Genomic DNA, 230,686 nt, shown 5'->3' on the forward strand with positions numbered 1-230,686 from the left:
AATGATCAGCACGATGCCGATGGCATACAGCCACGGCCCGCTGACGTACGACGAGATCAGACAGATCACGTCCGTGGCGGAGCCGAGATCCGACATATCGACGGCCGAAGCCATCGGTGCGAAACAGACAAGCGCGGCAGCGACTATCGTGCTGCGCAGTTCCCTGCGGCTGAACAGACGTACACCCAGCCGGCGGAGCGCGGCTCCTGCCAGATCAAATTGGGCGAAAAGGTGCTTCTTCATTGCTACTCCAGTCAGTTAGAAAACACGATTGAGGACGTAGTCCCCGTCCTTGAAACCCTTGATCTCGACGATCTCGGAAACGTGGCGCAACTCGCCGGTGCGGCGCATATGGATCACGTAGTCAAAGCAGTCGGCAATCGACTTGCGCATGTCCGCAAGCTCCCATCGACTGCCAGGCGGGATGCCAAGCATGGCCAGGCTTTCCAGGCGGCTCAGCCCGATGCGTGCATTGTTCGCGTGGATCGATCCAAGGCCACCGTCGTGCCCGGTGCTCAGCGCCTGGATAAAATGAAATGCCTCGCCACCACGGACTTCGCCGACGATGATCCGGTCCGGCCGGAACCGCAGGCATAGCGCAACCAGTACCTCGGTCGTGACACCCTTGTCCGGGTTAGATAGAAACCGCACGAGATTCGGTGCGCGCAGCTTCAACTCCATCGTGTCTTCGATAGTGATGACGCGCTGGTCGTCGGGAACCTGCGCGGCGAGCGCGTTCAGAAAGGTGGTTTTGCCGGTCGATGTGCCGCCCGCGACGAGAATGTTCTTGCGCTGCAGGATCAGCTCGCACACCGCGGCCATCAGGGCGTCGTCTTCAATGCCGGGGATGAACAGATTCTGGTCATCGCGGTCCTGAAACGCATTGATGCGTGAAAATGCGCCCATCGCGACGTAGTCATCGAGCGAAAGGAGCTTGTCGCTGTGTTTGCGGATGGACAGCGCGTGACCATCGATTGCGGTCGGGCGCATCACTGCGGCGATACGCAAACCCTTGTGACCGGCGTTGATGATCCCCTGCGACGTACCTGCGCGTGCCGACTTCTCAACGGACGACGCGAGCGACAGGACCGCTCCGTTGAGCGTTGCCTGATTCAGTCTCAGGTCGAGCCGGTGCATCTGGCCACGCTGCTCAATCCACACACTGTCGAAATTGTTGATCATGATTTCGGCAACGTCGGACGCTTCGAAGTACTCGCGCAGAGGCCGCAGCGATTCGAAGAACATCTGCACCGCACTCTCTTCGAGAGGACGGAGCTTGAGCAGGGAAGTTTCGAGGGACTCAGACATGCAGCTATTGTTAAAGCTGCGCATGCCAACGGCAGGCCGAAAGAGTCGCGAAATTTGAGCGCTTTCGAAGCGCGGCGCTGTCCCGTGCTGCGCGATCATCTGGCATGCGCCCGGGCGCACTCACGAGCCTGTTCTTGCTGCCGCGTTGCCGTGAGGTTGACTGGTCCGATGCCGGAGTGCGTTCAACGCGTTACGCGCCCTTAGGCGCTAAGCTCCCGAAAATCGGATATCTTTCCGGTTTAGACAAGCTGTTTTCCGTGTAATGACCGCTCGCCTTTCGAACTGGAGATTCACACCTTGCGCGTAGGACGCCCCGTCAAAGCCCTCCCCCAACCCGACTGCGACTATTGCGGGGAACGCGCGCTACTGGCCCGCGCGGATGACGAGGCTTATCCGTACCGCGAGGACCACGGCCCGTTGTGGATCTGTACGGCGTGCCAGGCGTGGATCGGTATCCCCTCGCGCAGCACCCGCAACGTGCCGTTGGGGCGGCTTGCCGACGCGCCTTTGCGCGACGCTAAAAGCCGCCTGCACGATATGCTCGAACCGCTGGTTGCAGGCAAGGTCCGCCGCGATCGGGTCAACCCGTTCGAAGCCCGCGCGAAAGCCATCCGCTGGGCCGCCGGCGAACTCGGCTTCGACCCGCTGCCCGCATCGATTCACAACCTGTCGCTCGAACAGTGCGAGCAGGCGATCCGGTACGTCGAAGCATTCATCGCGCATCGCCGCGCTGCATCACCCGACGATCGCGCTTAAGTGACATGTCCCGACAGCCGATATCCTCTTTGCAAAGATCACCAACGAACGCTGATGCCCAAAACACTTCCCTTCTCGCGCAACACCAACGCAGCCCGTGCACGTCGGGCCAAAACGATGCTGTTGCCGATGCCGCGCGCCACCGCCGACGAGCTCGCGCTGAGGGTGCACCTCGCGCTCGCAACGATGCGGGACTGCACCGCCGGTGTGTGCGACGCCCAGACCCTCACGCAGACGATGATCCTCACCGGTTTTATCGCCGAGGCGGGCTACGGCACGGCCACGTACGAGCAACTGGTCGTCGCGGAGGCCGCCATTTCCGCTGCGTTCGACCGCGGCCGCGACACGGGTGAATGGCGGCTGGATGAGGGTGCCGCAAGTCTGTTCGCCGCCATCGTCACAACCTACGACGAGCAGTTGCGCCGCGCCCCGCTTTGGGCGATCGCCGAAGCGAGCGAACGGCTCGACTGCTTTCAGGCGGGCGAAGCGTACCAACGAACGGACCGAAAACTGGCCTGAGCGTGTCGCGCTGCTGCGACAGAAGCGCGCAATGGCATTGCGCGAACCAGATTAGGGTTTATACTGAATCCGTCTCCTCCATGTCTCCTCCGATATGGATTCAGCCCGCCCTTGAGGCGGGCTTTTTTCTGCCTGTCGCTATAATCCGGCGAACGAAAAACGGGTGATTCGGGATGAAGGGAAAAATCGCTGACGGCGAAGCCCGCGATCGACTGATCATCTGGATCCGCCGACGCATGCAGGAATTCGGCATCTCATTCGACGCATTGGAAGCGTCCCTGCTGGAAGATGCCGCACATCCGCCGATATACCGCGACGCGCGCGGTAACGACTGGAATGGCATTGGTCCGATGCCCGACTGGCTGGCTGCTGCCAAACACGCCGGCGTTGACCCTGACTTCTTCCGCATCGAGGAGAAGGCGAAGGAAGAGGCTCGGCGCACACGGAACGTGGTCTATAGACAGGCGGACCTCTTCGAATAACCGCACGCCCATAAAAAAAGCCCGGCTGTACAAGCCGGGCGGGGTCTAGGGAAATGGGCAATAACGACACGCCCACTCAACAGATCACTTCCATCATCTCGCCGAACGGAGCCTGTTTCGCGCGCCGCAGCGGTGTGGTTGATGCCCACAAGACAGGAAACCCGGGCGCCTCATCCGGGAACCGCCCGTCCATATCCGTCAGATAGACGAGAAACGCCGGATTGATCGCCTCGTCCTCAACGCGCGTGAACGGATCGACGAACGCCGTGCCGCCGCCACCTCGCACTGGCAGAAGATCGATCGGGTCGCCCCGCTCAAAAATCTGCACCTGCGTGACGCGCACATCGCAATCCATCACGATGAGCCGCCGCGGCCGCAGGCTGTCGTTCACGGCGAGAATCTCCGCGTCAAACTGGGCCTGCGTTTCGTCGAAAACCGAGCCGCTGGAATCGCGCACAAACACCGCGTCACCCACCGCCGGTTCATGAAGCGCCGGCAGATACAGACCCAGATGCAGATAGCGCCGGTTAGGCATCGCGAAGCTGTAATCAGTCGGCGACGCCTGCTGCGCAAACCGGTGCAGGATCGAGCGCCAGTCGACAATCGGTTCAACTGCCTGCCCGACCATCGCCTGCAGCCCACCGGGCAGGCCACCGCGCATCTGGGCTGCTTTCGCAGCCTGAAGCACGGCAACCTTCCATTCGGCTTCCCTCACCGGCTTGTCGTCACCCCGATACTGACGCACCTCGCAGCATGAAGGCGCGGGTTTGGGGCTCGGGGTTGCGTTCGGAGTGTTCGCGCCGTTCGCGGATTGCGGCTGGATATTGCCCCCGGATTGTCCACCTGACTTGTCGCCCGGCTTCCCGTCCGTTTTGCCGCCGTCCTTCTTCCCCGTCTCCCTCTTCCGCGCCGCCTGCGCGATGATCGAGTAAATCTCTTCGGCCGCCATTCCGGAGAATCGCGGGTCGATCCGTCTACCGGCTGGCAGAACGAAGCCGGACGATACAAGAACCGAATCGACCGCATGGCCACACGCGTCGTTCCAAAGGTCCGGGTTACGGTCGCCCATGCGCCAGCAGTGACCGTTGGCCACGTGGAGCACACCGCGGGCAAGAACGCCTCGAGCTTCAAGATCGTTCACACCCGCCAGGTACGTCGGGTTGTAACCCACTCGCACGGAGTCCGTCCAGAACGTCTCGCAGGACGGATCCTCCACGACGGTCAGACGAAGCGCCAGCGCACCAAAGAACGGCTGATCCAGAACAAGGGCGGTGCGCTGCTTTAAGATTCGCGGATCCATGCGTACCTCAGGCAACGAGCCGCAGAAGCGGCGTCTGATCTTCCAGCGCCGGCGCCTGATCCTGCATCGGCTCCGGCACGCCGCCCATAAACGCCGCCATCAGCCCTTCGATTTCCTGGGCTTTGGCAGCGACCTGCGAGCGCAGCACGCGCGACTCTTTCAGATCGGCGCCGGTATGAACGGCAAGGTGCCTGTTCGCCTGATCGAGAATATGCGTGAGCTGCGGATCGTTGCTGAAATTCAGCTTCGGCAGCAGCTCGCACAGTTCGCGCACCTGGTTGGTCACATCCAGCCGGACGTTGCCTTCCGCGTACAGCCGGTCAGCCAGCTTCGACGTTGCCTCGTACAGACGGCCGACCAGATCGTCGTTGGCCGTCGAAATGCTGGCCAGAACGTGCTGATCGATCTCGCCCTGCAGCGACGAGAGTACGTCACCCGGCAAATCAATCCCGAACTGGCTTGCGTCCGGAAACGGCAGCACAGCCATCTTGATGCCGAACTTGCCGGACATCTGCGCGAGGCTCGGATAGTCCGCTTCGTTGAACAGTCCGTTCAGCTCAACGCGCGCTTTTTCCTTCAGGTCGAGGTAGTCCGTCAGGAAGACCGAAACGGCCAGGTCGAACTCATCCTTCAGCTTGCGCATGTGGTCGGCGAAGTCCATGTAGATCATCGTCGGCAGGAGGCGTACGCCCAACTGATCGTAGTCCAGCGAATGATCGTAGTAGTAAGCGCGGATGCGGTTCCCGATCGAAACCGCTTCCTTGTAGCTCGGCGCATGCTCTGGCATGAGCCGCTTGTTGAAGCGCCCGATGCCTTTGGCCTGATGCGACTTCTCGACCTCCTCGGTGACCTTCCCGTCGAAACAACGGGCGTGCCACGCAGAGATTGTGACCGACGACAGCATGACCTTCGATTTGATATCGGTGATGTTCATGGATAACTCCAGAAAGGTAAGGGTATGGATGACGCAGAAAGAAAAAAACCACGACGTGCGGATGCAGGTCGTGGCCACATACAGCAAAAAAACAGAAGGGTCAGGTACCCTGGATGATCTTTCCGATCTCACCACCCTGAGCGCGGACGAATGCGTCGGTGTTTGCGAGCGTCGGAGTACGACGAAGCGCATCGCGCACGAGCAGAGCCCCGAACTCACGGCTCCCTCCGCTGATGATTCGATCCGTGTACGTCAGCACCCGATCGAAGTTACCTTCGTTGGAATACGCCGCGAGAGCCGCGGTCACCGCATAGAGCGCCGAGGTGTTTTCCGGGATCTGGGCTGTATCGGGATTGAGCAGGATTGAATCCGGCGAAGGAAGTTGCCGGTAGATTCCGAGAAAACTCATCAACTCGGTTGCGGCCTCTACGCCGACCGTCCCTGAGTACGAGAGCAATTCCAGTCCCTTTGGCACAACCGGCATCGTTTTTGCGAGAAAGCCCCAGGTTCGGGGACTCGGCGAATTCTCGATGTCGCGGCTTCGTTTCTGGACGAAAAGAAGATCCGGCCGGAAACGTAGGAAGGCTATGAGTTCCGCCGGTACGTTGTTCAATATCGCCCACGCGGTCCAGTCGTTGACCGTTGGCTGCAACTCAACGACCGTCGCAAACCGGGAGATAACGGGGTCGAGGATTCCCGACACGCCCGCGTTGTCTGACCGTCGGTTGGTGGCGGCGACGAAGGTCACATGCGGGGGGAGTTCGTGGCTCCCTACGCGCCGGGCAAGCAGCAGTTGCATCTTGGCCGCCTGAACGGCTGGCGACGCCTGCCCGAGGTCGTCCAGAAACCAGACAAGCGGCCTGGTGCTGTTAACCGCACGCTCAAGATCGCCGAACGGGAGGTGCGCTGCTGTCTTGCCATCTGCAGACGGAAACGGTAGGCCCTTTGAACCGGTCGGATCTTCGACAACCGGATGGCTGATGAGCAGGTCGTGGCCCTTCGCATATGCGGCCCGATCGACGATGTCGCTTTTGCCGATGCCGGCAGGGCCGGTGATGAGTACCGGCAGCCGCGCCGGAATGTAGGCCGTCAGCAGTTCGATCAGTTGAGCCGGATTAACAGTGGGTCGCGTGGCGACCGGGGATGCAGGTGCGTTCATGGGTTTGCCTGAAAAAGAAAACCCCACACGAACGACGTCCCGCAGGGACGTGGTCCCTGTGGGAAAGGTGGAATGCCGTGATACGGCGGATCGATGCGTCTGGGACGCGGGTGATACGTGAAGTCTAGGCCCGTACCGTTGTGCCACTCTGCAGAAAGGTCTGATTTTCGACCCAGCTTTGGATAGGCGAGCAAACCTGCGACCCGAAAAAAAACCGACGCGTAAGCGCCGGCCTGTTCAAACGCTTATTGGAACAGCGACAGGGAACACTCAGCATCGAGCCGTTTCTCGATCTGCGTCCTCAACTCCAGGACACGGGTACGATACTGTCCCGCTCTCTCGTCGGCGGCCCCGTTGTGCTTCTCGACGATATAAATGAAATAGCCAGCTCTCGCTGGACCACGCCAACCTGTCCATTCCGCGATGATCTCCTGTCGAACGGTCTGCTCACACGCGAAGTACGCGGCCCGCGCCTCGCGCCAGTGTTTCGCTTCGAGGTCACGCATACGCTGCTCGCCAGCGAGTGCTATGCGCTCCCGACGCTCCTTTTCAACTTCCACGTCGTTCAACGGCTCCGGGACAAACTGATGGGCGAACAGCGGATACTCGCGGTCAATCTTCGCCTGTGCCCGTTTGTGCCGTCCGAGATAGGCGGCTTCCTTTCTCGCGGTCCACGTCAAGGGTTCGAAACGTACCCTACGATCAAAACGCATATCGGTCTCCAATACAAAGACGGCGCCCGTAGAGCGCGCCGGAATCGGGAATGAAAAAGCCCTTCGAGCGCAAATGCGCAGGAAGGGCCAGGAACAGGAAACTACGTTCGAACAGGGAAGGGGTATCGCGGCCTATGGTCTTAGCAGCCGAACTGAATACGCTCCTGCAATCTTGCGTTCCATCTCAGCGACCAGCGTCGCGACGATGTGCTCGATTTCGGCTTGAGGCATGCCGACAGGAAAGATCGCGTAGCTGGCAGCTAGTACATTTTCGCCTGCATTGGTGAAGTCGCCGTTGGTGAGCCACCAGCGATTGCCCTCCTGATTGAAACTCAACCAGATGCTGGCCCGCTTCGGCGCAACAATGGTCTCGAATGTCTTAAAGAAAACATCACTGATTCTGTCTTTTTGCCAGCCGAACTGCGCAAGACAATCAACGATCCCGTCTTTCATGATTCACTCCCGTATCGATAGCCGAAGGGATCAGGCTGCAAGCTGCACGTCCAGCACCGCCCTCGCGTACGCGAGCGTTCCATCTTTCGCCTTCAGCTTGCGCGCAAGGCCGCGGGCCGGGTTGACCAGCAGGTAGATCCTGCTCGCGCCCTTCCGCTCGCTCCTGATTTCGGAGAAGCCGTCCGAGATCGCCTGGTCGACGAACTCGGCGCCGTTGAGCACAGAACCGTCTTCCACGCGAAATTTCACCGTCTGCGCCTGCTCGCGCGCTTCCTTCGCTTCGCGCTCGCGATTCTTCTGCGCTTTCTTGGCCGCGGCCTGCCGTTCCCAGTTCGCCTGCTCTGCTTCATCAAGACCGCAAAGTGCAAACACTGCGCGGCGTCGATCCGAGGGCTTGAGGCCGCGGATCTTTACTCCGAGAATTTCGCGCACGGCCTGCTTGCTGAGCCTGTTCCAGTCGTCCGCGGTATCGAGCACCGACAGCAGGTACTCGACGTCGCGCTCAGCCAGCCCTGTGGCGAACCGATTCGGCCATTCGTAAGTCGACCGGCCGTGATCGAGGAGTGCCATCTGGCGCTGCAGCTGATACAGCCGCTTGCTGATAAGACCTTTGGCGAGTTCGCCTTCGGCTCGCTTCAGATCCTCGGCCCGCCGGTTATCCGCGACCAGTTCGCGCAGACGCATTGCCAGCTCCGACGTAGGGATGCCAACATCAAGCGGCGACATGAAACGGTCCGGCAATGGCAGTGATTGAAGCAAACCAACCTCATAGAGCCGGTTGTCGATGACGAGCGGATCGACGTCGGCCGGCAGTGCCTCCATGGCTGCGATGTAGGCAGGCGCGGTTTCGCTGGAAAGTGTGATCTTCGCGTGCCGCAGGACTTGAGCCAGCCCGGCCCACCTGCGCGGAGGTACAGCACCGCGCAGTTCAGGTAGATCGAGCAGCGGCCGTGCCCAATCGAGGCCATATTTGAACGTTTCTTCCATCGCGCGGTAGTCGGCGACGACCGATTCTGGAACCGGTCGATTGGCCACAAGTGCGTAAGCGACATGCACCTCGTGCCGGCCGTTCATCTGACCGCTAACGGGTTCAATTGGGCCGTTGAACCCGAACCCCAGACGCCCCATCGCAGCCCTGTCGACGCAGTTCGAAAACTGGAAGTATTCGCCGCGAGACTTTGCGGCTGCCTTCTCGGCCTCGATCTGGCTGGACGAGAACAGTAATCGCACGTCCTTACCCAGTTCAAAAAGCGCCTGGAAGCTCTCCCAGTGGTGCGGACGCACCTGCCAGGGTGCCGCTATATCGCCACCCTGGGCAAACCAGGCAGTAGCAACCTCGTCGACGAGGGCCGCCGCGAAATCCGATGCCGCCTGCGTATGACGGATTGTCAGCGCGCCGTTGAAACGGGTCACCGTCATCGGCACGCCTTCGCGGGAAAGCTGGACGTCGTCCGTGGCCACCGTCTGCAGCGTCGGCTCACTCTGGAACAACTGGAACACTTCAATCAACGTCTGAAGTGTGAACTGGGAAATCGGTGTGGTCAGGGTGTACATACTTGCCTCGTGCGTAAAAAAATGGAGAGGCAATCACCCCGTGGGGCGATTGCCCCATATGGGAAAAGATGAAACTGGTGGTGCTCAGTCGATATCGAGCAGCCGTGCAACGACCGCCGCAACCGTCCAGGCCTGTGAGCGGGACAACGCTTTGATGCGCATCAGCGGGACGCTCTGCCAACGGCCGCTCCCTGCGCTGTCTTCAACGAAACGGACGAAGTCTGCCTGGATGATCCAGCCTTCGGACGTCCCGCGCTCGACCGAAAGGCTCAGTCGACGGCGTCGGGCGAAGGTATCGGGCCATTCAGTCGCGGACCGCAGCCCGTACTGTTCTTCGTTGGGATCATCGACGGTGTTAGCCACCGAGACCCATTCCGGTTCAATCTCCGTGCGGGCAAGAGCCTGTTCGACCTGACGGACGACATCGATGACCGATTTTCCGACCGGATCGAATGGCGCCGCGGCAAGCTCGACGGGTAAATCCATCAATTGGGACATGGTTGGGTTCCAGAATAAAAAAAGGCCACACCCGAAGGTGTGGCCTTTGATTGATGGCGGGCTGCTAGATGCAGCCCAAAGTCAGTTTTTGGTCTAGCGGGAAACACGAGAATGACGACGCTCGCGATCCGCCTTTCGGCCCTGATTGGTCATGTATGAGCCATAAGCACATACCGCCAGGCCAATAGCCAGTGCAAAAAATGCGAAACCCATGTTCACTCTCCGTTCATGGAATCCATGCCTGCTTGGAACAGTATCACAAACAGCACCAGCAGTATCGCGATGCTTAAAGCAGCGGACACCGTCCAGACCTGCAGCGAGTGCCAGTAGCCGACCGCGCCTGCTATCGACGCGGCAGACAGCGTGTGCGCAAAACGCCCGAACTGCTGGCGTTGGTCTTTATTCCACGAATGTCCGACCTTGAACAGACGAGGTCGGGCATGAGGCTCGTCAGGCACAACGCTTTCGCGCGACACCGAAAACGTACCGTCCACCCGGGCGTCGAGGCGTAGCGATACGCCGTCAATCTCCGCCGTGACTGCCGGCGGCGCTTCAGACGTCGCGAACTCGCGCAGGATCGATGCGAGTCGCTCGGATGGCACAACGTTGTCCAACTGCTGGATGAAGGTTGCCCGGTCGACGATGCTGATGCCAGACGGGTATTCGATGCGGATGTCAACGATTTGCATCGTTCCTCCTATCGCCGTTCTGCGTCCAGACCCGCGGCGAGCCGCAGGCCTCCCAGCAACGCGTCGTACCCGTCGCGGGACGACAGTTGCTCGAGCGGTACCGCATTGTCGCCACCGCCCGACAGATCGGAGCGGCCACGACGCGTGCGGAACGACATCGCTACCGATTGCCAGTAGGGCGAATCGGCGACTTCCAGCATCACGGCGGAAGTACGGAGGGTTACACGACAGCCGCGACCGCGACGTGCCGACTCGGCGACGATCTCGTGTTCGCCGGAGCGAAGACGAAGATCGCGGGCCACGCGGCGCAGCATGCGCGTTGCCTGGTCTGTAATGGCGGCGTCGGTCGACGCGCCCGCACTGCGGCGATCGGCATAGAACACCTTGGGGATTTTCAGCATGAATGACTCGCGAAAAGAAAAAAGCGAGGCTCCCTTTCGGAAGACCTCGCTATGCAGGAGTTGTCCGGCGGATGCCGGTGTGGGGAATTGCGTTAATGCGTGACGCGCAGTCCCGAGTTAGTGGAAACGAGAAGGACGTGGTCTCCCGGCGCGAACTTCTGATCGTCCGGTTGAGCAACCACCAGCATGCGGCCAGCGTTAGTGCGTACGACGATCTCCAGACCCGCGTGATGCGACAGGACTGCCGAGATTTTTTGCGTGATGAAGCCGGATGCGGCTCCAGTGATGGCACCAGCGATATATCGCCCGTTGCCGTTGCCGATAGTGCGGGTACCGAGGAAAGCACCGACGCCTGCGCTCAGGAGAGAAGTCAGCCCGGAGTTATCCGAACTGGCCTCGATCGTGATGTTGCGCACGCGAACGATGGTGCCTTCTTCGAGGGTGCCCGCATGCTGAACGTCGTAGCGCTGGTAAGTGTCCGGCGAACCGAAGTCGGTACCGGCGCATGCCGTCAGGAGGGACAGAAGAACAATGCTGATGATCAGTTTGAACATGATTGCCTCTAGAAAAGAAGGGCAACCGGCCCGTCAGGGGGTTGCCCTGACGGCGAATAAAAAGAGCGGGCGATACGTTGCCCGCAAAGGTGCCGAGGGTTCGGCTGAGAGAACGTGCACCCCGGCGGCGCCGGGGTGGTGGGGTCGATGCGCTGAAGCGCGGGGAAACAGGACCAGTCTACGAGGACGGCGCCGTCGCAGCGGACAGAAACGTCAGGAAATCACCATCGCTTTCGCGACACCGCGGCCAGCGCGCCTGCCTTGCGAGTCGACCGGAACCGGCAGCGCTAGAATTGCGGGATCTGAATACAACCGCCAGCACGACCGACCACCACAATGAAAATGACAAACGACGAGATGCTCGCCATCCAGCGCGGCCAAGCCATGTTCGTGGCGGACGTGGGCCGGGTCGTGGCAACGATCGCCGAGCGGCACCGGGCAACCGGCGCGCCGCTCACCTGGCAACTGGTTCGGGAAATACGGGAGGAGGCCCTGGCGGATATCGGGCTCGCGGGGCGTTGGCCGGCCCAGGTGCTTGACGAGCTCTGTTCGATCGATCTCGCGCCGCCGCTTGATGGACCGCTACGACAGCAGGACCTCGCCACACTCGGAGAACTCGGGCGCCCGATCGCCAACGTCTTCAGGGACACTATTCCGGCGTTAGGAACACCAGCACCGGCTGATCGGCAGGCAATGTGAACTCGAGGAGACGCCCAGCCCGGACATCGAGAAGCAACTGTTCGAGCGCGTTAGCTCGCGCCTGTGTGTCCGGCAGCAGGCCGTTGCCCGCCACGGCTCGTTCCTGCAGAATCCGGCGCTCCTCGATAATCCTGACGACGGCGCTGCGTCGCGGCACAAACATCCGATCCATCTGGGTCCGCCCCACTTGATCGGGGCTAAATGTGGGTGGGTAATCCATAGTGGACCCGCAGCCACGGCAGAAATTCCGCACCGGAATGGAAAAAGCGCCGCCCGTTTGACGGGGCGGCGCTGGTTCAAGGCATGAACTGTTGCAACGGCGACAGCCTGGTCAGAAAATCGTAATGCATCCTTGGGCATCGTCGTCCCACTCGATTCTCAGCTTCGCCGGTGCCGGCTCAATGTATGAAATGCTCTTGCACCCCTGACACTCGGCCGCAATCCGCGCCTCCCTGTCGGCAGTAAAGAGCTTGAATCCGTCCGCGCCGCAACCGCCGCAGCGCATCTGTTTTGCATCCACCATCACGATCACTAACCTCCGAACAGTAAAAACGTGGCTCCCGACTAAGGGACGAGCAGCCCAAAAAAAAGCCGCTCCTCTTGGGAGCGGCATCGTTCAGCTTGTTGCCTTCGCCTTGCGGCGCTTCGCGGCCTTAGGGTCCGGCGCGGGCGCCTCGTAACCGAAGCGTGCCCACGCGGCTGGGTCGATCGGAATCGGATTCGTCCGCCCCGTTGCAAGGTTGACGAACACGCCCGAAAAAGCCAGTGATCCGGTGCGAAAAAGCGTCCAGAGCAAATTGAACGCCTGCACCGAAATCGCCTGGTTGATGACCAACGACTGCTTGCGCAGCGCGTCCGCCATACTGCATGAGGGTGTGTCGTCTCCCTTGTCATTCTTCGCGTTCAGCAGTTCCGGAAACAGGTCGCCCACGTGGGGCAACCGGTCGTGCCGTGCCTTGCCAAATTCGCCAAGAATGACCTGCCCGCGGTCCGTCTCGTTCCCGCAGTCAAGGTAATACGAACAACGCCCGCGCTTTGCCGCCTGAACAATCGCGTGCCGCGCGCGACGGGAATCGACACATCCAACGACCAGATCAGCATCGAACCTGACGCTCGAATCCACCCGTCGTGGCTCCGCGTTCCAGCGGGTCCCCATCAGGTTATTCAGGCGATTGACCATCAGAAGCGCCTTGTGCTGGCCAACGTCGTTCGGATAGAAGCCCTGCCGTCCGACATTCGTTTCGCTCACGGTGTCATCGTCAAACACGGTGCATTCGATACCACCCGGGTGCCCCAGTTCAACCATCGCATGGTGCAGACGCGCGAGACTCGGAAGAAATGCGCTTCCGGTTCCGCCTGCCCCGACAACAACGACCTTCCAGGCCCGCTGGATCATCTCCTGCGGAATGGTGTGCGTGATCGGCTGACTCATCGCGTCACCTGTGCCGAAAGCGCATTTGCCCATGGCTCAGGGATCGTGCCGATTTTCTCGAAGATCCCCTTGGCACATAGCCGCAATGCCGTCGACGGTTCCTGATGGCAATGCCCGAGCACAAGCGCGAACTTCACGTCGTGCCGGTCATCCTGATTGTCGGTACGCGAAAAGAAGGCTTCCCCCCTTCCGTGCGAATGACAATCCACCACGACACAATCACCGTCCGCGAGCGGCGGCCGCTCATAGACGAGGTAGCCGGGGCCGTGTGAGAGCGACGGCAGCGCGACAAGTCGAAACTCCAGCGTCAACGCGTTCCACACGATCCATGCACCCGCCTCGTTGGGAAGTGCTCTGCGAGCTATCTGCAGAAATTCCGCGACGAGAGCCGGTGGTACCGAACCGCAAAGCAGCTGCGTCTTCTGTTCGACGGCACCATACGGGATCGCGGTATCCACTTCGTAGCGCGCAATGCGCCTGATGATGTGAATCCACGCGCGCATGACTTCCAGATACACGCCGTCGGCAGCGACAAGCAACCGCTCCCCGGGCCCCGTCATGGCGACCAGTGGTTCACGCGCCGGCACCATGACCGACGGGAACGAACGTTGAAGAACCAGATCGACCGGGTTCACTGCGCCCTCCCGATCTTGCCGCCGATCAGGTCAGCCAGGGTCGGTTTGACCGGAACAAGAAGTTCCAGCGGGAATCCGGCGTCGAACTTGCCATCGAGCATGTCACGCCAGAACGCAAAGAAGCCCGTTTCGTAGTCGACACGCTTACCTCCCACGTTCGGATGCGTGAACGCCGAATTGAAGAAGCCCGACTCCCAGCCATCTATGGACGCCACGTCAATACGGCGTGGCACTTGAGCCGAACCAATGCAGATCTGGCCCATATCCCACGTGTTGAAGTACGGCGGTTCAAACAGCACCGAATCGAGCGATGGGCGCCCCGCGTCTTTCAACGCGAAGACACTGAAGCCCTTCGCCGCTGCCTGAAAGACGAGACCCGGGTGCGGCACAACGGCGCTACGCTTGCCCAGTTCCTTGCAATCGAAAAAGACACGGCGGGACGCAGGCGTACACCACCACGTCAGCGCGTCCGGAGAGATGGCAAGCACGGTAGGCGGGAGAAAATCAGCCTTGGGTGCCGCATTTTTGTCGAGATTGCGCAACGTCCCGAGCAACGCGTTACGGTCCATCGGACGACCCGCGCCGATCAACGGGCGGGAAGTCTTCGGGTCATGGGATACAGGATGGATGGTCGCAAACTGATCGCCATTCTGCCCCGAGTAAAAAAGAATGGCTGACGACAGCTGAACTTCGCTGCCGGTGTTGCCTTTAGCAATACCAGTCATGGGATGTTCCTCTAAACGGTGATGAGCGCCAGAAGGCGATCAAGATGGGTAAGGATCTGGAACGCGAGCGCCCAGTCGGCGTACTGGCGACGTATAGCGCCGCGGGTCAAGGCAAAGGGACTGAAACCCGAGTAGTACGTGTACTCGCCGCTCTGCGATTCCTGCTCGAAGTGATCGTCGAGGAGCTCGGCGATACGTTCGCTATTGGTTAGCGCGATACTGCAGGCCGCATAGGCAGGACTTCCGTCGTGAGCACCCTGAAACAGATCCCTCTTTCCGGCGTGCCTAAGCAACCGGGTAAGCGTGATCAGTTCAGTACACACTCGGCGAGCCATTCCGCGGCAACGGATACGCAGTTTGAGAAGCTCGCACTCGCTCAGCAGCGGGTTTTTCCGCCGCCTCCCGGCGACGGCAGCGGGCTTGCGCAGCTCATCCGGATAAAACTCCGGTTTCACTGCTGATGGCAGGTATCGGTCAGCATCTTCGCCTTCGAGACCCCGATAGTCCGCAATGAATTCCCGTACCTCATCGTCGGACGCGTTTTCGTCGCCTTCCCAATGCCAGCAGGAGAACTCGTTGAGAAACCAGCCGGGCGTCCGCACAAGCAACGTCTTCCAGGAGGCCTGGTCGATGAGCCAGAGCACACTCGGCAACAACAGTGGGTGAATCGCGCCAAGCTCATCTCCCTTTGCCCCGATAACATAGAGGTGCTCATCGGGCAGCTTCAGGGCCAGATGCAGCGGCGATGTCGGGGTGAAATCATTTCTCTCGTACTGATGCTCGATTGCATCCTGAACAGCGTTCGAGTCCATTAATTCGGCCCCGAAACAGAGACGCTGCGTGGTAGGGAGCTCGCGCTGCACCCAGGCATAGAAAGCCTGCTGGAACGCATCGCCCGCGTCGACCGGATCATTGACGTCAGCCGCACGCAACGGCCCGTGCTCGAACTGGGCAATGACGAGGTCAACGAAAGGCGCTTCCTCGCGGTGGCGGACCCTGGCCAACGGCGGGATGCCGTCATGAAGGTCCGGAAGAGTCAGAAAATCAGTGGCAGGTCGACGTCCGGCAGCGGCAACGCGTGACGATTGCCACGTCGCGCCGATGCACCCAGCGACGCCTCGATCAACCGATGAAGAATCGAGCAGCATGATTTGACATCCTCGTCATATAAAAAAACCGCCCTTTCGGGCGGTTCCTCGGAGTTGAAGCCCGAGTCCGGATCGGACAGAGCTTTGAGCAGGGTGGATTTACGCATTGGTGCCTTTGGCCCCAGCTGCACGCACGAATTTGTATCGAGCGACCTCGCCCGCCATTTCAGGACCGTCGACCGCTGCGGTCGTCAGTTCGGGATATTGAGCGGTGTACAGATCGCGAACCTGATCTGGCGAAAATGACGGCCCGGGATCCAGAAGAGTCATACCGTTGTAGGCAAACTCCCGAACCAGCGCGGCAATGCTGATAGTCATAAATTACCTCACAGAAGAAGTTGGGAAAGGTCGGTACCCGCCGGCTTGTCAGTCGCCTGCGGCATCGATACTTCGCCACCCGGTTCTGACGCTCCGGCCGAATCAGCCTCCTCGTCATCGTCATTGCCCGAAGACGGCGCCGGCAATGCAGGTGCCGTCTTCTTCGACAGCGCCTTCTGGGCCTTCCCCGCCTGGGACTTCTCAGCCTGCTGCAGGATCGCCGTTGTCGCCGCGACCTGCTCATCGAGCGATTTATGCGCGCTCGAATACGACTGAACCGCGGCAAGGAAACCCTCGTCGAGCTCGGCCCCCGTCGCCGTCAGAATCAAGGGCTGGCGCAGAACAGCCTCTTTCGAGTCGCCCTGGGGCGTCAGAAACACAACCATCCTGTCGCCGTCCATCGATAGCGACAGCACCAGCTTGCCGGTCGTGCGAACCAGCGCTTCAATTGCCTGAAACATGGAAACTCCAGAAATAAGAAACGCCGCGCAATGGCGGCGTTGAATGGGAGAGCGCTTCGGCATGACCCGAGCGCACGTCAGAACTTGAGCACCTTCGGCACCTTGCCTGCATAGTCGAAACCATCGACTGCGAGCAGGGCCTCGATAACCTCCGGCTTCGATTTCGCGAAAACCTTTTTGACACTGTCACCAAGCGCGGCACGAATGCCTAACTCGTCGGCCAGCACCATCATTTCGGACTTGGTAATCAACTCCAGAAACTCCTTGTCGAGTTTCCAGTGTTTTTTAAGGTCAAGCTTGTGGGTTTTGCAGAGTTGCGTAAGGTAAGTGACATCGAGCCCGTCGATCGCGGAGAAGAGCATTCCGATCATCAGGTTCGACTGAGCATCGGCGCTTGCCGCCTGCACCGCTTCGACAGCCTTGGGCAGGTTGGCGATAGGTGAGTCCGTGCCGGTGATCCGCTCGAACAATTTGCGATAGACAGCATCGTCGATCTGTCGGGCATGACCGCTGAGCACGACGGCGATCAGGTACTGGCGCGCCAGATCATGATCCATGCCGATGTCGGCACGCAGGGCCTTGCGCCACAGCTTCACACGATAGGACTTGACCCTCTCGGATTCGGCCACAACAGTCGCAGTCGGATTACTCGCGGCCACCGTAGTGGCGGATGCGGCACCCGCCCCTTTCGTCCCCGGTTTGCCCTTGTCGGCAGCAGTCTTCTGCGGCGCCGTTGCAGTTTTCTCAGCCTGAATACGGGCGCCGACCTTCTTCATGTTGCAGACCGTATCGAAGCACTGCCCTCGATAGACCTTTCCCATGGCGTCAGGCAAACCGCTAACCGCAGCACCGTAGTTCGAGCAGGCGTGGCAGGCTTTCGCCTGTTCCAGCCCAACGCCTTTCGGCCCGTCTACAGCAAGTTGAACGCGGGTGTTGTTATCACCTGCCCGGACGATTCGCACCACCTGAAACTCTTCGCGCAACGGTACCGCGATCGTTTCAAGCTGCTTTTCCGTCTTCTCGTTGAAGCAGGCTCGGTTGGTACAGTTGCCTGTCCCGATCGCTTCGCCAAACATCTGGGCCTGAGTCGACGAATTGTGCGGGCAACCCGCGCAGTCCGCCTTGTCAAAAATCGCTGAAGCCAGTGCGCACGACGCCGATTCGACCAGCTTGCGCACATCTGCGGCCGACCGCTTCTCAGCGACGACAACAGGCAGGACCCTGTCCTGATTCTCCTTCGAGAGCGCGGCCAACAGTTCAGCGTGAGCGATGCTGATCTGTCGCTGGCTGAGTGCGTCGAGCACTGCTGTGGAACAGTTCAGCAGCGCGAGGCGGCCATCCAGTGTAGAGCGCGACCACCCAAGAATCTTGGCCGTCACGTCGCGATCGCCACCGTGCAATCCAAGCAACTCAGCGGCATCGACAGCTTCTTCAGCGGGAGACAGGTCGTCGCGCTGAATGTTTTCAGTGAGCGCAATACGGCGCGCCTCGACATCATCGACCACCCTTACAGTGATGGGCATCGCATAGTCCCCCCCGTGGGCATCTAACGCTCCGCGGTAACGGCGACCACCAGCGATCACCTCGAAATCGTAGTCTTCTTCAACTACGGGACGAACGATGATCGGCGTATCTACGCCGTGCGCCCGGATCGACTCGGTGATTTCCGCCATCTTCTTCGGATCGAAGTACGTCCGGGGATTGCGACCGAGCCTGATGCGCTTGAGGGGAGCAGTGAGTTGTTGTTGCATTGCAGGTTCTCCAGAGAGGGAACCTGCCCCCGATCGGGAGTGGTTCCCGATGGGTTTAACAAACGGTTGCCGGGCGAGCCGGCGGATCGATGCGTCAATGACGCTGAAGGTAGAGCAACGATACAGTCAGGTGTCTCAGCGGACGCGGCGGAAAGACGCAAAAAACATGGCGTCTTAGAGACTTGCCGCAGGCGAAAAAAAGCCAGATCTCGCGATCGGGCCGTAGCACACGTTACTTCATGGTGGATCGCTCCACAGAAAAATACTAACTTGCGAAAACAACTACGTCAAAACAGGGTCATCTGCTCGATACGATCAAAAATCGTGTTCTCTGCTTTCACAGCAGTCGCCTGCCCGGTCAGCTCTTCGAACAGGGCTGCTATAGATGTTTGTGCGTCGAACTGCATCTCCGCACGATCAGCATCGACCGCGACGGCGACGTCGCCTTCCTCCTGTTCAGCTGCGTGATGCTGTCCATCAGCGGTTGAAGCGACCTCCGGAACGGCCAACCCCGGCGCGTGTCCGTCTGGAGCCGTCGTTCCCGGTTCGTTGCAACTGCCCGGCGGCTCCGCGTACCCGGCGATGATGCTCTTAGCCTCCGCTTCGCGCCGTCGTCTGAGTTTGCGACCCCAACCAAGCATAACGTGCGCTGGCGTGTACCAGACACCCCACACCTCGAGTGAGAGGCCGTTACCGTGCACAACGATGGCCGGGATACCCAACAGCGACAACTGGACATACGCCATGTGAACACAGCGTTGATCGATATCAACGCAGGTAGCGTGCAGGGTCTCGGGGTAATTCAACCCGACCTGATGCATTGCCTGAGCCGTCGCGACCACCATTCCGGCCGACCCACACGCCGGTTCCTGGAGGGTGACGAATCCTTTCTCCCGAACGGAAGCGGCGTCGCCGACGGTCATCATCGCGATGAGCAACGAGACGCTATAGGGCGTGAAGAACTGCCCTGCGCGATCGTTCCCCAGCTCCAGCGCCATAAAGATCTCGCCGAGCACGTCGCCCAGGCCGTCGCCCGGAATCCCGGGACATCCCGGATCGCCAATCGCATCCACGCGCGTGCGATAGCACATCTGCAACGCCGCAAACATCGCGGCAAACCGCTGGACCTCCTCAGCCTTGTACTTGCCGACGATGTCCAGGTAACGCTTCTCCCGCGCATCGAACTGCGGGTGATCGAAGCGATTGCTGAGCGCTAGCGCGCACATCTCGACGAAGTCCGAAAACACCGTGTACGGGTCATGCGAATGCGAAAACTCTCGCATCGATTTGATGAGTTCGGTCTTGTAGGGGTCGCCGCCCATTGCAGCGCGCTCGACTCGCTGGCGCCGGCTCATTGCTGCTCTCCAGCCGGACCGCGAATTCCGCCCAGCTGCGTTGCCAACACCAGCCACAGGCGATCAAAATCCGGCGCTTTGCCCAGCAGTAGCGAACGTTCGATATCGAAGCCTGCCTGTTCGAAGACCGACTTACGGTCAACGACAGGCCGTGCAGCTCCGATGGCGAACTGCTGCCGTGCCTTGGTAATAATGCGATCGGCGAGGACTGAATACGTGCGCTGCAATTCCTCCACGATCTCGCCGGTACCGGGAACCCTGACGGCCGGATCACTCATATCCGCGAAGAGGCGCTTCTCCGTCGCAGCGATTGCGCTGTAGTGACGCCATGCCGCAGTCTGTGCGTCGATGAAAGTTTCGATGAGATGGTTGTACATGCCTGACTCCTGAAACGGACGAGGCATGCCCTTTGGGGACATGCCCCAGAGGGATAGGAAAACGTTGGATTGAGCGTGCCTACACAACGTAGTGCTTGCGCACCCGCCGGCGGCGCTCAGCAAACGGCCGACCGCCAGTCACCGAAAGCGGTGCATGAAACACCAGGTGACGTAGCGCGGCTGTTCGGTAAAGAGGGCTGTACTGGTCCCTTGATCGGACGATCTGCAGAAGCACCGCCTGAGGCAGGCCGTTCGTGTGGCAGATCATCTTCACAAGGCGAAGGATTCGCAGTGACTTCACAAGTGCTTCCGTTGCTGTAAGACGGAAACACATCCGCAACGGGCGTGAGTCCCGTCGGGGTTAAGAATAGGCTCGCTCTGCGCGGGCCAGGTCGATGCGTCAGCGACGCAGTGGATCGAGTCATCGTAGCCGGTTGCTTACCGCAAGGAGGTCCGAATGCGCCGACAAACCACCCAGCTTTTGCCACGCCCAGGTTATCCACAGAGTGGATGGGATAAGCCTGTGGACAGTCCGTCGAATCACAGTCCCGACGTGCCCTTCGTCGGCGGTGCCTGCAAATTGCGCAGCATGCCCGTGCGTGCAACTCGTTACGCGCCCTTAGCCGGAATGGTGCGGGAAACCATACAGCTTTCGACCTAAGCGCGACAACGAGCCCGGGTGGTTGCCCTGGCATCGTCACGAAAGCTCCCGAAATCGCCACCGCTTTCGCCCGTCCATTGGCTCCACATCCGGCAAGAATCAATGCACGCGCACGCACGTGCGTTCCCCTTCCCAGGAATGCCATGACCGAACCGATCGAGCAGTGGGACCCTGATTCGCTGAAGCTTCGCCGGGTCTATTACCAGACGGATGTCGCCAGCTTCGGCGAGGGCGTGGTGACCGACCATGATCTCGAGACCGGCATCGTCACTGTGATGGACGACGGGGACCAATCGTTCTGGCGCGGCCAGGAAGATCTGGTCGAAGTCATCGTTTAACGCCATGGAAGACACATGCACAAACTGATCGCGAAATTACTCCACCGCTCTCCCCCTTCCCACGTCGAGCGACTGGCAGGCCGGGATTGCCGCCGGCTGATCAAACGAATCGACGAAACCCGCGAACTCGTTGAACTGTTGCAGGCGCAGGCGCCCGATCTGTTACGCACGCACCCATGGGTTCTGCTGTGGCTCGAAGACAACGATTCGCTCCTCGTCGAGCTCGCCGAAGCCATCGGCGAACCGTCGCTTACCACTGACTCGCGCCACCGCTCCGGTATCTGGCTCCGACCATGGCCATTGCAGCCGCTACCGGCGCGCACAACAAACCCTGACCACATCGAATCGCAAACCATAGGCGCAAAGTGACCAATCTCCGAATCCGCAATCAGTTCTGGGGCTCCGCCGCCCTCGTTTCAGCCCTCTTCGCGACGTTCTTCGCGGTCATGATTGCGGTGACCGGCGGTAGCTCGCCAATTCAGGCCGCAGCTCTTGCCGCACTTACAGCTTTCGCGGTCGAGTACGCCCGTAAGCAAAAGCTGGCCAGACTCCGATCGGAGCTTGCGCAATCCGCCCGATCGACCGACTGCCTTGTCCTGATCAACGGAGTCGTCGCTGGTTCTATTCCCGAGCCGGATTACATCGAGCTGCGCATCCAGTCGATGCTCGATCCCCGGAACTATGTCGGCCAGTTCATTGAGGTCGCTCGTTTCCTCATCAAATGTCTCGTGGTAACTGGGATCGCAATGCCGGTGCTGCTGTTCTGGTGGTTTATTGTCGCCACGGCTCTTGCACCGGAGAACGTTCTTCACAACCTGATGCCGTTCTACAGGATCATGGCCGCCGCGCCCTCGATTGCTTCGACGACGCTGATGCTCGGCCAACTGGCCAGAACGGTTCTCACGATGACGGCGACATTCAGCATGCTCGTGAGCGGAGCGACGGGCTTCTTCTCGAGCCGTTTTCCCATCACAAACGTCTTCCAGCGGGCGGTAGACGAGCGACTGCGCCGCATCACGGGCACTGTGGCCAGGGGTGACGTCGGTGTGTCGCGCTCCGTTGACACCTCGGCCGGTAACAGCGGCCGCACCGCGCGCGCGGCCTGAGAACGACGCTCTCATGCCTTTGTTTGAATACTGGCCCCTGGCGCTCGCAGCCGTCCTCGTTGGCGAGGTTGTTCAACGGCTGTGCATTTCTTTCAACGTTCCATCGTGGATAGGGTACGGCGCGCTCGGTGGCGCGCTCGCGCTTGCAGCCCTCGTCGCCTGGTGGTCTCGGGTCGACGAACGACGCAAGGCCCGGGAATACGAAGAGGAACGGATCGCCATCGAAGCTGAGCGCGAGCGGCTGCAAGCCCACTACCCTCATTGCCACGCCACGCGTCTGACAAGCGGCGAGTGGTTTCTTACCGACAGAGCGACCGGTCGCGAATATCAGCCCGAGCGTCCATTAGCGGTGAACTGATCGAACGGAGTCGTCATGCCCAACGTGTCTTTCGACAACGCGGAACACCCGCTGAGCGACGTGCAGGAGAACCCGGCGCGCTATGTGTCACGGCTCGAACGCGCCAAGGTGACGCCCGGGTATGCCATCTGCCTGTGCGCCACGCGTGCGGAGCCGCTTCGCCTCGTGATCCGGCGCTACGGAAAGTTCTGCCACCTCGCGGGATGGCCTGAGGATGGCCACCGCCACTTCTCCGGCAGCGCAGGCCAGCCGGCATGCTTGTTCTACAAGGACCTTGAGACACAATCATCCGCCGCAGGAGGCGATACAAGCGCTGCTATCGTCGTCACGCCGATGGGGATCAACGCGAAACTCGATATCGCGCTGGCACAACGGGAGGTCTCGACCGGCACGCAGCGCACCACCGTCGCTGGCCAGCCGACCACGTCGCGCCGCGCGGCGACGTTGCTCGCCTTCCTCCAGACGTTGTGGATGGCGTCGGGCCTGAACCGGTGGAACGGTCTCGCGACAAGTCGCCATTGGGCCGCCTGCAACGCGATGCTGCTCACCGAACTCGGCGACGCCGTAGTTAACGGGGAATCCGCGCAGAAAGCGCTGTACGTCATGCGTCGGTACGAAGAGGCCGACCGTGCAGCGATCAACGCCGAGTTCGATGCATTTCTCGACGGCATCACCATTGAGGGCAAAACGAATCGTCGCGGGCTGATCGTCGGCGAGATCAACGAGCTCGCGCGCACGCAGTATGGTTACGCGCTCAGCCTTCGCCAAAGTGCCCGGAAATACTATGGAAGCACTGATCTGATCACTCATGCAGAGAAGACCTTCCCCCACGCGTGGCGCGCTCTCGGCGATCGCAGCGCGCGGGTCGTCGCGATTCTCCTCGTTGAACGCACCTCGAAGGGGCACCTCCGGTTGGTCGATCTCGCCGCGATGCTTTGCTCGAACGCATTCATTCCGTGCGATTCGATCCACGAGGTCGCGCTCGCAAACAGACTGGTAGCAGAACATCGCGCCTTCGAAAAACCGATGCGCACGGCGAAGGGCGACGACATGCTGCCGGACTTCGAACTCACCGACACGCCGCAACGTTATCACGTCGAGGTGTGTGGCATGAATGGCATGCCCGCCTACGAAGCGCGCAAGGAAGCGAAGCGCGAGTTGCGGCACCAGCGCGGCATACCCGCGCTCGAGTGGGATGTCGACCGAACCCCCGTTTCGCGGGTAGTGCTTCCGCCGGCCAGATAGGCGGATTCGCCGTTGATCCTGCAGCTTGACTTCTCTCGCTCACAGGCAATCTGGATTTACGCCGGCTTTCGTCGGCTTCACCGGAGATCCACGTGCAAGGCAAATCCTTCTTCATGAACCGCTTTATCTCACGCTCGAGTGAGTGGCAATGCCGCTATGCCGCTCTGGGCTCAGCATGGCAGAACGCCCAGACGCTGTCCGGCGGCCGCCAGGTCGTCGCTGCGACGGCCGACGCGAGCGGGATTCGCTGCGTTTTCTTTAGCAGCCTGGGATCGGTACTCGACTTCAGCGCGAGCTGGGCTGAACTCGAGAGCGCGAAGACATGGTGGTATTTCACGATTCGCTGGAATTTCTGGCTCATGAGCGACGAAGGCAGCCTCGGTGCCTTGCGCGCTGCGGGCTACGATCCCACCGACAGGAAGATCGCCAGCCCCAGCACGTCGGTCAACCGCCGTTGTGAAAAAAGCTTCGAGGCGTTCCTCGACCATTCAGAAGCGCTCTTCCGCCAGGATGTGGGCTCGTTGCTGTCACACACCGCCCTGTCCGATCAGACATAGCACGCGGATGCGATGTCACGGGTCGAAATTCCAGCATCGCACTGACGGCGAGTGCTTCCGGCCGGGCAACGGCGACGTTTTAATGAGCGATGTGGGCAAATCCCTGGCCGACCGGTCAGTCCCACTTCACCAAGGATAAAAGGGGACCTATTGGGTCGGACCTAACAGACGGGTATATCTGGATTAATCACTGATATTAAGGTTTGGAATGCGCGTTGTTCCCGCTTTTGGAAAAAACCTACAGAGGCAATAATGCAGCCAACTTTCTCAACATTTATCCTTCCCGCATGTACGAGCAACTTTATCCCTGTGACCATTGCGGCGGTCGCCCCACCGTTGGCCGTTCGCAGCGGGCCGCAGCGCAACTCGGCGACGACGGGTTCGACTATGGCGGCTTCGGTCGGGACATGGGGCCGCCGGAAATCGGCGATACCATGCCCCGACCGCCGGGTGCCCCCCAGATCGAAAAAATTGTCAACATCCACTGCGACGACTGCGGCATGGCGACGCCGTGGCATCCGGTCGGCGACGACATGGACCGCGCACTGGATCATGTCGGCCTGATCTGGAACAGGCGATTGAACCGCCCCCCCACCCAGACGGCTGACATCCAGAATCTCATTGAGAAAGAACTCGGCGCAGCAGACATACAGTTTGTACTCGACCTTCTGGCGCGAACAGAAGACGAGTGGGCAACTCGAGGGCCGATTTTTGCGATGCTTGCGCGGCGGCTGGTTGACGCGACTGTTGTTGCGGCCGATTGCTGGCCCATTGAGCCGATCCTCAAGGACGCCGCGCGCTACCGAAAACTCGCTCACCACGCGCAGTCCGTGAACATCGACGGCGAACGCTATATCCAGTTTCCGAAAGTCTACAACCCGAACCGAGATCCGTACGTGATGTACGAAGTGGAGGCCGCTGCCGCGGTAGACGGGTTACCAGATCGAAAGCGCTGGTGAATCCCACCAGCGCGCAAACTAGCGACCCGGCCTGCAGCCGGTCCGAATCACATCTACCTTCCGTACCGTGCGTGCGGGATGCGATGGCCGTATTGGTGGTCCCTGTGCTGCAGCAAGACCTTTATGCCTTTTCACCGAATCTTCACCATGTCCGCCGTCAAGACGCACTTTCAGGATCTGCCAGTCGGCATGGACCCAGTCCAGCGGCTCGAAATCGCGCACCAGCATTTCGACGTTTGCGCGCGGCTCGTCCAGCAGCAGCTCCTCGCGTGGTGCGATCGCATGATCGGCGTGGTCGACGCGGGTCAGCGTGCCTGATGGAATGGCCCTGACGCTCGCCCGCTCGCTGCTGGCGTTCCGCGAGGCGTACCCGTTTGTCGATCTTGAACTGGTAGGAGAGAACCGGATGGCGGATGTGGCCGCACGTGAGGCTGACATCGCCGTTCGTCTCACACGCTCCACGTCGAATGTGCTCGTGGAAAAGCATCTGGCCAGTTTTCGGTTCGCCTTGTTCGCGTCCGCCGATTATGTCCGGCGCCACCTGCCCACACGGCGGCTTGGTAAGGGCGAGGCCGCAGCGCATCCGTTTGTCGGACTCGACGAACGCTGGAAGGGTCTGCCGCATGAGCAATGGACGCGTTCGCTTGGGGCGACGCGATTCGCCTTCCGTTCAAGCTCGATGGACGCAATCGTAGAGGCGGTTCGCCAAGGGATCGGCCTTGCCGCATTCCTCGAGAACGATCCGCGCAACATCGACCTGATTCGCGTCGAAACCGATGTCGCGGGACCCATTCAACCGTTCTACCTTGTCTATCACCGTGACCTGCGCAAGCAATCGCACGTCCGCGCGGCGGTGACAGCAATCGAATCCTACGTGCGGGGCCATCGCTAACCCTCGGGTTAGGCTTCTCATTGCGTGAATAGTCCGATTGCTCAAACGAACGTCCGGGCACTCTGGATAAATCGAATGCATGGCGTCGGCTTGCGTACTCGGTTGAGCGACGAGGTCCGCGTGGAAAGCAGTCGTTCCGATATCCGACATTTTTCACTTGTGAACGTCTCAAATTGGCCGAACTCGGCCCGACGCCAATCGGCTCAGTTCGACCCCAAACGGACCTTCGCCCATCTATAACGAAGGTCCGTTGCTGGCTTGTAGTTGCCGGGTTTCCACGGGCAGGCCCATGGAACCGCCGCATCGCGTCCTAACCAGTGATGTAGCGAGGAATCGGCATTTTCAATCCATCGTCGATCCCACCCATATACTCGGTTTCCGCGTCGCCCACGGCAGATTTCGTTCAAGTTGACCGGCAACACGAAAGAGTAAATCCTCCCGACCTGCCGATGCGACGAACTGCATGCCGATGGGCAAACCGCTTGCTCCGTCGTTGAAGAGCGGTACCGACATTGCAGGTAATCCGGCTGCGTTGAAGACTGGCGTGAACGGTGAATTGCCAAATACGCGACTAGTCCATTCGTGCCCGTTCATTGTCTCGGCACCCAGCGCGTACGTGCCGATGTCCGGCCCGACATTGGGCAACGTCGGTGTCAGCAACAGATCGTAGCGGGAGAAGAACGATGACACGCAGCGGGTTACTGCGTTTCGCAAATCAAGCGCACGGATGATTTCGATGCCACTGATTTCAAGCCCCGTTCGATACACTGCGAGCGTTTGCGGCTCAAGCGTCGTCGCGTCGATCTTGCGCCCCATCGCCGCAGCCATATCTTCTATCCATGCAGTGATGTTGGCAGCCCACAGGACCGAGCTTGCATGGACAAACGCATCCCAACTGACGCCCAAAGGCATCCCTGCTTCTTCGACTTCGTGATCGAGCGATGCGCAGAGCCGCGATGCTGCCGCCAGACAGTCAAGAATCGCGGGGCTCGTACGCTGCCCACCCCATGCCTGTGACACCATGCCGATCCGCAAGCTTCCCGGCGCCGTACTGACCTGCGCGAGATAGCTCGCTGACGGTGGCGCGATCATGAACGCCTCTCCGCTGGTCGCTCCATGCACGGCGTCGAGCAATGCCGCGCTGTCACGCACCGAGCGACTGACGCCGAGCTGTGCTGCAAGTCCGTTGATTGTCTCGTCGAGCGAAGGCCCGTTCGAGACGCGGCCACGGGTCGGCTTGAGGCCGAATACGCCACAAGTGGCCGATGGAATGCGAATCGAGCCGGCCGCGTCGGTTGCGTGAGCAAGCGGTACGATGCCGGCGGCGACTGCCGCCGCAGCACCGCCGCTGGAGCCACCTGCGCCATGCGCCGTATCCCATGGGTTGCGCGTTGGGCCGCACAGCACGGATTCCGTCGTGCCGCTCCACGCGAACTCGGGGGTAGTCGTTCGTCCCAACGTAACAAGCCCAGCGCTGCGGAAGCGCTGCATCAGGATCGAATCAGCGGCGGCCGTGAACCCTTCAGACAGACGGCTGCCGAATTCGAGCTTCCTGCCGGCCATCGTCACGCCGACATCCTTGATCAGGAACGGCACGCCTGCGAGTGGCGATCTACTTCCCAATTCGGGTGCAAGGTCCGCCGGCTCCGGCTGCCAGGTTTCGATCACTGCGTTGATGTGTGGGTCAGCCGCTTCACATGCACGAAGGGCAGTTTGCGAAAGCTCTTGCGAACTTACTTCTCCGCGGGAGACGAGCTCGCCAAGGCCGACGGCGTCGTAGCTCACATACTCGGACAGCTTCATGATGATTTTCTCCAATGACGGATGATGGCGACACGACCCGGCACGACCACGGAGCCATCATGGTATGATACCGGTCGGTATCTACGAGGTCCGTATGTTGATACCAATCGGTATCATTGTCAATGCGATATGAAAAATTTTCAGATTGTCGAAAAGGATGTGGAGCGCCCGTTGCCGCCGCGCGAGCGTGTTCTAGCCGCTGCGGCCGAGCTGTTTTACGCCGAAGGGATTCGTGCAACCGGCGTCGAAGCAATTGCCGCGCGTGCCAACACCACAAAAATGGCGCTGTATCGCCATTTCCAGTCCAAGGATGCCTTAGTGGTCGAATGGCTGCGAAAGGTAGCGGCCCATTATTGGGCTGCATTTGACGCTATTGAGTCGGCTCACGCGGGCGATTCTCGAGCACAGATTCTCGGCTGGGCGACCTTCATAGCCGACGAAGTCGCCGCGTGGTCGCATCGCGGTTGTCCATTTATCAACTCGATCGCGGAACTGCCGGATCGCAATCATCCGGCTCGCCAATTGATCGAGGAACACAAGGCGCGTCAGTTGAAACGTCTTGCGAGGCTGTGTAAATCAGCGGGTCTCGCGTCGCCCGACGATACCGCGAGCGAAATCATGTTCGTGCTGGAAGGGGTGCAGGTCGCCGCCCAGAACATGTCGGTGAGCAATATCGGCGTATGCCTGCCGCGCATCGTAGAGGCGATCGTCGCGCGGCAGTCGGCATTGCCACGCGACGCCAAACGAAGGACGCCGAAAAGGAAGTAAAAGGCGAGACCTGCCGAGCGGCGAAATCCCTCGGCATAGGTGATTGCATCTGCGAGTTTGTTCGCCGTGACGCGCTTGCTCGTTGCCTGTTCCAATATCTGTCACAGGCGACGGCGTGGGATAGATGCCGGGGATACGTCACGATGTGTTTCGCGTCACATCGATGGTGCCAGATAGCGGCCGTTGGGCGCATTGTGTCGAACGACCGAAAGTGGCCGGTCACCGGCTGTCATCGATCGGCTGCACGCAACCCATTACTGCCGCCTCTCGTAAAAAATCGACGGGCCGGAGTTCGCGCTGAAGCAGACAGCTAGCGGGGTGGGCGATCGTGGTCAGCCAGGATGAATTGATCAACCCCGCCGCGTTGTAAGGAGGTCTGCCACCCCGGCGCGGAAGGCAATTTCCCAGATATATCTACGAGAATATTCAACACCTACCCGCTGATGAAGCACTGTGCGCAAACGCGCGTTCGTCCAGTGATCAGCGTCTATGCCGTGCACTCGCGGCGAGTCCTTAACAGTTTCCGCAAGCCATGCCAGCGTTTCATTATTGATCGTCAGGCGCTTCTTCTCCGTGCGCTGCTTCGGTGGTCGCATCCTGCGCTCCAATCCGAGCTTCCCGACGAGGGTTCTCACATGTCCGCTGGAGTGGTAAATGCCGAACTTGTCGTTGATCAGTTTTTGAACATCCCCGTTTCGCCAGAGCTCGGTTTCATAGCCGTGGCCCATGGGGCTGCCTTCCAATTCCCCCCGTAACCACTCAAGGGCTTCGGGGCCAAGCGTGGCTTTGCGCCCGGATGACTTAATCTGTTCAACAGCCTTAACGCCATCAACAACCACCATTGATTTGTATTTTGTAATGGTGCGCGCGCTGATGTTGAGCGCTTTCGAGACGCGCTCGACACTGTCCCCATCGAGTAGCATCTTTGCAGCAATCCTTCGGCGCATAGCATAGACGTCGCTCCGCGATTTCTGAGCGGTAGCAGGCGACGCCTTTTCTAAAGTTGAATAGGTGAGTCGGTATGCGAGGCCGTAACCCCGAACAAGGTAGCCAACATGTGAGGCTGAAAACTGGACTCCGAAACGCCGAAAGATCAGTTCGCGCAGTTGGCTTATAGTCCAGGTCGGCCCCGGATAGCCGTGAAGCCCAGGAGAGTGCTTGATCGCGCTAACGAGCCAGCTTTGCGAAGCATCATCCAGTCGCGAGGGTCCCCCGTGGATGCGAAGGCGAACAAGGGCGTCAGCGCCGTCCCTTTCAACCAGGCCCTTGTACTTGCTCACAGTCGGAAGACTCAGCCGAGCCTTCCTGGACACTTCGCTAGTACCCTCACCATTCAACAAAAGCCTGGCGGCAAGAGCCCTACGTTGTGCCAGAGGAATATCGTCTATCTGTTTGCCCATCGTCCTGAACGATGTAGATACCGCGAACCGCATCGGAAAGGTTGACACCCGAAACGGGCATGATCAACCCGTAATGCGCGACCAGCGACTACGCCGCACGCATCCAGTCCTGCTGACTGGGGCAATCTACGCTGCTTCGCGTCTTTTGCGAATAGCACGCGCTTATCTGCACGATAACTCATCCGGACGTCCGGTCTGCAACCGAACGCCTCTCCAGGTTACCGGCCGGATCCGCTAATTGGAAGCAGGCGACGGTGCGGAAGCAGCACTCGCTGCAGCGGGCTTGTGCTTATGACGGCTACCACTCTGTTTTCCATGCGGATGTTCATTCCGGAACAGCACATCCGCAGTTTTTTTCTGGTCGTCCGACAGCGTGGCGTACAAAGCACTGAATGCGGTAGACAATTTCTGCATATTCTCGGCATGCATCTGGGTGAGCGCCGCATATGATTTCATCGAGTCATCCGCATTCATCGATGGCAGTTGTTTTGCTCGAGCATGAAAAGCCTGATCGGCGCTTTTTGCGTTGTCGCGCATGGTCTGCGAATAGGCATCCCATTGCTGCGACTGCTGGTCCGTGATCTTCAATTCAGCATGCAATTCGTCGATCCGCTGCTCCACGAGGTCCTGATGCTTTTGCGCGTGAGTGACAGCCCGCGCGTCTGGCGACTTTGCGACCGCGCTGCTCGCAGGCGTCTGCGCCCATGCCGAAGCGCTCGCGAAGACAAACGTCAATAATGCAGGCACAAATACTTTACGAACGGAGTTTTTCATGTGGGGATGCTCGGTCTGAATAATCGGCTGGCGATGGCCGCCAGCACGCACATCGTACGACGGCTAACGAACCGCCGGATTGGATCTGATTACTGGGCAATCAATAACCAGGAGGGTAGTTGTTCGGATAGTAAGCGACCCCTGGTGGCGGTGGCGGTGGCGGTGAGGAATACACCACTGCTGGCGGCGGTTGCAAAGCACTTGTAATCGCTGCGCCCGCGAACGCGCCCAACAACGCTCCGACGATCAGGCCACCACCACTACCGCCACCACCACCGTGGTAACCACCGCGATAGCCACCGCCATGGGACGGCGGTCGTCCGCGGCCACCGCCTCCACGCGAGTAGTGTTGCGCCTGTGCCGGGAGTGCGGACATCGCCATCAGAATGGCCATGACAGCCACTGCAGCCCGTCGACGTGACGGGGTTTGAGACATCTGAATCATGAATCGTGCCTCCTTCCATTCAGTTTTCACATGCGTAGGACCAGCATTTAACCTGCCAACGTCCAAACTAGTGTAACCCTTTGCACGTCCATCAGTTCCGCACATCCTGTCTGGGCGGTGTGATCGGTCACAAGCTGCCGAGCGGCTGGTCCTGAAGACAATGCCACGACCATACTGGATGCTGGATGCTGGATGCTGGATCGGCGGAGTCTCGAACGGCGCGAGTGCGAGTGCCACGAAATTATTTGGAGGATACGACAGGCTACGGCCCGACCTGAAGGAATGTAACAACCCTATCCTAGGAGACTTACGATAACTGAGACCGCCATTGATCCCCCAGCGCCGCGAGTACTCTGAAAAGATTCATTTCCCTTGTGAATGGCCCATACCTAACCTGCGGGACATGCGGCGCGAGTCGTTTGCACGAGCGTCCGATTTTTATCCGAATACGGCCGTTCGAACCCACGTCGGCGACTGTCTCTTTTTGGCCCAGAGCGTGTCAAAACACTTAGCCACTGGGAATTGACGAAACCTGCCTCGGCGCGGATCGCCGCATGTCAATGGCGGCAAGCCGAACGTCAAATCACAACCACACACATCACGAAGGCTCGACAAGCCCATACGGGCGTCACGCCCGCATCGCCTTCATAACCGCTTCGGAACCGAGTAGCCTGATCACTCGCTTGATGTTGTACGCCAGCACGTGCAAGCTCATCTCCGTGCTCACCCGCTCTATTGTCCGCGTCAGGAAATGAGTGGCGCCCATCCATGCCTTGATCGTGCCGAACGGGTGCTCGACAGTCTGTCGCCGGATGCGCATCATCTCAGGCGCATGATCAAGTCGTGTCTGCATCTCATCAAGAACAGCTTCGTGTTCCCAGCGTGTCACGCGACATTGAGGACCTGGCGTGCAGTTCCCTTTTAGCGGGCATTGCTGGCAATTCGAACTCCAATACTTACTGAGTTTCAGGCCGCGCTCAACGGTCGAGAATCGCCAGATGAGCCGTTCGCCTGCCGGACAGCGATATTCGTTCGTCTGTGGGTCGTAAATGAAATCGTCCTTGCTGAAGCGGCCATGAGCCGTTGCGCTTGATGTCACCGTCTTTGGAACGAACACGCTTATTCCAGCTTCATGGCATGCGAGTATCTCTTCGCTCTTGTAGTAGCCGCGATCTGCAACTGCGGTGAGCTTGTCGACACCCATCTCTGTACGAGCAAGCTTCGCCATCGACGTCAACTGATCACGATCAATGCCGTCATTGGTAACGACGTGCGCGACGATCAGATGGTGCTTCGCGTCAACCGCCGTCTGGACGTTGTAGCCGACGACTCCCGTTCCTCGTGTCTTCATCGAACGGGCATCCGGATCCGTGCGATACCTGTCCGTCGGGTGCCGCGTTGAGTTGGACCTCGATCTCCTTGAGGCTTCGCATCTGTTCTTTCAAGGCCGCAATCTTGTCCTGCAGTCGCTCTGTCCTGACCTTCGCGATTGCTGGCTCATGCCGATCCGCTGTGTCCATCGCCGCGAGATAGCGAGCGATACTTGACTCGATGTCGCGCATGCGTCGTTCGAGCTTGGCGCCGGTGAAGTTGCGGTCGCAATGGTTCACCGCCTTGAACTTGCTGCCGTCGATTGCGACCAATGCATCGGAGAACAGGTCGAGACGCTGACAGAGCATGACAAACTGACGGCATACACTGCGAATGGCCTTGCCGTTGTCTTTACGAAACCGCGCGATGGTCTTGAAGTCAGGCGCCAGGCGACCCGTGAGCCACATGAGTTCGACGTTGCGCTGGGCCTCGCGTTCAAGGCGACGGCTGGATTGAATACGGTTCAGGTAACCGTAGTAGATCTTGAGCATCACGGATGGATGATACGAGGGTCGTCCCGTTGCTGCGGAAGCGGTTCCGTCAAAGCCGAGATCACGAAGATCAAGCTCATCGACAAAGACGTCGACTACACGCACCGGATTGTCGTCGGACACATAGTCCTCGAGATCCTCAGGCAGCAGGACAGCCTGCTTACGGTCTTCGCCTTCGACGAATCGCTTCATCTGTCCACCCGGCCTGAATACGTTACTTCAGTTTAGGCGATTGACGTACGTTTTCACACAAGCTGAGCCGAACACTGCCCGATGATGACCGACCCAGTTCGACCCGGAGCGGTCAGTCGGCATTTTCACGTGACTGTCGGCTTCAGTCTCAGTTTCGGACACTCCGAAGTGTGTGGATATCGTTGAGCCCTCCCTGTTGCAGATTGAACTCGACTTCGGCCCAGATAAAACACTGGAGCCGCAATCACGCTGCCGTCGACCACCACTCTCAGTGCCGATGGCGCCATAACGGCAGCAGTGACAATTAGTAGGTGCCGCCTTGATCGCTCGCAGTGTCGCGGCGGCAAGGTACAGCCATTTAGATCAGTTCAAATAGGACGTCTTGCGCCCCCTCCCACAGCACCTTGACCCCGAGCGCCCGAAGATTCTCGACGCCTTTAACAATGGTCAGAAAGTGATTACCTGCAAGCTGGCCCATCTTGCTACTGAAGGAACACGAACCGTAAGCCAGAATAATTTCGGTTTCGCTGTATCCACCAGGATAGAACAGAACATCTCCCACGGACGGGTGGCTTGTGTGGTTTTCGAAACCGACCGGCTTGCCGCCATTTTCGAGCTTGAAATCTCCGAGTGGCACCCAGCATCCTTCGCCGCTCCAGCGAACATGAATGAGTTTCTGCCGATACGGCAGGAGGCTAAGGAACGCGTTGACGGTTTCGGGCGCGTCTGGGTGAGTTTCCGCTTCGAACGCTTGGCCTGCCGCTGTGATGCGTAGTCGGGTCATGAAAAGAATTGCTCCAGTTTGATAATGAAGTGCGATGCTGAAATTGCACCGCACCGTGGGTCGCTAAGCGGCGTTGTGGGATTTGCGTTGTGTCCACCCGGTGAGCCTTCGCTCAACCAGCGCGGAGATCGCGTAGAGCACCACGCCAAGCACAGCAAGAATGAACAGTCCGGCAAAAACCAGTGGCACATTGAAGTTGCCACTCGCGATCATCATGACGTTGCCGATGCCTTTGTTGGACGCCACGGTCTCGGACAGCACCGCGCCAACGAAGGCCAGCGTAATTGCGATCTTCAAAGAGGCGAAAAGATAAGGCAGCGAACGCGGCAGACCGACGTTCCAGAGCACGTCCGTCTTGCTCGCGCCCAACACCTTGAATACATCTTCGAGTTCCGGCTCGGTGGTCGCGAGACCCGTTGCGACGTTGACGACCACCGGAAAGACGCTGATCACCATGGCGGTCAGAATCGCCGGGACGGTTCCTGAACCGAACCAAAGCACGAAAATCGGTACGACCGCAACTTTCGGAATGCTCGAAAAGCCGACCAGCAGCGGATAGGCAGCGTCGTAGGCCACGCGTGACGAGCCGATGATCACGCCAATCAGCACGCCCGAAATCACACCGAGCGCGAACCCTGCGAGCGTCGTCATCAACGTTTGGACGACATGTGGCCAAAGCAACGGCATCTTGGTTACCGTCACGACGATGATCTGGCTCGGGCGCGGCAGCACGAGGTCCGAGACGTGAAACACAAGGCACGCCAGTTCCCATATCAGGAAGAAGCCGACCAGCGCACTGGCCGACAGCAGGTTGCGACGAAGCCGCTCGGATCTGATTTTCATGCCTGCTCCGGTTCTTCAATGGCGGGGGCTGCGGCGACTGCCGATAACCCTGCTACTTCGCGCGGCGTGTCCGCAGCTGAGCGCGCTTCGGCAATGCGCATACGTAGCTGTTGAACCAGCGTGGCAAACTCGGGCGCATAGCTCGCTTCGAGCGTGCGCGGCCGGTCGAACGTCACGCGGCGTTCTTCGAGGATGCGGCCGGGGCGCGAACTCATCACACAGATACGGTTGGCCAGATACGCCGACTCGCGCAGGTCGTGCGTGACGAGCAGCACGGTCGGACGGCGCTTTATCCAGAGCGTCTGCATGATGTCCCACAGCTCCTCGCGCGTGAACTGGTCGAGTGCACCGAAGGGCTCGTCGAGTAGCAGCAGCTCCGGCTCGTGGATCAGCGCGCGGCAGAGCGACGCGCGTTGCAGCATGCCGCCAGAAAGTTGCCAGGGCCGCTTATGCCCGAAGTCCTTCAGGCCAACCTGGGCAAGCAGTGCTTCGGCGCGCTCCGCGAATTCGCCTTTTTTCTTGCGCCGATACTCCGAGCGAAATGGCTCGACGATTTTCAGCGGGACCATCACGTTTTCGCGGATGGTCAGCCAGGGCAGCATCGTCGGATTCTGGAAGGCAAGGCCTATACGCGTAGGTGTGACACCTGCCGCGCCCATCTCACGTCCGCCGACAATGACTGCGCCCGAGGTCGGCTGGATGAGCCCGGCAACAAGCTTCAGAATGGTCGACTTGCCACAACCGCTGGGTCCGACGAGCGCGACGAAGTCGCCTTTTTCGATCTCGAGGCGCGTGCGGTCGAGTGCGATCGTGCCGCCTTCGCCGCCATACCGCACGCTGACATCCGATAGATCAATCAGGGATGAGTTCACGATGATTCCTTTCCGGAACCGCCGCTCGCAGAACGCGAGCGAACGGAATTACAGGCCATATCGCTGTCCGCTTCACAGCCCATTCACGAAGACGCTTTCGGTATCGACCGGTTCGGCTGTCGGCCGCACGCCTTCCGGCGTTTTGAGGATCGCGCTCATGTAGTGCTCGGTGTTGCGCGGCGTGGCCTTGGGCATCGCCTGCACGTTCTTCACCGAACGACCCCAGCCCGCTGCATCCTTGACCAGCTTCCCGTCGCGCATGACAAAGCGCCCACGCACGAGCGTATGGAGCGGATATCCGCGCACGGCTCTCCCATTCCAGGGCGAAATCTTGCTGATGCTCTGCAGCTGATTCTGCGAAAGTATTCCCGCACGGTTCATGTCGACGATCGCGATATCCGCATGCGCACCCGGTGCGATCACGCCCTTCGGACCGTAGATGCCCCAGGCTTTCGCAGGATTGACCGAACTCCAGCGCACATAGTCCATCAGCGTTGCACGCTCACGATTGACTTCGGTGAGCATCAGCGCCATCTGCGTTTCGACGCCCGGGAATCCGCAATCGCATTCCCAGATATTTTCGCGCGTCTTCTCTTCCGGCGAATGCGGAGCGTGGTCGGTCGCGATCATGTCGATGGTGCCGTCAAGCAAGGCATTCCACAGCGGATCGTTGTTGCGCGCTTCCCGGATCGGCGGATTCAGACGGAGGATCCCGCCGAGCTTCTTCATATGATCGGTGTTGAGCAACACGTATTGCGGGCACGTTTCCGCCGTGACATCGACGCCGCGAAGCTTGAAATCGCGCAGCACAAACAGGGAATCCGCTGAACTGTGATGCGCAATGTGCACGCGCGCGCCGGTCCACTCGGCGAGCGTGAGCACGCGCGTGATCGCTTCGATCTCTGCCACTGCCGGACGCGCGGCCAGATGTGCCATCGCGTCGATACGGCCGGCGTCCTGCATGCGGTTCTGCCGACGGAACAGAATCGACGAATTTTCGGCGTGGACAACCGTGCGGATGCCGAGCGGCGCGAGCTTCTCGAAGCCTTCGAGCAACGCACCGTCGGTCGGTGCCGGCAGATTGCCGAAGGTATTGCCGACAAACGCCTTGAAGCTCGTCACACCGCCGTCGAGCAGTTCTTCGAGGCGCTCGACGGTGTCATCGCCGAGCAGGCCATGAATGCCGAAATCCACATACGATGCTTCCGCTGCACGCTGTTTGATGCGCAGCGCCTCCAGCGTGCCGGTTGCCGGGTTCGTGTTGGGCATCTCGAACACGGTCGTGACGCCACCACACGCTGCGGCCGCCGAACCGGTGCGCCACGTTTCCTTGTGCGGATAGCCGGGGTCGCGAAAGTGCACGTGGCTGTCGATGGCGCCGGGCAGCAGATACAGGCCGTCTGCACGTATCTCCTCACGGGCCGACGGCATGAGATCGTCGTGACCGACTGCCACGATCTTTTCGCCGTCGATGGCGACAGCTGCTTCGATAATCTGCTCGGGCGAGACGACTTTCGCGCCGCGAATAACAAGATCAATCTGACTCATTTTTCTTCTCCTTAAAGCATGGCCCAACCGCCGTCCACCGGCAGGTCGGTACCTGTGATTTGTCGTGATACGTCACTTGCGAAGAACAGACACGCGTTAGCGACGTCCTCATCGGTCGAAACGCGTTTGAGCGCGTAGTCGGCGGCGTGACGCTCCATTGCTTCCTCGACGCTAATGCCGAGCGAGCGGGCCATGTCTGCACACACCTTCTCGCGAAACCTCGGGCCGTCGACCATGCCAGGCGCCACGCAGTTGACGTTGATGTTGTACGGTCCGGCTTCGAGCGCGAAACTCTTCGTGATGCCGCGCAAGCCCCACTTGGAGGCTGAATAGGCCATCCGGCCCGAGCGTCCGCGCATGCCGAACGTGCCACCTACGTTGACCACCTTCCCGTAGCGCTGCTCGATCATCGCGGGCATCAGCGCGCGCATTGCGTTGAAAGCGCCCGTCATGTTCACGCGAACGATGTCGTCGAATTCCGCCTCGGTGGTTTCCCAGCCTTTCTTGCCAATCGGGCCCGAACCGCCCGCGACATTCACGAGCACATCGATGCGGCCGAACGCAGCAAGCGCCCTCAATGCGAGCGCATCGGTGTCGGCGCTGACGCTGAGATCACACTGGACGACGATCGCCTCGACGCCGAGTTGCCGGGCTTCGTCAGCGACCGGTTCGATGGCAGCGACGTCGCGACCGGTCAGAACCAGCTTCGCGCCTTCAGCGGCGAACGCCAGCGTGACTGCGCGTCCCATGCCTTTTGCAGGTCCGGTGATGACCACGACCTTGTCTTTCAGATTCAGATTCATATGCGTTTCTCGCAGATGGGTGAAGGCCTACATGGCCGACGGACGGTCCGGGCGGGGCGGAAGAAAGTGGTTATCAAACACATCTGCAGGTGCGGGCGTACGCGGCAGACTCGCGGCGTCAACGATGATCGAGATGTCGCGCTTCAGGCGGTTTTGGTCGACATCGCCGAGGCCGATCTTCGCGATCTCCGGCGCGCTCATGTCGTTGTGCATGGTCGCGAGCAGCTTGGCCTTCTCGACATCGCGGTTAAGCAGCGGCTCGCGCTTCATCACCGCGTCAACACCTGCGTCTGGATCGGCGATGACGTCGCGAATGCCGTGGTTGAGCGCGATGAGAAAACCGCGCACGGCCTCTGGATTGGCCTTGATGAAGTCGCGCGAAAAGAACACGGCATTCGAGTAAAGGTTCATCCCATAGTCGCCGTAGCGGATGAAGCGCAGATCGTGCGCGGCATCGACGCCCATCGCGCGGGTGCTGAACGTGATAGTCGTCATGTAGCCGAAGATCGCGTCGACCTGCCCGCGCATCAGCATCTGCTCACGCAGATTAGGCGCCATGTTGGTGATATGGACCTTCGACGCATCGACGCCGGCGAGCTTCGCGAATGCAGGGAACAGTTTCAGCGCACCATCATTGGCCGGTGCCCCGACGTTCTTGCCTTCGAGATCCTTCGGCGTGTGGATCGGGCTGCCGCTTTTGACGACCACGGCGAATGGCGGTGTGTTGTACAGCACGTCGACAGCGACGGGTGCGGCCGCCGGTTCTTTCGCCGCCAGTTCAACCAGCGCATTGAGGTCGCCGAATCCGGCCTGATAGGCGCCGGAAGCGACCTTCGGAATCGACGCGTCCGAGCCTTCGCCCTGGTCGAACGTTACGTCGAGTCCTTCAGCCTTGAAATAGCCGCGATCCTGCGCGAGGAAAAACCACGCCTGCGGTCCTTCGTATTTCCAGTTAAGCACCATTTTGATCGGGGTCGCGGCCGACGCGATGCCCGACATGGCCAGAAGCGGAGCGCCGAGTGCAACGGCGCTGGCCACAGTGAGAGTCGCACTCGCGCGACGGAAAAGACTAAACGGCATTAGAAACAGCTCCTAACGTTTGATCAAAAGTGAGTCGATCAGGTTGTCCGCCCGTGCGACAAAGCCGTGCAGTTGCTGAACGATGAAATGAATTGCACGCGTCACATAGGCCGGAGACGACGTATTGCAGGCGTCTTCGAGAAGGATGCAGTCGTACCCGATAAAGGCGGCGTCCTGCAGGGTCGAAAACACGCAGCGGTCCGTGTTAATGCCGACGAACAGCAGCGTTGTGATGCCGCGATTGCGCAGGATGGAATCAAGTTCGTTGTCCCAGAAGCCGCTGAGACGGTGCTTTTCAACCGCGATGTCGGTGGGTTCGACGTTGAGTTCGTCGATCACCTGAGCGCCCCACGCTCCGCGCACGAGAGCGGGCCCACGATCAAGCGGCGAGGCTTCGCCGTAGCCGACGCCATCGCGTGAGCGCTTGCCCTTGAAGTGAATCGTGGCGCTCAGATTGGCGAGATCGGCACGGATGCCCCAGTTGAGCCAAACCACGCTACCGCCTGCTTTTCGCCACGCCGGCAAGAGCTTGCTGATTACAGGAATCGGTTTGCGCGCAGCCTTGACGCTAATGCCCTTCTGGGCGAACCAGCCCTCGGGGTGGCAGAAATCGTTCTGCATGTCTATCACGACGACAGCGCTGCGCGCCACATCGATTTCGAGTGACTGCGGCGTCGCATCGATGAGCACGGGCCGTGGTTTCTGAATACGGCGTACCAGACTCACGCGACCGTCAGTGACAGTCCAGGCGTTGTCGCGGGAGGGGCCCGGCGTGAACGGCGCGTTTGCGTCGAGGGCCTGTGGCAAAGGGATGTGTGGTTTCTTTTTCATGCCCAATGCAATGCAGCAGGCGTGCCATACTCCGTTCATGAAAGGAGCCGATTTAGCAAACTTGCGTTGCCGTATCAGCAACAGTCACCGATCAACGAATATGGGCCGGACTTTAGCCGTAACCGGCTCCTCGCGTGACAAAGCGTGACGCGACCAGTTGCTGGCCCCGTGTGTTTCAATACGGCGCGAGCCGATGGCTGGCCGACACCTGGAGGGCCACGCGAATCCAGTTGATTAAGGTTTCGGATTGGTGCGCAATGCCCGAATACATGCGCGATTGCCCGCGAGCAGTGCAGGTCATTCGGCCAATCAAGCCGTCTTGTCGATCACTGATGTGCGCGTTTCGTTACGCGCGAATGACTTCAATAGCAGGAACAGGGACCCATGAACCATCTGCGCTTTCTGAACTACGTTGATGAAGTTGCCCGGACCGGTTCCGTGAGGCAGGCTTCCGAACGGCTTCACGTGGCGCCGTCGGCGGTACTGCGACGGATACAGGATATCGAGGACGAGTTGGGAACGCCGGTATTCGAGCGCTTGCCGCGCGGCATGCGCCTGACTGCCGCAGGCGAGTTATTCATCCAGTACGTGCGCACGCGTGCGGCCGAACTGGACCGCGTGCGCTCGGAGATTGAAGACTTGCAGGGACTGCGGCGCGGGTCGGTGCGGCTCGTCGCGAGTCAGGCGCTGGCTTCGGCGTTTCTGCCCAAAATGGTGGCGTCGTTTCGCGTGCGTCACTCGCTGGTCGGTTTCCAGATTCGCGTTGCGGATCATGTGCAGGCGCTCAGCGCGCTGCGTATGTTCGACACAGACCTCGCACTTGTCTTCAATCTTTCGGATGAGCCCGATATCGAACGCATCGCGGAGTTCGAGCAACGGCTCTGTGTGATGATGCATCGCACGCATCCTTTGGCGAAGGACGAAGGTCCCCTTCGCTTGCGCGATTGCGCGGACTATCCGCTTGTGATGCCGAACCCGGAGATCGGTGGAAGACAGTTGCTCGACCGCTTCCTTTCAAGACGGTCGCTGCGGTTTCATCCAGTAGTGGAATGCAATAGCTTCGAGTTCCTGCGTGGCTATTTGCAGTATGAACAGGCGTTGAGCTTTCAGATTCATATCGGCGCTGTGAACGACGGCGGCCCATTCGTCTCGCGCGATATTGAGGATCGCGGATTCCCGAAGGGCACGTTGGCATTGGCCGCCTTGCGCGGCCGGCAGCTACCGGTCATCGCTTATTCGTTCATCGAGCACCTGAAGCGTGGACTCGAAGAAGACGCGATCGATAAAAGCGCTTGAGCGCGGACCGGCTGTTTTCCGATCCGCGCGTTGAACTGGGCTAGGCTCGCGTGGAAGTCCGCCGATGCATCTCGGCGATATGTTCTCCAGCGTTGCAGGCGGGGAACTGGCGGTCTTGTGCATCGTGCTGGCACGACGCGATGCAGTCGATCAGCGAATCGTAGGCCGGGTCATAGAAGAATGCGATCGAATAACGGTCTTTATGCTGAGCGCTGTTCTTGACCCGATGCAGCGTCGAACGATATCGCCCGTTAGTCCAACGTGCCATGAGATCGCCAATATTGACGATAAACGCATCGTCAACGGGCGGCGCATGGATCCAGTCGCCAGCGACGTTCTGTACTTCGAGACCGCCCACACTGTCCTGCGAGAGGATTGTGATGCCACCCCAGTCGGTGTGAGCGCCCGCGCCGATCTGGTTCAATTCGGCGTGACGCGGGTTCGGCGGATACTTCAGTAGCCGCACAGTCGCCATCGGATTTCGATAAAACGGCTTGAAATACGACTCCGCCTGTTCGAGCGAAAGCGCGATGGCGCGAAGAATGCGATCGCCTGTCGCGATCATCGCGTCGTAGTACGGCAGCATTGCCTCGCCGAGGCCCGGCGATTCCGCTGGCCACTGGCTCGCCCCATAGGTGGGCAGATCGCGCGCGCTATAGGGGTTTCCGGCTTCGGGATCGCGTCCGAAGCGAAAGCTTTCCTTCAGGTCAGGCGGAGACCCGTTATCCAGTGTCTGCGCCGACTGCGGTTCATAACCGCGCTTCGCTGGCGAACGATGTTGCGCGACACGCAGTTTGGCCTCGAGGTCGAGATCGAAAAAAGTGCGGCTGAGTGCATACTGCCGCTCGATGATGTCGTTCGCGACGCCGTGCTGTCGCACATAGAAAAATCCTGTATCGAGGCACGCGCGACGGACTTGCTCCGCGAGCGCATTCCGGTCGCACGGGTCGTCCGAATCCAGCAGCGCGAGATCGACGATGGGCAACGTACTGACAGCTTTGGGCGGTGTGTAGGGAATCATATGGGGCACCTGCGTGAATGGTTCAGGGCGTGACCTTGTAGATCCGCTCGTTCTGCGGCGGCAGAAAGCTACTGTCAAAGACAGCTTGCGGCGTCGGTGCGTGGGGCAACGCCAGTGCATCGGCGACGATACGGATATCGCCGGCAAGTCGTGTGTCGTCCACGTTACCGATGCCGTCGTGCGCAATCTCGGGGCTGCTCATGTCGTTGTGCAGCGTGAAGAGCAGCTTCTGCGTTTCCACGTCACGATTCAGAAGCGGCTCGCGCTTCATCAGGGCTGTAATACCTGCGTCCGGATCGGCGATCACGTCGCGAATCGCGTGGTTTAGCGCCCGCACAAAGCCGCGCACGGCGTCCGGATGGTTCGCTACGAACGTCCGGGAAAAGAAGACCGTATTTGAATAAAGATTCATGCCGTACTTGTCGTACCGGATAAAGCGGATTTTTTTGGCGGGATCGACACCCATCGATTTATCAGCGAAAACGAAGGTCGTCACATAAGTCGACGCCGCATCGAGCTGGCCGCGATCAAGCAGCTGTGCCGAGAGTGCGGGCGCAATGTTCGTGATCTTGACCTTCGACGTATCGACGTGATTGATGCGGGCAAAAGCTGGAAACAGCTTGAGCGTGGCATCGTTGACGCCGCCGCCGATGGTTCTGCCTTCCAGATCCCTGGGGGTATGAATCGGGCTGTCGACGGGTACTGCGAACGCGAACGGCGTCACGTTATAGAGCAGAAACACGGCAATGGGCGCGTCCGAAGGTTTCTGCCCTGCCAGATCGATCAACGCGTTGATGTCACCGAAGCCGGCATCGTAGGCACCGCTCGCGACCTTCGGGATAGACCCTGCGGAACCATCGCCCTGATCGAACGACACATCGAGACCTTCCGCCTTGAAATAACCTCGATCCTGAGCAAGAAAGAACCACGCCTGTGGTCCTTCGTATTTCCAGTTCAGCACGAACCGGATAGACGTTTGGGCATGCGCGCTCGCCATGTGCAAGGCGAACAGCGAGAGTGTAAATAGGAAGAGCGTCCGGAACCAGGCGCCTGGTGTGCGGGATCGCGGCTTGTTGATTGTCGTCAGGCGGACTGCATGCATGGTGGTGTTCCCTTGAGTGAAGGCGCCACAGCTTTGTAAGTAGTGGGCCCGCGTTGGTCGGAGGTAGCGTGCGTTGTTGACCGGGGAACGGTAAAACAAATAAAAAATGGGAAAGGCCACTTTTTCGGCATCGAGACGTTGCCGAAAAGGCAACCATCCAGCTCCGAGTCCAGACCGAGCCATCGTGCGAAGTAAATCGCCACAGCGCAGAATCGCGTGTTTCGAAACGAATGCGGCACGCATCAGCGAAATCGAGCTCGAGTAGCTAACCGCGAGATGCCCTCCCGATGGTCGGTATCACGTCCCCCGTCGCCATAACGGCAACGAGCAGATGCCGAAAAAGTGCCTTGTAGCCAATTTTTTCTGCCTTAGTGTCACACCTGCCCGGCGTCATCGCCGGTACAAGTCATCTCTGACCGATGTTTCGCTGACGCTGCGATCCCGTACGGGGGGAATTCATACGCAGACGGAAACAGAGAGTTCGACCCACTCGCATCCACTACGACCATGACGCTATTGCACCTCTCAAATAAATCAACACTACTTATCATTTATGCAGCCTTTGCAGCCACCGCTTTTACTCCTAGAATTTCCTTTGGACAGAACTCCGACAACACCGCAGCCACGGCAGACGTGACGGCTAGCGATGCAAAAGCAGAAAAGAAGGCGGCACAAAAAGCGAAAGATGCTGCGGCGGCCTCTGCGGTAGAGAACAAGGCGGGAAAGAACGGAGATTTGCGCGGCAACACGGTCAACCCCTCACAATCCGACGCGGCAGCCGAAACCAGCCCCGTTCCCGCACCCGCGGATGCAGGCAAGGAAGCCACCAACCTTGCAGAAATGATTACCAAGGGTCAGTTTTTTGGGAATGTGCGCACTTTTTACTACGCTTCGCACAATGCATTTTTTTCAAAGGGTGCGAATCAGAATACGTTGAGTTATGGCGGTGAACTGGGCTATGTCACAGCACCGTTCTACGGGTTTACGGTTGGCGTAAGCGGTTATTTGCAACGGGGCATCGGTCACTCCGACAACCCGAACTACGTTGACAGCTATCTGGGTCCAAACATCACGACGTTGGGCGAGGCATACGTCAAGTGGGAAAAAGACCAATTCCAGATTACAGCCGGCAACCAGGCGCTCAATGTCCCGTTTGCATCGAGTTATGACTGGCGAATTGCGCCACAGCTTTATCAGGGCGCGGACGCAAAATACGGCGACGACGACAACTTCATCACCGCTTTCAAGATGTTCCGCTTCAAGTCGTACACGAGCAATTCGTTCACAAAGACCACGAATTACGACGAAAGCTTCGATCCGTACTCAGGTATCGGCGAGCCAGAAACGAACGGTTTCTGGGGCGTCGGCGCGGCGCACAAGTTCAATCTGGATCCCGTGACGGTGAACGCGCAAGGTTGGTATCAGACGTATCAGGATTATGCCGACCTCGCCTACGTCGAGGGCCGCGTCAGCCGGTCAAATGGCTCCTGGAAGCCATTTGCCGCCGCGCAGTATCTCCATGAAACCGGAGACGGTCGCGAACTGCTCGGCCATGTGGACAGTCAGGTGTACGGCCTGCAACTCGGCGCCAAGCACAACTCGATGACAGTGAGCCTCGGGTATAACTTCATCGCGCCTCATCGCAACTCGTACCTTAACGGTGCGTTGGTCACGCCATACGCACACGATGTGTCGGGCGGCCCGCTCTTTGCACAGCCGTTCCTGACAAGCACGCAGGATCTTGGGTCCGGCAACGCTTACGCTATCGATATCAACGGTGCGCCAATGGGCAACTGGTTCATCGGTGCGAGATATTCGTTCATGGATCTGAAGTCCGATGCTGACGGGCCGAGCCTTAACGGGTCTGAATATCTTGCATACGCGATTTACAATTTTGCGGGCAAGCTCAAGGGTCTCAGCGTGGCGGACTTCTTTGCCGTGCAGACCTCACCGGCCAAGGGAAATACTTTCGTGCAAAACCGCTTCCAGCTTCAGTACGCATGGGGTCCCCAAATTCCCTGAAGAGTCACTTGATCTGACACCGCCTCCTGCAGAGCGCGTGCCCGCAACCTGCCGGGCCGCGATCTGACTGAGAAAACGAAACTCATCGTCAGCAATTCCTTGAGCAGCGCCACCCGGGTTGTATGGACGCCATCAACCCGTTCTGTGTTCTATCGGGATGCACGGAGGTCTGCATTACGCTCTGCAGCGGACATTCGGTCGGGAGACGCGAGCGTCCGAAAGTGGCCGCACGCTGCCTGTAGCGGCCGACGATAGGCGTCCCCGCTTCTGCCGATTGTGCGAGATCCACGACTGGCCGTTTTTCTGCGCGATGGACAGTGCTGCAAATCGGCTGCTTTGCGCTGCATCAAAGCGGCTTGAACGCGAGCATCTGCCAAGCCCAACGCGGGCATACGGTGACAGCCCCAGTTTCAGGCGACCGGTTTGCGCCACACGCTGGCTAGCCACGGCTGCCGCTCACGCGGCAAGCCGGTGGGCCGGTAATAGTGCTCAATTTCGACGAATCCTGCGCCCGCCATATATCGGCGCCATGCTTCGAGATCATGGAAGACGCCGTAGCGGCCATGGCTCCAGCCTTCCTGATTCGTGCCGCGCGGGTTGGAGCTGAACAGCACGCCGCCGAGCTTCAGTGTAGCGTGCAATTGCCGCAACACGCGCGGCAACGCCTGACTCGGGACATGGAACAGCGCGGCGTTGGCGAAAATACCGTCAAAGTGCGCAGCCGGCAAATCGAGATGCAGGAAATCCTGCTGCCAGACGTCGCAGCCAGTCGCGTCACGCGCCATTGCAACGAAGCGCTCGGCGCCATCGAGGCCGACCGCGCAATGGCCCAGTGTAGTGAAGGCCTTGAGATCCCGCCCCGGCCCGCAGCCGAAATCCAGGATCGTAAGAGGGGGCTCGACTTCGATATGGTGCAGCAGCGCCGCGATGTTCTGCGTGACGTCGTGGTCATACGTGCCGTCGCGGAAATCTTCCGCGTGCGCGTCGTAGTGCTGCAACGTGACGGCACTGATTTTATCGAGGTCGCGGGGGGCGAGTTCCATGCAGGAAGTATATCTCGGGGCTTTTCCCGCACGACTACGTCGTACCTCCGGTGTCATCGGCCGTGGTCGGTTGCGTGCCGAACAGGATGAACAACGCAATTCCGTGTGCGCAACTGATTCCTCTTGAGTTTCCGAGGAACGCGCACGGTATCAGGCGAACGGCTGGAGACGGGCCGTACCTTGCCCATCGTCGTGCGATCGACCCGTGCGTGCCACGAGCGGCAGCACGCGACCCTGACGAGACGTTCAGGCTTCCCCGAAGCGGACACCCAATCGGCAAAGGTCGGGCCATCTCTCTACTTTCAAGCTGCCTTCAGGACGGCGATTTCAGCCAACGCAGACTCGAGCGCGCGCTGCCGTTGCTCAGGGCCTTGGTTGACCCCTTCGGCACGGACAAACGTAATGTCGGTGACTCCGATGAAACCGAAAAAGCTCGTCAGGAAAGTCTCCTGGTGATCCATGAAGGCCATCGGCGACGGCGCGGAGTAGAACCCGCCACGCGAGGACGCAACGACCACCCTCTTACTGCCGGCTAGGCCTTCCACGCCCGTCGCGGTGTAGCTGAAGGTCTTGCCCGGCGCGGCCAAGCAGTCGATCCAGGCCTTCAGTTGGCTCGGAATGCCGAAGTTGTACATCGGGGCGCCAATGACAACGATATCGGCGGCAAGGAACTCGTCGAGGGCCGCGTTAGTTTCCGCAACCTCATCCTGCGCCGAAGCATCGACCGGCGCACCACCCCGCATGGCGGCAGCTACCACCTCCCCAATCTTGCCGTCCAGCGCGCCAGCTTCGTATAGTGCTTTCAGTTTGGCGAACCGGGTGGCCGGTGACTGATGTGGCACAGGGTCGGCCGCCAGATCACGATAGCTGACCCCGAGACCCGGCAAGGTCTCCTTGAAGCGGGTCACGATATTGGCCGACAGTTGGCGACTAACAGACTCGGCGCCTGAGATACTCGAATCAATGTGCAAGAGTTTCAAATTTCTTCTCCGGGATCTGAGGATCGGGCAGCACAGGGGTCGCCCATGCCATCTCGTCCCCACAGTAAGGAACAATTTGTTCGTTACGCTATGATAGAGGCTGAAAAAGTTCGCACAAGGAGGCACTTCTTTGTCTGATACGAACATTCCTGTTCGCGCCACCCAGACCTCGGATTCCCACGAGGGGTGTCGGGCAGTAGCTCCCTACGCTCGCCCGCATCGGCGACAAATGGACGGTGATGGTCGTCGGCACACTGTCGAACGGACCGATGCGATACAACCAGATTGCGCGCGTGATCGAAGGCATTTCACAGCGCATGCTCACGCTTACCCTGAAAGGTCTGGAGCAAGATGGCCTGGTCAGCCGGACGATGTATCCGACCATTCCACCGCGTGTGGACTATGAACTGACGGACCTCGGAAGGTCGCTGATCGTGCCACTACGGTCACTCCACAGCTGGGCCGTGGAGCACCGGCCCGCGATGCGGGCCGCACGCGAGGCGTTTGCAAAGCGGGAGCAACAAAGTGGGTTGCGACAGGCGCGCTTCACCGATCCGAAGTAGCGTTTAACGGGGAGGTCGCGACTGAAATGAGCGTTAGCACCAAGCGTTTCTAACGCATTCATAAGCGGACGCGGATCGCAGATTACCAACTCGTGAACGACCGGCTGATTGCCGATGGTCAACGATCTAAACATCGGTATCGAACGTCCGTAGTTGGCCCAGATGGAATGGACACCGCCCTCCCTTCGGGGAGGTAGGCATGATTGAGGGCCTCCAGAACCGAACGGCATCAATGTGCCAAAGTGGAGTTGCGACACAACCACTTGAGGAACGGAGGCCCTAAATGAATGCTACGACATATGGACTGGATATTGCAAAGCGGGTGTTCCAGATGTACTGGGTCGACGCACAGACCGGTGAGATAGCCAATCGCCGGTTCGGACGCGACGATTTAATTGCGTTTCTAGCCCAACGTCCTGCTGGTCGAGTGGCCCTCGAAGCTTGCGGAAGTGCTCACTGGTGGGCGTGTAAAATTCAGGCACTCGGACATGAGGTAGTCTTGTTGCATGCGCAATTTATCCGGCCATTTGTCCAAACGAACAAGACCGACGCAGCGGATGCTCGGGCCATTTGGACTGCTGTACAGCAACCCGGGATGCGCACGGTTGCTGCAAAGACAGAAGATCAGCAAACCATGTTGAGCCTGCACCGCATGCGCTCGTTGCTCGTCAAGTTTCGCACGATGCAAGTGAATCAGCTACGTGGCTTGCTCTACGAATTCGGTGCGACGTTTCGTGCCGGACGGTTGGCAGGGCTCACTGAGATCCGCGAGCGCATGGCAGAGTTAGAGGACACGCTACCAAGACCGATCGTCCTCAATCTGCAAGACCAACTACGACGCATCAACGCGTTTGAGGACGATATCAGTCAACTCGAGAAGCGCATCGGCGCCTGGCAGAAACAGGAAGCGGCGTGTCGCGCAATCTCCGAAGTGCCGGGCATCGGCAGACTCACCGCCACCGCGTTGGTCGCAACAATTGGAGATGCCAGGACGTTCAAGTCGGGACGTGAGTTCGCTGCGTTTCTCGGGCTTGTTCCTCGGCAACATGGTACGGGCGGCAAGGTTCGATTGGGCTCGATCTCAAAGCGAGGCGACCCATACCTGCGCACGCTGCTGATCCACGGGGCGCGCTCCGTCCTGTGTCACGCCAAGGTACCAACTGCCTGGCAGAAAGGAATTCAGGAGCGGCGACCTGGCAACGTAGTAGCCGTGGCTCTTGCAAACAAGATGGCGCGAATTGCTTGGGCCATACTTGCCCACGAGAGTAGTTACGAAACGAATCACGTCAGTATGAGACCTGCGTAGCAGTATGAGACTTTGAAACGTTGAGGAACTGGTAGGTTGCTAGGGTTGATTCCATGTGATGGCAAAACAGGTCGGACCGCAAGAACGCAAACCTGAACACAGTCTTGTGCTCGAAGCACGTGGCCCAGATGAGGACGTTCTTGGCGAATTCCATCAGGGCTCGCGGCTTCGGCTTGCACAAAGCCGGATATAAGACCGCAGCCGATACCTCGTTACAGCATCACATCAAGATCAACTTGGCAAACCGGGCGGTGTCCATATAAGACTGTGTCAAAACGGGCGGCCACAAGAAATAACGAAACCGGCCTCATCGGACGTTGCAGCTTTTCGATTGCGACAAGCCGAACGAAACCCGGCGAACAGTTGCAAAGGTTCAACAACCCCATGCGGGCATCACGCCCGCATTGCCGTTATAAGCGTTTCCGAACCGAGTAACCGGATCACTCGCTTCATGTTGTACGCCAGCACGTGCAAGCTCATTTCAGTGCTCACTCGTTCGATGGTCCGCGTGAGGAAATGAGTGGCCCCCATCCATGCTTTGATCGTGCCGAAGGGATGCTCGACTGTCTGCCGCCGGGTCCGCATTATCTCAGGAGCATGATCAAGTCGCGCCTGCATTTCTTCAACAAGGGTCTCGTGCTCCCAGCGGGTCATACGCCGCTCAGTGCCCGGCGTGCATTTCTCTTTTAACGAGCACTGCTGGCAATTCGAACTCCAATACTTGCCCAGCTTCAGAGCACGCTCTACTGTCCAGCATCGCCAGATGAGCCGCTCACCGGCCGGACACCGATATTCGTTCGTTTCCGGGTTGTAAATAAAATCATCCCTGCTGAAACGGCCATGCGCCGTGGCGGTTGATGTCACCGTCTTTGCCACGAATACGGTGATGCCAGCTTCATGGCATGCAAGTATCTCTTCGCTCTTGTAGTAGCCTCGATCCGCGATCGCAGTGAGTTTGCCTACACCCATTTCCGTTCGGGCAAGCTTCGCCATCGACGTCAGTTGATCACGGTCAATGCCGTTGTTAGTCACCTCGTGCGCGACGATCAAATGGTGTTTCGTATCCACTGCCGTCTGGACGTTGTAGCCGACAACGCCGGTCCCACGCGTCTTCATCGAACGCGCGTCCGGGTCGGTAAGCGAAACCTGTTTGTCAGGTGTCGCGTTCAGTCGCACCTCGATCTCTTTGAGGCTTCGCATCTGCTCCTTCAAGGCCGCAATCTTGTCTTGCAGTCGCTCCGTCCTGACCTTCGCGATTGCCGGCTCCTGACGATCCGCTGTGTCCATTGCCTCGAGATAGCGAGCGATACTTGACTCGATGTCGCGCATGCGTCGTTCAAGCTTCGCGCTCGTGAAGTTACGGTCGCGGTGGTTCACCGCCTTGAACTTGCTGCCGTCAATCGCAACAATCGCTTCGGCGAAGAGGTCCAGACGCTGGCACAGCACGACGAACTGACGGCAGACGCTACGGATCGCTTTGCCGTTGTCTTTACGGAACCGCGCAATGGTCTTGAAGTCCGGTGCCAGGCGGCCCGTGAGCCACATCAGTTCGACGTTGCGCTGGGCCTCGCGTTCAAGGCGGCGGCTCGACTGAATACGGTTCAGGTAACCGTAGATATAGATCTTGAGCATCACCTCGGGGTGATACGACGGCCGACCAGTCAACGCTGGTTGGACTCCTTCAAACCCAAACTTATGAAGATCAAGCTCATCGACAAAGACATCAACTACGCGCACGGGATTTGTGTCCGTCACGTAGTCATCGAGCGCTTCAGGGAGCAGAGAGCTTTGTGTACGATTGTCGCCTTGAACGAACCGTTTCATGTTGCTCAACCCTTGCTATCGGATGGTAAATTTTAACGCGCCAAAATGCGTTTTGACACAGTCTGGGCCGAACCGCGACGAAGGTCGACCGGCCCGGTTCGACCCGAAGCAGCCGGTGGCAGCGCCAAGTCGATTGGCCGCTAAGGATACCAAACCAAGCGAACTGATGCCGGCCGAAAATAGTGGAAGCCAACGCGCCGTAAAATGCAGCCATGCCCCCCGGTAGCCGACGTCAGTACAACCGCGGGCATTCCGACCGGGCGATTCTTGAAACGTCGATGCACTCTATAGTAATGGTCGGGTATCGCTGTTTCTTTCCTTTGCCGAGCGATTCGAACAAGTGCAACGTTCGTCCATCTTGTACGTGGTCTCGAATCGCTTTGTTCCCCCGTACGAATTCCATATTGCAGTGACTGCTTCACTCCGTCAGGCTCTTTCCTATTCTCGGGTGAGGGTCAGGTGTTCCACCAGATCAAGTTGAACGACCAATGGCCGAAATGCGTGATCCGCTCGAGCTCTGCGAGCGCGACGATGCGCGCTCTCAGGAGCACGTCTCGCGCCGCGCGCTATTTCGCCCGCCGCTCGGCTTGGGAGAAGGCGGAATGCGCGGGTTCGGACATCCCCAACGTAATGGCTGCGCGCCGCGGAGCCGGCTCGCTTGAATCGGGCGTCATGGGAGACTGTCCCCCGGATTTGTTTTCCCTTAGCGAGATTGAATCGCGAGAACCAACTCGATGACCTGATGATCTTCCGCACTCAACGAGTCAGGATGAAACTGCAGCAGCTCCTGCAAGGTGTTCAACAACCGCGTCCTCGCGAGCGGGGCAGCCCTCAAGATCGGCCATGCGTGCATGAGAAAGGAAGGCGGTATGACGCTTCGGCGTTCGCACCAATTGTCGAAGAGACGGACGCACAGTCAATCTCTTCAAGCGCATTCGATTCTGAAAGGGCTCGTGTCATTTTTTAACGGTCTCTTAGTGCCGGTTTCATTCGCCATGAAGGGAATCCCCTTGTCCGCGCCCCTGGCGCCCACGAACATCAGCCCGCCAGAGCCGCGCCGCACGAGCCGTTCGCCGAAGTGGCGAGCAATATCGAGGTGCGCCACCGTGTTTATCCGTTATCAGGCCTCCGCCCGTGCGTTCGCAGGAGCGGATTTGTTGGCAAGCCCTTTACCAAGCAAGTCCGCCTCCATCTTCCGCGCAAGAGAAGCGGGCACGAGGGCGTTCAAAATGCGGTTCAGCCGGCCTGGAACGATTCTGGAGCGGTTTTTGGACAGACCGCTGAGGCCCTCAGACACGCACTGCTCGACGCTCATCGGTTTCATCGGCATGGTCTTCGGATCGAGGCCGAACTTTTCGAGCACCGCTGTGTTCGTAAACCCGGCTGCCAGTACAGTGACGTAGACACCTAGAGGTTTGAACTCATAGTGAAGCGCTTCGCCAAGGCTGTGTACATACGCCTTCGCGGCTCCGTCATTCGCCATACAGGGAACGCCGTTTTCCGCACCCATTGCCCCCGCGAGGATGATTCCGCCCCGGCGTCGCTCGGTGAGTTTCGCGCCGAAATGGTGGGCGATGTCCAGATGCGCCATCGTACTGAGCCGCAAAGTCGCCTGAAGCAACTGCCGATCAAGCTTCAAGAACTCGCCGGGATTTCCGGTGCCGGCATTGGAGACGACAAGGCCGATGTCGAGATCGGCAGTGGCGGGGGCGAGTTGCCGGATGAAATCCTCCCGAGAGACATCAAGCACAACAACTCGATGCTCCACACCGTAACGCTTGCTAAGTTCAGCGCCTGCTTCCTTAAGCAAGTCCTCCCGCCGCGCAACGAGGACGACATTGATTCCTGAAGCGGCGATTTGCCGTGCGAACTCCTTGCCTATTCCGGACGAGGCGCCCGTGACGAGTGCCCAGGGGCCAAATCTGTGTTTATCGAGTGCGACTGTCATCTTTTCGCTCCGCTCTGCCTGCTTAGGGCTTGTTGCGTTTGTTGTGTCATAAATTATTCGGCAGCCAATGGTCGTGGGTCATACGTCAGCCAACTGACTTAGTGCTAAATTGAAAACAGGTCGATTCTTTTTGTCAACCCGGATTCTTGTGGTGTTGCCGGGTGGTCTTCGAATAAACGCTGGGTAAGCTCAATCAACTTTGTAAACACGGCCGGTCTGCGCCCCCAAGATAGCGCGTTTGTAGGCTTGTCCAACTTTCCATCCTTCGACTGGAATTATGCCGGGAAAGAACGGACCCAAACGAGCTTCGGATACTTCGAATTAATTCTGCGTTCTGAGCATGCGATCGACCGATCGGCTCATTTGTTTCAAAATAAATCCCGGCGCCACGCGATTCATCATTTTGAGCTGATTCGCCTGACCCGGACGAATTTCAAATCGATTGGTTTGCATTCCTTTGACGGCGACTTTAACCATGTCTTCCACCTTCATGATAGAAGCGCCTTTCAGGTCTTCAACATTAAAGTCATCCAGGAGTTCGGTTTGTGTCGCAGGCGGTGCCAGGTCAAATACCTTCACTTTGGTGTTTCTCAGTTGCACACGAAGAGACTCGGTGAACGAATGCAGACCGGCCTTGGTGGCGCAATAAACCGGTGAAATGGGTAATGGAACAAATGCCAATCCTGATGAAACGTTCATGATTGCCGCCTCTGATTTTGTTTTCAAATGCGGCAAGAATTGTTTCACCATGCGAATCGGCCCGCTCAAATTGACTTCAATCTCCCGAGTTATGTCTTCGAGGCTTCCAGCTTTGTCGTGAATATTTATCTCACGCATGATGCCGGCGTTGTTGATCAAAATGTTGAGCTCAGGAAATTGTTTCGTGACCTGTTCGTAAAGAGTAGCGATCGCTTCCGGATCGGAAACGTCGCTTCGAAAGGTGTGAATTTTTGGAAAGGCCGCTTTCGCACGGTCCATCTTAGCTTGATCGCGGCCCGTGATAAGAATCGTGTTACCAAGCGCCGCGAGTTGTTTGGTGAGTTCGTAACCGATGCCGCTGGCACCGCCGGTGATCAGAATCGTATTGCTCGTGAGTTTCATAATTAAATACCTCCCAAGTTATGTGATCATTTACAAATCGCACTCCACGTCGACGAGACGGCTCAGAACGTTGATGGGCGGTCTTCGAATAAACGCTGGGTAAGCTCATTCAACTTTGTAAACGCGGCCGGTTTGCGCCCCCAAGATAGCGCGTTTGTAGGCCTGTGCAACTTTCCATCCTTCGACCGGAATCATGCCGGTGAAGAACTGGGCAAATTGGGATTCGGATTCTTTTAGCATCGTGGGACTCACCACATTGATACGCAGTCCCTTAGGAAGCTCAATTGCGGCAGCCCGAACAAAAGCTTCCAACGCGCCCGAGACGGTTGAAGCCGCGACGCCGGCGATGATCGGATCGTCATTGAGAATGCCCGAAACCAAAGTGAAGGATCCTTTTTCTTTGATGAACGGGATCGCCTCCTGAACCAGATTGATCTGACCCATGAGTTTGCTTCCCAACGAGAACTGCCACTTTTCAGCGGTGAGTTCCGAAAGCGGAGCAAATGCGACTTGGCCTGATGCAATGGCCACGGCATCAAACGAGCCGACGGCTTGATAAAGCTCCCTGACACTTTCGCGGTTCTCGATCTCGACTTGAACATCGCCAGATTTGTGCCCGACCTTGACTATCTCATGGCCAGCACCCGCCAATGCCTTTTGAACGAGTTCGCCGATCTTTCCGTTTGCGCCAATCAAAATAATTTTCATAAAAACTCCGTTCTGCCCGCTTAGAGCCTGTTGCGTCATAAATTATTCAGCAGCCAATGACTGCGTGTATTGAAGTCAGTCAACTGACTAAATAGTAGGCCATAATCGATGGATTCTTACCTCATCACTCCGATTTTATGTCAGCGTCCTAACTCACTGCGATGGGCATTTTGCTCGGCCCGCTTCAGGCTTCGCCGTGTGGGCCTGCGGGTTCAGCCCGCCTGGTGTCTCACAAGCTTTGTATCCAATTCTTGAGGCGCTTGGTCTCCGTCGCCACAAGACCGGAGTCATGAAAGGTATGAGCCAGGATCGAAACGCCTTGCATGGCGGAAAGCAGGTGCACCGCAAGGCCGCTGGAGTCTTTCCCCTTCCCAAGTTCCCGAAACTGGCTCTCGATCCAAGCCAGGTGTTGAGCGAAGATCTCGGTCGATCTGGTGGCGATCGAGCCGCCCGCCTTGTGGAGCTCGGAGCAAAACGTCCCGACCGCGCAGCCGTGCTGTGCCAAGGAATCCCTGTTCTCGAAGACGCCTTGGACGCAGGCGCAAAGCCGATCTTTGGGCGATCCGGCTTCGCTCCATCGCTGCCGCTGCGCGGACAGCTGCGCTAGCCTCAACTCGACGATCGCCTCGCCAATCTCGTCCTTGGTCTTGAAGTAATAATAGACGTTGCCCAGAGGAACCTCAGCTTCGCGCGCGATGTCGGCAAGCGAGGTGGCGCCGAATCCGTTCTGGTACGCCAGGTCCACTGCCGCACTAACCAGCCGCGATCGCTTATCGATATGTGTCCTAGTCATGTTTGTGCTTTAAGTCAGTTATCCAACTTAGTATGAGAGAGGATAGGCAAACCTGTCAAGCCCCCGGCTTGCTTCCTGCCAGCCTCGGTGTCGCTGCTGAAGTCGCTTCTAAGTGGCTCGTCCTTTGTTCACTCGTCGGCCGATGTTCCATAAGCGTCAGGGGCGTGGTTCAAAACCCGTGTTTTTTTGCGTTACACAGACGAGCTGACTCGTCCTGCGTTTTCAGGCGTCGTAGCCGCACATTCTTTAATTTTCCCGTCAACGGCGGCTTGCGAGGTAGATCGGTCACATGAGTGACCACTTGCTCACGCGGCCGAATGACAGCTACTGGCCGAACCGCGACGAAGGTCGACCGGCCCGGTTCGACCCTGAGCCGTCGTTGGGATCAGCACTGACGGAAGGGCCGCTTTCGACGCGTTAGCTGCCGTCCTATGTTTGGGGGTGAGTCTAACGCTCGGACTGTGCCGCGTGGTTACGACTTGCCCCGTCTCGCCAGTTGAATTAAGCTTTGCGACATGAACCAATTTGTCATCAACTCGATTATTAGCGCCGCGAGAGTCTCGGCGGGATAGCTATTGAGTTGACAATATGCAATCAACCCCGCCCAGAAGGCGGGTTTTTGCTTTCTGGGCTCCTAGATGGAGCGCCTGGAAATGACAAGTGAAGGTCGAGTAGTCGACGCAGCTGGCCATCGTGAGACGGCTGTTTTGCATTTGGTTTGCGGAAAAATCGCATCGGGAAAATCCACGTTGATGGCTCGCTTGGGGGATGCCCCTCGGGCGGTCGTAGTTAGCGAAGACAAATGGATGGCATGTCTTTATCCGAACGAGATTCATACGCTGACCGATTATGCAAGCCGCGCAGCACGCATGAGAATGGTCCTCACTGAGCACATCCAGGGGCTCCTCGTGGCGGGTATATCCGTGGTGCTGGACTTTCCGTTCAATACGGCCAGCGCACGTGCTTGGGGCCACTCATTATTCGAAGCCATTGGTTGCGAGCATCGGCTTCACTATCTGGATGTGAGCGACGAGATATGCAAATCTCGTCTAATAGCGAGGAACGTTTCGGGCGAGCATCCTTTCCAGACATCGGAAGAGCAGTACGACCAAATCACCCGCTACTTCGTTCCGCCCGAACTCAGCGAAGGCTTCAACATCATCGTCTACGACGAGACAGGGAAGGTCCGTTCCCGGACAGAATCATGACATTCTAATGTCGGGTTGGAGGCGAAACGCGATGCCCGCTTGTGGCCGGGTACTGCCTCATGCGATTGGCATACCTGCGTCAGCCTTGCACGGCTACGGTCGGCAGCACGCGACCCGCAAGGGACGGTGGAAGTGCTCCGTAACAGTCATTCGCAAACAATGCGACAGAAAGCTGGCTACCGATCTCGAAGGACGATAGTTTCCCACCCGTCGTAATGCCCGCCGAGAGCCTTCACCTCGCGGTTGATGGTTATGGTGTGGTGAGTTATATCAGCAAGCTCCATCGTGCCTTCATGGGCGAAGTGGACCACAAGTCTCGTTCCGTCTTCTGTCGAAACCATCGAGACGTTGCTGTAAAGGTTTGCTCTGGCCCAATCCGAAAATCGCTGTGCAACCCGTCGGCTTGCGAAACTTGCCCAGTGAGATACGTGCCGCGTTCTCGCGGGATTGTCTCCTTGTTTCTGAAGAGCGTCGAGCACGCGCATGTCGCTGATAACTTGCCAATCATCTTCTGTTGGGTACAGAAACTTCCAATAGCCCGCTTTTTCAGGATCCGTCTGAAGGGTAACTTCGGGTTGATACGTCGTCTTGGTTTCTACCGATGCGGCTATCTCTTTTGCCGACTCGTCTTTGAACGCACCATAGAAAAAGAAATCGCGGTGACCGTTCGCAGTAACTCGACCGACTTCAACTCCTCCCAAGGCAACGACAGCGTTCGTTATCAGGTCCTCAGCGTCATTTATTTCGGGAAACTCCTCGCTGGAAGGAAAACCTTCGGCAGTCGGATGCTCGAACTTAATCCGGAAACGATATAGCGTCGCTCTGGGGTCTTGGTTCGCGATGTTCGCGTAACTCTTATTGAAGCTGATGGACGCTCTATTCCTTCCAATCTGGGTGGGAAAGAATTCCCAACGATCCGAAGCAGGCCTGTCGCCGCCGTGGGTTCTATTTTTGGTTCCCAAGCGTCGCTCTCCAGCCGAATCATTTCCACCTTGGGATGCACGCTTTCCCACAAAATCCTCTAAACAGGAAGAATCGCACGACGCGATCAGAAACCAGGAACTGGGAGTTTGATTTTGATCGTCGACATGTGCCATTTGAGCTGAACCGGGATCACTCTCAATGGAGTGAGAGGCGGCACGAGCCCAAACTGAAGGGCAAAGACCAATCGCGCATGCGATGAGTTTCGCCACGTTGCTCTTGCGTTGAAAGACTTTCATTTTTAGTCGAGCACTTAAACGATAACCCCGAATGTCAGGTCTCAAGCGGGGAGACGAGTCGCAGGAGACCGCACCTAGATTACGATTGTCGACGATTTAGATACCGGCGTCGACCGGCCGCTTGTGGCCGAACTGAGCCCGACGACGACCGGTTGAATCCAAGACCCATCTCGGTCATTCGAAACGTAGTAGTGTCATCGGATCCTATCCAGGAACACCAGCACCCCTGCCCACGTTTTCTCGGTCGCGGCAACGGTGTAGTCTGGTAAGGTTGCGTCGGTATAAAAGTGTCCGGCATTCGGATACGTGAATATGTCTGCGCTCGCGCCGGCCGTTCTTGCCATCGGCGCCCAACTGACGAGCGCCTCCTCGCTGGCGAACGGGTCCGGATCGGCGATGTGGACGACAATTGGCAAACCCTTGCGCATTCTCGCTGGGATATTTGCCAGGCCGTGCAGCAGGACGACACCTCGACACTTTGGCCTCTCAGGCCAGATTTCACCCACGACGCCCGCTCCCATGGAATGGCCCGCAAGCACGGTGGTCGCTGGTAGGGGATCAAGAGCCGCTCGCGCCCTCGCGCAGATCGTCTCCCAACCGACGAACTGCTTGATCTCGAAGCCTTCGTCAAAGGAGTCTGTTGTCATTCCGCCATAGAGATCGGGAGTGAATACAGTATGACCAGCGATTCGCATTCTGCTGGATGCCTCCGTTTCGACTTTCCTGAGGCCAAGGACCGAGTGAAATAGTATGACCGTCGCCATGATGTTCGCACCGGCATGGGTTGTGAGTCGGCGAGAAGGCGGCACAAGGTAAGCCTGTTGCCGGAGCTTGATTTGTTGCTCAGCCCTCGTCGGGCACTTGCGCATCCCTGAAGATGTTTCGTCGCGAAGTTTTTGCTACCCGTGACGCTCAACAGCATAGGACGTGTAGGGCGATCGGATCAACAGGCGTCTGCTAGCCGTGAAACTGGGGGCGCGAGGCGCGACTACTCTTGCGCTCCATGCGATAGAAGTGCTCCTTCGCTTCGCACTTACGCTTATTCGCGGCTGCTCGTCGCCTGAGGTGTTATTGGCCCACAGCCGGCGACACTACGCTTGGGGTCGCCGGCGTGTTGTTGCTCTCGGGAGCGCTGGTGCCAGACGTCGAGCTGCTGTTCGTGCTATTCGGCAGGCCTGAGTTCGGCGCCTTGGCGGCCATGCCGCTGTCCGAGTTGGTGGCGCCTGGCATGCCGTAGCCGCCCGTTGCACCGTTCACCTGATTCGCCGGGCTAGCCGTGCTGCCTGACGAACCGGTGCCGCTTGTGCCTCCGGTCGCCTGTGCATAAACGCCGCCCGATAGTGTGAGTGCGGCGAGGGCTGCGATTAATGCGCTGGTTGCCTTGCTCATGACCTGTCCCTCCTTGGTCGGACTGAAATATAGACGTAGACGATCTCCGCCTGCTCGACCTTGGATCGATTCCAGTGCGCTTGTAGGCAAGACTGGTCAGCCGAAAGGATTGATCGTCGGCCTGTCGAGCCTGAGGGATGGCCTTCTCGACGATCCCGGAGATCGCCTGAAGTCGTTTCTGCATATCGGTAATGCTTCCCGGAGGATGCCAGTAATTCATTTCGACGCTGTGCCCGTTGGGCTCTCGTCAAGGAAAGAGCCCGCCGTTCTCGGCAATAACGCCATCAACCGGCCACATGCGTGCCATCTGATCACACCATCCAGCGGGCGCTGCGGTAACGGGTATCACCCGAATGCCGTTAGCCTGCAATCGCTCAAGGGCCAAGTATGTGCTTGCGGCCAAGCGACCCTTATAGGTCAATGTCTCGTCCATGTCGGTAAGGACGAATTGGACGGTGGAAAACTGATGGAACGGCGCTAACGACAATGGCTGCATGATTTATTTTCATTTTAATGAGAGGTGCTAGCACGGAGGCGGCCGCGGCAATTGCAAGAGTCGCTGCCAGCAAGCTTGTCATAAGGGACGGCGTTCCGATTTGCAACTTTAGTCAATCCGAATATCGGGTCTCTCATTCGCAAATCGAATTACCCGCTCAATACATCGCATTCCTTACCGATCGCGGCGAATTCCATCGCAAATTCTCGTCTTCGGACAGACCATACGACTACCCATCATGATGCGATTTGACTCGCACCGAATTATTACGCAATATTTCTAAACGTAACCGAAGATTACAGGACATTCCGGTGGGCGCCTAGTGCCGACCGGAATATCGTAAGGGGGATTTGAAAACCGGACGCATCGTGGAGACGGGGTTGTCCGACAAGCGACGCTTCACCAATAAGATTTGAATGGCCAGTTCGCGACCTGAGCCGGCCCCTGAATGTCTGAGCGGCGGCGCAGGCGAATGACGCTTCATGGCCGGTCCCTACCCGTCATTGACCAGCGGCTGGCAGGTCACCAAGGCTTGGACAAACTAGTTAGTGACTCATGGCGTTTCCATTAGACCGCGATGGAGTCTGCCGCTCGCCGTGGTGCATACCAGCCGCTCGCCGTCTCTAATCCCAAGAAAGCGTAAACTCTACGACGCACTTTCCGCGAGTGGACGCATCCGACAGCCCAAAGAAAAAAAGCCGGCGCGAGGCCGGCTTGAAGGGTTCCAGTGTTTTCCGAGGGCCACCTGGAACCTGAGAGATTCATTCTCGCAGGACGGCTGCGACCGGTTCAGGAATAATGCGGTCGATATTCACATCCATTCGCCCAGGCCCGGTCGTTACACCGCGTATGACCGCTGCCTCATCGCCCGGCACTCAATATGCGATACAGAGCCTGCCGCGAAATTCCGAGCGTCGCTGCCGCCTGACTCTTGTTGCCGGCCACCGCATCGAGCGTCGCACACGCCTGCTCACGCGTCGGTGTGACTTTCTTCAGCCTGTCCTGACGCGCGAACGTCGAGAGGTACGCGTTCGCTTTTGTTCGCCGGCTGTGCCCGGCGTCCTCAACAACACGTCGCAGTGCCTCAAGATGCAACGCCGGATTCGGCCGCTCGTCGAGCGCCTTCACCGGTGCCGGCACGCCGGTCGTTGTCTCATAAAGCGTTTGCAGATACTCATGACGTAGCCCGTGGCTGGTAATTCCGAGGCCCGCTTTCGTCACTCCGTGTTTTTCCAGAACGTGGTAGTACCAGTCGCGCCATTGCCTAAGCGTTCGATCCGCAGGCACCGTCGAGCCGGTCAGATCGTTACTCAGTCGGGCCGCCTCCTCAAGCACTGCGATTTTCGCCTCGATCGGAACCTCGCGCGGCCGCCCACCCTTCGTCCCGCGCGTCACGCCAAGCGTACGTGAGTCCCGAACCGCCTCAGCGGGTCTGAGCATGAAGCTCTCCTCGACGCGCAGGCCGAACGCCGCCTGCATTTTCAGTTGCACCGCCACGTGCGGGCACGTCCTGCCGATCTCCGTGATTTTTGCCTGCGCGTCCACGCGATGTGCAATCCACGACTTGTCTTCGGTCGCCACATACGAGCGGACGAGATCATGCTCCTTCCGGTCAACGTAGTCTCCCAGCGTCCCGACGAGATCCCGCTTGTTCATCCAGCTCGCCAGCGCCCGCAGGTACGTCAGCTTGTTCTCGATCGTCCCGCCGCGCTGCCCGAGCGCAACCCAGTGCCTCACAAGAAACTCAACATGCTTCTGTTTCAGCGACCACGGCGTCTGCAAAGCGAAGCCGTGCTGTCGCAACTCGACAAACGATTTGCAGATTGCGGTCGTGCGCCTCTCCTGCGTTTTGACGGAGAGGGACTTCGCGCTAATCCGCGTTCTGCTGTGTACCTCGTTGACGTGATTGTCAAAGAGCCGCAGCAGCGCGTCCGTGAACTCCGGCGGCAGGCCATAGCTCTTCACGACCGCCCGAACATTGAGAACCGCTGCCATACAATCATCCCCGCTTGCGCGGTCTGCCCGCGCCTATGTTTCGCCTGCTCACCGCGGCCTCACAACACGCCCCTACCTGACGTGCCCGGCGCGTCACCGGGAGTGGTACTGCGTGAACTGACCTGTTGTACTTGCTGGCCGCTACCACACGGCCTTGCCGGTTACCCCCGGCGTCGGTCCCGCCTTCCTCGCCTTTAGCGATTCCATCCGTTCAGCCCGACGCAGGGAAGAACTGCGTTCCGACTGTCCATCTGCTGCTGTGCGGGCCGGTCTGCGCTGCGCGCAATCCCGCTCTACACGTATTGGGTCCGTGGGCAATTCCCCGCTCACGTTGCACCGGTACTGCAGCTTCCGGCCGCCCTGCCAGCCCCAACTCGCAGCGCGATCTCGCGCTGCGGTCTGGACGCCCCTCGTCGCTCTGCGCGGTGAGACGTCTGGGCTTATTGCCGGGTGAATCCTGTTTGCGCACTTCTGGTAACGGCTGCGCCTACCGTGTGTCTTCCGTACGGGGTTCGCGATCGACCGGTCTTTCCCGGTGTCGCAGGATTTCCCCCGCCCCAAAGCACACTCATCTCCGCCGCGGTGTATCGGGCTTCCTGAGTGCACCCAGCGTCGTGTGCTGAAAGGGCGCGTGCGAACGCAATGCGCGACGTGCGGGACTGTCCGGTGTCCGGGTCCACATGTCCTCATTGCGTCTCATCGCGGCAAACCGCCGCCAATCGTATGGATATCGCCGTGTCCAGTGGTCCTCAGTGTGGATCAGCGTGGACTTGATTTGATTCAGAAAAAGGCCGCGTCATTGTGCGGCCTGGACAGAAGAGGATTTGCGCAGGGCGTAAAACCCCTTTCTTGCTGTTACTGCGGATCGATGCGTCATGGACGCGGTAGGTAATTAGCAGGATAAGGCCGCGACGAGCGGTCCGAAGGCTAAAAGCTGACCTGATCACGCGCGCTTAGCCGACTTGACTTCGGCAGGTGCTCGATAGACTGGACTCACGCTCAAAGTCCCACATGAACTGCGACTTTGATGATTCGCACTGCCGAACTCGTACATGAAGTGCGAGTTTGGCGGATCGGCCGGTTGAAAGTCCTACATGAAGTGCGACTTCGCCGGTCCCAACTTCACTACCCGGAGTCTGAATTGAAAACCCCCGTCTTCGCCATCGACGTTGGATACGGCAACACCAAGTACGCATACCGCGCGGCCGGTGGAACTGTCGCAACCGGCATGTTTCCCTCGCTCGCGCCGCTCGCCGCGAGCCGCACTATTTCAAATTACGGGGAAAGCGTTCTTGCCGCCCGCAAGGTCGCAACGATCCGCATCGACGACATCGAGTACGAGGTCGGCCCCGATGTCGCCTTGACAGCCGCCTATGGCAATACCGGCCGCACGCTCGCCGACGACTTTGTCCTGTCCGATAACTACTCCGCCCTTCTGGCCGGCGCCTTCCATTTCTCGGGTGTGACGCACATCGAGCGGCTGGTGCTCGGGCTGCCGGTGCACAACATGCAGAAATACTCCGCTGAACTGAAGGAGCGATTCGCCGGTGATCTAGACTTTGGCCAGGCCCGTGTACACGTCGAGAAAACCATCGTCGTTCCGCAACCGCTGGGCTCGCTCGTCCTCGCTTCCAGCAACCGGCAGAACGAATTCGGCCGCGACAGCGCCCACCTGGTCATCGACGTCGGCTACTTCACGACTGACTGGGTCTACGCGAACGGGTTTACGATGGACGACAAGCGCAGCGGGGGCCTGCCAGGCGGCGCATCCCAGATCTATCAGCGCATTGCAGGGCTGATCTCGAAGGATCAGGGCGAACCCGTCGATGATATTGAGCGCATCGACAAGGCCTTGCGCGAGCGTACGCCGTTCTTCTTCTACGGTTCGGACATCGTGCTCGATCCGTATGTCGAACAGTCGCAACCTCTGATCAATGCTGTCGTCAAGGAAATGCAGAACACGGTTGGACGGCTTCCTAACGTGCGCTCGATCATCCTTTCAGGCGGAGGCGCCGCGCTGTATGCATCGGCCATCCGGAAAGCATTCCCGCGCGTGCTGATCGAGATCATCGACACACCATGCCTCGCGAACGCTCGCGGATTTCTCGCGGTCGGCGAAGCAGGACTCGCGCGCGATCGCAAGTAACGGCGGCGGTATGGACGACAACATCACGATGACCATTGTCATCAATCCACTCGTCTCGCCTTTGCTGCACGAGGCGCTGTCCGGCTATCGTAGTGCCCGCCAGCGCGCCATTCGTCTGCGCGCACTTGCGGAGTCGGCGCTGCGCGAACCGACACAACGAGCCCGGAATGACGGAAACACAGAAAGACCGCAATCACCGTCCTTCGAACAAACGCGTCCAGCAGCCGCGGCTCCGGAGGAAGCCGGCGTCCAGATCCTCCGCGTGCATGACTCGGCGACTGACGGGGACGGTTTCGCCTCGGCGTCCCTCGGCGAGGAACTCGCCGGCTTCTTCTAGAAGCGCGCTCGACTTGACTTCGCCATGATTCGGGCATCCTTGAATCAAGGCACAGGGAACGACGAATGGCGTCAACCCCGGTGCGTCAACCGGAGAATGATCATGGACACACTTCAACTGTTTCACGCAGGCATGCTCAGCGAGGCACGCACGTGGGTCGGCTTCGTCCTGCTCGCCGCTGTAGCCGCGGCCGGCTGGTATGTCGGTGGCGCATTGTTTGATTATTTTGAGAAACCAACGACGGGTGAATAATGGACCGCCTCCTTACCTGCTACCGCGCATTCGATCGACTGCCGTTTCTGGCGAAGCGGGCTATCTACACCGTCCTGCTTGTTCTGCTCGCACTCTACGGCACCCACGTGGGCAGAACCGACCCCCACAACGGCGGCAATATCATCTTCATTGCCTGGGTCGGTATCCTGTGGTCGACAGGCTTGTGGATTCCGTTGTGGATTCTTTTGCGACTGGTAATCTTCTTCAAAGTCCGTCCTTGACTGCGACGAGAGGCAAAAAAAAAGCGGCTCCCAGATTTCTCCGGGAGCCGCTTTCGTCTATGGTTAGTGCTGCCCTGCGGCCGCAACGATTGCAAGACGACGGGTACAGAAATCCCATGCCTCGTCGAACGATTGATCCCGGCACGCGTACAGCGTATTGCCCCGTGCCCGACGATCAATGACGTCATATGCTTCCGCGTCGGACTTCAACGCCGGCTGATTACCGCTCGCTGCGCCAGTCGTGCTGACGATCGCAAAATTACCTACCAGCACCCGGAACGACTCATTTCCTACCTCACAGAAAAAAGCCCGATGCGATATTCCCGGTGGGGAGATATCCCCACCGGGCAAAATAAAAGAAATTCCTGCCAACGGCTAACGCCGGCCCGCCGAATCAGGCAGCAACTGATTGCCTCAACGCGCTGACTGGTCTACAGGCAACATCCTGCAAATCACCGCCCGCGACAAACCGGTCGAGCCATTCATCGCAGAAGTCCGTGCCGCGCAACTTCGGACGATGGATAAAGACCGCGCACCCTTCTTTCTTCAGACGGGTAGCCAACTCAACCCCAGACGCCACACCCGGCGACTTGCGTGTCTTCGGATCGATGTGGTCAAAGTCGACGAAGATATGAACGACCCGGATACCTAGCCCCTCCGGGACAACGAACTGGCCGAGCAGGACGCGATTGAGACAACTCCAGACCGGGACGCCGAACTCCATGAACGCGGCGTAGGCCGTTTCCAGTCCCTCCGCGACACCGATCTCGCCGTTGGCCGGTTCCATCAGGCGCACCGCTCCGCCCTTCAGCGCATTAAGCGTCATGTCGTTCAGCTTGTTGTCGAGAATCTCGCCGTCCCCCGTCACGATCGTCGCCTTCGCAGGTGTCGATCGTTCGAGAAAGGTCCGGTGCAACGTCCCAAGCCGGCCATCGGGCAACTCGAACCGGGCGAGGATGCCGGGCCACGTACCAATCACTTTCTTCTCATGCCGGTAATCGAGCATGCCGAGTCGCAATGCTTTCGACGGAGGCGCCGAGAGGCCGGGCACACGCGCCTGCAGGTAGCGGCGTGAAAGGTCACCCTCACTCTGAACGTGAGCGCGACCCCACATCGACGTCAGTCTTTGCTCGACGAACGCTGGATCAGCCTTGCGTTTCGCCACCGGCGCGACAACAGAAAGCTTCCGCGCTGCCACCCTGGCTTCGCTGAGCGTTCCTCCTTCGAGCTCGGTCATCAGTTCAGGAAACGACATGCCCGTAACACGACAGATCAATTTGAACCCGTCTCCTGCCATCGGGTTACCGTTATCGCACTGCCGGCACACCCAGTCGCCGCGACCGCGCTTGTTGTCATAGGTGAAGCGGTCGGTACCGCCACACATGGGACACGGCGCAGCCTGTCCGGACAGCGAGCTCTCGGGCACTCCATAACGCTGGAGCAGCGAGAGCCACTGTGCGGGCGTGAGCTTCAGGTCCTTCACATTCATGGGTCACTCTCCTATATGGAAGTGGGTTGTGGTCGATGCCTGAGTCAGGCGCGAAAACGCGTGCTCAAAAAAGCTGTCCGCGCGCATGGGCGGGCAGTTTTTTTCAGCAGGCAGTTGCTCTGGCAGGAATGCGCGGGAAGCGCGAAAGAATTCGCTGCACGACACACCGGAAGGCGTGTCGTGACAACGAAAGGTGAGTAACTACGGGAGAGGAATTGCGCTTTGGTGAGCCTTTACGGGATCAGATGATCGACCACGCAGCACCCGTGTGAAAACCAAAAAAGGGTATGTCGTCCATCTCATCGAAGCCACCACCACGCGGTGCACCGCCGCCGGCATAGTTGCCTTGCGATGCTCGCGCAGGTTGACTTGCAGTGCGAGCGGGAGTGCGGCGAGTTTCGGAGGGCTGTGCCTGCGAACGGCTGTCGCCCTGCTGCTCAAATCCGCCGTCGTCATCAGACTGCTCGCGTTGACCACTTCCGCCGCGGCCGCCAAGCATCTGCATCTGCTCGGCAACGATCTCGGTCGAGTAGCGATCGGTACCGTCCTGCGCCTGCCACTTGCGCGTGCGGATGCGACCTTCGATGTACACCGACGAGCCCTTCTTCAGATATTCCGAAACGATCTCCGCAAGCCGACCGAAGAACGACACGCGATGCCATTCGGTTGCCTCTTTCATTTCGCCCGACGCCTTGTCCTTGTATCGGTCGGTTGTTGCCAGGCGAATGTTGGCCACAGCGTCGCCGCTGGGCAAATAACGCACTTCTGGATCCGCGCCGAGATTTCCGACGAGGATGACCTTGTTCACAGATGCCATTCAATGCTCCTTCATTTCGTAATGGACCAGAGCCACTTGTCCCAAAGGACAGGTACTCCATTCTTCAGCTTTGGCTCGCCGTCTTTCTCGAACGCCTGAACCTTGATCTTGCGCAGGCGGCGCACTGAAACTACGTCGCCCACTTGACAGCCAGACTCGGATATCGCGTCTTTCAGGCCTTCGCCCTGCAGGACGCGCTCACCGGAAAACGTCTGCAACCGGATCGCAAAGGAGGTGTAGAAGCGGGGACCGCCTGGCTTGCGACGCGGAAACTTCTCCTCGCCCCAGGCTGTAACTGTTCCGGAGACAGCGGCCAAGTCCGGCGCACTGTTGCTGGAAGCAGCGTGACGACGTGGTAGTGCAGCCCCGTCCTCGTCGTTGTCGTCCATCCCAATGAGCACCGGTTCCTGCGCTGCGTTCGAAAGAAGCTGGTGGTCAGTGCGTGCCCCGGCAGTCGGTGGCGCGCAGGGGACACCTGCTGCCTCGGCCGGGCCACGAATCGCGACGGCGATCGCCTGCTTGAGATTGCACCGGTGCATAGCGGCCTGGGACCAGTGTGGTTCGAGCTCGGGCAATACCTTCATGCCGAACTGGGTCTGCTTCATCGCTTCGTCGAACGCCGGCACGAACTGCATGACGCAGTCGCCTTCATCGATAAAGAGATTCGGGACGCCGCCAATGGTGATGTGGGTTTCGTTGAGTTGGCCCTGCCCGATCACCCGCAGACCGGCTTCATCGCTTGACTTCCCGGGTTCAGGTGCAGTTGGAACCGGAGAAGGTTCGCGCATGGTTTGCGGGGTTGCATGCCGCGCGGTACTCGCCTTGCCCGGGAAAATGTCCGCGAGGACGCGGGTAAAAAAACTGGCCGTAATCGTCATGTCGTCTCCTACAACAACGTGCCGAGGCACAACAGTTTCAGTTCACCAAGATCTCGCGCAAGCAGCGGCGTGCTCATGATCACGTCCTGCATCGTCTCCGGGTCTACCCCGTTGACCTTGCACACGTAGTCATAAGGCAGCGCGCCATCCCAGTACCCCATGATCCAGCCAAGGGTTGCGCGATAGTCGTCGGTGTCGACCTTCCGGTTGCGAAGACGCTCGGAGAGCAACGACGCACAGTCCATCAGCGACTCCGGCATCCGGTCGCCGCGGCGGCTGTCGCTCGCGAGGGAAATCAGCGCGTCGACCATCTGGTCGCGTACAGCCTCGCTCCAGAGATGTGGGTCGGGAAGTGGATCCGGCTTAGGGGGGGTGGTAACGACCGGCGAGGAGTCGCCAAACATGTCGAGCTGCCAGGCAGCCACATGAGTGTTCATGAGATTGCTCCGGTGAGTCCGGCAATCTCAATGCCCGTGACCGGGAATGGGATTCCCGGAAAGGGTTGAGGCGTCATCGCCGCGGTACGTCCACGGCGATGACGGGTTAGGCGGGACTCTAGTTGCGGGTTCCTGTCCTGAACGGAATGACGACAGCCGATTTGGCGTATTGCCGTTTCGGTGCCGGCTGCGCAGCGGCCGGCGCAACAGCGGGGTTAGCCGGTGTCACGGTCGCAACTGCAGGCGCTGCGGGAACAACGGGCGTTGCGGCTTCCGCGCGCTTCGCTTCCGCAGCTTCAAGCGCCTTTGTCTTTTGCTGGATGGTCTTGCGAAGCCAGTGACCAGCAAGGAACGCAACGAAAATGAACACGACGAGTGACAACGTCGCGAGATAAACCACCAGGCACAGGGCCAGCAGTTTCCACGGCGTCTTTGTCGCGTCCTTCAATAGCAGTTTCAGCATTTCTCTCTCCAGAAAAATTAATCGCACAGGGAATGTCCAGACAACGTCTGGAAGGTTTCGATGCTCAAACGAGCAGGGAAAACACCAGCGCGAAGCGCTTTCGTGCGGACCCATGGCAGGTGCTCACGAAAAGGCTCAACGAGGCGAACAGGGGGATGAGACAGGGGCCGGTGCCCCATCAGGGGACGGCATTGCGCGATGGCACGAGTCGATGCGTCAGCAGACGCGGGGATACGTCAAGGCTACCGCCGGCGGATCACGACGGCCACCCAAATGCTCACGAAACTCGTGCAGCTTTGACAAACACGCGACAGAGCCATGTCACGAAAGATTCCTTAACCCGAAAGCTATATCGTTTTCCGCATCATTTCGCCTAGAGGGTGTTAGGAACTTGTGGCCAGACCTGGTACCCTGGCGGAATGACAGTACGCAAGCCATACCCGACGGATGTATCGGACGAAGAATGGAGCTTTGCTGCTCCGTATCTGACCTTGATGAATGAAGACGCACCGCAACGCCGGTACGAACTGCGCGAGATGTTCAACGCGCTGCGCTGGATGGCGCGCGCGGGTGCATCGTGGCGCATGCTGCCGACAAATTTCCCGCCGTGGGAGATGGTCTACCAGCAAACGCAACGCTGGTTGAATGCGGGCTGCTTCGAAGCAATGGTCAGCGATTTGCGTTCGGTCATTCGGGTCGCGCAGGCGCGTCAAGGCCAGCCGAGTGCCGTGATTCTGGACGGGCGCACGTTGCAGTCCACCTGCGAGAGCGGACCGCGTGCGGGTTACGACGGCCATAAACGCAAACGAGGCAGCAAAGTCCACATGGCTGTCGACACATTGGGCCTTCTGCTCGCGGTACATATCACGCCGGCCAACGAGCAGGAGCGGGCGCAGGTGGCCGAGCTTGCGCGCCAGGTTCAGCAGGCAACCGGCCAGACGGTGAAACTTGCATTCGCTGACCAGGGCTATACCGGTGAAACGGCTCGACAGGCGGCGCATGACGAAGGCATCGAACTGCAGATCATCAAACTGCCCGAAGCGAAGAAGGGTTTCGTGCTGCTGCCGCGTCGCTGGGTGGTCGAGCGCAGCTTCGGTTGGCTCAACCGGTTCCGGAGGCTGGCGCGCGACTATGAGCGCCTGCCTGAAACCCTGGCAGGCCTACACTTCGTTGTCTTTGCCATGCTCATGCTCGTACATGTCGCACCGATTATTCAAAGTTCCTAACACGCTCTAAGGGCGCACAACACGTTGGACGCATCGCGCTGACTTGACTTTGGAACCGCCCTGGCACACTGGACTGAACATCACAGATGTGGAGTCCACCATGTACGGAATTGCTTTCCTTTTTGCGATCGGGTTCGCCATCTATCGCATCGGCCGCCGACGTCAGGCACCGCTGTCTACGGCCCTACCCCGTCCTGCCACGCGCGCCGAGCTTGCCGGCAATGCTGGCGAAGCGGCTGTCGATGCCGAGCTCAGGCGGGTGCTCGCCTGGTTGTGCGGCGAGAACTTCTACCTGCATCGCGGCCCCGTCCTGTTGCACCACGCCCCCGGCGCGAGCTACCCGACGGCTGAAATCGATCACCTCGCCATTACGCCTTTCGGGCTGTTCGTCTTCGAAACGAAGAACTGGACCGGACACATCGAGCCGGGTCCCGATGAGACTTCCCTGGTGCGCGTCGCGGCCAACGGTGAGCGGGAGTTGCGCAAGTCGCCTCTGAAACAGAACCACTCGAAGATGGTGTTTCTGCGAAGCGTCATGCCGGGCATGTGGCCGATCCGCAGTTTTGGCATCTTCGCTTCTGTCAATTGCACGCTGTCGCCAGCACTTTCGCCGTCGCTCATGCGCATTGCGGATCTCGCTCACCAGTTGCGTTTATGCAAGACGCGTTACGAGTGCCGTGACCAGCGGGAAGTGAACGTCAAGGCAGCCTGGCAGGCAGTGCTGTCCGTAGCCGAGGTGGACCGGGATTCCATCGAAAGACATCGTTTGCGAGTTCGAACTGACCCAGTTATTCGTATGATTATTCCTTAAAGTTACCGATTCAGATGCCGATGCCACGGCATCCTTTTCAGCATAAATTTCTGCATTAGGTGCGAAAGCTATACGTTTTTACGCGTCTTTCACGCCTTTGAGAGGAAAATCCGGGCGTATTCTTACGATCAAAGGCGGGACAAAGCTCCGCGGTTGATGTTACTAAATGTGTATTTAGAAACCATTCGTAACGCGCGCGACCCGGCCAACGGGAAGTGGTTGCGCCTTTCATTGACCAAATCTGGATCCTAACCATGAGCAATAAAAAAGACCTCACCGCGAAGAGCAACACGCCGTCGGACGACGGCTTTGACCCGACCCGTCTCGAAGGCGCATCAGGCTCGCTTCCCGCCACCGAACCACCGACGCACGTCACACCGACCTTCGGCCACTTCATTCCGACCGAGAGCGAGATGAGCGCAGCGGCCCGCGCGCTGTTTACGGGGGAACTGCCCGACGCGGCTATGCGGACAATCATCCAGGAAAGCGAAGAGGTTGCGCACTCGACCCGCAAGATCCTCCAGGAACATATGCGAATCGGCGCGTGCTACGTCCACATCATGACGACGGTCAGCAACTCGCTGATCAGTAGCCAGGGCGACAGGAAGTCCGTTCGCGACAAGGCCGCTCACCTCGCCTATTCCTACATCCAGCAGGTTCACGGACATGCGAAGTCCTCCGTGAGCACCTACACGCGCATCTACGACAAATTCGCTAGCAACAGCGCCGCTGTACAGGCGCTGACGCGCGCGGACATGGCGCTGCTGATCCGGCACGACACACCGGACGAACTGGTCGATCTCGTCATTGACGCGAGGACTGGCAACCCGGAAATATCGCCAAAACAGATGAAGGAGTTCGTCGAATCCTACAGAAAAGCTCAGCTGGAAGTCGCCGCTGCGACGAACCGCATTGATGTAATGAACACGGAACTGGCTAACGCGGGACAGCAGCTCGATCAGGAACAGTCGGAAAACCGGCGACTGCGTGAAGAGGGTGAGCAACTGAAGAAATCCATCGAACGGGATCGGCGGTCGGCCGATGGAATGAAGAACGAACTGGCCAGTCACGGCGAATCCGTAAGTGCTCTTCAGCGCGAACTCTCCGATCGGGAACGCGAACTCAAGACGCTTCACCAACAGCTGGCGGACGCGCAATCGAAAACGCGCACCGAGCAAGTGGAAGTGCCGAAGATACCCGGGAGCTTCGCGACGATGGAGGATGCGATCGAGGATCAAATCCGCCGAAAACGTGAAGCAACGACCGCCCTGGACACAGCAATGGCAGAACTCGCGGCCCTCGAAAGCACGCTGGCCGAGAAGAACACCGAGATTGAGGCCAGCCTGCGCGCGGAGAAAAAAGTCAACGAACTGATCGACAGTTTTGGGACGTTCACGAAGGAGTTCCATACAGCACAGCTGCTCGTCACTGCCGAGGGACATCCTTTACGCTACCTGCCCCTCTTCCAGGGCCTCGCCGATCTCGTCGGCAAGTTCCACACGGAGCTTGTCGCTGCCGCACGGGCTGCCTGAGCGCGCGACCCGGGTTGGCCGCGATTGAGAGACACAGAGAACACACGCTAAAATGAACACAAAAGAAAAATATTTGGCCGTCGAGCGGTTGCATGTGCCTGACTGGCAAACCGATCAGATCCAGAGTGCCAACTTCGACTTCGTCGAATACATGCGCTGGCTGCTGATGAGTGATGGCCGCTTCAACGAGATCTTCAAGGTCGAGCGCAAGGAAATCGAACACTTGCGCCTGAACCAGTCATCGCTACGCAGCTTGCTAAACACTCCATTCCTGATGGTGGCCCCGACGCTAACCACCGTCGAAGACTGGCGTTGCTTTGTGGAGAATACCGCGACGACCGTGGCCGTGGACCGGCTCCGCGACGCGTTGCCGCCGGTCCAGGGTATCGAACTGTTCGCAATCCGCAATCAGAACCAGCGCTTCATGACGCTCGCCAGCAACCTGATCCACACCAGCGTGCTGGCCGCGCCGCTTCTTGGAATCACGCCCGACGTCGCCGATTATCTCGGGTCGCTCCGCGGTAGTCAGATCCGTCTTGCGCTGGGCAGGATCGCAGGTCTACCGCTGTTCCGCTGGCGCTTCACCAGCACCACCTTCTGGTACGAGTTCACTGCGGACAACCTGACCGACGAGGCGGTCGCGCATCAGATCATGCTGACGTCGCCACCCGACCTCGCGAAACCGAAAAAGGTGCCCGGATTTGCAGAGTTGCGTCTCGACCGCTGGCAGAAGGAGACATTCGCCTCGGCGATGATGGCCCACGGTCTGCGCGCGTCGACGGCGTCGGATGTCTTTACGCTGAACCAAAGCAAGATGCGCGCACGCTTCTTCGAGATTCACGGGAGAAGCTCGACATGCGGCAACCAGACCCGCTCGCTTACGTGGTTCGTCGAGAGCGCGGCGCAGCGCCTGCACACCACGATCTATATCTGGCTGTATCGCAAGGCAATCGCGCGCGGCGCGAATGCGCCCGAGGCACTGATCGCAACGCATGATATCTACGCGCGCCTGTTCAGCAGCACTCCCCTGATTTCCGCAGACCGGGCATATAACCTCACAAGCTCGATCGCAGCCGATACGCGCCTGACGACAGCCCCGTGCCGGTCATGCTCGACGCCATACATCGTTTCGAACAGCGACGTGCGCGTGGAGATGCACCACAGTTTCACATGCCCCGCGTGTGCGCAGGACCTCGGCCCGCGTCGCAAGCGCGTGCGAAAAAGCAGGGAGGCCGCCCAATGAATACTGTCACCTCGCAATCGGAACGTGACCTGCCGGCCGGCCTCGTGATATTCACCTCCGATGGCCGCGCACAGTTTGGCTGGCAGAATCCCGAAACAAGCCAGTTCTTCGCGGAAGCGGACGGGTCATGCATTGTCAATGCAGTCGGCGCCGTTGCGTGGGCGAGCGACCGCATGCATTGAGGGCGCACCGATGGAAGATTTCGCTTATGTGGTTCGCGAAAGCAACGCGGCCTGGCTCGATGGGCGAGGCGACGGCCGGTTCGAGAGATATGAGAGCTTCTATCAGGGTATGCGCGCCAAACGGGAGAACGAATTCGACCTGGAGAAGGCCAACGAGCAGTATTCGGGAACAGCCGGTAAGTCACCGTCCCGACTCTTTTCAATGGCGAACTCGCCCCTATTCGGTCAGCTCGCAATTTCCTTGCTCTCCGTGTTCATCGCGTCCCGGGCGGTGCCAGTATTCGCGCAGAAAGTGCCATACGTAACAGGCGGACTACTCGTTGCGGCATTCGTGGCATTACGGGTTTTTCACCGACGCCGGCGAAAGCGCAATTAGCCGGAGAGCCATTCAACGAGAGATGCAATCGAAGCCCGTCATGCGATGGGCTTTTTATTTGATTACGAGTCGCCCTCAAGAATTACGATTTGTTTCCGATATATCTAAGATGCCGACGCGCTGGAACTGGGCATTTATGCGAAATCGAGCCGAGGAACGGCGCAGCAGCGCAGCGACTTGACTTTGGCGTTGCGTCGATAACATGGAATCAAGGTCATGCACAGGGCACGGCCACTAATAAGAATACGAGGAAAAAGATGAAGAACCAAAAGATCGCCCTTACCGCTGCGTCGCTCGCTGCGGCTATGATGCTTGTTGCATGTGGCGGTGGTGGCGGCGGCAGTAGTGGTGGCAGCGCGGGTCAGCCCGTAGCACCAAGCATCCCGGCTTCGCAAGGCAATCTGCAAACGACCGTTCCGAATGCGACCTACACGGGCGCTTCGACGCAAGCGTCGCTATTCGCCACGCTTAATACTTACCGTAGCAGCATGGGTGTTGGTCAACTCGCGCAGGACACAATCCTGGACACGGCGGCGCAGGCGCATGCCTTGTACCTCAACACAAATTTTGCCAACGGTAGCATCTCGGTCGTCACGCACAATGAAGTGTCGGGTAACACCAACTACTACGAGGCTACCCCGTTGAGCCGTGCCCGCAAGGCCGGAGCGCCCTCGACAGAATGGATCAGCGAGAACGCCGCTGTGGGCCTCGCGCAAACATCGTCCGCAGCTTTTGCCTCCGATTGTCTCGGCCAGTATCTCAACACGGTCTATCACCTGCAGGGTGTGACCGAAGTGCTGGAAACCATTGGAGTCGGCTTCGCGCAGGACACTGCTCAAGGCACGTATTCGTGCGTGCTGGATTTCGGGCAGAAGACCGGCGTGAGCGGCACCCCGTCGGATAATGGATATCTTACGAGCGCGGGTCAACAGATGGCGACGACTGCGATCGCCCACGTGCCTCTAGCCAACGAAACGGGCGTCGCGCGTGCCATGGTCGCAGAACTTCCCAACCCGGCTCCGGACGTCGCGTCGCCCGGTCGTCCGATCATGGTTCGCGTAACGGCCGCCGACGCGGGTGATGTACTTACGGTTAGCAGCTTCACGCTGACGTCGGCGGGCGGGATCGTGGTACCGGCTCGGATCATCGTACCGTCAGCCGCGCTCACGGGCTCGTCGGGTGCTACCGCAGACTCGAACAATGCGATGGCCGCTGGCGTCGCGTTCCTGCTGCCGCTGGCACCTCTGGCGGCGAACACCACTTACTCGGTGTCCTTCAGCGGTGCGCGCAAGGGTACACCGACCAGCACAGCGTGGTCGTTCACCACGGGCAGTTAATTCAAGCTGTCTTCCCCAGGGTTTTGTGGGACAAGTAACGAAGAAAGCCGCTCACCTGAGCGGCTTTCTTTATTCAGCTATCAGCGAACGACGAGGCAGCTGCGCGAGCCATCTTCCGATGGGAACAGGCTTAGTTTGCCCCGCCGCCGTTGGTGCTATCGTGCATATATCTCACGGCGATGACGTTGGTAGTACCGGGAGTGATCCAACAAAATGCATTGTCACCACCGATCTGATTTACCCATAGATCGTTGGAACCGGACGCTGGCGGCGTACCCGACGTACGAACAATATCAAGGTTATAAGCGCCACCGTTGACCATGGCCATGAGCGGAGCGACGGCAATGTTGTATTGGTTCAAGCCTTGACCAGTTTTCGGGCCGGACATGGACAGGTTCGTGAACGGACCACCCAAGGCGCCCATTGAATTCATTGCAGCGAGACATGCACCCTGCTGCTGAGGGATGCCGACCGCTGGAGGCGGAACAGCGCACCCGAGTCCGACCCAGCTCGATCCATTCCACGTTGGCGCCGCGGTTTGTGTGTAGCCCGTTGGGCAAGTCGGCGGTGGCGGGACCGGAAGAGCGCAGCGCCAGTAGCCATTCAGGTACGTCCACAGATAGCCCGGGATACAACTGGCGACCCCCGGTTGCGATGCCATGCACTGAACGCACCCCTGCGCTTCAGCGCGTACGCATGCAAAAAACATAAACACCAACGCCAGCAGAATCCTCATTCAATACTCCGAACGCTAGTTGTTGTAGTAACACTCACCCTTGACCAGCACCTGAAGCCCAAGGTTATTGCCAGATTCCAGTGCTCCGCCCGGCCCGATCAGAGTGATCAGGGGAACCCAGTAATAACCAAGATCCGCGTAGTAGTACCGCACTGACGTATATGGGGAATTTGGATTCCCAACGTCCATACCAACGGTCTGAGGCACCAGTTCGATCACCGGCGTCCCGTTCGGGCAACTGGGTTTGACAACGCCAGTGTTGTTGTCCCCCGCCATCATCGTGAAAAGCACCTGTGCATTTCCCATGAACTCCGTAATCGGGCGAAGAGATGTTCCGTTGCAGAGATACTGCATGCCGTTGACATCCCACGCGCCCTGCCCGCGAGTAGAACAGCCCGCACCTGTATAAGCGCCTTGACTGCCTAGCCCCACCGGCCACCATCGGCCTCCGAGGCATTCGAGCAGTCCACCCCAGGTTGATGAGTTCGTACGGACTGACCGGTCTGCCGTACACGCGGTATTTGGCATCGCGGTGCCTTGTAGCTGTGCATCGCCTGCGACGGTGAGATTCGTCGTCGCAGAGGTACCGCTTACGGTGGCGTTGGAGGCGGCCAACGTTGTAGCGGCGATGGTTCCTGTTGCGTCGATATTTCCGACGTTATGGAGGTCGACACCGTTCACATTCTGGCTGCCTGTCCAGGTCAGGCTACCGTCACGCCGGATATACACCGAGTTGCCGTCCGAATCGAGCGCGTTGGTCGCCACGACCGCGGCCGCTGGATTGCCGGGCAGCGGATTCGGTGTGTTCCACGCGCCGTTCAATCCGTAGACCGTCGATGTGTTCTGGAATGTCGAATATCCGAACGAATTGCCGCCGGCCTGCGCGATCTGGGAGGCACCGACGACGTCCGATTTCCCGCCTTTCAACAACGGCTGCGACGGATAGAACAGATAGGCCACATGGCAGTTGCCTGCAGCCGCCGTGCAGGTCGCGGGAACCATGGTCGTGGTGATCGTGTACGTGCCGCCCCAGAATGGGCCGTTCCGATGCGGCTGCTTCAGGTTGCCGTTCGTGAAAAGCTGATCGATCGTGGGCGGCGTCAGCGTGGCCGAGCCGGATATCGTGAACTGCGCCAACAGTGCCGCGTAGTTGTCCGTGACCCAGTGCGACAACGCTTCGTTGATGATCGCCTGGTTCTGCCCTTCGATCGTCATCAATGCCGCGCGCTTGTGCGCGACGTCTTCGCGTATGCCTTGAGCCAGCAACAACGCCGAAGCCGCCAGCACGATCACCATCTCGATGATGCTGCCCATTTCCGCGTTTCCTTAGCTGCGCGTCGTGTACATAGCGATACTCGCCGTAGCACCGGCGGACGTGCATGCTGTCGCACCCGTGCTACTGCTGAACGCCGTCGAAGGCCCCGAGATCGTCGTGCCGTTGACCGTCACCATGGTGTACGCGTTAGCGATCGCGGAGACGCTCAGGGCGCAGACCGTCGCCGGCACCGGATATGTGACGACCATCGCATCGTTGGTGTTCGTGACAGTCCCGGTCGCTGCAGTGACGGCTCCGCCGAACATACCGGTGACGCCGGTGCCGCTGGTCGCCACCCGCGAGCCGGCCGAGTCGAACGCATGGTTCTGCGAAAGTGTTTTCAGCGTCTCAGCGGAAAAATCCGTGTCGTTGGCGGTCGCATCGAGTACGCCGGTATGGAACAGTTGAGCCTCGCTCTTGAACTGCGACGCGTGGACACGATCCATCACGAACTTGCCGCCTGCATATGCAAGCAGTGCAAGCAACGCAGCAGCAGCCATCACGGCAGCACCTTCGATCATCGAAAGTTCGCCCGATTGCCTGCGACGACGGCCCAGCCGGAGCAGCGAAACTTTCTTGACGCCGTTGTTTTGAATTTGCATGACTACCTCAGTGAGCGTTAAAAGTGGTTGAAGACGAACCGGCCGATGTATCAAGACTCGCTGCACCGGTCATCACATACGAGCCGACCCCGAGCGTCAAAAACACAATGGCAGCAATCGCCATCAGGACGTAATGGGTGATCTTCGCGTTGCGCCGGACATTGGCCACGACGCGGGAAAGGGACGTGCGGCCGAGTTCCTTGATGGACTGAACGAACTGGTCACGACCCGCCGCATCGGTGATGATGTCGACAATCGACTCGGAGAAAATGCCGGTGTCGAGCGCGCGCATGGGTTCATCGGGCGTTGCCGTCAGTCGGCGGCTCATGCGGTTCAGGTGCCAGCGCAACCACGGATCGGACGTACTGGTGAGCCGATCGAGCGCCGCGCGAAGCGTCAATCCCGAATCGAAGAGACCGGCCATCGACACGATCAGCAACGCCGCGCGCAGATCCCGCCGGTTGCGCCACATGAGCGGCGTACCGTCGATGCGATTACGCATATCGCCCGTCCAGCGGCGCAGCGTGGAAAAGTAGGTGAAGACGAGGCCAACGACGACGGAGCCCGTCAACCACCAGTACTGGTAGCAGAAGGTATCGATCGCATAGAGCACCTGGCCACCCGCTGGCCATTGGTCGAGTGGCCTGACGTCCAGGACCTGCGGATAGATTGCACCGCCGAACAGGATGGCGAAGCCGTACAGGTAAATCAGGATAAAGGCCGGGTACGCCATCTCCGTCGAGGTGGTCCCGGACAGGATCCGTTTCGCGTTTGCCGCCATCTCGGCGAGTTCCAGCCCCCGCACTGCCGCGTCCTCACGCGTCGCCGAACCCGCCAGCTCCAGCAGCGCGTACTCATCTGAAGGTACAAACGGCTTGATTGCCTGTGCGAAATCGTCACCGGCCTGCATGCGGCGCGCGATACTCTGGAATACCGGCCAGACCAGCGTCTTGCGTTCCCGGTTGCGCCGTTCGTGAGTACTGAGCCGCTCGAGCAACGTCTCGCGGTTGCGCAGGCCCTTGGCCGTGATGTCTAACCGTGTTTCCTGATAGAAGCTCTCTCTCTGCTTGCGAAAGCGCCAGCTCGCGACGCGCATCCGTTCATCCGGCGGAAGCAGCATGAAAAGAGAATGGGTGAATTTCCGGGTCACGATGGCATCCTCCCTTCGCGATCAGGCGTTACGCGATACTCCGCGAATGGCCGCATCGTCAGATCGAGGAACCGCGGATCGATAATCCCTGTCGACGCCTTGTACAGCGCGTGTTCGTAAATTGTCTTGCCCGTCATATCTGCGTCGCCGAATCCGCAGCTGCGCTCGCGGCGCCACACCTGTTCGGCCCCTCTCCAGTCACGCACCCCTACCCGTTCAAGAAACTCGGGAGTCGGGCGATATAACTCCATTGCCAGCGTCTGGCCTTTCGTCCCGCCCGCCATCTTGCCGCTGCGCGTGAAAAGCCCCTCGAGCCGGCAGTGATCGCAGCCGTCGTCGCTGCGGCACGCCATCTGCGACGTATCGAGTCCGAACTTCGAGCGCAGGAATTCAAGCTGCGGCGCGGGCATGACCTCGCGCGCGGGAACTTTGCAGCGAGGACACAGCAGCGGGATCAACTTCTGGTTGCCCGCAGCGTTCACAAATTTCTCCGACGACACCTCATCCATGGGCAACTGAAGCCGTCCTCCGGCCAGACGCATGAATACGCCGATCAGGCTGTCAGCGTGCAGCGTTGTCCGCACTGGATGCCCCGTCAGCGCAAGCTCGGCGACAAGTGCTGCCATGACGCGGTCGCGAACTTCATTAACTGTCAGATCGTCCGGATCCATTCGCATCAGAGTCCGGATCACTTCCGCGCTTTTGCGGGCAGCATCTTCGTCAGATTCGTCAGTCCGACGCGAGATAGATATTTCCGACAGCCAGGGGTTGGGGAACTCGGCCGGCTCGCTCACCGCAAACTGCTTTCGCAGATCACGCGAAGCCATGTTGTAAGACATCGCTCGCAGGAGCGTCGATTTCGCAGATCCCGTCTCGCCGCTGAGGATTGTTACGCCACCGCTTACGCTTCCCAGCGAATCAATGATTGCGAGTTGGCTACCCTCGAGCCCCATCGCGGTCGGCTGCAGTACCCGAACGTTCCGGAAGTTGCCGTCGAGGACGCGCAATGCGACGTCGAAGCCGCCAACAGCCGGCGCGCTCTGCCAGCGGAGGTTCAGCAGGTCCAGACGCGAGACGATGGGTATCATTGCGGACTGCGGGGTACTTGGCTGGAAGGTTTCGCCCGAGTTCGTATTGCGCTGGACAAGATCCTGATAGGCCGCAGACAGGGCGCGCCTGACCAGCGACTTGGGCATTCGGCGATAGGTGTAGAGGTCCCCATCGACACGAAATCGAACCTCCACATCGTCATGGAAATCACGGAATTCCCAGTGGATGTCACTCGCGTTGAACTCGTGCGCGGCCTCGATCACGTCACGAAACATGCCGATCGCGCGCGATGCTTCAGGCACCACGCTGCCGGTCTCGCGAGCCTTTGCTGTTGCGTAGATCGCGGCGATCACGTCGACCGTGGCAACCATTTCTTCACGGATCGCGATATGCGCCCGTTCGAGATCCTTGATGTACGTCGCGTACAACGCGCCTTCGTGGAATTCGCGCGTGGTCACAACTATCGCGACGCCAGCCTGCATGTCGACGGCCACGAAATCGCGCCGCGCCGATGCGGTGATGTGCAACGTTGAGTCCGGGCCAGGCTCGCACAGAATCCGCTTGAACGGGCCAAGACCTTCGACCGAGATCAGTTGCGGCAATCCCACTGGCGTGTACAGCACGTCAGACTCGATCAGCGCGGCATTATCGTCGCGGGCGGTGGGTTGCTCCGTGCGCAGCGGCGGCGGCGCCGGTGGCTCATCGTCCACTGCTGGAGCAACGACAGGAGGCCCATCGTTTGCGTGCGCCTCCGGCACCTTCACGGCTAACGGCCCCGCACCTGTGCTGACGGCTTCCACACTCACCCTGGGTTCCGCGGTTGGCCAGAACTCGCCACCGTGAGCGGGCGAATCCGGGATGACGGGCGACGATCCGCGGTCCTCGACCGGCTCGTTCGCCTCAACATCGGTCACATCACCTTTGCGCAGACGCATACCGAGCGTCATCGGCTGCGGATTGCTTGCCTCGTTTCCTGTTTCGAAGCGCGGTTCCGATACCGGCAGGATTGTCGACGCACCGGATTCCGTGAACCCCGCACGCCAGCCCTTGAAACGACCGAACAGACCCCGCGATACCGGTTCGTCGGATTCCACGTTAGAAAACATGCTCATGGTCTTATTTCCCCGGAGGTACGTAGATCGACGCGGCCATCGGGCCGGCCGGAGGCAGTGGGCCGCCAAGGTCGTTGATCATCTGAAGCGCCGGCGTCGTGGCTGAGCCTGGCGCTGCACCACCGCGGATGGGTTCGGTCCAGACTCGCTTGCCTTCGGCCACCGTGACGAGAAACCCGTCCACTTTCTTTGCGGTCCAGCCGTTCATGAGTTTCGTGCCCAGATGCGCGGGGTACACACCACCACCCATCTCGTAAAGCACGTAGCCGCCCGACGCATCGCTGTACGCCCCGACGAAGGTCACGGGTTCGACGCGCGATCGGGCCGCTTTCGCCTGGCTCGCCGCAACGACGGGTTGTTTTGGGCTGCCCGAAGTTTCCGGCGTTGACGGAAGCGGCGCGGTCAGACTCGGGGTGTTGGCTGGCTGTCCACCGGCACCGTCCGCGTTGCCCTTGAGCTGGCGCACCACCTTGTCGCGCGAGAGCTGGTCGATATCGTCCAGCGTAAGGTGCGGCGCTTCCGCACGCACCGCGACTGAGGTAATGGCAATGCCGATCGCCGTAAGAACGATGGCGACGCGCGCGCAAATGCGGCTAGTCGAGAACATAGTATTTGCCCTTCGCTGTGAAATGGATGCCGGCCGGATCCTTGATCCGGTACTCGACTTTCAGGCTGTCGATCGCCATGTTTGCGGGCAGCCGCGCGAGCAGGACCGATTGCCACTTGAAGCCTTCAATCGTCCAGTCGCCCTGGCGCAGCAGATGTGCTGGACGGGGGCCCGCGCCCGACTGATCCTGCAGGACCGGCTTCGACGGCTGCAACGTCACGACGTAGCCCTGACTGTCGAGCTCGAAGGGTTGTAGCGACAACTTTTGCGAAGGTGTTTGCAGAAGATCGATCAACGCCTGCTCGGACGGCCAGGCCTTCTGCTCAGCAACGGCTAGCGCTGCCACTTTTGGGACAACCACACCGCGTGTTCTCAGATGCTTCCCATCGGGGTCGAAGGTCAGAGGACGCATCGACGGCAGTGCGTCGCGCTCAAATCCGGCGAACGTTCCGCCTTCGCGGTCGTAGGTGTCAGCGCAGTTGCCTGTGATCCCGCAATCTGCGTGTTCGAACCGGAAACCGGACAAATTGGTTTCGCGCGGACCGATCAAGGCAAGCAGGGCTGGCGCGAGCAGGTTCGCGCGAGGTTGTGCGACTGCGAAGGTCCGGCGAACGGCGTCCGCGTATTTTTCGGCGTAGGTGGGCTCGTGAGGCGGTGGCGGCGGTGGCGGCTGCATCGCGTCGAAGACCTTGCTGCCAACCACGAAAAGCGTGATCCCGATGACCATCAGCGGTATGGCCGTCGGGATCGAGATTGGCAACTTCGTGATGCGACCGGCCTTGCGATCCTCGAGCAGTGCGGCGGGCGTGAGGCTCTCGTCGACGTCGCCAATGGATTGGCCGGTACCGAGCGTGACGAGTGCAATGTTCAGACGCTGGCACTCGCTGAGGATCGCCTCACGCCGGTCCCGCGCCGCTTCCGGTTTCAACACCTCGTCGCTGCGAACGACCCCACGAACAACGAAGACGAGGTGCACGCGCTCGCCGTCCTGCAGCAAGACAAGCGCTGCCTGTCGCGACTTCACGCGCGCGTGCAGCGCGATACGGGCCGCACCGGAGTACAGCTTTACGCCACGGATCTCGCTTGATTCAGGTGCCGCGAACCCGGCGATCATCTCCTGCCCGACCTTGAACTCGACGTAATGCGACGCGCCAAAGTCTTCAGCGTAACGGCGGCGTTCGCCCTTCGCGCCCTTCACCGGATAGGCGCGCCAGTCCAGCCCGAACACCAGTCGGGCTTTCCTGTCTGTCGGCAGCGGACCAGTAATGTGCATGCCCGCGCTCACATCGACGGGACGACTGTCGCCGTCAGCATGATCACCTGGAAGGTGCGCGACTTGTTCCAGCTACCGGTGATACCGGCGATGCCTCCGTTCGTCGTGCTGTCGGCCTGATCAGTCATCGCACCGTAAAGCACGACTGTCTGTCCGTCAGCGAGTGCCACTGTCTGGTCGTCCTTGCTGCCAGTCGTGTGCGCCAGCTGGATCTGCTGCTGCGTTTGCCCCGAGCCGACGCTCGCGCTCGTGAACGGGCCGTTGAGTTTCGAGCTATCGCTCCAGTACGCGAGAATGATCTGGTTGTGGTCGTTCACGGAGGGCAGGACGTTCACGAAATCGCCTGTCGTGACCGTGCCCGGCGTCAGACCGGGGACGCCACCGGACGAACCGGTCAGGCTGCCCGCGGAAGCCTGGGTCGAGCGGAGATAGTCATCGCTCTGGAATGACGCGACGGACACCGGCAGGCCGTTCAACGTGAGCTTGGTCAGCGTGTTGTCCTGCACCGTCCTGCCGTAGCTGTTCAGCGCGTTGATAACGGCATTGGTGCCGGAGAGCGGCGCGTTGGGACGCAAGACTGACAGGCCGACCGAACCACCGCCAGACGATAGGGAAGTCGGCGACGTGAAGCTGATCGCGTACTTGGCGAGACCACCCTGGATGCTGTTAAAGACGACGTCAGCGTTCAGGCCTGCCTGAGTTCCGCGGTTGAGCGCGATCTGCAGGGTTCGCACACGGATCGCGACCTGGCGGGTCGAGATCGCGTTCTCCTTCGTTAGTAACCGGCCCATCCGGTCCGCAGCTTCCTTGGTGTCATACACCATCACGAGGCGGCTCTGCGGATTGACCGTGATGTTCCCCATCGGCGACTTCAGCTTGTTGAGTTCATCGCTGATCAGCGCCATCTGGTCGAACTCGCCATCGCGGCCGGTCGACGTCACGGCCGAGAATGACCCTGTGTTGCCGCCCGAACTGCCGCCGGTGCCATTGGACTGGTTGCCCGTGGACGTATCCATGCCCTTCGACATGGTGGACCTGATCGAGACCTTGCCGGGGATCGCTGCGATCTGGAACATGCGCGTCACGAAACGTGACACGTTGATCGTAGAGCCGTCGAACGACCAGTCAAGGCCGAGGTCCTCGCTCATGTTGCGCATGTAGTTACCGACGTCGCCGGTGAACGGTTGCGTATACACGGGTTCTTCATACGTCTTGCCGGTCGAAACGTTGGTGACCGAACCTTTGCCATCACCAGACGATCCACGCGGCACCAGCGAGTCGCGCGGAATGAAGACGTCAGGGCTCAGGTGGACCGGATAGCCGGTGGCGCTCGACACAAGCGTGGCGATGTTCCTGATCTTGAGGTTCGCCGGGAGCGTGACATTCTTCTCGCGGAACACGGCCGGCAGAGTCGCCTCGTATGCGACCGGCACGAGACGGTCACCGAGGAACGCGCTCGGCACGTCCTCAACGAGCGGCATCGATTCGGCGCCATTGCCCATCGCCTCAACCACTGCCCGGTGTGCCGCGTCGTATGAGCGGTTCACATCGTCCTGTGTGACAGCGCAGCCCGCCAACGCGAGTGCGGACACGGTCGCCGTGAGAACTTTCAGATGTGTGTAACGGATCATGTTCAGTCCTGGCAATTCGCCGCGCGCGCGATGACGCGGATGACGTTGTTGGTGTGGCGGCAGATTCGCGTCGGCGTGCGCATGTGGTTCGTCGCCTTCATGACCTGCGTGAGCACAGACGTGAAATCCCCGCTGAACTTCGCGTTGAATTCAAGCGGCAGGTCGTCGTCGATCTTCCAGGCGAGTTGCCAGCCCTGGGTCTGCAGCCACCGGTCGAGCGCGTTACGCAGGTTCACGTCCTGAGGCGTGACGCTCAATGTCAGGTCGCCCGCAGATGCCGAAGGCATTCCGGGTAACACGACCGGCGCAACCGCGAGCGACACCCCAGCCCTACCCGGCGGGGATTCACTTGCTAGCTCACCAATCAGTGGCGCGACGACCGGCGCGCCCTGCGGCGTAGGCGACGACGACAGAAGTTGCCAACCTTCACCAGCAGATGTCATCGGCTTCGGTTCGTGCGCGCTCGATGCACCGAATGAGCAGGTACCGAATCCGGAAATCGCGAGTGCGGCCAGTATCTGCATGACAATCCGCGAGCGGCGTTGGGTTTGAACGGTCAGGTTCGTGTACATGGTTTAGTTGCCTTGACGCTGCAGACGTCGGTAGATGGCGTTCGCGTAGATCATCTGTTTCTGCGTCGACACAGCGTTGTAGGCACCGACTGCTTTCCAGGTCGCGCCGAACTGCCTGACGTTTGATGCAAGAATCCAGGTCCCGACGTATGCGTTCACACACGCGTTGAAGAGGTGATCGCGGCGGATTCCGTAGCGCGCCAGTTTCGGGAGCCATGAACTGTTGATCTGCATAAGGCCAATGTCTTCGGTACCATTGCTGTTGATATGCACAGCATCAGGGCGCATTCCTGACTCATGCTGGGCGATTGCCCTGACAAGCCGGGCACTGATGTGGCGATATGCAGCCGCGTCGTCAATGCAGTCAGCCCGGCATGCCCCGACGCAAAACCCGATCGGCAACGCGACGACAAACTGAAGCGCCCATCCTTTCATGGCTTCGCACACCCCATTTCACCCGGCGCCGTTGTCGTCGTGAGCGAAACCGCGTTGGGGACCGCCGGCCGCTCGACGTACTTCACGTCGTGCCGGCGCGTCACGTTCACCGTGTTCCCGTCGGCCGTGACGATGAACTGCGCGGCAGTGCCCTTGAACCGGTAGAAACGCCCCTTCTGCTCACCCGTTCCCAGGTGACGCACGTCCGCTACCGTGACCTGGACGACAGAGTCAGCAAACTTGAAGTACGTCTCCCCATCCTTGTCGAACACCGCCTCAAGACGCGCCGGGCTCGCTGCGTCGAAGTCGTAGACGGTGGCTGCCGTGCGCTCCACCTCGACACTCGAAGCGCCGTTCGACACAACGAAGTGCGGTGCCCGTTCGATCGTCATGACGCTGGCCGCGTCGTCCCAGTTCGGGCGAAGCAATCGACCGTCCACGCTCCTGAACGTAAGCTCCTTCGACGGTTTCGCTGCAAAGCGGATCTGCGTGTGCGTGTCGTCGCCATCCCGGATCGCCTGAGCGCCAAAATTCTGCGCGAGGAGCGATGACTGAGCCGCAGTTGCCGCGACAGTCGCGACAGCCATCGTCGCCGCGCCCTGCTCACCTGCTGCGTAATTAAGAGCAGCAGACTTTGGCGCCTCGCGGTGCAGGCGGACATGACGCGCACCAAAATCGACATCGGCGTACAGTCCCGATTGCGCCATCAGCTGGTCCAGGGCCTGCAGCCAGTTTTCGCACTGGCGAGTCGCAAAGCCCGCCTGGTTGTTGAGGTCCACATCCTTCTGCGCAGACCCGGTCCACCCTTGCGGCACGAGCGCCTTGACGAGATTGGCGACCGGCATCGTCGCCTTGAGGTCGCGTACCGGTTCGAGACCGCCGTGCGGACCGATCAGAATGAGCCGGTTGGTAAATCCATCGAAAGTAGCTGGCTGATCATCGCGCAGCGAAGCGAGCGCACCCGAGCCCCCGATGAAGTGGTTTGCACGGGTCCAGCGCGCAACTGCACTGCGACCCGCAACCTTGTAGCTGATCGTCTCCGGGGTGCCATCGACCACAACATAAGGCCCTTCACTATGGCCTCCGTCCGCGGTGATAACCTGCCCTGCCCGAGGCTGGATATAGGTCTTGCTGCCGTCGTTAAAGATCAGCGCAGGCCGTTCCGTAATACCACCCATGATCTCGTAGTCGAAATCGAACGGATCGGTGTTGGCGGCACGCACGGGCTGCCCGGTCAGAAGGCAGATGCATGCGATGGCGAGAGGAGAGACGATGCGCATCAAAGGCCCGCTTCGATCTGGTTGAGGTGACGCACGAAGCGCAAGAGGTATCGCTGACCCGGCGTCGGGTTCGCGCTGTGGTAGTAAGCGATCGCCTTCGCGACCGAATGGGTCTTGCGATAGTTCTCGTTGAGAATGTCCTCGGCGACGCGGATATTGGTCGCCGGTGCCAGCGCGTCCCATGGCGACGCAAAGCGCTGCCTGTGATAGCCCCAGTTCACCTGCATGATGCCGACATCGAAGTCGCTACGACCGGCATTGATCAGACTCTGGATTGCCTGATACGCGTCCTCGCGCGTGCGGAAAAACAGGCCGCGACCCGCGACGTTCAGGGTCCAGGGCCACGCACGCCCGTTCAGGCCCGACTCGTTCAGTGCGATTCCTGCAAGTACTTTCGCGTCGACACTCGTGCGCATCAAATCGAACGGCGTTCGCGCGCTGGCGCACGCCCAGCCGCCTCTGCCTTCGGTCATCGCCGCCTGCGCTTCGTCGTCCAGTCGGGCGGGCTGTAGCCAGCCCTTTTCAACGAGGAGGCGTTCGAGCGCAACTGTGCGCGAATCGATCGACACGGTCATGCCCGTCTGCGGATTGCTCGTCACCACCTGCCCAACCAGTGGGGTCGCCCACGACGTGAACGCATCGAGGCCGCAGTAGAAAACCGGCTTGCCGTCGAGTGACGCGAGCTCGCGTGCGCCGTCGCCGGCGAGCACGTAGTTCACCGGGCTGATTACCGCAGCGATGGTGGCAGCCTGTGTCGAACTGGCCGTAACCGCAGCGACGACCATTGCGAGACTGGCGAGCTGGTGCTTAATCACGGTACGGCTCCAGATGGATCTCGCGATTCACCTTGATCATGAAACGCTTGCCCCAATCAGTTGTGATCGTCGGTGGAATGTTCCGGTAGCGATTCATGATCGACTGCGTGGTCGTTGCGGCCACCTGCCCTGCCGTACTTCCGACCTGGGTTACGCCGAGCGGACCCGTCGTCGTTGACGAATCGCCGCCGTCGAACTTCCGGATGAGAATGGCTGTCAGGAACGACGTACCGTAGATCTTGAGGAAGTGGTTATTGACGTCGCCGGAGAATCCCGCCCACCCGTTCGTATCGGCGCCCTGTGCGCCGTAGAGCGGAACCTGTTTGCCATTCGGCAGACGCAGTTCGGTAGCCGCGACGAGAATGCTTTCCTGCCCGGGTTGGATATCGCTCGCATAAGGCGCTGTAATAGTCGAACCCTTGGGGATCATCAGGCAGTCGCCGCGAATGCTGTCGTACACATCCTCGTCGACGACGAGCGCTGCGGTACCGGGACGATCCGAATTCAGCGCCTCGATCGTCAGCACCGGAATGTGATGCGGAGGCGAAAGCGTGCACCCGCGCGCCTGGCCAACGAAGCCTGCGCTGAGAAATCCCTCCCCCGATGCCGATTGCGCTTTTGCATCGTTGAGGAACTGGTTATCCCGGCTCTGCGACAACGGCTGTGCCGCCGGCGCGCCGAGTTTGCCCGCGAGCGCCGCAGCCTGCGCATTGGCTGCGCCCATCGCCGCCTGTTGCGCCGCCGCCTGCTGCAAAGCCATCTGTTGAGGTGTCATCAGCCCCGTTTGGGCGAGCACAGACGACTGCCCCTGATCCTTGAGTTTTACGCCGGGCCGGAAGATCGGCGCCGCGTAGATCGCGTCCTCCTTCGCGTCCGCCGATAGCTTCGACGCCTTCTGATCGTTCACGAAGCCGTCCATGGTCAGGGATGGCTTCGACGGATCGCTCGCAGGTGGTGCGGACGCCGCACGTGCCTGGGCTGCTGCCCGGCGTGCAGCAGCCTGCTGGTCCGCAATGATCTTGTCGACGTCTTCGGTGTTGTGACTTCTATCGACGACTTCGGCCGCCTTGGACGCCTTGAGCAGGCGCGCTTCTTCGGTAGCATCATTGCTTGCCTTGACCTGGTAATAGAAGCCGATCGCACCGATCGCGACGGCGGCGATAGCGCCAACGCCGAGCAGTGCATTACGCGGCGATTTACCTTTGACGATCGCGGCCTGATCTAACGTCGGCTGTCCGTTCTGGTTTGCCATGGCTGCGCTCAGAAACCGAAGATGCCGCGGCGACCGCGAGTCACCTTCACTTCGTCGTTGCCGGCACGCAAGACGATCTCGCTGGCCATCTGCTGGACAACCAGGTACGGCCCCCGACGGATGAAGTTCGGACTCACGTTATCGCCGTGATCCTTCACGACCGGCACGGCGAAAGGCGAGTCCGGCGGCAGACGCAGCCACACGAAACGGCCATCGTCGAAGACGGTCTCCGGCTTGAAAGGGGCCGATCCGGTTACGGTGTAGTCGAAATTGAGTTTGTCCGGCGACACGCCAATCGGGCCCGAGTCGGTCGTGGACCGCCCTGCCCCGTCGTCGCCGGCGAGCGAACCTGATCCACCGTCACGCTCCTGGCGCGCACGCACTTTCGCCATCAACGACTGCGGATAACGGAATCGGACCGTCTGATAGAAGAGTCCACCGAGCGGCGACGAAACGAGAGTCATGTCGTACTCGCGCTGGTTCGTGGTGAGGTGCATCGTGTTCACGAGGCCCGGTTTCGTCGGCTTGACGAAGACATGGTTGGCGCCGTCCGTGTCCACGACCCACTGGATCGAATCGCCAAGCGCCGGGTCCGCGACAAGCGACTCGCCTGGCGCAAGCTCGATCGTCGTCGTCTTCAGCGGCGCAGTCATCACCTTGAAGATCTGGTCGCGGCTGTATGGGAACACGGCCATGCGCGCGTCCCCCGGCATCGTCAGCGGATCGGTTCCGCTGTTGTACGGATTGACCGGGCTCATCGGATCGCCGAGCAGATTCGCGATTTCCTGCGACGCGGCCGAGGGCAGCGCGCCGGGTTTCGCCGCGAACGTCGGCAGGCAGGTCAGCACGCATGCGATCGTGCCGACCAGCGAAGTCAGTCGATGGTGTGGGCGCGTCATGACGTTTTCTGCAGATTGGTGAACGGATAGAAGATGCCGTACGGGTTGGCCGTCAAGGCGTCCTCGGCGGCAGGCGGCACGATCTGGTAGCGCCAGGTCAGCGCGTACTTCTGGACGACCGGCTTCGAGGTCGGGCTGTCGGTCGTACTCGTGGTGAATTCAACGATCGCCGTTGAGTCTTCGAGCAAAGACACATTCGTGACCTTTACTTCACGCACCAGCTTCGGGTTGGTGGTGATCGCCTGGAACGGCGCATCCTCTTTCAGCCAGGCACCGAACTGATTGCGTGCGTTGCCCACCATCTGCGCCTTGACCGCATTGATATTGCGGGCCATGCGGGAGTTCTCGAGGCTGTCGGTCAATACCGGCTCGATCGTGAACCAGCGCTCGACCGAATCTTTCATTGACATTCGCAGGGCCTGGTCTTCCGGCTTATACGCAGCGAGCTGCGTCAGGACCGGGTGACCGGCAACGTCAGACGAGACGCCGTAGGCCTTTACTACCGACGGAGGCGGCTGCCGGGTCCAGACCGCACCACCGGCAATGAACGCGAGCACGAAGCACAGCATCTTCCAGTGGTTCGCTTCAACGCGCAGCCGGGTGCCGCGATCAAAAATGATCTTCTCCGGGTCCTCTTGCGAGTAGACACCGGGTGCTGTTGAAAGCGCGATCTGTTTTTTGCTTCGGAAGAAACGCATTACGGACAATCCAATTGGGCCTACTCAATTGGAACAGCGCCTCAAGCAAGGACTTCATGCAAAAGAGATGCGATTTTCGAGCGCTTTCTCGAGATGTCTTAAGTTGGATTCCCTCTCGGACGGTGGGCGTAATCAGTTGGACGCCCTTAGCCGAAATGACCCACAAAATTACCCAGCTTTTCGGCTAATGTGCCGTTCGGCTATTTGATAAAACGTATCGTCGCCGGCCTAACGGCTTGCACACTTTGCACAGCACCGTCCGACGCCGAAGGCGCCGATTTTTCGTAACTATTCAGCGGCCGGCAGGGGCGAAACGACCAAACCGGCAAAGCTCAAGGCCAGCGCATCGATCAGCGAGCGGTTCTGCTTACGCAAAGTGGCGAGATAGGAGCGGATTGTGCAGAACGCCTCCATGCCGCAGACAGAGCGGAAACACCCTGATATTTTCTGCTTGAGTTTGGGCATGCGGATATCGCGCTCGGCCAGATTGTTGTCGAACGGCACACGGTGATCTGCAATAAAACGCCATACCTGGCGCGTCTGTGTGTGCAGGCGGCGCAGCAGATTGTAGGCAAAGCTCTGCCTGATCTTGCCGCGCCGCTCCTTGCGCCTGGACTCGCGCGCCTGCTGGGGATTAAGCCTGTCTCCCAGAGCAATCAGCGCCCGACTTCGCCTGGCGTAATAGCGCTGGCGCGATCGACTCAGTGCCGTGTTGCCGCAGGCCAGACTGAGCTCACTCTCGCGTTTGGCCTGACACAGCAGATCAATCATCTGCTGGGCCCACGCCTGCCCGGTGGACTCCAGCACAAACACCAACTCGCGCAGATGGTGGGCATTGCATAGCGCATGGTCGCAGTCATAGTAGGCATACGGTCGCCAGCCGTCATGTACCGCGATGCCCGTGAAGCCAGGCAGAATGCCGAAACTGTCGAGTGCCTCGCGACCGCGCTTGTGGTGCGCACCGTACCAGCTCAGCGTGCGCGTTGACGCGGTATGCAGCCAGTGGGGCGTACGTCCCACGCGCATGCTGCTCTCATCGAAATGCACGACCGGCTGCTTATGCAGTGCCTGGCTGATCTGTTCAACTGCGGGCGCCAGCAGATGTGCTGCCTGATCAATGCTGTGCTGCACGGTGCCGGTACTCACACGCAGACCGAACAGATCCGTCAGCGCCTGAGCGGTGCGTCCCACTGGCAGTTGCTGGTACTGCGTCAGATAGACTGCCGCGGCGCGCACCTGGGCACCGTACTGCACCGCCTGGCTTACGCCTTCGGGAAACACGCCCGAATGACGTTTGCCGCAGCGACACTGTGCGATCTGCACGCGATGTTCGGTCACCTCAAAACGCGTGGGCGGCAAATCGATCACCTGACGTCCTTCAGTCACCACGGTGATCCGTGTGGAATCAAGCCGTGCCCCGCATGCATCGCACACCCGCGCCACCGGGTGAATCTCAATGTGATCGGGTTGCGCCACGCGTTTTAGCGTCTTGCCTTTATGACCGGGCTGCGCTCCCGGGCGTGCACCGCTTACGCCGCGCAACGACTTCGGTTTGCGCTTCGGGCCGTCGCTTGATGGTGGCTTGCTGGAGTTATGACTGTCCTTCTCAAGCTTCGCCTCAAGCTCGTTCAGACGCCTCACAAGATCGACGATCAGTGCGTCCTTCTGTTCAGGCGTCAGATCCTTGATGTCGGGCATCTTCGTCATGTCCTTCACTATGCATGGCCTGGTTCCAGTTTACAACCGCTGAATAGTTACGATTTTTCAATGAAGATTCAATAGGTTCGCGTGGAATCGGTTTGGACACAAATCGTCGAGTGCGTGCAACCGATTACACGCTGCATTTCCCTTTCTGCAGCAATACGCGGGCCACGCACATGGTTCGCGCTTATACAGCAACAAACAGGGAAAGTCGTTGCGCCTGCATCCAGACACCTGCGTTGCGCAGTCGGATAACTAGAGCGGGCTGCTTGACTTGACGTCCGCGCAGGGTAGGTTCGTCGAGAACATCCGGCCCAAAGCCTTCGAAAGTGAAACTGAACAATAAACTCAAATAACGAAGTCGAGCGCCACACATCGATGATCAAGCATGCGAGGTTGCGAGAAAACTCCGCATCCGCTGTCACGCTCGGGCAATTCTACGAACATCTCTTGCAGAACAAGTTGTGGCAGTCACAGACTTCGCTCGCCGTTGACCTGGGAATTTCCGCGGCTCAGGTGTCTAGAGCCTGTGCAGCCGCAAGGCTACCGGTCGAGGTCATTCAGACTCTGGAAATTGGGGGTGGCAGCGGGATCACTGTTCGCAAAGCCCGGGCAATTGCACTACTTATCGAGGCCCTCGGGACTACGGTGGTACAGCAGAACGCTCGATTGCTGCGTCAAAGCCCGCAGCTGGCTTTGGACGCTTTTGTATCGGCTATCATCAACGCACGCAAAGACAGTGGAACGCCGCCAGTGCGATTAGTAGACGACGAGCGGGCTATGCATATTCGCATCGAATCACCGGAGATTCGGCGGATGTTCCCGCACATCGCTCAGCTTGAAAGATTGCACAGCACCGCCGTCCGGGCTGTGCTGGCGACGGGGTAGTTTCACAGTCTCGCTCAAGGCAACCCTTCACTTCGGGGGAAAGGAACGCGCGGAGGATACAGGCTCCCTTGAGAGCCTTAGTGCGGCGTCCGCTGCATGTTCGATGTACATGCATATCACCACAACGGGCTCTTCGCTCTAGATCTTGATGTCGGATGCTACGGTAGTTTATTTTGCGATTCACGCGACTCTTTGCGCTCTTTGGGTTGTGTTCGCCTCCTGCATCGGCATGCTCGCCGCAACTACCGGCACAACACGCCTGCTGGTGAACTACATCTCCCCATGGTTTTCGCCCGGTCAGGCGCGTGCTCGGGCCGCCTTGGGTCTGTTGCGCAGGTACACGAAATGGTAGAAGGCAAAGGAAAGATCCGCGTGGGTTAGCACCTCTGCTTCGCCAATGGAGGCTATGTTGAACTTGAGACGCTTGATAGCCAGCTTGCCAGAAGGAGACGCAATGTAGGCGCGCATGAAATCTTTCCTCGCCCGTGCATCGGCTTGGTCGAACGATTCGCGACCGGCACGGACCTCGTCGGCCAATCGCCGCTTGGCTTCTTCCTCACGAGCCACGCTGTTCGCTTCAACGGCAATTCTGGTATTGACTCTGGCAGCCACCTCTACCTTCTCTTCGGTGGCTTTCTGGGCCAGTACCGTTTTCATCCGGCGCTCAGCCTCTGAAAGCTTGTAGCCCTCAGTGATGGCCTTCATCAAATAGCCGGCAGGACTCTTTGTCACCTTCGCGTCATCAATTTTCGCGCGGGTGTATTCGATTGCATCAACGATGCGTTCGTCGGACCAGATGGCGCGGTTCTGCGAGATAACATTGAACTGCTTTTCGGTAAAACCAAATTCGGTTTTCAATGTAGTGTAGGTTTCCTTCAACCCAATCAAGCTCGCACGGACAGTGTCGGCCCCTTCCTTCCTGGAAAGCCTGAAGCGTATCCGGTCAATCTTCTTGGACTTGGGGCTTTCGGTGCGCGTCTCATAACTTAGCTCGATGTCAGAGACCTCGTTGATTTGCTTTACAGCAGGCTCGAGGCTGTCTCGCTTGAAATACTTAAAAACTGTCGCGCTGGAGCCCGCTTTGCCTGGCCAGTTGCGGATCAAATCAATTTCAAACCAATCCGTAATGCCCTCCGTCACGTACGCAATGACATGGTCATAGATTGCACGTGCATAAGTGAGGGTGAAGGCCGACGTGATCCGAAGGCTCAACCAGTGAGACTTTTCCGGATCTTTGATGTGACGGATAAGCGGTTGTGGGACTTCAAATGTTATGCGTCCTTTGTCGATACCGACAATGCCGAGCAATTGCACGGAAACCCATTTCTCGTTTTCGGGTGAAGTGCTACCCTGCGGTGCAGCCGACACTTGGATTAGGGCTTTCTGTGCTTCGGATACGACGGCTCTAAGGTGCTTGTAGTTGTAGCTGTCGTAACGCATAAGCCATCTGAAGTAGCTCAGCTCGACGTCGTAGTATTTCGGTGTCGTTGACTCCTGCGCTACGATGAAGTGCGCCGCATCGAGCAGGCGACGCGCTGTGACTCCGACATCCGTGACATCGACGAAAACGTTGTTCCGCTGATAACCGATTTCCTTGGTGGACTTATGGATCGGCGTATCGGTCGCTAACATCTCCTCAAACAGTTCGAGTGACATCTGGCGCGATGTAGCGCGCGTCGATACGTCGGTTGACATCATGGCCCTCTTTTCTTGGTCGTTAGCCGCGGAAAACTCTAACACGCATAGGTGAGATGTCAAAACAAAAAGGCTCACCATCAAAATGGCTGTTTCAACAATAAGGCTCACCCACCTTCGTAGCCAAGCAGATCAACAATAAGACTCACCATGGTGTCGTCTGAATGCTACGTCGCTTCTATTGTCGGCCGTTGGTTTTGTGTTCTTAAAGTCTTAGAAACAACAAACACACCTACATACAGGGATGATCAAATTCCTGCGAAAACAAAGACTTAACCCTGCTAAGGTGAGTGATTTTGTTTCAGAGGTGAGCCGTTTTGTGGCGCAAAGTGAATGAAATTCCTCTATGAGAGTGAAGTGTTTACAAGTGCAGAGTGAGAGTTCCTGTTGCCGCCAATACGATGGTGAGAGGAATTGTTGAAGCCTTAAGTGATGTCGACAGAGCCTTATGTGGCGAGGTTTTCCGCAGTCAACGTGCGACGGAGGTGAGATTTTTTGTTGGGGACAGTGAGGACATTTGTATTGCCTAGCTCCACCCTCGGACAAATCAGAAGAACGGGGTTCTGGCCTCGGTCGTTAGAGCCTATCTAGGCGGCCGCCGACTTTTGGCTCCGCGATTTTGAGCACGCTCGTGACAGGTTGCGGAGTCGCTGGTCCCTAATTGGATGGTGAGAAGTTTCGTTGGATAATTATGTTATGGATGCCGCTCGCTCATGGTGAGCTGAATTGTGGAGCGGATTGGCAAGGCGTGTAATGGTGAGGAATATTGTGAGGCGCCTTGCTATGCGCAGTGACTCTGAAGTATTGCAAGACGGCGTGCCCTACATATGCGTCGAATCGGCGCAACTGCTCTCTTGCCGTTCCGTATTTAACAAAACTTCTCACCCACCTTGCGGACCGGATCTCAACTGATTCAACAATTTTCCTCACCATGACGTTTCAAAGCACGGTCATAGGATATGAACTGTCGACGCAAATTCTTTGCACATTATGAAATTCACAGATGTTTTTTGTTCCAAGGCAGCCACTTAACTCGGTTTTCTGAGGGCCGACGTTAAGTTAGTGGCACTGTTTTGTATTTTTCTAGTATTCTACACTTCGTCTCGATTCCGGACTAAACCTTAAAAACCATGTCTAAAGCAGAATTCCCGGCAATTACGCGAAGAGTGACCTTGAGTGAACTTGCGGGTTTTGCGGAGACGCTTAACACGCTCACAGAGGACCTGCGTAACAGTATTCTGACGCCGAAACCGCGAAAATCGGCTCCGTCATTCACAACGGCGGAGGTCGCCGAGCTTTGCGGGCTGGACCGCACGAAGATTCATTACCAGGCTACAAGGGAAGGCAGCACGTTGCCACCGGGTGAAGCATCGGGCACTGGTCGTAGCCGCCATTTCACGCTTGCCGAGACGCGGACTTACGTGCAGCAGCTGTCCGAAATATATCAGTCGCCGTTGGTCACTGGGTCGCGCGATGCGGACGGGAAGGTCATCCTCGTCGCCAACTTCAAAGGCGGTTCGACCAAAACGACGACGTCGATGTGTCTTGCGCAAGGATTGTCGCTCCGAGGTCGGAGGGTGCTTGCCATCGATCTGGATCCGCAAGCATCATTGTCCGAGCTATGCGGGCTGTATGCAGAGAAGGAGGTTGATGAGGATTCAACTGTTTTGCCGTTCATTTATGACCAGACCATTGAAGGTGGACTGGCATCGTTCATCAAGCAGACATACTGGGACGGCTTGGACGTCATCGCAGCACACCCCTCCTTGTTCAGTGCGGAGTTCTACATTCCGTCGATGCTAAAGACCAAGCCCAGCTTTCAATTCTGGGCAATCCTGCGGGAAGGTCTCGCGCCGCTTCGCAGCCAGTACGACTACATCGTCCTCGATACGGCGCCTTCTTTGTCCTACCTGACGCTCAATGCGCTAATGGCTGCGGATTCGATGGTCATGCCGCTGGTTCCGGAGAGCCTGGACTTCATCAGTTCGGTGTCATTCTGGGGGCTGTTCTCTGACATCGCGCGTAACTTCATGGAGAAGGAGGCCAGCAAGGCCTACGACTTCATCTCTGTCATCCTTTCAAAGGTCGATAACAGCCCGACTTCGTCTGCATCTGTGGTTCGTCCATGGACTCAACGGGCATACGGCGATTGGCTATCGACAACCGAAATTCCGGCGAGTTCGGCGATGAGTAGCGGCGCGCTTGCGTTGTCGACCGTGTTTGACCTGAGCAAGAAGGACGCGAGTTCGAAAACTGTCGAGCGGGTTCGTCAACCACTCAGGGAGTACTGCAAATGGATTGATGACATGTACGTCGAACAGTGGAGACTCGGCAAATGAATATCCGTGCTCGAATGGCCGAGCAGACCGCCAATCTGCGCGCTGCTTCAGATATCCCAAAGGACGAGGTCGCAGCCTCTAGGCCAACAAGCGATAAACCCAAGACGGGACCCGGAATGGCTGCCGCCTTGGCTGCGGCAAATATCAAGATTCAGGAGTTGGAGACGCGTGGTGCGCAATCTGTGCTGCCCGTGTCAGAGATAGTGCCGAACCCATGGCAGCCTCGGAAGGTTTTCAACGAGGCGAAGTTATCTGAACTTGCGGAGTCGATTCGGGAGGTCGGGTTGCTACAACCAATCGTCGTTCGCCGGACAGAGTTTGCCAATCAGATCGTTGCGGGCGAGCGACGTTGGCGCGCGCACAAACTAGCTGGACTTGAGGAAATCAAAGTTCTCGTTGTTGATTGCACAGACCAGGATATGGCCGTGCTGGCGTTGGTGGAGAACATCGGTCGAGACGACTTGGCCGACTATGAGATTTCCATTTCCATTCGTCGTACAGAAAAAGAATTTCCGAATCGCACGCGCTTGGCAGAAGCCGTCGGCATGAGCCGGCGAGGGCTGTACAGATACCTCGCATTCGACAGCCTGCCTGAGTTCATCACGAATGAGCTTGATATCAATCCGACGCTCATTGGCGGCAATGCCGCCGATGCGATAGCGAATGTCATCAAGAAGCATGGTGAGAATGCTATAGGCGCTGCCCGCGAACTTTGGCCGGATGTTGTATCGGGAAACCTTGACCAGGGTAAGTACGCGCCGGCGATTGCCGCGTTGCTGGGACGTCGTGCATCTAGTACAACGGCTCGGGAGCGTTCGATTGAGAAGTTCTTCGCTGGGAATACTCACGCAGGCAGCATTACCAAGGACGTGAACAACTTCACCGTAAAAATCAAAACGGGTGTCCTGTCGGAGGCACAGGAGACCCGGATACGTCAGGTCATCAGCGAGTTGTTTAATGGCGGTCCCTCTTGAGAGAAGTCATCGCCAATGGATTTGGAGCCCGCTTTGATGCGGGTTTTTTTTCGACAGCCGGATTCAGTGTCCAATACAGCTAACCGTGCACGCGATTCGGATGCGTGTTCAACGCGTGGCTTTCGGGCGACTGGCTACAAATCTGCGCGGGCCGGCGGTACATGGCGGCGAACGAGAGTGTGCTACTAGGCACACTTTTCGGATGAGCCCTGCTTGCGAGGTGGTCTGAGTCGGCTGACCAGCGGCGGATCCACCGGGCCCGCACGAACTTAATCACTCTGCTCCAGTCTTTCCCCGGTGACCGATGGATGAGAGAGTGTGCTACTAGGCACACTCTCGGTGGAGGCACACTTGCGAGGCGACCCAGATCGGCTACCTAGTCGTAAAGCGGCCTCGCCGTATTCTGAACGCGACAAGCCCAATGTTCGGCCGTGTCGTCATTCACAGCTAATACTGCGGGATCAGGAGCGCTCCAGTTCACGCGTCATGTGTCGCGTTTCCCCCTGAACATAGATCGAAAGTTGCCTGAACTTGTGCAAGTAGCCATGCGTGTTGAACTCGCGTCATTCGGAACTCCCTCGGCGGCCGCTTGCGGACCAAACACGTGCCAGAAAGAGTGTGGGAAAACTAGGCAACGCGACATCCGATCGGCTTCACGGAGATCGTCCATGCAAGCGAGCATCCGTTTGTCACACAATCACCCAGAGACGCACTCCGCGCAGTGGATACTTGTTTCAGCCCTCGACGACATACATTCGGTCCGCCTTGTGCGTACAGGCCACGAAAAATATGCACGAACGGGGGCCGCCGGCGCTTGGATTTTCAGCACTGTAGCAGGCGCGTCTGGCCGATTGTCTACTTCAAGATCGGGCCAGTACGCGTGCCGAACGGTGAAGTCTTAAATCTCCGGCGTATCGCGCCTGCGGCATCTTCTCGCGGCCCACCTGAGTTACCCGTAAGCAGCGAGGGCTACCGCCCATTGCTACGCCGCTGACGTACATTCGAGATCCAAGAGGGTTCGGAATCACTTCACCGCGCGCTAGGGAATGTTCGGTCGATTGTCATCGGGTCATCGAACTCGACAACTCTTGGATCCGTCCCCGCCTTCCATGAATTGTCGGCGAGGTAACGGCTGTCTACGAGTCACGCGAGCGTGCCGCGTTTGAATCACATAACGTCTGATTTGAGCGTCAGGGTACCCATTGCAAAAAATCGCCAGCGCGTTAAGGTGCACTCAGCCCGTGACGCAACGAAAGACCGGGTGGCGCAGACTGAGTTGGCCCGTGTACGACACTCACAGCCGTGGACGCGCGAAGACCTTGTCAACTTTCCCCGGGACATTCCAGCGGGGAGAAGGAAACTCCTAGGATTCTTTGTGTAGGCACGCGACAACTTTGATTGTCCGCGATATTTATTGAGACACGCGCATACAGCTTCAAGATCGCGCCTCGTCTTTATAAACGAGAACGCAATGCAACCGTGCACGGCAGCGATCCTAGAAGGCGCGCTGCAGACTGGCATGTGTTCATGCGCGAGCGTGCCTTGCGCATCGCCATCCGGCACAACCTTGGACGCGAACAGCGGGTTAGCGAGATCGACGTCATCCACCATCTGAACCCCGATGAGCCCCTCGCACTACCAAAGGAACGCACACTTGCGTCGGACTTGTCTAGCCCAAATACGCGGCACAAAGCTACCAGGTACCTCCGAGCCAGTTGTAAAAGGCGATCAATTTGCCGAACTTCGAAGTCCCCTGTGTCTTCAGCTGTACGTGTATCTGAGGCCGAAGCTACATGCCGAGGGGTAATCCCCTCAAGCGCGGCGACCGCCAAGGCCATAGCTTGGTCGACCGTCTCAGGGTGATCACTGCGGCCGTAGATCTTCGCGAAGCCTTCAGGGGATCGGCAAGAACGGACCTGCCATGTTCGATCGCCTGTTAGGATGATGCGACCGATCGGCTTAAATCAACCTATCCTGGCGTCGGGTTGTTGCCTCATCTTCCGGGAAGTTCAAGTTGAGCAATAGCCAGCACGGCACCAACGCGTGCGAAACCGTGTGAAGGCCGCCTTTCCAGTCGTACGAGGCCTGAGTTAAAGACTTCTCCCAAGCTGCTGGCACCAGCCGACACATGGAGGAGACCTACAGCCCACCATTGCGTGGTCGCAGCAATTTTCTATCCATATGCCGGACCGTCACATTGGTGACGGTTGGAGCTTTGTCTGTCGGACTATGCGATCGACTCGGTAGCAATCAATGCACCTCGCTCGCGAAGATAGCCTAGTACTCTGTTGTAAATCACTAAGGCTTTGAAGGCGATCGATGTCAGCCGAGCGCTGTTCGCTCTCGGATTTCCGAAGGTTAATGGTCCTGTTAGTCGAGTGTCCGCCGGGGGGCTCTCGTGAGGAGCGAGCGTCATAAAAACCCAACCGTTGGCCATCCGCATGATTCTCAGATTGGCACTTGAAATTCTCTTTGGTCCGAAGACTACAGTAGCAGCCACGCGTTCCGATCCACGAGTGGTCTACACGGAGACTTCTCTGTTACCGGTTATCCCGTTTGTGCCGCAGGAGTCTGCATGTCGCAGAATGAAAATAATTATTGATATGACCCTATTTATTTAAGATCACAGGCCAAAGCTGAGACAAGGTCACGTTGAGGTATTCACGTCGCGCTTGGGAGAAATGAAAGCATTACCTCTCGATCTTCGGACGGAGACGTCTGAAACCACTTGGAAAGATAGCTATCAGCCGAGTCGAGTTGGCGTGAAACATCGGCCATCGGGTTGGAAAACTAGGGAAAGTCAATGCTGACAGGGAGCGACAGGCACTTGGTGACCCTATTTCCCTGAATGTTTCACGATAAAGCGCACTCCCGACATCTAGCTGGGCAAAAATCCGTCGAGTTGAGAAGGAGGTATGCCGAATCAGGTGAAATGTAACAAATGATACGTATTTCGTGGTAACCCTACAGTTGTCCAGAAAGAGAGTTCTTTGATCGTCAGTCGCAGACCGATTTGTGTCTTGGGAGCACTCTCTAGGCTGGTGTGCTGCGCCGGGCACTATCACGTTGGAGTGTTGAAGGTGCAATGACTTAAGGCAGAGGTGCTTGCTCAGAAAGCAGACAGATTTGACTGAGGCCAGTGAGAGGACGACACACTACGAAGCGTGCGGTGAGGAGTATTCGACAAAGGGACGCACGGTGCGAGTGCCGCTTGAGCGCGAAGTGCTGTCGGATCGGGCCGGAGTCCGACAGGAAAACCGGGGTGCGTTCGGGATAACGGCAACCACGCATTTGACGTTCGCGTTCTCGCCGACTGCTGGCTGTTTTCGGCGCGGTTGCTGACATGGGCGCAGGCCTTGACGCGCACGTGTCTGAAGTTGGCCCACGCCGGGATCTCGGCTGTCGCGGCCGGATAGTTGCGCAGGCGGTCAGTAACAATGTTGCGTGGCCTCTCGGGGTAGGCGGCCAGTACGTGTGTGAAGAAGTGTTTCGCTGTGGCGTTGTCGCACCGCTTCTGTTGTAGGGTGTCAAACTCGAGGCCGTGTTGGTCGAACGCCTGCCACAGCATGTAAGGCACGGCGCGCAACGTTGCAAACACCTCTTCAAGATGCGATGTGCTGCCCGGCTTGCGGTAAGCTGCCTTGACGCAACGCGCGAAGCTCATACCGAATTTGTCGCACCGACGGTGGATCGTCCCGTGACTTACGATCATCCACGCTCTAACAGTGACTCCTTAATATCAACAAGGCTTAGCTGAAACCAAAAATACCAGCGTACGGCGTGGCTGATCACCGCAGCCTGGGACCGGTGGCCCTGGTAAAGAGAGTTGAAAGTTCGTCTTCTTCATCGCGCAATCTTACGCGACCTTGTCCACGTGACAGAGCCGAAATCGCGTGCGTGGCGGAGCGGGTTACGTTTTGCGTAGGTATTGTTTCGAACGCTATTTCGGGAAAACCGACCGGCTTGGGAATCTGGCTGTTTGACGCCTGAACAAGAGATGACTACTCTGGCCCGCATGTAGTCGCGGTCGGTCGAGCAGATGGTGTTGCTAAGGCACCCGTGGTACCCCGTAATGCCGCTTCTTTACTGAAAAACGCAACTAACGGTCTTTTAAAAATCATCTATCCCACAAATGTCAAACCCGAGTAGGCTCCGTCCGCTCGCGATACGCGATGCTTCGTGCTGGCGGCCAAACAGCCATAAAATCGCATGAACAACACGACGCCACTGCGGCTCGCTCCGAAACTCGTCGGTGCTACGCGACGGCGCTAGTAGCGGCCAAGTGCGACTTCGAAAAACAGCGGGCCATGGTGGGATGACTTTCGGTTGAGACGGTGGTCAACTGCTCCAGTCTGACCATTTGGAAGTTCACCAGAAAACTGAAATCCTTTCACCCGGACCGATCATCGCCGTTTCGAAATCCTTGCCGCGTGCTTCTGCAAGGTAGTCGTTCGAGTCGATGCGCTGGGATTCCTGCGCAATCACCACCTCGATCGGCGCGTCATGGTCGGCGAAATTGGCTTAGAGCGTGATCTTCGACACACCGGCCTGTTCGGCGATCTCGTCGACGGTCACGCCACCAGGTCCGAATTACAGGAACAAGTCACGCGCGGCACTGAGCAGCGCCACGCGGTTGTCGGGATCTTTCGGGCGGCAACGCGATACGGTTTGCATGGTTGGCGCGCGCTTCATCGGTTGATTCGCCGTACGGTTTTGCGGCCGCGCGGCATGCAAAAATTTTTTGCGCGGCATATCTCAGTGTCGTTATGTGCAACGCACCTGGTTGCATGACCGGTGTTGCCGCAGATGTACTTAACGACAACCGCAGAACAAGGGGCTACGGCATTTCACATTGGATTCGCTCAAAATATAAGTAATTTAATGATTAGAATTACTAATTTAACAAAGCATATTTCGTAGATTTTTATCTATTAAACATTATGGCGGTAATGTCCACTAGTGGACGGTGAAGTAATAAATACGATGGTAAAAATGACGATGACTATGGCAGAATCGGTAGCATCAAAGGACACACAAAGCGGGCAGGCGGATGGACGGGCAGATCAGAGCGATGCGTGACGAGGCGAGGACCGCGGCGACGGAAGGGCGGGGTGCCTATGGCTGACACGTTCGAACTGGTGGCGCTGGGACTGCCGGCCGACCTCGCGCCGGATTCACTGCCGGATCCCGTCAAACGCCTCGTGGCCGACTGCTGGCCCGGCATGAGCCGTGCGCAGCTGGCGCGCGTGCCCGCCGGCATGCGCTTCATCCCTCGCTGCGCGCCCTGGTGGACAGCCGGGGCACCAGGGCGCTGGGTGAAACCGGTCACTTCAGTCTGACCGTGACGGTCGATGGTGTGGTGGTGCGACTCGTGGCCCATCTGCGCCGGATCACGAAACGCCGGAGCCTGGCGCGTCCGGTGAAGGCATCAAAGCCGCCCGCGCGCGATCCGCGGCAGGGCACGCTTTTCTGACGGACCCCGAGGAGCTGAACAATGGGCCGACCCCGGATTGAGTGGAATGATGCACAACTGCTCGCCATCATGAATGGCATTGCGGCGATCGACCGGGATTTCCCGCGCGACAACGCGCGCTTTCTGGATGGGCTGATCGCGGAAGTCCGAGCCATTACCGGCCGCGTGTTTGGTGCGACCACCTACAGCCGCTTGCTGCGCGATGTCGCGCCGCAGGTCGGCGTCCAGCGCCATCCGAGTGCGCCGACGGTCCAGCAGGCGATCCTGCGCGCGCAGGCGCTCGCCCCGATCTCGCAGCCGGGCAGTGCGGACAACCGCCCGCTCGATCTCGATCTGATGCGACAGGCGCTCGCCCCGGTGGTGCGCGAGGCGCTTGCGCCGTGGTACGCGTCACAGCGCGAGCGGGCCGTCGACAACAGGACGGTCACTATGCACGATGACGGAGGGGTGGGCGAGACTCGCCAGCAGGCCCTGCTGCAGGCGGCGCTGGAAGATGCCCATGCGCGGATCCGGCGGCATGAGCAGGAGACCGCGCAACTACACCGCGAGCTCGGCGAAGCGCATGCCGCGCGGGATCTGGCCGGTGAACATGTGAACCGGCTGCTCGGTGATCTGTACGCATCGATCGAACGCGCCGGCATCGGCGCCACGACCCTTGCGCAGACGGCCACGCAGCTGGCCGGCACCGAGCGGTTTCTCAAGATGCAGAACGATGCGGTGCGGCTGCAGGCGAGCGGTGAGGCGGACGCGTTGCGCGCGCAGAATGTCCAGCTGCGCGAGCGCATCGACCATCTGCTGCTCGAAGTCGATCAGTACCGGCGCACCCTGTCGACCCGACCGCCCGGGAGTCGCTGAGCGTGTGGCACGCCGGCACCGTGCGCCGCCCATCGGTCCGGTACAGGTTCCTGCCGGCAGCCCGCCGTTCGCGTCATGGCCGGTCCGCGATGACTCCGGTTATCAGATGTGTGCTTTTTCTGCATCGCGCTTTCCGGTCGACGCCCGATAACGGGCACGAGATTCGCGATTGATCTGCCGTGCCCGGGCGCTTCCGACGGACCCTGACGGCGCGTGGCGAAGTCAATGCACCTTAACTTGATCCGGTTGCGGCAGAACTGGACCGCCCGCTAGTCGTGATTGCGTGAAGGCAGGCCGATCGGGTAGGGTGGCGACATCACAACCACAACGAGGAATCAACCATGAACAAGCAGGGACTGGTGGATGCGGTTGCGGCGGCAACCGATGAAAGCAAGGCCGCGACTGGCGAGATGATCGACGCAGTGATCGCAGCGATCACCGGCGCGGTGACGAAGGGCCATACCGTCCAGCTGATCGGCTTCGGCTCGTTTTCCACGGGTGCGCGCGCCGCACGGGTCGGCCGCAATCCGGCGACCGGCGCCGAAATGCAGATTCCCGCGGCGAGGACCGTCAAGTTCACGGCCGGCAAGGCGTTCAAGGATGCCGTCAACGCGTCATGACGAAGGTGGCGATCGCGCCCGGCGACTATGCCGGGCTGCACAAGGAAGTGGTCAGTGTCGTCGAATCGGCGCGACGCACGGCGGCACGCAACGTCAATGCCGTGATGACCGCTGCCTACTGGGAGATCGGGCGGCGGATCGTCGCCAGTGAGCAGGGCGGGCAGGCACGCGCCGGTTACGGACAGGCGCTGATCGCCCGGCTCGCGGAGGACCTGACGCGCCGTTTCGGACGCGGATTCGGCCGGGCGAATCTGGCCAGCATGCGCGCCTTTTATGTCGCGTGGCCGGCGGCGGAGATTTTCCAGACAGTGTCTGGAAAATCGGCAGCGCCCGAAAATGTCCAGACACTGTCTGGAAAATCGCTGCCGGCGAAAGACGTTGTCGACACCACGGCAACAGCGCCCGATTACATGGCGCTTGCCACCCGTTTTACGTTGCCGTGGTCCGCCTATGTGCGCCTGCTTTCTGTGAAGACACCGGCCGCGCGCGCTTTCTATGAAACAGAGGCGTTGCGCGAAGGCTGGTCGGTGCGTCAGCTCGACCGCCAGATCGGTAGCCAGCTTTACGAGCGGCTGGCGCTGTCGCGCAACAAGGCGGCGCTGCTCAGGAAAGCCGCTGATGCCCAGCCGGGTGATGTCCTCACGCCGGAGGAGGCGATTCGCGACCCGTTCGTCCTTGAGTTTCTCGACATCAAGGACGAGTACTCGGAGTCGGATATTGAGGAGGCGCTGATCCAGCATCTGGCGGATTTCCTGCTGGAGCTCGGCGACGACTTCGCTTTCGTCGGCCGGCAGCGCCGCCTGAGAATCGACGACACGTGGTTCAGGGTCGATCTGGTGTTTTTCCATCGACGTCTGAGATGCCTGGTCATCATCGATCTCAAGGTCGGTCGCTTCAGCTATGCGGACGCCGGGCAGATGCATCTCTATCTGAACTACGCGCGCGAGCACTGGATGAAGCCTGGGGAGAATCCACCGGTCGGTCTGATCCTTTGCGCTGAAAAAGGTGCGGCGGAAGCACACTACGCGCTGGACAACCTGCCGAACAAGATTCTCGCGGCGGAATACCAGACGGTGTTGCCCGATGAGGCGATGATCGTGCAGGCGCTGGAGCGTACGACAGCGGAACTGGAGCGGCGTACCGGAGCTGCGTAAGATCTGGACCCGACGGCCGACAGATTCCGGTCATCTGACGGTGAGGCCGCGAGTCGGTATCGCGAACGCTAGCTTTCGCTACAGATAGTCTGCGCGTGGCACACGCGAATCGACACACGAGCTCCACTCTTGCTACGCACGCAAAAGCTACTCACCGAGACCGTAAATCCTGTTTCGAGTGTCAATGTCTCGCTTGTAACCGCAATGACGCAAGGGAGACCATTTGAGATAAGCGCACCAACACTGCGCCGCCCATCAAAAACGAACAGGGAGCCGATGTCTTTCGCGGTTAGTCCCCAAACGGGTTGCGGGTGTCTTTCACTTCGGTGTTGAGGTTGTATTCCGAACGCACGGCTTTGAGCACGCCCTCGATGTCGCGCTCGAAGCCGACCGCGTTGCCGAAGTGAGTCATGTTCCAGTTGCAGCCTGTCTTGTCAGCCTCTTGCAACTGCGGCCGCGGCACACGAATCTTCACGCCATCCTCGACGATTTCCTGCAGTCGATGGATTCTCCGGTTGACCTCCTGCTGAAGCTGCGAGGTATTGAGCGTCTTGCGTATCATCCAAGTCTCCTTCCAGTTGCTCAAGCCAGTCTAGCGCAAGTGATGCGACCCGCAACCCGTCGATACCACTCTGGAGAATCGGAGATGTCGCAACCCAGTGTGCCAACTGCCCCATCGCGAGCCGCTGGTTCTTCCGTCGGCCAACTCAAGGCCCGGGTCGCGCTGCTCGCACTTTTCGTCGGCTTGATGTGGGCGACGTTCTTTCTATCGGTTTCGTGCCTTTCCTGCATCTGAACCGTCACGGCGTGTCCCGCGCACGCTGGGCGGCCTACAGGGCATCCTGTTTGCGCCGTGGCTGCACGCCGGGCTGTGGCACATCAGCGCCAACACAGGCGGACTGCTGGTGCTTGGCTGGCTCACGATGTGGCCGCGCATTGCGAATTTCTGGGAGGCGACTGCCGGCGCCATGCTCGGCGCCGGATTGTGTGCACATCGGTGCGAGCGGCGTGGTGTTCGGCTATGCCGGTTATCTCGTTGCACGCGGCTTCTACGCGCGCGGCCTTTTCTCAATACTCGTCGCACTCGTCGTGGCCAGCAGTTATGGACTGAGCCTACTGTTCGGGCTAGTGTATTGACTGGAGTGACGCATCACCGAAAATCACAATAATGCGTCGCCGCGCTTCATGCTTTTCAATGTGGTCCGCTCAGGGCTTGTCCTTGTCGCGAACATTACTTGGCGATTCTTCGGTGTTTCCACCGTTCCTCTTGCGGCGTTGGAACAGAGCGCCGAAACCAACGGCGACAAGCAATGCCGCCATCAGGACGGCGCTCACGCCGGTCGTACTACGAGATTCACTTGCGCTAGAAGGAGCAGACGCGACCGTAGGCGAAGAGGCTTGTGCCTCCACGGGTTTCGGAAGCGCCACGCCGGCGGCACTTCCTTGGCGCACCAGAGATGCTTCCGATGTCGGCAACGCCTGGGATGTGGGAAGGACGATTGCTTCCGATGCAGGTCCGACAGGAGCCATAGCAGTAGCCGAGGATATAACCGGAGAAACTGCAGCGCGGGAGCTGGTTTCGGCCGACCTGGTCATCGCCTTCCACTGCGCGAATACGGTGTCAATGCAGTGGACGTCACCGCAGGTGTTGCGCGATTGGCGCCACTGAGCGAGTTGTTCAGGTGAGAGCTTTCCACTGCTCAGCAGAACCTGCTGCTGCGCGAAGACACCCATCCTGCGCCTTTATTGGGATGCCGACGCATGGCCCATGTCCATAAGAGGCGCCACATATGAGCATCTATCGACGTAAAGCAAGACTTGGAAACCACATGGCGGTGGTACATGGCCCAACCTCGAATCACAGGGTTGAGTTGTAAAATAAGATTCGTCTGTGTGGCGCTTCTGTTCTGCTTCACGATTTCCCTAGAGCGTGTTAGGAACTTTGAATAATCGGTGCGACATGTACGAGCATGAGCATGGCAAAGACAACGAAGTGTAGGCCTGCCAGGGTTTCAGGCAGGCGCTCATAGTCGCGCGCCAGCCTCCGGAACCGGTTGAGCCAACCGAAGCTGCGCTCGACCACCCAGCGACGCGGCAGCAGCACGAAACCCTTCTTCGCTTCGGGCAGTTTGATGATCTGCAGTTCGATGCCTTCGTCATGCGCCGCCTGTCGAGCCGTTTCACCGGTATAGCCCTGGTCAGCGAATGCAAGTTTCACCGTCTGGCCGGTTGCCTGCTGAACCTGGCGCGCAAGCTCGGCCACCTGCGCCCGCTCCTGCTCGTTGGCCGGCGTGATATGTACCGCGAGCAGAAGGCCCAATGTGTCGACAGCCATGTGGACTTTGCTGCCTCGTTTGCGTTTATGGCCGTCGTAACCCGCACGCGGTCCGCTCTCGCAGGTGGACTGCAACGTGCGCCCGTCCAGAATCACGGCACTCGGCTGGCCTTGACGCGCCTGCGCGACCCGAATGACCGAACGCAAATCGCTGACCATTGCTTCGAAGCAGCCCGCATTCAACCAGCGTTGCGTTTGCTGGTAGACCATCTCCCACGGCGGGAAATTTGTCGGCAGCATGCGCCACGATGCACCCGCGCGCGCCATCCAGCGCAGCGCGTTGAACATCTCGCGCAGTTCGTACCGGCGTTGCGGTGCGTCTTCATTCATCAAGGTCAGATACGGAGCAGCAAAGCTCCATTCTTCGTCCGATACATCCGTCGGGTATGGCTTGCGTACTGTCATTCCGCCAGGGTACCAGGTCTGGCCACAAGTTCCTAACACCCTCTAACCTTTTCCAACAAGGCTTTCACGTTCTTGTTGGCCGGTTTGATGAGCAGCTTACCGCCGTACTTACGTACATTCTGCCCAAGGAAATCGAACCCATCGGCGATGTGAGTGACCCTGGTTTTCTCTTCCGAGAGATCCAGACCCCGAACGATCAGGAACTGCTTGATCGCAGGGAGTACGTTTTGTTCCAGAATCTCTTTCGATACTCCGGTTACGACGAAGTCGTCGGCATAGCGATTGACGTTGACTTTGACTTTTCGGCGCGCGCGTGGCGTCGGCCCTACGCTGGCATCTACTGCCGCTTCAAGTCCGTCCAACGACATGTTTGCGATGACAGGCGAGATGATGCCCCCTTGCGGAGTTTCCGCCTCGGTCGCGAACAGGGTTCCCTTATCGATAAATCCAGCCTTAAGCCATCGCCGCAAGATCGCCTTATCCATTGGTATATGTTTGAGGATCCATTCGTGGCTAAAATTATCGAAACAACCCCGGATGTCTCCCTCTAAAACCCACTCTGGTGACTTGCGCTTCGCCAGCGTGGTTCTTAACCAAACGCGACTTCATCTACGTTGCAAGGAACGATGAAGAACAGATACTTCCTGGTAGAGGGAAATCGTACTTGGGCATTTATGGCGCGGACTAATGACCGCGGAGTAATTCGGTTGTTCCGAGCCACGATGATTTCAATTGTTCGCCACGTGAAGATACGTGGGCAGGCAAATCCCTTTGATCCTGCGTGGTCGTCTTACTTTGCTCGTCGCGAAGCCGCGATCGATGATTGATTGCTCGGTCCTACTATCGGGGCTGAGGAATGGCTTGAGCCGGATGCGGGGTGACTCGCACGTCCGGTTCTTAGGGGGCGGTGGCGCAGCAATGCGCTGCTGCTACCCGACATCGGCGTGGACGCGGAATCTGGCCTGGTTCAAACGGTCATCGGCACAGCTGCCAACGCTCAGGACATCAATACAGCCGAAGCGTTGCTACACGGTGAAGAAGCGGATGTGTATGCTGATGCCGGCTATCAGGGTATTCAGAAGCGATGTGCGGGCGGTTCAGTGCGCTGGCACGTCGCAATGGGACCAAGCAAGCGCAGAAAACTGGACCTGAGTGATCGTCTGGACGCGATATTCGACCAGATCGAACGCCTGAAAGCCGGTGTCCGTGCCAAGGTGGAGCATCCATTCCGGATCATCAAGCGCCAGTTTGGTTATACGAAGACCCGATACCGGGGCCTGATGAAGAACACGGCGCAGATCACGACGCTGTTCGCGCTGGGTAACCTGTGGATGGTTCGTAAGGCACTGCGCAAAGCGTGAAACACGCGGGCGCAGACGCCATGAATCCCGGCAAACGCGCGTCGCCACGGTTCGAATAAAACGGTGATCGAGGTCCCAGCATCTTCGCGCCACTACAAAGCGGGCAGCAAACCGCGCGACGTGCAGGAAACGGGTTGTGCAGATGGTATGGACGCCTCCCCCCGGAAACGGGCCGTCGTGGAGATGGCGAAGCGAGTGCGGAAAGTAGAACTCGCGGTCGCCCGAATGTGCGAAAGTGAGGATGCTCGTCAACCGTTCTTCAAGGAGAATCTGAAATGAAACTCACGATCATCGGGATGGACATCGCCAAGCAAGTATTTCAACTTCACGCGCTCGATCCGCAGAGCGGCCAAGTTGAACGATTCAAACTCAAGCGCGCGCAAGTGCTCGAGTTCTTTGCGAAACGTGCACCCTCGATTGTCGTGATGGAAGCCTGCGGAAGTGCCCACGACTGGGCGAGACGATTGCAAGCCCTTGGGCATGAAGCGAAGCTCATATCTGCACGCTCTGTACGACCCTTTGTACTGCGGAACAAAACTGATGCGGCCGACGCGCGGGCAATCTGCACCGCTGCTCAACAGCCAGAGGCACGATTCGTAGCGGTCAAAAGCGAAGCTCAGCAAACAGTTCTGGCGATACATCGTTTGCGAGCTCAACTGATGAAGTTTCGCATCATGCAAACGAACGCATTGCGTGGCTTGCTGTACGAATTCGGAGAAGTGTTGCCCGAAAGCTATCGGGCCTTCAGCAAAGCATTCCCCGCCGCGCTTGCACGCGCCGCTGAACGTTTGCCCGCCATGCTAATCGACAGCCTGAGGGAACAATGGGCTCGCGCTCAGGACACCGATCGAGAAATGGCCGTTCTGGAGCGGCGCCTTGGCAGCCTGTTTCGCCACAACCCGGACTGTCAGAAGGTTGCCGATATCCCTGGTGTTGGGCTTTTGACTGCAACAGCGACCGTCGCAGCTATAGGCGACGTACGCACGTTCAAATCCGGCCGCGAGTTCGCCGCATGGCTGGGGCTCGTGCCGCGACAATCCGGCACCGGCGGACGGGTCCGGCAGATGGGTCTGAGCAAGCGCGGCGACACTTATTTACGCACGCTATTGATGCACGGTGCCCGCTCGGTGATCATCCAAGGCAAACGATCGGCTTGGGTTGATGGTTTGCTCAAGCGTAGGCCATTTAACGTAGCGGTTGCCGCTGTCGCCAACAAGTTAGCAAGAACCATCTGGGCGGTGCTGGCGCGACCGGAGAAATATCAAGCATCGCCGCCCGCTACCGCCTAGCTTCGGTTTATCGATTTACAACATTCACAACTTCCCCAAGGAGCGCAAGCACGTGCTGCATGATGGCTAACAGGTTGGACCGGGGCGAGGAAAACCCGATAGGGAAGATGAACCATTGTGTTCGATATGCAGATGAGGACCTCGCCAGCGAATTCCATTAGGGCCTGCAGGCAAATAACGACCTGCGCAAACGGGCCGGACATAAGCGTGCTGCCTAAACCTGCCAGTCAACATCGCAAAACTGTTTGCAATCCGGGAGGCGTCCACATAAGACCTTCCTTAGCGGAATTTATGAACTTCAACAGCACCTCGGCTGCACGGCCCAGGCTGCCGCTCGCGACGATGGTTGCGAACGCGTGCAATTGCTGAAGATTGAAAGTCATGCGCAAAAGTAATGCCTTTTCTCAAAAAAGGCAATTTTCAATCAACCGCGAGCTTCCGATAATGAGCCATCAGGAAACAGCGCTGATCGACCGCAACTATTTTGCGTGGAACCAGAGTAAGCGCTAAAGCGCCAACTCTGGTCGACAGCTTTGCATGGGACCAGAGTAAGCGCTAAAGCGCCAACTCTGGTCGACAGGAGACAGGTATGACCAGCAACACGCCCCATTCAGACGCATTGGGACTCTCTCAACACGCACCATTTACTGTGCGCCACGCCGTGATCGATTTCATGCGGCGCGTCGGTATGACTTCGGTGTTCGCCAATCCGGGGTCGACGGAATTGCCGCTGTTCCGCGATTTCCCGCAAGATTTCCGTTACGTGCTGGGCTTGCAGGAAGCAACCGTGGTCGGCATGGCCGACGGTTATGCGCAGGCTACCCGCAACGCTGCGTTCGTCAATCTGCACTCGGCGGCGGGGGTGGGCAATGCGATGGGCAATATCTTCACCGCGTTCCGCAATCGCACACCGATCGTGATCACCGCCGGCCAGCAGGCTCGTGCGATTCTGCCGTTCGACCCGTTCCTCGGGTCGACGCAAGCCACCGAATTGCCGAAACCGTATGTCAAATGGAGCATCGAACCGGCGCGCGCCGAAGACGTGCCGCTGGCGATCGCGCGCGCCTATCACGTGGCGATGCAGGAGCCGCGCGGGCCGGTGCTGGTGTCGATTCCCGTCGACGATTGGGACCGCGCAGCCGAGCCTGTGCCGGCGCGTGTGGTCAGTACAGAGATGCGGCCGGAGCCGTTCGTGCTGACGCAGATCGGCGCGGCGCTCGATGCCTGCGAACGGCCAGTTTTCGTGGTGGGTGGCGCGGTCGACCGGGCCGGCGGCTGGGACGAAGTCGTGAGTCTCGCCGAACGCCATAACGCCCGCGTATTCGTCGCTCCGATGACAGGCCGCTGTGCGTTCCCCGAAGACCATCGCCTGTTCGCGGGTTTCTTGCCTGCCATGCGCGAGAAGATCGTCGAGCTGCTCGGCGGCCATGATCTGATCTTCGTGATCGGCGCGCCGGCTTTCACGTATCACGTGGAAGGTCACGGCCCGCACCTCCCTGCCGGTGCAACGCTATGCCAGTTGATCGACGATCCGGCTATTGCGGCGTGGGTGCCGACCGGTACCGCGGTGGTCGGCAATATTCGCCTCGGCATCGCTGACCTGCTGACCCGGACTGCACCAAAGACTCGCCCGTTGCCCGCGCCACGCGCCGAGCGTCCACGCGCGGAACCGTCACCCTTGATGTCGGTGGAGTTCGCGTTGCAGACCCTCGCAGAAGTGCGCGATGCGGACGATATCGTGGTCGAGGAGGCACCGAGCTCGCGGCCTGCGATGCAAAACTATCTGCCGTTCACGCGCAGTGGCACGTTCTACACGATGGACAGCGGCGGCCTGGGCTTCGGCATGCCGGCTGCTGTCGGCGTGGCGTTAGCGAAGCCCGGCACGCGCGTGATCGGCCTGATCGGCGACGGTTCCAGCATGTATTCGATCCAGGCCATCTACAGCGCTGTGCAGATGAAATTGCCGATCACATTCGTGATCCTGAACAATTCCCGCTATGCCGCGTTGCAGGACTTTGCCCCGGAATTCGGTTTTGGTCCTGGCGATCCTGTGCAAGGCACCGATCTGCCGGGACTAGACTTCGTGGCACTTGCTGCGGGCATGGGATGCCAAGGCTCGCGTGTGACCGACGCCGAACGCCTGCGCGACGTGCTGCGTGACGCGTTGGCGTCATCTGGACCGACGCTGGTTGAAGTCGTCGTGGCTTGAGCTCAGGCGAGCGTCGTGCCCGCATTCATAAAACTTTCCGCAGGAGACAAGACGATGCAGAGTATTTCGATGCTAATCAACGGCGCAGCAGTGCAGGCGAGCAACGGCGCCACCTTCGAGCGGCGCAATCCGCTCGACGGCGAAGTCGCGACGCGTGCTCCCGCGGCGACGGTTGCCGACGCGGTAGCCGCCGCCGATGCCGCCGCAGCGGCGTTTCCGGCATGGTCCGCGCTGGGGCCGAGCGAGCGCCGTGCACTGCTGATGAAGGCGGCGCATGCGTTGGAAGCGCGCAGCGCTGCGTTCGCCGCGATGATGGCAGCGGAGACCGGCGCGTCTGCGATGTGGGCGGGGTTCAACGTGCATCTCGCCGCCGGCGGATTGATCGAAGCGGCGGCGCTTACTACGCAGATCGGCGGCGAGCTGATTCCATCCGACGTGCCCGGCAGTCTCGCGATGGGCGTGCGTCAACCGGCCGGCGTCGTGCTTGGCATCGCGCCGTGGAATGCGCCGGTGATCCTCGCGGTGCGTGCCATTGCATTGCCGCTCGCGTGCGGCAATACGGTCGTGCTGAAGGGCTCGGAGATTTGTCCCGGCACGCATGGCCTGATTATCGAAGTCTTGCAGGAAGCAGGCTTGCCGAAGGGCGTGGTGAACTTCGTCACCAATGCCCCGGCCGATGCAGGCGCGGTGGTCGAGGCACTGATTGCGCATCCGAAAGTCCGGCGTGTCAATTTCACCGGCTCCACGCATGTGGGCAAGATCATCGCGGCCACGTGTGCGCGCTATCTGAAGCCTTCAGTACTGGAGCTCGGCGGAAAGGCGCCGTTGATTGTGCTCGATGATGCGGATATCGATGCAGCCGTCAATGCGGCTGCATTCGGCGCGTTCGCCAACTCGGGGCAGATCTGCATGTCGACGGAGCGGATCATCGTCGATGAACGGATCGCTGACCCGTTCGTTGCAAAGCTTGCGCAGAAAGCGCGCGGCTTGCCGCTCGGCGACCCACGCAAAGGGCCGGTGGTGTTGGGATCGGTCGTCGATATGAGCACGGTGGAACGCTGTAATGCGCTGATCGACGATGCGCTGGCCAAAGGCGCCACGCTCGTCTGCGGCGGTAAGGCGGACAGCACCCTGATGCCCGCCACGTTGCTTGACCACGTCACGCCCGCCATGCGCATCTATGCCGATGAATCGTTCGGGCCAGTAAAGGGCATCGTGCGGGTGAACGGCGAAGACGAAGCCGTTGCCTGTGCGAACGACAACGAATATGGGCTTTCGTCTGCGGTGTTCAGCCGTGATGTGGCGCGCGCGATGAATGTCGCAAGGCGCATCGAGTCGGGTATCTGCCATGTCAACGGGCCGACCGTTCACGACGAAGCGCAAATGCCGTTTGGAGGCGTGAAGGGCAGCGGTTTTGGACGCTTCGGCGGGCAGGCGGGAATCGCCGAGTTTACGGATTTGCGCTGGATTACCGTGCAGACCACGCCACGTCATTACCCGTTCTGAAGGGCAGGGCGCAGGCTACCGCTTTGGAGGCAGCGGCGATCCGTCAACGTTAGCCGCGAATCCTTGTATCGAAATCTCATGCATTCAAGTCATGAGTTTTGCGCGAAGCGGCAATGTCCAAGCCGCTTGCGTACTTACGCACTGACGATGCAACGTGACCACGAGAATATGAAGTGTGGCAGATCACGCTCCTGTGGTGCGTCACGGAAGCTGAAGTGTTCTCCGGCGACAGATGAATGCTCAAAGCCATGGATTGATACTTCGGCCCGCTCCCGGAGTACCCGGACAATGTCGGCGATTGTGTCTTCATGGCGTCATCGGCTGCAATAGCCTCGAGAAAAACGATGACACCGCCAGATCGGAGAGGATGGGACCCGCGGCATTCGGCAACGTCGTAATCACCTTGATCGACCGTTCATGGAAGGCGCGCGCGGCGACGCGCGCGCCTTCCACGTCGCCGATCCGGATCGCATCGACGATCCGCTGACGCTCCTTTGACAAGCGCGCGGCCGTCTTGCGCCACGCTTCAAACTGTTTGCCCTGGATCTCCCTCGCAAGTCCGATCTGAACGCTCGCGAGGAACTGGCAAAGTGCAATGAGTAGTGGATTGCCGGACGCCCGTGCCAGTGCGCTGAGAAACTGTGTCAGCCCGGCGGCGATATCTTCGGGCGTGACCGCATGATCGATGGCTGCGAGCGCCTGCTGCATCGCGTCGATTTCCTGCGTTGTTGCCCGCGCCGCGGCGAGTTCGGACGCGTAGGTATTTAGCGCGCCGTGCACGCCGAGCACCTGCACCATTCCGACCTTCTCGAGCTGGATCGTCGAGAACAGCGAGTTCGCGATTAGTTCTTCGGCTCGTGCGGTCACATAGACGCCTTTGCCACGCTTGATCTCCACGAGCCCCGCGCTGGCGAGTCCGCGTATCGCCTCCCGCACAGTCGTGACGCTTACGTTGTACGTTTCGAGCAACTGTCTTTCGGTCGGCAGCTTGTCGCCGAAGGCGAACTGTCTGCCGAGGATCCGCTGGCGGAGATCGTCGAAAACCTGCTGCGTGACGTTGCCGCGCTCCGTGCGTCGCGGTGATGAATGGAGTGGGGTGGACGGCATACTGTTCGATGTGTGGATTGTAGATGGGTATGGTTATGAGGTCTTGCGTGCTTGCGATTTGCGCTGCGGGGACGGACGCTTGAACAGTTCGACGATCAGATCGCGCAGCCATATGTTGCCCGGGTCAGTCGAATAGCGTCTGAACCAGTACAGGTTGATTTTCATCTCGTGGCGCGGTCCCGGAAGGACGATCTCCTGATACGGATCGCTTCCTGTACATTGCTCGAAGAACTCTCCGACCCGGCGCGGCAGGACTGCGGCGAGCCCGGTTTCCGCGAAGATCGCCGGCAGCACCATGAAGTGCGGCACCGACAGCCGAACGCGATCCTGCAGCCCGTGCTCGACGAGGATCTTCGTCGTTTCGGGATGTGACGTGATGGACACGAATTCAAGCTCATCGAGTGGGCGCGCTGTTGATGCGCCCGCTTTGTTCCGTGCTGGCGCAAGGATCGTGTATTCCTCGCCGAATAGCGCTTCTGATTGGAACAGCTCGTCGAGTACTGGCAGGTAGCCTATCGCAAAGTCGATTTGCCCGCTTTCGAGCGCCTGTGTCAATTCGAGTCCCGCAAGCTGACACGTCTCGACACGCACGCCCGGCGCACGCGCCTGCAGCTCGCGCACGAGCAGCGGTAGGAATACCACTTCACCGAAGTCGCTCATGTGGATCAGGAATGTGCGTCGGCCGCTCGCAGGATCGAAGCGCGAGCCCTCGTCGAGCATTGTCTGCAGGTTGCGTATTGCCTGCTGGATCGCCGGCGCGATCCGCATCGCCGCGATGGTTGGTTCTACGCCGCCGTGCAGACGGACGAACAGTGGATCGCCGAACAATGTACGCAAGCGCGTCAACCCGTGGCTGACCGAAGGCTGAGTGAGGTTGAGCCGCACAGCCGCACGGCTCACGCTGCGTTCGACGTAGATCGCGTCGAACACCTTCATGAGATTGAGGTCGACCGATAGGATATTCATGTGATCGATATTGGAAATGTACTGCCCTGCGTGGACGACAGTAATTCAGCTCCTCTAGACTAGCTGCTCTGGTCGCACGTGTATACGGAATACACGCTGAATGAGGGCTTTTCCAGTGAATGCTACCAGGAGAGCGTTAACAACAATACATATCCGGCTGGAATGAAACCAGTGAGCGGATATGAGTAGGAGGGACCCGGAACGGCCCATCACATAGATGGCGTTGCATGGTTCGGGCAACACGGGATTGCATGGGGTCACCAGTGCATTCCGCTTGCTCCGGCTGGTGAACGCTTCAAGCTGAAAGCTGGTTCAGTTTGCTATCGAGCTCATCGCAAGCTGCATTGGAGGCTGTGTCGTCAATGCCATATCTAGTTTGGAAATGCTCGGCGGAGGCAGGGAAAACGCGATCCAACCAAAGCCGGCGTGTCGTAGCAAAAGGACGACACCCTCAACTAGAGGGCTTCTGTCGACATGCCAGCACGGGTCGGCCTGGAGCGAGTAACTCCTGGACTGCTCCGGTTGCGACGGCGGCGGCGGTAGCATGTGCGCGCGGATCTGGCCCAGTTCGGCGATGAGGTTGTCAATATCGCCAACATCGAGCAAAGCCGCACTGTTTCCGATGACAAAGCGTATCGCAAACGCTCCGGACTCATGCAGTGGTTCGACAGACATACGTTGGTACATAGGAATACCTCCAGATACAGGAAGCTGGTTGCTGATGTGGAGTCCAGGCCGTTTAAGCCCGGTGAGGCCTCTGCTCCTTCCTGGCTTGCTCACCATGCGTGTATCGACCAGGAAGACATAGAGCTTTCGCGTATTTATCTTTGAGAGGCCAGCATAGTCGGGATCGCCAGAAAAGATGTTTCAGCGTGATTACTCATTATTAGAATTCCAGAAACTTTTCAGGAATTCATTAGCCGCTGATCGGAGAGTCAGGATGCCTGCGCGAGGCCGTCGGGGTCTTTGCTTGCGCTTGTCTCTCTGCACGTCCTGGCATTCGCGATAACCGCCGGCAGTCAGATAGCCGCTCAGTTGCGGCATCACGGTGACGGTCGCGGTGGGTGTCACCGTTCCTGGTTCGCTTAGGATCCCTGGCATCGAGCCGAGCGTGGCGTGCGCCACCGTCACGACCTGAGGCAGCATGCCATGCTTGCCTTTCTTTGCGCTAAGCAGATGCGTGAGCATGCGAGCGATCAGTGCCAGAAGAATTGCCGTGACTACGGATTTTCGGGGAAACATCGAACGCCGTGTAAATTATATGTATAGGTATGCAGATCTCAATAATAAAAATAAGAAAGCCGATTCAGACATTCTAGCAATCGCTGAATCAAGTTTTGTTACGAGTATGTTCCGAGCCATTACGAGTACGCATGGGCTGTCGGCGATGACGCGCAGCATCAGTCAATCCGGCTCCATTATTTGTCTCGTGATACGACCCGGATTACTAAATTTGGATCACGAAAGGAAGGGTAAGTCGCTTGTGGCACATTGCCAACGCTTCGCGAAAAACATTATGAGCTAATGACGACATCCGCCTGGTGCTGGTTAGCCAGCCGGATAGTAAGGGCAACATCTCGTGCGCACCTAAAGAGGATCCTGATGTTCTAGTCGATCCGATTGCAGCGTGCATTGCGTTATTCAACGCTTATTCCCGGAGAATACAAATGAAGAAGTCCCTTGTGACGCTGGCGCTGCTAGTTGCAGCTGTCAACGTCGCTTACGCTCAAAATAGCATTACCTTATACGGAGTAATCGATGAATCGATCCAGTACACACATAACGCGACACCGACAGGCAGCAGTCAGGTGGGCCTCTATTCCGGCAACCTGTCGGGCAGTCGTTGGGGGCTGAAGGGCACAGAGGATCTGGGTGATGGGCTGAAGGCCATTTTCCAGCTGGAGGACGGTTTCAATATTAACAACGGCAAGATGGGTAGCTACAACGGCACGACGTCGGAGTTCGGTCGCCAAGCCTACGTCGGCCTGCAAAGCGATCGCTACGGCACCTTTACGGCTGGCCGCCAGTACGATCCGCTCGTGGACCAGGTCCAGGGCATGACCGAAGATAACTACTTCGGCAGCACGTTCGCAACCGCAGGCGACGTAGACAACTATGACAACAGCTCGCGTACCAACAATGCGCTGAAGTATGTGTCGCCGGTGTTCGGCGGTCTGCAAGTCGAAGGTCTTTATGCACTGGGTGGTGTCGCAGGACAAACCGGTTCCGGGCAGACGTGGTCGTTGGCGGCAGCGTACAACAACGGTCCGCTCGCGCTGTCGGCTGGCTACTTCGTGGCAGACAATGCGAGCACCACCGCCGCAACACGGACAGGCTGGTCGTCGACATCGGACGGCACGTTCGACGGTCCAGTCAACTCCGGCTACGACACGGCTAAGTCGATCAACATTGCGCGCGTAGCGGCCCAGTATGTCGCGGGCCCATATACGTTCGGTTTGAGCTACAGCAACTCGCAATATAAGGCTGACGCCCAATCGGCTTTCCTGAATACGGAAAAATATAACTCCGGACAGGCCTTCCTGAATTATCAGGCGACGCCGGCGTTGCTGTTGGGGCTGGGCTACAGCTACACGAGAGCGAGCGGCAACACGAGCGCCACGTATAACCAGATTTCGCTGGGTGCAGACTACAACCTATCGAAGCGCACAGACGTCTACCTGGTCGGGGCATGGCAGCACGCCAGTGGCGATCAGCTGAACAGCGACGGCACCGTCAGCAGCGCAGAGGCTTCTATCGGCTCATACGGTGTAGCAGGGACCAGCGCGCAAGAGATAGTCAGTTTCGGCATCCGTCATAAGTTCTAAAGGGACGATCAGGTAATCTGCCCGAAGATCGCGAAGTTCCGGTCACCTACGTAAGGAAAGGTGACCGGCTTATCGTGTGGGTTCCCTGCGCGTCAGCGCTACGGCGCCGCTGGACGGGTCGATTCGGAGTGCATCAGGAATGCCCCGGACCGCAGTGGCAGGTTGGGCGTATTCAAATCCGTTCTACGCTTTCTGAGGAATGTGCGTCCCTTTGTCGTTCCGCCTTAGTCGCGACATTTCATCCCTCCTTTGTTCTGTAAACTGGACGACAGAAGTTGTGCAAGCACGGGGTCGGAGACTGTCGCATTATGGGCATTCGGCTGCGCTGTGATGATTTTCTGTGCGCGATCGTGATAGGCGCGCGCCGCTTTGCCCGCGGCTTCAGGATTCCTGTCCTTGATCGCCTTGAAGAGGCGCTGACGCTCGCGCGAGAGCGACCCTGTCGTTGCACGCCAACTTTCAACTGTGCCGCCGGACAGTTCGGTGGCAAGTCCAATCTGGATCGTCGTGAGGAACCGGCAGAGCGCTGCCAGCAGCGGATTGCCGGAGGCGTTGGCAATGGACTCGATGAAGTGCATGACGCCCGACGAAATGATTGCCACGTCACTTCCTTGCTGAATTTGCCGCAGGGCTTCCTGCATCGCGTCGATGTCGGCATCCGTCGCCTGTACCGCCGCGAGTTCTGCCGCGTAGGTGGTCAATGCGGACAATACGCCCAGCACTTGTGGCACGCCAATGCGTTCGATCTGGATCATCGAGCGCAGTGAAAGGGCGACCAGATGATCGGTTTCGGCTGTTACGTAAGCGCCGCTGCCATGCCGCACTTCGACGAGCCGTGCCGAGGTCAGGCCCCTGATTGCCTCCCGGATTGTCGCGCCGCTTACGCCGTAACTGTCGGCAAGTTGCTTTTCCGTCGGCAGCTTGGTGCCGCGCGGCAATTGTCCGCCAAGAACGCTTTCTCGCAGGTCTTCGAAGATCTGGTCGGCTGCATTGCCTCTCTTAAGCCGTTTCGACGGCTGCCATTCGGGCGCGGATCGTTCTTCCATGGAATTTCCTTTTATTACGGGAATCGCGGTACTATACGCATCAAGTCACATGGTGACTTGATGATGTGTGATTGGGTACCCATACATTGCAGAATGGTACTCCATCCATGCGCATGAACAAACAGCTGCCATGTCAACCGTACGGCAGGCGGAATCGGAGCGAAGGCGCGAGAATGAAAATCAAGCACTGCAGCGATATCAATTGGCACAAGGATCATCCCACCGGGGCGGTGGTCTTCCAGCACTGTCTGGAGGGTGACCCGCACTCGCGGGAAAATTTCATGCCGGTGCTCGGGCGTCAGGACGGCGATGGCGTTTGGTCAATCGTGCGATGTACGATCCAGAGGGACTTGACGTCGAACGTCTAATCGCATTGTGCGGGGACTGAAGACCGTCATGAACCCACTTCGCGTAAGACTGGGTGGGTCTGTTCTATCAATATGGCAAGGGAGGAGCGATGGGCTCGCTCATTCACCGGCAGTTGGCGCCGCGCGGCGTCTTGCGTGCTGCTGTCAATCTCGCCAATTCCCTGCTTGTGAGCGGTCTCGATGCAGACGGAAACCCCGTCGGCATCGCTCCGGATCTTGCTCATAGCATCGCAAGGGAATTGGATGTACCGCTCGCTTGCGTGTCGTTCACGTCGCCAGTCGAACTTGCAGACGCGGCGGATAGCGACGTTTGGGATATCTGCTTGATAGCCGTCGACCCGGCACGGGAACACAGGATCGCCTTTACGGCTCCGTACGCAGAAATTCAGGCGACTTATCTCGTGCATCCCAGTTCGACGCTGGATTCAATCCTGGAGGTTGATCGTCCTGGTGTGCGTGTTGCCGTTGCATCAGGCAGCGCTTACGATCTTTGGCTCACGCGGCATCTGACGCACGCGTCGCTGCTCAGGCTAAAAACCCACGATGAAGCGCTCGCGGCCGTGGCTAAGGAGCAAGCGGATGTACTCGCGGGACTTTGGCCAACTCTGCTCGGTAACGAGTCGACGTTGCCTGGCTCACGGCTCCTTGAGGGCTGCTTCACTGCGATTCAGCAGGCAGTGGGCACGCACCGGCGAAACGAAGCAGGTGCCCGTTTTCTGCGAGCGGCTGTCGAGAACGCGCGGGCGTCAGGATTCGTCAATGATGCGATCAGGCGTTACGGTGTGCGCGGTCTTCATGTTGCTGCCGCGCCAGCGCATTGAGACAAACTGGACTATGAAGGGCGGCACGCACCATACCGCCCTCTTGATGCGTGTGCCACTTCATCCGACGTCGGCCTGAAATCCGACACATTTGATACCGTAGACCGCGCAGAGCTCGTCCTGGTCCGGATGATCGCCGCTGATACCAACGGCGCCCAGCACGTCGCCCGCATCGTCTCGAATCAGGACCCCGCCTGGCACCGGCACGATGCGTCCACCGGAGATATCGGTCAGGGCAGAAAAGAAGGCTGGCGCGGTAGATGCCCGCTCCGCGAGCGAGCGGCCGCCGTGGCCCATGCCGAGCGTGCCCCAAGCCTTCGCCTGGGCAATCTGTGGGCGAAGAATACTGCTGCCGTCTTCGCGCTTGAAAGCGACCAGATGGCCACCGGCGTCAAGGACTGCCACGGTCAAGGGATGGCATCGTTGCTCGCGTGCTTTATCCAGGGCGGCGTCTACAATCGCGGACGCCTGAGTCAAAGATAGTTTTTGCATGGCTGGTTTCCAGGAAAGTCTTAAATGACGGATTCCAAGTCGAGCTTGGGGGGGATTGCATAGGGTTCTCCTTTCTATATCACCTGGCCCGGACTTCGGCTAGATCGGCCATGCCATCGCGCCGCGAGCCAAAGAGGGGCGAGCGGCGTGCAACGGAGGAAAGGCGAGCGCAGGTTTATCGTCTCGCGGCCGGCGCCGTTCGATGAGCCTTTTCAGAGCGGAACATGATGCCGGCATAGACCTTGAGCCACTTCAAATCACCTGTTATCGTGTAACCAGGTGACGTTGGGCGTATGCTAGACGCACCGGCGGTGCTGGTGCAAGCAAAATTAAAGGTACGTTCGTACCCGTTTGGCGGTTACCGGCACGTTACGCCGCTCAGTTTCCGAGCACTCGGATCGTCAATGCGTTCTTGACGAACGCCACGCCGGCAACGCCCCTGGCGACTTGGGCTGCACGGTCAATCTGCGATTGCTCCGGCACGATTCCTTGCAGCGTGACTGCGCCGTCCTTCACCCGCACAGTGATGCTGGCGCCGCTGAGATCCTTGTCCTTCGCGAGCGCAGCGCGAATCTTGCGGGACAGCGCGCGGTTGGCCACCCTTGCCGCCTTGGACTGCTGCCTGGTGGTCAAAGTCGCACCGCTCGTAGCCGTGGCGGGCGCAGATGCGTCCTGAGCGTACGCTTGAAGCGAGGCGGCGGCGATCAACATCGCGCCGGCGACCCGGCTAAGTTTTTTAATTGGTTTCATGCTGTTGCTCCTGATGTCAGAGTTATCTTGATTTTATAGCCCGCGACGGAACCATCTCCAGTACAGCATCACAAGCTTTCGCTTGTGTTCGTGACACACTCCCGCCCATTCTCCAGCTCCTGCTCACCATGCGCTTCTTTCCCCGAATGCCGTTTCGAACAGCGGCACGAGCTCGATCACCCAGCGGTGCACGCTAGAGTGGTCGATCTCGATACCTTGCTCGGCCGGCGCATCGCCGATCGCAGCTTCGTCCGGATCACCGGGGAACGTCGCGATACTGCGGCTTTGCCATCCGCAGGGCTAATGGCCTGCCGCGTTTATCGCGTGCTGCCGTCCACAGTCCGTTCCGAGAGGCCGCTGCCCTTCGTTCCGAGCGCCCACATCGAGCCGCCGGCCGCGAGCGACACACCCGCGGCGAACGCAAACAGGATAGGAGGACTCATGCTGACATTCACAAGCAGGCCGCCGAGCATCGGGCCCGCTATCGCGCCCAGACGGCCGATGCCCAACGCCCAGCCGACGCCTGTGCCGCGCAGTTGCGTGCTGTAGAGGGTAGCCGCGTAGGACACGGTGCACATTTGCGCGCCGATGCTCAGCATCCCTGCAACGAACGTAGCGACGCACAGCAGTACGGGCGACTGCTGGCCGAGGCCGATGAAGAAGATCGCAACCGCTCCCGTGGCGAAGCCCGCACGGATCACGCGCCATGGGCGGTATCGGTCGCCGAGCCGGCCGAGCGGAATCGAGCCGCACACCGCGCCGAAATTGAGCAACGACACGGCGATCACGCCAACACGGACGTTCGTGCCGCTGGCGCGAGCGATCAGCGGAATCCAGGAGATCAGGAAGTACGTCAGCAGCAGGCTCAGAAACAGCGTCGTCCACAGCAGCAGTGTGCCGGCGGCGCGGCCTTCAGTGAAGAGCCGGTGCACGGAAACGGCGCGCGAGGAAGGCGCCGTGTGCCTGGCGCTCGCGCTGCCCGATGCCGATGATCTGCGGCTCGCGAGATAGCTGGCCGATTCGGGCACGAGCGGCACGAACAGCGCACCCAGCACGACCGGCAACAGGCCGCCGGCGATGAACACACTCTTCCACCCCCACAGCCCGACCATCGCTTCGGACGACAGGCCGCCCAGCACCGCACCGAGCGGAAATCCACAGAACATCAGCGAAACCAGCGATTCGCGCCGCTCGGCTGGTGCGTGTTCGGACGCGAGCGTGATGGCGCAGGGCAGCGCGCCGCCGAGGCCGAGCCCAGTAACGAGCCGCATCGCGATCAGCGATGCGATCGAGCCGCTGAACGCCGTTCCCAGCGACCCCGCAGCGAAGATTGCGAGCGAGATCACGAGCACCGGCTTGCGTCCGACCCGGTCGCCCATCGGGCCCAACACGAGCGCGCCGATGAAGCTGGCCAGCAAACCGGCCGCGAAAACCGGCGCGAACAAGACCGGGCTGACTCGCCAGGTATCGACGATATGCGGCGCGACGAATGCGATCGACTGCGTGTCGAAGCCGTCGACCAGCGTGACGGCCGCGCACAGCAAGATGATGCGCAACTGCAGGCCGGAAAGTCGCGCGCGGGCGACTCCGACCGTACTCCGTTGGTCCAGGTACATGGTTTTCCCCGCTAGAACGCGATTTCGCGCCGGATGATGCGCTCCTCGATCAACCATCCGCCGTTTTCGGCGCGGCGTAGCTGGTCGAAGACGTCGTTGACCCGCACCTGCAGCGAGCCGTCCGATGCGCGGTGCTCGAACGTGATCTGCACCGCGGTCGACTGCGAGCGGTGCGCGTCGACGGCGTCGACGCGCAGGTTTGACCAGAGGTGGCGGGTCTTTCGGCCCGGCTCGGCATGGCGTCGCTCGCAGTCGCGCGCGATCGCATCGCGTCCGCTCAGAATGGCGCCGCCGACGTGCAGCACGCCAGCCGGCACGAACAGTTGGCCCATCGATTCGCCGTCTCCGCGATCCGCGCACCACGCGAAATCGCTCAGCAGGCGCTCGATGGTGCGGACGTCTTCGTTACTCATCACAAACAATCTCCTGGTTATCCAAAACAGTGATGACGCTTCGCGCGCGCGTCGCATCGCGGGAAGCGTCGCCGCTCAAAAACGCACCGTCAAACCAACCCGCGCGAGCGTCTGGTTGCCGTTCGACGAACTCGCGGTCGACCCGATGATCGTCGCGAGCGCCTGGCCGTCGCCGCCCGCCCATTGATGGGCCAGGGTCACGTACACCAAAGTCCTCTTGGACAGGTCGTGCGCATAGGTCAGATTGACCTGCTGTGCCTTGTTGTCGCTTAGCACCGCGTTGCCCTGGTTGTACTGGTATTCGAGCGTGACTTCGTCCACACCGGTGAGCGAGTAATAGCCGCCGATCTCGTACACGTTCACGCGTCCGCCGTTGTAGGTGTTCTCGGTGTTCGTGAACATCGCGTCGATGGCCGCGTTGTAAATGTTCACGCGACCTCCGATCCCCCAGTTGCGAATGCCGTTGTTGCCGTTGTTGATGCCGGGAAACCGCGTGTAGGTGTAGGCGGCGTCGAGCGTGACAAGCGCATTGGAGTAGCGCAGCCCGAAGCTCTGCGTGCTGTCCTGGCTGGTCGATCCCGCCTGTCCGCCTAGCCCGTACATCGCGCCGAACCCGAAACCGTGGAAGATTGGGCTCTCATAGGAGACCGAGTTGTTGGTGGTGATGCTGCCCGCTGTGCGGTCGAAGTCAAACGCGCCACCCGGCAGTCCGAGCTTCGAGAAAGGCCCTTGCTGTGTGTAGTACACGGGGTTGTACTTCAGCATGTAGCCCCAACGGTCGATCGTCATGTAGCGGAACATGTAATCGAACTGGTTGCCGAGCGTCAGCGTGCCGTACTTCTGGTCCTGAAGACCGACCCACGCTTCCTTGCCAAACAGCAGGCCGTTGACCATTGCGCCGGTGCCGTCGTTGAAGTTGTCGACCAGCTTGAAGATCGCTCGAAGTCCTCCTCCCAGGTCTTCGGTGCCGCGCAGGCCAACGATGGTTGGCACCATCGTGCCGCTCTGATAGAAAACGTTGCTCTTGCCGTTCTGGTTGGACACAAAGGTGATGCCGGAATCGAGGATGCCGAACAGCTGAACGCTGCTTTGCGCAAAGACTGTCGAACTGACGGAAAGGCCAACGACGAGAAGCAGCCAACGAAGTTTCATATAGGTCTCCTGATTTAGTTGATCGTTCTTTTTATTTCTTTCACTGCGTTACCAGATATTCGCTGGTGCGGGGCTTGCACGGTCCGGACCCGCCGGATTCGGAGCTGGGCGTCGTCAGTTCCAGATGGCCTTCAATCCCACGCTTTCGATCGCGAACACTGCGCAGCTTTCGTCGACGTCGGATGTGTCGCCGCTGATGCCGATCGCGCCCAGCAGATTGTCGTGGCTGTCGCGCACCAACAGGCCGCCGGGAACGGGCGCGATGCGGCCGCCGGAGATGTCCCCCAATGATGCGAAGAACGCGGGCGCCGCCGCGGCGCGCTCCGCAAGCTGGCGGCCGCCGTGGCCCATGCCGAGCACGCCCCAGGCTTTCGCGTAGGCGATCTGCGGGCGCAGGATGCCAGAGTTGTCTTCCCGCTTGAGCACGATCAGATGGCCGCCGGGATCGAGCACGGCGACGGTCAACGGATTGCAGTCGATCGCGCGTGCGTGGGCGAGCGCGGTATCGGCGATCTGTGAAGCGGTACTTAGTGACAGGCCTTGCATCGGTTTTCCTCAATTCCTCAAATGGCTTCGGGTGGCGCAGTTCACTGGTGCACGGCTGGTTCGTCCGGCATCGGCTCCTCGTCGTAGCGGTCGGATTCCTGTCCGGGCAATTCGACCGGCGGCAGGCCGACGAGAAAGAGCTGAGTCGCCCGCGTGGCCTCGATGGAGACGGTTTCGTCGGACTCCACCTGAAGCGTGCCGAGATAGCCCAGCGGTTGCCCCTGTACGGTGCCTTCGCCTTCAAGCACGGTCAGGATCCGGCGACCGCGCGGATCGGCGGAACGCCAGACGGTGCCAGGCTCGAGCCGGATCATCTCAATCCACACACCACGCTCGGAGAACGCGCCCAGGAACTTGTGCGTGCCCCCATTCGTGCCCGCCACCGGCAGCCAGTTGAACGACGCGGGATTGATGAAGATCGGGTGGCGGTAACGAGGGTGCGGGTAGCGCAGCCGGCTTCCCATCGCGCGCTCCCAGATTGCGCTGAGCGCCCAGTCCTTCCTGCCGTCGGGCCAGTGGTAGAACGGCCCCTTGAATTCGCCGATCGCGGTCAGCTCTGCGCGGGCCTTGCGGCGCCGTTCGATGTCGAGAAACCCATAGCCGGACGCGCCGCCGAACTGCAGCACCAGCTGCACGCGCTCGCCGGGCGGCGTGTTGCCGAGCGGATCGTTCTGCGGTCCATACGCGAGCCCTTCCGGGAAATAGCCGATCTCGTTCTCGCGCAGCACGCCGGTGCGGCCGTGATCCATCGCGCCGCGCAGAGGCAGGCGAATCTGGTCGAAATTGTGGCGATGCGTCGGCATTGAGAAGTCGCCATCCTGGCGGCCCAGGATGTACATGAAGTTGTCGAGCGAGCCGGCTTCGCCACCCAGCAGGTGCTTGAACAGAATCGTTCCGAGTGGATGGTCGCTGGCCCAGTCTGAATCGACGAAGGGGACGAATTTCATTCGTAGTGCTCCGGGTTGATGGTTCGTTATATCTGGCTCAGGTCGCGCGCGGGATGACGGCCGGACTGTCGGCGCCATGCGGGTCGCGCTGGTGTCCTTTCAGCACGAGGATGCCCATGGCCAGGATCGCGACACCGGCACCAAGCGAAGTCAGGCCGGTGAGCATGAAGAGTGACGGCGCGCCCATGCCCGAACCGAGCAGCATGCCGCCGAAGATCGGCCCGGCGATCGCGCCGACCCGTCCCGCCGCCATGCAGCAGCCGATCCCGGTTGCACGCGAGAAGGTGTCGTAGAAGGCTGCGCTGAGCGCAACCGTGCAGAGCTGCGCGCCGTAGCTGAAGAAGCCGGCCAGTACCGCGACGGCCGACACGGCAGGACCCGAGTGCAGCGCGTAACCGATCGATGCGATCACGAGCGCGCCGATCGAGAACGCGCAGCCGACCACGATCGCGGGCCGGCCGAGCGCGTCGGACACGCGCCCGAGTGTCGTGCTGCCGATGATGCCGCCGAGATTTAGCATTGCCACCGCGATCACCGCGTTTTCGATACTCAGACCGCTGCGCCGCGCCATCATCGGGATCCAGTTGATCAGCATGTACAGCATGCACATGCTGAGAAGGGTCGCGATCCACAGCAGCAGCGTGCCCCGCGCGCGCCCGTCGCTGAAGAGGCTGCGCACCGACACGCGGCCGCCCGCGGCGGCGCCGACTTCGCCGTTCCATGCGGCGGCGCAGCCCATACGCCTGAGGATCGGCAGCACTTTGTCGCGCTTGCCGCGTAAAGCCAGCAGACGCGCGGATTCGGGAATGAACGCGAAGGCCACCAACAGCGCGAACAGCGAGAACGCGCCGCCCGTAAAGAAGACGCTTTGCCAGCCGAACAGCGGAATCAGCCGGGCTGAGATGAAGCCGCCGACTACAGCACCCAGCGGAAAGCCGCAGAACATCATCGCGACGAGCGAGGCCCTTCTGCGGCCGGGCGAGTATTCGGATGCCAGCGCGATGAAGTTGGGCATCGCGCCGCCCAGTCCGAGGCCGGTGAACGCGAGCGCAGCGATCAAGCCCGGAATCGATGACGCAAATGGCGTGAGCAGCGAGCCGACGCTCACGAGCAGCACCGTGGCCACCAAGGCACCCTTGCGGCCCCGGCTGTCGCCGATACGGCCGAACAGTACCGCGCCCACCAGGCCGCCGAGCAGGCCAGCGCTAAAAACAAAGCCGAATACACGCGGTGTGATGTGCCATGCGACGGCGATCTCGGGCGCGATGAACGCGATCGACTGCATATCGAAGCCATCCATCATCGCGACGAGTCCGCACAACGCAATGACGAGGATCTGGAAGCGCCCGATGCGCTGCGAGTTGATGAGTGTTTCCAGATCGACCTGATTTGTCGTGTTCACGTCCCCTCCTGTGCATCGCAATACGGGCGGTGTGCTCGCTGCGAGCGGTTTTTATGACCGGGCTGTGCCGGCTAACTGATGAGCCGCTACCATATCCGCATGGCTTGCCATGCGATTTGCTTTGAAGCCCTTCTTGGGCAAAAACCGGGGCAACGCACGCAGTCTAAGGAAACGATAGTGCCGATGTCCATGCAGGGAGGTATATTTTTCATATAGACAGCATGAATATTTATTCTGCCAACCTGAACTTGCTGCAGGTATTCGACGCGATCTTCGTGGAGCGCAGCGTGAGCCGCGCCGCGGTCTGGCTGGGCGTTGTCAGCCGTCGGTTAGTAACGGCCTCACGCGGGTGCGCGTGCGAGGCGTACGTGTCGAAACCTGCCGGCGCGGCAGTGTCGAGTTGACCCAGGCACCCGAAAGCGGGCAGATGACTTCGCGACTGGCTATCTGCTGTTGCTCAACGAACTGTTACGAAACTGTCCGACGCTGGTGCGATAAGTTCGGTGCGTGCTTCGCACGCCGTGTGAAAGCAACGCGTCGCAAGCTTGGCATCATTTCACCGAGCTTAGCCAAAAGCCGTCTGGTGTTTGATCAACGTTCAGTATGCCGAACTACTGCGAGCCAACCGCGTGAATGTGACAACGCCGTCCCATGTTAATACTTAGGCGAATCCGATATCCTGCTACAGAAACGCTGCGACAAAGTGACCGCCAAACGGTTTTCATGCGCGTGCTTGCCGCGTGTCCCGAGGCACCGCGCAAGATCGTGCGATCATTATCGTGCTATCGGTCCGATAGGGCAGCACAATGCACTCAAGCGGCGTTTGCTACGCGCCTCGCACCATCGAAATCAGCTCACCGCACGCGTCGCGACCTGGCATCGTTTCAATGAAACCACCCAAAATCCGTCCGCTTCTTGACCAATCGCGTGTTCTGTCCGCCGATGCGTCGCGAACGCTTTAGCATGACAGCGCCCTGACCTGGCCGTTTCAGCACCTTCCTCTCGCGTATACCGCCGACGATTACGCCGCCCTGATGCCCTCGAACAGGCCCGCCCGGCTATGTTAGGTTCCTCGCTTCTCCCGACGCTCTCGGACTGGCGTCGTTAATCGACGGCTGACATTTCTTCTCCGTCAGATGACCGTTTGCCCATCGCCGTCTCTTCAGACAGACCTCGGAACGCCGCTCTGCTGATTGGATAACGCATCTTCTTGCTGCTCCGGCCTAAGGGAAAACACCACGCCCCTACTTCTTTCACAGTGCCTTCTATCAATATACACTCGATACCAAGTTACAAGGTGACTTGAAGACATAAGACTTGACAAGGGGAAGACATGAGTCACGGAAATACATTGCGCCGCTGGCTACTGAGTGCCGTCGGCCTCGCTTGCGGCGTCGCAACGATGCCCTCTCACGCTTATGAGCCTGGGTATCCTGGCTGGTCAATGCCGGCGGGCGCGACGTTGGGCATGACGGCCGCGCCGGCACCGTTGCCCGGTTTGTATAGCAGTGAGATGCTTTACGTACAGCAATCGAATACTACTGGTCCAGGCGCCACCAAGCAGTCGACGTCGATCGACGTTAATACTTTTGTAGCATCGCTTATGTGGTCTCCTGGCTGGACCGTTCTCGGCGGCAGGTACGAAGCGCTCATTGTGCAGCCCTTCACGATGAACGCTGCGGGTGCACCGCTTAACGTCTCCCACTCTGGCGTGCACAACACGGTGATCGCGCCAGTGCAACTGAGCTGGAACCTGGGGAATACTGGGGTCTATGTGAAGACCGGTGTGGCGGTGGTGATGCCTGACGGCACTATCGAGGGACCCGCAGGGCTCACCAGTATCGGCAACCCCTGGTGGATTATCCAACCTAACCTATCCGTTTCTTACTTGAGAAACGGTTGGAGCCTGACGGGAAATGTATCGACCGAGTTCAATACTGCGAACACCTATACCGGTTACCGGACGGGCGATATCCTGCATGCGGACCTGTCGGCCACGAAGGCGCTCGGAAAATGGAAAGTCGGGCCGGTTATGACATACGTTGGACAAATCAGCAATGACACATCGAGCGCTTATTACCACGACAATATCATAACCAATCGTTATAACCTGCTTGCATTGGGGGGGCTCGTCAGTTACGACTTCGGCCCGGTAAAGCTGAGTCTGTGGGCAACCAGGGACGTGCTGGGGACGGCGACCGGCGGGGGAACAGGAACCGACTCGGCCACGATCACCAAGGGCTACCATGTGTTCGGCAACGTGAATTTCAAGTTCTAGTTGGGCAGCGAAGCAATAGTGCCAGGGTATTCTCCCTGGCAAAAGGAGACACAAGATGCAAACAGGCATCAAGCGTGACCTCGAATCAATCATTGATGCAAGTCCTGTGAGTCGCTTCCAAGTCGCGATCATGATGTTGTGTGCGCTCGTGGCAATGCTCGACGGGTTCGATACGCAAACCATTGCCTTCGTGGCGCCGGCAATCATCAAGGACTGGCACGTAGCGCCTTCAGCGTTCGGTGCGGTGTTCGGCGCTGGCCTGCTGGGCGGTCTGCTGGGTGCCATTATCTTTGGCGTTGTAAGCGACCGGCTCGGCAGAAAGCCGGTTCTGCTGGGTACTGTTCTGCTTTTCTCGGTCGCTTCCCTGCTTACGCCGCTATGCAATTCGCTGCCATCGCTGACTGCCATTCGCTTTATCACGGGGCTCGGGCTCGGCGGCGCGCTTCCGTGCTTCGTGTCGCTGACCTCCGAATATGCGCCGCGGCGGTTGCGTTCCACACTCGTCACGACTATGTTCTGCGGCTTCCCGCTTGGCGCTGTTATCGGTGGATTGGTGTCGGCGCATTTGATTCCCGCCTTTGGCTGGCCGAGCGTCTTTGTCGTCGGTGGCGTGCTACCGCTGTTCACCATTCCGCTCCTGGCGGCATTCGCGCCCGAATCGGCCCACTTTCTCGAGTTGCGTCGGGACCATGCTGCGATTGCGCGCGTGTTGCGGCACATGCGTTCGGAATTCGATTGGAGCGGCCAGCTGCCCAATCTCGGGTATGGTACGGGCGTCCCTGTCGTTAATCTGTTCAGGGAAGGGCGCGCGCCTGGTACGATTCTGTTGTGGATCACGTTGTTTCTGAGTCTGTTGCTGACGTATTTCCTCGTTAACTGGGTACCCATTGTTGCGGAGCGCAACGGACTGGGTATTGCAAGCGCCGTCCGGGCTGCATCGATGCTCAATTTTGGCTCGATATTTGGCTGCATCGTGCTTGGGAGAATCGGCGACCGGTTCGGTATGGCCCGTGTAGTGGGATGCGCATTTGCGCTCGGCGCAGTCGCGATCGCATTGTTAGGCGTCGCGGGGGATTCCGCCTTATTGCTGGGGACGATTGCGTTTTTCGCCGGATTTTTCAGCCTTGGCGCCCAGGTCTGTACCGTTGCAATGTGTGCTGGTTTCTATGACACGTTTTTCCGCGCCACGGGTATTGGTTGGTCGATGGGCGTCGGCCGTCTGGGTGCGATCGTCGGTCCGGTTCTCGGCGGATTGTTGCTCGGTGCGGGTATGGCGCCTTCCACGATCTTTCTCGTCATCGGCTCGGCTTCGATTGGAGCCGCAATCACCTCATTTGCGATCGGACGCTTCGTATTGCGCGGCCGCCGGTTGCGATCCGAAGAAGCGCCTGTCCACACGTCAGGCGCCGCGCCGTCCCGTCACGCAGGTTGAGGCAGCGCTGCCATCTCGCGACGGAGGCAATGGCGTCGCGCGTGGGAGCCTGCCGGTCTTTCTTTCTTAAGTACACGACAGCTGCCATCATGAGCCGGATTCGATCAGCACAGTTCAACGGTCACGATCCGTACGTCGACTTGAAAGACGTACTTACCCGGGTGCCTGCCCACCGAGCCGACAATATCGCGCTGTTGTTCCGGCATCGCCGGTCCCCCGCAGCAGCGTGGTCGGCATAGTTCGTTGACCTGAGGCGCCCTTACTGGGTGCTTGCGAAGTACCGGCGATCCGCACAGTCGACGATTGCTGCGGGGAACCGATGACCGCGATACAGCGATTTTCTGTTCTTCATCGCCTCACCTTACGACACCCGCTCCTCAACCTGACAATGCTCTGCGGCTAGACCGTGCGTTGCAGCAGCGAGGACAGGAGTGCGGTAAGCGCCGGATCGGTCACGACAGCAGCACTGCCTTTCGGCTGCGCGGTGATGACCTTCAACGCGCGCTCGTGATAGGCGAGCGCCGCAGTCCTCGCCGCTTTCGGATCCCTGGCTTCGATCGCCTTTAAAACGCGCTGCCGTTCCTTACCCATCGCACTCGCCGTCGCCCGCCAGCTCTCCACGGTACCTCCCGACAACTCGACTCCTAGCCCTATCTGCACGCGCGTGAAGAATCGGCATAGCGCGGCAAGCAGCGGATTGCCGGAAGCGTGGCCGATCGCACCGAGAAACGTACTGACTGCCGCGGAAATGACCTGCGCATTCTCGCCGTCCTGAATCTCGTGCAGAGCCTTGTGCATGACCTCGAGATCGTCCTGCGTCGCGTGTATTGCCGCCAGTTCCGCCGCGTACGAAATCAGGCCTCCCAGCACGCCGAGAACCTGCGGCGCGCCGATGCGTTCGATCTGAATCATCGAAGAGAGGGAGAGGGCGATCAACTGATCCGGCTCGGCCGTCACATAGGAGCCACTGCCATGGCGAACCTCCACGAGTTGCGCGGTGACCTGCTCCCGCAAGGCTTCGCGAATGGTTGCTTCGCTCACGCCGTAGCCGTCCGCGAGCTGTTTTTCTGTCGGCAACCGGCTTTCGTGTGGGAGTTGTCCGCTCAGAATGCGCTCGCGCAGATCCCCGAGGATCTGTTCGGCGGCATTGCCGCGCTCAAGCCGTTTCGAAGGTTGCCACTAGGGAGTGGTTGCGTCAGACATGAGTTTTCCTTTTGAGTTGGTTGTATTATACTGAACTCTCGTTATCTAGTGACCAGGTGACAAATTGAGTGCGACGCCCTGACCACCCAGCGGCCGACGGCATTGTCGTGGCTTGGTGCAACGCCGGCGGACGCGTGGAATCCATCACAGGAGGATGCATGAAGATCAAACTTTTCAGCAAGGACGACTGGCACAAAGATCATCCCACCGGAACCGTCGTTTTCCAGTACTGCCTCGAGGGCGATCCGATGTCGCCCGAGAACTTCATGCTGGTACTCGGACGTCAGGATGGCGACTTCTACATGCCGCGCCACCGGCATAATTTCGAGCAGATCCGCTTGCCGCTCGTCGGGGACATGGTCATTGGCGAGGGCCTCAAGCTCAGGCAGGGGCACGTTGGATACTTTCCCGAAGGGTTGCCTTACGGTCCGCAGGACGACCCCCTTGGCAAGGCGCCGCCAGGGGAGCGTCTCCAGCTCGTCCTGCAGTTCGGCGGCTCCTCGGGGTGCGGCTTCATGAGCATGAGTCAAAGACTCGCCGCAAGGGACGATCTGGCGAAGGAAGGGGAATTTGTGGGTCCCAATTACCGCCATCCAGGCGGAAAGATCGAGTGGGGTCTCAATGTGATCTGGCGGCATGTCTTCGGCGAGCGCCTCAAATATCCCATGCCGCGCTATCCAAAGGTGGTCATCGCCGATCCCGCCCGCTTCAACTGGATTCCGACACCGGAGACGGTCGGTGTATCCAGCAAATTCCTCGGTGCCTTCTCGGAGCGGGCCGCATGGATTGAAATGGTAAAGCTCGCGCCGGGCTCCAGTTGGACGTCTACTCACGCCACTGCGGTACGCCTGCTGTTCGTGGTTAGCGGCGCCGGTGTCATCGGCGCCGAATCAATCGCCCCCTACAGTTCCGTGCAGGTCGAGGCAGGTGAGACGCTCAACCTGCACAGCAGTGACGAAGTCCAGATATTTCTCATGGGTTTGCCGCCGATCGTCATACCTGCCGATAGCGAAGCCGAATTCGAACTCGTCGATGGAGCAGCCCATGACAAGGTCTGACCTTTCGCCTATTGAGCGCCTGCTCAGCGATTTTTCGTTTTATGCGGATCGCGGAGACGGCGCGGCGCTGGCAGAACTGTTTGTTCCTGATGGCGTTTTATACGTGGGGGGGCAGAAACTGGAGGGGCGCGAGAAAATTGCCGATGATTGCAACCGACGCGCTCTGCAGTCGGATCGCAAAACCCGGCATATCTGGTCCAATCTTCGCGTTGAGCGCGCAGACCCAAACACCGCGAGCACGACAGCCGTTCAGCTTACCTTCGAACAACGCGATATCGATACACCGACGCAATTGCGCATCAGCGACCTGTTCGATGAACTGCAGAAGGGCGTCGATGGCGTCTGGCGCTTCGCGTGCCGCACGATCAACCGTGAAATGGCACTCAGCATCTAAGGTCTCGATGGGATGCGTTCAGGAAAATTAGCAACGCTAGTAAAGACTACTTCATGCGATTGCGTCCGATATAAATCATACACAGCAAGCCAGATCCCTTGGCTCAATGGAAACTGCCTGTTTATCTGTGGCCAGAGAAACTAGAAATTTTGGACTAAACCAAACAAAGGAAGTCGAAATGGGAAAACTCGCTTTAGCCGCGAAGGTCACTCACGTTCCGTCGTTGTATTTATCAGAACTTGACGGCCCGTACCACGGTTGTCGTCAGGCGGCCATTGACGGCCACCGTGAGATTGGCCGACGCTGCCGCGAACTTGGCGTGGATACCATCGTAGTGTTCGACGTGCACTGGCTTGTGACGAGTGAATATCACATCAATTGTGCGCCCCGGTTCGACGGCGTCTATACGAGTAACGAACTACCCCACTTCATCAAGAACATGCCATACGGTTGTCCTGGCAACGTAGCGCTCGGTCATCTTATTGCGCAGGTGGCAAATGAAATGGGTGTCAAAGCCAGGGCACATAGCGATACCACACTCGACCTCGAATATGGCACGTTGGTTCCCATGCGCTATATGAATGGGGACGAGCATTTCAAAGCCGTATCGATTTCCGGCTGGTGTATGTGGCACGATCTTGCGACCAGTGCGCGCTTTGGTCTCGCAGTGCGTAAAGCGATTGAGGAGCACTACGACGGCACGGTTGCGATTCTCGCAAGCGGCTCGCTCAGCCATCACTTTGCCGATAACGGTACAGCTGCACAGTTCATGGATAGAGTCTGGGATCCGTTTCTGGAACAAACGGACCGCACGGTAGTCGGGTTATGGGAGGCAGGTGACTGGAAAACATTCTGTGAGATGCTTCCGCTCTACAGCCAGAAGTGTTGGGGTGAGGGGGGTATGCATGACACCGCGATGCTATTGGGAGCCCTGGGCTGGGACAGCTACGAGAGCAGGGTCGAAGTTATTACGCCGTACTTCGGTAGCTCGGGAACCGGTCAGATCAATGCCATTTTCCCCGTTACGCCACTTTCTGTTTAACCGCAAATTCACACTGCGATAGCACCTCTTCTTCGGGTGTTGCGGCTATTTGAACAATTGCAACGTGGTGCGCGGGGCAATCGTTCAGACGACATAAAAAAAGATTCTGCAAACTTTCAACTTAAGAAAGCGGTGACGCCGAACGGATGCGAAGAGCACATGCTCCGTAGCTATGCAGAGCGCGGTATCATTTTTTTACGACGAGGCATCAATCAGTGGATCAGGACGCTCTTTCCCAGCTCACGCCACACGGCGTGCTGCGTGTAGGAATTAATCTCGGCAACTTTCTGCTGGTTTCCGGCAGGGATCCGTTCGGTTCGGTCGTGTCGCAATAAGCATGCGCTATGATGTTCGGGACAACCTGAAGGCCTGAGAGTTTGATGAAATTGCTGAATCCAACCGTCGCTCGCGTGCTCAAACGCCTGCACTATCCGCTTGACGTCATGTTGATGTGCGTGCGCTGGTAAGTGGCCTACGGGCTGAGCGTGCGAAATCTGGAAGAGATGATGGCCGAGCGTGGCATCCAGGTCGATCATTCGACCGTGCATCGTTGGACCATCAAACTGCTTCCGGTGTTGGAGAAGGTGTTCCGACGTCAAAAGCGCCCCGTTGGAAGGAGCTGGCATGTCGATGAGACCTCCATCAAGGTCAAGGGCCACTGGAAGTATTTGTATCGCGCCGTTGACAAGGCCGGTCACACGGTCTTCTGCTGCGCGCCCACCGAGACAAGGCTGCAGCGCAGTGCTACTTTGAAAAATCGATCGACCATAACGGCGAACCCGAGACGGTCACGATCGACAAGAGTGGGGCGAATCTGGCCGCGCTCGAGGCCCTCAACGCCGGGCGCGACACGCCGATCAAGATCCGCCAGAACAAGTATCTGAATAACATCGTGGAACAGGCCCACCGGGCTATCAAGCGACGTACCCGGCCGATGCTTGGGTTCAAGACCTTTCGATGTGCCCGTATTTTGCTGGGCGGTATCGAGCTCATGCACATGATTGCGAAAGGGCAGATGCAAAACAGCAGTAGCGGTCAGACTCCCGCCGAGCAGTTCTACTCGTTATAAAAATAAGCATCCCTTATTATTTCGATATTTCTATGCTCACCGTTCTTAATGCGACAGAACCGTGCCGCGCGTTGCAGCGCGAAGACCTGCTGACCGACGAGCGCTTTATCGGCAACACCGCCCGCACCGCGCATCGCCATGCGCTCGACAAGATTCTCGAAGAGGCGTTCGCGACTCACATGGCCGAACATTGGGTCGCGCATCTGAGCGCCGCCGACGTCCCGTGCGCGATGGTGCAGGATTACCACACGGCGCTGACGCAGGATCCCCAGATCCGCCACAACCGCACGGTGATCGAGATCGAGCATCCGCGTGTGGGCACCGTCAAGAACATCGCCAGCCCGGTGAATTTTTACGGCAGCCCGGCAACGTATCGCAGGCCTCCGCCGGTGCTCGGTGAACATACGTCCGAAGTGCTTACCGAGTTCGGTTTCAGCGACGAAGAGATCGCCGCACTCGAAAGCCGACGTGTGGCCGACGCGGGAGGCGGATCATGAAATCTTACGCGGCGGACTATGTGATCGTCGGCGCCGGCACGGCGGGTTGCGTGCTCGCGAACCGCTTGACTGAAAATCCGAACGTTAAGGTGATCCTGATCGAGGCGGGCGAGCGCGATCGGCATCCGTACATTCACGTTCCGGCCGGGTTCGTGCGGCTGCTCGACCATCCGGGCGTAACGTGGCGTTACCGCACGCAAGGCAGCGAGCATACCGGGGGGCGCGAGATACTGTTTCCGCGTGGCCGGGGTCTCGGCGGATCGAGGGCGATCAACGGGCTGCTGTATGTGCGGCCGTTTGCCGAGGATATCGACGGTTGGGAACGCGCGGGCGCGACCGGCTGGAACTTCGACAACTGCCTGCCGTACTACAGCCGCTCGGAGACGTGGACCGAAGGGCGCAGTCCGCAACGCGGCACTCAAGGTCCGATCCGCGTGAGCCGCGTGCAGAATCCGCCGGAAATCTGCGGCTCGGTCGTGCGCGCCGCGAAGCAGGCGGGCCTCGAATGCGTCGACGACCCCAACAGCACGACGTACGGCCCGTCGGTGTTCTATTACCAGCGGACCCGCACGGACGGCGCCGCTCGAGCGCCGCGCGCGGTTATCTGCGGCCCGTGATGGCACGTCAGAATCTGACTGTGCTGACCGGCCTTCAGGTGACGTCGCTCGCAGGCGGCGTGCAGGTGACGGGCGTCAGCGCCGTCACGGGTAGCGGCGAAAACGTCGAGATTCGCGCGGCGCGTGAGGTGATCCTGAGCGCGGGAGTGATCGGCACGCCGAAGCTGCTGGAACTGAACGGCATCGGCGATAGCGACGTGCTCGATAACGCCGGCATCCGCACGCGGGTCTCGCTGCCGGGTGTCGGTGCGAATCTTCAGGATCACTACGTGGTCAGGCTCGGCTTTCGCGTGCGCGGTTCGCAGACGGCGAACGAACGGTCGCACGGTCTCGCGCTCGCGCGCGAAATGATGCGCTACGTGGTGAGCGGCAGCGGCGTGCTGACCTATAGCGCCGCGATCGTCGGTGGTTTTGGGCGGACGTCGCTCGCGAAGTGGCCGGACGTGCAGTATGTGATGGCGCCGGCCAGCTTCGCGGCGGGGCGCATCGGCGTGCTCGAGTCGGAGCCGGGCGTGTCGTGCGGAGTCTGGCAGATGCGGCCCGAGAGCCGCGGCCACGTGCATATCCGCAGCAGCGACGCGAGCGTCGCGCCGGTAATCGCTCCCGAGTATCTGAGTCATGAACTCGATCGTGCGACGGTCGTCGAGGGACTGAAATCCGGCCGGAAGATTTTTGCGCAGCCGGAGATCGCGCGCTACATCGTTGACGAAACCGTGCCCGGGCGCGCAGCTGCGAGCGACAAGCAACTGCTGCAGTACGCGCGCGACAACGGTTCGACGGTGTATCACGCAGTCGGCACTTGCCGGATGGGCGACGACGCGATGAGCGTGGTCGACGCGAATCTGCGCGTGCGCGGGATGACGGGCTTACGAATCGTGGACGCGTCGGTGATGCCATCGATTACGTCGACCAACACCAATGCGACCGTGTTGATGCTCGCGGAGCGCGCGGCGGAGATCATTCTGCATGGCGCGAAGCAGGCGCAGGCGGCAGTGGAAAAGTGAGGGAGCGAAGCAGGCCTGCGAATCCAGCGAAACGTAAGTCGGTCCCCCGCGCTTCGCGTGCCCCGGCGGGGAGATCTGGTGCGTTCAGCCATGCAGCCAGCGCAGCCGCTGGCCGCTGTGCCCTGGCTGGTTGGCAACGGACGGGCCGTGATGTTGCAACTGTATGTATTCCATAATCGTATAGATAAAGCGATATTCTTCATTATAAAGGCATGCCAATCGCCGCTAGTATGCAGAGTCCTGGCTGCTCCCCCGCGTGAACCCGACAGGCGCGCGGCGTCCATCCGCCGTCTCGCCGCGCTGGGTCGATGCGGAAGGGCCGAACAAACCATTCACTGATGCGCAGCGTCGTCGAAGGCGAAGCGAGCGTGTGAGGAGGAGACTCGATCGTGAAAATGACCTTTCGCTGGTATGGCGACACGGACCCCGTGCCGCTCGCTTATATCCGCCAGATCCCCGGCATGGTCGGGGTCGTCTCGGCGATCTATGACGTGCCTGTGGGCGAGGTGTGGCCGATCGACCGGATCCTGTCGCTGAAGGAGAAGATAGAGGCTCACGGCCTGACGCTGGAAGTGATCGAAAGCGTGCCGGTGCACGAGGACATCAAGCTCGGCAAACCGGCGCGCGACACGCTCATCGCCAACTACGGCCAGACGCTGCGTAACCTCGGCGCCTGCGGCGTGAAGGTGGTCTGCTACAACTTCATGCCGGTTTTCGACTGGACCCGCACCTCGCTGGAAATGCCTCTGCCCGATGGATCGACGACGCTCGCGTTCGACACGCAAGCGATCCGCGAGCTCGACGTCAGCCACGGTATCCAGCTGCCCGGCTGGGACGCGAGCTATCGGCCCGAGCAGTTGAGAGCCCTGCTGCGCGACTACGAAGCGCTTGACGAAGCCGGTCTCTGGGCCAATCTCGACTACTTCCTGCGCGCCATCATTCCGGTGGCCAAAGAAGCCGGCATCAAGATGGCGATCCACCCCGACGATCCGCCGCGGCCGATTTTCGGGCTGCCGCGCATCGTGAAGAATCGCGCGGACCTGCAGCGCGTGCTGGCTATCGTCGACGATCCCGCCAACGGCCTGACGCTGTGTTCGGGGTCGCTGGGCGCGGACCTGCAGAACGATATTCCGGCACTGGTGCGCGAGTTCGGCGCGCGTGGCCGGATTCATTTTGCACACCTGCGTAACGTGCAAACCAACGCGGCGGGCGATTTTCATGAGACCTCGCATCGCTCGGCCGACGGCTCGCTCGACATGGCGGAAATCGTCAAAGCCTACTTCGAAACAGGCTTTAAAGGCTATGCAAGGCCGGACCATGGGCGAATGATCTGGGGCGAAACGGGCCGCGCCGGCTATGGGCTGTTCGACCGCGCACTGGGTGCGGTCTACCTGAACGGCATCTGGGAAGGCCTTGCCAAACATCCGGCCTATCATGCGGCTGAGTAATGCCGCCCTGGCTTCGCTCGCGGCGCGCGCCGCTGGCGAAGTCGTCGTTCCTGCCTACGATCGCGCGAGCCTTGCACCAGGCATCGTCCATCTGGGCCTCGGGGCGTTTCATCGCGCGCACCAGGCCGTGTACACCGAGCACACGTTGCGCGCTGGCGATCACCGCTGGGGCATCGTCGGCGTGTCGTTGCGACGTGCGGACACGTCGGAGGCGCTCGCTCCGCAGGATCATCTGTATGCCGTGGATGTGCGCGACGGCATCGCGGATTCGTTCCAGGTGGTCGGTGCGCTTGTCACTTCGCTGGTCGCGCCGCAGTCGCCCGCCGCCGTGCTCGATGCGATGACCGATCCGCGCTGCCATATCGTCAGCTTGACGATCACCGAGAAAGGCTATTGCCGCAATCCGGCCAGTGGCGTATTGCAGTTCGATCATCCCGACATTGCCCATGATCTGCGCGAGGCCGCCGCGCCGCGTAGCGCGATCGGCTTCGTCGTACGCGCGCTGGCGCTGCGCCGCGCGGCCGGTGTGGGTCCGTTTACCGTGCTGTCGTGCGACAACCTGCCGTCCAACGGCGACACGATGCGCGCGTTGACGCTGGCGTTCGCGCGCAAAGCGGATCCTCTGCTGGCCGACTGGATCGAGCTAGAGGGCGCATTTCCCAACACGATGGTGGATCGGATCGTGCCGCTGACCACCGACGCCGATCGCATGCGCGTAGCGAAGCAGCTCGGTGCCGACGATGCGTGGCCGGTGATAACCGAGCCGTTTTCGCAATGGGTGATCGAGGACCGCTTCGCGGGACCGCGGCCGGCATGGGAGCGCGCAGGTGCGACGCTCGTGGGTGACGCGCGTCCCTATGAGCAGGCCAAATTGCGGATGTTGAACGGCGCGCATTCGGCGCTCGCGTACCTCGGGTCGCTGATCGGCTATGACACCGTCGATCAGGCGATCGGCGCGCCGGCCGTGCTGAACTTTGTCGAAAGCATGTTGCGCGACGAGGTGGAGCCGACGCTGTCGCGACCCGCTTTGGCCACCTATCGCGCTGAACTGTTCGCGCGTTTTCGCAACACCGCGCTCGATCACCGCTTGCAACAGATCGCGACCGACGGCTCGCAGAAACTGCCGCAGCGCTGGCTGGAAAGCGTGCGCGCCAACCTGACAAGTGGCAAGCCGACTGAACGTCTTGCCTTTGCGTTGGCCGGCTGGATCGCGTACCTCAGCGGTCAGGACGAGACAGGCCGCACCTACGCCATCGCGGATCCCCTCGCCGACACACTGACCGAGGCGGTCCGCTCGACCTTGCACGCGGGCGCCGTTGATGCGGTAGAAACACTGTTCGAAATCGAGTCGATTTTCGGATGCGATCTGCGTGCACAGCCGCGCTTCGTCGCGCAAGTCGCACGCCATCTGGCGGCGATTCGCGCACAAGGTGTCGTCAAAGCCATGAACGCTTGTACCGCTTGAGGCCATGCACGTAGCCGCAGCGACCGCCGCGTTCTGGCGAGTGGCCGCCCTAAATAACCGGAGGAAAACATGAGCGAGCTGCTCGTCAAACCGTCAAAGCATGCCGAAGACGGTCAGATCATCCATATCACTCCGGCGAGCGCCGGCTGGAAATACGTCGGCTTCGATGTTTTCGACCTGAAGGTTGGCGCCATGGTCACACAGGAGACGGGCGATCGCGAAGTCGTGGTCGTGCTCGTCAGGGGGCACGCAACAGTTGGTTGCGAAGGGCTCGCGAGCCGCGCGATCGGCGCACGGATGTCGCCGTTCGATGGCGCGCCGTGGTCCATGTACGTGCCGCCGTATACGCGCTACACGATCGTGGCCACGGACGACGTCGAACTCGGCATCTGCTCCGCGCCCGCGAAGGGCGGTCTGCCGCCGCGCTTCATTGCACCTGACGAGGTCAAGCAGGAAACCCGCGGCGCTGGCGCCAATCTGCGTCACGTGCGCCAGATCCTTCCGGAAACCGAGCCGGCGGAGAGCTTGCTGGTGGTGGAATCGGTAACGCCGGCGGGCAACTGGTCGAGCTATCCGCCGCATCGGCACGATACCGACAATGGCGAGCAGCAGACCTATCTCGAGGAAACCTATTACCACCGCGTCTCGCCGCCTCAGGGCTTCGCGATTCAGCGCGTCTATACCGACGACCGCAGTCTCGACGAAACGCTCGCGGCGTACGACAAGCATGTCGTGCTGGTGCCGCGCGGCTATCACCCGGTTGCCGCCGCGCACGGCTACGACCTCTACTATCTGAATGTGATGGCCGGTCCGCGCCGCGCCTGGCACGTACATAACGAGCCGGCTCATGAATGGTTACTACAACCCGGCGCAAGCGTCGCGGTGGACGGCGCACGCTGAGTCCCGTTGCGGTAAGTCAGTCGCTGTCGGCGTCGGGGCCCTGGGTGTCGAATCCGGCGGCCTCGTGCAGCGCTTGCAGCATCGCCCGCGCACCGGGCGAGAGCCTGTCGCCGCGCCGTGTGACGATGCCCGCCGGTCCAAGCTTCAGATCGAGTTCGAACGGTAGCGGTTCGAGCGCGCCGGCAATGCAATACGGCCGCACCGGCTCGCGCGCAAGCGGCGCGATCATATCGCTCATCTCCAGCAGACTCGTGATGACAGGCAGCGATGAGCTCTCGACCACATCCGTCGGCAACGCGAGCTGCCGTTCGAGAAAAAGTTGCGTGAACTGATTGCGCATCACGTTGCCTTTCGGCGGCAGGATCCACGTTTGCGGCGCCAGTTCGTTCCAGCTCAGCGTCGTGCGCTTGATGAGCGGGTGGCCAACGCGTGCGAACAGCGCGTGCTGTGCTTCTGCGAGCGGGGCGTAGTGCAGTTCCGCCAGATCGTCCGGATTGCGGATTCGCGCGACGATCATATCCAGCTTGCCTTCCTGCAGACGCTGCACCAGCACCTCGCTGAACTCCATCTCGATGTTGATGCGAATCTGCGGAAAGCGCTTCTTGAGCAGCGCCACGGCTTGCGGCACGAGGTTGGTGGCCGCCGTGACCTCGGTGCCGATCATCGCCTGCCCGGTCAGGCCGGCTTTGAGCGCGGACACTTCGTCGTACGCGTGCTGCAACTCTGCCAGCACGCTGCGTGCATGGCGGATCAGCACCTCGCCGTACCAGGTCGGCTCGACACCGCGGGGATGCCGTTCGAACAATTGCACACCCATAGTCTCTTCCAGTTCCCGCAGCAACTTGGTCGCTCCGGGCTGCGTCATGTGCGCGGCGTCCGCCGCGCGCAATACCGAGCGATGGGTGTCGAGCTGAACGATCAGGGCCAATTGGCGCGTCTTCAGACGCGTGGGGTCGAAGTGGCCCGTCGAGATGGCCCCCGCGCCGTTGTCAGGATGAATGGGCGAGGTCACGATGTCGTCTCCATGTATTCCGTATCGATATAGATTTTGAGTTATTTTTCATTATAAAAGCATATCGATCGATTCTACTATGCAGAAGACGTCCTGCATTCCAAGGCGGGGCGGATTCCCATCATGGGCATCGAGACCGGCTGCATCCGGCATCCGCGCATGCAGCCGCACAGGAGACGAAGAAGCAATGAACACCCGTACCGCAGACATTCCGCCGGAAGGCATCACTACCGACGAGTTCCTCGGCCGCGTCGCCAAGGTCCGCAGCGCACTCGATAAGGCGGGCCTGGTCGGCCTGCTCGCCTTCGGCGATTGCTGGCGTGGCGCGAACATCGGCTACTTTACCGACTTCCGTCCGCTCGACGGCGTATCGGACATAGCCAACGCGATCCTGCTGCTGCCGGTGGACGGCGACCCCGTGCTGTTCGTGTCGGATCAATGCTTCGACTACGCGACGAGTGTGACCGCCTTCGAGGTGCGCAGTCTGCGAGAAGTCACGCAACAGGTGCAGGCATTTTCGGTGCGGCACCGCAGCGGCACGGTCGGCCTTGCCGGCGCCGCCTATATCCCGGCGGACCTGTTGCAGCGCCTGAACGCCGGTCTCGGCGAACTGAACCTCGAACCGACGATGGTGCTGGCCGAAATCAAGGCGATCAAGAGCGACGCCGAAGTGGCGCTGATGCGCAAAGCCGCCGCCTTGACCGATTCGGCGATGGCCGCGATTCGCGACGCGCTCGCCGACCGCCGTCCCTACACCGAGCGTGAACTCGCTCTAATTGCTGACCGTGCAATGCTCGCGGGAGGAGCGGAGCGGACCGCGTTCGATTCGATGGTGCAATCCGGTCCGCGCTCGGCGTATAACCTGGCGCGCCCCACTGACCGCATCCTGCAACCGGGCGACCTGATCATGACCGACATCGGTGCGCGCTATCGTGGGTACGTAGCCGATGGCGGACGCGGTTTCACCTACGGTCCGGCGAATCCCGAGAAGATGGCGATCGTCGCGGCAGCGGCGCGCGCGGTCGAAGCGGGGCTTGCCGCCGCGCGTCCCGGCATGGCGGCCCTGGAACTGAACGCGGTGATCCAGCAGGCGCTGGTGAAATCGAACTACGAGCAATACTCGAGCGAAGCGCGCGGCCATGGCACCGGTCACGGCACCGGCATGGACCCGGAAGAAGAAGCGCCGTGGATCGGGCCGGGCAACAAGACCGTGCTGCAGGAAAACATGGTCTTTACCCTGAAGGCGACGATCACGGTGCCGAACGTCGGCGGTTTGCGCACGGAGCGTATCGTGCGGTTGACCTCGGGCGGCGTCGAAACGCTCGACCAGTTCCCGATGGAACTGCACTGGTGAGTGCAGCAAATTTATCGTAATGTGCCGGCGAATCCACGCCGCCGACACGCAGCAGTTCAAAACATAGATTCCCAGAGAAGGGAGGAGACATGAATACATCGCCCATTTCACCCGGCAACGCGCCGGTTATCAGCCGGTCGGCCGTCAACCGTGTGCTGGTCGCTTCGGTGGTCGGGACCGCCATCGAGTGGTACGACTTTTTTCTCTATGCCACCGCTTCGGCGCTGGTATTCGCCAAGCTGTTCTTCCCCTCGTTCGATCCGGTGGTCGGCACCATCGCGGCGTTCGGCAGCTTTGCGGTCGGCTATCTCGCACGGCCTTTCGGCGCCGTATTCTTCGGGCACTTTGGCGATCGCATCGGACGTAAGGCGACGCTCGTAGCGACGCTGACGATCATGGGCGTCGGCACCTTCGTGATCGGCCTGCTGCCGACTTACGCCTCGATCGGCGTCTGGGCGCCGATCCTGCTGGTGGCGATGCGCTTCCTGCAAGGGCTCGGCGTCGGCGGCGAATGGGGTGGCGCGGTGCTGATGGTGGTCGAAACGGCGCCGGCCAGGAAGCGCGGCTTCTTCGGCGCGTTCCCGCAATTGGGCGTGCCGCTCGGACTGATGCTCTCGACCGCGGTGTTCAAAGCCGTCTCGAGTATGCCGTCGGACGCGTTCTATTCATGGGGATGGCGCCTGCCGTTCCTGCTGAGCGTCGCGCTGATCGCGATCGGCCTGTTCATCCGCCTGCGCGTCATGGAGTCGCCGGTATTCGAACAGATCAAGGCGAGCAAGCAGGTCGTGAAGGCGCCGCTGATCGAATTGCTGCGCCGGCATCCGAAAGACCTCGTGCTGACGATCGGCACGCGTTTCGCGGTCGACATCACCTTCAACGTGATCAACGTGTTCGTGCTGGTATACGGAACGACGCGGCTCGGCTTGTCGCGTGGACTACTGCTGAACGCCATCATTGTGGGCTGCGCGTTTGCGCTGATCACGCTGCCGCTGTTCGGCAAACTGTCGGACGTGATCGGACGCCGGACCGTCTTCATGCTCGGCGCGGTGTTCGTGGCGATCTATGGATTCGCGTTCTTTCCGTTGCTTGAGACACGCAATCCGACCTTGATTTTCGTGGCGTACGTCTGCGGTATCGCGTTGAGCCAGGCGTCGGTGTACGGCGTGCAATCGACGTGGTTTGCCGAACTGTTCGGTACGCGGGTGCGCTATACGGGTGCGTCGCTGCCTTATCAGATCGCCGGCATCATCACGTCAGGACCGACGCCATTGATCGCCACCTATCTGTTCGCCACGTATGGCCAGACGCTGCCCATTTCGATCTATATCGCGGCGACAGGGTTGTTGAGCCTGGTGTGCGCGTTTTTCCTCGCCGAGACTTTCAAGCGGGATCTGTCCGCGGAGCCGGAAGATGAACCGGCCGCAGCGCTGGGCGCGCGTGCGTCCGCGCACTCGCCGCATCCTCTGCCGCGCTGAGCGCAAATCGATCCGGCTGCTATGCCGTGTATGACCTGGTCGTTTTCGGCGCCGTAGCGGCAGCCGGCGAGGCGACCGTCGAGTCGCTAACGCGGGTTGAATGGACGCCTCGTTGGCCCGCTTAATCGCGGATCGGATATAGGAGCGGCGGTTAGGGGCGGCGGCATGGCCTGTCCGATGGCGTGCGCAGTCTGCGCCTGCGGCGCAGGGCTGAAGAGAATGTCATGCGTGGTCGGTGAGCGTGGGAATCCGGTCATCATTTGACACTGCTTGAGTAATTCGCTATTGTCTGACAACCTGATGAAGCGAGATCCTGTTAATGCTTGAGCTTGAACGTCCCGATTCGCTTGTGCAGCGTGTGGTAAGCGCACTTCGCGCGGAAATTGATGCTGGTCATTTTCCTGCCGAATCGCGCCTGCCAACGGAGCAGCAACTGTCGGAACGGCTCAACGTGAGCCGCTCAGTCGTGCGCGAGGCAATCGCGCAGCTGAAGTCGGACGGCGTACTGGTTGCCCGGCGCGGCGCAGGGTCGTTCATTTCGCAGACGCCGTCGGGCACGGTTTTCCGGCTGCCGAGCGGCGGCAAGCAGAAGCTGGATCTTGCGCAACTGTTCGAAATGCGTCTGTGGATCGAAACCCAGGCGGCGATGACCGCGGCGCGCCGACGTACCCCGGAAGATCTGAAGCGTATGAGCGATGCGATCCGCGAGATGGAAAAGAAACGCCTTGATTTCGACGCGGCTTCCGCAGCCGATGTCGCGTTTCACCGGGCCATCGCCGCAGCCACCAAGAACGAGTATTTCGTCGCGTTCCACGACTTCCTGCGCGGCCAACTGGTGGCGGTGCGTCGCGCGCAGTGGGCCAACACGGCGAGCCACGCGGGCGACTACGCGCGCCACGAGCACGGCGAGCTGTACGAGGCTATCGAGCGCGGCGACCATCGGGGCGCCGCCGAGTCGGCTGAGCGGCATTTGCGTGCCGCAGCCAAACGCCAGAAAATCGAGTTACCCCCTAGCGATTGACGATAACGGGCTTGAGCGCGGACCTTCGCGGCCCCGCGCTCAAGCCCGCTAGGCGATCTCTTTTTTTGACTACTTAGTCTGACAACCTGATAAGCGGACGAGAAAGCATTTAGCAAGCTGAATCCGCACAGTAGAAGCGAAGAAGAAAAACATGATTTATGACTTTTGCATCATCGGTGGCGGCATCGTCGGTCTCGCGACTGCGATGGAGTTGCTGCAGCGAGAGCCCACGGCTTCGCTGCTGCTGCTCGAGAAGGACCACGCTCGCGAAGCATCAGACCGGGCACAACAGCGGTGTGATTCACGCTGGCATTTACTACCAGCCGGGCAGTCTGAAGGCGGAGTTGTGCAAGCGCGGCGCCGAGGCAACCAAACAGTTTTGCAGGGAGCATGCCATTCCGTTCGACGTGTGCGGCAAGCTGCTGGTCGCGTCCAATCCGCTCGAACTGTCGCGCATGGAAGCGCTGTACGCGCGCTCGCAACAGAACGGTTTGCGCGTCGAGCGGCTCGACGCCGCCGAGTTGCAGCGCCGCGAGCCGAATATTGTTGGTTTGGGCGGCCTGTTCCTCGATGCGACAGGGATCGTCGATTACCGTCAGGTATGCGAAGCGATGGCGCGCGTCATCAAGAAAGCAGGCGGCGAAATTCGCCTCGGCACGCAGGTCACGTCGATTGGCGAATTGGGCAATTACGTCACCGTCGGCGCCTCGGAGGAACAGCAATGGCAGGCGAAGAAGCTGGTGGTCTGCGGCGGCCTGCAATCGGACCGGCTAGCCAGGCTCGCGGGCGTGAAAATCGATCACCAGATCGTGCCGTTTCGCGGAGAGTACTACCGCTTGCCGGCCTCGAAGAACGACGTGGTGCGTCATTTGATCTATCCGATTCCCGACCCGAATCTGCCATTTCTCGGCGTGCATCTGACGCGGATGATCGACGGTAGCGTGACAGTCGGACCGAATGCGGTGCTCGGTTTCGGCCGCGAAAGCTATCCGAAGCTTTCCGTGAATCTGCGCGACGTCGCCGAATATGCCGCTTTCCCCGGTTTCTGGAAAACCATCTGGCGCAACCTGGGCTCCGGCATGGGCGAGATGAAGAACTCGCTGTTCAAGCGCGGTTATCTCGAGCAATGCCGCAAATACTGCCCGTCGCTGACGGTCGACGATCTGCTGCCATATGAAGCCGGCATTCGCGCGCAAGCCGTGATGCGCGACGGCACGCTGGTGCACGACTTCCTGTTCGCCGACACGCCGCGCATGGTGCACGTGTGCAACGCGCCTTCGCCGGCCGCGACCTCCGCGATGCCGATCGGCTCAATGATCGCCGACCGCATTCTGAAGGCCGCATAACTGACTGGCACACCCATCGGCACGCTCATTGAACAACACCGTTTCCGCCGACGAGGCCGGTCATCGCCTCGTTGGATTTTCTGTTGTGTCCGCCGTGCATCGGCAAAGCGCAACCCATCTCTGCATTGAAAAAAAATGACTGGAGACCTCGCAGTGCATAAGTCCCTCGCAACCTCATCGAAACCTCTCGCCGCACATGTGGCATTCGCATTCGCCGCGCTTGCCGCCGCGGCCGCGCCGGCATCCGTTCACGCGCAAAGCAGCGTGACGCTGTACGGCATTATTGACGAGGGTATCAACTACACGAGCAACGTACAAACGAGCCCGGGCCAGGGCCGCAGCCTGTACAGCCTCTCGAGCGGCATTCTGAGCGGCAGCCGTTGGGGCCTGCGCGGCAATGAGGATCTGGGCGGCGGCATGAAGGCGATCTTCGTGCTCGAAAGCGGTTTCGACGTGAACAGCGGCAAGATGGGCCAGGGTTCGCTGCTGTTCGGCCGCCAGGCGTATGTGGGGGTTTCGAGCCCGTACGGCACGGTCACGCTCGGCCGTCAGTACGATCCGGTGGTCGACTACATCCATCCGTTGATGCCGAGCGCGATGTTCTCGGGCAGCATCGGCGCGCATCCGGGCGACCTCGACAACCTCAACAACACCAATCGCGTGAACAACGCGGTCAAGTACCGCACGGCCAGCTATGGAGGCTTGACCGCGGAAGGCATGTATAGCTTCGGCGGCGTGCCGGGCAGCATGGCCGGCAACCAGATCTACTCGTTCGGCGCCGGTTACGCCCGCGGGCCGCTCACGGTCGGCGTCGGCTACCTGAATGCGCGCAATCCGAATGCTTCTTTCTTCGGCACGGCAGTCGGCGCGACGGCGGCCACCAACAACTTCGGCAGTTCGCCGGTGATCAACGGCTATGCCTCGGCGCAAAGCGAAGAGATTGTCAGCGCCGGCGCCACATACGTGATCGGCGCTGCGACCCTGGGCGGGATTTACTCAAACACGAAATTCAAGAATCTGAGCGGCGCGGTGTCGGCGCTCAATCCGGCTGGCGTGGGCGGCACCGCGAGCTTCAACAGCGCGGAAGTCAACTTCCAATATCAGCTGACGCGGGCGCTCTCGTTCGGCGCGGCCTACAACTACACCGACGGCGGCGGCGCGAATCACGCGAAGTACCAACAGGGCTCGCTGAGTGCCGACTACATCGTCTCCAGGCGCACCGATTTCTATCTGATTGGCGTTTTGCAACACGCGTCGGGCACCGATTCGACCGGGCATGCAGCGCGCGCCTCGCTCAACGGCCTGACGCCCGCGTCGGGTAACCAGCAGGCGACGGTGCGTTTCGCGATTCGCCACAAGTTCTGACGCCCGACCGGCCACCACTTCACCGAAACCAGGAGCAAATCTGTGACCTCAGCGACCGCAGTGACTATCCCGAGCCCGCTCACTGACGAGAACCGCGCCCGCTTGCGCAACGTCAGCACGGCGACCCTGACCACTGCGCTTTTCAAGCGCGGCCTTCACAACGTTTGCGTGCAAGGCGTGCTGCCGGTCAACCCGGCGGCCGCGCGCATGGTTGGCGAAGCCTATACGCTGCGCTACATTCCGGCCCGCGAGGATCTCGATCACATCGGCGTGTTCTCGGACCGCAGCCATCCGCAACGCCGCGGCGTCGAGGAGATTCCGCCTGGTCACGTGATGGTGGTCGATTCGCGCAAGGACGCGCGCGCGGCCTCGGCAGGCGGCATTCTGATCACGCGGATGATGATGCGCGGCGTGGCCGGCGTCGTCACCGACGGCGGCTTTCGCGATACGCCGGATCTGCAGAAGCTCGATTTTCCATGCTATCAGGCGCGGGCGTCGGCGCCGACCAACCTGATCCATCACCATGCGGTCGATCTGAACGTGCCGATCGCGTGCGGTGACGTGGCGGTGTATCCGGGCGACATCATCGTCGGCGATGCGGAAGCGGTTGTGGTGGTTCCGGCGCATCTGGCCAACGAGATCGCTGAAGAAGCCGCCGCGATGACGGTATTCGAAGACTGGGTCGACGCACAGGTGCGCGCTGGCCGCTCGACCTTCGGGCTGTACCCGCCGGACGAAGCGACGCGCGCCGACTTCGAAGCATGGAAAAAGAGCCCGTCTGCAAACGCGGCTGGCTTGTAAGCAGGGAAATGGGCATCTGTGCCGCGCAATGATGCAATCGCGCGAGCGCCGGTGACCGCTCTAACAAATCATTCCGTGTGGCGAGACCGTACGAAGCCACTCGTATCAGCATTTACGACGGACCGCGCAAAAGGCGGTCCGGCCTGGAGACGACAGTGACCGATCGAAGCAGCGAAGAACAACTTTTTACGCGCATAGCGTGGCGGCTCGTGCCGCTGCTGATTGCGATTTTCCTGGTCGCGTATATTGACCGCGCCAATATCGGCTTCGCCAAACTGCAGATGCTGAGCAGCCTGAAGATGAGCGAGGCGTCGTACGGCTTTGCGTCTTCGCTGTTCTTCATCGGCTATCTGGTGTGCGAGGTGCCGAGCAATCTGCTTATGCATCGCTTCGGCGCGCGCCGCTGGATCTCGCGGATCATGTTCACGTGGGGCGTCGCGACGCTGCTGCTCGCGTGGACGCCTTCAGCATTGGCCTTCCAGATCCTGCGCTTTCTGCTCGGCGCTGCGGAAGCCGGCCTTTATCCCGGGATCATCCTCTATCTCGGCATGTGGTTTCCTGAGCGGCAGCGCACCGGCATCATCGGCTTGCTGACGCTCGGCAGCAGCATGGGCAACATGCTCGGCTCGTTAATCGGCGGTTTCTCACTGGAACTGCATGGCGTAGCGGGCCTCGCCGGCTGGCAGTGGGTGTTTCTGACGACCGGCACGCCTGCCGTATTGCTGACCTTCGTCACGCTGTACTGCCTGCCCGATGGCCCGCGGTCCGCCAACTTTCTGACGGCTCGCGAGAAAGATGTCGTCGAAAACCGGCTGCGCGCGGATCCACCCGCGGCACGCCTCGCCGGCGGCGATGGCTGGTCATTGGCCGCGCTCGTTACGGTGGGGCTCTTTAGCCTCGGGTACGGCACCATCTCCATCGCGATCTACGGTATTGCCTACTGGCTGCCGACCCTGGTCAAAGGCTTCGGCGTGACGAGCAGTGTCAACGGCATGCTCAACATGATTCCGTGGTTCATCACATCGCTGATGCTGCTGTGGTTGCCGCGTCGTCTGAAAACGCCGCGCCGCGTGCTGATCGCCGCGTTCTGCGCAGCACTGCTCGGCATTCTGTGCTTCGTCGCCAGCGTCGGGCCGTTCAGCAATGCGGTGCGTTTCGCGGCGCTCTCGCTCGGCGCACCGTGTCTGTATCTGATGATCCCGTGTTTCTGGGCATTGCCGCCGCGCTTGCTGCCGGCCTCGTTCATGAAGGGTGTGGGCGGCGCCGCGGCGCTCGCGGTGATTGCGGCGGGCTCGAGCGTTGGCGGTTTCCTTGCACAAAACATCATGCCGTGGGTCGGCAAGGTAACGGGCAGCACGTCCGCGCCGATGCTCGTGCCCGCCGTTAGCCTGCTGTTGCTCGGCACCGGCGCAGTGGTGGTCTGGTTGCGGCTTGGTCTCGCCGGCCGTGGCGGACCGGAGGCCATGTCCACCGCGCAATGACGTTTAACGCCTAACTCAACGCAACACGCCGACCCATTTACTTCGATTCAATTCTTTCGTTTAGCAGGTTAGTCATGGCAGACACTATGCCCCGCGTCGGGGTCGCAATCGCACGGCAGCAAATCAAGGTCATCCTTGAAGCTTGGGGCATGTCGCCCGAGCAGGTCGCAGCTTCGGCCGACATCCTGATCGATTCCGATCTGAAGGGCATCGACTCGCATGGCATCTCGATGCTGATGTTCTACGACCAGTTGTATCGTGCCGGTCAGATCGACATGAAGGCGAGCCCGCGTATCGTGCGCGAGACCGCGACCACCGCGCTGATCGACGGCAATGCGGCGATGGGGCATCCAACGTCGCGCATGGCCATGGAACTGGCCATCGAGAAAGCGCTGGCGTGCGATATGGGCGCGGTCTCCGTGTTCAACTCGCAGCATTTCGGCGCGGCGGGCTACTACGCGGAAATGGCGGCTGAACGTGGACTGATCGCGATGGTGTCGTGCTCGACCCGGCTTGCAACGGTGGTGCCCACTTTCGGGGCCGAGCCGATGCTCGGCACCAATCCGTTTTCCTTTGCCACGCCGGCGGGCCGGCATCCGCCCGTGATTCTCGACATGTCGACCAGCGTGGTCGCGTCAAACAAGGTCAAGGTGTACGCGTTGCAGGGCAAGCCGTTGCCGCCGGGCTGGGCGCTCGACGCGAACGGCAACCCACTGACCGATTCGGCCGAAGCCTACCGGCTGCTGTTCGAGCGCCTCGGTGGCGGCCTCGCGCCGTTGGGAGGCGACGGCAAGACACTCGGCGGTCACAAGGGCTACGGCCTCGGTTTGTTCGCGCAGATTCTCGGCAGCACGCTGGGCGGCGGTTCGTTCTCGCCCGTGCGTAATCGCACGCAAAGGAGCGATGAGCCGGACAACATTGGCCATTTCTTCCTTGCGATGAATCCGGCGGCGTTCCGTCCTATCGAGGAATACCACTCTGATCTCGACGCGGTAATCACTGCGCTGCGCGAAAGCCAACCCGCCGACCCGTCTCAGCCGGTATTGATCCCAGGGGACCCTGAGCGTCTCACGCGCCTCGCGCGCAGCGTGGAGGGCATTCCGATGCCCGATTCGTTGCGCGAGAAGATCCGCGAAGTCGCAAAGGCCGCGGGCGCGCCTTTCTTGCTGACGGTTTGAGTTTGAGGCTGAGCCTCGCGACCCTGACCAGAGCGGCGCGCGCAGCGCAAAGACCTGCGAGCGCTGCTCACCACGCCAATTTCAACGAGCACAAAACCAAGTGACAGCAACCATTCTCGGCTACAACTACATCGGCGGCCAGCGCAGCGCGCGTGGCGATATCTCGCTGCACAGTCTCTCGGCATCGACCCGGGAAGCTTATCCGGTGGCTTTTTCCCAGGCGACCGACGCTGAAGTCGACGCAGCCGTGGAGGCCGCGGCGGCAGCATTCCCGCGCTATCGGGTGCTACCCTCAAGCGTTCGTGCGGATTTCCTCGACGCAATTGCAGCGGAGATCGACGCTTTCGGTGACGATTTCATCGCCGACGTGACGCGCGAAACCGCGTTGCCGAATGGGCGTATCGCTGGCGAACTGGCGCGGACCAGCAACCAGATGCGACTCTTCGCCAAGGTTTTGCGCCGGGGTGATTTCTACGGTGCGCGCATCGACCAGGCGTTGCCTGAGCGGCAACCATTGCCGCGTCCCGATCTGCGGCAATACCGGATCGGTGTCGGCCCGGTCGCGGTGTTCGGCGCCAGCAATTTTCCGTTGGCGTTCTCCGTTGCTGGCGGCGATACGGCGTCCGCACTGGCAGCCGGCTGCCCGGTCGTGGTCAAGGCGCACTCCGGCCATCTGGTGACGTCGGAGCGTATGGCGGATGCAATCGAGCGCGCGGTGCGACAGACCGGCATGCCGGCGGGGACCTTCAACATGATCTATGGCGAGCGCGTCGGCGCGCGCCTCGTGCAGGCACCTGGCATTCAGGCGGTTGGCTTTACCGGTTCGCTGCGAGGCGGCCGGGCGCTATGCGATCTTGCGGCGGCGCGTGAACAACCGATTCCGGTGTTCGCGGAGATGTCGAGCGTGAATCCGGTGTTCGTGCTGGACGGTGCCCTGCAGGAGCGCGGCGCGGCGCTTGCCAATGAACTGGCGGCCTCGGTCGCGACGGGTTGCGGCCAACTGTGCACAAGTCCCGGCCTCGTGCTCGGCTTGCGTTCGCCGCAATTCAGCGCATTTATCGACAACCTCGGCAAGGCGATCGAGCGGCAGGCGCCGCAGACCATGCTGAATCCGGGCATTTTCGCCAACTTCCGCGCGGGCCTCGAACGCGCGTCGAAACACGCAGGCATCACCTTGCACGCAGCCGCGCAAGGTGAAACTCAGCAAGCCGCCGCACAGCTGTTCGTCGCCGATGCCGCGTTGCTGTTCGATCCGAGCCGGCCGCTCGAAGAAGAAATCTTCGGACCGGCCACGATCGTGGTCGAACTCGACAGCGCGGAATACCTGCTGTGTTTCGCGTCGGCGATGCGGGGCCAGTTGACGGCCACGCTGCTCGCGTCGCCCGGCGATCTGCAGTCGCACCGCAGGCTGATCGAACGGCTCGAGGAAAAGGCCGGCCGTCTGTTAGTGAACGGTTATCCGACTGGCGTCGAGGTATCGGACGCGATCGTTCACGGCGGCCCGTGGCCCGCGACCTCGGATGCGCGCGGCACCTCGGTCGGCACGCTCGCGATCGACCGGTTCCTGCGGCCGGTGTGCTACCAGAACTATCCGGACGAGCTGCTGCCCGACGCGCTGAAGAATGCCAATCCGCTCAATCTTATGCGGCTCATCGATGGAGAGATGACCCAGCGTTCTCTTGATTGTGCGCCCGGTCGCTAAGGAAGTTCGCGTGATGTCAAACCTGTCGATACGCGCGCGTCTAGGCGCCGCGATACTTTTCCTGTGCGTGCTGCTGACGGCGATCGGCGCGCTCGGCGTAACGGGTATGGCGCGCAGCAACGACGCCAACCGCGAGACCTACACGAACCGGCTCGCCAGCACGCGGCTGATCGGCGACGCGGAACTCGCGATCAGCCGCGAGCGCACGACCGTCGACCGGATCGCTTTCGATCCGGCCGCCCCAACGGTCGAGAAAGACGTTGCCACTTACCGCATGCTCAAAGGGCAGGGGATGGATGCGTGGGCGAAGTATCTGGCCTTGCCTGCCACATCGGATGAAACCCGTCTTGCCGCCGCGGTCAGTGCCAGGCGTAGCCATGTGCAGAACCAACTCGATGCTTTTGCGGATTCGGTCAAGGGCATGGACGATGCGGGAGTCAAAGTCGCGTTGAAGAAAATCGCGCTGGCCAATACGGACTATGTCACGGTGAGCGCAGATCTCAAGCAGTTTCAACGCGATCAGGCAAAGGCACAGTACGATGAGTCGGAAGCGAGTTTCCAGCGCTTTCGTGCAATAACTATCGCCTCCGTCATATTTGGGCTGCTCGCCGGTGTCGTCACCTTCGTGTCGCTGCGCCGCGCGATCGGCCGTCCGCTCGGTGAGGCGCTGGGACACTTCAACCGGATCGCGACGGGCGATCTGTCGCAGCGGATCGAAGCGCGTTCGCACGACGAAATGGGCATGCTGCTGCACGGTCTTTCGCAAATGCGCGACGGCCTCATAAGCACCGTCACAACGGTGCGTCACGCGAGCGATGCCATCGCCACGGCGGCCCAGCAGATAGCCTCAGGCAATCTCCATCTGTCCGCACGTACGGAACAGCAGACTGCGTCGTTACAGGAAACTGCCGCCAGTATGGAAGAGCTGACCGGCACGGTGAGGCATAACGCCGAGAATGCACGTCAGGCGCAGGCTCTCGCTGCCAATGCGACCAACATGGCCGATCACGGCAACTCCGTGGTGGGCGAGGTGGTGACGACGATGAAAGAAATCGATCAGAGCTCGGGCCGTATCCGCGACATCATCGCGATTATCGATGCCATCGCGTTTCAGACCAATATTCTGGCGCTCAATGCAGCGGTCGAAGCGGCGCGCGCCGGAGAACAGGGACGCGGTTTCGCGGTGGTGGCGGCCGAGGTGCGCATGCTGGCGCAGCGCTCGTCGGCTGCCGCGAAAGAGATCAAGGAACTGATCGAGACGTCGAGCGGAAAAGTACAGGCGGGCGGCACGCTGGTCACCGAGGCAGGCGGCCGCATGCAGGCGATCCTCACCGGCGTGCGGCGCGTGGCGGACATTATGGACGAGATATCAGCCGCTTCGTCAGAGCAAAGCACGGGTATTGAGCAGGTTACTCGCGCCGTCGCGGAAATGGACTCGGTCACGCAGCACAACGCTGGGTTGGTGGAAGAGGCTGCAGCAGCGGCCCAGTCGCTTGAGGAACAGGCGCGAATGTTGAAAGAGACGGTGGCGGTGTTCAGGATTTAGGCCCGGGCTGGACTCACTTTGGCTCTATTGCCGAAACGCAGCATGAATTCCGCAAAGGCCTCCGAGTCGAGCGGGCGGCTGACTAGATAACCCTGAATGGAATCGCAACCGGCGTCCTTCAGTTCTTCGGCCTGGCGTTGGCACTCGACGCCTTCCGCGATAGTTTTCATGCCCAGCGAACGGGCGAGACCGACAATGCCGCGAATGACCGCCGACGCCTTCTCTGAATCGATCAGCGCTCGAACAAACGACTTATCGATCTTCAGTGTGTCGATGGGCAGTCGGACAAGATAGCTGAGACTGGAGTATCCAGAGCCGAAGTCATCCAGCGATGTGAATATGCCGGCTTGCTTCAGCGCGGCAAGAACGGACGTTGCCTGTTCGATATCGCTCACTAGAGAGTCCTCCGTGACCTCGATGTCGAGCATTGCGGGAGAGACGTCGTATGCCCTCGCGATATGGAGAATCCTATCTGCAAGTCCCGCGCCGAGGAGCTGCCGAGCCGACAGATTGAGGCTGATCCGAGGTACGGACACCCCTAATCGTCGCCATGCACGGATATGCTGGCAAACTGCATTGAGCAGCCATTCGACGAGGACTCCTTCATATGGAGAATCAAGCAGCACATCCAGGAATGCGTACGGTGTCAGCAAGCCTCGTTCGGGATGATGCCAGCGAAGAAGCGCCTCGGCACCGATTGGGGAACCGTCCGCGAGTGCCACCTGAGGCTGGAAATGAAGCTCGAACTGGTTCGCGGCAAACGCCTCACGAAGATCCATGCGTAAAGCAAGGCGCTCACGCATGCCCCGGTCGAGTGCTCCATCGTACGCGCGCACCTGAAACCGGCCAGATGACTTCGCTGCGTACATGGCCGTGTCGGCATGGCTCAGCAACGCCTCGGCTGAGTCCGGTGCTTCTCTCAGTAGCGCGACGCCAATGCTAGCCGACAGGGAGATGGACCTTCCGCATGCTTCGAATGGGATTGCGAGTTCGCTGAGCACCGCATGTGCGAACGCTTCCGCCGTGCTTTCGGTCGTATCGCGTAACAACAGAACAAACTCGTCACCCCCTACGCGCGCGGCGAAAAAATCAGGTTCAAGAATTGCGAGTAGCCGTTTCGCGAAGCCGCGCAGCAGCTCATCGCCCACAGCATGGCCGAACGCGTCGTTGACTTCCTTAAAATGGTCTAGGTCAATAAACAGCACCGCGAGCGTTGCACCATGCGTAAAGCCGGGTGAAGCAGCTTCAGCGACCGCCTGTGATAGCGCTTCCATGCACTTGCGCCGATTGGCCAAACCAGTTAGATAGTCGTGACTCGCTTCAAATTCCAACTGCGCCGCGTGCTCGTGTTCGCGCGTGACATCGCGGAAGAGCACCGTAATGCCATCGTCGTGGGCAAATGATCGAGCTTCAAACCACGTGTCGAGCGGTGCGTAATAGTCAGTGTGCCGACCGGGGAGCCCAGTGGCCGCCGTTTGTTGATAGATGCGATAGTAGCCGGAGTCTACCAGGTCCGGGTAACACTGCCATATGTCGCGTCCGAGCAGGTTTTGCCGTTCCTGCTGCAAGTATCGCTCAGCTGTATGGTTGAGATAGGTGAAGCGCCACGATCTGTCTATCGACATGAATCCGTCGCTGAGGCTATCAAGCATGTCACCAAGGTGAGCCGGTGCAGGCTGTCGGGCGCCGGCATCTGTCGGGCGCGGAGGACGAGAGTCGGTCTGTCGTTCCATTTTGGGCTTTCGGTTCGCGTCGGCCCCAAAGGCATCGCTCGTGCGCGAACCGTGGGCTCATCGCATTCTAACCGCCTTTGCCACCGTTTCCATATGCTCCGGCACGCCCGCATTCAAGCAGATATGTTTCAGTTCGGTGAAGTCCGCCAGTGCATCGTACCCGTGCAGACGGCCGAGGCCACTCTGCCGATACCCGCCGGTTTCCGCTTCGGCGAATAACCGGTTGTGGTCGTTGATCCACACGGTGCCGTTGCGCAGTGCCCGGGCGATCCGATAGGCACGCGCGACGTCGTGAGTCCACACGCTCGCGGAGAGACCGAACACCGTATCGTTGGCCTTGCTGAGCGCCTCGGCCTCGTCCTCGAAGGTCTCCAGTGTGACGAACGGCCCGAAGATCTCCTCCTGACAGAAAAACGCTTTCGGATCGCCATGCTCGACCAGCGTTGGCGCCAGGAACGCGTTGCCGCGGCTCGCACCGCGTAGCAGCACACGGTCCGCGCTGTCGCACGCCCGCTCGATCGTCGCATTGACCGCATCGCGCGTGCGATGGTCGATCAGCGCGCCGATATCGGTCGCCGCGTCGCTTCCCGGACCGACCTTCAGCGCGGCGAGTGCGGCGGCCAATTGCTCGCGCATCTGCTGTGCTTTCGAGGCATGCACGAGCACGCGGCGCGCGGCCGTGCATTGCTGGCCGGAGATGATCGTCGCCGCGCGTGCGAGACGAGGCGCGATCGCGGCGACATCGGCATCATTGAACACCACGCAGCATGATTTGCCGCCCAGTTCGAGCGAAAGCTTTTTCATGCTGTCGGCGGCCGCGGCCATGATCCGCTTGCCGGTGGCCGTCGACCCCGTGAAGCTCACTACATCGACATCATGCGATTCGACGAGCCGCTCGCCAGCCGCATGCCCGGTCTCGTTCACCACATTGACCGCCCCCTTCGGCAGCGCGGTGCCGTCCAGGCAGCGCATCATCGCCGCGTTCAGCAGGCTCGTCTGCGCCGCTGGTTTGACGACGCTCGTGCAGCCGGCCGCCAGGGCCGGCGCGAGCGAGCGCACCAGCAGCACCGCGGGCGCGTTCCACGGCACGATGATCGCGGCGACGCCGGCAGCTTCGCGCAGCAGCGTGGAGATCGTGCCCGGTTCCGGCTCCAGCACGTGGCCGGGCAAATGGCGCGCAAGCCCGGCATAATAGCGGACCTCCGAGATCGCCGCGGCGATTTCGCCGCGCGCCTGCGCGATCGCTTTGCCGTTCTCGCGCGCCATCAGCGTCGCCAGTTCTTCCCGCTTTGCATCCAGCGCCGTGGCCCAGTCAAGCAGCACGTTCTGCCGCAGCCGCGCATCCTGTGCCCACGTGGTGCGATCGAACACAGCGCGCGCGGCGGCAATCGCCGCGTCCGCCTCTGCCGCGCCTCCGTCGACATACAGTCCGATCGACTCGCCGGTGGCCGGGTCGATCGCGGGCTGCGTCGGCGTGCCGGTCCAGGTGCCGGCGATCCAGTGTTGTGCGTTCATCAGATTTTCCTGGTCGGGGTAGGGGTGTCCTTCGTCGCATCCAACGGCGCGGCGTTCAGCACCTGGCGCAGTTCCTCGGCGATGATCGAGATCAGTGCGTCTGCGGCGGCGCTTAGCGGGCGGCGCGGATGCGTGATGCAGACGATGTGGCGCACGATGCGTGGCGCCAGAATCGGATACGCGCGCAGCGCGCCCGCTCGGACTGCGCGCTCGACCACGATACGCGGCAGGATGGTCGCGAAGCGCGTATTGCCGACCAGTTGCACGATGGTGCTGAGCACATCGATTTCAAAGCGCGGCGTCAGGAGCACATCCTCGTGCTGCGCGGCGGTATCAAGCACGCCGCGCAGGCCGTGCCGCTTGGTCGGCAGCACCAGTTCGAGTTCGGGCAGCTTGGCCAGCTCGATCGCGTGCGGCAGGTCTGGGCCGTGTGCCGCACTGGTGGCGAGCACCATTTCTTCGTCGAGGATCGCTTGCGCATCGAGCGAGAGCTTGCCGCGCGGTTTGTTGATGAGCGCCGCATCGAGCTGACCGCCGGCGACCCAGTCGATGAAGGTCGCGCTGTAGCCGTCGGAGACGGTGACTTCGACGTACGGATATTTCTCGTGATAGCGCGACAGTGAATCGGCCAGCACGCTCTCGCTGATCGATGCGATCAATCCGATCGACACACGCCCGGTGATGATCTCGTCGCGCTGGATCAGCTGCTGCCGCGCGTGCGCAAGATCGCGCATGATCGGCAGGAAGAGCCGGTACATGAGCCGCCCTGCGGCGGTCGGCGTCATCCCGTGCGAGCCGCGCTCGAACAATTGCTGATGCAGCTCTTCCTCGAGCTTCGCGATCTGCATGCTGAGCGCCGGTTGCACGATATTCAGACGCTTGGCCGCGCGGGTGACCGAGCCGTCTTCGAACAGCGCGATGAAATATTGAATCTGCTTCAGGTCCATGGGTGTGTTTGATCAGGCTTCCACATTTTCATTGTTTTTGATGTTGACGGTCGCCGTTATCAATTCCCGTGCGGTGGCAGTGCACTATTTCGTATGCACCAGCCTTGTCGATTGGTCAGCAAAGGCCCGTCACAGTAGGGGTAAAGGCGATCGTTGCTATTAATACTCAGGACGCTGCTTAGCGTCATCAGGGGTAACACTGATATCAAAGTAAATGATGCAGAAAATCAAAAAACACTATTAGAAGTTATACGCCATTCTCGCTACGCTCCATCCAAATCCACTGTGCGCTCGCTACACAAAACAACGGGCGGACATCGACACGACACATGGAGACCCAGATGAGCTCTCGCGGTACCGCTTTCCTCGAAACGACGGTTTCTCCGAGCGAAGGAGAGCGTCCCGCCCGCTCGCTGCGAAGCTGGCTTGAGCACCTGTCGGCGAGCGAGCGGCTGGCCACCATCGAAAACCCCGTCGCGCTCGAGCACGAACTCGCTGCGATCGCGAAAAAGCTCGACGGCTCGCGCGCCGCAGTGTTCGTGCAGCCTGGCGGCCATGCGATTCCGGTGGTCAGCGGTTTCATGTCGAGGCGCGCGTGGATCGCCGAAGCGATGGGCGTGAGTGAGGACCAGCTGCTGCATCGCTTTCGCGAAGCTGCCGAGCATCCGCTCGCGTGGCAGGAGGTCCCGGCGGATACCGCGCTGTGCCAGCAGGTCGTCCATACGCAAGGGATCGATCTACACAAGCTGCTGCCCATTCCGACACATAGCGAACACGACAGTGGCCCGTACATCACCGCCGGTCTCGTGATCGCGCGCAATCCGCGCACAGGCATCCAGAACGTATCGATCAACCGGATCCAGGTGCACGGACCGGACCGCATGGCGATCCTCCTGCTGCCGCGCCATCTGTACGCATTTCACCGAGCCGCGGAAGCCGCGGGAGAGCCGCTCGATGTCGCCGTGGTGATTGGCGTGGACCCGCTGACGATGCTCGCTTCGCAGGCGATCACACCGATCGATCGCGACGAGCTGGAGATCGCAGGCGCGTTGCACGGGGCGCCGCTGCCGGTCGTGAAGTGCGTGAGCAACGGCGTGAAGGTGCCGGCCTTCGCGGAGATCGTGATCGAAGGGCGCATCCTGCCGAACGTGCGCGAGCAGGAAGGCCCGTTCGGCGAGTTTCCAAAGTATTACAGCGCGCGAGAGGCGCGTGAGGTGATCGAGGTCACGGCGCTCACGCATCGCGTGAAGCCGATTTATCACACGATTGTGCCGGCTGAAATGGAACATCTTCTGCTCGGCGCAATTCCGCGTGAGGCGACGCTGCTCGCGCATCTACAACGCAGCCATCCGGATGTGAAGGACGTGCATCTTTCAGTGGGCGGCGTGTGCCGTTATCACCTGTGGATCCAGTTCGGGAAGAAGCGCGAAGGCGAAGCAAAAAACGTGATCCTGTGTGCGTTCGGCGCCCACTACGACATCAAACAGGTGGTGGTGGTGGATACCGATGTGGACGTGCACGACCCCGCTGAAATCGAATGGGCCATCGCCACGCGCTTCCAGGCCGATCGTGATCTGGTCGTGATCGAAGGCGCGCAGGGGTCGCCGCTCGATCCGTCGACCACCGTGGGCCAGCCGGATGACGCCCCGGCGCATCTGCAGGGGATCAGCGCGAAGATGGGGCTCGACGCCACGCGGCCGGTGGTTTATGCGGCGCATGTGTTCACGCGCGTGCGTATTCCGGGGCAGGACTCGGTGGATCTGGAAGCGCTCGTCGCCGGCGACAACGCTGCGTTCGATACCTATCTGGGTGACGTTCATGCCTGACACCAAGCCTGAGCGGATTGTCGTGGGCATTTCAGGCGCGAGCGGCGCATTGATCGGCGTGCGCCTGCTTGCCGCGCTGCGCCGCCTCGGCACGCATGAGACGCATCTGATCGTGTCGGCCTCCGGCGCGGTGACGGCGGCTCAGGAACTGGGCGTGGCGCGCGGCGATCTGGAGAGCCTCGCCGATGTGGTCTACAACGTGCGCGATATCGGTGCGGCAGTAGCGAGCGGTTCGTTCATCACCGCGGGCATGATTATCGCGCCGTGCTCGATGAAAACGCTCGCGGGCGTGGCCAATGGCTTCGCCGACAACCTGCTCACGCGGACCGCCGACGTGATGCTGAAAGAGCGACGTCGACTGGTTCTCGTTGCGCGCGAAACACCGCTCAATCTCGCGCACTTGCGCAACATGACGTTCGCCACCGAGATGGGCGCGATCGTGATGCCGCCGGTGCCCGCGTTCTACGCCCATCCGAAGACCATCGAGGACGTGGTCGATCACACGGTCGGCCGGATTCTGGATCTGTTCGGCATCGAGCACCGCGAGATCGCCCAGCGCTGGAGCGGACTTGCCGATGAGTTCGCGGGCCGCCGTGAGGGGGCCGACGAATGAACCAGCGCGACATGATCAATTCAGGCAATGCTGCGACTGTAGAGGTTGAACCAACCCACGACGAAGCCGTAAAGCGTCCACAGACCTATCTTGGCCGCCCGATGGAGCGTCTCGAAGACCCTGCGATCCTTACCGGTCGTGGCCGTTATGGCGACGATCTCGGCACCAGACCTGGCACCCTGCATGCGGCGATTCTGCGCTCACCGCATGCACATGCAGAACTCGTTGCGGTCAATACCGACGCCGCGTCAAAGCTGCCCGGCGTGCGCGCGATCCTGACGCGCGAGGACCTGCGTGCGTGGTCGCGGCCCTTCGTGGTGGGTGTGAAATCTCCGATGGAGCAGTGGGCGCTCGCGATGGACCGCGTGCGCTATGTCGGCGAACCTGTCGCGGTGGTGCTGGCGGAATCGCGGGCCATCGCCGAAGACGGGCTCGATCTTCTCAAGGTCGACTATTCCACGCTCGATCCGGTCACGACGATCGAACAGGCGGCGAGCGAGGAATCAACGGTTTTGCATGAAAAGGTCGGCACCAATGTGATCAGCGACCGCCGCTTCCGCTATGGCGATCCCGAAGCCGCGTTTGGGAAAGCGCCACATCGCGTGAAACTGGTCGCGCATTATCCGCGCAATACCTGTGCGCCGATCGAATGCGGCGTGGTGATCGCCGAATATCTGGCGGGCGACGAAGGCTACGACGTTACGTCAAATTTCATGGGCCCGTTCTCGCTGCACGCGGTCATGGCGATGGCGCTGAACGTGCCGGCCAATCGTCTGCGGCACAAGGCACCGCGCGATTCGGGCGGTAGCTTCGGCGTGAAGCAGGCGGTGTTTCCGTATGTCGTGCTGATGTGCCTCGCCTCCCGCAAGGCCGGCGCCCCGGTGAAGTGGGTCGAGGACCGGCTCGAACATCTGAGCGCGGCGACCTCCGCGACGGCACGCCTGTCGACGCTCGAGGCGGCTGTCGAAAGCGACGGCCGTATTACCGCGCTCTCATACGATCAGCTTGAAGATTGCGGGGGCTATCTGCGCGCGCCGGAACCGGCGACGTTCTACCGGATGCATGGCTGCCTGACGGGCGCGTATGCCATCGATAATCTGCTGGTGCGCAATCGCGTCGTGCTGACCAATAAGACGCCCACGGGCCTCGTGCGCGGCTTCGGCGGCCCGCAGGTTTACTTCGCGCTCGAACGGCTGATACAACGCATCGCGCTTGAGTTAAAGCTGGATGTGCTCGACGTGTATCGCCGCAATTTCGTCGCCGCCGATGCCTTCCCGTATCGCGCCGCAGCGGGCGCCTTGCTCGACTCGGGCAACTATCAGGAGGCGCTGCGCCGCGCGCTGGCCGAAGGCGGCTATGACGAACTGCGTGCGCGCCGCGAGGCGGCGGGCAAGGATGGGCGGCTGTACGGCATCGGCTTCGCGGCGATCGTCGAGCCGTCGGTGTCGAACATGGGCTATATCACGACGGTGATGCCCGCCGACGCGCGCAGGAAGGCCGGCCCGAAGAGCGGCGCGATCGCGAGCGCCACGGTCAGCGTCGATCTGCTAGGCGGCGTGGTGGTGACGATCGCGTCGACGCCCGCGGGCCAGGGGCATATGACGGTGTGCGCGCAGGTGGTCGCGGATGTACTCGGCGTCTCGCCTCAAGACATCGTCGTCAATATCGAGTTCGATACGCATAAGGACGCGTGGTCGGTGGCGGCGGGCAATTACTCGAGCCGCTTTGCCGGCGCGGTGGCAGGCACGGTGCATCTGGCGGCCATGCGCGTACGCGACAAGGTCGCGCGCATCATGTCGAAGCAGTTGGGTTGCGCACCGGAAGATGTCCGTTTCGAAGGCGGCCGCATTTATGCCAGGGGTGCAGAGGATCGCGCGCAGCCGTTCGGCCGCGTCGCCGCCAATGCGCCGCATTGGGCGCCCGCGCTCTTGCCCGAAGGCGAGGAGCCCGGCCTGCGTGAGACCGTGTTCTGGAATCCGCCGAACATGGCGGCGCCGGACGAGAACGATCGCATCAACACGTCGGCGGCTTACGGGTTTGCCTTCGACATGTGCGGAGTGGAAGTGGACCGCGCCACGGGCCGCGTGCGGATCGACCGATATGTCACCGCGCACGACGCCGGCACGCTGCTGAACCCCGCGCTCGCCGACGGCCAGATTCGCGGCGCGTTTGCGCAAGGTCTCGGCGCGGCGTTGATGGAGGAATTCCGCTACGGCGCGGATGGCAGCTTTCAGTCGGGCACGCTCGCCGATTATCTGATGCCGACCACCTGCGAAGTGCCCGATCCGGTGATCGTGCATCTGGAAACGCCGTCGCCATTCACGCCGTTGGGCGCGAAAGGACTCGGCGAGGGCAACAACATGAGTACCCCGCCGTGCATCGCGAATGCGGTGGCGGACGCGCTCGGCGTCGACGATATCCGTTTGCCGCTGACGCCTTCGAAGGTCATGGCGCTCATCGGTATCGACGACCCCGCGCCGTCGCGTCCCGAGTTGCGTGACACGCCATCGGCGAAACCGGCGATGCCCGGCGGCGGCAAGGCGCTGACAGCGCAAGGCAGCGTCGATTTGCCGGCGTCGCCGGAAGCCATTTTCGCCGTGCTGCTTGACCCGGACGCGCTCGCCAGAGTGATACCGGGTTGCCACGCCCTCGAAGCCGAAGGCGCGAACCGGTATCGCGCCGACGTAACGGTCGGCGTGGGCATGATCAAGGCACGCTTCGAAGCGAAGATCGGGCTGTCGGAAATCGACGCGCCACATCGGCTGCGTTTGGCAGGCGCAGGCATGTCGTCGCTCGGCAGCGCGCGCGGCAGCGGCATCGTCGAGTTGATACCAATAGAAAGCGGTACGCGTCTTTCCTACGACTACGAAGCCCAGGTGTCGGGCAAGGTCGCGGCCGTCGGCGGACGGATGCTCGAAGGGGCGGCCAAGGTCGTCTTGCGGCAACTGTTCGAATCGCTTGGACGCCAGGCCGCAGGCAAACCGGTGAAAACCGGAGGCGGGTGGCTATCGCAGTTGCTCGCACGTTTCAGGAGGCAGGCATGAAACCCGCGCCGTTCGATTATCTGCGCGCGATGACCACGCAGGACGCGCTCGACGCACTCGCGCAAAACGGCGAAGACGCCCGCGTGCTGGCCGGAGGGCAGTCACTGATGGCGGTGCTGAACATGCGGCTCGCGCAGCCGCGCATGCTGGTCGATATCTCGCGCACGGACGAACTGAACGCGGTGCGCACCGATAACGAAGCAGGTCGGCTAATTGTGGGCGCGGCTGCCACGCAGGGCAGCGTCGAATGGCGCGCGTCACTGCGCGATGAAGTGCCCCTGCTGGCGATGGCGTTCCCGCACATTTCGCACTTTCAGATTCGTAATCGCGGCACCGTGTGCGGCTCGATTGCACACGCCGATCCGAGCGCGGAATTGCCCCTTGTGCTGGCGGCGCTCGGTGGCGACGTGACGCTGCGCTCGAAAAAGAAGAAGCGTGTCTTGAAGGCCGAGGACTTTTTCCGGGGGATGTTGATGACCGCGCGCGAACCGGACGAATTGGTCGAAGCGGTGCGCTTCCCGCTGAAGAAGCCCGGCGAACGCTACGGTTTCACCGAATTCTCCGCGCGTCATGGCGATTTCGCGATGGTCGCGTGCGCGGCGGCGGTGACGAGCGACTCGATCCGCCTGGCGGTGGGCGGCGTCGCGGATCGGCCGGTGGTCGAGAAATGGCCGCGTTTGCACGGCGAAGACCTACGCAGTGCATTGAACGATTTGAGCTGGAAGCTGGGCGCGCAGGACGATGCGCATATCAGCGCGAGCTATCGCCGGCATCTGGTCCGGCAACTCGGATGGCGCGTGATCGAGGAGGCAAACTAAAGTGAGCAACACGTCTGAAGACAACATCATGCGGCAGGGTGACCGGCAGTGCATCACGCTGACGCTCAATGGCCGCGAACGCAGCGGCTATTGCGAGCCACGTGAACTGCTGTCGGATTTTATCCGTCACGAACTGGGCGCGACCGGCACGCATGTCGGTTGCGAACATGGTGTCTGTGGCGCGTGCACGGTGCACATCGACGGCGTGGCGGGACGTTCCTGTCTGATGCTGGCGGTGCAGGCGCAGGGGCGTCGCATCGATACGGTCGAGGGCCTCGCGCCCGATATGGTGCTTGGCGATCTGCAGCAGGCGTTTCAACGCCACCACGCGTTGCAGTGTGGCTTCTGTACGGCCGGCATTCTGATGTCGTGCGCGGACTATCTGAAGCGCGTGCCCGATCCCACGGAGGAACAGGTGCGCGAGATGCTCTCAGGGCATCTGTGCCGCTGTACGGGCTATACGCCGATTGTCGCGGCAGTGCTGGACGTAGCCGCCCGGCGACAGGCAGGCAAGCAGGCCGGCGGCACCGTGGAGGTCACGCATGCTTGATCTCGGCCGAACCTATCTGCAAAGTGTGGAGCGCAGCCCGAACGCGCTCGCGCTGGTCGACGGCGACCTGACGCTGACCTATGCGCAGTGGCATCGCATCATTGTGAACCTCGCCGAAGGCCTGCGCGAACTGGGTCTCGCGCATGGGGACCGGCTGCTAGTCGTATTGCAAAACCGCTGGGAAATGGCAACCTTGCACTGGGCCTGCCAGTTCGCCGGCATTGTGATCGTGCCGCTGAACTGGCGCGCCAAACCTGACGAACTCGATTACTGCGTGACCGATGCCGGTGTGAAGGCGATCGTCTATGAACCGGTCAGTGCCGAAGCGATCACGCGAAGCACGGCTGCGCAAAATCTGCCGCGCATCGGGCTCGACGACGCGCAAGGCCGCACCGCCGGATTCGCAGCACTCCTTGTCGAGCGCTCGCATGATGCCAGCATCCAGACCACTCGCGCGAATGCGGACGACTACTCGCTGATTCTTTACACGTCGGGCACCACGGGAAAGGCCAAAGGCGTGCCGCGCCGTCACTGTCATGAGCGGGCAGCCGCGCTCGCCCATGTCGCGCAGAACCTGTACCGGCATGGCGAGCGCACGCTCGGGGTGATGCCGCTCTATCACACCATGGGCGTGCGCTCGCTGCTCTCGATGGCGATGGTTGACGGCGTGTTCGTTTGCGCGCGCCGCTGGAACGCCCGCTTCGCGCTCGATTCCATCGCGCAGTATCAGATCAGCTGTCTTTATCTGGTGCCGACGCTTTATCACGATCTGCTGGCCGATCCCGCTTTCGACGCTATCGACACGACCTCGGTCAAAAAGCTCGGCTTTGCCGGCGCACCGATGAACGACGGTTTGCTCAAGCGGCTCTCGGCTGCTTTCAAACCCGAACTGTTCGTCAATCACTACGGCTCGTCGGAGGTCTACACCTTCAGCATCGACCAGGACGCAACGCAGAAACCGGGCAGCGCAGGGCGTGCTGGCATCAATACGCGCGTGCGTGTCGTGAAGCTCGATGCGCAAACGCCGGAGGATCTGGCGCAGGCTGGCGAAGAAGGCCAGATCATCGCCGACCTGCTCGGCGACGAAGCTTTCGAAGGCTACTGGAACCGCCCTGACGCCAACGCAAAGTCATTGCGCGACGGCTGGTATTTCACCGGCGACACCGGCTTCTTCGACGTCGAAGGCGACCTGCATGTGTCCGGGCGTGTCGACGACATGATCATTAGCGGTGGCGAGAATATTTCGCCGGTCGATATCGAATCGGTGCTGTCTCTGCATCCCGCCGTCGACGACGTGGCGGTGGCAGGCGTGAAAGACGAGCGGTGGGGCCAACGGGTTGTCGCCTTCGTCAAACGCCGCGAATACGTCGATGCCGAAACGCTCGATGCGTATTGCCGCACGTCCAATCTCGTCAACTTCAAGCGGCCGCGCGAATACGTCTTCGTCGACGACATTCCGAAATCGCCGGTTGGCAAGATTTTGCGCCGCAAGCTGTCCGCGGGCGAGTACGAACGCGACGAACGTGGTCAGCCTGATGACGGTAACGGCGGCAACCACAGCCGCGCCAGCGGCGCATTCATTGCCACACACACGGAAACTACCAAGGAGTAACCCCATGACCGACTTGACTCACCGCGGCCAGAGCCTGCTGCAAGAACTCGACGGCTTTTCGATCGAGATCGACGCCGAACGCGAGCGGGCCGACATTATTCTGCATCGGCCGCCGTTTAACGTGATTTCGATGCATGCACGCGACCAGTTGCGCGCGGCTTTCGAAGCACTCGACGAAGACGAGCGCGTGCGCGTGATCGTCGTGCGCGCCACGGGTGAACACTTCTCGAGCGGCGGCGACATCAAGGGCTTTCTCGAGGCGTCGCCGGAACACGTGTCCAAGCTCGCCTGGAATATCGCGGCGCCTGCGCGCTGCTCCAAGCCGGTGATCGCCGCCAATCGCGGTTTCTGCTTCGGCGTGGGTTTCGAACTATCGCTCGCGTGCGACTTCCGCATCGCCACCGACACCACCTTCTACGCGCTGCCGGAACAGAAGCTCGGCCAGATCCCGGGCTCGGGCGGCTCGGCGCGTTTGCAGCAGATGGTCGGCGTCGGTCGAACCAAGGACATCGTCATGCGCTCGCGCCGCATTCCGGGCAAGCAGGCCTACGACTGGGGCATCGCGGTGGAGTGCGTGGCCGATGCGCAACTCGAAGCCACGACCGATGCGTTGGTGGATGAACTGCGGGCCTTCTCGCCGCTCGCGCAACGCACCGCCAAGAAGCTGCTGAACGATAGCGAAGATGCGCCGCTCTCGATCGCGATCGAACTCGAAGGGCATTGCTATAGCCGTCTGCGCACGTCCGACGATTTCCGCGAGGGGGTTGAAGCGTTTCATGGCAAACGCAAGCCGGTGTTTCGCGGCAGTTGAATCGAACGCAGCACAACATAGCGGCAACACCCCGTAGCGAATAAAAAACCGCAGGAGACAAAGCATATGGAGCGTTTCGATTACGTGATTGTGGGCGGTGGATCTGCCGGATGCGTGCTTGCGCACCGGTTGTCGACAGTACCGTCGTTGCGCGTCGCGTTGATCGAGGCGGGCAAGGATACGCCGCCGGGCGCCGTGCCCGCAGCGATTCTCGATAGCTATCCTATGCCGGTTTTCTGCGGCGACACGTACATCTGGCCGGAGCTCAAAGCGAGCGCGACCCGAACGGCCGCGCCGCGTGTGTATGAGCAAGGGCGCGTGATGGGTGGCGGATCGAGTATCAACGTGCAATCGGCCAATCGCGGCCTGCCGCGCGACTATGACGACTGGGCCGCCAACGGCGCAGCTGGCTGGGCGTGGCAGGACGTGCTGCCGTATTTCCGCAAGCTCGAACGCGACGTGAATTTCCCGGAAGGCGAATTGCACGGCGACGATGGGCCGGTGCCTATTCGCCGTGTTCTTCAGGCCGACTGGCCGCCGTTCTGCCATGCGTTTGCCGACGGGATGCGTAAAAACGGCTTCGCCAGCTTGCAGGACCAGAACGGCGAATTCGGTGACGGCTACTTTCCCGGCGCGTTCTCGAATCTCGACGACAAACGCATCTCGACCGCCGTCGCCTATCTGGATGCGCAGACGCGCAGGCGCCGCAATCTGCACATTTACCCGGAACTGCGCGTCGAGCGCATTGTGATGGAGGGCATGGTCGCGCGCGGTGTGGTGGCCGTGGCACGTAACGGCGCCCACGTGCGCTTCGAGGCGAATGAAGTTGTGCTCTGTGCAGGCGCGTTGCAATCGCCGGCGCTGCTGATGCGAGCGGGTGTCGGCGCGAGGGATGATCTGAGCGCGCTCGGCATCGATTGCATGATCGATCTGCCGGGCGTGGGGCGTAATCTTCAGGATCATCCGTCGCTGACCTTCTGCCATTTTCTCGAGCGACGTTATCGCATGCCTTTGTCGCGGCGCCGCGCGAGTATGACAGCCGCGCGTTTCACCTCGGGCGTGGCAGGCTGCGATGCGTCCGATCTGTATCTGTCTAGTGCGACGCGTGCCGCATGGCATGCGCTCGGCAACCGGCTCGGGCTGTTCTTTCTCTGGTGCAATCGCCCGTATTCACGCGGCCGCGTGCGACTCGTTTCACCCGACGCCGCGGTGCCGCCGCACGTCGATCTGAATCTGCTCGACGATCCACGCGATGTCGCGCGCCTTGCTGTCGGCGTACGAATGCTGGCGAAAATCGTCGAGGCCTCGGGGCTCGGTCACGATCCACGCGACTTTTTCCACGCGGCGTTTTCACCACGGGTCAAGGCGCTTAGCCGCGTGGGAACCCGCAACGCCGCCCTGACCTCGATGCTCGGCGTGCTGCTCGACACACCTGCGCCGATCCGGCGGGCGTTGATCGAACGGTTTTTCACGCGAGGCCAGAAAATGTCCGCATTGCTTGCCGATGAGCACGCACTTGAGCCGTTCATTCGCGCCAATGTGTTCGGCGTATGGCACGCGAGCGGCACCTGCAAGATGGGCGATGTGAACGACGTCATGGCTGTGACGGACAACGCGGGACGCGTGCGTGGCGCGCAGGGCTTGCGGGTCGTCGATGCGTCACTGATGCCGCGGCTGCCTTCCGCGAATACGAATATCCCGACCATCATGATGGCCGAAAAGATCGCCGACGCGATGCTCGCGCGAAGGTATCCGGGCGCAGCGTCGAACACGACGTCGCCCACGGTGGTCGGTCGATAAAGTTTCTTAACATAACTAAGAGCACGCAATCCAGAACGTGCCTTAAAACGGGGGCGATCGAAAGACGGCCCGCTGAAAATCAAGGAGATGACGATGTCCGTAGCAGCGCAGAATGGCGCCGCCTTGCCCGCTGTAGACCAGCGGCAAGTGATGGGTGCGGTAGTGGCCTCGTGCCTCGGTTGGGCACTGGATTTGTTCGATCTGTTCGTCTTACTGTTCGTCGCACCGGTAGTTGGACGGCTGTTCTTTCCGTCCGAACACGCAATGCTCTCGCTCGCCGCGGTCTATGCATCGTTTGCCGTGACCCTGCTGATGCGCCCGCTCGGCTCGGCATGGTTCGGCTCCTACGCGGACCGGCACGGACGCAAGGGCGCGATGATCACTGCGGTAGTCGGCGTGGGTCTCTCGACGGCAGCCTTCGGCTTGCTGCCGACGGTCGCGCAAGTCGGCCTCGTCGCGCCGATCCTGTTCCTGATGCTGCGTTTGATACAAGGCGTATTCGTCGGCGGCGTGGTGGCGTCGACCCACACCATCGGCACCGAATCGGTCGCGCCGAAATATCGCGGCGCCGTGTCGGGGCTGATCGGCGGCGGCGGGGCGGGACTCGGCGCATTGCTCGCATCGCTCACCTATCTGGCGATGTCGGCGATCTTCCCGGGCGACCTGTTCGACGTGTGGGGCTGGCGCTGCATGTTCTTCACCGGGATTGTCAGCTCGATTCTCGGCTTGTTCGTCTTCAGTAGTCTGGAAGAGTCGCCGCTGTGGAAGAAGCTGGCCGCCGAGAAGGCCGCCAAGGCCGCAATGCAGAACACGGCCGCACCGGTCGAGGTCGTACGCTCGCCGATCCGCACGCTGTTTTCACGCGACTATCGCTCGATTCTGTTCGTCAATCTGCTGCTGACGATCGGCGGCGGTAGCGGCTATTACCTCACGTCCGGCTACCTGCCGACCTTCCTCAAGGTGGTGAGTCACGCACCGAACGGCGCCGCGGCCGCGATTCTGATGATCTCCAGCGTCGCGGTGGTCATCGCGTCCATCGCGGCGGGACATCTGAGCACCTTCATTGGACGCAAAAGCGCGTTCGTCTGGATCGGCCTGATTCGCCTGATCGCGCTCCCTGCGCTATTCCTGCTGCTGCCCACAGCGCAAAGCATCACGATGGTCGGCGTCTACGCGGTGATTCTGAGCGCGCTCGGCAGCGCCGGCTACGCGCCGATTCTGATCTTCCTGAACGAACGCTTTCCGACCGCGATTCGCGCCACTGGCACGGGGCTGTCATGGAACATCGGGTTCGCGATCGGCGGGATGATGCCGACCGCCGTCTCGCTGGTGGCAAAAGACGCCAGCCAGTTGCCGATGACGCTTGCGATTTTCGCTGGGGCGATCAGCGTAATTTTCCTGGTCGGGGCGTTCATCGTGCCGGAGACCCGCGGCAAGCTCGATAACGGCACAGCTTGCGAGACCGCCTAGTGCATTCCAGCGGGCGCAAAAGCGCGCCCGCATCGCTCAGATACAGGAGACATATATGAAATACGACGAGGACGTTCGCGCGCGCTCATACCAGTTTCGCGACGATTATGTTGCGGCCACGCCACCCTGGTATCGCGGTGAAATGCACCTTGGCTTCACGCTGCTTTTCACGGGTGGAGTGATCGCGTATTGTTTCACGCGGCTTCATGCTCCCACGCTTGCCGAATGGCTGGCGGTCATTCCGCTCTTTCTGTTCGGCAACTGGGCGGAGTGGGCCGCGCATCGCTACGTGCTGCATCGCCCGACGAAGTACTTCAGCATGATCTACAAGCGGCACTGCGCGGTCCATCATAGATTCTTCACGCACGTCACGCTCGAATACAAGGGCCAGCGGCACTGGCGCGCCTTGTTGTTTCCGCCGTTTGCGCCGGTCGCGTTTGTGCTGGCCGCAGTGCCGTTCGCACTCGTCATTGGTTATGTGTTTTCGCGCAACGCAGGATATATCGCGCTGCTCACGATGGCGGCGTACTACCTGATGTACGAGGGGCTGCACACACTGTCGCACGTCACCGACAGCCCGTTGCTCGACCGCGTTCCGTTCGTCAATACGGTGCGGCGCTTGCACGTCACGCACCACGATCCCGAACTGATGGCGACGCAAAACTTCAACCTGACGTTTCCCATCTGCGACACGCTGTTCGGCACGCGCAGGGATGCGACGCGCACCGCACGCGAGCCGCTGGCGCGTCGTCCATAAGGAGCTTCAGTGGCTTTTTCGAAATAAGGGACCCGACAACGCCCAAGTCGCCGGTCGATAGAGGACGGCGAGCGTCCGCATGTGATCGGCTGACAGGACGTTCGCAGGTGATGTGCCGATATCCTGGTTGTTCGCGCCGATTGGGGTACCAGAGGTGGGGAGCCAGGATGCGGCCCTGTCACCCAGCGGATCGGTTTTGTCGCAATATGGCGTTCTGTTAATCTGCCTGGATCGAAACGGTCGCGTGGGTGAGGAATGAAGGCGCTGGATCCGGGTGTGGCACGGGTGCTTAAACGGTTGCACTACCCGCTGGAAGTAATGCTGACCTGCGTGCGTTGGTACGTTGCCTATCCCCTTAGCTTGCGTCATCTCGAGGAAATGATGGCCGAGCGTGGGATTGCGGTTGATCATTCCACGGTGCACCGCTGGGTCACCAAGCTTCTGCCCGCGTTTGAGAAGGCCTTCCGCCGGTGCAAGCGAGCGGTCGGCAAGAGCTGGAGGATGGACGAAACCTATGGTACGCCCAGCCAACGTAGCCCGCCCGCATGGGGGCGAAGTTGCTTGAGCATGTTTGGAATGCAAGACCCGGTGGAGTTGATGTTGCGGTACCGGGGCATGCCCTTTCTCTGCTGCGAGAGGAAGTGAGCCGAAGCGGCGGTGACTTGCCGACACTGGCAAGGTGGCGAAGTCCGTGGGAAACGGAGCTTGAGGCGAAGCGGTTACGCCGAGATGAGCTTCCAGGCTGAGCATGGGACGGTTGAGGGACACGAACCTGTTTAAACGCATCTGAGGGTTGAATCGTCACCCCTGCCTACACCGCTTAACAGGCAGGACGCGGATCGGCGTGAGTCACATGTACGGACTGACGCCGCGAATGCTGGCCGGAGATGTAGGCCGGCCAGCAGGGCATCACGGAGAGCGCGCAGCTAGACCGTGATATCTGCGACGACTTGCGGCAAGCAAGGATAAAGACTGCGACAGGCAACCTCGCCCGTGCGATTGAGTCCAGCATGTGAACTGGGGAAGGCTTGCACAGATGTTAAGGGAGTGTGCCCCCGATGATGTGCAAGCTGGCGGAGCCTCCGTAGTAGTCCGAGACCGGGAAAGCCGGTCACATGGCGAAGGGGGGCAGTCCGGGTGGTTTGCCTGGCAGATTAACTGACCATAGTGAGGTGAAGACCTCTGATAATCAGTGAAATGCAAAGCAAACTGATGAGATGCCGCGTGGAGATCAACGGAAGCTCGCTGGCTCCTGCGGTAGATTGTCTTCGCTTCGAGCGACACCTGGATGGAGAGCCGGATGCGCTGAGAGGTGCACGTCCGGTTCGGGGAGGAGAGGCAGGGAAATAGTTCGACTACACCCTGTCTCTTACTCTACTGAAGGTCCGGGGTGAATGGAAGTACCTCTACCGGGCCCTAGACAAGGAGGACGACACGGTAGATTTTCTTTTGCGAGCCAGGCGGAACAAGGCTGCTGCCCAGCGGTATTTCGAAAAATCGATCCAGCAAAACGGCGTACCCATGTCGCCAGTTTGCTTTGCATTTCACTGATTATCAAAGGTCTTCACCTCACTATGGTCAGTTAATCAACCCAGCAAACCACTTCAACTGCCTCCCTTCGCCATGTGACCGGCTTTCCCGGCCTCGGACTACTACGGAGGCTCCGCCGGCCTGCATATCATCGGGGGCACACTCCCTTGTCATTTATGCAAGCCTTCCCCAGTTCACATGCTGGACTCAACGCATGGGCGAGGTTGCCTATCGCAGTCCTGCCGCCCCCCGTTTTGTTGCTCCCGCTTTGCAAATGCCTCGCGGGCGGCCAGCATCGCGGGCCGGTGCTCAACGGCCCAGCTTTGGAGTGACTGTAGCGGCACGATCAGAGACCTTCCGAGGTCCGTCAGTTCATATTCCACACGCGGTGGAATGGTCGGATACATCGTCCTGCTGACCAGTCCGTCCTGCTCCAGGCCTTTCAGGGTGAGCGTGAGCATGCGCTGCGAAATGCCCTCGATCTGGCGCGCGATCTGGTTGTAACGCATCGACCCGTTCGCCAACGATCCGACCACCATTACTGTCCATTTGTCACCGATGCGGGCGAGCGTATGGACTACTTCCCGACAACCCTCGTAGGAATCCGGCACCTCAGTGGCGCGAACAGGAATGTTCGTATCAGTCAAAAAAGTGCCTCCTTGTGCGACCTTCTCCAAGGTCTATCATAGCGTAACGAACAAAATTTTCCTTACTGCGAGGCTCGGAACGGCGCGGGCGATCCCTGTGCTACCGGATCCTCAGACCCCGGAGAAGAAATTTTGAAGCTCTTGCAAATTGATTCCAGTATCTCAGGCGCCCAGTCTGTAAGTCGCCGACTGTCAGCCAGTATCGTGACCCGCTTCAAGGACAGCTTGCCGGGTCTCGTGGTCAGCTACCGTGATCTGGCGGCCGAGCCAGTGCCGCATCAGTCGCCGGCCACCCGATTCGCAAAGCTGAAGTCACTATACGAGGCCGGCGCGCTGGTCGGCGAGGTTGGGGAGATGGTAGCTGCTGCTATGCAGAGCGGTGCCCAGGTCGACGCTTCGGCGCAGCGTGAAGTTGCGGCAACTAACGGAGCCCTAAATGAGTTTCTTGCTGCCGATATTGTTGTCATCGGCGCACCGATGTACAACTTCGGCATTCCGAGTCAACTAAAGGCCTGGATCGACTGCCTAGCTGCGCCAGGCAAGACGTTTAGCTACACCACGGCAGGTGTGGAAGGCCTCGCCGGTAGTAAGAAGGTGATCGTTGCATCGGCGCGTGGAGGGTTCTACGCCGCGTCGTCGCCGATGGCCTCCATGGATCATCAGGAGACATTTTTGACAAGCTTTTTCGGATTCATCGGCATCGCCAACATTACCTTTGTACGCGCCGAAGGGGTCAACACGGGTCCTGAACAGCGGCAGCGCGCAGTCGAATCCGCGTTGGCTGAAATCACCCTCCTGAAGGCTGCTTGAGAAGACAGGGAACCGACATCAGTGCGACACGTGTCGCCGTCAGCCGCGAGTCAAGCGGCAGGGAGTTGGCAGTAAAGCTCGTCCTGGTCTTGTCGTTCAAGGCGATTGGAACCGATCGCTGTGCTGCGACCTGCTCTTCGACCAGCAGTTGCCTATCCAGACATGCATAGCCGGTAACGCCGGGGTGTGAAGTTCTGGAGACAACGTGCCTCTCAATGACGGTCCACCCCGGCGACGGGGAAGGAATCGATACTGCGAGCCGTCGTGCGATATGAGATGCCAGGCAAGTTCCGCATGCGTAGCACAATTGAACTATTGATCAATGTTGCGAAAATACCTCCACTTGCAATATCCGTATGTAATGCCAAGTTGTATTGCTATATACAACAGCGGTGGGGCCTCATAAACTACGGGACCGTTTGCAACCATCTCCGCTTGCTATGCCAACCAACCCGCTTGACCAGACCTCTGACCATCGACCAGTCGTGGCGATCATCTCCGACCGCGTCGAGATCGACGGTCATCAGGCTCACACCGTTCTTCACGGATACATTCGCGCTGCGTCGGAGATTGCCGGAATACAACCGCTAGTTCTGCCTTGCGCGCGCGAGGCCTTGCACATGCCAACCTTGTTCGCATTGCTCGACGGATTGATTCTCACTGGCAGCCCCTCCAATGTGGCGGCCGAACACTACGGTGGAGCGCCACTGCCGGCGAACACCTGCCAGGATCGCGAGCGAGACGGTGTGGTACTCGGCCTGTTGACGCAGATCATTGATGCCGGCATTCCATTGCTCGGAATCTGTCGCGGGTTTCAGGAGTTGAATGTGCTCCATGGTGGCACGCTAGATCCGTGTGTACATGTTACTCCGGGGCGGCTCGATCATCGCGAGGGCGATCACAGTCGCCCTGTTGCGTCATGGTATGACGACAGTCACGGCCTGCACATTGTCGAGGGCACACGTCTGGCCGCCATCGCGGGCGACATGCAGGTGCGGGTCAACTCGCTGCACCATCAGGGTGTCGCGCGGCTCGGGAAAGGACTGCGCATCGAAGCCACTGCGCCCGACGGACTCATCGAGGCGTTTTCCGTGGAGCGCGCGCCGCAGTTCACATTAGGCGTTCAGTGGCATCCGGAAATGCGCATTGACGATAGCGCCTTCGCGCGGGCAATTTTTTCAGAATTCGGCAACGCTTGCCGAGAACATCTGGCCGCACGGGGCATGACACGGCCGCGCGGTGTGCGCTCATGATGGGAGAGGCGCCGCCGGGTGAAAGCGTGAGGTGCCGAACGCACTAGAGAGATGGTCCACGGGGGACCCCGACTTGGCCAAACCATCGGCCGAACTGTGAACTGTGGTGAAGGTGAAGGTGAAGGTGAAGGTGAAGGTGAAGGTGAAGGTGAAGGTGAAGGTGAAGGCCGGTGCTGCGCGCCCGGCAATCGCAAGGAAAGCTTCAGCGCGTAACACTGCTTGACCCAACCATCGCATTGACACGACCCTCGCCAATCGCCGAGACGCTGCAGGAGGCGATCCCTCGGCGCGCAGCCGTATCGGTCCCGTGTGCCAAATTTTGCGCTTGCTGATCTTCGGTCAATCGATGTCGCGGTCGAAGTGGCCGTGGCGTATTCGCACCGGAGCTTGCTGAAAAGGCATATCTCGGATTTCCTCCTCAAGCTACACGAAGCAATTGCATGTTGGCATGGGTAGCGGTTGGCGAAGGTCGAGGGCTCAAGTCAGACGCCCATAGCACCTTCCCGGCGAAAATCTACTGGCACCAGTATCCCGAAAGACCTGTGGCGTCTATACACCGAAATCTTTGCGGCGCTTTTACGCCGAATACGGTTTCGACTACTTAGCGACAAAAGTCGATATCATCCGACCGTGCGGATGGCTGCCTCCATTTACCCTTAAGAGATTCCCGGGAGGGATGCTCCCAACAAAAAAGTCGAATTGTCTCTGTTCGAACAAAAATATCGGGGACGCGGAGCCCGGCAACTCCGCAATGGTGTGCCAATTAGTCGGATCGTCCTACCTCTTATTTTTGAAGTTGATAAGACTACCCATCAATGCCAGTCCGAATGATGTGGGCCCCTTTCTCGCCAATCATGATTGATGCTGCGTTCGTGTTTGCGCTAGGAATTGTAGGCATGATCGACGCGTCGATCACCCGGAGTCCCTTCAAGTTCCGAACGCGAAGCGAGCTATCGACGACAGCCAGCGGGTCCGTCCCCATCTTGCAGGTACCGACTGGATGACTGAAGCGGTGACACTTCGATCGGAGGAAGTCGTCCCATTCGGCTTCTGACTGAACCGTATTTCCCGGGTGCAATTCCTGTCGCACAAACGGAGAGAATGCCCGGGTGGCGAGAAGGCGGCGAGCAAGCTTTGCGCCCTCGCGCAGTCGTGCAAGATCTTCCTGTGAGCCGAGCATGTGGTGGTTCAGGACGGGTAGGTCACCTGGATTTGCTGAGCGCAGAGACACTGATCCGCGTGCTGCAGGACGGCAGACATTGACGGCAATGATAACGGCTGGCATTGGAAAGAAAAGCGGACCATCCCCAACTGTGTTATAGCCGATTGGAGTGAAGGTCAATTGAACATCGGGGTCCGACGCGTGTTCGCTTGTTTTTGCAAAAGCGACCGCATGGCCGATCGGGGTTGCGCCGGGTCCTTTGCCTCGAAGCAGAAAGTTTAGTCCGTGCTTAACGATGCTCCAGGCATCAGTTTCGACGTTGTAAGTGCGTACGTTGACTTCCGCGCTGAGCAGTACACCAGGGTGTTCCTGAAGATTTAGCCCAACGCCGGGAAGGTCGCAGTTAACGGGCAAGCCGTGCTGGCGTAGCTGACCGGCATCTCCAATGCCGGAAAGCAGCAGAATCTTGGGTGAACCAATTGCTCCGGCAGACAGGATTACTTCTTCGCTGGCATAGGCGATTGTCACAACCCCACCACGCTCATATTCGACGCCGACAGCGCGGTTGTCTTTAATGACCACGCGGTGTGTCATCGCCCGCGTGAGGATCGTTAGGTTCGGCCGGTTTCGGACCGGCCAAAGATAAGCGCGCGATGCGCTGTGTCGCCAGCCGCGCTTTTGCGTGGCCTGCAAATTGCCAACGCCGAACTGCGTTGCACCGTTGATATCGGGATTGAATGGCAGACCGGTCTCTATCGCTGCTTCGATAAAAGGTTTGACCAGTTGGTGGGGAGTGCGCACGTCGGATACCGCAAGTGGTCCGTCGCCTCCGCGAAAGTCGTCGGCGCCACGGGAATTACGTTCCGCTTTCATAAAAAATGGCAACACGCCTTCGTAGCCCCATCCGGCATTACCGGCGGATTCCCAGCGATCGTAGTCCTCGCGGTTTCCGCGCAGGTAGATCATGCCGTTGATCGAACTACTGCCACCTAACACCCGCCCAGCGGGCCAGACTTCAGCGCGCCCGTTGCGACTCGGATCCGGCTCGACTTTGTACGACCACGTGAAATTGGGATTTGAAATGGCTCTTTCCTCACCCGCAGGCACCCAGAGAGATGGAGATGCATCCCACGGTCCTGCTTCGATCAGCAGCACGTTGACTGCAGGATCCTCGGAGAGGCGGCTGGCAACGACGCTTCCTGCCGAGCCTGCGCCAATCACGATGTAATTCCACTGATTGCTTTGTGACATCTATGTTCCTTTCATACAAGCGCCCACACCTTGTCGTTCAAGAAAGCGGCTTGCGTCTGCAAATTGATGACCGTGACCAGCAGTTGTCGATCACGGGGTGTTAACCCTCGTTCTTTTTATTTTTTGTTGACAGGGATGCAGGTTAGCATAAAATTTGATCAATGTTTCCAAAACGGAACAAAATGAAAACACGAAAACATGGGTCGCTGGTAGCGACGTATTGGCAGATAGCCGCGAACTGAAGTTAAGGAGAGCAGGTGGACATCAGCGCAGTAAAGTCTATTGAAGACGTCCGGGCATTGATTGCCGAACGCAATCCGCTGAACGTGACAGTTGGGCTGTGCGATATGCCCGGTCAGATCCGGGGAAAGTGCATTTCCCGGGACAAATTTTTGAAGGTGATTGAGAACGGCATCTGCTTTCCGGCTGCGATTCTGTCGCTCGATGTCGGTGATGCACCCCGACCGTTGCCGGAAGTGACGGACAGCCCGGATGCAAATTTTGGCGATCAAGTGTGCCGCCTTATTCCTGAGAGCGTCCGAGTCATACCGTGGGAGCCGGAGTCAAGGAATCTCTTTTTCCTCGTTGACTTTGAGGAGAAAGATGAGCCTGTATCGCCGCGCAACGTCTATCGGCGAATTGAGAAAAAAGCCGCGCAGATGGGATTTCTCCCGATCCACTCTTGCGAGTATGAGTTCACGCTCTTCAATGAGTCGTCTCACTCTGTGCGAGAGAAGGGTTTCAGGAAACTGGAACTTGCTACCCACGACAAGTCCTACAACCTGATGCTCAGACAAGGCGTGCAGTCAGAGTTTTACAATGAACTGCTTGATTGCCTGGCCACAATGGATATCCCCGTTGAAGCGGTTCATGAGGAAATGGGTGCCGGGTTCATGGAAGCTGCTCTAGCTCACGCGGTAGGTGTGCGCGCTGCTGATAATGCCGCGGTTTTCAAAACCTTCGCGAAGATCGTGGCGCAGCGTCGCGGGCAGATGATGACTTTCATGGCTCGCTGGTCTAATGACGCTGACGGTCAAAGCGGACATGTGCACGTCTCGCTCCGGCGGACTGACGGCAGCCCGGCGTTTCACGATCCGTCGCAACCCAATGCAATGAGTCAGGAAATGCGGTATTTCATTGGCGGCGTCCAGCGTCTGCTACCGGAATTCCTGCTTGTGCTTGGGCCGAACGTAAATTCATTTCGGCGTTTTCAGCCTTGGATCTTTTCGCCGATAGCGTCGACCTGGGGTTGGGAAAATCGAACCTGCGCATTACGCGCGATAGGTGGGTCGCCCTCCGCACAGCGCATCGAATGCCGTGTACCCGGGGCTGACACCAACCCCTATCTTGCGTTGGCTGGCATCCTGGGGATGGGGCTGTGGGGTATCGAGAACAAGATCGAGCCTGCCAGCGAGATGCTCGGGAACGTGTACGAACGAATGCACGAAGTTGCGCCTGAGCATCGGTTTCCAACGTCGTTCGGTGAGGCAATCCGGCGCTTTGAACGTTCTGAGGTGGCCCGGGAGATTTTCGGTTCCAGATTCGTCGACGCTTATGCAGCCAGCAAATTGGCCCAGGAAGAGGAATTCGCTGCTCTGGTTACCGACGTCGAAATTCGTCGCTTCTTTGAGTTTGCCTAGGAAACCAAAATGAATCAAACGTTGTTCAACATCGTTACGCCAGTCGACGGAAGCGCTTATGGCTTAGTGACGTACGAAACACCGTCGCAGGTTGAAGCTCGGTTGAGTAAGGCGGAACGGGCATTTGCAGGGTGGAGCAGAACGCCCTTGGCGGAGCGTCTCCGCATTACCTCTGCTTTTGTGGACGCCCTCGATCGATCGAGACAGCAATTCGCCGAGCAGGTTCTATGGCTGATTGGCCGCCCAGCTCATCAGGCTGACGAAATCGGGCGCGCAGTGAGCATGATGCGGGGTCTCATCGAAACGGCCCGGACAAAACTTGAAGACGCACCGCAGATATCGGACCAACAGGTACGCCGATTCGTGAGGCGCGCACCGAGAGGTGTTGTCCTTGCGATCTGTGCGTGGAATTATCCCGTTGCGATGGCGTGCGATATGGTCATTACATCGATGCTAGCGGGCAATGCGGTCATACTGAAACATGCACCACAGACTGCGCCCATCGCCGATCTGATGGAGCAGGCTTACCGGGCCTGCGGTGCGCCGCCGGGCGTTTTCCAAAGCGTGCAGATGGATCACCCAACGGCAGAGAAAATAATCGCGTCAGGTCGAATCCAGTTCGTGCAATTTATCGGTTCGGTCGGGGGCGGACAGGCAGTTCATCGGGCGGCAGCGCGGAGCTTGGTGCCTGTCGGACTTGAACTCGGCGGGAAGGACCCAGCCTATGTGCGGGCAGATGCTGATATCGAGAAAGCGGCGATCGAGCTCGTAAGTGGCAGCTTCGATAACGCGGGCCAGTCATGCTGTTCGGTCGAACGGCTATACGTTCATCAAGCGATATATGACCGTTTCGTGGAGAGCTTGGTCGAGGAGATGCGCGCGCTGACGTTTGGAGACCCGCGAGAAAAGCCGGACGTTGGACCTGTCGTGAGTCACGCCGCAGCATCCCGCATCCAGCAATATGTGGAAGGCGCCGTTTCTGCCGGCGCGACAAGTATCGGGCATTCTGCCTACAGGCTGGGCACGCCAGACACGGCCTACATCGCGCCGTCGGCTTTACTCGGCGTTACGCACAGCATGCCTATCATGATCGACGAGCTATTTGGTCCTGTGCTTCCAATCATGCGCGTCGAGGGGGATGAGATGGCAATCCGGCTGATGAATGACAGCCGGTACGGGCTGACTGCGTCTGTCTGGTCTGCCGATATCGATACTGCGCTTTCGATTGCCTCGGAAATTGATACTGGGACCTGCTACATCAATCGTTGCGATCATGCCGACGATAATCTTCCATGGGGAGGCACAAAGACGTCTGGCATTGGACGCTCGCACGGCCTCGCCACTTTTGACGAACTGACCTCTATGAAGAGCTTTCATGTCCGCACAATTTCCTGACGATGTGAGCACAATCTGGATTGATCCCTGGATTGCGGGAACGGTAATCAACGAGGAAGGTCGGGCGCCTATTTTTCTTGTTTGCGAGCACGCATCCAACCGCCTGCCGCCTGAGGCCGCAAACCTCGGTTGTCCTCCGGAAGTGTTTGGCCGACATATTGCAGTGGATTTGGGTGCGGAAGCCCTCACTCGGGCACTGGCCCGAAAACTGAACGCGACGGCCGTGCTCTGCAGTACTTCAAGGCTCTATATTGACTGCAATCGTACCCCCGACGATCCGGGATGGATTCCGTCGGAGTCCGATGGAACTGTGATTCCGGGGAATACGAACCTCGACGAAGCATCAAGGCAGTATCGCTCTAAACAGGTATACGAACCTTTTCACCGAATGGTCTCGGAAACCCTCGCGCGATGCGTCGAACGCGTAGGGCCGCCGTTGGTCATTCCGATTCATTCTTATACACCGGTCATGGGGGGCGTCTCCCGTCCATGGGAAATCGCCATCATGACCGACCAGGAAATTCCGGCACAGGCGATGATTCGGGGGCTTAGAGGTCTCGGAATTATTGTTGGCGATAACGAACCATACGACGGGCGTTTCCTGAAATGGCAATCGTTCATTCAACACGCGGACCCGTTGAACCTACCGCACTTTGCGATTGAAGTTCGCCAGGACCTGCTGGCAGACGAAGCCTCCGTGGAGCGGTGGGCGGCCACTATTGCAAGCGTTCTTGATGCGTTGGGGGCGGTTAAATAGGAAGCGTGGCCGCTATATGTGAAATGGACGGAGCGTCGCCGTCCAGATCACAATGAGGCGTTGGGGCGATGCTTGGTGATAAGTAAGGTAAAACAAAGAATTTATTTTGAAAAAAATTAGGAATACTTATCTAATAAGGAAGCGAAAATGAAGATTGATCCTGTTCGAGTTCTTGCTGCACAGATTTTCCTATTGACCACTGTGGGGGCGCATGCGCAGTCTTCGGTTACGCTGTATGGCAGCGTCGATGCGGGTCTGATCTACACGACCAACCAGCAGGTAACACATACCGACGGGACGACGTCTGGTAAAACCAACTACCAACTCGGAGGCGGGAATCTGATGCCATCGCGCTGGGGCATCATGGGAACAGAAGACCTTGGCGGCGGTACACAAGCGAAGTTTATGCTGGAGAACAACTTCTTTACCGGCACAGGACAATTTGCTCAGGCTGGAGCGCTTTTCAACCGGTCTGCATGGGTAGGGCTTAGTAACGAAACATTTGGTTCATTGACGCTGGGACGACAATACGATCCGTTTTCTGACTTCCTTGGACAGTACGCATCAAGCAATAGTTGGGCGACTCTGTACGGCTCGCACTTTGGCGACGTCGATAATTTGAACGAAGCCTTCAATTTCAATAACTCGATCAAGTATTTAAGCCCAACATGGGGCGGTTTTTCAGTTGGTGCTCAGTTCAGTCTCGGTGGGGTTGCTGGAAGTTTCTCCCAAAACAAGGGTTGGAGTGTCGGTACGAACTACAGTAACGGACCTTTGACACTCAGCCTTGGCTACCTGGAGCTGAATAACCCGCTGGAAGCGGCACTTGGAGGAGCCAATTACATCGGCGACTTCAGTTGCTCCAACCCGGATGCAGCTTACTGCAATCTGCAAGAAGCTGCGCGGGTTAGGGTTGCAGGGATTGGAGGATCCTATGCCTTTTCCAAGGTAACGGTGGCATTGAGTTTTACACACACGCTGCTCTCTAACAGTCAGTATTTTGCTAAAGCCGGAAACACCGATGGCGAGGATATTAGCTTCAATATTTTTGAGCTGAACACAACATACCAGCCCAGCCCGGATTTTCAGTTGGGATTCGCCTACATCTTCAATCAGGTAAAACCTTCAGGTATGGATTCAACCCGTGTTCAGCAGATCAACCTCGGTGCCAACTATAGTCTATCGAAGCGCACTGGACTCTACGTGATAACAATTGCACAGCAGTCGTCGGGCTTGGGAATTGGCATTGACCCCATAAATGGAGGGTTCAAGAATCTTGCACAGATACCGAATCTCACTAATTCGAATTCGAATAAACAGTTGGCCGTGATCGCCGGCATCAAGCAGTCGTTTTGATAAGTCAACCATCCCAGTCTGACCGCGCGATCTGAGCGCAGTATTTAGTGTTGCATCGCGTTCCTCACTGCTATCGGCAGGCCCTACCACTTGGAGCAAGTCTCATGAACGTCGCTGTAGAATCCAAGCCTTCGACCGAACTCCGAAAGGGCGCACTCGGTCTCGGCTTCATTATTTTCTTCGTGATTTCGGCTGCGGGTCCACTGCTAGCCATTGCAGGTGGCTTTCCGATTGGCATCATGCTTGGCAACGGTGCAGGCACACCCGCGTTGCTGGTCGCCACCGTCGTTATTCTGTTGATGTTCTCGGCAGGTTATACGGCGATGTCCCATCATATTACCAACGCTGGTGGTTTCTATGCGTTCACAGCACGTGGCCTTGGCGGTCATGCGGGGGGAGTCGCGGCACTGCTTGCGCTACTTGGATACAACACAATGCAGTTCGGTATGTATGGCATGTTCGGAGCCGTCGCATCAGGCTTTCTAAGCGTGCATCTCGGGATCAACGTTCCGTGGTGGGTCTGTTCTCTGGCAGCCATGGCCAGCATCGCCGTGCTCGGCTACAGACAGATCGATCTGTCGGCGAAGGTGTTGTCCATACTCGTACTCGGCGAGTATCTGGTGGTGTTGATCCTGGACATCGCTATTCTTAAAGCGGGCGGAGCGAGTGGGATCAATACCGTTTCGTTTACGCCGCATGCTCTTTTGAGCGGTACACCGGCAATTGGGTTTCTTTTCTGCTTTGCGAGTTTCGTTGGATTTGAAGCCACCACGATCTATAGCGAAGAGGCGAAAGACCCGAAGCGGACCGTGTCGCTTGCGACGTACATCTCGGTGCTGCTAATCGGCGCTTTCTATGTGTTATCGGTATGGTGCATGATCATCGGAGCTGGTAGCGATCAAATCGTGAAGACCTTATCGGCGTTGTCGGACCCGACAACTTTCATGTACGGCCTTTCGGATCGCTACGCGAACAGCACGCTCACCTCAGCGATGAGCGTGCTTTTCATCACTAGTGTTTATGCCGCATTGCTGGCCTTTCATAACTCTGCGGCCCGATATTTTTACGCTGCGGGACGCGAAGGTCTGTTGCCTGCGGTGCTTGGTCGTACTCATCCGGTGCATAGCAGCCCGCATATCGGTTCAGTCTTGCAGACTGCTCTTGCCGCCGTGGTGTTGGTGCTCTTCATCGTCGCACACGCGGATCCGGTTCTGACACTCTTTTCGTGGCTGACTAACGTCGCGACGCTTTGTATTATCGCGCTGATGGCGCTGTCGTCCGCGGCCGTCGTCGTTTTCTTCCGGCGCATGAAGTCGAGCGAAGAAGGCGTACTACGTGTGCTGGTGTTTCCGCTTCTTGCGTGCCTTGCGCTTTCGGTAGTGCTGGTGCTTGCGATCGTGAACTTCCCCTTGCTTACCGGTGTGGGTGCAACGCTTTCCTATGCGTTGACCGCTCTGCTCCCGGTGTTTGCTGTCGCCGGCGTGATTGCCGCAAAACGCCTCAAAGTACGCGACCCGCGCGCTTTCGAGCGACTTGGTAGTTCGAGGCTGTGAACTCAGTGCTGTTTTAGAAGATGCTCGCGCGTGCGACGAGGGCGCAAGGTTGGTAGGAGGGGCCGCCGGCGCGAACGTGTAAATCCGGCAGAGTGCATCTTGAGGTGCGACAAGCTCGCCGCGGTGCTTGAGTGCCACCGTAGTCAGATACATGCTTTGACCCAGTCGCCCAAATCGGATGCCGAGTATGCGTGGAAGCAAGCCCACGCCCAGTGATACGAAACAGGAAATGTTGATGATTGATTTGCGCAGCGATACCGTCACCCGTCCCAGCCAGGCTATGCTGACCGCCATGATGTCCGCTGAAGTAGGGGACGATGTCTGGGGTGATGATCCGACCGTTTTGCGGCTCCAGGCGGTCGTGGCCGAGCGGATGAACAAAGAAGCGGGGCTGTTCTTTCCGAGCGGCACGCAAAGCAATTTGGCCGCGTTGATGGCGCATTGCACGCGCGGCGACGAATACATCGTCGGCCAATTGGCCCACACCTACAAATATGAAGGTGGCGGCGCAGCTGTGTTGGGTAGTATTCAGCCACAGCCAATTGAGAATTCGGCTGACGGCTCGTTGCCGCTGGAGAGGATCCTGGATGCAATTAAACCCGCCGATGATCACTTCGCGCGCACGCGACTGCTAACGCTTGAGAACACGATTGGTGGAAAAGTGCTGTCGGGGGTTTACGTGAGCGCAGCGGTTCGGCTAGCGCGTGAACACGGGCTAGCGACTCATCTCGATGGGGCGCGTGTTTTCAACGCGGCGGTCGCGTCGCGTCAGCCGCTCGAGACGCTTTGCTCTCCGTTCGATTCGATATCGATCTGTTTTTCGAAAGGGCTCGGGGCACCAGTGGGGTCGATGCTGGTTGGCAACAACGCATTGCTGCAAAACGCGCGTCGTTGGCGCAAGGTCCTTGGTGGAGGCATGCGGCAATCTGGCGTCTTGGCGGCCGCATGCCTCTATGCACTCGATCAAAATGTTGAACGCCTCTCGGAGGATCACGAGAATGCTGAGCGTCTGGCTGCCGGGCTCGCACAGATCGAGCAGGTCAAAGTCGACTCGCAAGCCACGAACATGGTGTTCGCGCAGTTTCCCGCTCAACATTGTGCGCCGCTCGAAGAGTGGCTCAAGGGTCGTGGCATTCTGACCCAGATGTTATACGCGTCGCGCTTTGTTACGCACAGGGACGTCTCGAGTGCCGACATCGATACGGTCGTAGCAGCGATAAGAGGGTATTTCTCAACACATTGAGCTGCCGAAGTTTAACGAAGTGACTTTCAGGGCGTAGATGTTCTCGATGCCTGAAGTGCACGTAAGCCCCTTCGGCAGAATCGTAGGCTATCGGGAATTGAGGCAACTAACGGCGACGCTCGGGGGGCGTCATTGCGGAGAATGAAGACCTGGAAGAATCGATTGGCATGATCGCCGCAAACCTATGCAACTCACGAATCGGCATTCGAATACCAAGAGTCAGGAGTTTTTATGAACCCCAACCAATCATCGGCATTGCTGGACAGAGACGTCTGGCATGCTCGAATTTTCACGGGTAGCTGGCGGTCCGGCATTAGCGAGTCGGACGTCGTGGAACCCGCCACGGGTCGGTGCCTTGGCCGCATCGGCATGGCGGATGCGTTGCTGGTTGCCGAGTCGAGCGCAGCTGCGCACCAGGCTCAGTTGCAGTGGGCCAGCCTGCCATACGACGATCGTGCGGCCGTGCTGCGGACCGCGGCGCGCCTGGGAGAATCCCATTCCGACGAGATTGTTGACTGGGTCATACGCGAAAGTGGCTCGACCCGGGCGAAAGCATCGTTTGAAGCCTCATTGACTATCAAGGCTCTGCATGAGGCGGCTAGCTTGCCTTCGCGGTCGGCTGGGGAGGTGCTGCCGTCGGTGCCTGGGCGACTTTCATTGGCACGGCGCCGTCCGCTTGGCGTGGTCGGCGTTATCTCGCCATTCAACGTTCCACTTTACCTGGCGGTGCGTGCGGTGGCGCCAGCGCTTGCACTTGGCAACGCGGTCGTCCTGAAACCCGACCCGCGTACTGCGGTGTGTGGCGGCTTTGTCATCGCGCGGCTGTTCGAGCTGGCTGGGCTGCCGGCGGGCGTTCTGCATGTGCTGCCGGGCGACGGGGGGGCCGGTGCGGCATTGACCAGCGATCCGCATGTCTCGATGATCCAGTTCACCGGTTCGACGGCGGCGGGGAGAAAGGTCGGGGAAGCGGCTGGCCGGCATTTGAAGAAGGTTTCGCTGGAACTAGGCGGCAAGAACTCGCTGATCGTGCTCGACGACGCTGATATCGATCTTGCGGTTGCCAACACAGCATGGGGCGTTTATCTGCATCAAGGTCAGATCTGCATGGCGACTGGCCGCGTGCTGGTGCAGCGCCGCATCTACGATAGATTTGTCGATAAGCTGGTCGCAAAGGCCGCGACACTGAAGGTTGGAGACCCGGCCGCTGACGATGTGGCGCTCGGACCGCTGATCAATGCCGTGCAGCGCGATCATGTTGCGAAGGTGGTTGCCGACGCACAGCGGGCAGGGGCCAAGTTGGAAATCGGCGGGGGGTGTCGCGACCTGTTCTTCGAGCCGACTGTGCTTAGCGGCGTGACCCATGACAATCCGGCATTCAATGAGGAGATTTTCGGACCCGTTGCCGTGGTGGTGCCGTTCGACAGCGACGACGACGCAGTCAGGTTGGCTAACTGCACCGAATACGGACTGGCAATGGCGATCGTCACCGCCGACGTGGGTCGTGGTCTGCGCATCGGCGAACGTCTACGCACTGGCTTGCTGCATATCAACGACCAGACCGTCAACGATGAAGTCATCAACCCGTTCGGTGGCTTCGGCGCCTCTGGGAATGGTAGCAGCATCGGTGGGCCGGCCAACTGGGAGGAGTTCACGCAGTGGCAATGGCTTACTGTCAAGGCCGACGCGACGGTTTACCCATTCTGACGAGCGGGCAATGAACGCAACAGCCGGGTTGCCCGCAATCACCATCCGCGCGCACGACCACTTCCCGGCATAGTCCTCATTGGTGAGCTATGCACTCGGGCATGCGGCGTCCGGATTGGGAATGTACGTTCTCTCTACCGGACGAATCTATGTCGTTGGGTTGAACGATTCAAACGAGCAATAGGTAGCCAACACATTTGCGAAAGTCCTGCAGTAGTTCAAAGCCAAGTGCTTTCGATCGCAAGCAGTCCACGACGCTGTGCGCTGCCGACAAGTCGAGCGAGTATTTGTTTGGTGAAATCAGGCAGACAACGCGGGGTGTGTATGGAATTGTCCAATCCGAAATAGTTAAGAAATTGGATGTCAGATGACTAATGCGAACGAAATCAAGGAACCTGTCGTCAATCGGGTACGTCACGAACTCGTGTACCGCCTTGCACAAGTTGTTAGCGTCTCAGCAATAAGCCCATCATTGCTCCGCGTAACATTGCAAGGGGAAAGTCTTGCGGGATTCAAGTCGCTCTCGTTTGACGATCATGTGAAGGTGTTGTTTCCGGATAGCTATAACGAGGAGCCCGTTTTGCCCGTCGCGGACAGCCAAGGCTTTGCGTATCCTGAAGGGACGAGAAAACCCACTATGCGGGACTTCACTCCGTGTCGCCACGACCCTGTCAGGGGAGAGCTAGACCTGGAGTTTGCAATGCATGAAGCGGGGCCGGCAATCCGTTGGGCATTGCAGGCTCGCGTTGGTCAGTTCCTCGGCATCGGTGGGCCGCGTAGTTCGTTGATAATCCCAACGGATTTTGCGTGGAATTGTCTCGTAGGGGACGAATCTGCGCTGCCGGCCATCAGGCGCAGACTGGCAGAAATACCGTCGAATACGCAAGCTTTTGTTTATATCAACATTGCGTCCGCGCACGCAAAGATCGAGTTCGCGACTCAGGCGAACGTTCTCGTCAACTGGTATGTATCAACCGCGGCTGAGTCCGACGGAGGACTGCTTCGAGCGCTTCAGGAGTTTCGCCCTCCCGCCGATGACGGCTTTGCCTGGATCGCAGGTGAAGCGAGTCTCGCTCGCAAAGCTCGCGAATGTTTGGTTGGCCGGCTGGGGCTGCACAAAAACAGGGTTCGTGCAGCGAGCTACTGGCGGCAAGGGGACGTTGCGATTCACGAGAATATTGATGACTAAAGCGGTTAGCGTCGGATTTCATTGACCAGCAAAACTCGGTAGTTGCTTTATGGAGAAGGTTCCGTGACAGGCTGGCAAGCATGGAATGCTGCTCTCGTTCGGCTCTTGGTAAGCGTGTCGTCGGGACCGTCTTGACGCGATTGGTATTCGGCGATTGTTGGGTAGCCGATCAGCGACACGTGACGGCACCAGTTTTGTGACCCGGTTGATCGGCCGCTCGGCAATGCGAGCGAGGATGAAGTGCAGTAGGCGTCGGGATCGATTCCGTTAAGTTTGGCCGTTTATGCCGTGCATCGAGCTATGGCCGTGCGGTTCTCGCGGCAACCCGCTGCGTGCGTGCAGTTGCAGGCGATAGGCGTGCGGGGCTCAAGGTCCGTTCGGCATAGTCTTTGGCTTCGCCGCGACTCAAGGAAGGCGAGTAGGCGGTCGATCGGTCGGAAACGAGTTGATTCGCTCCGCTTGTAAGTTTTGAGCTTGGCCGCGGCCGCTTGCTTGAGCGGGAGATGGGCATGCAGATAGGTCCACGTCGATTCAATTAATTCAAGACCGAGCTACACCGCGATCACGGAAGAATCAACGCTGGCTTGTGGTGGCACCATTGCGGCGCTGTTCCTCAGCACGTGCGGAGACACCCACTTGGAGGCTAAGGATGGGCGTTTCTTGTGGGCAACACGTGCGTATCTTGCCAGGAGCGCCTAGACGTAATCGGCGCTAAGGCGGCCACTGTGCACGTTGGGAAACAATGCGTTTCGTCCGTGGCGCGCCGCTTCTTTGAGCCATGCCTTAAAGGGTTTTTTGTAGTGGTCCAGTTTCCTCGAACAGGTCGATGGGAAAGACGATCTTGCCTCGACGAGGAGGAAAGCTGAATGACGAGAAGGCGCCTGCAATTTGACGCCAGCATCAAGCTGAAAATAGTAAGGGGGTAACCATGCCAAACATTTGGAGCGTAACGGATGTCTTCGTGCCGGCGGGTCGTAGCCCCGAAACGGCGCCCGCAGTGGCGCCTTTCCCACGGTCCATCTTGATTCACTATAATAGGGGACCTTCCATTCGCAAAGTAGAGTATGTCGCTCGGAAAAACTATCCGCACCGCGCGTAAGCGAGCCGGCATGTCGCTGCGCGACCTTGAGAGCGCAACCGGCATATCGTTGTCAAAGCTTTCGAAGGTTGAAAACGAGAAGGCGACATTGCGGCACCCCGAGGTCATTTCTCTTTCTGAGGTCCTGAATATACCAGCCGCGTTTCTGTTGAATGCGGATGATCGACAGGACACACGTCCGCTTGGTCGGCGTGCGATCACCCCCGCTGGCACGGGACCAACTTTCTCGAAAGACGGTAAGCTTTTCGAAGTGCTTTGCGGCGATATGAGCGAAAAAGCCAATTTGTTCTGGCGTGTGCTCGTGACGGAAAAAGCCCCAGGGACTGCAAGTTCGTATCTTTCGCATCCGGGAGAGGAGTTTATTTTCGTGCTGAAGGGCCCTGTTGCCCTGCACACCAATCTCTACGAACCCTTGGTGTTGCAGACCGGAGACTGCATCTTGTTCGATGCGTCCACACTGCATGCCTATTTTGCGGTGCGGAAGGACGCGGTTATCCTTATGAGCAATTCGACGGAATCGCCGCATTAGAATTTGGAGATGGTGCTCGCTCCGTCTAGCTTGAGAAATCACGCGGGAATTGTGGCGGGTGCTTGCCGAGACCAAAATGTGCAGATTTCTCGGCGAACCCTATTTTCAAAGCAGCGGTTGACGATCCACCTGGGTAAGTTGTCTCAACTGGGCCAAACTTTCCCCTTTTTATAAGGTGACGCGACGCGGTTCGCTCAAACCTGATGGGTTGCTCGCTGTCGTCCCCATGGTTCCGCCGAATTCGACGAATTTCCTATCGAGCCGTGTACCTCCGTGCTCGGAGACGCACGTTGATACGGGCGGAGTCAGGTATTTTCAGGCATTCAGATGGCCGTCGCTGACTGGTCCGATTCGGTGATGATCCAGACCTTGCCGCCGTGCAGCGGTGGTGGCAGAACAGCACACTCAACTACATTGAGCACGAGTTCGTCTTGGTGGTGATCGTTTTCGGACAGGTCACATCAGTCATCGCATATGTGTCGGATTAACAGGTCGATAACTGGGATGTCTCTGGCCCGCAAGAGTGCAGTGCGTAAGATGTCATAAGGATCCTGCCGGGTCTAAAACGTGGTCTGGCGTGATGTGTTTGGTTGGTGTCTAGCTGGCTCCGTCGAGCACTGGCAGGAAGGGTGCCAACCAAAGAGCGCTGACGCTAGAAAAGCGCGCCGTGAACTGCACCCCAAAAGTTGAACACTCATTCAACGATTTGGGATGCAGTTCAATTTTCTACGTGGCAACAGTTCACCACTGTGAGGCGCTGGACGCTAACAATGGCACGCTTACCAAGCATGCGTTGTGTGACCGGCGTCCGTTAAGATATTCGCGGTATCCTTGACCGTTCGATCAAGCCACTGCTTTTAACAGCGATGCTCGATAAATCGAGAACTCCATCAACTAGAATTTGTGACGGATGCCAACCATCACAAGTTCTTGCGTGCTGGTTCCTCCTCCGACGTACGCGTCTGCGATGACAGCTTGAGCGGGACCGGTCCCGTTGCTGCCCGAGGCGTGCTCATAACTCGCAGACGCGTAAATATCTGTTCGCTTGCTCAGCGCATAGTCAGCGGCCAAGGTAATCTGGTGATACGTAGCCGCGGAGTCTCCATGGGATTTCAGCAAATCGTAGCCAATTTCAAGTTCCGTCGCAGGCGTCACCTGCCACATCGCGTATACCGAAGCGTTATTGTAACTCTCACTGGATTTAAACTTGGAACTGGCATCCGCAAGGTACTCGGAGTAGCTGTAGTAACCGCCAAAAGTGACCGTACCCAGGACATAGCTTGCGCCAGCACGAGCTATGTTAAAGCTTCTTGCCGTTGCGTACGCAGCATTAACGGGTGAAGAAAATATGCTATCAGCGGTGCTTACGCCACGCGAGGACGTAGTCGGGTTGCCATTGTCCACATGGAAATAACCTGCGGCCAAGGTCAACGGCCCTTGGTTATAGTTCGCCGCGACACTGTAGGTCGAGCCTGAACCGGTCGCTCCGGCAACTCCCCCGACCGAATACATCGCTTCTAGTTGGAGGCCAGACCATAACGGACTAGCCCACTTGACTGCGTTACTTACGTGAATGGATCCATCGGCCTCGTCGACGTCTCCTGGCGCCGTGAAATATTCCAGAAAATTGTTACCCTGTACTGATATGACCAGATCATCGAGCACGGTGGACTGCCGCCCTATCGTAACGGTGCCGAATGTAGCACTGGCGAGCCCAACATATGCCTTGCGACCAAACAGTAGACCCCCGGACATCGCACCGGTGTTGGCGTTAAAGCCATTTTGAAGGTTGAACACTGCCTTCAGACCACCGCCGAGGTCTTCCGTCCCTTTAACTCCCCACTGGCTGACCGACAGTTGTCCCGACTGCAGCTTGATCTGATTGTTCGCGCCACCTGTGTTGTGCGTGTACTGGATAGAATCTTCGATAATGCCATATAGCGTCACCGTGCTTTGGGCGAAAGCCATCGGAGAAACCGCTATTGCGGTGACTACCACTCCAGATTTAAGGAAGTTCCTCATGTTCTCCACTCCTGTCGTATGATGAAAATATATCGACCGTCACCCGCTTCAGCGGCGGGCTGTGGCCTGTCTGATAATTAAAAGAAACGTTTTAACTTCGTACTGCATAATTAAATTCTAACAACCTTAAAAAATACTAGGTTTCACAAAGGCAATATCCGGCCCTCTCGCGATAAGTCCGTTTTGATGGGGAAGCGATAAATGATAAGGAATACTTATATAATAATCGAAAAAATTTCATGCGATGGACGGATGGATTTCATTCCCAGTTTTCATCTGCCTCTTCCTGATCATATGCATTACTTCGACGCAGGACAGGATGATGCGAGTACAGAAAAATCATTAAAGCCCAACATCGGTCGGGTGATGCGTTTGATGGCCCGTTGGTCCTGCTCAACCACGTTGTTCAAATATTTGACCTGGCGCATCTTGATGGTTCTCGCGCGCTCGGCGTTCACCGAGTGCGGTGCAGCCACATTGGCTCCGCTTTCGGCGGTCGCCACCGTCTCAGGTACGCCGGTTTGTCGAGTGGTCTTTTCAAAATACGGCTGGGCAGCAGCCTTGCTCCGTCTGGCTCGCAAAAGAAAGTCGACCGTGTTGCCTTCCTTGCCGGCAGCCCGGTAGAGGTACCGCCATTTGCCCCGAACTTTCACATAGGTTTTCGTCCATCATCCAGCTCTTGCCGACCGTCCGTTTGCACCGGCCGATGGCCTTCTCAAGCACGATTAGACGCTTGATGGCCCGGCGGTGCACCGTGGAATGATCGACCGCAATCCCACGCTCGATCATCATTTCCTCCAGATGACGCAAGCTAAGCGGATAGGCAACTAACCAACGCACGCAGGTCAGCGTTGCTTTCAACGGATAGTGCAAACGTTTAAGCCAGCGTGCCACACCCGGATCCAGCATTTTCATTTGTCGCCCATACAACCTTTTCGATTCAGTCAGATTAACTGAACGCCTCATTCCGACAACACCACTAGTTGCTCTGTAGGCCGGAGAAGCGGTACTGCCCCGGCCAGGAGCGCTAGCGGGTAGCGACAACGCGTCTACGCCGTCGACCAGAGAGCCATTGCAGCGCTACGAGCGAAATGATGGAAACTGAGATGAGTAGCGTGGAAATTGCGGCGATCGTTGGGTCAAGCTGGTCCCGAATGTTCTCGAACATGAGGCGGGTCAGCGTTGCATTCTCTCCGCCTGACACGAACAAAGCCACCACGACTTCATCGAAAGACGTCATGAAAGCGAAGAAGGCTGCCGCGTAGAGCGATAACTTGATCTGTGGCAATGTCACGGAAATGAACGCCTTCAAACGCGATGCGCCGAGGCTGCGCGCTACGAGTTCCTGATTTGCGTCGTACGTCTCCAGCCCGCTGTTTACGGATATGAGCACAAACGGCAGAGCGAGCATCGAGTGTGCAATGATCAAGCCTAACAGGGTGTTGTTCAGGTCGACCCTGATATAAACAAAGAATGTTCCGATTGCGACGAGGATCAGCGGCACCATCATCGGAAGCATCAGCGTCGTGCGAAGCATGCGTGTCCATTTGCTTTCAATCGCTCGAAGCGAATATGCGGCGGCCGTTCCCAGAGTCAGTGAGACAGCTGTAGCACAAGTCGCGAGTTTGAGCGAAACTGCCGTCGCGCTAAGCCACTCGGAAGACTCAAAGTATGCTTCATACCACCGCACACCCCAGACGTGGGGCGGGAACTCCAGATAACTGGCGTTCGAAAAGGACATCGGAATCACAATTGCGCACGGCACAATCAGGAACAGCATCACCAGTGCACAAAACACATAGAGCCAAAGGCGTTGCGCATGCGTGATCTGCGTATCGGTAGCGTAGCCCAGCATGTCACCTCCCTCCGTAGATCTTTTCGAGGCCGAACAGCTTGCCCAGCGCGAACAGGACTATCATCGTCAGTATCACCAGAATCACGCCCAGTGCGCTCGCCGCACCGGGGTTCCCGTACACCGATATATCCGACTGGATCTGCATGGCGACTACGTTGACATGGCCACCACCGAGTAGTGCCGGTGTCACGTAAAACCCGAGGCACAATACGAAGACTAGGACAACACCTGCCGCCAGACCCGGCAGTGTCATCGGGAAATACGCTTGCCAGAACGCGCGGATCGGATCGGCACCACAGTTGGCCGCAGCGCGCATATACACGGGATCGATCGACTTCATGGCACCGTACAGCGGCAAGACCAGACAGGGCAACATCACATGGGTCATGCCGATTGCTGTGCCCGTGAAGTTGTTGACGAGTTGCAGTGGTTGGTCGATTAGGCCGCTGTTCAGCAGCCATGAGTTAATCAACCCACTGCGCTGCAGCAAGATCATCCATGCGTACGTTCGCACGAGCGTGGAGGTCCAGAATGGCAACACCACGAACACCATACAAAATGACGCCATACGGGTCGGCAGTTGGGACAGCATGTAAGACAGCGGATAACCGAACACCAAAACCAGCACAGTGACCAGCGCCGATATTTCGAAAGTCGATGTGAACGCGTTGCGATAAACAGGCGTGAGCAGGCGCGCGTAGTTGGCCGCCGACAGAGCGCCGCTCATGTCGAACAGCGACTGATAGAACAACCACGCGATGGGGGCAACGAGCACAACCAGCACCAGCACGAGCGCCGGCAACATCAGTAAGCCAAGCTGTGACTGCTCACGTGACCGGCTCCTTGCCAGCGCCGACACGTTCTCTGGATCATTGGTGTGGGCGCGGGTTTCGTGCATTTCAACTATAACGTGTCTCATCGTCAGTCTCGCACCACGATGCTGTCTTCGGCACGAACGCCGACCGTTATACGGTCGCCCGGTACCAGATGCCGCGCGGGAGCGGCACCACCTGTGCCGCAGCGAATCATGATTTCGTGATCTTGCGGCAGACTTACGTAGAGCAGATTGGAATTACCCTGATAAACTTGGTGCTTGACAACGCCCGGTAGACAATTGAGCGAATCGTCCGGGTGGTCCAGTAGAATCGCGCGGTCGGGACGCAGCGCGAGCCATGGCTTTCCGGTTCCATCCGGCAACGGGATCGAACTGTGAAAGCGCTGGCCAAAAGCCGTGAGTTCACCGCTCGCCTCGTCGAGAGGGACAAATGCGGTTTCCCCTATGAAATCGGCCACAAACTTGCTGGCGGGTCTTTCGTAGATTGCTGCGGGAGTATCGAACTGAGCCAGCCGCCCCTTGTTGATAATCGCAATTCGGTCGGACATCGTCAGCGCTTCAGTTTGATCGTGCGTGACGTAGATGGTTGTCATGTTCAGGCGCTCGTGCAGGCGGCGGATCTCGATTTGCATGTGCTCGCGCAGTTGTTTGTCGAGCGCTGAAAGCGGTTCGTCCATCAACATAATCGCAGGCTCGAACACGATTGCGCGCGCCAGCGCCACGCGTTGCCGCTGTCCGCCGGAAAGGTGCCCGATGTTGCGCTCTCCCAGCCCGTCCAGGCGAACGACCGACAGCGCATGTTGCACTTTCGCGTCGATCTCTTTGCGGGGAAGTTTGCGCAGTCGGAGCGGGTACGCAACATTCTGTGCAACATTCATGTGAGGAAACAGCGCGTAGTTCTGGAATACCATTCCGATATCGCGCTTGTGTGGCGGCTTAAGCAAAAACTCGGCCCCGTTCACGACAACGCTGCCAGAGGTCGCACGAACAAACCCAGCGAGAACCATCAACAGCGTAGTCTTTCCTGAACCCGACGGGCCAAGGAGCGTTACGAATTCGCCTGGCCTGATCTCGAGCGATATGTCCTGCAAAGCGGCAAAACCGTCGTATGTCTTGCAGACGTTCTTTATGGAGGTTTGCGTAGGCATGTTTCACCCATTCCGTGATTTTAAGGTCTTTCGCTCCGTGCCCAGCGCGATGCGATTCGCTGAGCACGACGCAGTCAGCAAAAAGCGCTATTGATTAATGAGGGCGCGCAAGCTCTCGTTGCCCTTCTGCAGGTTCTGATCGGTGCCCCAGTACTTACCGCTCTCCAGCACTTGCTGAAGCCGATTCTGCGGCGATGAACTTGTCTTCGCCAGCGTTTCTGCCGAAAATTTCCGCAGCTCGAACGCCTTTTCGTTCACCGGCGCATAGTAGTCGATCACATCCCCCAGGTTTGCCTGGATCTGTGGCGTCACGGCATTTGCGATCACTCGCCGGGCCTCGGACACATGCTTCGCGCCTTTTGGTATTGCAAGGCATATATAGCCGAGCAGGCCCTGCTTAACGGTGAAGTTCACTGGGGCCCCAGACTGCAAGACTGACGTGATCCGGCTACCCCAGATCGTTTCCATGTCGACCTCTCCGTCACGAATGATTTGCGCTGACTGGGCGCCCGTCGTCCACCAGACGCTCACATACGGCTTGATCTTTCGCAGCGACTCGATTGCCCGCTTCTGGTCCAGCGGATACAGACTTCCGGGCTTAACCCCATCGGCAAGTAAGGCCACTTCCATCGTATCTTGCGGCTGCAGAGCCAAGGCACGTTTGCCCGGGAATTTCTTCACGTCCCAGAAGTCTGCCCAGGTCTTGGGAGGGTTATCTTTGTACTTGTCCGTGCGATAGGCCAGCACGACCGAAAAGTAGCTAGCCGCAATCCAATCCGGCGCGTGTGCCTCGGGCGGAATCCCATCAGTGTTAATCAGCTTGTAGTCGAGTTTCTCAAAGAGCCCCTCCGAGTTGCCGGTCGCACACTCTTCAGCGCCTAGTTGAACGATGTCCCATGCTGGCCGTCCGGACGCCACCTGCACCCGCACCGATGCGAGCCCGTCTTCACTCTCGGTCCGGAGCCCGATGCCTTCCTTGTCGGCCGCTGGTTTGATTAACGCATTGACGATCTTCTTCTGAGCGTCACCACCGTAGCCGGCGAACGTCACCGTTTCTCCGGCTAAAGCCACGTTTGCTGCGCTAATACCGCACAGTGTGGCCGAAATCCCGATTAGCCAAACGCGCGCCGCAAAGCTTCTCTTGTTCATTACATCTCCTTGAGTCGGCAACAGCGGTTGCCTGATGCTTGAAACCTTAATTGTGAGCCGGTCAAGGCCGAGTCGACCATGCCGACATATTCCACCGGCATCGACGTAATGCCCAATAGTTCTTGGGCGTTTCGTCCGATGCGATGTCAAGTCGTTCGATCATCATGCGATCACTAGATCGAGCCGGAACTCTTTGTTTTTGAGAACTTCGAGCAACTGGCCGGGATGTGGCACTCGTTGACTTCCACCTGCGTATGGCACGACGCTTCGAATGAAGTCGAACAATTTTCCAGTGTAGGCTCCTAGGGGCGTTGATTGACGCATCTCGACAGCTTGCGCAGCGACGATCATTTCTATCGCGAGAAGAGATTCGGATAGTTGAGCCGCCTCAAGAGTGCGCCGTGCAGCGATACTCGAAAGGCTGACTCTGTCGAGAATGCCATTAGAGTGGCTTGAACTGGCAAGTTCAACTACTACCGGTGCAGCCAATAGCCGAACTTCGGAAGTGAGAGACTTGTGAAATTGCGCTAGGCCATTAAAGCCGGGTAAGCCGACGCTGTCTGCAGCAATGAGACCAACGGGCAGGCCAGACCAGAGAGAGTCAACCATTTTTGCAATGCGTTCTGTCGAGCTGGTTACCACAGGCGACAACGCAAGACGCAAAGTGTCGAGCGCCATCGACAACGAGAGCATATCGAAATTGGCTACGGATACAAGCGCATCATCTTCGACCGAGACGATCGGATTATTCTGGCTAGCATTGAGTTCGATATCAATCTGCTTCCGTGCGAAAGCAAAGCTATCTAATGCGTTTCCAAAGATGATAGGAAGAGACCTGAAGCAGAGGGGGTCTTGCAGATGACGGGGGCCATCTTTCTGGAGTAAATAGCTACCCACAAGCTGTGCATGAATACTCTCAGCGGCTATCCGAAGTCCCACGAACGGCCTTGATCGAATTGCTGCCGCCGAGACGATCGACGGATTAGCCGAGAACCCTTCCATACTAAGTGCTGATGTGATTACCCAGGAACTCAACAGGCGCTGGAGGTCGTCGCTTGCTAACGCTGCCGTACCGAGCGAAAGCGGGCTCGAATTGATTAGGGCAAGGCCTTCGCCGTAACTCAATTCTATATCTGCATAAAGTTCAGTAGCCAGGTCTGTGACGGGCGACATATCGCTTTCCCCCGTTGAGCCCCACACGTGGACATTGAAGTCTCGCCGTTCATTCAAAGCATCTACAAGCATAGTTGCAAGGAGAGGGCGCACACCCAGTCGCCCAGATGCCATGGAGTTGAGCAGGATTACCATCATTGCCCGTACCACCTCTCGAGGTGCGGTGGGGCCGTGGCCGAAGTTGTGAGTAAGCAGAAGTCCACGGTTGAACTCACCAATCCGTCTCTGATCCAAAGGCACGTTCAGTTTCGCACCCACGCTGGTAGTCACACCGTAAATCAGATCGCCGCGTCGCACTGCTCGGTCAACGACGTCGCGAGCGACGTTCATTTTCGCAATTGCGTCATCCGAAAGCGTCACTTTTGCATCGAAACGCGCTATGTCTACTACATGTCGCGCCGAAAGGCTCCCGCCATCAATAACGATTAATTTGTCCATGATCTACCTATTTGTTTCGATGAGATGGCTCACGCAAGTCACGCAGACTTTCAGCGCCCCTGGATCTGCAGTTGCATTTCTATGGAGCGACCACCCGGCGATAGCAACATATGCGATCGACACTGCGGCGGCCGCACACTCCATAAGTAACAAACCCTGCTGACAATCGGAAAGCAGGAAATTAACTTGGCCTGCCAGTCTTTCCGTAAGTCCGATACCGGGACCCATCAATACGAGCCCCCCGGGCCGACAGTAAAGCAGACGGCCAGCGCCAGGATCTCGGACGACCTAAGAGCCTGCTTGAGTTTCTCCTCTTCTGGCGCCGCCACTTCTTTTCCGTTCAGACCAGAAAATTCGTCGCGCGATGACTTAAAAGGTCATAAAACTAGTATATTGAGTCAATATCCGTAGGGAAGCTGGGGTAAACCCTGGAATGCTTGGGCTCCCCGCGAGAGTGGGGGCTACCCACATGATTACTTTTCGACCGATCTTGTCGGACAGGTGACCAAAGTAGGGAACGAGTGCCATTCGTACCAGTAGCGACACCGTGAGAACGATGAACGGCGCATTCAAGGAAGTCTTGAGGGACCGAACCGCGTAGGTTGGAAGGTAGGCGATCTGGGCATAGACCATGATGGTCGTCACCGCGCTCAGCGCGAAAGCCACAAACAGTTCCGCAGGGTAGCGACGAAATATCTCGGCAATCGACACCCTCTTGTGACGTGTCTCTTTCAGGAAAATTTCCGGTTCCTGCAGATTGTGGCGAATGTGGAAACCGATCGGCCGGATGATCAAGCCAAGCAGAAACGGAATTCGCCAGGCCCGTGACGATAGTGCCTCTACGGTAAGCACGCTCGTGAGCAGGGCACCCATGAGTGTCGCCAGAAACGCGCCGATCGACTGCGAGAACATTTGCCAGCTGCCGTAGAAACCTCGCTTTCCCGGCGGCGCGTATTCGATCCGTAGTGCGGTGGCGCTGCCGAACTCGCCGCAGATCGAAATGCCCTGCAGTATCCTGGAGCAGATAACAATGATCGGGGCAAGAATGCCGACCTGGCTATAGGTCGGCAAGAATGCCAGCATGGCGGTTGAAACAAGCATCGTAAGAATCAAAAAAGACAGCGCCCCTGTTCTCCCGGCACGGCCCGCGTACACTCCGATGGTAATCCCGGCATTAGGTCGGGCGACGAGGCCGACGCCGAAAGTAACCGTGGTCAGAAGCCTCGAGGTAACAGGATTGTCGGCAGGGAAAAACCGCTTGGCGATAATGACGGACAGATATCTGTAAACCAGAAAATCGTACCATTTCAGTGCATTGCCTACGATGAATGCCAGCACCGCTTTCCATGGAACCTGTTTCTCGATTGCCACAGTCTCCTCCGTATCTGGATCTTGATTCTGTCGTCCAGAATTTAAATTTGCGGACTGGAAGATTAATAACGAAAGCATTGGATCAAGCCCGCGGCTTGCTCCGGAATACCTGTCTTCCATTGAAGATCTGCGACGCAGATGGTGCGAAAAATAGATTGACTACACGTCTGCTGCCAATGAAATGGGATTTGTCCAACGATATTCGCAATAACCTCTTCAAGTCGACAAATGGTACGTTGTGCCTCGCCCGCAGCCAAGCACAACTCCGCGAAATTCCACCTGTCGGAAAGAGGGGAGGTGACTCCCGAGTGCGACTAGCGGATAGCTGCATGACCACCGGACGTCATTCACTAGTTTTCCAATTGCTCCGAAATTCGCCGCGACACCTCGAGTATCTGGCCCAGGTACCGGTCGACTACTTTCTCCGTTGTGAGTGCGGAAGAAAACCACGTGAGCCCGATAGACGCGACAACAAATTCCTTCGCCATCACCGGCACGGCGATGGTGCCGGATACTGGGCGCACGGTGGAATCGCGCAGCGCGTATCCGCGCTGGCGAGTTTGATCAAGCATCGCCTGGACCGCTTCGCGATCCTGCGCGAGCCGGTCTTCCGGATGATGACTTTGCCGCACTACTTCGAGAAGCATCTCCTGTTCTTCAGACGAGCAGAACGCGAGATAGGCACGTCCCAAAGCTCGCGAAACGAGGCTTAGACGCATGTTGATCGACGAATGCAGCAGTGAGAGCGGCGAATACGGAATCGTGCTGTAGCGTACGACGAGCGCGTCGACGTCGAGCATGCCGACGGCAATCGGCCACTTGATCTCTTCGGTGAGTTTGCGCACGAGCGGCGCGGCGATGTCGACCACGCGCGGCACGTGGTGATAGCCTGAGTTCAATGCATTGACGCCGTCGAGCAGGCGGTATTCGCCGGGTCGCGCGCCGCGTGCGGCTAGGCCCAGTTCTTCGAAGGTCCGAAGCAGGCGGATCAACGTGGGCTTGGGCAACGACGTCAACTGATGCAGGCTGTCGAGCGTCGAAACGGGCATCTGGTTCAGGGCACGCAGAAGGGTGATTGCCCGTTCCACTGCCCGGATCGAAGATTCGCGTTCCGCCATCGTATCGCCTTGCCTCGGTGGTCGGGCGCACGTCGATCGATCTGACGCTTGCCCTTCAACAAACTTTGATTATCGCAGCTATTGAACTGCCTGGACCGGCAGCGCCGACCTAAGCGGCCATATGCCGCGGTTCTGGTCCCCAATCAGGCCATCAACGTCAGCGCGCCCTTGCGAAGCAGCGACTGATCCGATCCGATTACGAACCACGTAGCGCCCATCTGCTCGAATTCGGCACACTCGTCGACCTCGCCGACGGCGACGCCTGGCGTCTTGCCGGCACGCCGTGCGATGTCGAGCACCTGCACGGTGGCCTGCATCACTTCGGGTGCGCGAGCGCTGGTGAGGCCAAACGACAAGGCCAGATCAGCGCGGCCGACGAAGAGGCCGGATACGCCGTCCACGTTCGCGATTTCATGCGCGGCGGCACAGCCCGCGCGGCTCTCGATCTGGCACATCACCACGGTGCCGTTGCCTGCGGCGACGGCCCTCTGCATGCCCATTGCACCGTAACCGGCAAAGCGGGGCGAACTGGAGAATCCGCGTTCACCGTCGATGAAGCGCGTGCGGGCGACCAGCGTGCGCGCTTCATCCGCGGAATCGACGTGCGGCACCAACAGTCCCGAGGCGCCGAGATCAAGCGCGGACTGGATCGTCGCGGCGTTCCTGTCGGGAATCCGCACGAACAACGGCAAATTCACGGCACGTGCGGCGAGCACCATGATGTCGAGCGTAGCGCGGTCGAATGGCGCATGTTCTGCGTCGATCACCGCGAAGTGGAGTCCCGCACCGCCGAGAATTTCGATGATTTGCGGCGCGCCGGTTTTGACGAAGGTGCCGATCTGGCGCGTGGAGGTGTCGTTCGTGGTTGTGGACATGGATGAGGGACGAAAGCAGATTGGAAGCGTCCTATCAGGACGCGGTCTGGTTGACCGATGCACCCACTCGCGTGGCCTTCAAGGCGAGTGCGGTGCAGCCGAGCAACAGCAGGCAGAGGGCCGGCAACAGCATGGCGTAGCCGGGACGGCCAAACGCCTTGTCGATCCACGGCATCGCGTTTTGCGCGAGAAAGCCGCCGAGGTTACCGATGCTGCTAATCGCGGCGAGGCTGGTGGCGGCGCGCCGTCCGCTGAAATACTTCGATGGCAGCGACCAGAAGCACGGCAGCAGCAGCGACGTGCAAGGCGTGCCCACCACGAGCGTGACATAGAGCGCCACTGGATCGCTCACCAGCAGGCTGACCACAAACGCCACGCAACCGACGATACCGATGGTCGCGGCGGCCATGTGCACATGGCTTTCGTTCTTGAGCGTGCGCGGCACGATCAGCAAAAGCGCGGCGGTCAGTGCCCACGGAATCATGGTCAGCAGACCGTTGAGCGAACTTGAGATGCCGAACCCCTTGATTACGGTCGGCAGCCAGTAGATGAGCCCGTAGAGCGAGGTGAGCAGACACGTGTAGCCGAGCGCAAACGCCTGCACCTTGCGATCGCACAGCACGCTCCAGACACTGCCTTCGTGATGAGCGGCCGGCGCTTCGTCGGCGATCATGCGCGCAAGGTGACTGCGCTCCTGTGGATCGAGAAACGGCGCCGTCTCCACACTGCGCGGCAGGTAGAACAGCACGATCGGCGCGAGCACGAGCGCAAGCAGGCCGGTGACGATAAACACCCATTGCCAACCCGCATGGTGCCAGACGCCGTCGAGCGAGAGGAGCAGGCCGCCGAAAGCCGAGCCGAGCATGTTGCCAAGCGCACTGCCGAGCGTCAGAAGCGCGATCGCGCGCACTTGGTAGCGGCGCGGAAACCACACGGTCAAGTAGTAGACGATGCCGGGATACAAGCCGGCTTCCGCCGCGCCGACCAGAAACCGCAGCGCCGCGAACGTCGAACCCGACGAGATGTACGCAATGAGCAAGGTCGCAATGCCCCAGCTCAGCACAATGCGGAAAATCCACTTCGGTGCGCCGAAGCGATGGACGCCGAGCGCGCTTGGAATCTCGAAGATCAGATAGCCGATGAAGAAGAGCGACGACGCCAGACCGTAAGCCGTTTCGGTCATACCAATGTGATGCACCATCTGCAGCTTGGCGAAGCTGACGTTCATCTTGTCGATGACCGACACCAGATAGGTGATTAGAATCAGCGGCATGATGCGCCACCACATACGCCGGATCAGGCGTTCATCGTGTGTCACGGCCTGGCTGACAGGCGTGGCAACTGAAATCTCCATCTCTCCTCCAACGTGGCGGACCGGTTGGCGGCGCGTGAGACGCGCGGCGCGGGCTTTTATATGGTTGCGAGCGACCTCTGAACGAGGTCGGACCCACGGTGAGCAATGCTATGTCTAGCCCACGCCGCGATCCAAGTGCAAATCGGGAAGATTCCGCGTGTCGGAATTCATGCCGATGCAGCCATTTTTTGGGGTAGGGTGGCATCCCGCGCTTTTCGTTCTGCGAAAAGTTTCGGAAACGCGCTTGGTACAGCGCGTATTGCATGGAACCATACGAGGCGTCGAACGTGATAGCCGCCAACCGAGTGCGGTCGAATGGAATCTCGGCGCTTACTATTCGCTTTCGAAGCGAACCGACCTCTATTTCGTCATGCTGCGCGAGACTTCAGGTGGCTTCGATTGAACGGGACACCGTGCCGTGGCCGCGTTGACCTCCGCGACGCCCTTGGCGACCGATGCGCAGTACGCCGTGCTTCTCGGCATCCGCCATCTTTTCTAGCCGCGACGCGTGGCATGGCCGGTCGATCGCCCTATCGCGATGCCGGAGGCTAACGCTGCGCGCCTTTTTAGTAACCCAACCCTCCTTGGAGGAGACATGCCTTCCCAGCAAGACCCCACGAATTCTCCTGCCGGTCAAGCCGTCAAACTGTTCGACTCTCACGCGCATCTCGTGGCGGACGACCAGACGCGCTACCCGCGCAATCCGATGAAGCGCTCGCCCAATGCACCGCCACGCCTGCCTGGCGTGATCGGCCTGCCGGGCGGCAAGCATGGCGCCAATCCGGTCAATGAAGTGCCGGATGTTGCGCGCATGCTGCAGTGGATGCAGGAGGAGCGCGTCGAGGGTGCGGTTGCAGTGCAAAAACGCATGACCTACCGTTTCGATAACAGTTACATCCTCGATTCGTCGGACGCGTATCCCGACACGTTTTCCGCCGTCGTCATTCTCGATGCGGAAGACGAAGGCACGCCGGCGCTGGTGCGCTCGTACATCGAGAAACACGGCCTTGCTGGCGTGCGCCTGTTCGGCGGACGCGAAGCCGACGGCACGATGCCGTGGCTGAATTCGCCGCGTGCGCTAGAGACGTGGGCCGTGGCGAACGAATGCGGCATCGTGATGGATCTGGAAGTGCTGGCGATCGGCGGCGGTGGCCCGTCGGTGCCGCCGATCATCGAATTGGCGCGGCGCTTCCCGAACTTGCGCGTCGTGCTCGATCACATGCTCGAACCTGAAGTCGAGGACGACAACTACGGTTTTGACGCGCGCTTCGAGCCGCTCGCCGCTGAGCCCAACATCTTCTTCAAGTTCACCTCGATCAACCTCGACATTTACCGCGAGACGGATACCCCAGCGCGCGATGTGCTGCGCAAGGCAGTCGATATGTTCGGCGCCGATCGCATCATGTGGGGTTCCGATATCGGCACCTCGTCGGGCACGTACAAGGATATGGTGCAGCGCATGCTCGACGCGACGACGTTGCTGACCGACGCGGAACGCCACGCCGTCCTCTACGAGACGGGCAAAAAGGTGTTCGTGAAGGGCGGTTCGCGCTGCTGAGCAATCCGAGTCGTACAAGGAGATAACGATGTTTCTAGACCCCGCGACCACGCCGGACTTCAAGCGCACGCTGTTCAATGCGATCGTCGCTCCCCGCCCGATCGGCTGGATCAGCACGATGAACAGCAAAGGGCAGGTCAATCTCGCGCCGTTTTCGCATTTCAATCTTGTCTCGACTGCGCCACCGGTGGTGATCTTTTCGTGCAACGCGCCGGCTGACCGGCACGAGAAGGACACCATTACGAATGTGCGCGAGACCGGCGAGTTCGTCACGAATCTCGTGACATGGGATTTGCGCAACCAGATGAATCTCAGTTCGATCGACGCGCCTTACGGTACCGACGAGTTCGAACTGGCCGGGCTCGAAAAGGCACCGAGCGTGATGGTGAAGCCGCCTCGCGTGGCGGCGTCGCCCGCCAGCATGGAGTGCCGGCTGCTGCGCATCGTCGACATCGAGCCGACGGGGCCCGGTGAGACGGCTAGCAATGTGGTGTTCGGGCGCGTCGTCGGCGTGCATCTGGACGATCGCTTCATCGACGCGGACGGGCGTTTCGATACGGCCCGAACCGAACCGCTGACCCGCCTCGACGGCAACCGCTACGCCACCGTCGGCCGCATGGACGTGCTGGGCCGCCCGAGCCCGCGGCGCGACTGATCCCCCAATGAAGAAGGAACCGAACATGACGACTACACCCGATACCCGCGTGCGGGAAACCGCCGTCTACGATCTTGCCCCAGGCGCCGTGACGCGCGGCCAGAACTTCTTCGTGCAATGGCTGCAAGGCGATGGCAAGACCTTCGAAGCACGCAGCGCGCACGAGATGCTGCTGCTCCTGCCCGACGAAACCGGCACCGAAGTGCGCACCGGACAATGCGCCGTGCAGTCCGTGCCGGGCCGCAGTGTCTGCGTGCTGCCCGCGGGCGAAGTCTCAGTGAAACCAGAAGGCGGGGGCCGCGCCGTGCTGATCGCGTCGTCACGCGCGGATCTCGCGCTTGGCGCTGCACTCAACGAACAGGACTATGCGTCGGCTGACCCGCGCATCGCCGGCAGCGATGCCGGTTATCGCCGCACACGCGCGAACGGCGAACTGCAGGTGATCAGCATCGACAACATCCAGCCGCCCGCCGACAAGCCGCGTCTGAAGATGCTGCAATCCGACACGCTCAGCATCAACTGGGTCGAGTATCAGGATGCGCGGGACCGCTCGCACCTCAGCCCGCATAGCCACACGAGTTTTGAGCAGGGGTCGCTCGCGATCGACGGACATTTCATTCATCACCTGCGCGTGCAATGGGGCGCCGATGCGAACCGGTGGCGCGACGATCAGCATCTCGAGGCCGGTCCGGCATCGATGATCTCGATTCCGGTTCATCTGATCCATACCACCGAAGGCGTCGGCACCGGCCGCCATCTTTTGATCGATGTGTTCTCGCCGCCGCGCACGGACTTCATCGACAAGGGATGGGTCGCCAACTCGGCTGACTACACACGCGGCTGAACGTCAGCGAGAACCGGTATGTCCGCCATCGAGGCCTGCCTGCACCGCACGCAAACGGGCGAGCGCAAACACCGTCTGCATGAGGGGCACGGCAACATCGAGCCGTGCCGCGCACTCCTGCGGGGCGCCGAGAATCGCGTCGAGTTCGACGCGGCATCCCGGCCGAGCGCGAGGCATTCCGCTATCAGGTTTTCGAAAATGGCGCGCGTGTCGGGATCGTCGAAAAGACGGTCGGTACTCGCCTGCGTGATGAGGCTCAACGGATTCGCGCATACGTTGCCGAGCAGCTTGAGCCACAGGTCGCGTTGCACGTCGTCGCTGGCGATGGTCGGCAGGCCGGCCGCCGTCAGCAAGTGCGCACAGTCGCGCGCCCGCCCCACGCGTTTAAAGGGCGAACTTCATGTCCAGGCGGATAACATCGCCCCGATACACGCCGTCGGCGACAAAAACGATTGTTCCATTGACATCGGTTGCGATGCGATACGTGCGCGCAACCGGCGCGTTGAGCGGGAAGCTCCAGCATCCGCGCCAACTCCATATCGGCGGTGCCGATAGTAATCGTCTGCTGGATTTCCTTGAGCTCTAGATCGGGCATGTCCCGCAGTATGCGCATGGATGTGTATCGCTTAAACGCCGACTTCGGGATGCGGCGGCTCAGACGTTCATCAATATACGAATCGCCGAGATAGTAGGGCCGGCCTTCGCGCGAATGGCGCCGGAGCCAGTGCTGATACGACGGCGCAAGCTTGCCGCTGGTGCGCAGGATGTTGGTGGGCATCACACCCTTTTCAGTCTTCAGCAGTTCAATGCTGGCACCTTCCGCGGCGAGTAGCAGGCCGGACAGGTCGGTTGGCACCACGCACCAAAGCTGGCTTTGCGGTTTCTGGGTGACGAATGTGCCTTTGGCGCGAAAGCGCTCAATAAGCTTATCCTCTTCGAGGATACCAAGCGCCTGCCGGACCGTGGCGCGTGCGACCGCACATTCCTTAGCCAGTTCGTCGACGGTTGGTATCTGCGCGCCGACACTCCACTGGCCCGATTCGATGCGCCTCCTGAACAATGTCGCGAGCTGTATGTAGCGGGCAACCCCGCTCAGGCTGAAATTGATCGCTGGATCCTTCAGGGCCGCCTCTGTATTCATTGCATCTCCGGATGGTGTTATGTGGTGCTTCCGGCGCCGCTGCCTTGGGCAGCGGCACGTAGCGGGAGTCCTGATAGTTTAACCCAAAGAACCAGTTGTCTAGCTGACTGACCTTTATGAGTCATTTTGTGGATGTGAAGGCGGTTTCACCCCCATGTTTGGCAACTGCGTTCGACGGCTAAACTACAAACATGCAACGCGGAAGCGTCGACAGTGCCTCGCCAGGTTCATTCGGATGGGGGACGGGTTCGAGTGGTGGCGGCACATTGGCGGGCAATGAAATCTGATGGACGTTGAGCGTCATCGACACCAGGGTGTAGTAACCGATCACCGCTCCGAGTTCAACGATACCGACGTTGCCCCAGCGGCACATCACGCGTTGATAGACGTCCTCGCCGACGTTGCCCGTCTGTTGCAGTTGCCGCGTGAATTCGTAGATGTCGGCTTCTTCCGCGTCATCGAAGGCAGGCTGCGCGCCTGTCCTGATCGCGTCCAATACTGCCTGGTTCAGGCCGGCACGCAGCGCTGACTCGGCGTGAATATGCCATTCGAGTTGACTGTTCCAGCGTCGCGCTGTAACCACGATCGCAAGTTCGGTCAATCGCGCGGGCAAGGTCGTGCCGTAGCGGAGAATTTCGCCAAAACGCTGCCAGCGGTCGGCCAGTTCTGGGCGATGCAACGCGGCGCGCAAGGGACCGACGACGGTCCCGCGCGGTCCGTCGACGACGGCCCGATAAACGCGTTCCTGCTCGGCGGTCATCGAATCAGGAGAAAAAAAGGGGATTCGGGCCACGTTCAATCCTTGCAAGATGATGTCATTTGGGCGACAGCGCTCCGAGCGCCGGCCTCAGCGGCTCGCGATGCTGAGTTTACCCAGCACTTGATCCGTATGCTGCCCGAGCGTCGGCGGGGCGCGGTCAAAACTCAACGGCGCATTGCGCATTGCGCATTCGAATTGGACACACCACCTGAGGCACGGTGCCCGAGACCGGATGAGGAAGATAGCGCAGCATCTCGCGGTGTTTTACCTGCGCGTCTTCGAAGACCATCGGAATCGTGTTGATCGGCCCGCACGGCACTGTGGCGGCGTCGAGCTTGCTAATCCAAACTGCGAGGTCGTCTCCGAGCAACGCTTCGCGGATGATCGCGAGCAGCGGCGGAAGGTTACGCACGCGCTGTGCATTGTTCGCGAAACGCTCGTCATCGACCAGTTCAGGACGCGCGATGACTTCACAGAACTTGCGGAACTGGCCGTCGTTTCCGACCGCGAGCACCAGGTAGCCGTCGCGGCACCTGAACACGTCCTGCGGTTGGATGTTCGGATGCTTATTGCCGTTGCGAGCCGGGGTTTTACCCGAGATGAGGTAGTTCATCGCCTGATTGGCCAGAAACGCGACCTGAACGTCGAGCATCGCAACTTCAACGTACTCGCCTTCTCCGGTTTCATTGCGCCGCGCGAGAGCGGCGAGAATGCCGACCGTGGCGTACATGCCGGTCATGATGTCGACGATCGGCACACCGACCTTTTGTGGACCGCCGCCCGGTTCATCGTCGCGTCAGCCCGTCACGCTGATCAGGCCGCCCATCGCCTGAATCATGAAGTCATAGGCGGCGTTTTCCGACTTCGGGCCATCCTGACCGAAACCAGTGATCGAGCAATAGATCAGATCCGGCTTGACGGCCTTCAAGTCGTCATAGCCGAGACCATAGCGCTTTAGGACTCCGACCTTGAAGTTCTCGATCACGACGTCGCACTGAGCGGCGAGCGCACGCACGGTCGCCTGCCCTTCGGGCGACGCAAGGTCGATTGCGACCGAGCGCTTGCCGCGATTTACCGATAGAAAGTATCCCGACTCCATCGATGGCCCGTCACAGTTTTCATCAAGGAATGGCGGCCCCCAACTGCGGGTGTCATCACCTACTCCGGGGCGCTCTATCTTGATCACGTCTGCACCGAGGTCAGCAAGCATTTGCCCACTCCAGGGCCCTGCCATGATGCGACTAAGATCGAGAACGCGAATGTGAGACATGGGTCCAGTCATGTTGTATCCGCTTGTTTTCATTGGTAACGACTACCTTCGGCCGTGGTGTAATCCACCGCCCCTTCCGCAGGTGCTAATCAGGCGCAGTAATTTTCCGACCTGTTCGCTTGCTGCTAACTCAGGCAAAAAATCAAAATTTTCGCAGCCGAGTTTCCAGTATTGTGCCCGTTGTCAACAAAAAAACTTCGCCAAAACTCTATAGTACACGTTATTGACTTTTATGAGGAAGATCATCTACCATGACGGCGTGTAAGGGAACACGCTAACAAGTTGACAATGCCGTTTTCACCCATCTTACTTTTCGTGTGATTTAGATTAAATATTTAGAGAATTAACCTAACACAGTAGACATGTCGCGTCGACGTCAAGCGATTCGGCAGGTGTCGTGTGTTCGTCAACGTATCGGAAGGATATGCACATGAAGCTGCATTGGTCGCCGCGCTCGCCGTTTGTCCGCAAAGTGATGGTGTGCGCGTATGAGGCGGGCATTGTGGACAAGTTCGAATGCGTGCGTTCTCCTGTCGCAATGGACAAGCTCAACCTCAACCTCAACCTCAACCTGCTACCCGACAACCCGTTGAGCAAGTTGCCCACGCTCGTGCTCGACGACGGATACGTCCTGTTCGATTCGCCGGTGATCTGTGAATACTTCGATACGTTGCACGACGGCGCGCGCCTCTTTCCAACTGAGGGCCGCGTGCGCTTCGTCGCACTGCAACAGCACGCGTTCGCTGGCGGCTTGCTTGATGTGCTGTTGCTTTGGCGCCAGGAGCGCAACAAGCCTCAACCTCAACAGCGCCCGGAGTGGCTCGCTGCGTTCAAGGTCAAGTCGACGGCCTCGCTCGATGCGTTAGAGCAACTCGCGCCACACCTGCGGTTCGACGCGATCCAGATCGGCGACATCGCCATTGCCTGCGTGCTCTCATACTACGACTTCCGCCTGCCAGACCTGCAATGGCGCGAAGGGCATCCGGCGCTCGCCGCATGGCATGCACACTTCGTCGATCGCGACTCGATGCGCCGCACCGAACCTGGCGATGCAGAGTGATGTCATGAACGATCTCACGGATCCCCTCCGCTCTGTCGACGTCGTCGCCGCAAGAATGCCATGCCCGCCGCGCAATCCGCTTCCCGACGATGCCTGCGACGCGCACTCGCATGTGTTCGGCCCTTATCAAGACTTCCCGTTTACGGCAGCGTCCAACTATCCGCCGCCGCTCGCAACTTGCGGGACTTACCTCGCGATGCTGGACACGATCGGCGGAAGGCGTGGCGTGCTCGTTCAGCCGGCGCCGTACGGTATCGACAATGAGGCGCTGGTAGCCGCGCTCAAGGCTGGTGCCGGGAGGATTCGCGGCGTCGCAGTTCTTCCGCGGGACGTGACGGATAAGGAGTTGCAGCGCCTCGATAGCAATGGCGTATGCGCGTTGCGCTTCAACGAGATGCCGAGTCCGCAAACGGGCAAGCCGTTGGAGGGAAGCGTGGGGCTGGACGTGGCGCTGTCGCTCGCGAGCCGCATGAAGGCGCTCGATTGGCACGCTCAGGTTTGGGCGCGATGCAGCGATGTTCCCGCCATCACCGAGAAGCTTGAGCGTGCAGGATTGTCCGTGATGTTCGAACACATGACGTGCTTAGATCCTTCGCTCGGGACTGGTCATCGCGACTTTCAGAACGTACTGTCGCTGCTGCGCGAGGGACGCATCGGTGTAAAGCTGGCTCTGTGCCGTGTGTCGAAGCAGGCTCCCAGTTATGAGGACTTGCGACCGTTTCAAGATCTCATGATGGAGGCGAATCCTCAACAGCTGGTATGGAGCTCGGACTGGCCTTACGTCAGAATGGGCGATGCTGCGCCGGACGTGGGTGATTTGCTGGACACATTCCATGGATGGGTGGATGACGCATCGTTGCGGAAGGCCATTTTTGTCGAAAATCCCGCCTGCTTCGATCGGTTCGACGACTGATCAAGCTGTTCAACTAAGAAAGGAGGCCCATGTCACTGATACTCGAAAAGCGCGATGGGGTTGCGACCGTCACGCTCGGAGGGCCGCCGGTTAACGCGCTTACCCTCGCGCTTTACGGCGAAATTGCTGATTTGTTCGAAAACCTCGGCGAGGAACGCGACGTCCATTGCGCCATTTTCACCGGCGCTGGCAATCGTGCGTTCTGCGCGGGTCTGGACCTGAACGAATTCTTGAGCGCAGCGCCTGAGCAGGATCCAGAGCGCGCGGCAATCGTGCGCAGGACGTTCTCCGCAGTCTATCGTTGTCCGATCCCCGTCATCGCAGCGATCAATGGACCAGCTCTCGGCGCAGGTTCGGTGCTCGCCACCGTGTGTGACATCCGAATCAGCGCGAGCAACGCGCGTTTTGGGACGCCCGAAATCAATGTCGGCCGCTGCGGGGGCGCGGCGCACCATGGCCGGCTTATTCCACAGGGCGTGCTGCGCCGCATGTACTTTACGGGCGAACCGATCGACGCGCAGGAAGCGTTCAGTCTCGGACTGATCGATGAAGTCGTTGAATTTGAAGACCTGATGCCGACGGCACTTGGGCTTGCGGCGAAAATCGCCGGCAAAAGTCCGCTCGGATTGCGCTGTGCGAAGCAGGCTCTCAACGACATTGAATCAATGCCGCTTGAAGCCGTATACCGGCACGAGCAGAGATACAGCACGAAGCTGATGTACACCGAAGATGCCCGTGAAGCAACACGGGCGACGTTGGAGAAACGCACACCGGTTTTCAAAGGCCGATAAGGGAGCAGCGCGGAGATGAGTATGGACTTTGAGCAGAGTTATGATTATGTCGTCATTGGAGCCGGAAGCGCGGGATCTGTAGTCGCGAGCCGATTGTCGGAAAGCGGGAAGTACTCGGTGCTGCTTCTGGAAGCTGGGGGATGGGGCAAAAATCCTTGGATCCACATTCCAATCGGCTTCGCAAAAATGTTTTCCGATAAGTCGATAAATTGGGCGTACCAAACTGAGCCCGAGGCTGAGCTAAACGGACGATCGATTTATTGGCCGCGCGGAAAAGTTTTTGGTGGGTCAGGTGCAATCAATGGATTGATTTACATCCGAGGACAGCAAGATGACTACAACGGATGGAAGGAAGCTGGATGTGTAGGATGGGGCTGGTCGGATGTGCTGCCTTATTTCATGAAGTGCGAGAATCATTATCTCGGTCAGACAAGCGTGCATTCTGATCGTGGCCCTGTGTACGTTACTAAGCCTTCAAATCCGTCGGCGTTGTGCAAGGCTGTAGTTGCTGCTGGGCTTAACTATGGACTAAAGAAGAACGACGATTTTAACGGCGAACAGCAAGATGGCATTGGATTTTACGATCTAACGGTAAAAAACGGTCTTCGCTCTTATTCGGCAAAGGCCTACTTGCGTTCGAGGAAATCCCAGAAAAATCTGTGCATTAAAGTCAATGTACACGTCCAGCGTTTGCTTTTCGACGGATTGAAGGCCATCGGCATCGAATTCAAGACTAAACAGGGAGACATCGTTAGAATTGGCTCGAGAAGAGAAATAATTTTGTCCTGTGGGGCAGTGAACACCCCGCAATTGCTTCTGCTCTCGGGAGTCGGTCCGCGCGAAGAGCTAACCCGTCACAAGATTGAACCGATACTCTGCCGCGAGCAAGTTGGGAAGAATTTACAGGATCACCTTCAGACGAAAGTAATTCTTAAAACGGTCAATCCGATCACGCTCAACGATGACTTGCAAAGTTGGCAACGCAAATTTTTGATGGGAGCCCAATATGCGCTCTTTAGAAGAGGGCCATTGACGTACGCAGCTGGTCAAGTTGGTATGTTCCTACGCTCCAAACCCGAACTGGAACGAGTGGACACCCAGGTTCACATGTCGCCGTTTAGCGTAGGGAAATCAGGAGAGCCTCTGCATCGGTTCTCGGCTTTCACCATGATGTTGACTCAATCTTGGCCGACCAGTCGTGGAACAGTCGAATTGCGAAGTGGAGACCCAACAGCGTCTCCGATCATAAAGCCAAATTATCTAAGCACAGAAGAAGACCGGAAATTTTATGTCGACGCGATCCGGGTGATTCGAAAGGTAGCACAGACTGAACCTCTGAAAAGTCTCGTGTCGGCCGAATATTGGCCGGGAGAGGACGTCGTAACGGATGAGCAAATTTTAGCGTACGTTAGAACGCAGTCCTCAACGATATTTCATCCCTGTGGAACATGTCGAATGGGATCTGATGAGGGGGCCGTGGTGGACCCGACACTTCGGGTGCGTGGCTTGTCAGGGCTGCGCATCGCCGACGCTTCAATCATGCCCTCTATTCTGTCCGGAAACCTCAATGCTGCATGCCTGATGATTGGTGAAAAAGCCGCTGATCTAATTCTATCTGATAGCCTCTAATTGCCGGAGAAATCGAAGTGTACTCAGACGTAAAACTGTTCATTAGTGGGAAATGGCGCGATGGATTCAAGTCGACGTCACGAGAAGTGGTAAATCCGTCTACACAAGCGGTAATCGGGAAAGTGGCGTGCGCCGAAGCGAGCGATCTGGATGAGGCTATTCATTCGGCAGAAATTGGATTTGAGGCTTGGCGTAACACTTCCGCTTTTCACCGCTATGGCGTACTGAAAAAGGCTGCCGATCTGATTCGTGAGCGAGCGAAAAGCATCGCCGAGTTGCTGACGCTCGAGCAAGGAAAGCCGTTAGAGGAGTCGATGGTTGAAGTATTGGGCGCGGCTGATTTGATTGATTGGTATGCAGAAGAGTGCCGGAGAGCGTATGGACGTCTTATTCCTGCGCGCTCGGCAGGGATCATGCAATCCGTGAGGCTCGAGCCAGTAGGAATTGTAGCTGCGTTTACTCCATGGAATTTTCCAATAAACGTGGCGGTGAGAAAACTTGCTGGAGCATTGGCAGCGGGCTGCTCGATCATCCTCAAGGGACCTGAGGAAACACCGGCGTCGCCAGCGGCGTTAGTCAGAGCTTTCGCCGATGCGGGGGTTACAACGGGGGCCGTTACACTGATTTTTGGAGATCCAGGTGAAATTGCTCAACACCTAATTTCGCATCCTGCAATTGCCAAAATAAGTTTTACGGGCTCGACTGCGGTGGGGAAGAAGCTAGCGGCGCTAGCAGGGGCCCACATGAAGCGCACAACAATGGAACTAGGTGGGCATGCACCGGTGATCGTGATGGACGACGTTGATCCGTCCTCCACGGCGGAGATCCTGGTGGCGGCGAAATTCCGCAATGCTGGGCAAGTTTGTATTTCCCCTACGCGATTTCTTGTACACGAAAAAATAGCCGCTCAGTTTACCGAGGAGTTCCTGAAGCGCGCACGGAAGATCCGCGTCGGCGATGGATTTGATGCGTCCACCACGATGGGTCCACTCGCCAATCCGAGACGCACGCTGGCAATGGAGCGACTAGTTACCGATGCGAGCCTTCGTGGAGCTGAAGTGGCCCTTGGAGGCGGCAGGGTAACAATGGGCAGTAATTTCTTTGAGCCGACGGTGCTGCTTGGTCCGTCGATTGAGGCGGATGTAATGAACGAGGAACCATTCGGTCCGATCGTTCCTATTGTTACGTTTGATGACCTGGAAGAAGCTATATCCGAAGCGAACCGGCTTCCTGTAGGACTGGCAGCGTACGCGTTTGTTCGTTCCGGCGCAGCTGCGGAACGAATTGCAACCGAGGTGTACACGGGGATGTTAAGCATCAACCATTATGCGTTAGGTCTTCCAGAAACGCCCTTTGGAGGGCGAGGGGGGTCTGGACATGGGTTCGAAGGCGGAGCAGAAGCGCTCGAGGGATATTTTTCTTCGAAGTTCGTGACGCAGCGTTTCATTTAAGGGTGGGCAGTGCCAAGGGCGAAGGGCAACAGGGGGCTAATGTTTAGGGTTCGGTCCCAGTAAGGTGATCTGCAATGGTGGTCGGTCCCGAGACAAACGATGTAGCGAAGATCAAGACCCCGAACGCGACTGTGAGCAAGGCGCTTAAACGGGTACATTACCCGCTGGCCATATGCTGACACGCGTTCGTTGGTACGTCGCCTATCCGTTGAGTCTGCGTCATCTGGAAGAAATGACGTCCGAGCGGGCAGTGTTGGTCGATCATTCGATCGGTGCACCGATGGGCTATCAAGTTGCTGCCTGCACTTGGTAAGGCATTCGGACCGCGCAAGCAAAAGGTCAGTCGAAGTTGGCGAATGGATGAAACCTACAGTACGCCCAGCCAACGTAGCCCGCCCGCATGGGGGCGAAGTTGCTTGAGCATGTTTGGAATGCAAGACCCGGTGGAGTTGATGTTGCGGTACCGGGGCATGCCCTTTCTCTGCTGCGAGAGGAAGTGAGCCGAAGCGGCGGTGACTTGCCGACACTGGCAAGGTGGCGAAGTCCGTGGGAAACGGAGCTTGAGGCGAAGCGGTTACGCCGAGATGAGCTTCCAGGCTGAGCATGGGACGGTTGAGGGACACGAACCTGTTTAAACGCATCTGAGGGTTGAATCGTCACCCCTGCCTACACCGCTTAACAGGCAGGACGCGGATCGGCGTGAGTCACATGTACGGACTGACGCCGCGAATGCTGGCCGGAGATGTAGGCCGGCCAGCAGGGCATCACGGAGAGCGCGCAGCTAGACCGTGATATCTGCGACGACTTGCGGCAAGCAAGGATAAAGACTGCGACAGGCAACCTCGCCCGTGCGATTGAGTCCAGCATGTGAACTGGGGAAGGCTTGCACAGATGTTAAGGGAGTGTGCCCCCGATGATGTGCAAGCTGGCGGAGCCTCCGTAATAGTCCGAGACCGGGAAAGCCGGTCACATGGCGAAGGGAGGCAGTCCGGGTGGTTTGCTTGGCAGATTAACTGACCATAGTGAGGTGAAGACCTCTGATAATCAGTGAAATGCAAAGCAAACTGATGAGATGCCGCGTGGAGATCAACGGAGGCTCGCTGGCTCCTGCGGTAGATTGTCTTCGCTTCGAGCGACACCTGGATGGAGAGCCGGATGCGCTGAGAGGTGCACGTCCGGTTCGGGGAGGAGAGGCAGGGAAATAGTTCGACTACGCCCTGTCTCTTACTCTACCTATGCCCAGCCAACATAGCCCGCCCGCATGGCGGTGAAGATGCTTGTGCATGTTTGGAATGCAAGACCCGACGGAGTTGATGTTGCGGTATCGGGGCATGCACTACGCAGTGATCGGCGCAAATTCAGGAATTCGCGCTCGGGCGTCACGAAGGCTGACACGATCATCTATCGGGCAAACCAGCTCGACTGCGAGAGCTGTTCGATGAAGGATCGCTGCTGCCCGAGTACACCATTCCATAAGATCACACGCAGCGTCCATGAAGCTGCGTGTGACGAAACGAGGCGTACTGCGAGGACGCCCGAGTACCACCGATCTTGCCGTGAGCGAAAGAAGGCGCAAATACTATTTGCGCGTCTTAAATGCATCCTGAAGCTGGGCCGTCCTTGACTGCGGGGTCGAAGCGGTTCCCATGATAATTCCTGATGGCGGCGACTCCGCAAAACTGGCAAAGAACGGGCAAGCGGCTCATGTCGGGAAGCAAGCAGATGAACCAGTCAGTTGCGTCACGAAAAATGAGGATCGTTGCCTTGCCCAAGTTCACAGCCTCGCGGATCGTCACAACTCGATAACGCGGTGCCAACTCTAGCGCCCCGAACCAAAACAAGAACTTTTCAATTCAACCATCCTCGAAGCCACCACCGAACCAATGCGAAGTCGAACGGCAGTTCAGGGTTCGGCCGAGCATTGGAGATGCTCATAAGCTGTCACTCAACGTGACACCAGGCGCTACAGTAAAGAACGCAACGTAACCGACGTGTCCGCGAGACCCGCTGCATCCAGAACTTTCCGCGCGGCGATCAGGCGCTTGCACACGCCAACGTCTCGCCCTGCGTTCACCGCCGCAACGGCGGTTAGCCTGCCGGTTTCGTCGAGTTTCAACAAGCAGAACGATCCGCTAGACGGATCTCCGCGCGTGATCGACATGTGTGTGTCGTCGAACACGCCCAGCGTCTGCAGGTTGCAATCGTATTGATCAGACCACAACCACGGCGTTTCCGCGTAGCGCTCGAACGCACCGAGCATGTTTGCGGCAGCAACTGCAGGCTGGTTCTCTGCGACCTGCCATGATTCCACACGGATATGGCGTCCAAGTAGCGGGTTGAAATGCATCGTCACCTCGCCAGCTGCGAAGATGTTCGGATCGGCGGTGCGGCACTGTTCGTCGACGATGATGCCACCTTCGACTTCGAGCCCCGCCGCTTGCGCAAGCTCTACGTTGGGCGTAACGCCGATACCGATTACTATCGCATCTGCTTCAACCTCGCCGTAGTCGGTTTCGACAATGGCATACGCTGACGTGCCACGAGCACGAAGCGGCGTGGTTTGCAGATAGACATCGACGCCTCGCGCTCGGTGCATCGAAAGAATGAACTCCCCGATTTCGTGAGGCATCGAACGCTGGAGCAGGCGCGTGGCCGGTTCGATTAGCATGGTCTTGCAACCACGCGTTATCGCAGATGCCGCGATCTCGAGCCCGATGAAGCCACCACCCAGCACCACGACGCGCTTACCTGGCTCTAATGCTGCCCGCAGTGCACGGGCGTCGGCTACCGTACGAACATAATGGAGCTTCACGCCATCGTCGACACCTCCGGCGAAACGCCTCACCCGTGAACCTGTAGCAATCAACAAACGTTCGTAGGGGAGCGTCTGGCCGTCTTCGAGCCGAACCCTTTGCCTATCCCGATCGATTGAGTCTACAGATACGCCGAGGCGCAACTCGATGCGCTTTGCGTCATACCACGCACGGTCACGGACAAAGGCGCGCTGCTCCCCGGCTTCGCTAATCAAAGCGTCTTTGGACAGCACAGGACGGTCGTACGGCAACTCTGGCTCTGCGCCGATCATCACGATGTTTGCATGCGGATCGCGTTCGCGCAGTGTTTCCGCCGCGCGCCGCGCCGAGTGCCCGGCACCGACAATCATGAAGGGTTCACGCGACATGAATCTGGACCTTTCCGTCGACGATCCGGATCGGATAGGTACGTACCGCTTCAGTGACGGGCGCGCAGCGCGGCGCGCCGCTGCGGATATCGAATAGCCCCTGATGTAGCGGACATTCCACGCAGTCATCTTCCACGAAGCCCTCCGAGAGGCGAGCATGACCGTGCGTGCATAAATCGTGCAACGCGAACACCTCGTCGCCGAGGCGGAAGATCGCCACTGGTTTATCGCCAGCGATCACCGCGGTCGGCTCACCTTCCGTGAATTCTTCCAGCACGCCCAGCGCCTGCCAACCATTGACCAATTTCTCCATCACGGCCTCCTCAGATTGGCGTCGCCAGCAGCGTTTGCACGCGCGATGTGTCATATATCACGCGCTTGGACTTGTAGCGGAGTCCGTCCGCCGTCCGTACCACGAGGTCGAGATACTTGCCCGCCTGATACACGCTCGACTCACCGTCGGTGCGCGTCTGGATCACCACGTAGTTGCTCTCCGTCTCGATCACGCCGTCCTTCTCGCCGATCACGGACAGTCCGGAGGTCATGTGCCGATAGCTATGCGCCTCGTAAATGTTCGCGTTGCGCAGGGACACCACGCGATCACGCAGCATCTTCTGGTTGTTGCAATAGATGATGCCGATCGGCAACCCCATATCCGCATTTTCCTTCGGCACGATCTCGTACAGACAGTCTTCGGTGAAGAGCGTGGGCCACGCTTCAAGCCGATCATTGTCGAGATTGTTGATGTACTGGTTCTGCAGCATGTGCAGTTCGAACCACAGCTTTATCTGTTCCATGTCTGTCCTCTCTTCTCTTCAATAGTCCATCAGCTTCTGGTAGCCGACCCAGAACTTCCGGATCAGGCTCTCGGTGATGACCGTGTCCTGCTGCTCGGGATTCGCCCGCGACATCTCGATCACCGAGGTTGCATCTGCATCGCGCACAGTGCCGCGCTGCACCAGTTCGGTGGCCTCTGTGTCTTCCATCGAGATATAACCGGCCGGCCCGACAAGATTCGCCTGTTTGATGCGCAGTTCCCGAAGCTCCGGCGTGTCGTCGGAATAGCCGAAAAAATGGAAGATCAACTCGAAGCTGTTCGGACCTTTCGGCAGCAACTGGCGCGCGACCAGCGTATTGTGGATCTGCTGGATCACGAGTTGCGGAAAGATCGGCTGGATGTGGTTGGTCGTGTCCTCGTCGTACTCGGACACGAGGCCGAGAATCGAGTCGTCTTCGAGCGAAAAGCCCTCATCGAAGGAGCGGATGTTCTGCCGCTTATATGCAGCAGAGGTGTCCTCGCTCGTCTTCGTCACGGTGATGATGCTGTGCAGGCCATGCGTCGCATCAGGAATCGAACGCGCCTTCATACCGACCCGGAAAATATTGAAGGTTGTATGAAACAGATGCAGCATGCTCGCGTGATACGGATCCTTCACGTTTTCGAAATAGAGCTTCCAGTTCGATCTGGAAAACTGCCGTGTGCAACCGAGATAGTCGATCGGTTTGTGGAAAATGCGGTCGATCCACGGGCGCATCTCTGCACCAAGATAGTCGGTGAGCGGCGCAATTTCTTCACTGAACGACGCAAACACGAGACCCTTGTAGCTGTCCACGCGCAGCTTTCTAAGGCTGTGGTTCTTCGGATCGAAATCGGCGGGCATGCCAGTCATGCCTTTCTGGCCACGGCGGAACGGCACGCCGAGCAGATTTCCGCTGTTGTCGAAACTCCACTGGTGGTAGACGCAGGTATGCGAAGTCGCGTTGCCGCGTGATTTGCGGCACACGGATGCTCCGCGATGCGCACAGCGATTCACCCATGCGGATAGAGAGCCATCTTCGGCTCGCGTGACGACCACTGGGGTATCGCCGACAAACGTACTCTTGAAGTCGCCAGCATTGGATATTTCCGCGTCAAGTGCAATGAAGTTCCAGGTGGGCCCCCGAAAAATCCGCTCCTGTTCGCGATCGTAGACAGCTTGCGAACTGAATACCTTGTAAGGAATGCGTGAGCCGTCATCGCGCGGAAACTCGACGAAGTCAGAATCAGGCTTGTTCATAGGGCGAAGGGGTGAATCGACCGTTTTCATTGTAGGTTTCTCCGTAATTGATGAGCTCTCTTCACTGAACTCGCTTGTTCAACGATGCATGTAAGTATTTTTGGAGTGCCAAAATGATGGGTCTATCCGATTCTGGATGGATGGTGCCGCGCGTATCCGTTTCAAGTAGTTTTTTATAGTGATCGATGCCGCTTCCGAAACTGGTTCCCTTCCAGCAGGCTGTTATGCGTCAACCTGACTTTCATCCATTCGCCCTGCGTAACCATCGTTTGTTTGAGTCGACCGACGTGGATGAAACGCGCGAGCTGATCTCGCGCGTAATGCAGCCGCACTCGCTGGTTCCGTCAGGTAGCGGGCATGGGCGCTCGCACATGGACTTCGTGAAGATCGGCAGGTTGGGGATCGGCACAATTTCGTTCGGTGGCCCGATGCGGGTGGATGTGAAAGAGGTAAGCGGTTACTACCTGATGATGTTCTGTGTGTCTGGAGAAGCCGAGGTCAGCGCAGGCGGAAGAACCGTACGGGTAAATAGCGAGCAGGCGATTCTTCGCGCGCCCGGGGAACCGTTCAGTGCGATCCTTTCCTCGGATTGCGAACAACTTGTCATGCGAATCGATCCGGCAGCTTTTCGCAGCGAGGATCGCGCGCGCCATCGACGGGTTGACCCTTTCGTGTCCCTGTCCGGCGAATTGATGCGCGCGTGGAAGGAACAGTTGCAACTTGTCGCAGGTTCACCGGAGTTTCTGAACTGCGCCTGCGCGCACCCCAGTGTCGCCGCTCATGTCGAGGCTCTGCTCGTGAACCTGCTGACCGCTGCTCATTGCGCGAAGCCTATGCATAGTTCGGCCCGTGCGCCTGTGCCGCACATTGTTCGAGTGGCCGACGAATTTATGGCCCAGCACTTACCCATGCCCCTTATGTTGCAGGACATCGCTTCTGCGGCTGGGGTATCGATTAGAACGCTAGGTGACGCGTTCCAGAATTTTCGCAATGCCAGTCCGATGACTTGCCTGAGGCAACTACGGCTTGATCGCGCGCGAGCAGCGCTAGTAGCCTCATCCGGTGCGGTGAGTATCGCGACCATTGCGATGGATTGTGGATTTACCCACCTTGGACGTTTTGCCATCAGTTATAGGGAGCGGTTTGGGGAATCTCCATCAGACACGGTTCGCAGGCGCTAGCCGCTAATCTACGGAAGATATCTCCTCGAGTATCTTGCGCATTCGCTCTCCAATATCCGCCATCACAAGGTATCGTCGGGAGGCGAACTGCGTGTCATGCAGCGGCTGAGTGGAACGATTTCTTCGAGCGGTATCGCTTACGTAGCGTGTCTGAAGGCATTTCTCCCAACTGGGCTCGATAATCCATCGAGAGGTACCCGAGCTGCGTGGTCCCGGTGGCTTCATGGATCACATACCAGGTGCGGCGGATTGAGGGAACAGCAAATACATCATGGGTACTTTGCCGCCGTCGGCTCGACCTCATGATGAGCGTCAGCCGTTTAGGGCTCGCATTGCAAGCAGCGAGGAGGCGCTGTGGGTTGAGCTCGCCGACACGGTGCTGTCGGTCTCGCGAAGCACGGTATCAAGCTTTCGGGTTCATCCGAACGGAGGGCTGTGGCACGCGTGCTTTCTAAGCGAGTATCAACGTGATATCCCGCTCGGCTGGGTTGAGATTATTCCGGGCGCCTCCATCGAGCGACGGCGCTGATCTATTCTCGCCATGAGCGTCGGTTCGGTGACCGCTCGACAGGATCAGTTTTCGATGAAGTCAAGTAGATCAGCGTTGAACTGTTCCTGATGGGTGCTCATGAGGCCGTGCGGCGCACCCGGATAGACCTTTAGTATCGAGTGCTTAACGATCTTCGAGGCTTGTCCCGCCGATGCGTCGATCGGCACCATCTGATCGTCGTCGCCGTGAATAATCAGTGTCGGGACGTTGATCTTTTCTAGGTCACCGGTGTAGTCGACTTCCGAAAACTGTTTGATGCAGTCGAGTTGGCCTTTCAGGCCGCCCAGCATACCTTGCAACAAGAACGAGTCAAGCAGACCCTGCGAGGCTTTCGTGTCTGGCCGGTTCGCGCCATAAAACGGGCCGCTGAGATCCCGGAAGAACTGAGGACGGTCCGCGTTCACGCCGGCGCGGATGCCATCGAACACCTCGATCGGCAGGCCTTTAGGATTGGCCTCGGTTTTCAGCATCAGCGGCGGCACTGCGGCCACGAGCACTATTTTCGATACGCGCGATATGCCGTGTCGGCCGATGTAGCGAGCGACTTCACCGCCGCCGGTCGAGTGCCCGACTAGAACGATATCGTTGAGGTCCAGCTTCTCGATGAGGGTAGCGAGATCATCGGCGTACGTATCCATGTCGTTGCCGTTCCAAGGTTGTGCCGAACGACCGTGGCCGCGCCGGTCGTGCGCGATGGTGCGATAACCGCGACTGCTCAGGAAGACCATCTGAGCGTCCCAGGCGTCCGCGGTAAGCGGCCAGCCGTGCGAGAAAACAACGGGACGTCCGGTACCCCAGTCTTTGAAAAAGATCTGTGTGCTGTCACGTGTGGTAATCGTAGGCATTTGAAATTGGTCCTGCATGCGGTTGGGCATGTCGCCCGTTGGTGAATCTGTCGACTGCAGTTGCGGTGACAGCGGAAGAAACTGGTTGCGCGATCCACCGAGTCGGAAGGGTTTGATCCGTTCATCGCGGCCCAAGCGAGTCAACGCCGAACATGTCCGGAAAAACTATCAGATAGAACCCAGATAGGTCCAGATCAGTAAGATTGCTTGAAAAATATCTCCAGCAAAGCGTTGTACCACTCGTGTAAGGTTGCCTCTCGCTATCGTCGTCATCACAATTTCTTCACCTGAGTCTCATACGTTCCGTAACCCGGGAGATGCATTGCTAGGTTGCCGGCGGCGTGGCGGTCGGCCTGTCCGATGCTGTTACATGCCCCGTCATTATTGAAAATACGACGGCCAATTTCCGGCGAAAATGACATTTTGCGCAACGCTGTCCCTTTGGCGCAGGTTCGGATGAATATTCTCCTGAATCGGGCCGGACAGAGAACCATAGCGTGCAGCTGGTCACATTCGTCGGAGCAATGCTTCAACGCCACATGGCATGCCAACCTGTTGTCCGATCAAGGTCTCGGTTGTAGCGAAGGTTGGTCGTGGCTTGTATGGCGGACTCGGTGAGACGATGTCGTTCTTTGATTCACTCAGTTGCATGAACGGAGCAGCTCAGGAATTACCTCTAAAGGTAAGCAGAATGACAACGTGCACCATGAAGAATTGCTGCGTGGATGAAGGTGGCGCATTTCGTTGTCGAGCTATACTCTCTGCTGACAACAGGTAGTGCCCTCATCGCCGCGCGCGTGATAATCGCTGACCTCGGCACGTACAGTCTGCGCGTATCGCCTCGCACGGATCCGTTCATGAAGCAAGATCGTCGTGCGTCAACCGGGCACAAAAGGCACGTTCCACGCATGCCCATTTTTCTCGATATGGAGCGCCCGATGCTACCAATGCAGCCAAAATTTTCAGCTGATGTTGGGAAATATTCCGGCTCGGTGGCCGAGAGCGGTAGCCTTGTGTCAATCAGGGACCTGGATGAGGCGATAAACGTTGTCGGCAGCGTCTATTGTCCCCATACGGTTGAACCTGCCGGCCCAGCCAGAAGTCTGAACGTCGACCTCAAGGTCATAACCGCGGCCGATCAACCCGTTGTATATCTCCGCTATTCGAGCCCCGTGGCCATTGACGCCGGGCGTTTTCCCAATCTGCTTCTGATGATGTCTGCGTCGTCAGGTGCGGCGAGCGTTGATCAGAATGGCCGAATAGCTTCATGGCGTGCGGGGCAGACGATGCCATTGTCGCCGGGCCGGGAGACAGTATTGAAATTTGACGGTGCGTTCGCCCAGACCGCACTGC

The 230,686-nt window shown here is 59.3% G+C and carries 206 protein-coding genes and 17 pseudogenes (2 of these 223 only partly in view); 105 read left to right on the forward strand and 118 right to left on the reverse strand.

The window, feature by feature from the left end:
* Both ACUN0E_RS00270 and ACUN0E_RS00275 read right to left on the reverse strand, forming a co-directional pair.
* Positions 1–243: the 5' portion of a TrbC/VirB2 family protein gene (locus tag ACUN0E_RS00270; protein ID WP_408485360.1), read on the reverse strand. It extends 138 nt beyond the left edge of the window; only the first 243 of its 381 coding nucleotides appear in the window; the start codon lies at positions 241–243; its stop codon lies beyond the left edge, outside the window.
* 15 nt (positions 244–258) lie between these two features.
* The gene (locus tag ACUN0E_RS00275; protein WP_408521465.1) at positions 259–1,308 is read right to left on the reverse strand and encodes a CpaF family protein; all 1,050 of its coding nucleotides are present in this window, start codon (positions 1,306–1,308) and stop codon (positions 259–261) included.
* A gap of 297 nt (positions 1,309–1,605) precedes the next feature.
* Between ACUN0E_RS00275 and ACUN0E_RS00280 the strand changes: the two genes are divergently transcribed.
* The 3 genes from ACUN0E_RS00280 (at position 1,606) to ACUN0E_RS00290 (ending at position 3,065) form a co-directional block, all read left to right on the forward strand.
* Positions 1,606–2,064 carry a zinc-finger-containing protein gene (locus ACUN0E_RS00280; protein WP_408510435.1) on the forward strand — a complete coding sequence of 153 codons (459 nt, stop codon included), beginning with the start codon at positions 1,606–1,608 and terminating at the stop codon, positions 2,062–2,064.
* Positions 2,065–2,118: 54 nt separating this feature from the next.
* Positions 2,119–2,583 (forward strand): hypothetical protein, encoded by a 465-nt coding sequence (locus ACUN0E_RS00285; protein ID WP_445565201.1) that lies wholly within the window; start codon positions 2,119–2,121, stop codon positions 2,581–2,583.
* Positions 2,584–2,756: 173 nt separating this feature from the next.
* Positions 2,757–3,065, forward strand: a complete 309-nt coding sequence (locus ACUN0E_RS00290; RefSeq protein ID WP_445565202.1) for a hypothetical protein — start codon at positions 2,757–2,759, stop codon at positions 3,063–3,065.
* 76 nt (positions 3,066–3,141) lie between these two features.
* On the opposite strand, the gene ACUN0E_RS00295 is transcribed toward ACUN0E_RS00290, so the two are convergent.
* The 10 genes from ACUN0E_RS00295 to ACUN0E_RS00340 form a co-directional block, all read right to left on the reverse strand.
* On the reverse strand, positions 3,142–4,365 hold the full coding sequence (locus tag ACUN0E_RS00295; protein WP_445565203.1) for a vWA domain-containing protein: 1,224 nt from the start codon (positions 4,363–4,365) through the stop codon (positions 3,142–3,144).
* A gap of 7 nt (positions 4,366–4,372) precedes the next feature.
* Positions 4,373–5,299, reverse strand: a complete 927-nt coding sequence (locus tag ACUN0E_RS00300) for a hypothetical protein (RefSeq protein WP_445565204.1) — start codon at positions 5,297–5,299, stop codon at positions 4,373–4,375.
* A gap of 100 nt (positions 5,300–5,399) precedes the next feature.
* The gene (locus ACUN0E_RS00305) at positions 5,400–6,458 is read right to left on the reverse strand and encodes an ATP-binding protein (RefSeq protein WP_445565205.1); all 1,059 of its coding nucleotides are present in this window, start codon (positions 6,456–6,458) and stop codon (positions 5,400–5,402) included.
* Between the two features lie 245 nt (positions 6,459–6,703).
* On the reverse strand, positions 6,704–7,171 hold the full coding sequence (locus ACUN0E_RS00310; protein ID WP_445565206.1) for a hypothetical protein: 468 nt from the start codon (positions 7,169–7,171) through the stop codon (positions 6,704–6,706).
* 132 nt (positions 7,172–7,303) lie between these two features.
* Positions 7,304–7,624: a hypothetical protein gene (locus tag ACUN0E_RS00315; RefSeq protein WP_445565207.1), complete on the reverse strand. Its 321-nt coding sequence runs from the start codon at positions 7,622–7,624 to the stop codon at positions 7,304–7,306.
* 30 nt (positions 7,625–7,654) lie between these two features.
* On the reverse strand, positions 7,655–9,178 hold the full coding sequence (locus ACUN0E_RS00320) for a hypothetical protein (protein ID WP_445565208.1): 1,524 nt from the start codon (positions 9,176–9,178) through the stop codon (positions 7,655–7,657).
* Positions 9,179–9,262: 84 nt separating this feature from the next.
* Positions 9,263–9,676 (reverse strand): hypothetical protein, encoded by a 414-nt coding sequence (locus tag ACUN0E_RS00325; RefSeq protein ID WP_445565209.1) that lies wholly within the window; start codon positions 9,674–9,676, stop codon positions 9,263–9,265.
* A gap of 215 nt (positions 9,677–9,891) precedes the next feature.
* Positions 9,892–10,365, reverse strand: coding sequence for a hypothetical protein (locus ACUN0E_RS00330; RefSeq protein WP_445565210.1), 474 nt, complete (start codon positions 10,363–10,365; stop codon positions 9,892–9,894).
* 8 nt (positions 10,366–10,373) lie between these two features.
* Positions 10,374–10,766 carry a hypothetical protein gene (locus tag ACUN0E_RS00335; protein WP_445565211.1) on the reverse strand — a complete coding sequence of 131 codons (393 nt, stop codon included), beginning with the start codon at positions 10,764–10,766 and terminating at the stop codon, positions 10,374–10,376.
* A 92-nt stretch (positions 10,767–10,858) separates the two neighbouring features.
* Complete coding sequence (locus ACUN0E_RS00340; protein ID WP_445565212.1) at positions 10,859–11,320, reverse strand: outer membrane lipoprotein; 462 nt, start codon at positions 11,318–11,320, stop codon at positions 10,859–10,861.
* Positions 11,321–11,656: 336 nt separating this feature from the next.
* On the opposite strand from ACUN0E_RS00340, the gene ACUN0E_RS00345 reads away from it, so the two are divergent.
* A complete protein-coding gene (locus ACUN0E_RS00345; protein WP_445565213.1) occupies positions 11,657–12,019 on the forward strand; it encodes a DUF2471 family protein in 363 nt (120 codons plus the stop codon).
* Here ACUN0E_RS00345 and ACUN0E_RS00350 read toward each other — a convergent pair.
* From ACUN0E_RS00350 to ACUN0E_RS00395, 10 genes are all read right to left on the reverse strand, one after another.
* Positions 11,970–12,191 (reverse strand): hypothetical protein, encoded by a 222-nt coding sequence (locus ACUN0E_RS00350; RefSeq protein ID WP_445565214.1) that lies wholly within the window; start codon positions 12,189–12,191, stop codon positions 11,970–11,972. The genes ACUN0E_RS00345 and ACUN0E_RS00350 overlap by 50 nt on opposite strands.
* Positions 12,192–12,635: 444 nt before the next feature.
* The gene (locus tag ACUN0E_RS00355; RefSeq protein WP_445565215.1) at positions 12,636–13,451 is read right to left on the reverse strand and encodes a PRTRC system ThiF family protein; all 816 of its coding nucleotides are present in this window, start codon (positions 13,449–13,451) and stop codon (positions 12,636–12,638) included.
* Positions 13,448–14,086 carry a PRTRC system protein A gene (locus tag ACUN0E_RS00360; RefSeq protein ID WP_445565216.1) on the reverse strand — a complete coding sequence of 213 codons (639 nt, stop codon included), beginning with the start codon at positions 14,084–14,086 and terminating at the stop codon, positions 13,448–13,450. Before ACUN0E_RS00360 ends, ACUN0E_RS00355 begins: the two co-directional genes overlap by 4 nt.
* Positions 14,083–14,811 (reverse strand): PRTRC system protein B, encoded by a 729-nt coding sequence (locus tag ACUN0E_RS00365; RefSeq protein WP_445565217.1) that lies wholly within the window; start codon positions 14,809–14,811, stop codon positions 14,083–14,085. Before ACUN0E_RS00365 ends, ACUN0E_RS00360 begins: the two co-directional genes overlap by 4 nt.
* An 11-nt stretch (positions 14,812–14,822) precedes the next feature.
* On the reverse strand, positions 14,823–15,959 hold the full coding sequence (locus ACUN0E_RS00370; RefSeq protein WP_445565218.1) for a PRTRC system protein F: 1,137 nt from the start codon (positions 15,957–15,959) through the stop codon (positions 14,823–14,825).
* Between the two features lie 99 nt (positions 15,960–16,058).
* Positions 16,059–16,277, reverse strand: a complete 219-nt coding sequence (locus tag ACUN0E_RS00375) for a PRTRC system protein C (protein WP_408485317.1) — start codon at positions 16,275–16,277, stop codon at positions 16,059–16,061.
* A gap of 8 nt (positions 16,278–16,285) precedes the next feature.
* A complete protein-coding gene (locus tag ACUN0E_RS00380; protein WP_445565219.1) occupies positions 16,286–16,738 on the reverse strand; it encodes a PRTRC system protein E in 453 nt (150 codons plus the stop codon).
* A 77-nt stretch (positions 16,739–16,815) separates the two neighbouring features.
* Positions 16,816–18,489, reverse strand: a complete 1,674-nt coding sequence (locus tag ACUN0E_RS00385; protein WP_445565220.1) for a PRTRC system ParB family protein — start codon at positions 18,487–18,489, stop codon at positions 16,816–16,818.
* 287 nt (positions 18,490–18,776) lie between these two features.
* A complete protein-coding gene (locus ACUN0E_RS00390) occupies positions 18,777–19,811 on the reverse strand; it encodes an N-6 DNA methylase (RefSeq protein ID WP_445565221.1) in 1,035 nt (344 codons plus the stop codon).
* Between the two features lie 29 nt (positions 19,812–19,840).
* Positions 19,841–20,221, reverse strand: a complete 381-nt coding sequence (locus tag ACUN0E_RS00395; protein WP_445565222.1) for a hypothetical protein — start codon at positions 20,219–20,221, stop codon at positions 19,841–19,843.
* Between the two features lie 804 nt (positions 20,222–21,025).
* Here ACUN0E_RS00395 and ACUN0E_RS00400 point away from each other — a divergent pair.
* The 9 genes from ACUN0E_RS00400 to ACUN0E_RS00440 all read left to right on the forward strand — a co-directional run bounded on the left by ACUN0E_RS00400 (position 21,026) and on the right by ACUN0E_RS00440 (position 26,337).
* The gene (locus tag ACUN0E_RS00400; protein ID WP_408521454.1) at positions 21,026–21,220 is read left to right on the forward strand and encodes a hypothetical protein; all 195 of its coding nucleotides are present in this window, start codon (positions 21,026–21,028) and stop codon (positions 21,218–21,220) included.
* 15 nt (positions 21,221–21,235) lie between these two features.
* Complete coding sequence (locus ACUN0E_RS00405) at positions 21,236–21,589, forward strand: hypothetical protein (protein WP_445565223.1); 354 nt, start codon at positions 21,236–21,238, stop codon at positions 21,587–21,589.
* A complete protein-coding gene (locus tag ACUN0E_RS00410) occupies positions 21,586–22,326 on the forward strand; it encodes a hypothetical protein (protein ID WP_445565224.1) in 741 nt (246 codons plus the stop codon). Before ACUN0E_RS00405 ends, ACUN0E_RS00410 begins: the two co-directional genes overlap by 4 nt.
* Before the next feature lie 13 nt (positions 22,327–22,339).
* On the forward strand, positions 22,340–22,684 hold the full coding sequence (locus ACUN0E_RS00415; RefSeq protein ID WP_445565225.1) for a hypothetical protein: 345 nt from the start codon (positions 22,340–22,342) through the stop codon (positions 22,682–22,684).
* 15 nt (positions 22,685–22,699) lie between these two features.
* Entirely contained in the window at positions 22,700–23,929 is a 1,230-nt protein-coding gene (locus tag ACUN0E_RS00420; RefSeq protein WP_445565226.1) for a DUF1173 family protein, read from the forward strand.
* Positions 23,930–24,021: 92 nt separating this feature from the next.
* Positions 24,022–24,486, forward strand: a complete 465-nt coding sequence (locus ACUN0E_RS00425; protein ID WP_445565227.1) for a hypothetical protein — start codon at positions 24,022–24,024, stop codon at positions 24,484–24,486.
* A 215-nt stretch (positions 24,487–24,701) separates the two neighbouring features.
* On the forward strand, positions 24,702–25,445 hold the full coding sequence (locus ACUN0E_RS00430; protein WP_445565228.1) for a Lar family restriction alleviation protein: 744 nt from the start codon (positions 24,702–24,704) through the stop codon (positions 25,443–25,445).
* A gap of 147 nt (positions 25,446–25,592) precedes the next feature.
* A complete protein-coding gene (locus ACUN0E_RS00435; protein ID WP_445565229.1) occupies positions 25,593–25,763 on the forward strand; it encodes a hypothetical protein in 171 nt (56 codons plus the stop codon).
* The gene (locus ACUN0E_RS00440; RefSeq protein WP_445565230.1) at positions 25,756–26,337 is read left to right on the forward strand and encodes a LysR substrate-binding domain-containing protein; all 582 of its coding nucleotides are present in this window, start codon (positions 25,756–25,758) and stop codon (positions 26,335–26,337) included. The genes ACUN0E_RS00435 and ACUN0E_RS00440 overlap by 8 nt, the downstream gene beginning before the upstream one ends.
* 342 nt (positions 26,338–26,679) lie before the next feature.
* On the opposite strand, the gene ACUN0E_RS00445 is transcribed toward ACUN0E_RS00440, so the two are convergent.
* Entirely contained in the window at positions 26,680–28,140 is a 1,461-nt protein-coding gene (locus ACUN0E_RS00445; RefSeq protein WP_445565231.1) for an amidase, read from the reverse strand.
* 171 nt (positions 28,141–28,311) lie between these two features.
* Here ACUN0E_RS00445 and ACUN0E_RS00450 point away from each other — a divergent pair, with 171 nt between their 5' ends.
* Positions 28,312–28,908 carry a TetR/AcrR family transcriptional regulator gene (locus tag ACUN0E_RS00450; protein WP_445565232.1) on the forward strand — a complete coding sequence of 199 codons (597 nt, stop codon included), beginning with the start codon at positions 28,312–28,314 and terminating at the stop codon, positions 28,906–28,908.
* Between the two features lie 350 nt (positions 28,909–29,258).
* On the opposite strand, the gene ACUN0E_RS00455 is transcribed toward ACUN0E_RS00450, so the two are convergent.
* The 11 genes and pseudogenes from ACUN0E_RS00455 to ACUN0E_RS00505 form a co-directional block, all read right to left on the reverse strand.
* Positions 29,259–30,188, reverse strand: a complete 930-nt coding sequence (locus ACUN0E_RS00455; protein ID WP_445565233.1) for a winged helix-turn-helix domain-containing protein — start codon at positions 30,186–30,188, stop codon at positions 29,259–29,261.
* Positions 30,189–30,542: 354 nt separating this feature from the next.
* Entirely contained in the window at positions 30,543–31,082 is a 540-nt protein-coding gene (locus tag ACUN0E_RS00460) for a Spy/CpxP family protein refolding chaperone (protein WP_408521445.1), read from the reverse strand.
* 100 nt (positions 31,083–31,182) lie between these two features.
* Positions 31,183–31,476 (reverse strand): hypothetical protein, encoded by a 294-nt coding sequence (locus tag ACUN0E_RS00465; protein WP_445565234.1) that lies wholly within the window; start codon positions 31,474–31,476, stop codon positions 31,183–31,185.
* Between the two features lie 679 nt (positions 31,477–32,155).
* A pseudogene (locus tag ACUN0E_RS00470) lies at positions 32,156–33,581 on the reverse strand (IS1182 family transposase).
* Between the two features lie 358 nt (positions 33,582–33,939).
* Positions 33,940–34,365: a DUF3830 family protein gene (locus ACUN0E_RS00475; RefSeq protein WP_445565235.1), complete on the reverse strand. Its 426-nt coding sequence runs from the start codon at positions 34,363–34,365 to the stop codon at positions 33,940–33,942.
* 63 nt (positions 34,366–34,428) lie between these two features.
* A complete protein-coding gene (locus tag ACUN0E_RS00480) occupies positions 34,429–35,208 on the reverse strand; it encodes an ABC transporter permease (protein WP_445565236.1) in 780 nt (259 codons plus the stop codon).
* Positions 35,205–36,080, reverse strand: a complete 876-nt coding sequence (locus tag ACUN0E_RS00485; protein WP_445565237.1) for an ABC transporter ATP-binding protein — start codon at positions 36,078–36,080, stop codon at positions 35,205–35,207. Before ACUN0E_RS00485 ends, ACUN0E_RS00480 begins: the two co-directional genes overlap by 4 nt.
* A gap of 72 nt (positions 36,081–36,152) precedes the next feature.
* Positions 36,153–37,628: a dihydroorotase gene (locus ACUN0E_RS00490; RefSeq protein ID WP_445565238.1), complete on the reverse strand. Its 1,476-nt coding sequence runs from the start codon at positions 37,626–37,628 to the stop codon at positions 36,153–36,155.
* A gap of 11 nt (positions 37,629–37,639) precedes the next feature.
* Entirely contained in the window at positions 37,640–38,431 is a 792-nt protein-coding gene (locus tag ACUN0E_RS00495; protein ID WP_429253777.1) for an SDR family NAD(P)-dependent oxidoreductase, read from the reverse strand.
* A gap of 27 nt (positions 38,432–38,458) precedes the next feature.
* On the reverse strand, positions 38,459–39,511 hold the full coding sequence (locus tag ACUN0E_RS00500) for an ABC transporter substrate-binding protein (RefSeq protein WP_445565239.1): 1,053 nt from the start codon (positions 39,509–39,511) through the stop codon (positions 38,459–38,461).
* A 12-nt stretch (positions 39,512–39,523) separates the two neighbouring features.
* Positions 39,524–40,342 (reverse strand): cysteine hydrolase family protein, encoded by an 819-nt coding sequence (locus ACUN0E_RS00505; RefSeq protein WP_445565240.1) that lies wholly within the window; start codon positions 40,340–40,342, stop codon positions 39,524–39,526.
* Between the two features lie 384 nt (positions 40,343–40,726).
* Here ACUN0E_RS00505 and ACUN0E_RS00510 point away from each other — a divergent pair, with 384 nt between their 5' ends.
* Positions 40,727–41,638 (forward strand): LysR family transcriptional regulator, encoded by a 912-nt coding sequence (locus ACUN0E_RS00510; protein WP_445565241.1) that lies wholly within the window; start codon positions 40,727–40,729, stop codon positions 41,636–41,638.
* Between the two features lie 40 nt (positions 41,639–41,678).
* Here the strand turns inward: ACUN0E_RS00510 and ACUN0E_RS00515 are convergent, their stop codons facing one another.
* Together ACUN0E_RS00515 and ACUN0E_RS00520 are read right to left on the reverse strand one after the other, a co-directional pair.
* Positions 41,679–42,659: an isopenicillin N synthase family dioxygenase gene (locus tag ACUN0E_RS00515; RefSeq protein ID WP_445565242.1), complete on the reverse strand. Its 981-nt coding sequence runs from the start codon at positions 42,657–42,659 to the stop codon at positions 41,679–41,681.
* Between the two features lie 22 nt (positions 42,660–42,681).
* Entirely contained in the window at positions 42,682–43,914 is a 1,233-nt protein-coding gene (locus ACUN0E_RS00520) for an ABC transporter substrate-binding protein (protein WP_445565243.1), read from the reverse strand.
* A gap of 354 nt (positions 43,915–44,268) precedes the next feature.
* On the opposite strand from ACUN0E_RS00520, the gene ACUN0E_RS00525 reads away from it, so the two are divergent.
* Complete coding sequence (locus tag ACUN0E_RS00525; protein WP_445565244.1) at positions 44,269–45,783, forward strand: OprD family outer membrane porin; 1,515 nt, start codon at positions 44,269–44,271, stop codon at positions 45,781–45,783.
* 410 nt (positions 45,784–46,193) lie between these two features.
* Here the strand turns inward: ACUN0E_RS00525 and ACUN0E_RS00530 are convergent, their stop codons facing one another.
* Entirely contained in the window at positions 46,194–46,826 is a 633-nt protein-coding gene (locus tag ACUN0E_RS00530) for a class I SAM-dependent methyltransferase (RefSeq protein ID WP_445565245.1), read from the reverse strand.
* 302 nt (positions 46,827–47,128) lie between these two features.
* Positions 47,129–47,806, reverse strand: coding sequence for an FMN-dependent NADH-azoreductase (locus ACUN0E_RS00535; protein ID WP_445565246.1), 678 nt, complete (start codon positions 47,804–47,806; stop codon positions 47,129–47,131).
* A 145-nt stretch (positions 47,807–47,951) separates the two neighbouring features.
* On the opposite strand from ACUN0E_RS00535, the pseudogene ACUN0E_RS00540 reads away from it, so the two are divergent.
* Both ACUN0E_RS00540 and ACUN0E_RS00545 read left to right on the forward strand, forming a co-directional pair.
* A pseudogene (locus tag ACUN0E_RS00540) lies at positions 47,952–48,369 on the forward strand (winged helix-turn-helix transcriptional regulator).
* A gap of 283 nt (positions 48,370–48,652) precedes the next feature.
* The gene (locus ACUN0E_RS00545) at positions 48,653–49,675 is read left to right on the forward strand and encodes an IS110 family transposase (protein WP_445565247.1); all 1,023 of its coding nucleotides are present in this window, start codon (positions 48,653–48,655) and stop codon (positions 49,673–49,675) included.
* Between the two features lie 393 nt (positions 49,676–50,068).
* Here the strand turns inward: ACUN0E_RS00545 and ACUN0E_RS00550 are convergent, their stop codons facing one another.
* From ACUN0E_RS00550 to ACUN0E_RS00570, 5 genes are all read right to left on the reverse strand, one after another.
* Positions 50,069–51,499 carry an IS1182 family transposase gene (locus tag ACUN0E_RS00550; protein ID WP_445565184.1) on the reverse strand — a complete coding sequence of 477 codons (1,431 nt, stop codon included), beginning with the start codon at positions 51,497–51,499 and terminating at the stop codon, positions 50,069–50,071.
* A gap of 1,120 nt (positions 51,500–52,619) precedes the next feature.
* Positions 52,620–53,447 (reverse strand): SDR family NAD(P)-dependent oxidoreductase, encoded by an 828-nt coding sequence (locus ACUN0E_RS00555; protein ID WP_445565248.1) that lies wholly within the window; start codon positions 53,445–53,447, stop codon positions 52,620–52,622.
* 321 nt (positions 53,448–53,768) lie between these two features.
* On the reverse strand, positions 53,769–54,548 hold the full coding sequence (locus ACUN0E_RS00560; RefSeq protein ID WP_445565249.1) for an SDR family oxidoreductase: 780 nt from the start codon (positions 54,546–54,548) through the stop codon (positions 53,769–53,771).
* 105 nt (positions 54,549–54,653) lie between these two features.
* Positions 54,654–55,256: a short chain dehydrogenase gene (locus ACUN0E_RS00565; RefSeq protein WP_445565250.1), complete on the reverse strand. Its 603-nt coding sequence runs from the start codon at positions 55,254–55,256 to the stop codon at positions 54,654–54,656.
* A gap of 229 nt (positions 55,257–55,485) precedes the next feature.
* Positions 55,486–56,049 carry a TetR/AcrR family transcriptional regulator gene (locus ACUN0E_RS00570; protein ID WP_445565251.1) on the reverse strand — a complete coding sequence of 188 codons (564 nt, stop codon included), beginning with the start codon at positions 56,047–56,049 and terminating at the stop codon, positions 55,486–55,488.
* Positions 56,050–56,687: 638 nt separating this feature from the next.
* On the opposite strand from ACUN0E_RS00570, the gene ACUN0E_RS00575 reads away from it, so the two are divergent.
* Positions 56,688–57,257: an AAA family ATPase gene (locus ACUN0E_RS00575; protein ID WP_445565252.1), complete on the forward strand. Its 570-nt coding sequence runs from the start codon at positions 56,688–56,690 to the stop codon at positions 57,255–57,257.
* A 176-nt stretch (positions 57,258–57,433) separates the two neighbouring features.
* Here the strand turns inward: ACUN0E_RS00575 and ACUN0E_RS00580 are convergent, their stop codons facing one another.
* The 5 genes from ACUN0E_RS00580 to ACUN0E_RS00600 all read right to left on the reverse strand — a co-directional run bounded on the left by ACUN0E_RS00580 (position 57,434) and on the right by ACUN0E_RS00600 (position 62,357).
* Entirely contained in the window at positions 57,434–58,477 is a 1,044-nt protein-coding gene (locus tag ACUN0E_RS00580; protein WP_408242251.1) for a DUF695 domain-containing protein, read from the reverse strand.
* Between the two features lie 194 nt (positions 58,478–58,671).
* Positions 58,672–59,346 (reverse strand): dienelactone hydrolase family protein, encoded by a 675-nt coding sequence (locus ACUN0E_RS00585; RefSeq protein WP_445565253.1) that lies wholly within the window; start codon positions 59,344–59,346, stop codon positions 58,672–58,674.
* Positions 59,347–59,545: 199 nt separating this feature from the next.
* Positions 59,546–59,866, reverse strand: a complete 321-nt coding sequence (locus ACUN0E_RS00590) for a hypothetical protein (protein WP_408340297.1) — start codon at positions 59,864–59,866, stop codon at positions 59,546–59,548.
* 247 nt (positions 59,867–60,113) lie between these two features.
* The gene (locus ACUN0E_RS00595; protein WP_445565254.1) at positions 60,114–60,362 is read right to left on the reverse strand and encodes an HAD family hydrolase; all 249 of its coding nucleotides are present in this window, start codon (positions 60,360–60,362) and stop codon (positions 60,114–60,116) included.
* 861 nt (positions 60,363–61,223) lie between these two features.
* Positions 61,224–62,357, reverse strand: a complete 1,134-nt coding sequence (locus ACUN0E_RS00600) for an integrase domain-containing protein (RefSeq protein ID WP_445565255.1) — start codon at positions 62,355–62,357, stop codon at positions 61,224–61,226.
* Between the two features lie 1,141 nt (positions 62,358–63,498).
* Between ACUN0E_RS00600 and ACUN0E_RS00605 the strand changes: the two genes are divergently transcribed.
* The 4 genes from ACUN0E_RS00605 to ACUN0E_RS00620 all read left to right on the forward strand — a co-directional run bounded on the left by ACUN0E_RS00605 (position 63,499) and on the right by ACUN0E_RS00620 (position 65,334).
* Positions 63,499–64,503 carry a PRTRC system protein D gene (locus ACUN0E_RS00605; RefSeq protein ID WP_445565256.1) on the forward strand — a complete coding sequence of 335 codons (1,005 nt, stop codon included), beginning with the start codon at positions 63,499–63,501 and terminating at the stop codon, positions 64,501–64,503.
* Positions 64,504–64,513: 10 nt separating this feature from the next.
* Entirely contained in the window at positions 64,514–64,840 is a 327-nt protein-coding gene (locus ACUN0E_RS00610; protein WP_445565257.1) for a hypothetical protein, read from the forward strand.
* Positions 64,841–64,942: 102 nt separating this feature from the next.
* Positions 64,943–65,092, forward strand: a complete 150-nt coding sequence (locus ACUN0E_RS00615) for a hypothetical protein (RefSeq protein WP_408241316.1) — start codon at positions 64,943–64,945, stop codon at positions 65,090–65,092.
* Positions 65,092–65,334, forward strand: a complete 243-nt coding sequence (locus ACUN0E_RS00620) for a hypothetical protein (protein WP_445565258.1) — start codon at positions 65,092–65,094, stop codon at positions 65,332–65,334. The genes ACUN0E_RS00615 and ACUN0E_RS00620 overlap by 1 nt, the downstream gene beginning before the upstream one ends.
* Before the next feature lie 63 nt (positions 65,335–65,397).
* Here the strand turns inward: ACUN0E_RS00620 and ACUN0E_RS00625 are convergent, their stop codons facing one another.
* The 6 genes from ACUN0E_RS00625 to ACUN0E_RS00650 all read right to left on the reverse strand — a co-directional run bounded on the left by ACUN0E_RS00625 (position 65,398) and on the right by ACUN0E_RS00650 (position 69,532).
* A complete protein-coding gene (locus ACUN0E_RS00625) occupies positions 65,398–65,607 on the reverse strand; it encodes a hypothetical protein (protein ID WP_445565259.1) in 210 nt (69 codons plus the stop codon).
* 121 nt (positions 65,608–65,728) lie between these two features.
* Positions 65,729–66,823, reverse strand: a complete 1,095-nt coding sequence (locus ACUN0E_RS00630; RefSeq protein ID WP_445565260.1) for a primase-helicase zinc-binding domain-containing protein — start codon at positions 66,821–66,823, stop codon at positions 65,729–65,731.
* Positions 66,824–67,064: 241 nt separating this feature from the next.
* Positions 67,065–67,640, reverse strand: coding sequence for a single-stranded DNA-binding protein (locus ACUN0E_RS00635; protein ID WP_445565261.1), 576 nt, complete (start codon positions 67,638–67,640; stop codon positions 67,065–67,067).
* 11 nt (positions 67,641–67,651) lie between these two features.
* Positions 67,652–68,518, reverse strand: a complete 867-nt coding sequence (locus ACUN0E_RS00640) for a hypothetical protein (RefSeq protein WP_445565262.1) — start codon at positions 68,516–68,518, stop codon at positions 67,652–67,654.
* 8 nt (positions 68,519–68,526) lie between these two features.
* Positions 68,527–68,955 carry a hypothetical protein gene (locus ACUN0E_RS00645; protein ID WP_408485273.1) on the reverse strand — a complete coding sequence of 143 codons (429 nt, stop codon included), beginning with the start codon at positions 68,953–68,955 and terminating at the stop codon, positions 68,527–68,529.
* Between the two features lie 118 nt (positions 68,956–69,073).
* Complete coding sequence (locus tag ACUN0E_RS00650) at positions 69,074–69,532, reverse strand: hypothetical protein (protein WP_445565263.1); 459 nt, start codon at positions 69,530–69,532, stop codon at positions 69,074–69,076.
* 305 nt (positions 69,533–69,837) lie between these two features.
* Here ACUN0E_RS00650 and ACUN0E_RS00655 point away from each other — a divergent pair, with 305 nt between their 5' ends.
* From ACUN0E_RS00655 to ACUN0E_RS00685, 7 genes are all read left to right on the forward strand, one after another.
* Positions 69,838–70,644: an IS5 family transposase gene (locus ACUN0E_RS00655; RefSeq protein WP_408521641.1), complete on the forward strand. Its 807-nt coding sequence runs from the start codon at positions 69,838–69,840 to the stop codon at positions 70,642–70,644.
* 100 nt (positions 70,645–70,744) lie between these two features.
* Positions 70,745–71,455, forward strand: a complete 711-nt coding sequence (locus ACUN0E_RS00660) for a nuclease-related domain-containing protein (protein WP_408485269.1) — start codon at positions 70,745–70,747, stop codon at positions 71,453–71,455.
* Between the two features lie 254 nt (positions 71,456–71,709).
* Positions 71,710–72,987 (forward strand): hypothetical protein, encoded by a 1,278-nt coding sequence (locus ACUN0E_RS00665; RefSeq protein ID WP_445565264.1) that lies wholly within the window; start codon positions 71,710–71,712, stop codon positions 72,985–72,987.
* Between the two features lie 52 nt (positions 72,988–73,039).
* Positions 73,040–74,230, forward strand: a complete 1,191-nt coding sequence (locus tag ACUN0E_RS00670; RefSeq protein WP_445565265.1) for a FlhC family transcriptional regulator — start codon at positions 73,040–73,042, stop codon at positions 74,228–74,230.
* Entirely contained in the window at positions 74,227–74,412 is a 186-nt protein-coding gene (locus ACUN0E_RS00675) for a hypothetical protein (protein ID WP_445565266.1), read from the forward strand. The genes ACUN0E_RS00670 and ACUN0E_RS00675 overlap by 4 nt, the downstream gene beginning before the upstream one ends.
* Positions 74,413–74,422: 10 nt before the next feature.
* Positions 74,423–74,788 carry a hypothetical protein gene (locus ACUN0E_RS00680; RefSeq protein ID WP_445565267.1) on the forward strand — a complete coding sequence of 122 codons (366 nt, stop codon included), beginning with the start codon at positions 74,423–74,425 and terminating at the stop codon, positions 74,786–74,788.
* A 257-nt stretch (positions 74,789–75,045) separates the two neighbouring features.
* The gene (locus tag ACUN0E_RS00685; protein ID WP_445565268.1) at positions 75,046–76,125 is read left to right on the forward strand and encodes a CAP domain-containing protein; all 1,080 of its coding nucleotides are present in this window, start codon (positions 75,046–75,048) and stop codon (positions 76,123–76,125) included.
* A 130-nt stretch (positions 76,126–76,255) separates the two neighbouring features.
* Here the strand turns inward: ACUN0E_RS00685 and ACUN0E_RS00690 are convergent, their stop codons facing one another.
* From ACUN0E_RS00690 to tnpC, 16 genes are all read right to left on the reverse strand, one after another.
* A complete protein-coding gene (locus tag ACUN0E_RS00690; protein WP_408485257.1) occupies positions 76,256–76,513 on the reverse strand; it encodes a hypothetical protein in 258 nt (85 codons plus the stop codon).
* A 363-nt stretch (positions 76,514–76,876) separates the two neighbouring features.
* Positions 76,877–78,175, reverse strand: coding sequence for a hypothetical protein (locus ACUN0E_RS00695; protein WP_445565269.1), 1,299 nt, complete (start codon positions 78,173–78,175; stop codon positions 76,877–76,879).
* A gap of 12 nt (positions 78,176–78,187) precedes the next feature.
* Positions 78,188–78,778 carry a hypothetical protein gene (locus ACUN0E_RS00700; RefSeq protein WP_445565270.1) on the reverse strand — a complete coding sequence of 197 codons (591 nt, stop codon included), beginning with the start codon at positions 78,776–78,778 and terminating at the stop codon, positions 78,188–78,190.
* A gap of 7 nt (positions 78,779–78,785) precedes the next feature.
* Positions 78,786–79,898 (reverse strand): type II secretion system protein, encoded by a 1,113-nt coding sequence (locus ACUN0E_RS00705; RefSeq protein WP_445570340.1) that lies wholly within the window; start codon positions 79,896–79,898, stop codon positions 78,786–78,788.
* A 26-nt stretch (positions 79,899–79,924) separates the two neighbouring features.
* A complete protein-coding gene (locus ACUN0E_RS00710; protein WP_445565271.1) occupies positions 79,925–82,090 on the reverse strand; it encodes an ATPase, T2SS/T4P/T4SS family in 2,166 nt (721 codons plus the stop codon).
* A gap of 4 nt (positions 82,091–82,094) precedes the next feature.
* Complete coding sequence (locus ACUN0E_RS00715) at positions 82,095–82,697, reverse strand: hypothetical protein (RefSeq protein ID WP_445565272.1); 603 nt, start codon at positions 82,695–82,697, stop codon at positions 82,095–82,097.
* Positions 82,684–83,970 carry a hypothetical protein gene (locus ACUN0E_RS00720; protein WP_445565273.1) on the reverse strand — a complete coding sequence of 429 codons (1,287 nt, stop codon included), beginning with the start codon at positions 83,968–83,970 and terminating at the stop codon, positions 82,684–82,686. Before ACUN0E_RS00720 ends, ACUN0E_RS00715 begins: the two co-directional genes overlap by 14 nt.
* An 8-nt stretch (positions 83,971–83,978) precedes the next feature.
* Positions 83,979–85,601 carry a type II secretory pathway protein gene (locus ACUN0E_RS00725; protein WP_445565274.1) on the reverse strand — a complete coding sequence of 541 codons (1,623 nt, stop codon included), beginning with the start codon at positions 85,599–85,601 and terminating at the stop codon, positions 83,979–83,981.
* 2 nt (positions 85,602–85,603) lie between these two features.
* On the reverse strand, positions 85,604–86,173 hold the full coding sequence (locus ACUN0E_RS00730) for a toxin co-regulated pilus biosynthesis Q family protein (RefSeq protein WP_445565275.1): 570 nt from the start codon (positions 86,171–86,173) through the stop codon (positions 85,604–85,606).
* Between the two features lie 3 nt (positions 86,174–86,176).
* Positions 86,177–86,608 carry a lytic transglycosylase domain-containing protein gene (locus ACUN0E_RS00735; protein WP_408340277.1) on the reverse strand — a complete coding sequence of 144 codons (432 nt, stop codon included), beginning with the start codon at positions 86,606–86,608 and terminating at the stop codon, positions 86,177–86,179.
* On the reverse strand, positions 86,605–87,888 hold the full coding sequence (locus ACUN0E_RS00740; protein WP_445565276.1) for a hypothetical protein: 1,284 nt from the start codon (positions 87,886–87,888) through the stop codon (positions 86,605–86,607). Before ACUN0E_RS00740 ends, ACUN0E_RS00735 begins: the two co-directional genes overlap by 4 nt.
* On the reverse strand, positions 87,888–88,673 hold the full coding sequence (locus tag ACUN0E_RS00745; RefSeq protein ID WP_445570341.1) for a transglycosylase SLT domain-containing protein: 786 nt from the start codon (positions 88,671–88,673) through the stop codon (positions 87,888–87,890). The genes ACUN0E_RS00740 and ACUN0E_RS00745 overlap by 1 nt, the downstream gene beginning before the upstream one ends.
* Positions 88,674–88,695: 22 nt before the next feature.
* On the reverse strand, positions 88,696–89,955 hold the full coding sequence (locus ACUN0E_RS00750) for a TrbI/VirB10 family protein (RefSeq protein WP_445565277.1): 1,260 nt from the start codon (positions 89,953–89,955) through the stop codon (positions 88,696–88,698).
* A gap of 8 nt (positions 89,956–89,963) precedes the next feature.
* Positions 89,964–90,854: a TrbG/VirB9 family P-type conjugative transfer protein gene (locus ACUN0E_RS00755; protein WP_445565278.1), complete on the reverse strand. Its 891-nt coding sequence runs from the start codon at positions 90,852–90,854 to the stop codon at positions 89,964–89,966.
* A complete protein-coding gene (locus ACUN0E_RS00760) occupies positions 90,851–91,552 on the reverse strand; it encodes a type IV secretion system protein (RefSeq protein ID WP_445565279.1) in 702 nt (233 codons plus the stop codon). Before ACUN0E_RS00760 ends, ACUN0E_RS00755 begins: the two co-directional genes overlap by 4 nt.
* Positions 91,553–91,840: 288 nt before the next feature.
* On the reverse strand, positions 91,841–93,259 hold the full coding sequence (gene tnpC / locus ACUN0E_RS00765) for an IS66 family transposase (protein ID WP_445565280.1): 1,419 nt from the start codon (positions 93,257–93,259) through the stop codon (positions 91,841–91,843).
* A 372-nt stretch (positions 93,260–93,631) separates the two neighbouring features.
* On the opposite strand from tnpC, the gene ACUN0E_RS00770 reads away from it, so the two are divergent.
* Positions 93,632–94,141 carry a hypothetical protein gene (locus ACUN0E_RS00770; RefSeq protein ID WP_445565281.1) on the forward strand — a complete coding sequence of 170 codons (510 nt, stop codon included), beginning with the start codon at positions 93,632–93,634 and terminating at the stop codon, positions 94,139–94,141.
* A 297-nt stretch (positions 94,142–94,438) separates the two neighbouring features.
* Here the strand turns inward: ACUN0E_RS00770 and ACUN0E_RS00775 are convergent, their stop codons facing one another.
* The gene (locus tag ACUN0E_RS00775) at positions 94,439–95,839 is read right to left on the reverse strand and encodes a replication initiation protein (RefSeq protein ID WP_445565282.1); all 1,401 of its coding nucleotides are present in this window, start codon (positions 95,837–95,839) and stop codon (positions 94,439–94,441) included.
* A 1,127-nt stretch (positions 95,840–96,966) separates the two neighbouring features.
* Between ACUN0E_RS00775 and ACUN0E_RS00780 the strand changes: the two genes are divergently transcribed.
* Both ACUN0E_RS00780 and ACUN0E_RS00785 read left to right on the forward strand, forming a co-directional pair.
* Entirely contained in the window at positions 96,967–98,175 is a 1,209-nt protein-coding gene (locus ACUN0E_RS00780; protein WP_408241296.1) for a ParA family protein, read from the forward strand.
* Positions 98,172–99,149 carry a ParB/RepB/Spo0J family partition protein gene (locus tag ACUN0E_RS00785; RefSeq protein WP_408241293.1) on the forward strand — a complete coding sequence of 326 codons (978 nt, stop codon included), beginning with the start codon at positions 98,172–98,174 and terminating at the stop codon, positions 99,147–99,149. The genes ACUN0E_RS00780 and ACUN0E_RS00785 overlap by 4 nt, the downstream gene beginning before the upstream one ends.
* A 3,090-nt stretch (positions 99,150–102,239) precedes the next feature.
* On the opposite strand, the pseudogene ACUN0E_RS00790 reads toward ACUN0E_RS00785, so the two are convergent.
* A pseudogene (locus tag ACUN0E_RS00790) lies at positions 102,240–102,941 on the reverse strand (DDE-type integrase/transposase/recombinase).
* 1,319 nt (positions 102,942–104,260) lie between these two features.
* On the opposite strand from ACUN0E_RS00790, the gene ACUN0E_RS00795 reads away from it, so the two are divergent.
* The 4 genes and pseudogenes from ACUN0E_RS00795 to ACUN0E_RS00810 all read left to right on the forward strand — a co-directional run bounded on the left by ACUN0E_RS00795 (position 104,261) and on the right by ACUN0E_RS00810 (position 107,251).
* On the forward strand, positions 104,261–104,488 hold the full coding sequence (locus ACUN0E_RS00795; RefSeq protein WP_445565283.1) for a hypothetical protein: 228 nt from the start codon (positions 104,261–104,263) through the stop codon (positions 104,486–104,488).
* A 155-nt stretch (positions 104,489–104,643) separates the two neighbouring features.
* Complete coding sequence (locus ACUN0E_RS00800) at positions 104,644–105,477, forward strand: hypothetical protein (protein ID WP_445565284.1); 834 nt, start codon at positions 104,644–104,646, stop codon at positions 105,475–105,477.
* A gap of 338 nt (positions 105,478–105,815) precedes the next feature.
* Positions 105,816–106,097 (forward strand): annotated as a pseudogene (locus tag ACUN0E_RS00805) (HU family DNA-binding protein); the annotation flags it as partial.
* The gene (locus tag ACUN0E_RS00810) at positions 106,094–107,251 is read left to right on the forward strand and encodes a PDDEXK nuclease domain-containing protein (RefSeq protein WP_445565285.1); all 1,158 of its coding nucleotides are present in this window, start codon (positions 106,094–106,096) and stop codon (positions 107,249–107,251) included. The pseudogene ACUN0E_RS00805 and the gene ACUN0E_RS00810, both read left to right, overlap by 4 nt.
* Before the next feature lie 289 nt (positions 107,252–107,540).
* On the opposite strand, the gene ACUN0E_RS00815 is transcribed toward ACUN0E_RS00810, so the two are convergent.
* The 4 genes and pseudogenes from ACUN0E_RS00815 to ACUN0E_RS00830 form a co-directional block, all read right to left on the reverse strand.
* On the reverse strand, positions 107,541–107,813 hold the full coding sequence (locus ACUN0E_RS00815) for a hypothetical protein (protein ID WP_445565286.1): 273 nt from the start codon (positions 107,811–107,813) through the stop codon (positions 107,541–107,543).
* Between the two features lie 1,138 nt (positions 107,814–108,951).
* Positions 108,952–109,167: a group II intron maturase-specific domain-containing protein gene (locus tag ACUN0E_RS00820; protein WP_445565287.1), complete on the reverse strand. Its 216-nt coding sequence runs from the start codon at positions 109,165–109,167 to the stop codon at positions 108,952–108,954.
* A 17-nt stretch (positions 109,168–109,184) separates the two neighbouring features.
* On the reverse strand, positions 109,185–109,991 hold the full coding sequence (locus ACUN0E_RS00825) for an IS5 family transposase (protein WP_408521641.1): 807 nt from the start codon (positions 109,989–109,991) through the stop codon (positions 109,185–109,187).
* 44 nt (positions 109,992–110,035) lie between these two features.
* Positions 110,036–110,578: pseudogene (locus tag ACUN0E_RS00830) on the reverse strand (reverse transcriptase domain-containing protein); the annotation flags it as partial.
* Positions 110,579–110,929: 351 nt separating this feature from the next.
* Here ACUN0E_RS00830 and ACUN0E_RS00835 point away from each other — a divergent pair.
* The 4 genes and pseudogenes from ACUN0E_RS00835 to ACUN0E_RS00850 all read left to right on the forward strand — a co-directional run.
* A pseudogene (locus ACUN0E_RS00835) lies at positions 110,930–111,352 on the forward strand (transposase); the annotation flags it as partial.
* 275 nt (positions 111,353–111,627) lie between these two features.
* On the forward strand, positions 111,628–112,641 hold the full coding sequence (locus tag ACUN0E_RS00840) for an IS110 family transposase (protein ID WP_445565288.1): 1,014 nt from the start codon (positions 111,628–111,630) through the stop codon (positions 112,639–112,641).
* Positions 112,642–113,230: 589 nt separating this feature from the next.
* Positions 113,231–114,850, forward strand: coding sequence for a benzoylformate decarboxylase (gene mdlC / locus ACUN0E_RS00845; RefSeq protein WP_445565289.1), 1,620 nt, complete (start codon positions 113,231–113,233; stop codon positions 114,848–114,850).
* A 54-nt stretch (positions 114,851–114,904) separates the two neighbouring features.
* A complete protein-coding gene (locus tag ACUN0E_RS00850; RefSeq protein ID WP_445565290.1) occupies positions 114,905–116,356 on the forward strand; it encodes an aldehyde dehydrogenase in 1,452 nt (483 codons plus the stop codon).
* A gap of 306 nt (positions 116,357–116,662) precedes the next feature.
* Here the strand turns inward: ACUN0E_RS00850 and ACUN0E_RS00855 are convergent, their stop codons facing one another.
* The 4 genes from ACUN0E_RS00855 to ACUN0E_RS00870 all read right to left on the reverse strand — a co-directional run bounded on the left by ACUN0E_RS00855 (position 116,663) and on the right by ACUN0E_RS00870 (position 119,617).
* The gene (locus tag ACUN0E_RS00855; protein WP_445565291.1) at positions 116,663–117,463 is read right to left on the reverse strand and encodes a FadR/GntR family transcriptional regulator; all 801 of its coding nucleotides are present in this window, start codon (positions 117,461–117,463) and stop codon (positions 116,663–116,665) included.
* Positions 117,464–117,496: 33 nt separating this feature from the next.
* Positions 117,497–118,429: a LysR family transcriptional regulator gene (locus tag ACUN0E_RS00860; protein ID WP_445565292.1), complete on the reverse strand. Its 933-nt coding sequence runs from the start codon at positions 118,427–118,429 to the stop codon at positions 117,497–117,499.
* A 312-nt stretch (positions 118,430–118,741) separates the two neighbouring features.
* Positions 118,742–119,116, reverse strand: coding sequence for a hypothetical protein (locus ACUN0E_RS00865; RefSeq protein WP_445565293.1), 375 nt, complete (start codon positions 119,114–119,116; stop codon positions 118,742–118,744).
* A gap of 189 nt (positions 119,117–119,305) precedes the next feature.
* Entirely contained in the window at positions 119,306–119,617 is a 312-nt protein-coding gene (locus ACUN0E_RS00870) for a hypothetical protein (protein WP_445565294.1), read from the reverse strand.
* A gap of 479 nt (positions 119,618–120,096) precedes the next feature.
* On the opposite strand from ACUN0E_RS00870, the gene ACUN0E_RS00875 reads away from it, so the two are divergent.
* Positions 120,097–121,254 carry a porin gene (locus ACUN0E_RS00875; RefSeq protein ID WP_445565295.1) on the forward strand — a complete coding sequence of 386 codons (1,158 nt, stop codon included), beginning with the start codon at positions 120,097–120,099 and terminating at the stop codon, positions 121,252–121,254.
* Positions 121,255–121,478: 224 nt separating this feature from the next.
* On the opposite strand, the gene ACUN0E_RS00880 is transcribed toward ACUN0E_RS00875, so the two are convergent.
* The gene (locus tag ACUN0E_RS00880) at positions 121,479–122,300 is read right to left on the reverse strand and encodes a FadR/GntR family transcriptional regulator (protein WP_445565296.1); all 822 of its coding nucleotides are present in this window, start codon (positions 122,298–122,300) and stop codon (positions 121,479–121,481) included.
* A gap of 173 nt (positions 122,301–122,473) precedes the next feature.
* Between ACUN0E_RS00880 and ACUN0E_RS00885 the strand changes: the two genes are divergently transcribed.
* Together ACUN0E_RS00885 and ACUN0E_RS00890 are read left to right on the forward strand one after the other, a co-directional pair.
* Positions 122,474–122,668 carry a hypothetical protein gene (locus ACUN0E_RS00885; protein ID WP_445565297.1) on the forward strand — a complete coding sequence of 65 codons (195 nt, stop codon included), beginning with the start codon at positions 122,474–122,476 and terminating at the stop codon, positions 122,666–122,668.
* Positions 122,669–122,757: 89 nt separating this feature from the next.
* The gene (locus ACUN0E_RS00890; protein ID WP_445565298.1) at positions 122,758–123,489 is read left to right on the forward strand and encodes a transporter substrate-binding domain-containing protein; all 732 of its coding nucleotides are present in this window, start codon (positions 122,758–122,760) and stop codon (positions 123,487–123,489) included.
* A gap of 60 nt (positions 123,490–123,549) precedes the next feature.
* On the opposite strand, the gene ACUN0E_RS00895 is transcribed toward ACUN0E_RS00890, so the two are convergent.
* From ACUN0E_RS00895 to ACUN0E_RS00935, 9 genes and pseudogenes are all read right to left on the reverse strand, one after another.
* The gene (locus ACUN0E_RS00895) at positions 123,550–123,981 is read right to left on the reverse strand and encodes a GlcG/HbpS family heme-binding protein (protein ID WP_445565299.1); all 432 of its coding nucleotides are present in this window, start codon (positions 123,979–123,981) and stop codon (positions 123,550–123,552) included.
* Positions 123,982–124,359: 378 nt separating this feature from the next.
* The gene (locus ACUN0E_RS00900; protein ID WP_445565300.1) at positions 124,360–124,731 is read right to left on the reverse strand and encodes a BON domain-containing protein; all 372 of its coding nucleotides are present in this window, start codon (positions 124,729–124,731) and stop codon (positions 124,360–124,362) included.
* A 106-nt stretch (positions 124,732–124,837) separates the two neighbouring features.
* Positions 124,838–124,956 (reverse strand): annotated as a pseudogene (locus tag ACUN0E_RS00905) (IS6 family transposase); the annotation flags it as partial.
* Between the two features lie 92 nt (positions 124,957–125,048).
* On the reverse strand, positions 125,049–126,347 hold the full coding sequence (locus tag ACUN0E_RS00910) for an MFS transporter (RefSeq protein ID WP_445565301.1): 1,299 nt from the start codon (positions 126,345–126,347) through the stop codon (positions 125,049–125,051).
* Positions 126,348–126,358: 11 nt separating this feature from the next.
* The gene (locus ACUN0E_RS00915; protein ID WP_445565302.1) at positions 126,359–126,760 is read right to left on the reverse strand and encodes a nuclear transport factor 2 family protein; all 402 of its coding nucleotides are present in this window, start codon (positions 126,758–126,760) and stop codon (positions 126,359–126,361) included.
* A 75-nt stretch (positions 126,761–126,835) separates the two neighbouring features.
* Complete coding sequence (locus tag ACUN0E_RS00920) at positions 126,836–127,912, reverse strand: porin (protein WP_445565303.1); 1,077 nt, start codon at positions 127,910–127,912, stop codon at positions 126,836–126,838.
* Between the two features lie 114 nt (positions 127,913–128,026).
* A complete protein-coding gene (locus tag ACUN0E_RS00925; RefSeq protein ID WP_445565304.1) occupies positions 128,027–128,458 on the reverse strand; it encodes a GlcG/HbpS family heme-binding protein in 432 nt (143 codons plus the stop codon).
* Positions 128,459–128,499: 41 nt separating this feature from the next.
* Positions 128,500–129,405, reverse strand: coding sequence for a hypothetical protein (locus ACUN0E_RS00930; protein WP_445565305.1), 906 nt, complete (start codon positions 129,403–129,405; stop codon positions 128,500–128,502).
* Between the two features lie 37 nt (positions 129,406–129,442).
* Positions 129,443–130,807 (reverse strand): MFS transporter, encoded by a 1,365-nt coding sequence (locus ACUN0E_RS00935; protein ID WP_445565306.1) that lies wholly within the window; start codon positions 130,805–130,807, stop codon positions 129,443–129,445.
* 221 nt (positions 130,808–131,028) lie between these two features.
* On the opposite strand from ACUN0E_RS00935, the gene ACUN0E_RS00940 reads away from it, so the two are divergent.
* The 5 genes and pseudogenes from ACUN0E_RS00940 to ACUN0E_RS00960 form a co-directional block, all read left to right on the forward strand.
* The gene (locus ACUN0E_RS00940) at positions 131,029–131,211 is read left to right on the forward strand and encodes a hypothetical protein (protein ID WP_445565307.1); all 183 of its coding nucleotides are present in this window, start codon (positions 131,029–131,031) and stop codon (positions 131,209–131,211) included.
* A gap of 65 nt (positions 131,212–131,276) precedes the next feature.
* Positions 131,277–131,726, forward strand: a pseudogene (locus ACUN0E_RS00945) (hypothetical protein); the annotation flags it as partial.
* Between the two features lie 414 nt (positions 131,727–132,140).
* Complete coding sequence (locus tag ACUN0E_RS00950) at positions 132,141–133,085, forward strand: SphA family protein (RefSeq protein ID WP_445565308.1); 945 nt, start codon at positions 132,141–132,143, stop codon at positions 133,083–133,085.
* Between the two features lie 55 nt (positions 133,086–133,140).
* Entirely contained in the window at positions 133,141–134,517 is a 1,377-nt protein-coding gene (locus tag ACUN0E_RS00955) for an MFS transporter (RefSeq protein ID WP_445565309.1), read from the forward strand.
* Positions 134,518–134,597: 80 nt separating this feature from the next.
* Positions 134,598–134,756, forward strand: a pseudogene (locus tag ACUN0E_RS00960) (transposase domain-containing protein); the annotation flags it as partial.
* 160 nt (positions 134,757–134,916) lie between these two features.
* Here the strand turns inward: ACUN0E_RS00960 and ACUN0E_RS00965 are convergent.
* Positions 134,917–135,651 (reverse strand): FadR/GntR family transcriptional regulator, encoded by a 735-nt coding sequence (locus tag ACUN0E_RS00965; RefSeq protein ID WP_445570342.1) that lies wholly within the window; start codon positions 135,649–135,651, stop codon positions 134,917–134,919.
* Positions 135,652–135,878: 227 nt separating this feature from the next.
* On the opposite strand from ACUN0E_RS00965, the gene ACUN0E_RS00970 reads away from it, so the two are divergent.
* The 10 genes and pseudogenes from ACUN0E_RS00970 (at position 135,879) to iolB (ending at position 145,214) form a co-directional block, all read left to right on the forward strand.
* The gene (locus ACUN0E_RS00970) at positions 135,879–136,778 is read left to right on the forward strand and encodes a hypothetical protein (RefSeq protein ID WP_445565310.1); all 900 of its coding nucleotides are present in this window, start codon (positions 135,879–135,881) and stop codon (positions 136,776–136,778) included.
* On the forward strand, positions 136,753–137,172 hold the full coding sequence (locus tag ACUN0E_RS00975; RefSeq protein WP_445565311.1) for a nuclear transport factor 2 family protein: 420 nt from the start codon (positions 136,753–136,755) through the stop codon (positions 137,170–137,172). The genes ACUN0E_RS00970 and ACUN0E_RS00975 overlap by 26 nt, the downstream gene beginning before the upstream one ends.
* A gap of 178 nt (positions 137,173–137,350) precedes the next feature.
* Positions 137,351–138,214 (forward strand): 3,4-dihydroxyphenylacetate 2,3-dioxygenase, encoded by an 864-nt coding sequence (gene hpaD / locus ACUN0E_RS00980; RefSeq protein WP_408389865.1) that lies wholly within the window; start codon positions 137,351–137,353, stop codon positions 138,212–138,214.
* 380 nt (positions 138,215–138,594) lie between these two features.
* Positions 138,595–139,283, forward strand: a pseudogene (locus tag ACUN0E_RS00985) (IS6 family transposase).
* A gap of 32 nt (positions 139,284–139,315) precedes the next feature.
* Positions 139,316–139,780, forward strand: coding sequence for a CoA transferase (locus ACUN0E_RS00990; RefSeq protein ID WP_445565312.1), 465 nt, complete (start codon positions 139,316–139,318; stop codon positions 139,778–139,780).
* A complete protein-coding gene (locus ACUN0E_RS00995; RefSeq protein WP_445565313.1) occupies positions 139,777–140,397 on the forward strand; it encodes a GMC family oxidoreductase in 621 nt (206 codons plus the stop codon). The genes ACUN0E_RS00990 and ACUN0E_RS00995 overlap by 4 nt, the downstream gene beginning before the upstream one ends.
* Positions 140,286–141,401, forward strand: a complete 1,116-nt coding sequence (locus tag ACUN0E_RS01000) for a GMC family oxidoreductase (protein ID WP_445565314.1) — start codon at positions 140,286–140,288, stop codon at positions 141,399–141,401. Before ACUN0E_RS00995 ends, ACUN0E_RS01000 begins: the two co-directional genes overlap by 112 nt.
* Before the next feature lie 389 nt (positions 141,402–141,790).
* Positions 141,791–142,849: a mannonate dehydratase gene (uxuA, locus tag ACUN0E_RS01005; protein WP_445565315.1), complete on the forward strand. Its 1,059-nt coding sequence runs from the start codon at positions 141,791–141,793 to the stop codon at positions 142,847–142,849.
* On the forward strand, positions 142,836–144,314 hold the full coding sequence (locus ACUN0E_RS01010) for a mannitol dehydrogenase family protein (RefSeq protein ID WP_445565316.1): 1,479 nt from the start codon (positions 142,836–142,838) through the stop codon (positions 144,312–144,314). The genes uxuA and ACUN0E_RS01010 overlap by 14 nt, the downstream gene beginning before the upstream one ends.
* A 69-nt stretch (positions 144,315–144,383) precedes the next feature.
* Complete coding sequence (gene iolB / locus ACUN0E_RS01015) at positions 144,384–145,214, forward strand: 5-deoxy-glucuronate isomerase (protein WP_445565317.1); 831 nt, start codon at positions 144,384–144,386, stop codon at positions 145,212–145,214.
* A 16-nt stretch (positions 145,215–145,230) separates the two neighbouring features.
* On the opposite strand, the gene ACUN0E_RS01020 is transcribed toward iolB, so the two are convergent.
* A complete protein-coding gene (locus ACUN0E_RS01020) occupies positions 145,231–146,226 on the reverse strand; it encodes a LysR substrate-binding domain-containing protein (protein ID WP_445565318.1) in 996 nt (331 codons plus the stop codon).
* A 187-nt stretch (positions 146,227–146,413) separates the two neighbouring features.
* On the opposite strand from ACUN0E_RS01020, the gene ACUN0E_RS01025 reads away from it, so the two are divergent.
* From ACUN0E_RS01025 to ACUN0E_RS01075, 11 genes and pseudogenes are all read left to right on the forward strand, one after another.
* Complete coding sequence (locus ACUN0E_RS01025; RefSeq protein ID WP_445565319.1) at positions 146,414–147,580, forward strand: M24 family metallopeptidase; 1,167 nt, start codon at positions 146,414–146,416, stop codon at positions 147,578–147,580.
* A gap of 89 nt (positions 147,581–147,669) precedes the next feature.
* Positions 147,670–149,055: an MFS transporter gene (locus ACUN0E_RS01030; protein WP_445565320.1), complete on the forward strand. Its 1,386-nt coding sequence runs from the start codon at positions 147,670–147,672 to the stop codon at positions 149,053–149,055.
* A gap of 319 nt (positions 149,056–149,374) precedes the next feature.
* The gene (locus ACUN0E_RS01035; protein WP_408267086.1) at positions 149,375–150,076 is read left to right on the forward strand and encodes a FadR/GntR family transcriptional regulator; all 702 of its coding nucleotides are present in this window, start codon (positions 149,375–149,377) and stop codon (positions 150,074–150,076) included.
* Between the two features lie 151 nt (positions 150,077–150,227).
* A pseudogene (locus ACUN0E_RS01040) lies at positions 150,228–150,284 on the forward strand (hypothetical protein); the annotation flags it as partial.
* Positions 150,285–150,372: 88 nt separating this feature from the next.
* Complete coding sequence (gene lhgO, locus ACUN0E_RS01045) at positions 150,373–151,422, forward strand: L-2-hydroxyglutarate oxidase (protein WP_445565321.1); 1,050 nt, start codon at positions 150,373–150,375, stop codon at positions 151,420–151,422.
* Positions 151,423–151,575: 153 nt separating this feature from the next.
* Positions 151,576–152,787: a porin gene (locus tag ACUN0E_RS01050; RefSeq protein ID WP_408267081.1), complete on the forward strand. Its 1,212-nt coding sequence runs from the start codon at positions 151,576–151,578 to the stop codon at positions 152,785–152,787.
* Positions 152,788–152,829: 42 nt separating this feature from the next.
* A complete protein-coding gene (locus ACUN0E_RS01055) occupies positions 152,830–153,588 on the forward strand; it encodes a ribonuclease activity regulator RraA (RefSeq protein ID WP_445565322.1) in 759 nt (252 codons plus the stop codon).
* 143 nt (positions 153,589–153,731) lie between these two features.
* Positions 153,732–155,069, forward strand: coding sequence for an MFS transporter (locus tag ACUN0E_RS01060; RefSeq protein WP_445570343.1), 1,338 nt, complete (start codon positions 153,732–153,734; stop codon positions 155,067–155,069).
* Positions 155,070–155,143: 74 nt separating this feature from the next.
* Positions 155,144–156,247, forward strand: a complete 1,104-nt coding sequence (locus ACUN0E_RS01065) for an Ldh family oxidoreductase (RefSeq protein WP_445565323.1) — start codon at positions 155,144–155,146, stop codon at positions 156,245–156,247.
* A 100-nt stretch (positions 156,248–156,347) separates the two neighbouring features.
* Positions 156,348–157,949 carry an aldehyde dehydrogenase (NADP(+)) gene (locus ACUN0E_RS01070; protein WP_445565324.1) on the forward strand — a complete coding sequence of 534 codons (1,602 nt, stop codon included), beginning with the start codon at positions 156,348–156,350 and terminating at the stop codon, positions 157,947–157,949.
* A gap of 13 nt (positions 157,950–157,962) precedes the next feature.
* The gene (locus ACUN0E_RS01075; protein WP_445565325.1) at positions 157,963–159,495 is read left to right on the forward strand and encodes a methyl-accepting chemotaxis protein; all 1,533 of its coding nucleotides are present in this window, start codon (positions 157,963–157,965) and stop codon (positions 159,493–159,495) included.
* Here ACUN0E_RS01075 and ACUN0E_RS01080 read toward each other — a convergent pair.
* From ACUN0E_RS01080 to ACUN0E_RS01090, 3 genes are read right to left on the reverse strand one after another with little or no spacing between them, the layout of a single operon-like run.
* Positions 159,492–161,228: a putative bifunctional diguanylate cyclase/phosphodiesterase gene (locus tag ACUN0E_RS01080; RefSeq protein ID WP_445565326.1), complete on the reverse strand. Its 1,737-nt coding sequence runs from the start codon at positions 161,226–161,228 to the stop codon at positions 159,492–159,494. The two genes, ACUN0E_RS01075 and ACUN0E_RS01080, sit on opposite strands and share 4 nt — an antisense overlap.
* Positions 161,229–161,285: 57 nt before the next feature.
* The gene (locus tag ACUN0E_RS01085) at positions 161,286–162,743 is read right to left on the reverse strand and encodes an aldehyde dehydrogenase family protein (protein WP_445565327.1); all 1,458 of its coding nucleotides are present in this window, start codon (positions 162,741–162,743) and stop codon (positions 161,286–161,288) included.
* Positions 162,743–163,690, reverse strand: coding sequence for a LysR family transcriptional regulator (locus ACUN0E_RS01090; RefSeq protein ID WP_445565328.1), 948 nt, complete (start codon positions 163,688–163,690; stop codon positions 162,743–162,745). Before ACUN0E_RS01090 ends, ACUN0E_RS01085 begins: the two co-directional genes overlap by 1 nt.
* Positions 163,691–164,031: 341 nt before the next feature.
* On the opposite strand from ACUN0E_RS01090, the gene ACUN0E_RS01095 reads away from it, so the two are divergent.
* The 12 genes and pseudogenes from ACUN0E_RS01095 to ACUN0E_RS01150 all read left to right on the forward strand — a co-directional run.
* A complete protein-coding gene (locus ACUN0E_RS01095; protein WP_445565329.1) occupies positions 164,032–165,516 on the forward strand; it encodes a UbiD family decarboxylase in 1,485 nt (494 codons plus the stop codon).
* Complete coding sequence (locus ACUN0E_RS01100; protein ID WP_445565330.1) at positions 165,509–166,129, forward strand: UbiX family flavin prenyltransferase; 621 nt, start codon at positions 165,509–165,511, stop codon at positions 166,127–166,129. The genes ACUN0E_RS01095 and ACUN0E_RS01100 overlap by 8 nt, the downstream gene beginning before the upstream one ends.
* Positions 166,126–169,173: a xanthine dehydrogenase family protein molybdopterin-binding subunit gene (locus tag ACUN0E_RS01105; RefSeq protein WP_445565331.1), complete on the forward strand. Its 3,048-nt coding sequence runs from the start codon at positions 166,126–166,128 to the stop codon at positions 169,171–169,173. Before ACUN0E_RS01100 ends, ACUN0E_RS01105 begins: the two co-directional genes overlap by 4 nt.
* Positions 169,170–169,991, forward strand: coding sequence for an FAD binding domain-containing protein (locus tag ACUN0E_RS01110; RefSeq protein WP_445565332.1), 822 nt, complete (start codon positions 169,170–169,172; stop codon positions 169,989–169,991). Before ACUN0E_RS01105 ends, ACUN0E_RS01110 begins: the two co-directional genes overlap by 4 nt.
* Positions 169,992–170,019: 28 nt before the next feature.
* On the forward strand, positions 170,020–170,541 hold the full coding sequence (locus ACUN0E_RS01115; RefSeq protein ID WP_445570344.1) for a (2Fe-2S)-binding protein: 522 nt from the start codon (positions 170,020–170,022) through the stop codon (positions 170,539–170,541).
* Entirely contained in the window at positions 170,534–172,153 is a 1,620-nt protein-coding gene (locus tag ACUN0E_RS01120; protein WP_445565333.1) for an AMP-binding protein, read from the forward strand. The genes ACUN0E_RS01115 and ACUN0E_RS01120 overlap by 8 nt, the downstream gene beginning before the upstream one ends.
* 4 nt (positions 172,154–172,157) lie before the next feature.
* Positions 172,158–172,964, forward strand: coding sequence for an enoyl-CoA hydratase/isomerase family protein (locus ACUN0E_RS01125; protein WP_093636080.1), 807 nt, complete (start codon positions 172,158–172,160; stop codon positions 172,962–172,964).
* 66 nt (positions 172,965–173,030) lie between these two features.
* Positions 173,031–174,764, forward strand: a complete 1,734-nt coding sequence (locus tag ACUN0E_RS01130) for a GMC family oxidoreductase (protein ID WP_445565334.1) — start codon at positions 173,031–173,033, stop codon at positions 174,762–174,764.
* Between the two features lie 93 nt (positions 174,765–174,857).
* Positions 174,858–176,234 carry an MFS transporter gene (locus ACUN0E_RS01135; protein WP_408267045.1) on the forward strand — a complete coding sequence of 459 codons (1,377 nt, stop codon included), beginning with the start codon at positions 174,858–174,860 and terminating at the stop codon, positions 176,232–176,234.
* A gap of 55 nt (positions 176,235–176,289) precedes the next feature.
* Positions 176,290–176,991 (forward strand): sterol desaturase family protein, encoded by a 702-nt coding sequence (locus ACUN0E_RS01140; RefSeq protein WP_445565335.1) that lies wholly within the window; start codon positions 176,290–176,292, stop codon positions 176,989–176,991.
* A 255-nt stretch (positions 176,992–177,246) separates the two neighbouring features.
* Positions 177,247–177,507: pseudogene (locus ACUN0E_RS01145) on the forward strand (IS6 family transposase); the annotation flags it as partial.
* 855 nt (positions 177,508–178,362) lie between these two features.
* Positions 178,363–178,512 (forward strand): annotated as a pseudogene (locus tag ACUN0E_RS01150) (DDE-type integrase/transposase/recombinase); the annotation flags it as partial.
* Between the two features lie 203 nt (positions 178,513–178,715).
* Here ACUN0E_RS01150 and ACUN0E_RS01155 read toward each other — a convergent pair.
* The gene (locus tag ACUN0E_RS01155) at positions 178,716–179,168 is read right to left on the reverse strand and encodes a winged helix-turn-helix transcriptional regulator (protein WP_445565336.1); all 453 of its coding nucleotides are present in this window, start codon (positions 179,166–179,168) and stop codon (positions 178,716–178,718) included.
* Positions 179,169–179,300: 132 nt separating this feature from the next.
* Between ACUN0E_RS01155 and ACUN0E_RS01160 the strand changes: the two genes are divergently transcribed.
* Both ACUN0E_RS01160 and ACUN0E_RS01165 read left to right on the forward strand, forming a co-directional pair.
* A complete protein-coding gene (locus ACUN0E_RS01160; protein ID WP_445565337.1) occupies positions 179,301–179,978 on the forward strand; it encodes an FMN-dependent NADH-azoreductase in 678 nt (225 codons plus the stop codon).
* Positions 179,979–180,418: 440 nt separating this feature from the next.
* Positions 180,419–181,231: a gamma-glutamyl-gamma-aminobutyrate hydrolase family protein gene (locus ACUN0E_RS01165; protein WP_445565338.1), complete on the forward strand. Its 813-nt coding sequence runs from the start codon at positions 180,419–180,421 to the stop codon at positions 181,229–181,231.
* An 805-nt stretch (positions 181,232–182,036) separates the two neighbouring features.
* Here ACUN0E_RS01165 and ACUN0E_RS01170 read toward each other — a convergent pair.
* The gene (locus ACUN0E_RS01170; protein WP_445565339.1) at positions 182,037–183,644 is read right to left on the reverse strand and encodes a GMC family oxidoreductase; all 1,608 of its coding nucleotides are present in this window, start codon (positions 183,642–183,644) and stop codon (positions 182,037–182,039) included.
* Between the two features lie 257 nt (positions 183,645–183,901).
* Here ACUN0E_RS01170 and ACUN0E_RS01175 point away from each other — a divergent pair, with 257 nt between their 5' ends.
* The 9 genes from ACUN0E_RS01175 to ACUN0E_RS01215 all read left to right on the forward strand — a co-directional run bounded on the left by ACUN0E_RS01175 (position 183,902) and on the right by ACUN0E_RS01215 (position 196,109).
* On the forward strand, positions 183,902–185,284 hold the full coding sequence (locus tag ACUN0E_RS01175) for a glutamine synthetase family protein (RefSeq protein WP_445565340.1): 1,383 nt from the start codon (positions 183,902–183,904) through the stop codon (positions 185,282–185,284).
* Positions 185,285–185,293: 9 nt separating this feature from the next.
* Positions 185,294–186,679, forward strand: a complete 1,386-nt coding sequence (locus ACUN0E_RS01180) for an aldehyde dehydrogenase family protein (RefSeq protein WP_445565341.1) — start codon at positions 185,294–185,296, stop codon at positions 186,677–186,679.
* The gene (locus tag ACUN0E_RS01185) at positions 186,660–187,436 is read left to right on the forward strand and encodes an N-formylglutamate amidohydrolase (RefSeq protein WP_445565342.1); all 777 of its coding nucleotides are present in this window, start codon (positions 186,660–186,662) and stop codon (positions 187,434–187,436) included. The genes ACUN0E_RS01180 and ACUN0E_RS01185 overlap by 20 nt, the downstream gene beginning before the upstream one ends.
* Before the next feature lie 147 nt (positions 187,437–187,583).
* Entirely contained in the window at positions 187,584–188,792 is a 1,209-nt protein-coding gene (locus ACUN0E_RS01190) for a porin (protein ID WP_445565343.1), read from the forward strand.
* 104 nt (positions 188,793–188,896) lie between these two features.
* Entirely contained in the window at positions 188,897–190,345 is a 1,449-nt protein-coding gene (locus tag ACUN0E_RS01195; RefSeq protein ID WP_445565344.1) for an APC family permease, read from the forward strand.
* A 235-nt stretch (positions 190,346–190,580) separates the two neighbouring features.
* Positions 190,581–191,588: a low-specificity L-threonine aldolase gene (ltaE, locus tag ACUN0E_RS01200; RefSeq protein WP_445570345.1), complete on the forward strand. Its 1,008-nt coding sequence runs from the start codon at positions 190,581–190,583 to the stop codon at positions 191,586–191,588.
* 231 nt (positions 191,589–191,819) lie between these two features.
* Positions 191,820–193,292: a benzaldehyde dehydrogenase gene (locus tag ACUN0E_RS01205; protein ID WP_445565345.1), complete on the forward strand. Its 1,473-nt coding sequence runs from the start codon at positions 191,820–191,822 to the stop codon at positions 193,290–193,292.
* Between the two features lie 367 nt (positions 193,293–193,659).
* Positions 193,660–194,481 (forward strand): siderophore-interacting protein, encoded by an 822-nt coding sequence (locus ACUN0E_RS01210; RefSeq protein WP_445565346.1) that lies wholly within the window; start codon positions 193,660–193,662, stop codon positions 194,479–194,481.
* A gap of 1,064 nt (positions 194,482–195,545) precedes the next feature.
* Entirely contained in the window at positions 195,546–196,109 is a 564-nt protein-coding gene (locus ACUN0E_RS01215; RefSeq protein ID WP_445565347.1) for a helix-turn-helix domain-containing protein, read from the forward strand.
* Between the two features lie 894 nt (positions 196,110–197,003).
* Here the strand turns inward: ACUN0E_RS01215 and ACUN0E_RS01220 are convergent.
* The 11 genes and pseudogenes from ACUN0E_RS01220 to ACUN0E_RS01270 form a co-directional block, all read right to left on the reverse strand.
* Complete coding sequence (locus ACUN0E_RS01220; protein WP_445565348.1) at positions 197,004–198,131, reverse strand: porin; 1,128 nt, start codon at positions 198,129–198,131, stop codon at positions 197,004–197,006.
* Between the two features lie 237 nt (positions 198,132–198,368).
* Positions 198,369–199,046, reverse strand: a pseudogene (locus ACUN0E_RS01225) (IS6 family transposase).
* A 112-nt stretch (positions 199,047–199,158) separates the two neighbouring features.
* Positions 199,159–199,986 carry an ABC transporter permease gene (locus ACUN0E_RS01230; protein ID WP_445565349.1) on the reverse strand — a complete coding sequence of 276 codons (828 nt, stop codon included), beginning with the start codon at positions 199,984–199,986 and terminating at the stop codon, positions 199,159–199,161.
* A 1-nt stretch (position 199,987) separates the two neighbouring features.
* Positions 199,988–200,905, reverse strand: a complete 918-nt coding sequence (locus ACUN0E_RS01235; protein WP_445565350.1) for an ABC transporter permease — start codon at positions 200,903–200,905, stop codon at positions 199,988–199,990.
* A 2-nt stretch (positions 200,906–200,907) separates the two neighbouring features.
* A complete protein-coding gene (locus tag ACUN0E_RS01240) occupies positions 200,908–201,969 on the reverse strand; it encodes an ABC transporter ATP-binding protein (protein ID WP_445565351.1) in 1,062 nt (353 codons plus the stop codon).
* An 87-nt stretch (positions 201,970–202,056) separates the two neighbouring features.
* On the reverse strand, positions 202,057–203,118 hold the full coding sequence (locus ACUN0E_RS01245) for an ABC transporter substrate-binding protein (RefSeq protein WP_445565352.1): 1,062 nt from the start codon (positions 203,116–203,118) through the stop codon (positions 202,057–202,059).
* Positions 203,119–203,280: 162 nt separating this feature from the next.
* A complete protein-coding gene (locus tag ACUN0E_RS01250; protein WP_445565353.1) occupies positions 203,281–204,729 on the reverse strand; it encodes an aromatic amino acid lyase in 1,449 nt (482 codons plus the stop codon).
* Positions 204,730–205,098: 369 nt separating this feature from the next.
* The gene (locus tag ACUN0E_RS01255) at positions 205,099–206,100 is read right to left on the reverse strand and encodes an MFS transporter (protein ID WP_445565354.1); all 1,002 of its coding nucleotides are present in this window, start codon (positions 206,098–206,100) and stop codon (positions 205,099–205,101) included.
* A 350-nt stretch (positions 206,101–206,450) separates the two neighbouring features.
* On the reverse strand, positions 206,451–207,218 hold the full coding sequence (locus ACUN0E_RS01260) for a DNA-binding transcriptional regulator (protein WP_445565355.1): 768 nt from the start codon (positions 207,216–207,218) through the stop codon (positions 206,451–206,453).
* A 143-nt stretch (positions 207,219–207,361) separates the two neighbouring features.
* Complete coding sequence (locus ACUN0E_RS01265; RefSeq protein WP_445565356.1) at positions 207,362–208,093, reverse strand: HpcH/HpaI aldolase family protein; 732 nt, start codon at positions 208,091–208,093, stop codon at positions 207,362–207,364.
* Positions 208,094–208,127: 34 nt separating this feature from the next.
* Positions 208,128–209,447 carry an MFS transporter gene (locus ACUN0E_RS01270; protein WP_445565357.1) on the reverse strand — a complete coding sequence of 440 codons (1,320 nt, stop codon included), beginning with the start codon at positions 209,445–209,447 and terminating at the stop codon, positions 208,128–208,130.
* A gap of 157 nt (positions 209,448–209,604) precedes the next feature.
* Between ACUN0E_RS01270 and ACUN0E_RS01275 the strand changes: the two genes are divergently transcribed.
* The 4 genes from ACUN0E_RS01275 to ACUN0E_RS01290 all read left to right on the forward strand — a co-directional run bounded on the left by ACUN0E_RS01275 (position 209,605) and on the right by ACUN0E_RS01290 (position 212,504).
* Entirely contained in the window at positions 209,605–209,850 is a 246-nt protein-coding gene (locus tag ACUN0E_RS01275; protein WP_445565358.1) for a hypothetical protein, read from the forward strand.
* Between the two features lie 192 nt (positions 209,851–210,042).
* A complete protein-coding gene (locus ACUN0E_RS01280; RefSeq protein WP_445565359.1) occupies positions 210,043–211,005 on the forward strand; it encodes an amidohydrolase family protein in 963 nt (320 codons plus the stop codon).
* A 28-nt stretch (positions 211,006–211,033) separates the two neighbouring features.
* Positions 211,034–211,660, forward strand: coding sequence for a flavin reductase family protein (locus tag ACUN0E_RS01285; protein ID WP_121107570.1), 627 nt, complete (start codon positions 211,034–211,036; stop codon positions 211,658–211,660).
* A gap of 25 nt (positions 211,661–211,685) precedes the next feature.
* A complete protein-coding gene (locus ACUN0E_RS01290; RefSeq protein WP_445565360.1) occupies positions 211,686–212,504 on the forward strand; it encodes a hypothetical protein in 819 nt (272 codons plus the stop codon).
* A 3-nt stretch (positions 212,505–212,507) separates the two neighbouring features.
* Here the strand turns inward: ACUN0E_RS01290 and ACUN0E_RS01295 are convergent, their stop codons facing one another.
* The 5 genes and pseudogenes from ACUN0E_RS01295 to ACUN0E_RS01315 all read right to left on the reverse strand — a co-directional run bounded on the left by ACUN0E_RS01295 (position 212,508) and on the right by ACUN0E_RS01315 (position 215,687).
* Positions 212,508–212,681, reverse strand: coding sequence for a hypothetical protein (locus ACUN0E_RS01295; RefSeq protein WP_445570609.1), 174 nt, complete (start codon positions 212,679–212,681; stop codon positions 212,508–212,510).
* Positions 212,682–212,716: 35 nt separating this feature from the next.
* A pseudogene (locus ACUN0E_RS01300) lies at positions 212,717–212,884 on the reverse strand (ketopantoate reductase family protein); the annotation flags it as partial.
* Positions 212,851–213,645: a GntR family transcriptional regulator gene (locus ACUN0E_RS01305; protein WP_445565362.1), complete on the reverse strand. Its 795-nt coding sequence runs from the start codon at positions 213,643–213,645 to the stop codon at positions 212,851–212,853. The pseudogene ACUN0E_RS01300 and the gene ACUN0E_RS01305, both read right to left, overlap by 34 nt.
* Positions 213,646–213,823: 178 nt before the next feature.
* Positions 213,824–214,438 carry a carboxymuconolactone decarboxylase family protein gene (locus ACUN0E_RS01310; RefSeq protein WP_445565363.1) on the reverse strand — a complete coding sequence of 205 codons (615 nt, stop codon included), beginning with the start codon at positions 214,436–214,438 and terminating at the stop codon, positions 213,824–213,826.
* Positions 214,439–214,492: 54 nt separating this feature from the next.
* Positions 214,493–215,687, reverse strand: a pseudogene (locus tag ACUN0E_RS01315) (CaiB/BaiF CoA transferase family protein).
* A gap of 418 nt (positions 215,688–216,105) precedes the next feature.
* Between ACUN0E_RS01315 and ACUN0E_RS01320 the strand changes: the two are divergent.
* The 6 genes and pseudogenes from ACUN0E_RS01320 to ACUN0E_RS01345 form a co-directional block, all read left to right on the forward strand.
* On the forward strand, positions 216,106–216,735 hold the full coding sequence (locus tag ACUN0E_RS01320; RefSeq protein ID WP_445565364.1) for a glutathione S-transferase family protein: 630 nt from the start codon (positions 216,106–216,108) through the stop codon (positions 216,733–216,735).
* A gap of 4 nt (positions 216,736–216,739) precedes the next feature.
* Entirely contained in the window at positions 216,740–217,648 is a 909-nt protein-coding gene (locus ACUN0E_RS01325) for an amidohydrolase family protein (protein ID WP_445565365.1), read from the forward strand.
* Positions 217,649–217,677: 29 nt separating this feature from the next.
* Complete coding sequence (locus tag ACUN0E_RS01330; protein WP_445565366.1) at positions 217,678–218,439, forward strand: enoyl-CoA hydratase-related protein; 762 nt, start codon at positions 217,678–217,680, stop codon at positions 218,437–218,439.
* 21 nt (positions 218,440–218,460) lie between these two features.
* Positions 218,461–220,068, forward strand: coding sequence for a GMC family oxidoreductase (locus tag ACUN0E_RS01335; protein WP_445565367.1), 1,608 nt, complete (start codon positions 218,461–218,463; stop codon positions 220,066–220,068).
* Between the two features lie 17 nt (positions 220,069–220,085).
* Positions 220,086–221,519: an NAD-dependent succinate-semialdehyde dehydrogenase gene (locus ACUN0E_RS01340; RefSeq protein WP_445565368.1), complete on the forward strand. Its 1,434-nt coding sequence runs from the start codon at positions 220,086–220,088 to the stop codon at positions 221,517–221,519.
* A gap of 74 nt (positions 221,520–221,593) precedes the next feature.
* Positions 221,594–221,890, forward strand: a pseudogene (locus ACUN0E_RS01345) (IS6 family transposase); the annotation flags it as partial.
* Positions 221,891–223,482: 1,592 nt separating this feature from the next.
* Here ACUN0E_RS01345 and andAa read toward each other — a convergent pair.
* The 4 genes from andAa to andAc are packed head-to-tail and all read right to left on the reverse strand — an operon-like array spanning position 223,483 to position 226,787.
* Positions 223,483–224,700: an anthranilate 1,2-dioxygenase system ferredoxin--NAD(+) reductase gene (gene andAa, locus ACUN0E_RS01350; RefSeq protein WP_445565369.1), complete on the reverse strand. Its 1,218-nt coding sequence runs from the start codon at positions 224,698–224,700 to the stop codon at positions 223,483–223,485.
* A complete protein-coding gene (gene andAb, locus ACUN0E_RS01355; protein WP_445565370.1) occupies positions 224,690–225,013 on the reverse strand; it encodes an anthranilate 1,2-dioxygenase ferredoxin subunit AndAb in 324 nt (107 codons plus the stop codon). Before andAb ends, andAa begins: the two co-directional genes overlap by 11 nt.
* A 10-nt stretch (positions 225,014–225,023) precedes the next feature.
* Positions 225,024–225,497, reverse strand: a complete 474-nt coding sequence (andAd, locus tag ACUN0E_RS01360; protein ID WP_445565371.1) for an anthranilate 1,2-dioxygenase small subunit AndAd — start codon at positions 225,495–225,497, stop codon at positions 225,024–225,026.
* 18 nt (positions 225,498–225,515) lie between these two features.
* Complete coding sequence (gene andAc, locus ACUN0E_RS01365) at positions 225,516–226,787, reverse strand: anthranilate 1,2-dioxygenase large subunit AndAc (RefSeq protein WP_445565372.1); 1,272 nt, start codon at positions 226,785–226,787, stop codon at positions 225,516–225,518.
* A 194-nt stretch (positions 226,788–226,981) separates the two neighbouring features.
* Here andAc and andR point away from each other — a divergent pair, with 194 nt between their 5' ends.
* Positions 226,982–227,938: an anthranilate 1,2-dioxygenase regulatory protein AndR gene (gene andR, locus ACUN0E_RS01370; protein WP_445565373.1), complete on the forward strand. Its 957-nt coding sequence runs from the start codon at positions 226,982–226,984 to the stop codon at positions 227,936–227,938.
* 573 nt (positions 227,939–228,511) lie between these two features.
* Here andR and ACUN0E_RS01375 read toward each other — a convergent pair.
* Positions 228,512–229,333 carry an alpha/beta fold hydrolase gene (locus ACUN0E_RS01375; RefSeq protein ID WP_445570346.1) on the reverse strand — a complete coding sequence of 274 codons (822 nt, stop codon included), beginning with the start codon at positions 229,331–229,333 and terminating at the stop codon, positions 228,512–228,514.
* Positions 229,334–230,190: 857 nt separating this feature from the next.
* Here ACUN0E_RS01375 and ACUN0E_RS01380 point away from each other — a divergent pair.
* Positions 230,191–230,686, forward strand: the 5' end (the start) of a protein-coding gene (locus ACUN0E_RS01380; protein WP_445565374.1) for a helix-turn-helix domain-containing protein. The gene runs 602 nt beyond the window's last position; the window shows 496 of its 1,098 coding nt (coding positions 1–496); it begins with the start codon at positions 230,191–230,193; its stop codon lies off the right edge, out of view.

The sequence above is a fragment of the Paraburkholderia sp. D1E genome (genome assembly GCF_052682275.1).

Excerpts from the sequence above, each read along its gene's own strand:
- ACUN0E_RS00595 (WP_445565254.1), bottom strand. The coding sequence starts at position 60,362 with ATGCAGCCATTGTCGTTAGCGCCGTTCCATCAGTTTTCCACCGTCCAA.
- ACUN0E_RS00590 (WP_408340297.1), bottom strand. The coding sequence starts at position 59,866 with ATGAGCAAGGCAACCAGCGCATTAATCGCAGCCCTCGCCGCACTCACA.
- ACUN0E_RS00785 (WP_408241293.1), top strand. The coding sequence starts at position 98,172 with ATGAATATCCGTGCTCGAATGGCCGAGCAGACCGCCAATCTGCGCGCT.
- ACUN0E_RS00920 (WP_445565303.1), bottom strand. The coding sequence starts at position 127,912 with ATGAAACTTCGTTGGCTGCTTCTCGTCGTTGGCCTTTCCGTCAGTTCG.
- ACUN0E_RS00335 (WP_445565211.1), bottom strand. The coding sequence starts at position 10,766 with ATGCTGAAAATCCCCAAGGTGTTCTATGCCGATCGCCGCAGTGCGGGC.
- ACUN0E_RS01240 (WP_445565351.1), bottom strand. The coding sequence starts at position 201,969 with ATGCCTACGCAAACCTCCATAAAGAACGTCTGCAAGACATACGACGGT.
- ACUN0E_RS01205 (WP_445565345.1), top strand. The coding sequence starts at position 191,820 with ATGAACCCCAACCAATCATCGGCATTGCTGGACAGAGACGTCTGGCAT.
- ACUN0E_RS00495 (WP_429253777.1), bottom strand. The coding sequence starts at position 38,431 with ATGAATCTGAATCTGAAAGACAAGGTCGTGGTCATCACCGGACCTGCA.
- ACUN0E_RS00670 (WP_445565265.1), top strand. The coding sequence starts at position 73,040 with ATGAACACAAAAGAAAAATATTTGGCCGTCGAGCGGTTGCATGTGCCT.
- ACUN0E_RS00650 (WP_445565263.1), bottom strand. The coding sequence starts at position 69,532 with ATGGGTCCGCACGAAAGCGCTTCGCGCTGGTGTTTTCCCTGCTCGTTT.
- ACUN0E_RS00770 (WP_445565281.1), top strand. The coding sequence starts at position 93,632 with ATGATCAAGCATGCGAGGTTGCGAGAAAACTCCGCATCCGCTGTCACG.
- ACUN0E_RS00840 (WP_445565288.1), top strand. The coding sequence starts at position 111,628 with ATGAAACTCACGATCATCGGGATGGACATCGCCAAGCAAGTATTTCAA.
- ACUN0E_RS00395 (WP_445565222.1), bottom strand. The coding sequence starts at position 20,221 with ATGTACAACCATCTCATCGAAACTTTCATCGACGCACAGACTGCGGCA.
- ACUN0E_RS00630 (WP_445565260.1), bottom strand. The coding sequence starts at position 66,823 with ATGAATGTGAAGGACCTGAAGCTCACGCCCGCACAGTGGCTCTCGCTG.
- ACUN0E_RS00390 (WP_445565221.1), bottom strand. The coding sequence starts at position 19,811 with ATGGGCGGCGACCCCTACAAGACCGAACTCATCAAATCGATGCGAGAG.
- ACUN0E_RS00355 (WP_445565215.1), bottom strand. The coding sequence starts at position 13,451 with ATGAGTCAGCCGATCACGCACACCATTCCGCAGGAGATGATCCAGCGG.
- ACUN0E_RS00295 (WP_445565203.1), bottom strand. The coding sequence starts at position 4,365 with ATGGATCCGCGAATCTTAAAGCAGCGCACCGCCCTTGTTCTGGATCAG.
- ACUN0E_RS00645 (WP_408485273.1), bottom strand. The coding sequence starts at position 68,955 with ATGAACACTCATGTGGCTGCCTGGCAGCTCGACATGTTTGGCGACTCC.
- ACUN0E_RS00740 (WP_445565276.1), bottom strand. The coding sequence starts at position 87,888 with ATGCGCATCGTCTCTCCTCTCGCCATCGCATGCATCTGCCTTCTGACC.
- ACUN0E_RS00350 (WP_445565214.1), bottom strand. The coding sequence starts at position 12,191 with ATGGATCGGATGTTTGTGCCGCGACGCAGCGCCGTCGTCAGGATTATC.
- ACUN0E_RS00750 (WP_445565277.1), bottom strand. The coding sequence starts at position 89,955 with ATGGCAAACCAGAACGGACAGCCGACGTTAGATCAGGCCGCGATCGTC.
- tnpC (WP_445565280.1), bottom strand. The coding sequence starts at position 93,259 with ATGACGAAGATGCCCGACATCAAGGATCTGACGCCTGAACAGAAGGAC.
- ACUN0E_RS00675 (WP_445565266.1), top strand. The coding sequence starts at position 74,227 with ATGAATACTGTCACCTCGCAATCGGAACGTGACCTGCCGGCCGGCCTC.
- ACUN0E_RS00900 (WP_445565300.1), bottom strand. The coding sequence starts at position 124,731 with ATGAAACCAATTAAAAAACTTAGCCGGGTCGCCGGCGCGATGTTGATC.
- ACUN0E_RS00305 (WP_445565205.1), bottom strand. The coding sequence starts at position 6,458 with ATGAACGCACCTGCATCCCCGGTCGCCACGCGACCCACTGTTAATCCG.
- ACUN0E_RS01260 (WP_445565355.1), bottom strand. The coding sequence starts at position 207,218 with ATGGCGGAACGCGAATCTTCGATCCGGGCAGTGGAACGGGCAATCACC.
- ACUN0E_RS00970 (WP_445565310.1), top strand. The coding sequence starts at position 135,879 with ATGAAGATCAAACTTTTCAGCAAGGACGACTGGCACAAAGATCATCCC.
- ACUN0E_RS00445 (WP_445565231.1), bottom strand. The coding sequence starts at position 28,140 with ATGAAGCTGTCCGAGTATGTGAGCTACGACGCCGTCGGCCTTGGCGAG.
- ACUN0E_RS00555 (WP_445565248.1), bottom strand. The coding sequence starts at position 53,447 with ATGACAGTCGCACTCGATAAACACAGATTTGGCCCCTGGGCACTCGTC.
- andAc (WP_445565372.1), bottom strand. The coding sequence starts at position 226,787 with ATGAAAACGGTCGATTCACCCCTTCGCCCTATGAACAAGCCTGATTCT.
- ACUN0E_RS00315 (WP_445565207.1), bottom strand. The coding sequence starts at position 7,624 with ATGAAAGACGGGATCGTTGATTGTCTTGCGCAGTTCGGCTGGCAAAAA.
- ACUN0E_RS01325 (WP_445565365.1), top strand. The coding sequence starts at position 216,740 with ATGAACGATCTCACGGATCCCCTCCGCTCTGTCGACGTCGTCGCCGCA.
- ACUN0E_RS00560 (WP_445565249.1), bottom strand. The coding sequence starts at position 54,548 with ATGAAACTCACGAGCAATACGATTCTGATCACCGGCGGTGCCAGCGGC.
- hpaD (WP_408389865.1), top strand. The coding sequence starts at position 137,351 with ATGGGAAAACTCGCTTTAGCCGCGAAGGTCACTCACGTTCCGTCGTTG.
- ACUN0E_RS01265 (WP_445565356.1), bottom strand. The coding sequence starts at position 208,093 with ATGTCCACAACCACGAACGACACCTCCACGCGCCAGATCGGCACCTTC.
- ACUN0E_RS01110 (WP_445565332.1), top strand. The coding sequence starts at position 169,170 with ATGAAACCCGCGCCGTTCGATTATCTGCGCGCGATGACCACGCAGGAC.
- ACUN0E_RS01120 (WP_445565333.1), top strand. The coding sequence starts at position 170,534 with ATGCTTGATCTCGGCCGAACCTATCTGCAAAGTGTGGAGCGCAGCCCG.
- ACUN0E_RS00290 (WP_445565202.1), top strand. The coding sequence starts at position 2,757 with ATGAAGGGAAAAATCGCTGACGGCGAAGCCCGCGATCGACTGATCATC.
- ACUN0E_RS01165 (WP_445565338.1), top strand. The coding sequence starts at position 180,419 with ATGCCAACCAACCCGCTTGACCAGACCTCTGACCATCGACCAGTCGTG.
- ACUN0E_RS01250 (WP_445565353.1), bottom strand. The coding sequence starts at position 204,729 with ATGGACAAATTAATCGTTATTGATGGCGGGAGCCTTTCGGCGCGACAT.
- ACUN0E_RS00610 (WP_445565257.1), top strand. The coding sequence starts at position 64,514 with ATGGACGACAACATCACGATGACCATTGTCATCAATCCACTCGTCTCG.
- ACUN0E_RS01330 (WP_445565366.1), top strand. The coding sequence starts at position 217,678 with ATGTCACTGATACTCGAAAAGCGCGATGGGGTTGCGACCGTCACGCTC.
- ACUN0E_RS01220 (WP_445565348.1), bottom strand. The coding sequence starts at position 198,131 with ATGAGGAACTTCCTTAAATCTGGAGTGGTAGTCACCGCAATAGCGGTT.
- ACUN0E_RS01230 (WP_445565349.1), bottom strand. The coding sequence starts at position 199,986 with ATGCTGGGCTACGCTACCGATACGCAGATCACGCATGCGCAACGCCTT.
- ACUN0E_RS01245 (WP_445565352.1), bottom strand. The coding sequence starts at position 203,118 with ATGAACAAGAGAAGCTTTGCGGCGCGCGTTTGGCTAATCGGGATTTCG.
- ACUN0E_RS01035 (WP_408267086.1), top strand. The coding sequence starts at position 149,375 with ATGCTTGAGCTTGAACGTCCCGATTCGCTTGTGCAGCGTGTGGTAAGC.
- ACUN0E_RS00530 (WP_445565245.1), bottom strand. The coding sequence starts at position 46,826 with ATGGAACTCGCCCCCCGCGACCTCGATAAAATCAGTGCCGTCACGTTG.
- ACUN0E_RS00735 (WP_408340277.1), bottom strand. The coding sequence starts at position 86,608 with ATGAAAGGATGGGCGCTTCAGTTTGTCGTCGCGTTGCCGATCGGGTTT.
- ACUN0E_RS00875 (WP_445565295.1), top strand. The coding sequence starts at position 120,097 with ATGAAGAAGTCCCTTGTGACGCTGGCGCTGCTAGTTGCAGCTGTCAAC.
- ACUN0E_RS01235 (WP_445565350.1), bottom strand. The coding sequence starts at position 200,905 with ATGAGACACGTTATAGTTGAAATGCACGAAACCCGCGCCCACACCAAT.
- ACUN0E_RS01170 (WP_445565339.1), bottom strand. The coding sequence starts at position 183,644 with ATGTCACAAAGCAATCAGTGGAATTACATCGTGATTGGCGCAGGCTCG.
- ACUN0E_RS01320 (WP_445565364.1), top strand. The coding sequence starts at position 216,106 with ATGAAGCTGCATTGGTCGCCGCGCTCGCCGTTTGTCCGCAAAGTGATG.
- mdlC (WP_445565289.1), top strand. The coding sequence starts at position 113,231 with ATGACCAGCAACACGCCCCATTCAGACGCATTGGGACTCTCTCAACAC.
- ACUN0E_RS00420 (WP_445565226.1), top strand. The coding sequence starts at position 22,700 with ATGCCCAACGTGTCTTTCGACAACGCGGAACACCCGCTGAGCGACGTG.
- ACUN0E_RS00525 (WP_445565244.1), top strand. The coding sequence starts at position 44,269 with ATGACGCTATTGCACCTCTCAAATAAATCAACACTACTTATCATTTAT.
- ACUN0E_RS01190 (WP_445565343.1), top strand. The coding sequence starts at position 187,584 with ATGAAGATTGATCCTGTTCGAGTTCTTGCTGCACAGATTTTCCTATTG.
- ACUN0E_RS01085 (WP_445565327.1), bottom strand. The coding sequence starts at position 162,743 with ATGAACGCACAACACTGGATCGCCGGCACCTGGACCGGCACGCCGACG.
- ACUN0E_RS00730 (WP_445565275.1), bottom strand. The coding sequence starts at position 86,173 with ATGTACACGAACCTGACCGTTCAAACCCAACGCCGCTCGCGGATTGTC.
- ACUN0E_RS00870 (WP_445565294.1), bottom strand. The coding sequence starts at position 119,617 with ATGCTCACGCATCTGCTTAGCGCAAAGAAAGGCAAGCATGGCATGCTG.
- ACUN0E_RS01210 (WP_445565346.1), top strand. The coding sequence starts at position 193,660 with ATGACTAATGCGAACGAAATCAAGGAACCTGTCGTCAATCGGGTACGT.
- ACUN0E_RS00720 (WP_445565273.1), bottom strand. The coding sequence starts at position 83,970 with ATGCACATTACTGGTCCGCTGCCGACAGACAGGAAAGCCCGACTGGTG.
- andR (WP_445565373.1), top strand. The coding sequence starts at position 226,982 with ATGCGTCAACCTGACTTTCATCCATTCGCCCTGCGTAACCATCGTTTG.
- ACUN0E_RS00285 (WP_445565201.1), top strand. The coding sequence starts at position 2,119 with ATGCCCAAAACACTTCCCTTCTCGCGCAACACCAACGCAGCCCGTGCA.
- ACUN0E_RS00545 (WP_445565247.1), top strand. The coding sequence starts at position 48,653 with ATGAATGCTACGACATATGGACTGGATATTGCAAAGCGGGTGTTCCAG.
- ACUN0E_RS01270 (WP_445565357.1), bottom strand. The coding sequence starts at position 209,447 with ATGGAGATTTCAGTTGCCACGCCTGTCAGCCAGGCCGTGACACACGAT.
- ACUN0E_RS01080 (WP_445565326.1), bottom strand. The coding sequence starts at position 161,228 with ATGGAACGACAGACCGACTCTCGTCCTCCGCGCCCGACAGATGCCGGC.
- ACUN0E_RS00345 (WP_445565213.1), top strand. The coding sequence starts at position 11,657 with ATGAAAATGACAAACGACGAGATGCTCGCCATCCAGCGCGGCCAAGCC.
- ACUN0E_RS00340 (WP_445565212.1), bottom strand. The coding sequence starts at position 11,320 with ATGTTCAAACTGATCATCAGCATTGTTCTTCTGTCCCTCCTGACGGCA.
- ACUN0E_RS00880 (WP_445565296.1), bottom strand. The coding sequence starts at position 122,300 with ATGGAAGAACGATCCGCGCCCGAATGGCAGCCGTCGAAACGGCTTAAG.
- ACUN0E_RS00620 (WP_445565258.1), top strand. The coding sequence starts at position 65,092 with ATGGACCGCCTCCTTACCTGCTACCGCGCATTCGATCGACTGCCGTTT.
- ACUN0E_RS00975 (WP_445565311.1), top strand. The coding sequence starts at position 136,753 with ATGGAGCAGCCCATGACAAGGTCTGACCTTTCGCCTATTGAGCGCCTG.
- ACUN0E_RS01140 (WP_445565335.1), top strand. The coding sequence starts at position 176,290 with ATGAAATACGACGAGGACGTTCGCGCGCGCTCATACCAGTTTCGCGAC.
- ACUN0E_RS00940 (WP_445565307.1), top strand. The coding sequence starts at position 131,029 with ATGAATATTTATTCTGCCAACCTGAACTTGCTGCAGGTATTCGACGCG.
- ACUN0E_RS00405 (WP_445565223.1), top strand. The coding sequence starts at position 21,236 with ATGCACAAACTGATCGCGAAATTACTCCACCGCTCTCCCCCTTCCCAC.
- ACUN0E_RS00570 (WP_445565251.1), bottom strand. The coding sequence starts at position 56,049 with ATGACTAGGACACATATCGATAAGCGATCGCGGCTGGTTAGTGCGGCA.
- ACUN0E_RS01180 (WP_445565341.1), top strand. The coding sequence starts at position 185,294 with ATGAATCAAACGTTGTTCAACATCGTTACGCCAGTCGACGGAAGCGCT.
- ACUN0E_RS00890 (WP_445565298.1), top strand. The coding sequence starts at position 122,758 with ATGGGCTCGCTCATTCACCGGCAGTTGGCGCCGCGCGGCGTCTTGCGT.
- ACUN0E_RS00725 (WP_445565274.1), bottom strand. The coding sequence starts at position 85,601 with ATGATCCGTTACACACATCTGAAAGTTCTCACGGCGACCGTGTCCGCA.
- ACUN0E_RS00400 (WP_408521454.1), top strand. The coding sequence starts at position 21,026 with ATGACCGAACCGATCGAGCAGTGGGACCCTGATTCGCTGAAGCTTCGC.
- ACUN0E_RS00695 (WP_445565269.1), bottom strand. The coding sequence starts at position 78,175 with ATGGGCAGCATCATCGAGATGGTGATCGTGCTGGCGGCTTCGGCGTTG.
- ACUN0E_RS00475 (WP_445565235.1), bottom strand. The coding sequence starts at position 34,365 with ATGACCCGACTACGCATCACAGCGGCAGGCCAAGCGTTCGAAGCGGAA.
- ACUN0E_RS01090 (WP_445565328.1), bottom strand. The coding sequence starts at position 163,690 with ATGGACCTGAAGCAGATTCAATATTTCATCGCGCTGTTCGAAGACGGC.
- ACUN0E_RS00895 (WP_445565299.1), bottom strand. The coding sequence starts at position 123,981 with ATGCAAAAACTATCTTTGACTCAGGCGTCCGCGATTGTAGACGCCGCC.
- ACUN0E_RS01290 (WP_445565360.1), top strand. The coding sequence starts at position 211,686 with ATGACGACTACACCCGATACCCGCGTGCGGGAAACCGCCGTCTACGAT.
- ACUN0E_RS00815 (WP_445565286.1), bottom strand. The coding sequence starts at position 107,813 with ATGATACGCAAGACGCTCAATACCTCGCAGCTTCAGCAGGAGGTCAAC.
- ACUN0E_RS00515 (WP_445565242.1), bottom strand. The coding sequence starts at position 42,659 with ATGATTCCCTACACACCGCCCAAAGCTGTCAGTACGTTGCCCATCGTC.
- ACUN0E_RS00760 (WP_445565279.1), bottom strand. The coding sequence starts at position 91,552 with ATGCGTTTCTTCCGAAGCAAAAAACAGATCGCGCTTTCAACAGCACCC.
- ACUN0E_RS00655 (WP_408521641.1), top strand. The coding sequence starts at position 69,838 with ATGACAGTACGCAAGCCATACCCGACGGATGTATCGGACGAAGAATGG.
- ACUN0E_RS01000 (WP_445565314.1), top strand. The coding sequence starts at position 140,286 with ATGCGTCGACGACCCCAACAGCACGACGTACGGCCCGTCGGTGTTCTA.
- ACUN0E_RS01030 (WP_445565320.1), top strand. The coding sequence starts at position 147,670 with ATGAATACATCGCCCATTTCACCCGGCAACGCGCCGGTTATCAGCCGG.
- ACUN0E_RS01130 (WP_445565334.1), top strand. The coding sequence starts at position 173,031 with ATGGAGCGTTTCGATTACGTGATTGTGGGCGGTGGATCTGCCGGATGC.
- ACUN0E_RS00690 (WP_408485257.1), bottom strand. The coding sequence starts at position 76,513 with ATGTCCGGCCCGAAAACTGGTCAAGGCTTGAACCAATACAACATTGCC.
- ACUN0E_RS01285 (WP_121107570.1), top strand. The coding sequence starts at position 211,034 with ATGTTTCTAGACCCCGCGACCACGCCGGACTTCAAGCGCACGCTGTTC.
- andAb (WP_445565370.1), bottom strand. The coding sequence starts at position 225,013 with ATGGAGAAATTGGTCAATGGTTGGCAGGCGCTGGGCGTGCTGGAAGAA.
- ACUN0E_RS00325 (WP_445565209.1), bottom strand. The coding sequence starts at position 9,676 with ATGTCCCAATTGATGGATTTACCCGTCGAGCTTGCCGCGGCGCCATTC.
- ACUN0E_RS00565 (WP_445565250.1), bottom strand. The coding sequence starts at position 55,256 with ATGAAAATTATTTTGATTGGCGCAAACGGAAAGATCGGCGAACTCGTT.
- ACUN0E_RS00775 (WP_445565282.1), bottom strand. The coding sequence starts at position 95,839 with ATGATGTCAACCGACGTATCGACGCGCGCTACATCGCGCCAGATGTCA.
- ACUN0E_RS00275 (WP_408521465.1), bottom strand. The coding sequence starts at position 1,308 with ATGTCTGAGTCCCTCGAAACTTCCCTGCTCAAGCTCCGTCCTCTCGAA.
- ACUN0E_RS01095 (WP_445565329.1), top strand. The coding sequence starts at position 164,032 with ATGAGCTCTCGCGGTACCGCTTTCCTCGAAACGACGGTTTCTCCGAGC.
- ACUN0E_RS00500 (WP_445565239.1), bottom strand. The coding sequence starts at position 39,511 with ATGCCGTTTAGTCTTTTCCGTCGCGCGAGTGCGACTCTCACTGTGGCC.
- ACUN0E_RS00380 (WP_445565219.1), bottom strand. The coding sequence starts at position 16,738 with ATGTTTCAGGCAATTGAAGCGCTGGTTCGCACGACCGGCAAGCTGGTG.
- ACUN0E_RS00825 (WP_408521641.1), bottom strand. The coding sequence starts at position 109,991 with ATGACAGTACGCAAGCCATACCCGACGGATGTATCGGACGAAGAATGG.
- ACUN0E_RS00370 (WP_445565218.1), bottom strand. The coding sequence starts at position 15,959 with ATGCTGCTCGATTCTTCATCGGTTGATCGAGGCGTCGCTGGGTGCATC.
- ACUN0E_RS00550 (WP_445565184.1), bottom strand. The coding sequence starts at position 51,499 with ATGAAACGGTTCGTTCAAGGCGACAATCGTACACAAAGCTCTCTGCTC.
- ACUN0E_RS01065 (WP_445565323.1), top strand. The coding sequence starts at position 155,144 with ATGGCAGACACTATGCCCCGCGTCGGGGTCGCAATCGCACGGCAGCAA.
- ACUN0E_RS00640 (WP_445565262.1), bottom strand. The coding sequence starts at position 68,518 with ATGACGATTACGGCCAGTTTTTTTACCCGCGTCCTCGCGGACATTTTC.
- ACUN0E_RS00575 (WP_445565252.1), top strand. The coding sequence starts at position 56,688 with ATGGAGCGCCTGGAAATGACAAGTGAAGGTCGAGTAGTCGACGCAGCT.
- ACUN0E_RS00665 (WP_445565264.1), top strand. The coding sequence starts at position 71,710 with ATGAGCAATAAAAAAGACCTCACCGCGAAGAGCAACACGCCGTCGGAC.
- ACUN0E_RS00705 (WP_445570340.1), bottom strand. The coding sequence starts at position 79,898 with ATGCTGCTTCCGCCGGATGAACGGATGCGCGTCGCGAGCTGGCGCTTT.
- ACUN0E_RS00715 (WP_445565272.1), bottom strand. The coding sequence starts at position 82,697 with ATGTTCTCGACTAGCCGCATTTGCGCGCGCGTCGCCATCGTTCTTACG.
- ACUN0E_RS00910 (WP_445565301.1), bottom strand. The coding sequence starts at position 126,347 with ATGTACCTGGACCAACGGAGTACGGTCGGAGTCGCCCGCGCGCGACTT.
- ACUN0E_RS00330 (WP_445565210.1), bottom strand. The coding sequence starts at position 10,365 with ATGCAAATCGTTGACATCCGCATCGAATACCCGTCTGGCATCAGCATC.
- ACUN0E_RS00660 (WP_408485269.1), top strand. The coding sequence starts at position 70,745 with ATGTACGGAATTGCTTTCCTTTTTGCGATCGGGTTCGCCATCTATCGC.
- ACUN0E_RS01335 (WP_445565367.1), top strand. The coding sequence starts at position 218,461 with ATGGACTTTGAGCAGAGTTATGATTATGTCGTCATTGGAGCCGGAAGC.
- ACUN0E_RS00685 (WP_445565268.1), top strand. The coding sequence starts at position 75,046 with ATGAAGAACCAAAAGATCGCCCTTACCGCTGCGTCGCTCGCTGCGGCT.
- ACUN0E_RS00375 (WP_408485317.1), bottom strand. The coding sequence starts at position 16,277 with ATGACTATCAGCATTGCCGCGCTGGTTCGGGAGTTTGCCTACAACGGT.
- ACUN0E_RS01115 (WP_445570344.1), top strand. The coding sequence starts at position 170,020 with ATGCGGCAGGGTGACCGGCAGTGCATCACGCTGACGCTCAATGGCCGC.
- ACUN0E_RS00860 (WP_445565292.1), bottom strand. The coding sequence starts at position 118,429 with ATGAATATCCTATCGGTCGACCTCAATCTCATGAAGGTGTTCGACGCG.
- ACUN0E_RS01280 (WP_445565359.1), top strand. The coding sequence starts at position 210,043 with ATGCCTTCCCAGCAAGACCCCACGAATTCTCCTGCCGGTCAAGCCGTC.
- andAd (WP_445565371.1), bottom strand. The coding sequence starts at position 225,497 with ATGGAACAGATAAAGCTGTGGTTCGAACTGCACATGCTGCAGAACCAG.
- ACUN0E_RS00505 (WP_445565240.1), bottom strand. The coding sequence starts at position 40,342 with ATGAAAAAGAAACCACACATCCCTTTGCCACAGGCCCTCGACGCAAAC.
- ACUN0E_RS01305 (WP_445565362.1), bottom strand. The coding sequence starts at position 213,645 with ATGAATACAGAGGCGGCCCTGAAGGATCCAGCGATCAATTTCAGCCTG.
- ACUN0E_RS00865 (WP_445565293.1), bottom strand. The coding sequence starts at position 119,116 with ATGTACCAACGTATGTCTGTCGAACCACTGCATGAGTCCGGAGCGTTT.
- ACUN0E_RS00385 (WP_445565220.1), bottom strand. The coding sequence starts at position 18,489 with ATGCAACAACAACTCACTGCTCCCCTCAAGCGCATCAGGCTCGGTCGC.
- ACUN0E_RS00580 (WP_408242251.1), bottom strand. The coding sequence starts at position 58,477 with ATGAAAGTCTTTCAACGCAAGAGCAACGTGGCGAAACTCATCGCATGC.
- ACUN0E_RS00365 (WP_445565217.1), bottom strand. The coding sequence starts at position 14,811 with ATGACTGGTATTGCTAAAGGCAACACCGGCAGCGAAGTTCAGCTGTCG.
- ACUN0E_RS00885 (WP_445565297.1), top strand. The coding sequence starts at position 122,474 with ATGAAAATCAAGCACTGCAGCGATATCAATTGGCACAAGGATCATCCC.
- ACUN0E_RS00755 (WP_445565278.1), bottom strand. The coding sequence starts at position 90,854 with ATGACGCGCCCACACCATCGACTGACTTCGCTGGTCGGCACGATCGCA.
- ACUN0E_RS00800 (WP_445565284.1), top strand. The coding sequence starts at position 104,644 with ATGGGCCGACCCCGGATTGAGTGGAATGATGCACAACTGCTCGCCATC.
- ACUN0E_RS00490 (WP_445565238.1), bottom strand. The coding sequence starts at position 37,628 with ATGAGTCAGATTGATCTTGTTATTCGCGGCGCGAAAGTCGTCTCGCCC.
- ACUN0E_RS00925 (WP_445565304.1), bottom strand. The coding sequence starts at position 128,458 with ATGCAAGGCCTGTCACTAAGTACCGCTTCACAGATCGCCGATACCGCG.
- ACUN0E_RS01010 (WP_445565316.1), top strand. The coding sequence starts at position 142,836 with ATGCGGCTGAGTAATGCCGCCCTGGCTTCGCTCGCGGCGCGCGCCGCT.
- ACUN0E_RS00855 (WP_445565291.1), bottom strand. The coding sequence starts at position 117,463 with ATGCCGTCCACCCCACTCCATTCATCACCGCGACGCACGGAGCGCGGC.
- ACUN0E_RS00915 (WP_445565302.1), bottom strand. The coding sequence starts at position 126,760 with ATGAGTAACGAAGACGTCCGCACCATCGAGCGCCTGCTGAGCGATTTC.
- ACUN0E_RS00810 (WP_445565285.1), top strand. The coding sequence starts at position 106,094 with ATGACGAAGGTGGCGATCGCGCCCGGCGACTATGCCGGGCTGCACAAG.
- ACUN0E_RS00300 (WP_445565204.1), bottom strand. The coding sequence starts at position 5,299 with ATGAACATCACCGATATCAAATCGAAGGTCATGCTGTCGTCGGTCACA.
- ACUN0E_RS00320 (WP_445565208.1), bottom strand. The coding sequence starts at position 9,178 with ATGTACACCCTGACCACACCGATTTCCCAGTTCACACTTCAGACGTTG.
- ACUN0E_RS01295 (WP_445570609.1), bottom strand. The coding sequence starts at position 212,681 with ATGCCTCGCGCTCGGCCGGGATGCCGCGTCGAACTCGACGCGATTCTC.
- iolB (WP_445565317.1), top strand. The coding sequence starts at position 144,384 with ATGAGCGAGCTGCTCGTCAAACCGTCAAAGCATGCCGAAGACGGTCAG.
- ACUN0E_RS01125 (WP_093636080.1), top strand. The coding sequence starts at position 172,158 with ATGACCGACTTGACTCACCGCGGCCAGAGCCTGCTGCAAGAACTCGAC.
- ACUN0E_RS01100 (WP_445565330.1), top strand. The coding sequence starts at position 165,509 with ATGCCTGACACCAAGCCTGAGCGGATTGTCGTGGGCATTTCAGGCGCG.
- ACUN0E_RS01105 (WP_445565331.1), top strand. The coding sequence starts at position 166,126 with ATGAACCAGCGCGACATGATCAATTCAGGCAATGCTGCGACTGTAGAG.
- ACUN0E_RS00700 (WP_445565270.1), bottom strand. The coding sequence starts at position 78,778 with ATGCAAATTCAAAACAACGGCGTCAAGAAAGTTTCGCTGCTCCGGCTG.
- ACUN0E_RS01195 (WP_445565344.1), top strand. The coding sequence starts at position 188,897 with ATGAACGTCGCTGTAGAATCCAAGCCTTCGACCGAACTCCGAAAGGGC.
- ACUN0E_RS00435 (WP_445565229.1), top strand. The coding sequence starts at position 25,593 with ATGTCCGCCGTCAAGACGCACTTTCAGGATCTGCCAGTCGGCATGGAC.
- ACUN0E_RS00585 (WP_445565253.1), bottom strand. The coding sequence starts at position 59,346 with ATGCGCAAGTGCCCGACGAGGGCTGAGCAACAAATCAAGCTCCGGCAA.
- ACUN0E_RS01025 (WP_445565319.1), top strand. The coding sequence starts at position 146,414 with ATGAACACCCGTACCGCAGACATTCCGCCGGAAGGCATCACTACCGAC.
- ACUN0E_RS00480 (WP_445565236.1), bottom strand. The coding sequence starts at position 35,208 with ATGAAAATCAGATCCGAGCGGCTTCGTCGCAACCTGCTGTCGGCCAGT.
- ACUN0E_RS00600 (WP_445565255.1), bottom strand. The coding sequence starts at position 62,357 with ATGGCAGCGGTTCTCAATGTTCGGGCGGTCGTGAAGAGCTATGGCCTG.
- ACUN0E_RS01075 (WP_445565325.1), top strand. The coding sequence starts at position 157,963 with ATGTCAAACCTGTCGATACGCGCGCGTCTAGGCGCCGCGATACTTTTC.
- andAa (WP_445565369.1), bottom strand. The coding sequence starts at position 224,700 with ATGTCGCGTGAACCCTTCATGATTGTCGGTGCCGGGCACTCGGCGCGG.
- ACUN0E_RS00780 (WP_408241296.1), top strand. The coding sequence starts at position 96,967 with ATGTCTAAAGCAGAATTCCCGGCAATTACGCGAAGAGTGACCTTGAGT.
- ACUN0E_RS00995 (WP_445565313.1), top strand. The coding sequence starts at position 139,777 with ATGAAATCTTACGCGGCGGACTATGTGATCGTCGGCGCCGGCACGGCG.
- ACUN0E_RS00635 (WP_445565261.1), bottom strand. The coding sequence starts at position 67,640 with ATGGCATCTGTGAACAAGGTCATCCTCGTCGGAAATCTCGGCGCGGAT.
- ACUN0E_RS01375 (WP_445570346.1), bottom strand. The coding sequence starts at position 229,333 with ATGCCTACGATTACCACACGTGACAGCACACAGATCTTTTTCAAAGAC.
- ACUN0E_RS00745 (WP_445570341.1), bottom strand. The coding sequence starts at position 88,673 with ATGGTCGTCGCTGCGGTTACGGCCAGTTCGACACAGGCTGCCACCATC.
- ACUN0E_RS00465 (WP_445565234.1), bottom strand. The coding sequence starts at position 31,476 with ATGGCCATTCTGATGGCGATGTCCGCACTCCCGGCACAGGCGCAACAC.
- ACUN0E_RS00930 (WP_445565305.1), bottom strand. The coding sequence starts at position 129,405 with ATGAAATTCGTCCCCTTCGTCGATTCAGACTGGGCCAGCGACCATCCA.
- ACUN0E_RS00680 (WP_445565267.1), top strand. The coding sequence starts at position 74,423 with ATGGAAGATTTCGCTTATGTGGTTCGCGAAAGCAACGCGGCCTGGCTC.
- ACUN0E_RS00415 (WP_445565225.1), top strand. The coding sequence starts at position 22,340 with ATGCCTTTGTTTGAATACTGGCCCCTGGCGCTCGCAGCCGTCCTCGTT.
- ACUN0E_RS00950 (WP_445565308.1), top strand. The coding sequence starts at position 132,141 with ATGAGTCACGGAAATACATTGCGCCGCTGGCTACTGAGTGCCGTCGGC.
- ACUN0E_RS00510 (WP_445565241.1), top strand. The coding sequence starts at position 40,727 with ATGAACCATCTGCGCTTTCTGAACTACGTTGATGAAGTTGCCCGGACC.
- ACUN0E_RS01185 (WP_445565342.1), top strand. The coding sequence starts at position 186,660 with ATGTCCGCACAATTTCCTGACGATGTGAGCACAATCTGGATTGATCCC.
- ACUN0E_RS01215 (WP_445565347.1), top strand. The coding sequence starts at position 195,546 with ATGTCGCTCGGAAAAACTATCCGCACCGCGCGTAAGCGAGCCGGCATG.
- ACUN0E_RS00710 (WP_445565271.1), bottom strand. The coding sequence starts at position 82,090 with ATGAGCATGTTTTCTAACGTGGAATCCGACGAACCGGTATCGCGGGGT.
- ACUN0E_RS00955 (WP_445565309.1), top strand. The coding sequence starts at position 133,141 with ATGCAAACAGGCATCAAGCGTGACCTCGAATCAATCATTGATGCAAGT.
- ACUN0E_RS00990 (WP_445565312.1), top strand. The coding sequence starts at position 139,316 with ATGCTCACCGTTCTTAATGCGACAGAACCGTGCCGCGCGTTGCAGCGC.
- ACUN0E_RS00850 (WP_445565290.1), top strand. The coding sequence starts at position 114,905 with ATGCAGAGTATTTCGATGCTAATCAACGGCGCAGCAGTGCAGGCGAGC.
- ACUN0E_RS00460 (WP_408521445.1), bottom strand. The coding sequence starts at position 31,082 with ATGAAAAACTCCGTTCGTAAAGTATTTGTGCCTGCATTATTGACGTTT.
- ACUN0E_RS00310 (WP_445565206.1), bottom strand. The coding sequence starts at position 7,171 with ATGCGTTTTGATCGTAGGGTACGTTTCGAACCCTTGACGTGGACCGCG.
- ACUN0E_RS01135 (WP_408267045.1), top strand. The coding sequence starts at position 174,858 with ATGTCCGTAGCAGCGCAGAATGGCGCCGCCTTGCCCGCTGTAGACCAG.
- ltaE (WP_445570345.1), top strand. The coding sequence starts at position 190,581 with ATGATTGATTTGCGCAGCGATACCGTCACCCGTCCCAGCCAGGCTATG.
- ACUN0E_RS00615 (WP_408241316.1), top strand. The coding sequence starts at position 64,943 with ATGGACACACTTCAACTGTTTCACGCAGGCATGCTCAGCGAGGCACGC.